Raw genomic sequence first — 176,890 nt, forward strand, 5'->3', positions numbered from 1 at the left:
TTCTCGGCTTCCTGCTTGCGCTCGAGGAAGTCCTCGAGATCGCTCTCGTCCTCGAAGGCCGTCCCGTAGATGCGGGTCTGCATCGTGTTCTCCTCGTCGCCGCGCCAGTAGGCGCCCGCGATCTCGAGCAGTTCGACGACGCCGATCTCGCCCGTCGAGTCGACGTGGGGACCGGCACAGAGGTCCTCCCACTCGCCCTGTTTGTAGAAGGAGACGGTGTCGTTCTCGTCGGCGAACTCCTCGAGTAGTTCGAGCTTGTAGGGCTCGCCCTCGAGGCGCTGTTCGGCCTCCTCGATCGAGACGTCCTCGCGCTCGATCTCGTAGTCCTCGGCGATGATCTCCTCGATTTCGTCCTCGAGTTCCGCGAGGTCCTCCTCGTCGACGTCTAAGTTATCGAAGTCGTAGTAGAAGCCCTCGTCCGTCGGCGGGCCGATCGCGAGTTTGACCTCGTCCTCGTCGTACAGACGCTCGACGGCCTGGGCGAGGCAGTGGGCCGCGGAGTGGCGCATGACTTCGAGGTACTCCTCGGAGCCGTCGGTGACGATCTCGAGTTCGACGCCGTCGTAGACGGGTTCCTCCTTGGCGACGAGTTCGCCGTCGAGCTTGCCGGCGACCGTGTCGCTGCCGAGGCCGGGGCCGATCTCGTAGGCGCAGTCCTCGACCGTCGCGTCGGATGCGACCTCGAGTTCGGAGCCGTCGGGCAGTACGACCGTTATCCGTTCCTGTGACTGGGAATCTGATTCTGACATGGGTATCGGTATGACTGTGGGTAGTGCTGTGGCTGTCGCTGATCTGGGAACTTCGGTGAGAAGTTCGGTCGGGCGTCCGCCGTGGCCGCTCGGCTGCGGGTCCGTTTCGACACAGCCGGCGGTAGGTGTGGGTTAGAAGCGGGCGTAAGCCCCTGTAAAGCGGACACCTACCATCGTGGCTACGCGTAGTCTCGACCGCAATAAAAGCATTGTGATGGTGAGCGACGAGGACTCGCGACCGCTACCGGCGGGGATGCGGTCGCGACCTCCGTCCGCGGTCGGCTCAATCCGCGGTCGACTCCTCGCCGAGTTCCTCGAGCGGCGGAACGACGCCGAGCTCCTGGAACAGCCCGAGCGCGTCGTAGCTCGTCCACAGTTCGGCGATCGTCCCGTCCTCGACGCGGTACATCTCCATTCCCGACACGGAGACTCGATCGCCGGTCGGCTCTAAGCCCATGAACGACCCCTCGTGAGTTCCGCGCGCGGTGTACCGCAGCGCGACGGTCTCCCCCTCGGCGACTGCGGCTTCGACTTCGTATTCCACGTCGGGAAACGCCTCGCGGTAGGTTTCGACGTACTCCCTGTACTCGTCGCGCCCTCGCAGGTCGTCGCCCGCGGACGGATCGTGCAGCACGAACCCCTCCGCGAAGATCTCGTCGATCGCGTCGAGATCGCCGTCGGTCCATACCTCCTCCGGATCGCGCCGAACGAGCGCCTTGTTGTCTGTCATTGTTCGAATACAGCGGTACCGTCCCGCGGCGCGCTCCGCGCTCCCGCTCGCGGAGGCGCGGCGACCGCGTCGAACGGCTCGGCGACGTACCACGAACCGGCTTGTAAAGGGGACACACTACGGCACCGTCGCTCCCCGAGGCCCGGACGAGCGGCCGGTGCCGGAGCGCAGACGGACCGGTGCCGGTACCGATACTCGTTTTGCGCTTCACGAAGCACGAGACCGTATGACCACCGAGGCCGCGCTCTTCGACCTCGACGACACGTGCTACCCGTACCCGCCGTGCAACGAGGCGGGCAAGGAGGCGGCCTGGCGGACCGCTCGCGATCTGGAGTACGACTTCGACCGCGAGGAATTCGACGCGTTCTATCGGGAGGGTCGTCGAGCCGTCAAACGGGAGATCCCCGAGACGGCGGCCAGCCACGAACGGGTGCTCTACTTCAAGCGGGCCGTCGAGCGTCACGCGGGCACGCACCGGTCCGGCGACGCGCTGGCGATGGGCGAGGCGTACTGGGACGCGTTTATCGACGAGATCGAGCCGTTCCCGGGAGTCGCAGAGACGTTCGAGACGCTGGCCGATCGGGACGTCGACGTCGCGATCGTGACCAACCTCACGACGCGGATCCAACTCGAGAAACTCGACGCAATGGGCCTCGACGAGCACGTCGATCTGCTCGTGACCTCCGAGGAGCTGGGCCGCGAGAAACCCGCTTCGCTGATGTTTACACATCCGCTCGCGCGGCTCGACCGACGTCCCTCGGAAACGGTGATGGTGGGCAACTCGATCCGAACGGATATCCACGGAGCCAACGCCGTCGGTATCGAGACGGTGCTGTTCAACGGCGACGTCGACGAGGCGTCGCTCGAGGGCGACCGAAACCCGGACCACAAGATCGACGCGTTCGACGAACTGCTGGAGGTGATCCGATGATCCTCGAGGACGAACGCCGAGCGATCGTCGAGCGCGCGCCGGACCTCGCGGCGCTGACGCCCGGCCGAACGGGCAACCTGAGCGTTCGCGACGGCGAAGCCGGCGACGCATTCGCGATCACGCCGACCGGCGTTCCCTACGACGGCTTCGACGCCGCGGACGTCCCGGTCGTTGGCATCGACGGCGAGCGGCGCGACGGTGCGATGGCCCCGAGCAGCGAGGTGCCGATGCACACCGCGATCTACCGCCGCGAGGACGTCGGCGCGATCGTCCACACCCACTCGCCGTGGTCGACGACGCTGGCGGTCGCCCGTGAGCCGCTGCCGCCGATCCACTACATGATCGTCGCGGTCGGCAAGCGCGTCCCCGTCGCCGAGTACGCGCCCTACGGCACCGACGAGTTGGCCGAGAACATCGTCCGGGCGATGGACGAGGCCGAGACGACCGCGACGCTCATCGAAAACCACGGACTCGTCGTCACGGCGCCGGACCTCGAGACCGCGCTCGAGAACGCCCACCACGTCGAGAGCCTGGCTCGGCTGTACCTCCAGACTCGCGCCGCCGGCCTCGAGCCGACGAGGCTCTCGGACGCCCAACTCGAGACGGTCGTCGAAAAGTTCGAGTCCTACGGGCAGTAGCGGCCGGTGCCGTCAGCGGCGGGGAGACTCACTGCGAGTCGAGCAGGTCGCTCGCGGTCACCAGCGCTTCCAACTCCACGCCGGCCTCCTCGACGTTCTCGCGGCCGCCCTCCTCGCGGTCGACGACGACGAGCGCGCGCTCGACGGTCGCGCCCGCCTCCCGGAGCGCCTCGACGGCCTCGACGAGGCTCGTCCCCGTCGTCACGATGTCCTCGACGACGACGACCTCCTCGCCGTCCTCGAGTCGGCCCTCGATCAGGTTCCCGGTGCCGTACTCCTTGCGCTGCTTGCGCGCGATGACGTAGGGGACGCCGGCCGCGACGCTCGTCGCGGCGGCGAGGGGGACGCCGCCCAGCGCGACGCCGCCGAGCTTGTCGTCGGCCGCGAGCCGGTCGGCGAACGCCTCCGCGATGGCCTCGAGACAGTCGGGATCGGTCTCGAAGAGGTACTTGTCGACGTAGTACTCGCTGGTGCCGCCGTGGGAGAGCTCGAACTCGCCGAACTTGACCGCCTCCGCGTCCCGCAGGGCCTCGATGAGTGCCTCGTTCGTCATTGCTCGAAGGGGCGCACCGGACCGAAATAAGCGGTGTGGAACGGATCGACGGCCGCGCCGGCGACCGATGCGCATACCTTTTTGTTCCGTCGATGAGTGTCCCGAGATATGACAGCAACCCGCGCTCCGGAGCCCCATCCGGCCCTCAAACCGCTCCTCGAGACCATCGACTCGGCGGAGACGCCGCCGCTGCACGAACTGCCGGTCGACGAGGCGCGTGCAGTGCTCGATGACATGTTCGACGACGACGCCGACGCCGACAGCCCGTCGATCGGCCTCGAGTCGGTCGAGGATCGAACGATCGACGGACCGGCCGGAGACCTCCTGGTCCGCGTCTACCAGCCCGCGGGCGAGACGCCGCGGCCGACGATCCTCTTTTTCCACGGCGGCGGCTTCGTCGTCGGGAGCGTCGACGAACACGACGACACCTGCCGGAAACTCGCCGCCGAGACCGGCTACACCGTCGCCAGCGTCGAGTATCGATTGGCGCCCGAACACCCGTTCCCCGCCGCGCTCGAGGACTGTTACGCCGCGCTGGAGTGGGTCGACGACGAGATCGAGACGCTCGGCGGCGATCGGGATCGCATCGTCCTCGCCGGCGACAGCGCCGGCGGCAATCTCGCGACGGCGACGAGCCTGCTCTCGCGCGACCGCGGCGGCGTCGACCCCGCCCACCAGCTCCTGATCTACCCCATCACCGGCGACATCACCGAGACCGGCGCCTACGAGGAGAACAGCGAGGGTTACTTTCTCGAGCGGGAGACCATGGAGTGGTTCGACGACTGCTACTTCGGACGCGAAATCGATCGGGGGAACGTCTACGCCCGCCCGCGGCTGGCGGCCGACCTCTCGGGCCTCCCGCCGGCGACGGTCGTCACCGCCGGCTTCGACCCGCTGCGCGACGACGGTGCGCGTTACGCCGAGCGCCTCGAGGCCGACGGCGTCCCGGTCACGCACTACCATTACGACGACATGATCCACGGGTTCTTCGGGATGTTCGCCGAGCCGATGAACCTCGAGCGCGCCCACGAGGCCTACGACGACGTCGTTCGCGATCTGCAGCGGGCCCTCGAGTGACGGGACGCCGACTCGATCGGTAGCGGTCGTCCCGAGAGCGAAGGCGTCGAACCGGCGACGGACTACTGCCTGCCGAGGAACGACTCGATTTCCGCCGCGATCGGTTCCGATGCTTCGGCGGGACCGCTGTGGCTGATCCCGTCGAACTCCACGAGGCGACTGTGCGGCAGCGCGTCGTGGACCGCGCGGGCGCTCTTCCGGAGGAAGTCGGGGCCGTCGGTGCCGGTCAGCACGAGCGCGGGGGCGTCGACGTCGAGACGATCGGGAAGTCGGTACCGCTCGACGGCGCGGTTCATCCGCAGGACTTCCTCGGCGAGATCGACGCAGTCCGGCCAGACCGGCCACTCGGCTAACCAGGCGTCGAGATCGTCGATTCCGTCGGGATGGAGGACCAGTTCTACGTAGCGTTTCACCGCCTCGCCGCGTCGGCCGTCCTCGATGAGCGCCTCCATTCGGTCGGCGAGATCGGCTCGTTTCCGGAACTCGTCGGGGAGCACCGCCGGTTCGTAGGCGACGACCGCGTCGACCGCCGCGTCGGTCGCGGCCTCGAGCGCGGTGAGCGCGCCGTAGGAGTGTCCGAAGAGGATCGGACCGCCGTCGATGTCGTCGGCGAGCGCCCGGACGTACCGGGCTTCGCGTTCCAGTACCTCGTCCGCGCTCGTCTCCGCCGGGTCGTCGAGGCACGTGCCGAAGCCCGGCCGCTGGGGGACGATCGTCGTATACTCCTCGAGGTGGGGGACGACGGGCGTCCAGTACTCTCGAGGGGCCATCCCACCATGGAGTAGGATCAATGGTCGACCGTCGCCGCGTCGTTTGTACTCGACTCTCCGACCGTCTTCGGATCGCGTCGTCTGCATGGGTCGCTACCGAGGGAGGCGACCGGACTAAGTCGTTCTCTCAGTGATCCGGCTGTTTAAGTCGACCGTCGAGCGCCCGGTCGGCGAGCGGACCCATCTCTCGGCTGACCGTTTCGATGTTCCCATTTGCCTCGACGGAAACGATGTCGTATGAGCCTCGTCGCCGAATTCGAGATTCGCTGCGATGCGCTCCCGCTCGTCGGAGTCGCGGCGGCGGTGCCCGACGCGACCGTCCTCCTCGAGTTGCAGTACAACCACGGGAATCGGCCGCTGTTCATCGTCACCGCGACCGGGGGCTCTCGAACCGCGACCGAGACCGCGTTTACCGACGCTGTCGACGTCGAGGACTGGACCCTGATCGGACGGGCCGGAGAGACGCGTCGCTATCAGCTCACGCCGGCGTTGAGCTTCGAAGAACAACTCGGCGACGAGATCGACGACCTCGCGGGGCTCGAGGCCCTCGCCAGGACCGACGCCCTTATCGAACGGATCGAGGTGGAGCCGAACGGGTGGCGGCAGACGGGATGGTTCGCCGACCGTGACGCCTTTACCGCGTTCTCGTCGTTCTGGCAGCACAATGCCGGGTTCCGACTGCACCGTCTCACTCGCGACCGGACGCCCTCGCCGCCGGGCGAGGGGCTCACCGACCGCCAGCACGAGGCGCTCCGGACGGCCTACGAACTGGGTTACTTCGACGTCCCGCGTCGCACCTCCCTCGAGGAGGTCGCCGCGGAACTGGATATCTCCGCCTCCTCGGTGTCCGAGCGCCTCCGTCGGGCGCAGACGCGACTCATCCGAGAGACGGTCGCGACGACGTGGCCGCCGCTCTCGACGTAACGGCCGGTACCGCCGTCGAGTACGGGCGACGATCGAGCAAGTTCCACGCGCAGTCTCGACCGGAACCCAAAAGCATCTACCGACGGCCGATATTGCGATACAGCATGGACGTCTCTATCATCGGCAGCGGCTACGTCGGCACCACCGTCGCCGCCTGCCTCGCTGATCTCGGTCACGACGTACTCAACGTCGAGATCGACGAGGACATCGTCGCGACGATCAACGCGGGCGAGGCACCGATCCACGAGTCGGGCCTCGAGGAGCGCATCGCCGAGCACGCGGGAACGAACCTCCGCGCGACGACCGACTACGACGAGATCCGGGAAACCGACGTCACCTTCCTCTGTCTCCCGACGCCCCAGACCGACGACGGCGCGCTCGATCTGGCGCCCATGCGGGCGGGCGCCGAGTCGCTGGGGCGGACGCTCGCCGAGAAGGACGGCGACCACCTCGTGGTCGTCAAGAGCACGGTCCTCCCGGGCACCACGGAGGAGGTCGTCGGACCGATCCTCGAGGCGGAGTCCGGCCGCCGAATCGGCGACGGGCTCGAGATCGCGATGAACCCCGAGTTCCTGCGGATGAGCACGGCCGTCGAGGACTTCCTCGAACCCGATAAGGTCGTGCTCGGCGCCTCGAGCGAGGGCGCCGCTGGCACTCTCCGCGAGTTGTACGCGCCAATTCTCGAGCGCGAGGAAACCGACCTCGTCGAGACCGACGTTCGGGAGGCGGAACTCATCAAGTACGCCAACAACGCCTTCCTCGCGTCGAAGGTCTCGCTTGTCAACGAACTGGGGAACATTGCGAAGGAGTACGGCGCGGACGCCTACGAGGTGCTCGCGGCGGTCGGGCTCGACGACCGTATCTCCGACCGCTTCATGCGCTCTGGGCTGGGCTGGGGCGGCTCCTGTTTCCCGAAGGACGTCAACGCCCTGCGGGCCGGTGCCCGCGAACAGGGGTACGATCCCGACCTGCTCGACGCCGTCGTCTCGGTCAACGACGAGCAGCCCCGCCGGCTCGTCGCCCTGCTCGCCGAGCACGTCCCGCTCGAGGGCGCTCGCGTCGCCGTGCTCGGCCTCTCCTTTAAGCCCGGAACCGACGACGTTCGCAAGTCCCGCGCGCTCGACGTGATCGAACACCTCCGCGAGCGCGGCGCCGAGGTCGTCGCCTACGACCCGGTCGCGATCGAGAACGTCCGGCCGGACTACCCCGAGATCGAGTACGCCGACTCCGCGGACGCGGCCCTCGAGGGGGCCGACGGTGCGGTCGTCGCGACCGACTGGCCCGAGTTCGACGACCTCGCGTTCGACGGAATGGCGAACCGGGTGCTGGTCGACGGCCGCCGGATCGACGTCGATCGGGACGCCCTCGAGGTCTACGAGGGACTCACCTGGTAGCGCCGATACCGATGATGGAGTCGCTCGAGTCGGGCCGGCGAACCGCGACGCGCGACGGGCCGTCTACGGGAGCCGTTATAACACGCGTATTACGCAATCAGTATCCTTTTGCGGCCGCGCACGGGAATGATCGTCGATGGGAAATGACGCGGTTCGCGCGGATGCGATGCTCTCGAGCGGCGACGGCGAGGTCATCGCGATGAGTTCCGAGACGCGGGAGATCTCTCCCGACGACGTTTGCGTTCTCATTCCGACCCTCGACGAGGCGGCGACGATCGGCGACGTCATCGACGGTTTCCACGAACAGGGCTACACGAACGTCCTCGTCGCCGACGGCGGGAGCAACGACGACACTCGGGAGATCGCCCGCGATCGCGGTGCCCACGTTTTCGTCCAGTCCGGCGACGGAAAGGGCCAGGCCGTCCGCGAGGCCATCGAGTACGTCAACGTCCCCTACGTGGTGATGTTAGACGGCGACGGGACCTACGATCCCGCCGACGTCGATACCATGATCGAGCCCCTCTCACGGGGGTACGAGCACGTGGTCGGCAACCGCTTTGCCAACATGGACGACGACGCGATGAAGGCGTTGAACGGCGTCGGCAACCGAATGATCAACCGCTCGTTCAGCGTCATTCACGGCGCCGACTACGAGGACATTCTCTCGGGGTACCGAGCGTTTACCGTCGACTCGTTCGACCGGCTCTCGATCGACTCGGACGGCTTCACCCTCGAGACGGAACTCGCCGTCGAGTGTGTCAAACACGGCATCGACACGACCGTCGTGCCGATCAGTTACCGCGCCCGTCCCGACGAGTCGGAGACGAACCTTCACCCGGTCAAGGACGGCGGCACGATCATCCTCGCGCTGTACTCGCTGGCCAAGACGAACAATCCGCTGTTTTACTTCGGCAGTTTCGGCGTCGGCGGAATCCTCTTCGGTGGTGCGATCGCGTCGTACGTCCTCTGGGAGTGGGTGCAGTACCAGGTCGGCCACGAGATCATGGCGTTGGTCTCCGCGGCCGCGATCTTGCTTGGCGTTCAGTTGCTCATCTTCGGCGTCCTCTCCGATATGCTCCTCTCCTTGCACCGCGAGCAACGGCGCCGCCTCGAGCAGATCACTCGCAAGAGCCGCGAGCGAGACGACGACGGGCGATAGCGCGTTAAAAGGGCAGCATCGAGCGGACCTGCTGGAAGACGCCGTTGGAGTTGTTCCGCCGATACTCCTCGAACGGCCCGTGCAGTTCGTTCAACAGTTCCTGACGCGAGCGAAACTCCTCAACATCGACTTCCGCGAGCATCTCGCGCAGCGCGACGTCGTTTCCGTGGACGTTGTACGGAATGCGTTCGTGGCCGAGTTCGGCCGCGACGTCGTCTTTGGTCGCCGGAAACGATAGCTCCGCGTCCTTGAGACGAGCGTCGACGGCGGCGATACCGAACTCGACGCTCTCGGGTTCGTCGTCGTCTCCGCTCGATGGTGGCCGGACTCCCATACGATCACGTACCGTGTCCGGCCGCAAAACCGCTACGAAGACGACCACGGAATCGCGCTCTCAGTCGCGGTCGAATCGCGCTCCCGATTCGGGAGCAAAGCGACGCTGCCGGACCGCGACGGACGCCCGCTCCCGACACGCATTTGTCGCCGGCGATGAAGACACCTGTATGACCGAATACACCACGGTCTCGATTCCGAAGGATCTGGCCGACCGCGTCGAGGAGACGATCGACGGCACCAGCTTCCAGAGCACGAGCGACCTCGTCCGGTTCCTGCTCCGGAGCATCGTCATCCAACACCAGAAGGAGGGCGAACTCACCGAAGCCGAGTTCGAGGAGATCACCGAACAGCTTCGCGGCCTCGGCTACCTCGAGTAGCGCGGGCGCCATCGCTCTCGAGGCCGAAGGGTCGCGTCTCGAGTCGGCGGCGCTCGATCCTCGAGGTAGCGGCGTCCGCGTTATCGAACCGGCGGTCGTCCGATCGCGGCTCGCTGCCAGCCGGCACGAGACGGCCCGTGACACCGCTCTTCTCGACACCCCGGTAGAACAGGCACGGTTATTATCTGGTTCGAGGCGCTAGCTCCGAGTGGAGGTCGAAGACGGATGCCACACGTCCCGGACTTCCCATCGCCGTCGGACGACGCCGACGACGATCGCGACCCGGAGCGTCGGAGCATCGTCGATCGAATAATCGGCGACGGCCACTGGCCGACGAGCGCCGCGCCGCGACCGGAGCCGGTTCCGGCCTCGTTCCGGTAGCGGTCGCGGGCTCGCGGCGCGTTCGGATTCGGTTTTTCTCGCCGGGTTAGTCGGTCAGCGACTGGTCCGGCGGTCGCGCGTCGACGACCTCGAGGGGCTTGCGCCGACCGCGGCGATCGAAGGCGCCGAACGACCGGTCGTCGAGTTTCCAGGGCGGAACGGCGACGAAGATCACTTCCGCGAGGTCGTCCCGTCTGGTCACCTCGAGTTCCCGAAGCGGGTGCGAGACGAACTGTCCCTGCGTCTGGCGGGCCGGTGTCGTGAGATCGACGCCGAAGACGGCGTTGAGGGCGTTGTCGGGATCGGGAAGGAAGAAATCCGTGAAGACCGGCGTCTCGGGCGCCAACTCGGTCGTCGTGCCCTCGAGTTCGCCGGCGGGCGTCACCGAGACGCCGGTCGTCACGCGGTCCGGATCGGCGTCGCTGGCGAGATCGAGGAGAACGTCGACGAGCGCCCGCGTGATGTAGACCACTATTCCCCGTAAGTACCGATCGTAGTTAGTTGTACCCCCACGGACGTCGCTGCAACCGATGTCGGAATGAGAGGGGACGATTCGACAATTTCGGAACAGAATACGGGCGATTCGACAGTGCTGGAGCGCGATGCGAGCGCTTCGATCGTATCGGCACCGGTTTCACGGCGTAGTGACTTTTCTTCGTTTAGATCGGCAGCAGCTGCCACGCCATCCCCGCGTACACCTGCGGCGCGCGCCGTCGGGCGTTCTCGAGGGCGTCCGCGAGCGCCGCCGGGGCGTCGGTCATGATTCCGGCGCCGTGTCCAACGAGGATGCGCTCGGGCGAGAAGCCGCCCAGTTCCTCGCGGGGCGGGATGGGCCGGCGCACCGGGTGGACGCCGAGCCGTTCGCTTCCGGCGCGGAAGAACGCGGCCGTGCCGACCGACTCGGGGACGACGAGCGTTCCGTCCTCGGGGTCGTAGAGGGCGACCTCCTTCCAGAAGCGATTGTCGACGATCGTATGGGCCTCGAGGCCGGTGTCAGAGAGTTCGTCCGAAAAGCGGGCGACCGGGGCGTCGAGATCCTCGGTGACGCCCTCGAAGATCCGCGGGAGATAGACCGGCACGTTGTGCCGGTCGGCGATCGCTTCGGCGTCCCGCGTGTGACGATCGAGCAGGACGACGACCCCCCGTACGTCGCCGAACTCGGCGACCAGTTCGTCGAGTCCCGCGACGTCGACGGGATCGACGAGCCAGACGTCCCCGTCTACCTCGAGAGCGTGGCTCGCCCGTTGCATCTCCTCGTCGGGGTGGGCGATCCAGCCGACGCCGCCGTCGAAGCGGTCGATCTCTCGAAACTCGGTCGCGCGCTCGTCGACGCGGAACGGCATACCGACAGCTACGACGGCGGCGCGTAAAAGCGTAGGCAACGCCTCTATGTCGTCGCCCCGCGTACGTCCCGCCATGCTCACCGGGCTGTCCTGGCTCGCCCTCGAGGCCAAATACCTCGAGCCGGCGCGGTCGTTCTACGAGGAGACGCTGGAGTTGGCCTGCACCGCGGAGCGCGAGGACGAACTCGTCTTCACCGCCGGGGAGACGGATCTCGTGGTTCGCCGGCCCGAAGCCGTCCCGCGGGGCGGGCTCCATACCCACTACGCGTTCTCGATCCCCGACGACGAGTACGACGACTGGTGGGACCGCCTGAGCGCCGACTACGACCTCGAGGAGGCCCGGTTCGGCCCCGCAAAGTCGCTGTACCTCTACGACCCCGACGGCAACTGCGTTGAACTCGGTCAGCAGGGCGTCGAGGGCCCCGGCATCGACGGGATCTTCGAGGTCGTCCTCGAGGTCGAGGACCTCGAGCGCGCGGAGTCGTTCTACGCCGCGCTGGGGTTCGAGACGGTCGACGGCGGCGACGAACGAAAGCGGATCCGGATGAACGGCCCGATGGCGCTGGAGCTCTGGGAGCCCCACCTCGGCATCGCCGACGCCCGCGGCGGCGTCCACGTCGATCTGGGGTTCGAGAGCACCGAACCGACCGCGGAACTCGAGGCGGTCAGCGATCGCGTCCGGCGCGTCGACCGCGTCGACGACGAGGAGGTCGTCGTCCGGGATCCGGACGGCCATTTCCTGACGTTCACGACGTGACGGACGCGAGTCTTTCGGAAACGGATCGGCCATTGACTGGTCAGCGAGTCGCAGTGGAGGATAGCGGCGACCGTTACGGTCGACTGTCTGGCGGTTCTTCGCTGTCGGCTCGAGGCGGGGACGCCCGGTCCGATTCCCGGGTCTCGGCGCGCGGCAACGTGAAGTAGAACGTCGCGCCCTCGCCGGGTTCGGCGTCGACCCAGATCGTCCCGCCGTGGCGCTCGACGATCCGCTGGCACAGCGCCAGGCCGATGCCCGAGTCCGAGCCCTCCTCGGACGTGTGGGCGGTTTCGAAGACGTCGAAGATCCGCTCGGACTGCTCTGACTCGAGCCCGATCCCCTGATCGGCGATCGCGAACCGCCACTCGTCGCCGGTTCGTTCGACGCCCACGTGCACCTGCGGCGGCTCGTCCCCGCTGTACTTGAGCGCGTTCGAGACGAGATTACGGAAGACCTGCGCGAGCTGGTCGCCGTCCGCGGTCACCGTCGGGAGTTCGTCGACGGTGACCGTCGCGTCGGTCTCCTCGATCCGCGGCTCGAGGTCCGTGAGAACGTCGTCGAGAACCGCCGCGGCGTCCGTCGGCTCCAGGGGGTCCCCGCGGGTGGTGACTCGGGAGTACTCGAGGAGGTTCTCGATCATCGCCCGCATCCGGTCGGCGCCGTCGACCGCGAAGTCGATGAACTCCTCGGCCTCCTCGTCGAGGTCTTCCCGGTAGCGATCCTCGAGCAACTGGAGGTAGCTTGAGACCATCCGCAGCGGTTCCTGCAGGTCGTGGGAGACGGCGTAGGCGAACTGCTCTAAGCGCTCGTTCGACGCCTCGAGGTGGTCGACGCTTTCGGCTAACTCCTGTTGGGTCCGTCTGAGCTCCGTCACGTCGGTGTAGAGCGCGAACGCCCGCTCGCCTTCCTTTCCGACCTCGTAGGGGATCACGCGGAGCTTGTAGTGACTGCGGCCGTCGGGACGGTCGACGGTGACCTCATTCTGGTAGATCTCGTTTTCCGCAACGTGGGCCGCGACCGCCGCTTCCGTCTCCGTCTCCCGGAGCGGCACGACCTCGAACAGGTTCTCACCCTGGGCGTCCGCGCTCGTGTGGTCGACGAGGTCCTCGAAGACGGTGTTGGCGCGATCGATCGTCGGCTCGCCGTCCGTATACCGGATGTCCGCCGCCGCGGACGGCGTGTTCTGGAACAGCGACTCGAACCGCTGCTTCTCCGTTCGGACCTCTTTTTCGATCGCCTCGAGATCGGCGATAGACCGTTTCCTGCGGGCGGTTTCCAAGCCGACGATGACGCCCGCTATCCCCCCAACGAGCGCCACGAAGATCGCCTGGAACAGGATCACGTCGAACTCGATCGTCGCCTCCGGAACCAGGTACTGATGCGACGCGTATCCCCCGGACGCCAGCCCCGCGAGTACGTACCCGGTGACCGTGTAGCGACCGATGATACCGAGCCCGTTCGGCGCGTCGGCGTTCGCGAGCGCGTAGTAGCCGACGCAGCCGAACGCCAGCGAGAGCACGACTAGCGACCACTGCCCGACTATCGACAACAGCAACTGCGTTTCGTGAATCCGCACGTGATAGACGGAGACGGCTAGCGAAAAGAGAAAAACCGTCGCGACGATCGCAGTTCCGAGCCAGTTCGGAAAACGCCAGTCCATACGATTGTTTGCTACTTGTATCAGTTATAAATTGGGTCGAAAGGACCGCAGAGACTGTTTAACTCGCTGCCATGCACCGAACAGGCGTCGAATCGTTGAACGGTCTCCGACGACCGGGGACCTCCTGTGATGAGCACGCCCGTAGAGCCGGTCGCCGCCGGCCGAACACTCCTGCAGACTGCAAGCCCGCTATTTATCGAACCAAGCGCTGTCCCAACAAACGGATCGCCCATGAGCATCGACTCAACCGAAGACCTCTTCGTATCCGGACTCAAGCACGCGTATTACACCGAACAGCAACTCGTCGACGCCCTCGACGAACTCGAGCAGACCTCCTCGAGCGAGGAACTCAAGAGCGGGTTCGCCGAGCACCGCGAGGAAACGAAGACGCACGTCGACCGCATCGAGCAGGTGTTCGACCAGCTCGACGCCGACGCCGAAGCCCAGGAAGACCCCGTCGTCGAGGGGATGATTCAGGCCCACGAGGAGTTCATGGATCAGGATCCGAGCGATCAGGCCATCGACCGGTTCAACATCGCCGCCGGCCAGAAGTCCGAACACTACGAGATCGCCACCTACGGCAACCTCATCCCGATGGCCGACCAGCTCGGGATGGACGACGCCGCCGACCTGCTCGAGGAAACCCTCCGCGAGGAGCAGGACGAACTCGATACCCTCTCCGAGAAGGGCGAGCAGTTCGACTACGGCGAACTCGAAGCGTCGAACTAACGGCGCGACCCGCGCGACCTCGCTTTTTCTCGAGCGCGAGACGCCGAGACGAAGACTACAGTCGATCCGTGCTCACGTCGACGCCCGGCGGCGTCACCAGCAAGAATCCGCGGAAGTGAACGAGGTTCCCCCCCGACTCCCTAACGTCGCGAGCGAAGCCGGCGGCCAGTTCGTTGACGTCGCCCTCGACGTTGAGGACGAGCACGTTCCCCTTCGAGATCGCCTCGAGCCACTCCTCGGCGGGCGTCTCCCCGTCGAGAACGCCGAGGACGATACTGCCCTCGATCTCGAGTTCCTCATCGATGTGTTCCTCGACGGTCCGGAGGTCGAGGTCGAAATCGCTCATAGGGGGTGCGTCGAACCGGGACGAGAAAAACGTTCGCCATCAACCGTTCACGCTGCGTGCGGTCGCTTCGCGACCGCACTCGGCAAAAGGTTGATCAAAAGCACGTCGTCACCCCCTCAGCCGCGCCGAGGCGCGGCTTCGAGGGTTCCTCGGCCCGCTCACTCACTCCGTTCGCTCACGGCTGCGCCGTTCGCGTCTCCGAGGCGGCTTCGCCGCCTCGCTTCGCTCGCGGCTGCAGTCGTGTGCCCGACTCGAGTCCGAGACGCTCAGTCCATCGGAAACTCCTTCTGGAATCCGCGGAACTCCGTGCGGTGGGCTTCCTCGTCGGTGAGGATCGTCACCGCAACGTCCTCCGTGACGGGGTCGTTCGCGTCTTCGGCGGCCTCGATCAGCGAACGGTAGGTCTCGATCGCATCGTTTTCGGCCTCGAGGACGCCCTCGATGACCGACTGGACGTCAGTGGTGTCTTCGGGGGGCTGGAGGCTGTGCTGTTTGGCTTGGAACTGCTCGGAACCGGGCGGTGACTCGTCGAGTTGCTTCAGGCGCTCGCCGAGTATCTGCGCGTGGTCGAGTTCCTCCTGAATGTCCTCCTCTAAGCTCGCCTTGACCTCCTCGGCGTGGATCCCGTCCAGGACGATCGCGTTCGAGAGGTAGTTCATCACGGTCTCGAGTTCGTCGGTGTAGGCCTCCGTCAGGAGGTCCGTGATCTCGTCGGTTGTCATGCCGGCCGACCTACCACAGCGAGCGGTAAAACCCTGCAGCGCGCGCTTGCATGACGTGTTTATAAACACCCGGCCGTTCGTCGCCGATCCGCAGCGGCGCGGCTACGTCCGCCCGAACGACGCCGCGCCGAGGGCGGGCGTTTGGTTATATAGACGAATGGGCGCTAATAGGTCGATATAATCGAAATGTTCGTCTCGGTTCGAATCAGGGGGGCGAATTCTACCCAACTGTCAACCGATGAGCGCGCGCCAGCGAGTCTCGGTCGTCGTCAGCTCGCGATCGGGGTCGATTCGAGACGATCGCGGTCTCGTTCGCTCTCGATCGAAGTATGATAATAGGAGGTAATAGGAGAAGTAAGGCCGTTGGTGTCTTGCGGTTTTCGACCCTCGTCGGATATTGTGGTTTGTGATGACCTGACATTCGAGAGTCGAAACAGCGGTATCTTTATATACCTCGTCGCCCGTCGAATTCAGATACAATGTCTTCACAAGACGATTCGTCCTCTGACACCAGTCAGGGGGGTCGAGTTCTTCCAGGGCACGTTAGATTCCACTGACGAAATAGAGTCAGCACGTGTCTTCGATACGACCCTCCGGGACGGCGAACAGTCGCCCGGAACTTCGTTCTCCTACGACGACAAACGGCAGATCGCGTCCATCCTGGACGACATGGGGACCCACGTCATCGAGGCGGGCTTCCCGGTCAACTCGGACGCGGAATTCGAAGCCGTTCGCGATATCGCGTCGTCGACGCAAACGACGACCTGCGGGCTAGCCCGCGTCGTCGATGCGGACATCGAGGCCGCACTCGATTCGGGTGTCGAGATGGTGCACACGTTCGTCAGCACCAGCGACGTCCAGATCGAGGACTCGATGCACGCGACGCGAGACGAAGTCGTCGAACGCGCAGTCGAATCGGTCGAGCGCGTCACCGAGACGGGAACTACCTGCATGTTCTCGCCGATGGACGCGACCCGAACTGACGAGCAGTTCCTGCTCGAGATCATCGAGGCCGTCAGCGAAGCCGGCGTCGACTGGATCAACATTCCGGACACCTGCGGCGTCGCCACGCCGACGCGGTTCCGGGCCATGATCGAGAAGGTCTGTGCCCACACCGACGCTCGGATCGACGTCCACACCCACGACGACTTCGGGCTGGCCACCGCTAACGCGCTGGCCGGCATCGAAGCGGGGGCCGATCAGGCGCAGGTCTCGGTCAACTCCATCGGCGAGCGCGCGGGCAACGCCGCCTACGAGGAGTTCGTGATGGCCGTCGAGTCCCTGTATCAGACCGATACAGGGATCGACACGACGCGCATCGCCGAGCTCTCGAACGTCGTCGAGGAGAAAAGCGGGATGGCGACGCCGGGCAACAAGCCCGTCGTCGGCGACAACGCATTCTCCCACGAGAGCGGCATCCACGCCGCCGGCGTCATCGAGAACTCGGACACCTTCGAGCCCGGCGTCATGACCCCGGAGATGGTCGGCGCCGAACGCCGCCTGATCCTGGGGAAACACACCGGCACCCACTCGGTCCGCGAGCGCCTGGCCGAACTGGGCTTCGAGCCCACCGACGACCAGGTCACGGCGGTAACTCGCCGCGTCAAGGACTTCGGGGCCGAGAAGCGCCGCGTCACCGTCGACGACTTGGAGCGCTTCGCCGAAGAGGCTGGCATCGAACGCCAGTCCGAAGAGGAGGAGGAGGAGGTGCGCGTCTAAGGGATGTCCTCCCCGTTTGCCACCGTTCGCGAGCCCCTGCTGTCGCGCTCGAGCGGGCCGACCAGCAATACTTGCAACGGCTTGAAAACTCGCAAGGGTTATGTCACTCGAGGGTCCTACGAAAACGATAATGACGGTCCGCGCTTCACTGTCGGCTCGCAGTCCGGTCGACACCAGCGCGCTCGCTCCGATTCGTATTGTAGGGGCGCCTACGCCCCGCATCTAGTACCTCGTAGCTTCGGACCCGAATTCGTCGCACCGTTCTCACAGCGACAGCAAATCCAGCAGATGACAGCATACCCGACATCCACAGCGATCGACAGCCGCCACGCGGCGGGAGGTAATCGATGAGCGAACGCGCAGCAAAGGTCACACCGGCAGACGAGGAGGAACAGGACGACGACCAGATCACCGACAGCGCGGCTCCGGACGCGGCCCAGGAGATCGACGCCGAGTCGGAGACGACGCCGGAGCCCGTCACCAGCGGTGCCGAAGCGGTCGTCCGCGCGCTAGAAAACGCGGGCGTCGAACACGCCTTCGGCGTGCAGGGCGGGGCGATCATGCCCGTCTACGACGCCCTCTACGACTCGGAGATCTACCACGTGACGATGGCCCACGAGCAGGGCGCGGCCCACGCGGCCGACGCCTACGGCATCGTCTCGGGGAAGCCGGGGATCTGCCTGGCGACCTCCGGGCCGGGCGCGACCAACCTCGTCACGGGGCTGGCCGACGCCGACATGGACTCGGATCCGATGATGGCCCTGACGGGCCAGGTGCCGACGGAGCTCGTCGGCAACGACGCCTTCCAGGAGACCGATACGACGGGCGTCACGACGCCGGTCACGAAGGATAACACCTTCTCGAGCCACTCGGACACCGTCGGCAGCGACGTCAGCGAGGCGTTCGCCCTCGCCAGCGAGGGCCGACCGGGCCCGACGCTAGTCGACCTGCCCAAGGACGTGACCAACGGCGAGACCGACCGGGAGCCCGACGCGCCGTCGGTGCCCGAGACCTACGAGGTCCAGGAGCGAGCCGACGAGGAGATCGTCGCGGCCGCGGCCGAACGCATCGAGAACTCGAACAGGCCCGCCATGCTGCTGGGCGGCGGCGTCATCAAGGGCGAGGCCAGCGAGGCCTGCCGCGAGTTCGCCATCGAACACGAGATTCCGGTCATCACCACGATGCCCGGCATCGGTGCCTTCCCCGAGGATCACGAGCTCTCGTTGGAGATGGCGGGGATGCACGGCACCGGCTACGCCAACATGGCGATCACCCACTGCGACACGCTGATCGGGATCGGGACGCGGTTCGACGACCGCCTGACCGGCGGCATCGAGACCTTCGCGCCCGACGCGGAGCTCATCCACGTCGACATCGACCCCGCGGAGATCTCGAAGAACATTCACGCGGACTACCCGCTGATCGGCGACGCCGCGACCGTCGTCGAACAGCTGGCCGAGGCGGTCGACGAGTCGCCCGAGGCCACGAAATGGCGCGCGCAGTGCCAGCAGTGGAAGTCCGACTACTCGATGGCCTACGACGCGCCCGAGGACGAGCCGCTCCAGCCGGAGTTCGTCGTCGAAGCCTTAGACGAGGCGACCGACGACGACACCATCGTGACGACCGGCGTCGGCCAACACCAGATGTGGGCCTGCCAGTACTGGACCTACACCGAGCCCCGAACGTGGGTCTCGAGTCACGGACTCGGGACGATGGGCTACGGGCTGCCGGCGGCGATCGGCGCCCGAATCGCGGCCGACGACGATCAGGACGTCGTCTGTTTCGACGGCGACGGCTCGTTCCTGATGACGCTGCAGGGTCTCTCGGTCGCGGTCCGCGAGAACCTGGACATCACGGTCGCCGTGCTCAACAACGAGTACATCGGGATGGTCCGACAGTGGCAGGACGCCTTCTTCGAGGGCCGCCACTCCGCGTCGGACTACCACTGGATGCCCGAGTTCGACAAGCTCGCCGAGGCCTTCGGCGCGGCCGGCTTCCGCATCGACGACTACGACGAGGTCGCCGACACCATCGAGGAGGCGCTTTCCTACGACGGCCCCTCGGTGATCGACGTCCACATCGATCCCGAGGCCAACGTCTTCCCGATGGTTCCGAGCGGCGGCGACAACGGACAGTTCGCACTGACGGAGGATCAGCTATGAAGCGCGGATTAGAAGGACCACCGCCGGAGGACCGACCGACCCCCGCGGGTCGACGCAACAAGCAGGGCATTCGCATCGACCCCGAGGTTGAAGCGACCCACGAGCCCCGGCGTACCGTGATCTCCGCGCTGGTCGCCCACGAGCCCGGCGTGCTCTCGGACGTCTCGGGGCTGTTCTCGAGGCGACAGTTCAACATCGAGAGCCTGACCGTCGGGCCGACGAAAGACGAGGACCGCGCGCGGATCACGGTCGTCGTCGAGGAGCCCGATCCGGGCATCGACCAGATCAAGAAACAGCTGCGCAAGCTCGTGCCGGTGATCTCGGTGCGCGAACTCGAGCCCGACGCGATGCAGCGGGAGCTGGCGTTGATCAAGGTCGACGCCGAGGATCCCGCACAGGTCAGCGCCGTCGCGGACATGTACGACGCGACGACCGTCGACTCGAGTACCGAGACGGCGACCTTCGAGATCACGGGCGCGCGCCAGAAGATCGAGGCAGCGATCGACACGTTCGGCCAGTTCGGGATCCGGGAAATCTCCCGAACCGGGACGACGGCGCTCGCTCGCGGCACCGAGGAGACCGCGGCAGCCGCGAACGCGACTGAATCGACCGCCACCGAGGCGAACCGCGACGAACCATACCAGACAGCAAACGATGACTGACGAATTCACCACCGACATCTACTACGACGACGACGCAGAGGTATCGACGCTCGACGACGAGACCGTGGCTGTGCTTGGCTACGGCAGCCAGGGCCACGCCCACGCGCTGAACCTCCACGACAGCGGGGTCGACGTGGTCGTCGGCCTCCGCGAGGGGTCGTCCTCGCGCTCGGCCGCCGAAGCCGACGGTCTCGAGGTCGCGACGCCGGCCGACGCCGTCGCCCAGGCCTCCTACGTCTCCGTGCTGGTGCCTGACACCGTCCAGTCGGACGTCTACGAGAACGCCATCGAACCCAACCTCGAGGCGGGGGACACGCTGCAGTTCGCCCACGGGCTGAACATCCACTACAACCAGATCCAGCCCCCCGAGGGCGTCGACGTGACGATGGTCGCGCCGAAGAGCCCGGGCCACCTCGTCCGCCGGAACTACGAGAACGACGAGGGGACCCCCGGCCTGCTGGCGATCTACCAGGACACCACCGGCGACGCCGAGGAACGCGCGCTCGCCTACGCGAAGGGGATCGGCTGCACGCGCGCCGGCGTCATCGAGACGACGTTCCAGGAGGAGGTCGAGTCGGACCTCTTCGGCGAGCAGGCCGTCCTCTGTGGCGGCGTCACCTCGCTGGTCAAACACGGCTACGAGACGCTCGTCGACGCGGGCTACTCGCCGGAGATTGCCTACTTCGAGTGTCTCAACGAGCTCAAACTGATCGTCGACCTGATGTACGAAGGCGGGAACATGGAGATGTGGAACTCCGTCTCCGACACCGCCGAGTACGGCGGGCTCACCCGCGGCGACCGGATCGTCGACGAGTCGGTTCGTGAGAACATGGAAGAGGTCCTCGAGGAGGTCCAGAACGGCGAGTTCACGCGCGAGTGGATCGTCGAGAACCAGGCCGGTCGACCCAGCTACAGCCAGCTTCGACAGGCCGAGCAGGAACACGACATCGAGGAGGTCGGCGGCCGACTGCGCGACCTGTTCGCCTGGGCCGAGGAGGAAGAGCAAGCGGAAGACGAAGACGAGTCCGTCCAGGTGCAGGCGGACGACTAACGACAGGACACCACCAATGAACGAGAACGAAACGACATCCGAGACGATGGCCGACGTCAGCCACACCAACCCCTACACGGGGGAGACGGTCGGTCGGCTGTTCAGTCGCGGGCCGACGGTCGTCGCCGACGGCGGTGAGCCGAGCGAAACGAGGCGAACGACGGAAGGCCGCGGGTCTTCCGGAAGCGAGCGAGACGCGACCGGCTCGAGTGAACGCACGGACGAGCGATCGAACGACACGATGGCGGACGTGGATCATACGCCGCCACAGGACGCCGAAGACGCGAACCGCGTCTTCGAGCGCGGACGGGACCACCCCGTAGAGGACGAGGAATGAGCGAGGGCACACTGTACGACAAGGTCTGGGATCGACACAAAGTCACCACGCTGCCGACGGGACAGGATCAGCTGTTCGTCGGACTCCACCTCATCCACGAGGTCACGAGTCCGCAGGCGTTCGGGATGCTCCGCGAGCGCGACCTCGAGGTCGCCTACCCCGAACTGACCCACGCGACGGTCGATCACATCGTCCCGACGGCCGATCAGTCCCGACCCTACGAGGAGGACGCGGCCGAAGAGATGATGGCCGAACTCGAGGAGAACGTCCGCGAGGCGGGCATCGACTTTTCGGACCCGACGACGGGCGATCAGGGGATCGTCCACGTCATCGGACCGGAGCAGGGACTGACCCAGCCCGGCAAGACGATCGTCTGTGGCGACAGCCACACCTCCACCCACGGCGCCTTCGGCGCGCTCGCGTTCGGGATTGGGACCTCCCAGATCCGCGACGTGCTCGCGACGGGCACCGTCGCGATGGAGAAACAGAAGGTCCGCAAGATCCAGGTCGACGGCGAACTCGGCGACGGCGTCGAGGCCAAGGACATCATCCTCGAGATCATCCGTCGTCTGGGCACCGAGGGCGGCGTCGGCTACGTCTACGAGTACGCCGGCGAGGCCATCGAGAGCCTCGGCATGGAAGGTCGCATGTCGATCTGTAACATGTCGATTGAGGGCGGCGCCCGCGCGGGCTACGTCAACCCCGACGAGACCACCTACGAGTGGCTCGAGGAGACGGACTACTTCCAGGAGAACCCGGAGAAGTTCGAGGAACTCAAACCGTACTGGGAGTCGATCCGGAGCGACGAGACGGCAGAGTACGACGACGTCGTCCACATCGACGCGAACGAACTCGAGCCGGTCGTCACCTGGGGGACCACGCCCGGCCAGGGCGTCGGCGTCACCGAGCCGATTCCGGCTCCCGAGGACCTGCCCGAAGACAAACAGGATACGGCCCGGCGCGCCCAGGAACACATGCGCGTCGAACCCGGCGACACGATGGAGGGCTACGACATCGACGTCGCCTTCCTCGGTTCCTGTACGAACGCACGCCTGCCCGACCTGCGACGTGCCGCCGAGATCGTCGAGGGACGGCAGGTCGACGATGACGTCCGCGCACTGGTCGTCCCCGGCAGCCAGCGCGTTCAGGAAGCCGCAAAGGAGGAAGGACTGAAAGACATCTTCGAGGAGGCCGGTTTCGAGTGGCGAAACGCCGGCTGTTCGATGTGTCTCGGCATGAACGAGGACCAACTCGAGGGCGACGAGGCCAGCGCCTCCTCGTCGAACCGGAACTTCGTCGGCCGACAGGGCTCGAAGGACGGTCGAACCGTCCTGATGAACCCGCAGATGGTCGCCGCGGCGGCGGTCACCGGGGAAGTCTCTGACGTACGTGATCTGAAAGAGGTGACCGCGGCATGAGCCGCGAGGATGAGCGAAGCGAGTCCTCGGAACGCGCGAGCGGGGAGGAACGACCCGCGAGCGACGCCGAGGTTCGGGAGATCCGAACCGACGGCGGCGACGAAGTCGAGATTCCCGAGGTCACCCACGTCTCCGGCTCGGGCGTCCCGATTCGGGGCAACGACATCGACACCGACCAGATCATCCCGGCGCGGTTCATGAAGGTCGTCACCTTCGACGGACTGGGCGAGTTCGCGTTCTTCGACGTCCGGTTCGACGACGACGACAACCCCAAGGACCACCCGATGAACGAGGACCGATTCCAGGACTCCTCGGTGATGGTAGTCAACAGCAACTTCGGCTGTGGCTCCTCGCGCGAGCACGCGCCCCAGGCCCTGATGCGCTGGGGGATCGACGCGATCATCGGCGAGAGCTTCGCCGAGATTTTCGCTGGCAACTGTCTGGCCCTCGGAATCCCGACCGTCACGGCCGACAGCGAGACGATCCAGGATCTCCAGGACTGGGTCGACGAGAACCCCGACGGCGAGATCGACATCGACGTCGAGGCCGAGGAGGTCACCTACGGCGACACCACGATCGACGTCACCGTCGACGACGCCCAGCGCAAGGCGCTCGTCGAGGGTGTCTGGGACACGACGGCGCTGATGAAGTCCAACGCCGGAGAAGTGCGGAAGAAGGCCGCGGAGCTTCCCTACGTCGAGGACGCGGCGATTCCCGAAGCCGAGTAACGCGCTCGAATCACTCTCGTTCGCCGTTTTCCGTTCACTGAAACCGTAGCTAGAGACATCGCGATCTCCCGTTCGCACGTCCGGTGCGTTCGCCGTCGCTCGAGCGTTCGAATTCGGGGCGATTCGATCGCTCCCTCGAGCGGTTCGCCACCTGGCCCGAGCGATTCGCTATCACACCGGCAGCGGCAGGTCCGTGCCGACATCGCTACCGCTTTCGGCGCCAGTCCGCAACGACAGGTATGTCTCGGAACCGTGATATCGCGATGTTTCTGTCCTTGGCCGTGCTGTGGGGGTTCTCCTTTCCGGCGATTTCGGTCGGCCTCGAGTCGCTCCCGCCGTTGCTCTTCGCGGCCGCCCGGTACGATATCGCCGCCGTCCTGTTGCTGACGGCGGCCGCCGTCCGCGTCGAGAAGTGGCGACCGACCGCCCGGAACGACCTCGCGGCGGTCGCGGGCGGCGGCGTCTTCCTCATCGCGGGGAACGGGCTGCTCTTCCTCGGCCAGCAGACGGTCCCCAGCGGCGTCGCCGCGATCCTGCAGGGGCTGGTGCCAATCCTGACCGCGCTGTGGGCGATCCCGCTGCTGGGCGAGCGGCTCTCGGGGCTCGGGGCCGTCGGCGCCGCCGTCGGTTTCTTCGGCGTCGGGCTGGTCGTCCAGCCCGATCCCGGAAACCTCCTCGCGGGCGACACCGGCGCGCGGCTGCTCATCGTCGGGCAGGTCTGTAGCGTCGCGCTCGGCGGCGTCCTGATCCAGCGGGCCGGCCCGACCCTCGAGCAGCTGCCGCTGGTCGGCTGGTCAATGCTCGTCGGCGGCCTCGTCCTCCACGCCGTCAGCCTCGGCCGGGGCGAGGGACCCGGCGCCGCCGCGATCGGTCCCGTCTCGCTGACCGCCCTGCTCTACCTCGGGATCTTCGCGACCGCCGTCGCCTTTATGATCTACTTCACGATCCTCGAGGAACACGGCGCGTTCGAGGCGGCGCTGATCGGCTACCTGGTGCCGATCGTCGCGACCGTCGCGGGCGTCGTCCTGCTCGGCGAGTCGATCGGCGCGCTGACGATCGCCGGCTTCGCGCTCGTCGCGGTCGGCTTCGCCCTGCTCAAGCGCCGAACCATCGCCGACGCGGTGGGGCTCTCGACGGGAATTGGTACGCCGTGACGACCCGACTGCGACGGTCCGCACGGTGACGGCCGACTACTCCTCGGCGGCCCCGTCCTCGGTCGAGCCGACGGTCCGCTTGGCAGCCAGTAATCCGCCGACCGTACCCGCGATTCCGGCCGGGATGCCGAATTCGGGGTGCCGTCGTCCGCATCGGTGTCATCGTCCGTGTCGTTTCGGTCGTCGGTGTCGTCCGTCACTTCCTCGTCGTTTCCGTCGTTCGTTGCCTCCCTTCTCTTCCTCGAGGACGGTCGCCAGCTCCTCGTCGACCTCGAAAGAGCCCTCGAGGCGGAGATCGCGAGACGACCGACCGACGGCGACTTCGAACGCGCCGGGTTCGACGACCCACTCGCCGTCGTCGGCGTCGTAGAACGCGAGGTTGTCGCGGTTGACGCGGAGCGTCACCCGTTCGCTCTCGCCGGCGTCGACGGCGACCTTCTCGATCGCGGCGAGCTCTCGCTGCGGGCGATCGACGCTCGCGTCGACGTCACTGACGTACAGCTGGACGGCCTCTCTCCCGCCGTAGTCGCCGTCGTTCGCGACGGTGAGGGAGACGTCGAGGCCGTCGTCGTCCGCCGCCAGCTCGAGGTCCGAGTAGGCGAACTCGGCGTACGACTCGCCGTGTCCGAAGGGGAACAGCGGCTCGACGTCGCGTTCGTCGAAGTGACGGTAGCCGACGAAGACGCCCTCGTCGTAGTACACCGTTCCGTCGATGCCGGGGTACGCCCGCGCGTCGTTGGGGACGACGTCGATTTCGCCGGGGAGGTAGTCCTCGAGGTTCCGTGCGAACGTCACCGGCGACTTTCCGGACGGCGTCGTCCGTCCGAACAGGAGCTTCCCGACGGCGGTGCCGGCCTCCTGGCCGGGGAACCAGAGCTGGAGGATCGACGGGACCGAATCGACCCACGGCATCGCGACCGGCGATTCGGTGTTGAGGAGGACGACGGTCTCCTCGTTCGCGTCGGCGACGCGCTCGACGAGCGCGTTCTGGTTGCTCGGGAGTCCGAACTGGACGCGGTCGTCGCCGTAGTCGGTGTTCGACTGCGCGAGCACGACGGCCGCGTCGGCGTCGCCGGCGGCCGCGACCGCGTCGTCGAGCGCGCTCGGCGGGTTCCACTCGAGTCGCACTGGTGAGCCGCCGACCGCTTCGACGCGGACGTCGTATTCGACACCCTCCTCGAGGTCGACCGCGATTCGGACGGTGTTCGGGCCGGCGAATCCACCGCCTAGGTTCTCCGTTACGACGTCGCCATCGAGGAACAGCGTACTCTCGCCCTGGCTGGTGAGCGCGAACCCGAACGATCCCGATTCGGGCGCGGTAACCGTCCCTTCCCAGACGGCGGTCCCGGCGTCGCCGTCGAAGTCGACGGCCGAGACCGACCCGGTCTCGGTCGGTTCGCCGTCGACGTCGTCGCCGTCGTAGTACTCGTAGGCGAACCCGTCGTCGGCTTCGACGAGCTCTCGACGGTCCGTCCCGACGGCCGTCACGTCGACCTCCTTCCCGACGACCGCTTTGATACCGTCAACGGGGCCGCGACGGCGGATGGCCGGGACGGCGTCGCTCCCACCGACGTTGTACTTGAACTCCTCCGGAGACGGGCCGACGAGCGCGATCTCGTCGACCTCGCGCTCGTCTAACGGGAGGACGTCGGACTCGTTTTTCAGGAGCACCGTCCCCTCTTCGGCCATCCGCTCGGCGAGTTCGAAATGCTCGTCGGTGCCGCGGGCGGGCTCGCTTCCGATCCGGTCGTCCTCGAGCGCGCCGATCTCGGCCTGCGACGTCAGCGTGCGGCGAGCCATCTCGTCGACGACGGACTCGTCGATATCGCCGGCCGCCACGGCTTCCGCCAGCGTCTCCCCGAAGTACTCCGCGCTCGGCATCTCCACGTCGAGTCCGGCCTCGGCGGCGTCGACCGTGCTGTGAGTTCCGCCCCAGTCCGAAACGACGAACCCGTCGAATCCCCACTCCGCTCTGAGTACGCCGGTCAGCAGCTCGCGGTGTTCCGAGGAGAAGGTCCCGTTGATCCGGTTGTACGCCGGCATGACCGCACCGGCGTCGCCCTCCCTGACGCCGGCCTCGAACGGCGGGAGGTAGATCTCGCGGAGCGCCCGTTCGCCGACGCGCACGTCGTGTTCCGACGTCGAAAAGTAGTCGTAGACGTCGCCCGTCGCCCGCGTCTGGTTGTACGCGACGAAGTGTTTCAGCGTCGCGACGACCCCCTCGGACTGCACGGCGCCGGTGTACGCCGCGGCCATCCTCGAGGCGAGGTAGGGATCCTCGCCGTAGGTCTCGCCGGCGCGGCTGTGCAGCGGGACTCTGAAGGTGTCCATCGACGGCCCGAGGAGCACCGACACGTCGAGGGCCTTCGCCTCGCGGGCGATCGCTCGCCCCTCCGATTCGATCAGCGTCGGATCGAACGTCGCCGCCGCCGCGATCGGATGCGGAAAGTCCGTCGCGGGGTCGGCGGCGACGACGCCGGCCGGTGAGTCCGCCATCCCCATTCCGGGGACATCGAGCCGTTCGATACCCTGCAGATAGCCGGCGATTCCCTCCGGGCCGCCGTCGGCGCCGTGCGTTCGACTCACCTTCTCCTCGAGTGTCATTTCCTCGACGATCGATGCCGGATCGTCCTCCCCGGACACGGCACTCCCCGTACCGATCACTCCGAGGGACAGCCCTACCGATGCCAGGGCGCCGGTTTTCAGTGCGGTTCGTCTGGTAAGTCCCGATTCCGACCGAGACCGATTATCCTTACTCATAGTTCAGGCACGATCATTTACAAAGATGTTAATAAATATTCACGGTAGATTGGGCAGTGTTGACACTATTCAGGAAGTAACGACCGATCCGATCCATTATTTAACTTGATAGGTAGTTAATTCGACTAGATTCGATACTCCGGTGACACGAACGGACGTTCGATATCCTGCGAACCGCGCCGCGCGCGGTTCGGGCGACGAGGACGCGTCGCCGTGGTCCGCTTCAGCATGAGTCCGAGTCCGGATCGAATGCGCGGCGGGCGGGTCGGGGACCGTCGTCCGAAGCACCGATTGTCAGCGCCGCCCCGGGTCGCGGTATCGATACCCTCTTTTCGGCCGGCCAGAGACTATCTGCCATGACTCACGAGATTGCCGTCATCCCGGGCGACGGAATCGGACAGGAAGTCACTCCCGCCGCGGTCGACGTGCTCGAGTCCCTCGAGATCGACTTCAAGTTCACCGAAGCGGACGCGGGCGACGCGGTGAAAGAAGAGACCGGCGAGGCGCTGCCCCAGGAGACCTACGATCTGGCGGCGTCGGCCGACGCGACGCTGTTCGGCGCGGCCGGTGAGACCGCGGCCGACGTCATCCTGCCGCTCCGGACGGCCGTCGACTCCTTCGTCAATATCCGCCCCGCGAAGGCCTACCCCGGCATCGACGCCGTCCGACCCGAGACGGATCTGGTCTTCCTCCGCGAGAACACGGAGGGCGTCTACTCGGGGATCGAGGACCGGCTAACCCAGGACGTCTCGACGCTGACTCGCGTCGTCACCGAATCGGCCTCGGAGCGACTCGCCGAGTTCGCCTGCGACTACGTCGAAGACGGCGACCACGACGGCTTCACCATCGCCCACAAGGCAAACGTCATGCGCGAGACGGACGGCCTCTTCCGCGACACCGTCAACTCCGTCGCCGACGAGAAGGGCGTCGAGACCGACGAGGTGCTGATGGACGCCTTCGCGACGCGCGTCTGCCTCGACCCCGAGCAGTTCGACGTCGTCGTCTGCCCGAACCTCGCGGGCGACGTGCTCTCGGATCTCGCCGCGGGGCTGGTCGGCGGGCTCGGCCTCCTGCCCTCGGCCAACGTCGGTCCCGAGCGCGGCCTGTTCGAACCCGTCCACGGCACCGCGCCCGACATCGCCGGCGAGGGCGTCGCGAACCCGGCCGCGACGATCGTCTCCGCCGCCATGCTGCTCGAGTACCTCGGCTACGACGAGGAGAGCGACCGCGTCCACGCGGCCGTCGAGGACACCCTCGAGAACGGGCCACGGACGCCCGATCTGGGCGGCGACGCGTCGACCGAGGACGTGACTGACGCAATCATCGAACGACTGTAACCGGCGCTCGGGTCGCGGACGCTCGATCGAGCGTTCCTTCGTTCTTTGCAGACTGACTTTCGTTTCTGTAGTACGGTTCGTCGCCGTTTCGAACGCTCGAGACGGGAATTTGGTGTCGAAAGTCACTAGATTGTTGCCGGTTCGCGTTGTGTTCGTCCCCTACGGTCAGAAACGATCACGAATTCCGGCATAAACAAATAAAACCGTGCAGGACGCAGGTTGATCGGAAGACCACCCAGGCTCATGTTACCCGAACAGCGCAAACGGACGATCGTCGAACTCGTGTCGGAGCGAGACGGTTGCTCTGTCGAGGAGCTGTCCGCCGAACTCGACGTCTCGAAGGCGACTATCCGGCGGGATCTCGACGCCCTCGAGGAGGAGCGTCTCGTCGAGCGATCCCACGGCGGTGCCGTCCCGGTGACGGCGGTCGGACGCGAGCAGACGTACGTCCAGAAGGAAGTCCAGAATCTCGAGGCGAAGACCGCGATCGGCGAGCGCGCCGCGACGGAGATCCACGACGGGCAGGTCGTCTTCTTCGACTCGGGGACGACGACGATGCAGGTCGCAAAGCGGGCGCCGACCGACACGGCGTTCATTCCGGTGACGAACTCGCCCCTGCTGGCGCTCGAACTCGGGAAGAACGCCGACGACGTCAAGCTCACCGGCGGGACGCTCCGCCACCGGACGCGGGCGCTCGTCGGTCCCAGCGCGGAGGCGTTCATGGATCGGACGAACTTCGACCTGCTCTTTCTGGGGACGAACGGCATCGCCGGCGACGGGAGCCTGACGACGCCGAACGAGGACGAGGCCCGGATCAAGGAGCTGATGGTCGAGCGCGCCGAGCGGGTCGTCCTCGTCACGGACGAGACCAAATTCGGCGAGCGGAGCTTCGTCGAGTTCGCGTCGCTGTCCGACGTGGACGTGCTGGTGACCGACGCGGAACCGACCGGCGAGATCGGCGAGGCCTGCGCCGCGGCCGACGTGACCGTCGGCGTGGAGGTGCCGGATGATCGCTAGCGTGACGCTCAATCCGGCCGTCGACTACACGGTCGAACTCTCCGAACCGCTGACCGAGGGGGCCGTCGCCCGCTCCGACGAGCACCGCTACGACGCGGGCGGCAAGGGGATCAACGTCTCGAAGTACCTGACCGAACTCGGCGTCGAGACCGTCGCGACCGGCGTCGTCGGCGGCTTCCTCGGGCGCTCGCTCCTCGAACGACTCTCCGCGGCGGCGATCGACGCCGACTTCGTCGAGATCGACGGCGAGACGCGGCTCAACACCACCCTCCTCGGCCCCGACGGGGAGTACAAGATCAACCAGAACGGACCGCAGGTCGCCCCGTCTGCGGTCGAGGAGATCGTCGACACGCTCCAGAGATACGATCCCGAGACGGTCGTGATCGCCGGGAGCCTGCCGCCGGGGACCGGTCCCGAGACGATCGACCGTCTGGCCGCGGCCGGCTCCTGGGAGACGGTCGTCGACGTCGGCGGGGCGACCCTCGCCGACCTCGAGGCCGAGTACGCACTCTGCAAACCCAATCACGATGAGCTCGCGGCGGCGACGGGACGGCGCGTGGACGACGTGCAGTCGGCGATCGCGGCCGCCGAGGAGCTACAGACCGCCGGATTCGAGCGCGTCGTCGCGTCCCTGGGCGCCGACGGCGCGATCATGGCGACGCCCGACCGAACGCTGCACGCGCCGGCGGCGGACGTCGACGTGGTCGACACCGTCGGAGCGGGCGACGCCCTACTGTCGGGCGTGCTCGCCGCTCGGGCCCGCCAGGAATCGGACGCGGTCGCGCTCAGATCGGGCGTCGCCGTCGCCTCCCGGGTGGTCTCGGTGTCGGGGACGCGAGCGCCGTCACTGACGGGGCTCCGGGACGAACGCGAGTCGATCAGCGTCTCCGCATACTGATCGCCGCCCCGAATATCCGATCGCAACCATATTTCGAATAAATTCAGTCTAAAACAAACATATTCGAAACCACTTTTGCAGCCGCTGTCGAAGAACTGCGGCAGAGATAGCATGGAAAACGATGTAGAATCACGACTCCGCGCCCACCTCCTCTCGGTCAAGGAGGATCTGATGACGGGCGTGTCGTTCATGATCCCGTTCGTGACGATCGGCGGGATCTTCCTCGCGCTCGCGTTCATGGTGGCGGAGCTGCCGTGGACGGCCGGCAACACCGAGACGGTGTTCGAGGAGACGGGGTCGATCGCGTGGTACATGGCCCAGATCGGCGATCTCGGGCTGACAATTATGATCCCCGTCTTAGGCGGGTACATCGCGTACGCGGTCGCGGACAAGCCCGGTCTCGCGCCCGGGTTCATCCTCTCGTGGGCGATCCAGCAGGAGGCGATCATCGAGGCCGCCGGCCTGATCATCGGATTCGAAGCCGACGGGGCCGCCGCCGGCTTCCTCGGGGCGATCGTCGCCGGGCTGCTCGCCGGCTACGTCGCTCGCTGGATGAAGGGGTGGTCGGTGCCGTCGGTCGTCTCCCAGATGATGCCGATCCTCGTGATTCCCGTCTTCACGACGCTGCTGCTCGCCCCGATCGTCATCCTCGGACTCGGCGTCCCGATCGCCATGGTCGACGACGCGCTGACGTCCGCGCTCGAGGGCATGCAGGGGTCGAACGCCATCCTGCTCGGGGCGATCCTCGGCGGGATGATGGCGGTCGACATGGGCGGCCCGATCAACAAGGTCGCGTACGTGTTCGGGACCGTCCTCGTCGCGGACCAGATCTTCGCGCCGATGGCCGCCGTGATGATCGGCGGGATGGTCCCGCCGCTTGGCCTCGCGCTCTCGAACTTCATCGCGCCCCAGAAGTACTCCGCGGAGATGTACGAAAACGCGAAGGCGGCCGTTCCGCTCGGCCTCGCCTTCATCACGGAAGGGGCGATTCCCTACGCCGCCGCCGACCCGCTCCGGGTGATTCCGTCGGCGGTCCTCGGCAGCGCGACGGCCGGCGCGGCCGCCCTCTGGCTCGGCGTGACGATGCCGGCGCCCCACGGCGGCATCTTCGTCGTGATCCTCTCGAGCAGCGCGCTGCTGTTCCTCGCCTGCATCGCGCTCGGAACGGCGGTCACCGCGACGGTCGCCACGCTGATCAAGCCCGACTACCACGAGCGCGTCGCCGGCGCCGAACCCGCGAAATCCGTGACCGACTCCGGACAGACGAACGACTGACTACCCAACGCAACCCTCACTGTTCAACACGATAGCGATCATACGATGACTGTGTCCGAACCCACAATCGACGCCGTACTGACCCCCGAACTGATCACGCTCGAGGAACCGCCCGCAGAGAAGGCGGCCGCGATCGAGTTCCTGCTCGACCGCGCGGTCGACGCCGGCCGCGTCACTGACCGCGAGGCGGCCCTCGAGGCGCTGCTCGCCCGCGAGGAGGAGACGACGACCGGTGTCGGCATGGGAATTGGCATCCCGCACGCGAAGACCGACGCGGTCGCCGAGCCGACTATCGTCTTCGCGCGCTCCTCGGCCGGCATCGACTTCGACGCGATGGACGGCGAGCCGGCGACGCTGCTGTTCATGCTGCTGGTCCCCGCCGAGGGCGGCGAGGACCACCTCGAACTCCTGAGTTCGCTCTCGCGGGCCCTGATGCACGACGACGTCCGCGAGCGCCTCCACGAGGCCGACTCGAAGGCGGCGATCGAGGAGACGATCACGGAGGCGGTCGCGTGATGGAACGCACTGTCACCGTGGTCCCCGAGGATGGACTCCACGCGCGGCCGGCCGCGAAGTTCGTCGAGACCGCGAACGAGTTCGACGCCGACGTGCGGGTCGCTCCAGTCGACGGCGACGACCCGGTCGACGCGGCGAGCATGCTCGCCGTGACCAGCCTCGGCGTCGCCAGCGGCGAGGACGTCCGGCTGATCGCCGAGGGCGACGACGCTGAGGCGGCCCTCGACGACCTCGAGGAGTTGCTCACGACGCCCGAGACCGAGTCCGCGGCCGAATCGAGTTCGGGGACCTGAACCGATGGCCGCCAACGAGTCCGCACCGCGGGCCCAGGAGGGAACCGGCGTCACGCCGCTGTCCGGCGTCGGCAGCGCCGTCTGGTACGATCCGAACGCCGACCTCGAGCTCGGCGAGCCGCCGGCGGCCGAGGCGGTCGATCCGGACGCCGAACGCGAACGGTTCGAGGACGCCCGCGACCGCGCCCGAGCGGAACTCGAGCGCGAGCGCGAACGGACCGCCGAGCGCGTCGGCGAGGACGAGGCCGCGGTGTTCGACGCCCACAAGCAGTTCGTCGACGATCCGCAGATCATCGACGGCGTCGAAGCGGCCGTCGACGACGGCCTGCCCGCCGAGCACGCGGTCGACGCCGCCTTCGAGGACCCGATCGCGCAGTTCGAGGGGATGGACGGCCGGATGGCCGAGCGCGCCGACGACCTCCGGGACGTGCGGGACCGACTGCTGCGGCTGCTGACCGACGCGGATCGCGTCGATCTCGCCTCGCTGTCGACCGGTTCGATCCTGCTGGCCGAGCGACTGACGCCGAGCGACACCGCCCAGCTCGATTCCGAGCGCGTCGCCGGCTTCGCGACGATCGAGGGCGGCCGAACCTCCCACGCCGCGATCTTCGCCCGCTCGCTGGGGATTCCCGCCGTCGTCGGCGTCGGCGAGGACCTCGAGTCGATCGACGACGGCGCCGACGTGCTGGTCGACGGCGAGGACGGCGCGGTGATCGCCGATCCGACGCCCGACCAGCGCGAGCGCGCGGCCGCAGGTCGCGACGTCGAGATACGCGAGGAGCCGGTCGCGACGGCCGACGGACGTTCCGTCGAGGTCGCGGCCAACGTCGGAACCCTCGCGGAACTCGAGGGCGCCGTCGCGCAGGGCGCGGACGGGATCGGCCTCTTCCGGACCGAGTTCCTCTTTCTCGATCGGGAGGCGCCACCGGACGAGGACGAGCAGTTCGAGGTCTACCGCGAGGCGCTGGCGGCGTTTCCCGAGGGGCGGGTCGTCGTGCGGACGCTCGACGTCGGCGGCGACAAGCCGATCCCCTACCTCGAGACGCCCGACGCGGACAACCCGTTCCTCGGCCAGCGGGGGATCCGCCGCTCGCTCGGTCCCGACGCCGACCTCTTCGAGACCCAGCTCCGGGCGCTGTTGCGAGCGGCCGCCGCCGAATCGGGGACGCTCTCGGTGATGTTCCCGATGGTGGCGACCGTGCCGGAGCTCGAGGCGGCCCTCGAGACGGTCGCGGACGTCGCCGCCGACCTCGAGTCCGAGGGGATCGAGCATGAGCGGCCGGAACTGGGCGTGATGATCGAGACGCCCAGCGCCGCCTTCATCGCCGACGAGCTGGCCGAGCGCGTCGACTTCCTCAGTATCGGCACGAACGACCTCACGCAGTACGTGATGGCCGCCGCCCGGGAGAACGAGCGCGTCGCCGACCTCCGAGATCCCTGTGAGCCGGCCGTCCTCCGCGCGATCGAGCGCACCGTCGCGGCCGCCGACGCCGGCGACGCCTGGGTCGGGATGTGCGGCGAGATGGCCGGCGACCCCGACCTGGCGCCGCTGCTCGTCGGGCTCGGGCTCGACGAACTCAGCATGAGCGCCGTGACGATCCCCGAAGTGAAGGCCGCGATCGCCGACCTCGAGACCGACACAGCCGAAGCGCTCGCGAACCGAGCGACCGACGCGGCCACGAGAACGACCGTGTACGAGCACGTCAACACCACCACAGACCAATGAAATTCGTCGCAGTAACGTCCTGTCCGACGGGTATCGCACACAGCCAGATGGCGGCCGAAAACCTAGAGCAGACCGCGACCGATCTCGGCCACGAGATCGACGTCGAGGTTCAGGGCGCCATGGGCCAGGAGAACGAACTCTCGAGCGACGCGATCGCCGAGGCGGACGCGGTGATCATCGCCGCGGACACGTCGGTGAATCAGGATCGCTTCGAGGGGAAACCGGTCGTCACGGCGCCGGTGAAAGACGCCGTCAACGACGTCGAGGAACTCCTCGAGCGAGCGATCGCGGCGGCCGACGGCGAGGCGTCGAGCGCCGAATCGGCGCAGCCGGCGGACGCGGCCGACTCCAGCACCGAGACGGCCGATTCGGGCGCGCCGCGCCGGGGCGGCGATCCCTCGAAGGGATTGTTCGCCAGACTCAAACGACTCCTCTCCTGAGCGGGGCGACGTTGCCCGGCGTTCGCCTCGGCGGTCCGCCGCGGTGACACGTCTGCAACACCGACACCTATCACAGTCGCCGTGATACCCCCGGCTATGCCTCGAGACGACACTCTCGCCGGCATCGAATCGCACGTCGCCGACACCGACCGCCTCGAAACCCACTACCTCGAGGCCGGCGCCCCGAACGGGGCCGCCGAGGCCGACGGAACCGTCGTCTTCGTCCACGGGAACGTCTCCTCGTCGCGCTTTTTCGAAGACGTGATGCGCGAACTGCCGGCCGGCTATCGCGTCATCGCGCCGGACCTGCGGGGGTACGGCGACTCCGAGACGAAGCCGATCGATGCGACGGACGGCCTCCGAGACTTCGAGGCGGACCTCCGCGCGCTGTTTTCCGAACTGGACCTCGAGGAGCCCGTGACGCTGGTCGGCTGGTCGAACGGCGGGGGCGTCGCGATGCGGTACGCGATCGACAATCCCGAGGCGGTCGACTCGCTCGTCCTGGTCAACCCGCTCTCGCCGTACGGCTTCGGCGGGACGAGAGACGAGGAGGGAACGCCGTGTTTCGACGACTACGCCGGCTCCGGCGGGGGGCTGGGCAACGAGGAGTTCGTCGCGGGACTCGCCGAACGGGACCGCGGCGAGGAGGGTCAATCCTCGCCCCGGAAGGTCCTGCGGACGTTCTACGTCGATCCGAGCTACGTGTTCGACGAGGAGCGCGAGGAGTCGTACCTGACGGGGATGCTCGACACCGCGACCGGCGACGAGAACTACCCCGGCGACGCGATCGAGAGCGAAAATTGGCCCGGCGTCGCGCCCGGGGAACACGGCGTGAACAACGCCATCTCGCCGAAGTACTGCGATCTTGAGGAGATCGTCGACGTCGATCCCGACGAGAAGCCGCCCGTCCTGTGGATTCGCGGCGACTCGGACCAGATCGTTTCCAACGAGTCCGTCTTCGACGTGGGCACGCTCGGACGGATGGGACAGGTCCCCGACTGGCCCGGCGAGGACGTCTTCCCGCCCCAGCCGATGGTCGACCAGACCCGGGCCGTCCTCGAGGAGTACGGCGATTCGGGCGGCGAGTTCGAGGAGGTCGTCTTCGGGAACACCGGCCACGCGCCCCACATCGAGGTTCCCGGCGACTTCCGGGACGAACTCGAGGGCGCGCTGGACGGCTAACGGTGATCAGTCGAGCGGATCCGTCCGGGCTTTCGCCTCCGGTTCCGCTCCGTCGGCTTCCGCTTCGTCCGCCTCCGCCTCGTCGCGTTCGCTGCGCATCGTTCGGAGCGTCGAGAGGCCACGCTTCCGGGTGACGCCCTTCGAGAGGCGAACGCCGTCGAAGGTTCCCTCCCAGGACTCCTCGCTCACGCCGAGGTGGTCCATGTAGTAGGCGAAGGCGCCGAGCCACGCCAGCACGGCCGAGAGGACGAGAAACGAGAGCACGGAGACGACCCTCGAGGTGCCGGCGGCGCCGACCGCGATCCCGGCGGTGACGTAGACGAGCGAGGCGATCACCATGAGGACGGTGATCGTCGCGAACATATCGTTGACGGCCGTCACCCGCGCGTTGTACTCGATCCAGCGGCCGTAACTGCGCAGCAGGCGCTCCTCGAACTGCGCCGTCCCGGCTCGCGTCTCAGGGTCGGCTCGAGCCGACGCGAGCGCGACCTCGACGGCGTCGGTGTCGATGCCGCCACGGAGATTCGACGCCGTGTAGGTCACTCCGGCGAGACCCGTCGAGACCAGCAGGAGAATCCCGCCGGCGATCGTAAAGAGGTTCGCGAAGGCCATGATGTGGATATCGGTCTGGAAAATAATCGAGCCGCCGGTGACGACCAGCCCGATCAGCAGGAGGTTCGCCTTCAGGATCTCGATGGCCTTGGCGTCGATCTCCTGGAGGCGCTCGACCTGGTAGTCGAACGTCCGCTGGAGTTCCTCGCGGGCGACGGCGATCGTCTCCGTATCGAGGTCGTTCGTTCCGTCGGTCGCGGTGCCGATCGCTTCGTCACCGGCCGATTCGTCCGTTCGCTCCCGACCGCTCATGGATCAGGACAGCCGCCGGGGCCCTAAATAGTCACGCGTTCGACGCGCTCGAGTCAGTGCGCCCGGACGAAATCGCTCGCGACTCGAGTCAGTTCGTCTCGAGTGCGTCCCGATTGGCGTCGGCGAGTTCGACCAGCGCGTCGGCCTCGAGGGCGTGACACTCGCCGGGAACGACGAGCAGGTGCAGCGGGTCGCCGAACTCCCGCTCGGCGAGTTCCGACATGGTTCCGGCCGCGACGAGCGGATCGGGGCTGCCGGCGCGAGCGACGACGACGCCGACGAGGTCGGGGTACGCTTCGGCGAGCAACTCGGCGCCGACGTCGGCGGTCATGTACTCGTCCTCGTCGGTGAGTTCGTGATCGACCTTGATGTCGAGGTAGACGACCGTGTGGAGGCCGTCCTCCCGGTTCGCGTCGATCGTGTCCGTCACGCTCGCCGGCAGGCCGTCGGCGCCGTGGGCGTAGGGGAAGGGGAGGGTAGTCGCCTTCCCGAAGCGGTAGTTCTGGAGCCCGGTCAGGGAACTGGCGGCCGTCTGGGCCGTGACGCCGTGGATCACCCGCGTCTCGATCCCGCGGTCGTGGGCCCGCAGGCGGAGGTCGACGTGGGTCGTCGAGATCATCGTGTCGCCCGCGGTCAGGAAGGCCACGTCCTCGCTCTCGGCGGCCTCGAGGATGTCGTCCGGGTGCTGTTCGACGCCCGTGCGGTCTCGGACCTCGATGTCGACGTCGTGGGCGGCCTCGAGGTCTGCGGCGGTCGCGCCGAGCAGTTTGCTGGTGTAGAACTCGGCGTAGGCGCGATCGGCGTTCTGGAGGGCATCCCGGCCCTCGACGGTGATCGACTGCTCGTCGTAGAGTCCGAGACCGATGAAGGTGAGCATGGGCGCTCGTAGTATCAGCGTCCGGAATACGCTTTCGAGACGGCGGTCACCGATCGCGACGCCGTCTCAGCGGAGCCGTCGGTACGCCCGCAGGAGCAGCGACGCGGCCGTTCCGATACCGGGGATCCGCGAGGAGAGCGCGGCCGCGACGAGGAGCATTAGGCCGCTTCCGCGGTGTCCCTTCGAGAACTCCCGTATCGCGTCTATCAGGGTCGTCACGACGCCGATCTTTCTCATCAGTCCCGATCGATCGTCCGTTGTCGACGACATCTGTATCGGGCTGAGCGACGACCGCGACGGGCAAAAGACGGCGGGTTGCGCTTGCCACGCGGCGTCGATCGGTGAGGTGATCGGAGGCTACCGCCCGTCGTCCGCGATCGCCACCGCTTCGATCTCGACGCGATGGTCGGGACCGATCAACCGCTGCACCTCGACCATGCTGGTCGCGGGGCGAATGTCACCGAAGACTTCGCCGTGCGCGCGTCCGATCGCTTCCCAGTCGTCGATGTCGGTGACGTAGATCCGGGTCCGAACGACGTCCTCGAGTCCGGCGCCGGCCTCCTCGAGCGCGTCCGCGACGAGCTCGAGTGCGCGCTCCGTCTGTCGGTAAGGGTCGTCGGGCGCGACGACGTTCCCGTCCTCGTCGGTCGCGGTCGTCCCGGCGACGTGGATCTGCGAGCCGGCGCGAACGGCCCGCGAGTAGCCGACGGTCGATTCCCACTCGGTGCCGCTCGAGACGGTGTAGCGGTCCATACGGTCACCATCGTTCCTGGGGCGATAAGTGTCTGTGTTCGAACTAATACGACCTCAGAATCCGATGTGGGACGTCGAGGTGGGCCCGCCGTCGCCGTCGCCCTCGTTATCGTCGATCCCGCCCTCGCCGACGAACGTCAGTTCGTCGTCGGTGAGCACGATTCGGCCGTCGTTTCGGACCGAGATGTCGACCGACGGGAGCGTCGTGTCGGCGGCCTCGCCGTTGTCGCAGTAGCCCGAACAGGAATCGAACATCGAGCCGTGTTTCGGACAGATGATCCGGCCCTCGCGCATCGGGACGCCCCGACCCGTATCGAAGCGCTGGGCTTCGTGCGTACAGCGGTTGATCCACGCCTCGACGCCGCCGTCGGTCGACGCCTGACCGCTGGTCGAGCCGCTCTCGTCGTCGTCATCGCAGGGAACGAGAATCACTTCGTCCAGTTCGCCGTACTGGTCCCGCACCGTGAACAGCCACGATCCCTCCTCGCGGACCGTCTCCGCGGTTGTCAGCTCTCGCATACCGACCAGTACCGGCGGCGGCCTGAAAACTGTCACTCCGGCGTCCGCGGCTCGAGTCTCGATCTCGGCGTCCGACGGCGTGGCGAAACGTTACCGTTACGGCGGTTCGACGGCTTCGTTCGGGTATGGAAGTGCCGTGCGTCCGCGCGCCGCGCGAGGAAGGGGAAGCCACGCGTCAGCGACTCGCGGACGCGGACCTGATCGACGACGAGTACGAACTGACCGTCGACGACGGCAGCCTCTACATCCCGATCGCCGACCCCGACGCGGTTCCCGCGGAGTTCGAGGTCGTCTCCCGGACGCTCGAGGAGCGCGAGACACAGACGACGCCCGCGGACCTGCTCGGCTTCGAGCCGTCCTACGAGCGACTGGGCCGCGCGGCACTGCTCGACGAGGACGACGACGAACGCGCCCGGGAGATCGCCGACGCGATCGTCGCGTCGGATCTGCCCCTCGAGACGGTCCTCAACAAGGCCTCGAAAGTGAAGGGGGAGACCCGCGTCCGCGACTGGGAACTGCTCGCGGGCGCGAACACGGAGGTCGTCCACCGCGAGTACGGCTGCGAGTTCCTGCTGGATCTCGCCGAGGTGTACTTTTCGCCGCGACTCGCGACCGAGCGCAATCGAGTCGTCGAGCAAATTACCGCGGACGAGCACGTCTTCGACATGTTCGCCGGTGTCGGCCCGTTCGTGATCCCCATCGCGAAGCGCGGCGCCGAGTGCGTCGGCGTCGACGTCAACCCGGACGCCATCGACTACTTGCGGGAGAACGCGCGCCGCAACGGCGTCGAGGATCGGGTGACGGCGATCTGTGACGACGTCCGCAACCTCGTTGCGGGCTCGTCGCGCGAACGGTGTGAGTGCGACGGTGTTCGCGAGGTGACGCCCGAGTACGAGGGCTGGGCCGACCGCGTCGTGATGAACCTCCCCCACAGCGCCGACGAGTTCCTCGAGGCCGCCGTCACCGTCGCGGGCGACGACTGCGTGCTCCACTACTACGACATCCAGCACGAGGACGATCCATTCGGTCCCGGAGAGCGAGCGATCCGCGAGGCCGCCGAACCGGCGTACGACGTTTCGGTGGAGACGGAACGGGTCGTTCGCTCCTACGCCCCCCACGAACTGAACGTCTGTCTGGACGTCCGACTCGAGCGCTGACTCGAGGTACGAGATCCCATCGCACGGCCGTAACGATTCGCAATCCTTATGGCTGGTATCGGCCCTACAACAGAGTACACTCGCGCCGGTGTAGCTCAGACTGGCAGAGCGAATCCTTCGTAAGGATTAGGTCGAGGGTTCAAATCCCTCCACCGGCTTTCCTTTTGCGACGAATCGCTTCGCGATACCAGTTGCAGAGTGGCAACTGAACACGGACTGGCGCTGAAAAAGGACAGTGGTCAGGAACGGAGAGTCCTCAGAAGATCCCGAGAATGAACGTCAGTCCCATACCCACCAGCACCGTCGCCGTCAGCAACGGTAGGTACGGCGTGTATCGGTCGACCGTTTCGCGGTGGCGTTCGTAGCCTGCGATCAAGAGGAGCGTCGGAATGAGGATCGCAATGATCACGACCAGCGAATAAACCAGCATCAGTTCCAGGCAGTAGGCCGTCCCCGTACAGATCGCCAGAATTTGAATCGGCTCCTCGTGGGCGAACCCCAGCAGGAGGGCGGTCGTCCCGAGGGCCATCAATCCGCGTTCAGCGTCTTCGTCACTCAAATGACGATGTCCGCCGAACAGTCGCTCCCGAATCCGGGTCAGTCTCCCGCGCTGGGAGGTGGTCCCCGAATGGTTGTGGTCGTGTGAATGATCGTGTTCATGAGTGTGGGTATGGGCGTGGTCGTGGTGGGACTCATCGTGATCGTGACCTGACCCGTGTCCGCCGTTCCGATATTCGTGGATTCCCAGTAGAATGAGGATGATCCCTGCGATATATCGCATCCACGGGCCTTCGGCGAAGGCAGCGAAGCGACTGAACCAAAAGTACGCCACTACCAGTGCGACGCTGCTAATCAGATGTCCGACTCCGAGAACGAGTCCTGCGACCGCCCCGTAGAGCCACGTCCGCGAGCGATTCAACCCGTAGGTCGCAGCGATCGGCCACCCGTGATCCGGGAGCACGCCGTGGATAAAGCCGATCGTAACGACACCTGCAACGAGACCGAGATCCATGCGGAATCCTCGGGAGAGACGGCACAAAAATGCTGTTAGCACCGATTGAGGGGGATCGTAATACCCCGGTCGGCGTGAAAAACCACAGCACCCATTCGTTCACCCCGCTAAGTCCGCTGTAACCAGATGCGTACCAGTTTCAATATTCCGGATGACTTACTCGAGGAATTTGATCAGACGTGGCAGACTGAGGGATTCGACTCCCGGTCACGAGCAGTTCGGGAAGCGATGCAGGAGTATATCGAGGCTCACACCGAACTCGAGACCGTCTCGGGCGAAGTGACAACCGCGCTTGCCTTCGATTATCAACACGAGCACGTGATCCGCGAACTCCACGACGTACAACACGATTTTCAGGATATCATTACGACGACGAGCCACACGCACGAAGGCGATTGGTGTCTGGAAACGATTTTCTGTCGCGGCGAGGCGGCCCGCGTTCGCAAACTCGTGTATCGACTCCGCGATTTCGACGCCGTGGGACAGGTAAAAGTCCTGTTACTTCGGTCTTGAATATCCCTGCAGTTGTTTCGAGTGGCCGGTTATCGACGAGACGAGCGATGTGAGTTCTCGATTACGCTGTCGCCGTCCGAGTGAAACGCAATGCCTCCAGAAACCCCCATCTCCGAACTCGACAACCGCCGCATTCCGCGACGGCGACCGCGTTCGAACGGCGGACTCGACGAGTCCGAATCCGTCTAGACAGGGACGACAAGGAAGACAGGATTGTTGATCGGCACATGTGCGCGTCGGCAGAATACACTCCGCTCGACGAGACGGATCGGAAAATCCTCCAACGCCTGCAGCGCGACGCGCGAAACAAAATCGCGGTCGAGATCGGGGAGCAGATCGGCGTTTCGGACGGCACCGTTCGGAACCGCATCAGAAACTCGAGCAACGGGGAATCATCGAAGGCTACGTTCCGACCATCAACTACGAGAACGCTGGTTATCACGACGTAACGCGTATTGCGCAGACGCTCGATACGCTCGGGCACCAGGTGGAGAGCGAAGAACTCCTCCGACACACTACTTTCGACCGTTCGATCACTTTGGGAGCGAATCCAGGGCCGACGAGAGCGAGCCGGATGCGGACCACGAACTGTCCTGAGCGAGTCGCCAGCTTCGGGTTTTGATGATCGTAACGCGATGCGATTTAGAGAATCGAATCGAGATTGGCTTCGATAATCCAAGCATCTTCGCCAGTTCGGTACGATAATAGAACCGTTCAGAAAGAGTTTATAACTGCCGAGTGGATTGAGGGTGGTATGGAACGTAGCCAGCACGCGAGTTCTCATCCCACTGGAAAGCAGTTTTCGCTGGTCACCAACGCCGCTTTGTTGAAATTCCTTCTGCGTTATCGGAGTATCGAACCGGGCGCTCTCGAGGCGGCTATCCGCGGGACGGGCGCGAGGACGATATCCGTCGAATCTTTGAGAGATGCTAGTATCGGCGGACCCGGCGGCACTGTTCGAGTTTCTGTGGAGAACAGCGTCACAGGAGTTCGGATAGAGTCGACGAGAGGAAGCTGATCGACGGTCGTATGGACGCGTACATCGAGTGCGACGAGTGCGGCTTCGTGCTCCTCTCTGAGAGCGCTTCCGAACCGCTCCCGAAGCGGGTTGATTCGTGCCCCGGCTGTGGCGGAACGAGTTTTCGATTCACCGCGGGCTAACTGCGTATCTGGCGGTGCTCGCTCTCGGGAGATCGGTACGGCGCGATTCGAGTGAGTGCATCCGCGCCACATTCGTGCATCATCCGGCAGTAAACACCAAAATTGTTTGGGAGTACAATTTTGCCGATCGAACGTCTAGAAGCGATCGCAGGGAATCCGGATCGAGATCCGGGTTCGCCCACCGCGGTTGGCCGCAGTCGGCGGCCACTCGTGGACATCATCCACTTCCGACCGATCCGTAACGCAGTCGCGCCGAGAGCGATCGCTCTTCTCACGAGACGCCGATACATCTGCTATCGCTCGCTCGACCGATACGTAATTTGATAAAACGACCGGTCCAGCGGAAATTATGTCACGCTCGAGAGGCCGATATCACTCATGAATAATGGTCAAGAATATCGCCGGCTGCGTACGGTCTATGATGTGTGGGACCACCTCTCAATCAGCTTTATGTGTCGGTTCGTTGCCGTCGTCCATGGATGATGTCCACAAGCGAACACCAGCCGACAGTACCGGACGAATTCGACGCGCCGCGGACGAAGCTCGTGTATCTCTCCGTGCTGGTACTCGAAGAGGCGACGGTGTCCGAACTCCAGCAGCTGCTGGGACTATCGAAATTGACACTTCTGCCGATTCTGCGATCGCTCGTCGAGGGGGGCCGCGTTCGGTCCACGGAGGTCGGCTATGCCTGCCGGTGAGGTCGAATCGCCGTTCGCGCCGGTCATCGATATCGATTCGGCCGCGAGTCTCCGGGTCGACTGTTACGTCCGTGGGAGCGTTCCGCCGGCCATCACGGCGACCATCGACGACGTCGTTGAGCGGCTCCGAGACCTCGACGAACGCGACGTGATCGACGACCACCGGGTGATCCACTGGCCGCCCGAGTACCGCTCGACCGCCGGATCGACCGGTGAAAACGGGTCGACCCGCGACGAACTCGTCGCCGAGTTCGAACGCTGGGCCGCCCGGAACGGCCACTCGCTCGAGCCGGCGTTTCGCCGACAGGCGGTTCCGCCGTCGCCGTTCGACACCGACTCCGACCAACCGCGCGAGCGAGTTCGGGTTCCGGTCGTCGCGCTGGCGATCTCCGAGGTCGAAGAGGACGCGACGATCGCGGACGCCGTCGACGCGAACGCAGCGTCGATTCGAGGCGTCGTCCCCTATACGGAACGGCCGTCGGCGGAGCGGTCGCGGACGTACACCGTCAACGACCTGCTCGCGACCGTCGAAACGAACGGGAACGACGTTCTCACGGGGACGCACCAACGCGAGGGCCCGACGCCGCTTGGGGGCCGCCAATGAGTGCGGAAATGGCCGACCGACCGGCCGAATTGGAGCGTCCGTCCCGCCAGCCGCTCTCGGGGCGAACGTGTCTGGTGACCGGCGGCTCGCGCGGGATCGGACGCGGCATCGCTCGAGAACTCGGGCGGTACGGCGCGACCGTGATCGTCAACTACCGTTCCTCGGAGACCGACGCCCACGCGGTCGCCGACGCGATCACCGAGGCCGACACCGACGGTACGGCCCATCCGGTACAGGCCGACGTCACCGACCGCAGTGCGGTCGACACGATGCGCGACGCGGTCGCCGACGCGTTCGGTCCGATCGACGTCCTCGTCAACAACGCGGGCATCACGGCCGACCGCACGTTCGCGAACATGACCGCCGAGGACTGGCACCGCGTCGTCGACGTCTCGCTCAACGGCGCGTTCAACTGCACGAAGGCGTTCTACGACGACCTCGAGGCCGCTCCGAACGGCCGAATCATCAGCGTCTCGAGCGTGATCGGCAAGCAGGGGAACGTCGGGCAGGCGAACTACGCCGCGGCCAAGAGCGGCCTCTTCGGCTTTACCAGGTCGCTCGCGCTCGAGTTGGCCGGAACGGGAACGACGGCCAACTGCATCGCCCCCGGTTTCACGCGGACGGAGATGATCGAGTCCATTCCCGAGACCGTTCGGGACGACCTGCGCGAGGACATCCCGCTCGAGCGGTTCGCGACCGTCGAGGAGATCGCCGGGCTCGTCCGCTATCTCGCGAGCGAGCAGTCGGGATACGTCACCGGCGAAGTTATCGACGTCAATGGCGGGATCGACCTCTAAGCGGCGGCTCGGTGTCGGACTGATTGCGGCGGTCAGTGAGAATCTCGACAACGCTCGTTTTCGAACCGATAGATCTGGTGGATCGCCGTCCGGTACGGATGGCCGATCGACGACCGGACGGCGGGCGGTCCCCGCGGCCCGTGCCTCAATGACCGCGGGGCGCCACTGCAGTTCGCCGTTGCAACCCGGCGAGCCGGGTTTCCATCCCCGCGACCGCGACGGCCGCACACCGGAGCTACCGGTGTGATCGATGCTAGTGTGGTCCCCTTCAAAACGGTTGAGAGGGTGTGCACGACGCCTGCACGGTCGCGAGGATCAGCTGCGCGAACGCGATCCGACGTCGGGTCGTCCGGCTTCGATCCGGTCAGCGAGACGGTCGACGCGAAGTCGCGCGGGCTACTACCTCGACCGGGGCACCGTGACGATCACGCTGACCGCGGATCGGGACTCGGGACGCGTCCTCGGGACGAGTCTCGTCAGCGGGTACGGGGGAGGGACGGTCCACCGCAGTCACGCGATCGTGGCGTTCACGGAGCGCGCTACCGTCTTCGAACTGGAGAACTACGACCTCGCGTACGCGCCGCCGTTCAACACGACGTGGGATCCGGTATTCGTCGCCGCGAAGGTGCTCGGCGGCGAACTGCGGTACCGAATGCGAGGACCGTCGGCGGCCGTTCGATGTTCGACGGGATGCACGACGGGCGAACACCAGGGATAGAACTTTGTGGTTCGTCGGTCGAAATCCGTGCGATGCTCGTCATTCACGCGACGTTTCCGGTCGATTCGGACCACCGCGACGAAGCCCTCGAACTCGTACAGGACCTCGCCGAAAGCTCCCGTGAGGAAGACGGCGTCGTCGACTATCGGGTCGCGACGGACGCCGAGGATCCGAACGTGTTCCGGTTCTTCGAACGATACGAGGACGAAGCCGCCTTCGGTGCGCACGCGGAGACCGACCACTTCGAGGCGTTCGAAGACGCGCTCCCGGAGTTGCTTTCTGGCGACCCGGAGGTCACTCGGTTCGACGTCGAGTCCGCGTCGCCGGTCGAACTGTAACGACCGCTGCGTCGCGGTCGTGTCGCGGCGAATTCACCCTCTGATCGACACTCGTGTCCGATTGCGACAGCGTTCAGCGACGGTAGCACGTCCGCTCCCGAGATCTCCGGTATGCGATCGGCTCGCTTCCCGAGCCCTCTCGACGTCGCGTCGCCGCTGCCGGTCGATATCTCACTCGGCGAGAAACGCCTCGAGGCGGTCCCGGTACGCGTCCGGTCGGTCCTCGGTCACCCAGTGGCCGGCGTCCTCGAGTGCGACGAGTTCGCCGCCGATATCGTCGACGAGTCGCCGGCCGTCGTCGACGGGCTGTTCCGCGTCCGCTACGCCCCACAGACACAGCAGTTCGGCGTCGATGGCGTCGTAGTCGATTTCGGTCGTGTGGTTCGTGTTCGTCGCGACGGCAGCGCGGGCGAACGCCCGCCGACCGTCGGTTCGGAGCCAGGGCTCGGTCATCCCGTCGACCCACTCCGGTTTCGGGTCGGCCCGTTCGAGCCCCTCGACGAACGCGTGATCGAGTCGCTCGCGGAACGCGTCGGCGTCCATGTCGAGGGTCCGGGGGAGCCCCAGCGAGGTGACGTACTCGACCGGCCAGGAGCCGTACGCCGTCGCGTTCGAGAGGACCAGTTTGTCGATCCGATCGTCCGTGTGCGCGGCGTACCGGAGCGCGACGCCGCCGCCGATGTCGTGACCGACGACGTGGAACGCCTCGAGTCCGAGTCGGTCGACCAGACCGGCGACGACCTGCTCCTGCGCGCGGATCGAGCGGTCGAACGCGTCGCGCCGATCGCTGTTGCCGTAGCCGACGAAGTCCGGGACGATCGTCCGGAACTGCTCTGCTACCTGCGGCGCGATCCGCCGCCAGAGAAACGACCATGTGGGAATTCCGTGGAGAAACACGACCGGTTCTCCCTCGCCCTCGTCGCGGTACGCGACTGACAGCTCGTGGCCGTCGACGGTGACGGTGGTCTCCGCCTGTGACTCGGACCAGGTGTCGTGATTCACGTGCCGTCGTTCGACCCCGGCCGTGAAAGCGTTGTGCCGGTCGGTCGGCTTCGCGACGACCCAGGGCGCGTTTCGACCGGGTCCGTCGCCGAATCAGGAGTCGTCGGTGTCGTCCCGATCGACGATGAGCTGACTGCGCTCCGTCTCCGGATCGTCACCCTGTACCAGCAGCGAGACCTTCTCCTCGCTGAGATCGTCGATCACGTCGACGGCCTCGATCATCCACGTGTAGAGGCCGAGCTTGAACTGTCGGCGGACCGCGTCGACCGACCGGTGCGAGTAGACGTTGACGCGTCCCCCGTCGGAAAGGACGCGCGACTGTTTCTCGACGATGCCGAACTCGACCAGATCGGTGAGATGTCTGGTGACGACGCTCCGATCCCGGTCGACCATCGACGCGAGTTCGTTGACGGTGATCTCCGGTTCGGCCATCAGACACCGACAGATCTCGAGTTCGGTCTCGGAGATCCCGAAGACGGTCCGCATGAGCCGCTTCTCGTCCGGCGTTTCGATCGGGACGGTGTCGTCGATCTCCGTCATCGACTCGTCACAACACGTCATCGCCGCGCTGCCCAGCTGATAGTCGCCACAGGACTCACAGCGGTACACCGCGAGTTCCACGTCGGAAGAGACCATTGACGCCGATACACCGGCCCCGCAGTAAAGGCTTTCAGCCGTCGCGAGTACCGATCGTCGGTGACCGAGGAACGTAGTAAGTCCGGGCGGCCGGCTCCATCGCTGATCGATACCACGTCGACACTCTCACTCGAAACCGACTGTGTGCGATCCGCCCACAGTCGGTAGAGGCTTTTCCCCTAAGGAGCGATAGCGTGCGGGATGCCAGTAGCAGACGAACCTCGAACGACGGAGTCCGTTCGCGACCACTCCAGCGTCACCGGTGAGACGGCCGTTGTGACGGGCGCCTCGAGCGGTATCGGCCGGGCGATCACCGAGACGTTCGTCGCGGACGGCGCCGACGTCGTCATCTGTTCGCGAACGCGGGACGACGTCGAGGCCGTCGCGGACGAACTCAACGGGGCGAACCTCCCCGGGTCGGTCCATCCCGTCGAGTGCGACGTTACCGATCGCGACTCGGTCGAGGCGCTCGCCGAGGCGACGCTCGAGGAGTTCGACACTGTCGACGTCTTGGTCAACAACGCGGGCGGGGCCGGTGACGGCGGACCCCTGCAGGAGGTAGAGCCCGAGGGCTGGGAGGGGGTCGTCGAGGTGAACCTCACGGGTACGTACAACGTCACCCGCGCGTTCGCCGACGCGCTCCGGAGCGACGGCGGAGCGATCGTCAACACGTCCAGTATGGCCGGTCGCTACGGCGTCGCCGGAATGGGGCCGTACAGCGCCGTGAAGGCGGGGGTCAGCGCACTCACCCGAACGCTGGCCGCCGAGTGGGCCGAGGACGACGTTCGCGTGAACGCGGTCGAGCCCGGGTTCATCGCGACGCCGCCGGTCCGCGAGGGGTTCGGCCTCGACGAGATTCCGGACCGAGAGCCGGTCGCTCGAGAGGTCGGCTCGCCCCATGAGGTCGCCGACCTCGTCCGCTTCCTCGCGAGCGACGCCGCGTCGTTCGTGACGGGACAGACGCTCTCGCCGACCGGCCCACCGAACACGTTCGAGCCGCCGGGGAGGTAGTCCGTCACGGTCGTCCACGAATCGGCACTCGACTCGCGGGCACGATTCTTCGCACCTAGTCCGCGGATCGAGCCCCCTCTTTCCCGTGCGAGCGGGCCGATCCGCGCCCCTCGCTCGCTGAAAGCTCGCGCGGTCGCCCGGCCGACGCCCGCCGACGCGCCCGTGACGACGACCTTCGAGTCGGTATCGCCGCTCATCGCGTTTTTCGAAACCGGTCCCACGCGGTCTCGACGCGCGTTCCCCGCGAGGTCCGCTTTTTTCCTGCTGGTCGTCGAACGGTGCGTCATGCGCATCGACTCGCCTCTCGATCGCGTCGCGTTCACCGGTCCGGTCCGAGCCGCGGGTGATGTCGGTGACTGACGCCGACGCCTATCCGCCGATCGAGGCCTACGGCGTCGTCGGGAACCTCGAGACGTGCGCGCTCGTCGCGCCGGACGGCTCGATCGACTGGTTCCCGTTCCCCCACCTCGAGTCGCCGAGCATCCTCGCCGCGATCCTCGACGCCGAGCGCGGGGGGCGATTTCGGATCGCCCCGACTGATTCCTTCGAGACGGAGCGGCGGTACGTCGACGACACGAACGTCCTCGAGACGACGTTCCGGACCGACGACGGGACGGCGACCGTAACGGACTTCCTGCCGCCGGCCGGTCGGACCGACCACCCGAAGAAAGTCCTCTATCGCAAACTCGCCTGCGCAGACGGGAGCGTCGAGCTCGAGGTCGAACTCGAGCCGCGGTTCGATTACGGCCGCGCGGAGACGTCGATCGAACGGGTCGATGGCGGCGTCCTCGCCGAGGGCGACGAGGAACGGACGCTGCTCGAGAGTCCGATCGACCTCGCAATCGATGACGGCCGGATCACCGGCGACCTCTCGCTCGAGGCCGGCGACGAGGAGTGGTTCCTGCTCCGGTGTACGGGCGCCGAGGACGCGAACACGGATCCCGAGGCCGCGCTGGCGGAGACGATCGACTACTGGGCCGACTGGGCCCACGACTGCGATGCCGACGGCGACTGCGCGTTCGAGGGGGCGTGGCACGACACCGTCGTTCGGTCCGAACTCGTGCTGAAGCTCCTGACCCACGCCGAATCGGGTGGGATCGCGGCTGCGCCGACGACCTCGCTACCCGAGGACATCGGCGGCGTCCGCAACTGGGACTACCGGTTCAACTGGCTGCGCGACGCCGGCTTTACAGTGCAGGCACTGATGAACCTCGGCACCGCCGACGAGGCGAACGACTACTTCGACTGGTTCATGGATCTCTGCCAGGCCGACGATCCCGAAGCGATCCAGCCGCTGTACGGGCTCCACGGCGATTCCGATCTCGAGGAGCGGGAACTGGAGCACTTCGAGGGGTATCGCGGGTCCAGTCCCGTGCGAATCGGCAACGGGGCCGCCGAGCAGCGCCAACACGACACCTACGGGGAACTCCTGCTGGCCGTCGACGAGATGCACCGACACGGTCGCGAACTGGACCCCGACGAGTGGGACCGGATCCGCGATATCGTCGAGTACGTCCGCGAGATCTGGACCGAGCCCGACGCGGGCATCTGGGAGGTCCGCGGCGGGGCCGAACACTTCGTCTACTCGAAGGTGATGTGTTGGGTCGCCCTCGATCGCGGGATCGCGCTCGCGACCGACGGTGGCTACGACGCCCCGGTCGGGGAGTGGCGGGAGACCCGCGAGCGGATCAGGGCGGACGTCCTCGAGAACGGGTACGACGAGGATGTCGGGGCGTTCGTGCAATCCTACGGGTCGGACGCGCTCGACGCGACGGGGCTGTTGCTCCCGATCGTCGGCTTCCTGCCCTTCGACGACGACTGCGTGCAGGGAACGATCGACGCGATCGAGGAGACGTTAGTCGAGGACGAGGTGTTCGTCCAGCGGTACGACGGCGACGACGGACTCCCGGGCGACGAGGGAGCGTTCGTCCTCTGCTCGAGCTGGTTCGTCGACGCGCTCGCGCTCTCCGGGCGCATCGCGGAGGCTCAATCCCGATTCGAGACGCTGCTCGAGTACCTGAACCCGCTCGGGCTCGTCGCAGAGGAGATCGATCCCGAGAGCGGCGCCCACCTCGGGAACTACCCGCAGGCGTTCAGCCACATCGGGATCGTCAATAGCGCCCTGTATCTGGGCTACGCCCGGGGGCTCGAGACGCCCGGACCGGCACCGATGGGGATCCGACTTGGCGACCCGGTCGTTTCGTCGTGAGTTGGGTGATACCTCCCCCCAAACTGTTGGGCGCTCCGGGACGTACGATCCCATGACAGGATGATCACGGCGTCGCTGCGGATACGTCTCCCCGAGGACGCGTGGGTCGCGGAGGTCTCTCGCTCGTTCCCGAGCGCCACCTTCCGTCTCCTGTCGGGGGTCCGAACCGGCGACAGGGCAGTGGAACTGGGTGAAGTGGTCGCCGAGAACCCGCGGGAGGTTTCGGGAGCGATCGCGACCCATCCGTCGATCGAAGCCCACGAGCGGCTGGCGGTGACGGACGACCGATCGCTCTCGAAGTACGAAACGACCGAGACGGCGCTGTACGAGTTCGTCGAATCGGCCTCGCTTCCGCCCGAGTTTCCGATCGTCGTCCGCGCCGGCTGGTACGAACTGGATTTCACGGGGACGCGCGACGAGTTCGACGGACTGCGGGCGATGCTCGAGGACGCGACCCTCCGGTACGAACTCCAGTCGCTCGTCGAGGCCGACGAGACCGCGACGCTGCTCACCGACAGGCAGCGGGCGACGCTCGAGGCGGCGCTCCGGGAGGGCTACTTCGAGGTTCCGCGGGAGTGTACGCTCGACACGGTCGCGGGAACGCTCGGCGTCGACGAATCGACGGCGAGCGGCGTCCTCCGTCGCGGCCAAGCCAAACTGGTCAAGTGGCACTTGACCGGGGCGGACGGCGATCGACTCGACTGACCGGCCCGGTTCCGGCGTCTCGCACGCGATCCCAAGCTCTTGGGCCAGTTGATTCGGACTGATGCGTGTTACATCCGGTCGATGCCTCCTGAACATCGGCCCGCTGATCGATGCTCGAACGACCGAACGACCGATGATGACGACGGCGACGCGAACCGATCGGTCGAGCAAGGCGATCGGGAGTCGACCGCGTCGACCGCGCTCGACCGACGCGACGTGCTCGGGACCGGCACCGTCGCGGCGGGGGCGCTTCTCGGCGGCTGTATCGGTGGTTCCGAATCGTCCGGTACCGCCTCGGTCGACGAGCGACACCCGGGATTCCGATCGCTCGAGAACGAGGTCGCCGACCGCTCCCTGCCGGTCGAGGGCGAGCTCCCGTCGTGGCTGGAGGGAACGCTGCTGCGAACCGGACCGGCGAAATTCGAGGTCGGCGACCGGCACCTGCGTCACTGGTTCGACGGCTTCGCGATGCTCCACCGGTTCGCGATCGACGACGGCGCCGTGACGTACTCGAACCGATTCCTCGAGACGCGAGCGTACGAGCACGCGACGGACGAGGGGGAACTCGGCTACCGCGAATTCGCCACGGATCCCTGTCGACGGATCTGGGAGCGGTTCTTCACGTTGTTCTCCGACACGACGACCGACAACGCGAACGTCAGCGTCGCGACTCACGCCGACCGGTTCCGTGCGATGACCGAGACCCCCATACCGGTCGAGTTCGATCCGGAGACGCTCGAGACGCTGGGCGTCGTCGCCGACGGGACCGACCTCGGTGACCTGACGACCGCGCACCCCCACCGGGACGACGGGGAGACGATCAACTACGTGACGGACCTCTCGCGGACGAGCGAGTACCGGGTGTTCCGGATGCCCGACGGCGAGCACGAGCGGGACGTCTTCGCTACCGTCTCCCGGGACCGGCCGGCGTACATGCACAGTTTCGGGTTGACCGACCGGTACGTGATCCTCGCGGAGTTTCCCTTCGTCGTCGACCCGCTCGAGTTCCTCGTGCGGGATCGGCCGTTCATCGAGAACTACGAGTGGGTTCCCGATCGGGGGACGCGATTCCTCGTGATCGAGCGCGCAACTGGAGAGGTGGTTAGTACACACGAGACGGACGCGTTCTTCGCGTTTCACCACGTCAACGCCTTCGAGGACGGGGACGATATCGTCGTCGACGTCGTCGCCTACGACGACGCCTCGATCGTCGAGGACCTCTACCTCGAGGAGATTCGATCGGAGGGGTACTCGCCCGACGGGGGACGACTCGATCGGTTTCGGCTCGGTGAGACGGTTGCTCGGGAGGCGCTCTACGAGGGACCGATCGAGTTGCCCGGGATCAACTATGACCGGGTGAACGCCGAACCGTACCGGTACGCCTACGGCGTGGGGAACCGGGAGAACCCGCCGCGGGACGTTCCGAACACGCTGGTCAAGGTCGACGTCGAGACCGGCGCCGCGAGCGAGTGGGAGGAACCGGGAACCTACGCCGGCGAACCGGTCTTCGTCGAATCGCCCGACGCGACTGCCGAGGACGACGGCGTGATCCTGTCGGTCGTCCTCGACGCGGCCGCGGAACGGTCGTTTCTGCTCGTTCTCGATGCCGGGACGTTCGAGGAACTGGCGCGAGCGCCGGCGCCCCACCACATTCCACTGGGCTTCCACGGGATTTTCGCCGACCTGTAGCGGCCCGGGAAGCCGCTCTCGTCTGTCGTCAGTTCCCGATCTCGATCGCTCCTCGCATGCTCCGGGGATGGACCTGACAGTAGTACTCCGCCATCTCCTCGCTGGCCGTGAACGTGACCGTCTGCGTGGCCCCTTCCTCGCCGACGAACTCGGAGGCGAGGAGGTCCTCGCCGTTCCCGTTCTGGATCGCGAAGTTATGCTGCAGCCCGTCGGCGTTCTCCCAGATCAGGGTGTACTCGGTCCCGGCCTCGAGCTGGAGGGTCGGATTCTCCTCGCCCGCGACGGGCTCGGGCGCTGCACCCCGCCAGGCCGACGCCTCGCCGAGTAGCCGGAAGTCGGCGTCTCCGCTCCCCGATTCCTCGGCGTCCGAGGTCGCTTCGTCGTCCCGTCCGGGAAACTCCCAGTCTGCGAACGGACCCTCGACGATTTCGTCTTGTTCCCACATCGCGTGGATGAACGGCTGGGTCTCGCCGTTCGGCAGTTCCATCGCGGTCGGCACCGGGTCGTAGACGGGGCCGTCGGGCGTCGGCCTGATCGGCAGGACGACGCCGTGCGTGTGGTGGACTTGCCCGGCGATCGTCCCGTCCGGCGCCAGCGGCAGTTCCTCGTCTACGGCCATCCGGTATCGCTCGTCGCGGACCGTCTGGGTCGTCATGAAGTGGATGACGCGGAACCCGTCCTCGGTCGCCACCTCGCCGTTGATCCGGACGTCGCCGACCCCCCACGACGCGCCGTAGGTGTACACCCGAGGGAACAGCGGCGAACCGGTCCCCGTGATCCCGTGCAGCCAGCCGCCCGACAGGATGCCGCCGCCGGTCTCGTAGCCCGGAATCGGCGGCTGCACGACGTGGTCGTGCTCGAGTTCGTACTCGTTGCCCGCCGGATCGGTAAACCGTGCGCTGAGGTCGACCGCGTCGCTCGTATCGCCGGGCTCGCCGGGAAGATCGTACGGCTGCCGATCCCCGTAGGTGATCTCGAACGAGCCGCTCGTCACCTCGGCCTCGTCGCTGTACAGCGTCGGTTCGGTGAATCGTTCCTGTGCGATCCCGGCCGACTCACCGTCCTCGATCGGTTCGCGGGCCTCCTCCGGTGCGGCCACCAGCGGTGGCAGATCCTGCAGGAGCTGCGGGATGGCCTCGTCCAGCGGCTCGGGGAACCCCTTGGCCTGTTCGATGCGCGACTCGAGCAGATCGCTCCCCCGCCGCGGGGCGTCCGGCGTTCCGAACACCTGCGGGCTCAGTCGCCGTTCGCCGGGAAGAACCCAGTAGACGGCGTTTCCCGACTCCTGTCGAACCGTGACATCGCGACTCGAGTCGGCGGTTCCACCGCCTTCCTCCTGCCGGGTGACCGTCGATCCGTGCGCTGCTCCGATTCCGCCCACGAGCGCCCCGAGCGTCGTCGCGCCACCGGCCGCGAGCACCGATCGCCGCGCTACGTTATCGTTCGAATCGTTCTTGTTTGCCATCTGTTACCACATGTGGTCCGTGGAGATCGGAGCAAAGAATGGGACGAATCGTTGTGGCACGGCAAACGCTCATTCCCGTAAGGCTTTAGCGGGATGTTTCGCTCGCGCGGGCGATCTAAGGCGCGATTGGACGGACTAATCCGCTCTTATCGATCGGACGCCGATCGGAACGGTGTCGTCGCGATCGATACCGACGACGGCGCACCAGGGTCCGATCGCGTCGAACGGAACCCGATCCGCGCTCGTGGCTTCGGGTCGAACTGCGGCCGAAAACAGCGCGCTCGGCGAGAGCCGTTAGAACGTGATGATCTCGTAGTCGTCGTCGACCATCGAACGGACGCTGGGGTGGCCCTCGTTCTCGTCGATACGGACGAGTCCCTGGTCCTCGACGGCGTCGTCGACGCCGAACGCCCCGGCGCAGTAGTCACAGACGGCCGCTTCGTCCTGCACGGACTCGTAGAGGTCGTGGTAGTCGTGGTCCTCGTCCTCCAACTCCTCGACCCACTGGGTGCCGGCGCCGTCGAAGATGAGTTCGAGTTCGTCTTCGTCGTTCTCGGCGAACTCCTTTGCCGCCTCGAGCCCGTTGACGAGTCGACCGGTGTCGGCGTGCGATTCGGTGCCCGCGAGAATGACGATGGCTGCGTTTACCATTACATGTGAACGCAGGCCATCCGCGGATAAAACGGACCGGCGGGCGTGTGTGCCCGCTGCAACATCGCCGGAGACCACTCGATCCGTGCCGGTCCGATCCGCTATTTAGTGGTCGTGACGATGATCGTGGTCGTGTCCGTGGCCGTGGCTGTGATCGTGTCCGTGGCCGTGGCTGTGATCGTGTCCGTGGCCGTGGCTGTGATCGTGTCCGTGGCCGTGGCTGTGATCGTGCCCGCCGCGGGTGAACTGCCCCGAGAACGCCCGCTGGACGACCTCCGAGAGCGCGGGATGGATGTGCACTGACTCGCGGATGTCTCGAACCGTTCCCGAGCCGGCCGTCATCGCGACGACGACCTCCTCGATCAAATTAGAGGCCTCCGGGCCGACGATGTGACAGCCGAGGATCTCTCCCTCGAGGGAGATGAGCGGCTTGACCATCCCCTCGACCTTCATCGCCGAGCCGCGGGCGGTGTCCTCGTACCGGTACGTGCGCTTGGCGTAGTCGCGGTCGGCGGCCTGCAGTTCCGCCTCCGTGGCGCCGACGCCGGCGACCTCCGGCGAGGAGAAGACGGCGAAGGGCATCGCGTCGTAGTCGACCGGCTCGAGGCCGTCGCCGAAGAGGTTGCGAACGACGGCCCGGGCTTCGTGGTTGGCGTTGTGCTTGAGCAGGTACTCGCCGACGATGTCGCCCAGCGCCCAGACCCCGTCGGCGCTCGTCCGCAGGTACTCGTCCGTCTCGACGAACCCCAGCTCGTCCGTCTCGATCCCCGCCGCGCTCGCGTTCAGCGTATCGGTGTTCGGAACGCGCCCGGTGGCGACGAGCAGTTCGTCGCCGGTGACGGAGAGCCGCTCGGCCGCGCCCTCGCCGCGTTCTGGCGCCGGATACGGCGTCGACCCCGGCTCCGCTCCCGTCTCCGATTCCGCTTCCGGTTCGGAGTCGGCCGCCGGATACGGCCGCGCGTCGACGGTCACCTCGCCGTCGGACTCCGAGACGGCCGTGGCCTCGTAGCCCGTGTACACGTCGTACCGGTCCGCGAGTCGCTCCGTGAACTCGGCGGCGACCGCCGCGTCGGCGTCCGGAAGCAGGTGCGGGCGCCGCCCGATAATCGAGACGTCGCTCCCGAACGCTCCGAAGAAGTGGCCCAACTCCGCCGCGATATAGCCGCCGCCGACGATGACGAGGTGTTCCGGCGGCTCCTCGAGTCGGAGCGCCTCCCGGCTCGTCAGGTAGTCGGTGTCCTCGATGCCGTCGACCTGAGGGACGCCGGGACGGGTGCCGGCCGCGACGAGGACCGTTTCGGCGGTCAGGCGCTCGCCGTCGTGATCCCCGCCCGAGAGTTCGACGGTTCGCTCGTCGACGAACTCCCCCTCCGCCCGGTAGAGGTCGTGATCCGAGGAGGACTCGAGCCCCCGGCGGATCGACTCCGAGCTTCCGGCGACGTCCTCGTTGACCTCGCGGACGATGTCGGCGAAGGCGACGTCATCGACCGTCGTCTCGATGCCGAACTCCTCGGCGCGCTCGACTGTCTCGAGTACCTCCGCGCGGTACAATAGCTGCTTCGAAGGGATACAGCCGCGGTTGAGGCAGGTCCCGCCGAGCCGCCCCTTCTCGACGACGGCGACCGACTGACCGCGCCCTGCGGCCGCGTTCGCGACGTCGAGCCCCGATCCCGAACCGACGACCAGGAAATCGTACTCCTCCATGCGCCGAACTCCGGTGCCGGTCGTAATGAAGGCCGGGCCGGAATGCACGGGACGTGCACGTTCACTGCGGCCTGCGGAGTCTCGTCCCTGCTCCCGAGTGGCACCCGTCTCGAGGATCGCACCGCCTCGGATCCGGCTCCCCCTACAGTAACGCCGACAGCGCGAGCACGACGGCGGCGGCGAGAGCGGGATAGTCGAGTCGCGAGAGCGACAGCGCGGGCAGGGTGGGATTCCAGGCGAAACACCGCGCCTGCATGGCGAGCGCGAGGCGATCGGCTCGGTCGAACGCCCGCGAGAGGCCCAACAGTCCCAGCGTACTCGCGCGGTCGACGGCGCTTCGCTGGTCGCCAAGCCGCGCCGCCATCGCGTCGCTGATCGTCCGCAGATCGGCCTGCAGGACCGGCAGGAACCGGAAGACGAGCGCGACGCCGATCCCGAGGAGCTGGCCCGGTTTCCCTGGAATCGTCCGCTGGATCGCGGCGCGAGAGTCCCGGACCGTCGTCGAACGGACGTACGCCGCGCTAACGAGCAGGACGAGCAGGACGCGGTAGCTCGCCCGCGCGGAGGCGAGGCCGTCCGCGAGGTCGAGCCAGGGCGAACCGAACGTGAGCGCCGCGAGTACCGGTGCGAGCGAGAGGAAGAGCAGGGCGAAGCGATAGGCGGACAGCGTCTCGAGGAGCGGAACGCGAGCGCTAAGCAGGATCGTCGCGGCGACGGCGGTGAGCGCGACCAGTGCCCGCGGGCTCGTGTGGGCCAGCGCGGTCGCGGCGAACCCGAACTGGACGGCCAGCTTCGAGCGGGGGTCGAGCCGGTGGGCGAGCGTGTCGTCGGGGTCGTAGGTGAGCATCGTCGGGATCGGTGGTCTGGCGGCGGCAGTGATCGTCGCGCCGCGTGCGGTCAGCGCTCCGGCACTCGAACCTCGAAATCCGACAGCGCCTCGAGCGCGCGGTCGGGCGCGTCGTCGACGGCGACCGCGCCGTCCCGCATGGCGACGACGCGGTCGGCCAGGTCGAGCACGTCTCTGAGGTCGTGGGTCGCGAGCAGGATCCCGGTTCCGCCGTCCGAGAGCGCCTCGAGTCGCGAGAGGACGGATCGGCGGGCCGGGTCGTCCAGTCCGGTGAACGGTTCGTCCAGGACGAGATGCGTGGGTTCCATCGAGAGCGCGCCGGCGATGGCCACGCGGGACTGCTCGCCCCCCGAGAGCGCGTCGATCCGCTCGTCCCCGCGACCGGCCATGTTGACGGCTTCGAGGGCGTCGGCCACCCGGCGGTCGATCTCGGCGCGCTCGAGGCCGAGGTTCTCGGGGCCGAAGGCGACGTCGGCGCCGATCGTCGCGGCGACGAACTGGTCCCGTGGGTGCTGGAAGACCATGCCGACGCTCGAGCGGGCGGCGACGAGGTCCTCGGTGACTGGGGTCCCGTCGATCAGTACTTTCCCCGCATTGGGCGTCACCAGCCCGTTACAGTGGCGCAGCAGGGTCGTCTTGCCGCTCCCGTTGGCGCCCGCGAGGACGACGAACTCGCCGTCCGCGATCGACAGCGAGACGTCCTCGAGGACGGGCACGTCGTCGAAGGCGTAGGTGACGGACCGGAACTCGATCATCGTGCCCTCGCTGGCGAGGTCGAAAGGGCTGTGCGCGCGATCACGATCCGACCGGTTCGAGCCGCCCGCTCTCGACGATGGCGATCGCAGCGATCATCTTGACCAGTTCGGCGGGAACGAACGGGAGCGCGTAGCCGGCGATCGCCTCCCAGGGCTCGAGGGCCTGGAGCCAGGCCGCGTACGCCGTCCCCATGGCGTAGATGAGGATCGTCGCGGCGACGAGCGCGGCGACGACGATCGGCAGGGGGACGTCGGCGGGATTTCGGAGGTCGGTGCCCCGGTGGACGACGGCGCCGATCAGCGCCGCCGCGAGCGGATACGACCAGAGGTAGCCCGCGGTGTTTCCGACGAGGGGACCGAATCCGGCCTCCATCCCGGAGAAGACCGGGAGACCGGCCGCGCCGGCGGTCAGGTAGAGGAGCATCGAGACGGCCCCCCAGACCGGTCCCAAGACGAGGCCGGCGAGAAAGACGAACAGGACCTGCAGCGTGATCGGCGCCGGCGAAAACGGGTACGGGATCGTCACGAATATCGACGCCCCCACCAGCGCCGCCAGCACCGCCGCGCGAGCGAACTGCCGGACGACGTCCCCGTCGACGAGATCGACCGTCTCTCGATTCGTTGCCATACCACTCCCACTCTCGTAAACCAAGTTCAACACTTCGGTTTCCGAGGGTGCAGGCGATCAACAGGGTGACATCTCCGCGCGGTGGGACGGATCCCGATCCGCCGGGAGGGACCGAAATAGCCCGATTCCTCTCCGGAAACTGATGCTTCGAGGCGAATCCGGCGCGATCGAGGCCCGAACGCGTCCGAAATAGCCGCTCCCTCGAGAGCGTCGCTCCGGTGGAAGACGCCGCGCTCGAGGGGAGTAATCGGGGATTGTATCCGATTACTAACCGAAACGACCCGCTGGCCTTATGCGCTCTTTCGCTCCCGTGATAGAAAGCTGATGTCATCCGTACGTAGCCGGTTCGGACCGAGGAGCGATCGGGAACCGAGACGCGGCCAGCGGCCGACTCGCGAACGGCGGGAACGTGACGGTCCCAGGGGCCCCAGAGGCCGTTCGAACCGCGACCGCTGCGCTGCACGCGGGAGCCGAGTGACTCGCTCGAGCGGTCGGACCGGCAGGAGCGTCGAGCCATGAGTCGGCGTCGAGGCGCAGCCGTGGCGGCGCTCGCCGTCGCCGCGCTGCTGATCACGAGCGCGGTGGCGCTGCCGCTGCTCGGCGGCGGTATCGTCCCGTTTGAGGGCGGCGAGAGCGCTCCCGGCGAGGGAGACGGCGGAACGGCCGGTATCGCCGCTGCAGACAGTGCAACCGCCAGTCAAGACGACGACAGCGGGAGTGCGAACGCCACCGCCGCGGATGCGGCGGATCGCGAACCCGTGCGCGCGAGCCAGTCGGCCGCGGATAGCGAGTTAGTGTCGTTCGACTCCGCGGCGGAGTCCGCCGCGACCGACGACGACGCGAGCGCCTCGCTCGCACAGGAACAGACGACGGCCGTCGAGGCCGGCGTCGACGAAGGAACCGAACTGGCCCAGCAGCAGGGCATTGAGGTGAGCCAGGAACAGCGCGCGGCGGCCGTCGGGGCCGCCAGCCGGTCGGTTGCCCAACACCAAGCGGCCGACGCCGAGCAGATTCAGGCGGCGACGGCCGGCGCGGTCCACGGCTCGCTAATCCAGTCCCAGGACGCCGAGATCGAACAGATCCAGGCCGCGGTCGGCGGCGCGACCGACGGCGCGCTCGCCCAGTCCCAGACGGTCTCGGCGGACCAGATGCAGAGCGCGACCTGGGGGGCGACACACGGCGCGCTCGCCCAGAAACAGCGCGCCGATGTCGACCAGATTCAGGTCGCGACGCGCGGGGCCGCAGCGGGGGCGTGCCGGGAAGCGGGCGATAGCGACGTGCAGGACCACCCCAAGACCCAGGAGGCCGCGCAAGGGGCGGCCTACGGCGTCCTCGAGCAGTACCAGCAGATCACCGTCGAACAGCGCCAGCGGATCACGCTCGAGCACGTCCAGCACGCGGCGGCCGGCGCGTCCGCGGGGGCACTCGAGGGGAGCGTTCCGGCGGCCCTCGAGGGCGAACAGAGCCAGGAGATCGACATCGAGCAGCGCCAGCGCGTGAACATCAAGCAGGTCCAGAAGGCTGCTACGGGCGCCGCGAAGGGCGCGCTCGTCCAGCGACAGACGGTCTCCGTCGAGCAGACCCAGGCCGCGGCTCGCGGGGCCGGCAGGGGGTCGCTGACGCAGCTCCAGACCGTCAGCGTCGAACAGGTCCAGCGGATCTCGATCACCCAGATTCAGGAGGCCTCGTTCGGCGCCGCCAAGGGGGCGATCTATCAGAGCCAGTCGGCCACGGTCGAGCAGATCCAGGCGGCGGCCGACGGGGCCGCGGGCGGCGTGCTGGTCCAGCACCAGGAGATTTCGATCACCCAGATCCAGTACGCCGCGGTCGGCGCGTCCAAGGGAGCGATCGAGTCGGCGGTCCAGTACCAGATCGCCGAGATCGAACAGATTCAGGCCGCCGCGTTCGGCGCCGGCGAGGGGGCGGTACTCCAGCAACAGGTCGTCGACGTCACGCAGATCCAGCGGCTGGCGACCGGCGGCGCCAGCGGCGCGCTGAGCCAGTCCCAGGAGGCGACCGTCGAGCAGATCCAGATCGCCGCCAGCAGCGCCACGCAGGAGACGGCCCGCGTCGTCCAGTACCAGCGGATCAGCGTCACGCAACTACAGATCCTGACCCGGGAGACCGCGTCCGACGCCACCGCGTACGCGGTTCAGCAGGGAATCGACGACGTCTCCGAACTCAGGCAGTACGTCGAGGACGAGGCCGAAGAGCGCGCCGATGAAATCGACGAACTCGAGGGAACGGCGTCGATTACGTTCGCCGATCAGGAGAGCGACGGCGAGACGGTCGCCGTCGACGAGCTCGACCTCTCGGAGGGCGGCTTCGTCGCGATCTACGCGGCCGACGCCGTCGCCGATCCGGGCGCCGTGCTCGGGACCTCGAGTGCCCTCGAGGCCGGGACCCACTCCGGCGTCGAGATCGACTTGGAGGAGCCGATCGAGGAGGACCAGCCCCTCACCGCGGTGGTCCACCACGATACGAACGACGACGGAACGTTCGAGTACGGCGACACCGACGGAGCGGAGGACGTCCCGTACGTCACCGACGCCGGCGTGCCGGTGCTCGATACGGCGTTCGTTTCGGTCGGCGACGAGCCACAGGAGCCCCAGGAACCGGCCGAGCCGAACGCGACGCTCTCCGTCGTCGATCAGGCCGGCAACGGCGAGACGCTGACAGTCGACGAAGCGAACGCGAGCGTCGATTACGCCGTGACGGCGACGGCCAACGAGTCGACGGCCGAGAGCCAGCTGTTCGAAGCCAACGAGACAGCGTCGGATCTCGAGCTCGAGTTCGACTCGCCGCTCGAGGCAAATGCGACGGTCGACGTCGCCGTCACCGACGAGAACGGCACGGCGCTGGTGAACGAATCCGTCGAGTACACGGTCGACGACGCTCCAGACGAACCGGCTGAGCCGAACGAATCGAATGCGACGCTCAACGTGTCGGATCAGACGGGCGACGGCGAGACACTCGTCGTCGACGAGGCGAACGCGAGCGTCGACTACCGACTCACCGCGACCGACGAGAACGGCACGCAGCGCGCTGAGAGCGAGACCTTCGAGGCCAACGAGACCGCCGAATTCGAGGCCCTGGACCTCGAGCCGCCGCTCGAAGAGAACGCGACGCTCGAGGTCGCCGTCGCGGACGACACAGGCGAGGAACTCGCGACGGAATCGATCGAGTACACGGTCGACGGCGATCCGGCGACGTTCGAGGCGACGTTCCCTCGCTGTTCGCAGACCGAGGTGACCGGCTCCTTCGACGCGGGCGACAGGATCATCGTCGGCACCGCGTTCTACGAAAGCGGCGGCTTCGGCAACTCGATGGGCGAGTACGCCATCACGGTCGGCGAGGACGTCGAAGCGCCGTTCGAGGGGACGATCACCTACGAGACCGGCGACGACTTCACCGTCGCCGAGACGGCCGACGGCGCGACCGTCACGGTCCCCGAGGGCGATACGGGCGCCGTGATCACCGGCTTCGCGTCGCCCGAGGCGACGCCGGGGTCGATCGACTACCCGAACCCCAATGCCAGCGAGTGTCTCGAAGAGATCCGGCCCGAACGGCCGAACATCAGCGTGGCGGAGACGACGCCGACCGAGGACGACATCGCGGTCACCTTCGAGTACGAGAATCCGAACGAGGAATCGCTGGTGGTCGGCAGCGAGTTCGTCGAGGGGACCACGGACGACAAGCCGCCGTCGGAACTCGAGCCCGGCAACGACTCGTTCACCGTCGACTGGACGCCCGAAAACGACTCCGAACGACTCGTCTGGGAGGTCGACATGAGCAACTACGACTACGAGGAGCCGCTGACCGCCCAGACGGAGCCAGCCGGCGAGATCGATTCGAGCGAACCGACCGAACCTGCCGCGTTCAATGTCTCGATCACGGAGGCGAACGACTCGGTCGAAGCGGGTGATCCTCTCGAGGTCGACGCCGCGATCGAGAACACCGGCGGGGAGAACGGCACGCAGGACGTTCAGCTGGCGATCGACGGCTCGGTCGTCAACGAGACACCGGTCTCGCTCGCGCCCAACGGATCCGAAGCCGTGACGCTGACCGCCGACACGACCGCTCTCGAGCCCGGCGAGTACCCGGTCACGGTCTCGACTGACAACGCGACCGCCGAGACGACCGTAACGATCGAGGAGCCCGGCGAGGCCGAGTTCGCCATCGCCGACCTCGAGGCACCGGCGTCCGGCGAGCCGGGGTCGTCGGTGACGGTCGACGCGACGATCGAAAACGTCGGCGACGCCGGGGGCACCCAGACGGTGAGCTACGCCGTCGACGGCCAGACCGTCGCAGAGGAGAGCGTCGCGCTCGAGGCCGGCGGCGCGACGACCCTGTCGTTCTCGTTGACGCTGCCGGAAACCGACTCGACGCACACGGTCGCGACCGACGACGAGCAGGCGTCGGTGACCATCGCGGCGACACAGCCGGCCGAGGAAGAACCGAGCGAAACGGGGCCGACTGAAACGGAACCGACCGATGAGGGGTCGCCCGAGCCGACGGAGCCGCCAGCGCCCGAGTCGCCCGGTGAACCGGAGGGACCCGCCGGAACGGAGACGGGTCCAGCGACGAACGGTTCTGACGCCGCCGAGTGACGGACTCGAGACCGGGCGGTGCGCGACCGACTCGCTACCGACGGTCCGGACTCGACGCGCTCGAAAAATCTTCTCGAGTCGATCGGATCGATCCGAACGGACTCGAGTGGGTCGGTCGCGGTTAGTGCTGGTGGCCGGTCGCTTCGCCGTAGGTCACGCCGAAGCGTTCCTCGAACAGGTCCATGATGCGGGCTTCCTGGGCCTCGAGTTCCTCGTCCGACTCCTGGCCGTGGTGGACGATGTGGTGGGCGCGGCTGGCGAGGGACAGCAGGGTGACGTCGCCGACCGTCTCGGCGTCGGTCTGGTCGCCTTCCGCCACGAGGTCGAGGAGTCCGGTGGGGACCGTGACTTCGTCGGTGGTACCGTCGTCGGCGCTGATCTCGAAGGTCGTCGTGTCGACTTCCTCGGTCATACCCCTACCGTAGTGAACTGTCCCTAAAGGTGCTGTGGCTTGTATCGCAGCGGGGCGGCGATCGCGCCGATTTCGTCCCCCCGTGTCGTTTTTGCTGATCGCCGTCGAAGCGTCTCGTATGCCATCCGTCGAACTCGAGGAGGAGACGATCGGACGACTGGAGGCGCTGCGCGTCGACGACGAGTCCGACGACGAACTGATCAACGAACTGATCAACATCTACGAGACCAGCGAGTACACGCTCTTTCACGCCGGCGACTGAGCGCGCCGCGGTCTCGTTCGATCGAACCGATTAGTCTGCTGGCAGCACTAGTCGTCCGCGGCCGCGGCCTTCCGGACCGACTGCCAGCGCCCCTTCGACTCGAGGTGGGACTGGAGCTCGTCCGCGTACTCCTGGGTGAGCTTCTCGGCCGCGCGTCGCTTTTCGGCGTGGTCGTCGCCGCCGTCGCCGCCCAGCCCGAGTGCGCCCATGATCGAGTCGAAGACGCCGCCCGACGAACCGTTCCGGTTGCCGCCGCCCGCACCCGGGCCGCCCATCGCGCCCATGCCGCCGCTGGGGACGTTCTCGAGTTCGGGGATGATCTGCTCGACCTGCTCGGTGTCGGCGACGAGCCGCGCACGGTCGGGATCGTCGGCGTCTTCGATCTCGAACTCCGTCGCGGTCATGATCAGACTCCACTGCTGGTTGGAAAACTGCGAGTCGGCGATCCGCGAGGAGAACTCCTGATCGACGGTCATTCGGGCGCCGACGATCCGGTCCGTCCACGGTGAGTCGCTCATGGCTAGCGCTTCGGACGGCGTCTGTATCAGCGTTTTCATCGGGTTCGCGCTCGAGTCGCCGAGGGTCCTCCGACGACACCGTTAGTCGCCCTGCATCGTCCGTGTTCTCGCTCGCGGCGAGCAGCCAGTAGACGAGCATTCGGTACGGAGATAGAACTATGACGTGCGGAAAGCCACGTCAATCAAGAGCACACGGCATGGATCAGCTCACAGCCCATCGTCTCAAGCTGGCAGTCGGGATCGCGATTCTGGTCGGCGGATTGTGCTGGATCGCCGTCGACGGCCGAACGACGAAGAACACCTTCGTGGTCATCTGCGGTGTGGGAACGCTCGCCGAGGAGCAGTACCGGTGGAACAAAACTAGCTCGTAGCTGACGCTTGGACGGACGGTCCTCGAGGCCGATCCGCTCAGTCGAGCCGTTCGGATGATTCGGCGTACCGCCGCGAGAGTTCGACGTACCGGTCGGCCGTCGCCTCGAGGTGGGGATCGTCGATCTCGGTTTTCGGCTCGGCGGGCGCGCCGGCGACGAGCGTCGACGGCGGCACCTCGGTTCCCTCGGTGACGACGCTGCCGGCCGCGACGACGGCGCCCGCGCCGACGTGAGCGCCGTCGAGGACGGTCGCGTTCATCCCGACTAGCGCGCGCTCGCCGACGGTCGCGTCGTGGACGATCGCGCCGTGGCCGACCGTCGCGTAGGGCTCGAGTGCGGCGTCCTCGTGGAGCACGGCGTTGTCCTGGACGTTGGCTCCCTCGCCGACGACGATCCGGCCGTGGTCGCCCCGCAGCGTCGTGTTCGGCCAGACGCTCGCCTCTGCCTCGACGACGACGTCGCCGATGACGACCGCGGCCTCGTCGACGTACGCCGAGTCGGCGACCTGCGGCTCCGTTCCGTCGAACGATCGTAACATGGCTGCGTCTGCTCCGAGGAGCGTCTTGAACCTGACCATCGGCGAACGGAGCCGGCCGACTCGCGACCCGCATCGGACGATGGCCGGCGCGACGACTGCCGACGCACTCGGCGTCACGGACCACGTTCGTCACGTTCGGACCGTTCGGTCCCAACGTATTTTGGCATCACTGCTATTTACAAACTCGATGAAGACGCAACTGCAGCGGCATCCGTCTCTCCCGATCGAAGGCACTCCGCTGCTGTGTCATCCCACACATCCCGAACCACCATGGGGGTTTTCACCCCGACACCTGCCTTCGTTCCATCTCTCCACCTCGATTCACCGTGAGCCCCGCGTTCGCCTACTCGTCGGAGAGTCGCTCGGAGAGGCGATCGAACCGATCCTGAGCCTCCTCCCGTCGATCCCGCTCGAGCGACGGGCGATAGCTCATCGTCTCGAGGTCGTCGTTTGCCTCGGGACCGTCATCGTCGGCCTCGAGGCTGTCGTCGTCCGCGAGTTCGACGTCGAAGACGGCGCCCTCGTGACGACCGTCCTCGGGCAGCCGATCTACATCGAGGACGCGCTCGTCGACCACCGTCCCGTCGTCCTCGAGCAGGAGTACGGCCGTCTCGCCGTCGACGATCCGATCGAGGACCGCGGTGTAGCGCTCGGTCATCGGGCTGGGATACGCGGTGCGGCACCATCAACCACCGGTGCGGGCGCCCGCTCGAGTGTCGCCTGGGGCTGGATCGACGGCCCTGCGTCCGACGGTGACTGTTCGGACGGCGGTCCGGGCGACGGCTCCGACAGCGATTCCGACGCCGACTGGGCCGCCTCCTTTCGCTCGAGCAGCGCCGCCGGATCGGTCGGGCCCTCGGTCTCGGGCGTCACCGCGACGTTTTCGCCGTCGGTCTCGAGGACGACGTCGCCGTGGACGCCGGTCCAGTAGGTCTCGACGCCGCGATCGGCGAAGGCCTCGAGCACCTCGTCGTGGGGGTGGCCGTACTGGGAGTCGAGCGCGCTCGAGATCACCGCGATTTCGGGGTCGACGGCGTCGAGGAACGGCGCCGTCGACGAGGTCGAAGAGCCGTGGTGACCGGCCTGATAGGCGTCGGCCGCGAGGGCGTCACCGTGCTCCTCGACGAGTCGCCGCTCGGCTCCGTCCTCGATGTCGCCCGTCGTCAGATACGAGAACTCGCCGTACTCGACGCTGAGAACGGTGCTGTAGGCGTCGATACTGCCTCCGTCGTCGGCGGGCGGGTTCAGTACGGTCGCATCGACCGACTCGTCCTCGAGTGGCAACTGATCGCCCGCGGCGACCTCGAGGAGCCTGACCTCGTGGTCCTCGATCGCGTCGAGGTAGTTGTCGTAGGTGGCGCTGGTGGATGCGACGCCGGGGTCGTAGACCGCGCCGACGCCCTCGCCTCGCTCCTCGAAGTGCTCGATGACGGCCGCGTGACCGCCGATGTGGTCGGCGTGGCCGTGGGTCGTGACGAGGTGGTCGATCCGCTCGATCCCCTCGCCCTCGAGGTAGTCGATGACTCCCCGTCCGTCGGCCTGCCAGGTGCCCGTGTCGATCAACACCGTCTCGCCGTCGGGCGTGACCAGCAGCGTCGAGTCGCCCTGTCCCACGTCGATGTGGTGGATCTCGAGATCGCCAGCGGCGTCGTCGCTGTCGTCGCTGGCGCCCTCGGAGCCGTCGCTCGGAACGAACCCGCCGAGACATCCCGACAGAACGAGCAGTCCAGCGACTGACACGACCACGAGACCGCGGTGGCGTCGCATATCCGATTCGATGACGCCGCGGCGTATGGTGGTTCGGATCGTTCAGTTGCCACTACTATCCGCTTCAGAAATATGTACTGTAGAGAATTTGATACTCGGATCTCCCTCGATCGATTCGGGGGCGACCGTTCGAGCGATCGAACGAGTCACCCGCGGAACTGAGACCGCGACGGTCGGCTATTTGACGCGAGCCGTGCACGGACCGTCCGTCGAGAACCGCGCTAGACCGCGTTCCCCTCGAAACTCGTCTCCGCGTGGAGGCTGTCCTTCAGCGCGTCGTGGACCTTACAGAGCTCGAAGGCGCGCTCGATGACTTCCTCGCCGGTGTCCTCGTCGACGTCGGCCTCGACGCGGACGTCGAACTGGACGGACTCGAGTTTGTCGTCGTCGTTCAGTTCGCCCGTGATGTCGATCTCGATCTGTCCGAGGTCGCCCGCGTCGCGCTGTTGCCCGCCGACGCGCAGCGCCGGGACGTAACAGGAGCCGTACGCGGCCAGCAGCGCCTCGAGCGTGTCCGGCGCGTCCTCGCCGTTGGCGTCGATCGTCGTCTCGAACTCGCGGATCTCGTTCGTCGCACTGTAACCCTCCTCGGAGACGGTGGTGACCTGCTTCGCCATAGCACTCGAGTCGTCCACGGGCGGCGGTGTAAACGTTACTGGTGCGGTGGACGGCCCCGCGACGCGACGGAGCTACTCCGCAGGCGCCGCTTTCCGGAGCGTAACGGAGAACGTCGACCCCTCGCCGGGTTCGGACTCGACCCAGATCTCGCCGCCGTGGCGTTCGACGATCCGTTCACAGAGTGCCAGGCCGATCCCGGTCCCGTCGTACTCCTCGCGGCCGTGCAGTCGGTCGAAGATATCGAAGATCCGCTCTCGCGCGTCGTCTTCGATCCCGATGCCTTCGTCTCGCACCGAGAGTTCCCACATGGTTCCGTCGCGCTCGGCCGTCACCTCGATTCGAGGCGGCGTCTCTCCCGAGTACTTGATCGCGTTGCTCAGGAGGTTCTGGAGGAGTTGTCGCAGTTGGTTGCCGTCGCCCTGCACGCGCGGAAGGGGTTCCACCGAGAGTTCGGCGTCGGTCTCGTCGAGTCGGACCTGCAGATTCTCGCGGACGTCCTCAACGACCTCGTCGAGTTCGACCGGTTCGAGCGGCTCGCCGCGCGTCTCGACCCGCGAATACGCGAGCAGTCCCTCGATCATCCGGCGCATCCGTTCGGCGCCGTCGACGGCGAACGAGAGGAACTCGCGGAGCTCCTCGGAGAGGTCGTCGCCGGTCCGACGCTCGATCAACTGGAGGTAACTCGAGACCATCCGCAGCGGTTCCTGGAGGTCGTGGGAAGCGGCGTAGGCGAACTGCTCGAGCCGTTCGTTGGATTCCTCGAGCCGATCGATCGTCCGCTCGAGTTCGCGTTCGCGGTGGTGTTGCTCGAGTTCGTACTTCACCCACTGGCCCATCGACTGGAGGAAGGCGTGTTCGTCGTCTGAAAACGGTTCGTTGCGCGCGTCCGAGTCGACGAACGCGAACGCCCGATCGGAACCGCCGTCGATCTCGAGGTAGGTGCCGAGGTACGCCCGCACGCCGAACTCTCGGCAGGACTCGAGATCGGCGTAGCCGTCGACGTCGGGATCGGCGACGCTCGCCGTCGACCCGGTTTCGGCCGGGAGCGCACAGAAGGTCTCTGACAGCGGCAGTTCGACGCCGGGTTCGAAGCGGTTGTGGTCGCCGCTGACGTATTCGAGTTCGAATCGATCGTCGTCGGGATCGACGCGGGCCATGCCGCCGAGTTCGAGATCGAACCGCTCGCTGCCGAGGTCGAACAGGTCCTGCAACTTCTCCTCGAAGGAGCTGTCGGGATCCGAAATGATCTCGTTCTGGCGCTGCTGGTACCGCTCTCGCTCCTGCAGTTCGGTCTTCGCCTCGGTCCGATCGAGCAGCGTCCCGAGCATCCGATCGAGTTCGTGGCGCGGCTGGTTCGGGCCGCAGAACTCTTCGGGCGGGGTGTAGTAGAAGTTGTGACAGACGGTGTTATCGTAGATGAGATGCGGGTGTACCCGGACCACGTCGCGCAGGACCGTCGGCGGAAATCGGTCGCGATCGTACTGACAGACCGCGATCGCGTCCTCGTCGTCGAAGAGCGCGTTCACCTTGCTCTCGTAGGCCATCGACTCCTCGACGGAGACCTCGGCCTCGAGGATCCACGACATCTCGGCCGCCAGCCGAAACGCCTCGTAGTCGGCGGTCGCCTCTTCGATGATCTCCGCGTAGCGGTCCATCATCTCGTCGGCGTCAAACGAGCCGGTCTTCAGGTAGGTGTTTTCGATGGTTTCGATGACCAGCGCCCCCGACTCGAGGGCGGCGTCGACGTCGATGCCGCCGTTCCGGAGCGCCGACCGGACCTCGGTCGCTTCGTCCTCGCCGACGACGTACATGCAGCGCTCGCCGCGCTCGAGTCCCTGCCGGATGAACGGGGCAATCGCCGCGAACTGGTCGGATCGGGATTCGTAAATCAGCGCGAAGTGATCGTTACAGAAGTCGCCGTCCATCGGTTCGACGGGGCCGCGAAACTGCGGGCTCGTCTGGAGGGCCTCGAGGGGGCTTTCGAGACCGAGGACGCCGTCTGCGGTGGAGGATGGGGTCTTGCTCACGAGGATCAGCTACTCGCAAGGAGCGGATGTGGAGATAAAAGGACGGTGGTCGGTCTTCGGCGATCGTTCGTGTACGAAAAATACCCACGATAACCAGAAGTTTCAGAACTGATGCCGATGTTCGCTCCGTTCGTGTTCTCGGAACGGACCCGTCGACGACGGCGACGCTCGAGACGGTGATCCGGCTCTCGGTCGAGCGAACGAAACGGCGACGCCGTCGTCGTCTCGAACGCGCGATCTCGCTCGTCGCACCGCATCTCTCCTCGAAGAGCGGGTTCATCTGTTCACTCGTGCCGGTCGAGACGTCCACATCTGCTGCCGTAACCGGTGTCCGAGGGGAGGTCGGCTCGGTCGGGTGACCGGTTACCCGTGCTGGTACTGGCCGCTGTCGCTCGCCGGGTCGTCGAACAGCGAGTACAGAACGACGAAGTACGAGCCGATGAGCGGGAGAAAGACGACCGCGAATCCGGTCGTGAGGTTGAGGGAGAGCGGCGCGGCGACCGCGTCGGCGATCGTCGTTCCGGTCGCGGGATCGATCGCGGGATACAGCAAAACGCCGATGATTGCGGCGAACGCGACCGCAAGCCCGCCCGTCGCGACCGCGAACCACCGGTAGCGGGTTCCGGTTGCAGCCGCGACGGCGACGCCGGCGCACGCGATCGTACCGATACAGAGTCCGCCCATCGGGACCGACTGGATTTCCGACCGGAGCGCGGGATACCGAATAACTGACGCGACGAGCGTCACCGTGCCCAGCGCGACGTACCCCGCCGTCGCCGCACGTCCGCGGCGAACGAGCCGCTCGCGAATCGGGGACTCGAGTTTCACGCAGAGAAACGCCGCGCCGAGGGCCGTCACGAGTGCGACGGTAGCGGCGCCGGCGAGCAGCGGGACGACGGCGACTACGGTCGGTTCGCCGAGCGCCCAGCTCGCGGCGAACGCACCGAGGAGAAACGGCGCGGCGGTGCTCCCGACGACGAAGCAGCGGTCCCAGAACCGAACCCACCGCTCGTCGTCGCGTTCCCCCCGGAATTTCGAACCCAGTCCGCGAAGGCCGAGCGCCAGCAGGAGCGCGAAGACTGCGAGATAGTACCGGCTCAGGATCACGGCGTACGCCGCCGGGAAGCCGGCGAAGAGCACGGTCCCGAACAGGACGAGCCAGACTTCGTTGGCCTTCCACAGCGGCCCGAACGCGGCGAGGAATCGCCGCCGTTCGGCCTCGTCGGCTTCGGCGAACAGGACGCCGACGCCGAAGTCGAAGCCGTCGAGCAGGAGGTACACGCCGAACGTCGCGACGACGAGCCCGAACCACAGCTCCGGTAACGACTCGACGAGGTACGTTGACGTCGACGCTAGCGCCGGTTCGGTCGCCGAAAGCGCCTCAGTCATCGGCGGTCACCTCGCGTGGTCGCCCGTCGGTAGTACCGTCGGCGTCGTCGCGGTCTCCGACACCGCAGCGATCGCGTTCCTCGTCGACGAATCGCTTGCAGACGAGCAGGAACGCGGCGAGCAAGCCGAGGTACCCGACGACGAACCCGAGCAGCGTCAGCGTCGCTTCGGTCGACGTCAGCGACGGCGAGACGCCCTCGGCCGTCCGCAGCACGCCCTGTACGAGCCAGGGTTGTCGCCCGATCTCGGTGACGTACCAGCCGGTGAGCAGCGCCACGAATCCGAGCGGCGCCGACGCCATCAGTACCTGCAGGTAGCGATCGGCCTCGGCGAGGTCGCCCCGCCAGTACCGGTAGGTTCCCCACGCGCCGAGGGCGATGAACCAGAACCCGAGACCGACCATCAGACGGAACGACCAGAACACGATCGCGACCGGCGGCGACTCGAACTCGAAGTCGTCGAGCCCGGTCACCTCGGCGGTCGGATCACCACCGCTGGCGAGGAACGAGGCCGCATGCGGGATGCTGATGGTATAGAGGTTCTCCGCTCGCGGGTCCGTGATCGCCTCGGGGTCGGTCGGGATCGCGACGAGGTGGAGATCGGCCTGCCCGGTCTCGTAGTGGGCTTCCATCGCGGCGAACTTGTGAGGTTGCGTGTCGGCAACGTGGCGGCCGTACGCATCCCCGTGGACGGCCTGAAACGCCGACGTCACGAGCAGGACGACGACGGCCAGTCGGAGGGCCGTTCGCCAGGCGTCGCTCTCTCGGTTCGTCCGGACGAAGTACGCGGCGACGCCCGCGACGAGCAGCGTGACGGCGATGATCGAGGCGTTTTGCATGTGGACGTACATCCACGGAAATCGCGGGTTGAAAAACGCCGCGACGGGATCGGTGAGTCGCGCGACCGACGTGCCGCCCTCGGTTACGATTTCGTACCCTCGCGGCGTCTGCATCCAGGAATTGACGACGAGCACCCAAAATGCCGACAGCCACGCACCGACCCCGACCAGCACCGACGACAGGACGTAGAACCGGTCGGAGACGCGCTCGCGACCGAACAGCAGGACGCCGAGGGAAACCGCCTCGAGGAAGAACGCCATCTTCACCTCGAACGAGAGGGGCCCCCCGAGTAGCTCGCCGACGGTCGTCGAGAACGAGCCGAAGTTCGTCCCGAACATGAACCCCATCGGGATGCCGGTAACGGTGCCCATGACGAAGCCGACGCCGAAGACCTTCGTCCAAAACTCCCGGAGGCGCGCGTACCGTCGGTCGCCCGTTCGAACCTCTTGGACGGTAACGTAGACGAGAAACGGTGCGAGTCCGATCGAGAGCGATGCGAAGAGAATGTGGACCGTGATCGTCCAGCCGAACTGGATTCGACTGGCCAACTCCGGACTCAAAAACGCTATCGTGGCTACGAGATCGGCGGCGGAGTCCCCGATCGCTGATACCGGTATCCGGACAGACATCACGATCATACGTCGGGTCTTTATAATGACGTGCCTTCCGCCGAGACCTGCTTTCGAAGACTGAACCTCGTGACTTATCCCGATCACGCCCCTAGTCCGACGAATAGACGGCTGGCGAACTCGAGCGCAGCGCGAGTCAGAACGACGGTCACGGTCCTCGAGACCGCGAGAGACGATAGCTGCACTCGACGACGCGACCCGGAGAAGATCGTAGCGACCGAAACGGGACTCCGACAGCAGCGGTTACGCGGCGGGGACCGGTTCGACTTCCTCGCCCGCCTCGATGGCTATCCGTCGAGTTCGTAGGACTCGTCGCCCTCGAGGACGACGACGTCGGCGTCGCTGCCGGTGCCCGCGACTTCGCTCTCGAAGTCGGCGGGATCCTGCTCGATCGGCGGGAAGGTGTCGTAGTGCTGCGGGAAGGCGACGTCGACGTCGAGCCAGTCGACGGCGATGGCGGCCTGCTGGGGCCCCATCGTGAAGTGATCGCCCATCGGGACCGCGGCGGCGTCGGGCTCGAGATACGGGCCGATGACGTCTTTCATCTCGCTCATCAGGCTGGTGTCGCCGGCGTGGTAGAACGTGGTCGACTCTTCGTCTGCGACCTGCGTCGGTTTCGTGTCCGAGACGACGAAGCCGGCGGGCATGCCGGCGCTGCTATCGTTCTCGGTCATGATCCCGTTGGTGTGGTCGGCACGGACCATGCTGACGTACGCGTCGCCACAGTCGACGGTACCGCCGAGGTTCATCCCCATCCCGCCGACGGCGTCTGCGAAGCCGAACTCGTCCTCGCAGTAGGAGACGAGTTCCGGCGTCGCGACCAGCGTCGCCTCGGAGAACTCGCCGGCGTGGGCGATGTGGTCGGCGTGGCCGTGTGTCAGCAACACGTAGTCGGGCGCGTCGATATCGGCCGGCTCGAGGTCCGTCTTCGGATTGTCGAAGAACGGATCGATCAGCAGCTCCGTCTCCCCTACGGTGACGTGCCACGTCGAGTGGCCGTGCCAGGTGACTTGCATTGCGTGCGATCGATTGGGTCGAATACAACTTAAAGGTGGTCGAGCCGGTTGGTTTCGGACCGCTAATTGCCGCCTCGAGCCGATCGGACGAGACGCCGCGGCGGCCCGGCCGCCCGCCGATGCCGTGCGGTTTTTTAGCCGGGGCCCGTACGGCGAGTATGCTCTCACTGACGCTCGAAGACTTCATGGTAGAGCTGAACGATGGATCGATCAAGAACGTCGGCCCGGCGAACAAGTCGGCGACGGTCAAGATGTTCGATGTCGAGTCAGCCGAGGCGCGGGAATTCGGCGACAAGCGCGTCAAGCTCGTCTTCGAGGACGACGACGGCAGCGAGGTCCAGGTCTCGCTGTTCCCCGAGGACGTCCGGAAGCTCGCCGACGATATCGACACGCTCGAGGAGGACTCGCCGGTCTTCGACTGAGCCCGTCCGCCGGCCGCCGAGTACCGAACGCATTTCGACAACCGTTTTAGGACGAAACCGCTTGGTTCGAATAGATGGGTAACTGTATCATCTGTGGCACAGCTGTCGACGGCGAAATCTGCGAGAGTCACGAGGAGGACGCGGTCTTCGAATTTCGCGGCACGTCCGCCTCGGAGCTCACCCCCGGTCGCTACTACCGGGGCGTCGTCGACGGCTACGCCGACTTCGGTGTCTTCGTCGACATCGGAGACCACGTAACCGGTCTGTTGCACAGGAGCGAACTCGACCGACGACTGGAGAGCCTCGACTGGGAGTCCGGCGACGAGGTCTTCGTCCAGGTCCTCGACGTTCGGGACAACGGCAACGTCGACCTCGGCTGGTCGATCCGCCAGCGCGAACGCGAGTTCCGCGGCCACCTGATCGACACGGGCGACGACGAGGTTCGTCCCGAGGATCTCGAGGACGACGCTGGATCCGATTCCAGTTCCAGTTCCGATTCTGACTCCGCCTCCGCTTCCGGCGCCGACGCGGCGTCCGAAACCGAGACCGAATCGGAACCCAGCGCCGACGAGGATCCCGCCGCCGGCGACCTGCAGGCGGCCGCCGACGACACGGGGCCGTCCGACGAGACCGGCGCGCCGAACGCGAGCGAAACCGTCGCCGCCGGGAGCGGCAGTGGCGGCGTCGCCACCGAGACGGCCGCGACCGGTTCGACGGCGGCCACCGACGACGCGGCCGACGCCGAACCCGAGTCCGAACCGGCGCTCAAGCGCACGACGATCGAGGCCATCGAGGACCAGGTCGGCAGCGTCGTTCGTCTCGAGGGCGAGATCACCGGCGTCCGCCAGACCAGCGGCCCGACCGTCTTCGAACTCCGCGACGAGACGGCCACCGTCGAGTGCGCCGCCTTCGAGGAGGCCGGCGTCCGCGCCTACCCCGACGTCGACATCGACGACGTCGTCGCGCTGGAGGGCGAGGTCGAACGCCACCACGGCGACCTCCAGATCGAGACGGAGACCCTCGAGATCCTCGAGGGCGAGGACCGCGAGGCCGTTCGCGACCGTCTCGAGGAATCGATCGAACGCGAGGCCCGACCGGCCGAGATCGACCTGCTGGCCGACCACGACGCCGTCGCCGCCGTCGAGGACGGACTCTCCGACGCCGCGACCGCGATCCGACGCGCCGTCGTCGAGGCCCGACCGATCGTCGTCCGCCACGGCGCGACCGCTGACGGCTACGTCGCCGGCGCCGCCATCGAGCGGGCCGTCCTCCCGCTGATCCGCGAGAAGCACACCCGCGAGGACGCGGAGTACCACTACTTCGAACGGCGCCCGCTCGACGGCCGCGTCTACGACATGGACGCCGCCACCAGCGACGTCACCTCGATGCTCGAGGCCCGCGACCGCCACGGCGAGCAACTGCCGCTTGTCGTCGTCGCCGACGCCGGCTCCACCGAGGAGTCGATCGACGGCTACGACCTGCTCTCGCTGTACGACGCCGAGACGGTCGTCATCGACGATAGCCGCGCCGACGAGGAGATCGCCGACGCCGTCTCGGTGGCCGTCGCACCGTCGCTGTCCGGCGCCGACGTCACCGACCTCACGTCGACGGCGCTCGCCGCGAACGTCGCCGCTCACGTTAACAGCGACGTCCGCGACGACCTCGTCCACCTCCCCGCGGTCAGCTACTGGGAGGACACCCCCGAGGCGTACGTCGACCTCGCGACCGAGGCCGGCTACGACGAGACCGCGGTCTCGGACCGGCGGGAAGCCGTCGCCCTCGAGGCCTTCTACCAGTCGTACAAGGACAAGCGTGAACTCGTCATCGACCTGCTGTTCGGCGACGAGGAGACGGGTCGAAACGGCGATCTAGCCGCCCACGTCTCCGAGCAGTTCCGCGCGAAACTCGACACCGAACTCGAGACGGCCCGGGAGAACCTAGAGACCGAGCGGGTCGACGGCGTCACCGTCGCCGTGCTCGACACCGACGCGTTCACCCACCGGTACAACTTCCCGACGACGAAACTGCTGCTCGACGCGCTCCACCGTCGACAGCGCGACGAGGGGCCGTTCGTGACCCTCGGTGTCGGCGACGACGAACTGCACGTCCGCGCGACCGAGTCGCTGAACGTCCGCGAGCTCGGTGACGCGATCGACGACGCGGTGCCCAACGCGGGAGTCAGCGTCGTCGGCGGACAGGACGGCCACGTGGAGTTCCTGCCCGGCGAACGCGACGCCGTCCGCGAGGCCGCACTCGAGGCGCTCGGCGAGACGCTCGCGTAACACGCGCACTTCTCCGCTGTCTCTCACGGTCCGTAGCGGCGGCGCTGTGTCGATTGCGCAGCGGCCGAAGAGCAAACCCGACCGAAAACAGGCACCCTGCTACCGTGGCAACGGGGATTGCCACACCCTCCCCAACCGACTCGTTCGCTCCCGTTGGTCACTCACTCATCCCTCGCACGGGTTTTCCGCCGCGTCCTCGCAGTGCTCAGACGCGTCGGCGGCGCGCGCCACCGCACGCCGGAGTCTCGGTACGAGCGCTATCGACCGCGGCTGTGCGTATCGTTCCGCACAGTCGACGATATCTCGGACCGTTAACGTATTTCCGGTGCCGGTCGAATAGAGACGTATGAACGGGAGCGAGGGGGCCGCTCGAGGACGGCGGACCGAGGACGATCTGGAAACGCGCCTCCGCGAGAACGCGACCGGGATCGCGTCGATGCTCGTGACCGGCCTGTGGCTCGGCGCGATGTTCACGGGACAGAGCTGGTGGCTCGCCGCCCTGCTGGTCGGCTACATCGTCGTCGTCCCGTTGGTCGCCCTCGTGTTCGGCGACGAGGCCGACCGGAAGGAGTGGTTGGACGACTGGACGACCGACTCGAGTGCGGACGTCGAATCCGAGTCCGACGGCGACCGAACGGACGCGCCGGCGGATCGCCGCGACGCTCTCGAGACGCTCCGCGATCGCTACGCCGCCGGCGAGTTGACCGACAACCAGTTCGAGCGCAAACTCGAGCGGTTGCTAGAGACGGGGACGCTCGAGGACGCCAACGAGTGGGTTCGCGGGCGCGACCGCGATCGAGGAGTGGACGGTGATGGGGATGGGGACGGAAACGGGGAGCGAGACCTCGAGTACGACCGGTGACGGCCCCTAATCGTCGGACTTCTCCGTGCGTTCGGCCCGCTCGGCTCGGTCGGATCGGTCGACGGCCGAGGCGTCGGGCCAGGTGACGCTCCCCTCGAAGGGGATGCCGATCTGCTCGGCGGCGCGGGCGATCATGTGGGCGCCGGTCGGGACGGTCAGGAAGAGGAAGACGATCCCGATGAGCGCGGTCAACCCTTCCGCGCCGGGGCCGAAGTGGGCGAAGCCGGCGAAGAAAATCGCCGCCGTCCCCAGCGTCGTGGGCTTGCTCGTCGCGTGCATTCGGTTGTAGACGTTCGGCAGGCGGAGCATGCCGATGGTGCCGACCGTCAGGAAGAAGACGCCGACGACGATCAGCGCGATCGTTAGTCCAGTTCGGATCACGGTTCGTCGATCACCTCCCCGTCGGTGATGAACTTGGCGGCGGCGACAGTCGCGATGAAGCCGATGATCGCGAGCACCAGGCTCACCGTGATGAAGAGGCCGCGGTCGGTCTGAATGGCGAAGAGGACGGCGATGGCGACGACGTTCGTCGCGATGGCGTCCAGCGCGACGACCCGGTCGGGGTTCGTCGGCCCGGAGATGACGCGGTAGCTACAGAGCACGCAGAGGCCGCTAACGAGGATTAGCGCCCCGCCAACGACGGCGTCGAGCAGCGCCGGATCGGCGGCTTCACTCATCGTTCTCACCTCCGCGTTCGCCGGCGGGGCCCCTGTCTCTTTCCCCGCCGGAGACGACGATCCGCGGCGCCGGGTCGTCGGGCGAGGCCTCCTCGTCGAACATCTCGAGGGCGTAGTCCTCCCACGTTCGGATCGGCGCGACGATCGCCTCGGGGTCGCGGCCGTCGACCGCGTGGACGTAGAGGGCGTTGGTCTCCTCGTCGTGGTCCAGCGTGACCGTCCCTGGCGTGAGCGTGATGCTGTTGGAGATGGTCGTGACCGCCAGATCCGTTTCGACTCGCAGCGGCACGAGGATCACCTCGGGTTCGATCGGCATCCCCGGCGAGAGCACCCGGTAGGCGACGTCCAGGTTCGCGCGGACGACCTCCCAGAGAAACGCCGCGAAGTAGCGACCGGCGGCGGGGAGCGCGCGCGTCCCCCGGGCGACGTCGACCCGCTCGATGTACAGCCGTCGGAAAACGAACGCCGTCGGGAGGCCGACGACCAACCCGAAGAGGAACTGGCCGAGGACCGCCGACGGCGCCAGCGACGGCCCGCGGACGAAGATCCACAGCACGGCGAAGACGGCACCGGCCAGCGGCCAGGTCTTGACCCGCATCAGTGCTCACCTCCCCCGGTCCCGAGGTCGTCGGGCTCGACCGGATCGACCGCGTCGACGTACGCCTCGCTGTCCAGCGCGGCCGACGCGGCGGTGTCGGCGAACTCGTAGACCGGTTCGAAGCCGACGCCGACCGCGACGATGGCCGTCGCGAGAACGAGGACGACGCCCACCTGCACGACGTCGACGGACGCCTCCTCGACGGCGTCGGTTCGGGCCCCCCAGAAGCTCCGGTTCCACGTCCGCGTCGCGTAGGCGATGGTCAGCAGGGAGCCGACCAGCAAGAGGACGAGCAGCGGCGCCGACTCGGCTCGAGCCGCCGCGTCGAAGACGAGGAACTTGCCGAAGAAGCCCGACAGCGGCGGGATGCCGACGAGGGCGAGCGAGCCGACGAAGAAGCCGATCGCCAGCGGCGGCGACCGGCCGGCCAGTCCGCCGAGGTCGGAGAGCTGGCTCGTCCCGGTCGCCGACCGGATCGCGCCGACCGCCAGGAACAATAGCCCCTTCGCCAGCGTGTGGTTGAGCGCGTACACCAGCGCGGCGACGACGGCGAAGTGGCGCAACTCGGCGCTCCCGGTCGTCGCCGCGAGGGCGACCGGGAGGGCGATGAAGCCGACCTGCCCGATGCTCGAGTAGGCGAGGACGCCCTCTATGGAGTCCCGGCCGACGGCGCCGATCCCGCCGACAAGGATGCTCGCGGCGGCCATGACGAACAGCGCCGCGCCGACGAACGCGAGCGGGGAGTCGCCGGCGATAACGGTTCCGACGCCCGGAACGGCGAGCTCGACCGGGACGTCCGCGTCCGCGAGGACGGTAAACGAGAGGCGGATGATCGCGTAGATGCCGACCTTCTTGGTCGCGCCGGCCAGTAGGGCCGAGATCTGGGGCGGTGCGGCCCGGTAAGCGGTCGGGATCCAGAACTGGAAGGGGACGAGGCCGGCTTTGATCGCGAACACCGACAACAGCAGGGCGAAGAGGCCGACGACCGGTGTCGGGTCGAGCCCGTAGGCGCCGGGGTCGGCGAGTCGCTGCGCGAGGTCGGCCATGTTGAGCGTCCCCGTCGTCGCGTAGATGCCGCCGACGCCGAGCAGGAAGACGGCACTCGCGAGCAGGTTCAACGAGACGTACCAGAAGGCCGCGCGGGTGTGCTGGGGGCCGCCGTAGTAGGCGACGAAGATGTAGCTGGCCATCAGCATGACCTCGAACCAGACGAAGAGGTTGAACAGGTCGCCGGTGAGGAAGGCACCAGTGACGCCCAGCGCCAGGAAGTGAAACAGCGGGAAGTAGTAACTGCGGCGGTCGATCTCGGGCAGGACGCGCGTCGAGAAGACCAGCGACGCGATCCCGAGGACGGCGACCATCGTCAGCATGAACGCCGAGAGGCCGTCGACGACGAGCGTGATGCCGAAGGGCGCCGGCCAGTCGCCGACCTGGTAGGTCGCGGCCCCCGGCGCGTCCGGCGCGAGCACGATGTACCAGTCGATCGCCGCGACGACGACCGCGTAGGCCGCGCCGCCCGCGAGGCTGACACCGATCCGGACCCGCGGCCACCGGCCGAGCAGGAGGCTCGCGACGGCCGCGACGAGCACGACGAGCATCGGCGCGATCACCAGTCCCGATTCGGAGCCGCCCGGCACCGCGGCGAGCGGCGCCGTCGGCTCGATTCCCGCCGTCGTCAGTGTCGACTCGAGCCCCGTCATCGTCGTCAGTAGCTGCGTCATCATCGGTCGCGGTCACCCAGTTCGGAGACGTCCAGCGTGTCGTGTTCCTCGTAGACCCGATACGACAGCACGAGCGCGAAGGCGGTCATCCCGAAGCCGATGACGATCGCGGTCAGCACGAGCGCCTGTACCAGCGGATCGGCCGTCTGGGGAACGTGCTCGCCGTGGCCCGCGAGGATCGGGACCGAGTCGGCGCTCGCGTCCGCGAGGCCGCCCATCGCCAGCAGGTAGACGTTGGCCGCCTGGCTGATGATCGCCAGCCCCCAGACGACCCGGATCAGATCCCGGCGGAGCAGCAGAAACGTGCCAAGGGCGAACAGCGCGCCGACCACGGCGGCGAGGATCACGGCCGTCATTCGGCGCCCACCACCGAGAGGATCGTCAGGAGACCGCCGACGACCACGCAGTAGACCCCGAAGTCGAAGGCCAGCGCGCTGGCGATCTCGATCTCGCCGTAGAGCGGGACGTGCTCGAAGATGACGAACGTCTGGGTCAGGAACGGCCGCCCAAACAGCAGCGGCACCAGCCCGCTCAGGACGGCGATCGCCAGCCCGTACTCGAAGAGCCGNGGTAGGCCACGACGACGCGGTCCCTCGAGGGCTCCTTGCCGGGGTCGACGTCGCGACCGAGCACCCCGCGCTCTACAAAGTCCAGCCCGAACGCGAGGTAGATGATCGCGAACGCCGTCGTCGTGAGGACGCCGCCGATGAAGCCGCCGCCGGGGAGGTTGTGGCCCTCGACGAACAGCGAGATCGAGACGACGAGGATGATCGGGACGACCACGCGAGCGGTCGTGCGCATGACGACGGTCGTCACTCGTCGTCACCTCCCGACCGCATCACGATCAGCGTCAGGATCGAGATCGCGGCCATCGCGACCACGACGAGTTCGCCCATCGTGTCGAAGCCGCGAAAGTCCACGAGGGTGACGTTGACGATGTTCGTTCCGCCGCCCTCCGGGACGGCCTGTTCGGCGTAGACGCGGGCGATATCCGTCGAGCCCTCGGGACGGGCGTCGGTCGTGACGAGGACCGTGATGAAGGCGGTCGCGCCGACGGCCAGCGAGACGACGGCGTCGCGGGCGTACTTGCCGAGGCTGACCTCGTAGTACTCGGGGATCTCCTCGATCACCAGCAGGAAGATCAGGAGCACGAGCGTCTCGACGACCAGCTGGGTCAGCGCGAGGTCGGGCGCGCTCGCGAGGATGTAGAAGATGGCGACCATAAAGCCCAGGATCGACAGCGTGAGGACGCCGGCGATGTGGGAGTCGGAGAGTGCGACCGCGAGCCCCGCAACGACGGCGACGAGCAGGACGAGCGCGACCGCGGGCGCGGCGTCGAAGTCGATGAGCTCCGACGAGGCGACGGTGCCGGCCGCGACGAACCCAGCGAGCGCCAGCCCGCAGGTGCCCAGCAACGTCCACGTCGCGTACGTCCGGAGCAACCCGTTGTGGATGCGGTCGCCGACCAGGGCGCCGCCGCCGGTGAGACCGCCGACGATCGCGTCGTACCACCAGTTCGCGGCGATCAGCGGGGCCGCGTCCAGCGCCGCGTTGAGTCCATCGTGAATCCGGTCGTAGAACGGGTAGGCGGCCAGTCCGAGCACGATGGTGATCGCGCTCATCCCCACCGGCGGGGAGTAGGACGTCGGGAGACTGACGTGCATTTCGTGGTGCTCGAGGGCGGTCGCGTCGAGGCCAGACTGGACGATCACGTCGACGGCGAGTTGCGGTTCGACGCTGACGACGGCGGCCAGGAGCGCCAGCACGCCCGGCGCGACGACCAGCGTGGTCGACGGGCGGTGGACGTGCCCGAGGGCATCGGGCCGGTCGCCGAAGAACAGCGAGAGAAAGCGCAGCGAGTAGAGGACGGTGAAGACGCTCCCGAAGACGGCGACGGCGGGGTAGAGCACACCGAGCACGCCGATATCGTGGTGGTGGCTCGCCTCGACGGCCGCCTCGAACAGCAGTTCCTTCGAGTAGAAGCCGTTGAACGGCGGAATGCCGGCCATACTCAGCGCGACGATTACCGTGATGATCGCCGTGACCGGGAGGTCGTGACGGAGACCACCGAGGTTGTCGATGTTGCGGGTGCCGGCCTCGTGGGCGACGATTCCGGCCACGAGGAACAGCGCCGCCTTGAACAGGGCGTGGTTGAGCAGGTGGAAGACGCCGGTCTCGGCGCCGTAGATCGAGGTGAAGCCGAAGCCGGCGACCATCAGCCCGAGGTGGCTCGCCGTCGAGTAGGCCAGCAGTTCCTTGATGTCCGTCGCAGCGACGGCCATGATCGCGCAGACGGTCATCGTCGTCAGGCCGAGCGTCGCGAACAGGAACAGCCACTCCTCGCCGACGAGGATGGGTCGCATCCGCCCGATGAAGTAGACGCCGACCTTCACCATCGTCGCGGAGTGGAGGAAGGCCGAGACGGGCGTCGGCGCCGCCATCGCGTTGGGCAGCCAGAAGTGCAGCGGAACCTGGGCCGACTTGGTCCCCGCGCCGATCGCGAGCAGGGCGAGCACCGGCAGGAACAGCCCTTGCTCGCGGAGGCCCTCGGCCATCGCCTCGGGGGTCTCGAGCATCGCGGCCAGATTGAAGGCGGCGTCGGGGCCGACGACGTCGCCGGCGACGATCGACAGCAAGAGCAGCCCCACGAGCAGGAAGAGGCCGCCGCCGACGGTGATGAACATCGCCATCCGAGAGGCGTACTGCGAGGAGTCGTCGGCCGTGTAGTGGCCGATCAGGACGAACGAACAGAGGCTGGTGAGTTCCCAGAAGAGGAAGATCGCGATCAGGTCGGCCGCCAGCGCGACGCCGACGATCGAGCCCATGAACGCCAGTAACGCGGTGTAGAAGCGAGCGAGGTGGGGTTCGCCGTGCATGTACGCCGGCGAGTAGAGGAAGATGAGCGTCCCGATACCGCAGGCTAACATCGCGAACAGCAGTCCCCAGCCGTCGAGATAGAAGCGCAGAGCGACGTCGAGCGACGGGATCCACTCGAGGCCGACGGTGCCCTCGGTGCCGCGCTGGCTCGCCAGCAGGAGGAAACTCGCCAGCGCGACCGCTACGCCGGCGTAGCCGGTCCGCTCGCCGAGCAGACGGTACAGGACGGGCGTGCTCACAGCGGCGACGAAGGGGAGGGCGACGGCAGCCAGCACTACCGACAACTCTGGCGGCATCTAGTTTTGCTAATCTACCGAGACGGCGTACTTAAATCGTCGCCTTTCGGTTCCTATTCCGGTCGTCGTCGGTAGATTACAGGGCTGTCGCGGCTGGAATCGGCAGTTGGTCGCCGTTACCGAGTCGGTCGAAATCGCGAGTCGAGCGGCAACGAGCGCTCGAGACGGTCGACGGTCTTGGCGAGTCGAGCGACGATCGCGATCGGTCCGATACAGCGGGACGTTCACCACCGTTCGATACGGTACGGCCCGTCGACCGTCTCGAACCGATCGATCCCGAGCACTCGGTCCGCCTCGCGGAGGGCCCGCCGTCCGGTCGCTTCGGCCGCGGTCGCGTCGTCGCCGTGGAGCGTCAGCCGACAGTCGATCGTCACCGCCAACCCGTCGTCGCCCGCGTCGACCGCGCCGAGTTCCCTGACGTCGGCGTACCGGACGGTCGCGAGCGACTCGAGGACCTCCTGTGTGGCGACGGCCAGTTCGCCGCCGCGCTCGAGGGGGACGTCGATCCGAAGGGTCGCCGCCGCGATGCGTTCGGTGACGGTGTCGCGCTCGCTCATAGGCGACGGTTAGGACACCGACAGTATGACCCCAACGGTCCGACCGTCTCTGTCGCGGCCGCGGTCAGAGCCCCCAGTCCTCGCGGGTGTAGGCCATCTCCCAAAACCGGTACTCGAGTTTGGCGCTCGTCAGGAACGCCTCGCGCATCGCGTCGTGCTCGCCCGGATACCGCTCGCCGCAGTCGTCGACGAACTCTCGACACCACGCGGTCGCCTCGCGGAACTCCTCGCCCGTGTACAGCTCGATGAAGGGCGTGTACCGGTGGTCCTCCTCGGCGAGGTCGGCCATGTGTTCCGCGACGTCGAGATACCCCTGCATGCAGGGGTAGAGCGCCGCGGCGATCTCGGCGATCGACCCCTCGTAGGCGGTTCGCACGAGGAAGTTCGTGTAGGCGTGGCAGGTCGGCGCCTTCTCGACGGCCTCGAGTTCCTCGGGGGAGATGCCGTAGTCGGCGGCGAACTCCCGGTGGAGATCCATCTCGTGGTCCAGGACCTCGTGGGCGACCCCCAACAGGTGGGTCATCGTCGCCTCGTCGCGGGCCTTCGTGCCCGCGATCGAGAACACCCGCGCGTAGTCGAGCAAGTACCGGTAGTCCTGTTTCACCCAGTGCTGAAAGGCGTCTTCGTCCAACGTCCCCGCCGCGAGCTCGCGCACGAACGGGTGGTCCTTCTGTGCCGCCCAGACGTCCGCTCCCGCCTCGAGTAATCGGTCGCTGAAAGCCATCTCGAATCGACGCTGACGGACAGCATGCTATTATAAATAACCGATACAACCCGATTGTATCCGAAGAGCGACTCGCCATTGCGTCTGACTCGGGGAACTGGCCGGAGAATCGACTCGAGGGGTGTCAAAGCAAAGTGAGAGGATACACGCCGGGAGTGGATCGCTCGGTGGGGGACGAGCGGTTTGGGGAGCAGTCCCGGCGTGCTGGGTGAGAGGCAACTCGGTGTGCCGCTGTCGGTCTGGGGAGTGTTGACAACGGTGCCGACGATCGTCGGCGCCTAATACTCCGTTCCGATTACTCATAAATTTTCTGTATGCTGTGGAGTATTTTATACGGGTGCGAGGAACAGGACTCGAGGGGCGTTTGACACGCGATTGGCGGGGAAGAAATCGTAATCGAACCGCTCGCTGGCCGCTTAGAGTCGCTTACTGACGTACGGCCCGTCCTGGTGGTAGCCGAGTTTCTCCCGGTAGTACTCCCGGGCGCCGATTCCGGAGATGACGCTGACCTTGTCGTAGCCGGCGTCGGCGGCGAGTTCCTCGGCGCGGGCCATGAGTCGGCGGCCGTAGCCGCGGTGTTGATGCTGGTCCGTTGCTCCCTCGTCGCCGACTGTGACTTCGCTGCCGTAGACGTGCAGTTCGCGCACGAGCGCGGTGTTCTCGAGTTCCGGTCGGACGGGATCGTTGGGGAACCGCAGGCGGCAGAAGCCGACGAGGAGGTCCTGGTCGAAGTCCTCGAAGGAGATGAAGTGTTCCGTCCCGCCGCAGGCGTCGTAGGTCATCACGTCGAGTTCGACGTTCTCGGGCGTCTCGTCGTTCATCCCGGCTTCGCGACAGCGGATGCACTCACAGGTCCAGTCGTGGTCGTCCATCCGCTTGCGGGCGAGTTGCCGGAGGTTCGACTTCCAGACGCCGGCGTCGATGTAGTCCGCCGGGATGTCCCGCTGGACGCGCTGCAGGCGCGTGTAGCGGGGGATCATATCCTTGATCTCGGCGACCAGTTCGGCGGCCTCGTCGTTGTCGAGCGGGTCGAACTCGCCGTTGTGCCACCAGTCGTAGGTCGCCGTCCCGCGGACGATCAGCGTCGGATAGATCTTCAGGTAGTCAGGCTTCCAGGCCTCCTCCTCGAAGATTCGGCGGAAGTCCTCGAGGCACATCTCCTTGCTCATCCCGGGCTGGCCGGGCATCATGTGGAAGCCGACCTTGAACGCCGAATCCCGCAGTCGCTGGTTGGCCTCCATCGACTCCTGGACGCCGTGGCCGCGGTGCATTTCCCGATTTATGCGCTCGTAGGTGGTCTGGACGCCGACCTCGACTTTCGTCCCGCCGAGATCGAGCATGCGGTCGATCTGCTCGGGGTCACACCAGTCGGGCTTGGTCTCGAACGTGGTGCCGATGTTTCGGACGTCCGCGGTCTCGTTTTCGGCGATGACGTCCTCGACGTACTTCCAGTCGTACTCCTCGGGATCCTGCGCGAAGCTCTCGCCCTCGGCCGGTTCGGGCTCCTTCTCGACGTCGTAGTCGTTCATCGCCTCGAGGGCCCGCTTGACGAACCACTCCTGGTAGTCGTGGCTCCGGGCGGTCATCGTGCCGCCCATCAGGATCAGTTCGACCTTGTCGACGGGGTGGCCGATCTCGCGTAGTTGCTCCAAGCGCAGCGTCACCTGCCCGTAGGGGTCGTAATCGTTCTGGACTCCGCGGGCGGCCGCGGGCTCCTCGCCGGTGTAGCTCTGGGAGGAGGAGAACTCCGAGTCGGGGCCGCCGGGGCAGTAGAGACACTTCCCGTGGGGACACCGCTCGGGCGAGGTCATGATCGCGACCGGCGAGACGCCCGACGCGGTGCGGACGGGCTTGCGCTGGAGGACCGCCTCGAGATCCTCGCGGTACTCCTGGGGCGCGTAGTCGAGCAGTTCGGAGTTCTTCGGCACCTTCGGCGCCGAGTGTTCCGAACAGGCCTCGAGTTTGGCTTTCTCGACCTCGTCGCGCTCGATCTCGCCGTTGACGATCCGCTCGACGAGCGTCTCGCAGACCCGCTCGAACGCTTCGGTTTCGGTCGGTTCGGGCGTCTCGGTACTCACTGTACGTCTTTCGTCGCCGTTCGTGAATAAGCGTGTCGGACTCGCGAATCCGCGCTCGAGCGATTCGGGTCGGTGCGGATCGTCTCGACTCGAGACGGTCGGCGACGCGATCGGTCTCGGTCGATCGAAAAGCAGGAATGTCGGCTACCGACCGAACAGCCGCCTGAAGAAACTCCGTCCGCTCGGTCGCTCCGCGAGCATCACCGAGCAGTCGACCTCGTTGACGACGTCTAAGTGCAGCGAGCTGGTCACGAGCCGCGAGAGCAGGCCGCGCTCGGTCGCGCCGAGCATGATCGTCGTGTGATCGTCCGCCGCGCGACAGATGGCCTCCTCGACGTTTCCGGAGTCGTCGACGAGGATCTCGGCGTCGTGGAGGTCGTGGTCGATGGCCCACTCCTCCAAGAACTCCTCGCCGGCGCGGCGGTCGTCGGGGCCGTCGACGATGTGCAACAGCGAGACGTCGGCGCCGATGGTGTCACTGAGCGTCTTCGCGACCTCGGCGCTCAGGTCCGAGTCCGGACCGCCGGCCGTCGGCAACAGGATCCGCGAGGTGTCCAGCCCGCGGTCCTTGACCACGAGGAAGTCACAGGGGAGCTGGCTGGTGAGTTCGCTGATGGGCCGTTCGGCTCGCGCGGCGTCCCACAGGTTGTTGCCGCCCCAGCCCATCACCACGAGGTCGGCGTGCTCGCGGACGGCGGTGTCGAAGATCTCCTCGAACGAGCGATGGGTGACGACCGTCGACGTCTCGCTGTCGACGTTGCCGTAGTCGATCGACCCGGTGACGTCCTCGAGCAGGCTCTCGGACTCGTTGACGATCCGGGCGCGCTGTCTGTCGGTGCCGACCGCCGCCGGCCGGTCGGGCGTCTGGACGACGTGGACGACGTGGACGATCGCCGACTCGCGGGTGCTCGCGAGCGTCGCGGCGAGTTCGACGAGCCGGGATTCGGTTCGCGGGTTCGCGATGGGGACGACCACCCGGTAGGTGTCGTCGTCGGCGGGCGCGGTCGTCTCGGCCGTGTCGATTATGGGGACGTACGAGCGCCCGACGACGCTACCGAGGGTCCACTCCTGGATCGAGAGGCGCCGTTCGATCCCCTCGAACCGAGCCGACTCGAGGCGGCGCTCGCTGGTCTGGAACCAGTTGACGACGGTCACCAGCAGGATGCCGCCGATGGTGTTGCCCAGTGCCACCGGGAGGACGAAGTGGAAGATGCCCACGTAGAGGGAGAGTTCGCCGAGGAAGACGGCGAAAGCCATCTCGGTGAAGGAGGTGACGACGTGGAACAGGTTGCCGATCGGAATCGCGAGGAAGGCCATGTAGACGATCAGAATCCGGGCGACCGTCTCGCGTGCGGCGTACTCCACCCAGACGACGCCGGCGACGATCAGACCGGCGAAGGCCGCCTTGAAGAACAGGTCCAACCACGCGGTCTCCGGACCGTGGGTGCCGAGATACAGCGCCGCCTCGAACGCCTCGTCGGAGAAGACGCCGCCCCACGCGAGCACTGCGGCGCCGATCGCGCCGCCGGTGAAGTTGCCGGCGAGAACGATCGTCCAGTGGCGCAAGAGCGCGGGGATGCTCGCGAGACGCTCGAGGGTGAGCGCCACCGGCGGCAACGTGTTCTCGGTGTACAGTTGGTAGCCGCCGATGATGATGTAGATGAATCCGAGCGGGTACAACAGCGCGCTCAGGATCGGGTGGCCGTCGGTCGCCCCGTACAGCGAGGCGTACAGCAGGACCGTGATCGTGATCGCGAAGCCGGCGGCGATGCCGCTGAAGAACAGTTCGCGGCTGCCGGAGGTGACCTCCTCGTCGGCCGCCGCGACGATCCGCTGAAAGACCTCGTCCGAAGAGAATCGGTCGCGGACGACCGATCCGGCCGCCGGCGCCCCGCTTCGGGAGCGGTCGACGGCCTCGCGGACCCGTTCCGCCTCTGCGTCGTGGTCGGGGGGCGGTGCCTCCTCTCGTTCCCGGTCGGCGCGGGCGGACTCCGCGCTGCCGGGCTGCTCGTGATCGCTCATAGTCGGGACCGAATCACGGAACGAACTAAGCGTTTGGCTTTGAGGACGCTGCGAGTTATCACGCACCAAACCACAATCGACGCACGGACGGTCGCGAACGGGCGCTGGCCGTCGGACTCCCCGTCACACGCGGCGGGCCCGACCCTACATGGGTATGACATACGCTTTTCACCGTGCCCGCGGTCACGTTCGAGTATGCAATCGCTGGCCGGTGAGTCGGTCGTCGTGATCGGCGCCGGAATCGGCGGCCTCGCGACGGCCTGTTACCTCGCCGACGCGGGCGCCGACGTGCGGGTCATCGAGAAGAACGAGCAGGTCGGCGGTCGAGCGAGTCGCCTCGAGAAAGACGGCTTCCGGTTCGACATGGGCCCCTCGTGGTACCTGATGCCAGACGTCTTCGAGCGCTTCTTCGGCGACTTCGACCGGACGCCGACGGACTACTACGAACTGACGCACCTCGATCCGCACTACCGGCTGTTTTTCAAGGACGGAGATCGGGTCGACGTGACGCCCGACCTCGAGCGAACGAAGGCCGTCTTCGAGGAGTACGAGGACGGCGCCGGCGAGGCCTTGGAGCGCTACCTCGAGAAGTCCCGCGAGAACTACGAAGTCGGGATGGAGCACTTCGTCTACGAGGACCGCACGCGGCTGCGGGACTTCATCGATCCCGACGTGGCCCGGCAGGCGCGGGGACTGTCCCTGCTGGGGTCGATGCAGGGTCACGTCGAGGACTACTTCGACCACCCGAAGCTCCAGCAGATCATGCAGTACACGCTGGTGTTCCTCGGCGGCTCGCCGACCAACACGCCGGCGCTGTACAACCTGATGAGCCACGTCGATTTCAACCTCGGCGTCTGGTATCCCGACGGGGGGATCGCCGCCGTCGTCGACAGTATCGCACAACTGGGCCGGGAACTGGGCGTCGAGTACGACACCGACCGGCCGGCGACGGCGATCAAGGGCCGCGAGGGCGCCTTCCTCGTCGAGACGCCCGAGGGACCGGTCCGGTCGGACCTGGTCGTCAGCAACGCCGATTACGCCCACACCGAACAGGAGCTCTTGCAGCCCGAACAGCGCGGCTACGACGCCGACTACTGGGAAAAGCGAACCTACGCGCCCTCGGCGTTCCTGCTGTACCTCGGCGTCGAGGGGTCGGTCGACGACCTCGCTCACCACACGCTGGTCCTCCCGACGGACTGGCAGGACCACTTCGATCGGATCTTCGAGGATCCCGAGTGGCCCGAGGATCCCGCCTACTACCTCTGCGTGCCCTCGAAGACCGACGAGGACGTCGCTCCCGACGGCCACAGCGCGCTGTTCGTCCTCGTCCCCGTCGCGCCCGGCCTCGAGGACACCCCCGAAACCCGCGAGGAGTACCGCGATAGGATCCTCGCGGACATCGCGGTCAACACCGGGACCGATCTGCGCGACCGGATCGTCCTCGAGGAGCGCTTTTGCGTCGAGGACTTCGCCGACCGGTACAACAGCTACGACGGGACGGCCCTCGGACTGGCCCACACGCTCCGCCAGACCGCGCTGTTCCGCCCGCCCCACCGCGCCAAGGGGGTCGACGGACTCTACTTCGTCGGCGGCGACACGACGCCTGGGATCGGCGTCCCGATGTGTCTCATCAGCGGCGAGCTGACCGCCGAGAAGGTCCTCGAGGACTACGGCCGACCGACCGGCCGATGATCGCTCCACCGCCATGACTGCGAACTCGACGGCTGCGGGCGAGGGCCAACACGGCGACCGGCTCCGGTACCTGCTGACCCTCTCTCGGCCCCGGTTCTGGCTCTATCTCGCCGGCCCGGTGCTCGTCGGCGTCGCCTACGCCGCCGATAGCGTCGGCGACGTGTTCGCACCCGCGGCGATCGTCCTGTTCGCCTACTTCCTGCTCCCGGCGAACGTCTTCCTCTACGGGATCAACGACATCTACGACCGGGAGATCGACGCGGTGAACCCCAAAAAGGAGGAGCAGGAGGTCCGCTACAGGGGTCAGCGGATCGTTCCCGCCGCGGTGGCGCTGTGTGCCGTCCTCCCGCTGGCGGTCCTTCCGCTCGTACCGAGTGACGCGTGGCCCTGGATCGGCGCGTTCCTCGTCCTCGGAGCGGCCTACAGCGCGCCGCCGGTCCGGTTCAAGACGACGCCACTGCTGGACTCGATCTCGAACGGGCTCTACATCGCCCCCGGCGTGGCGGCCTACGCAGCCGTCGCGGGGAGCCAGCCCCCGGTCCTCGCCGTCCTCGGCGGCTGGCTGTGGGCGATGGGGATGCACACCTTCTCCGCGATTCCCGATATCGAACCCGATCGGGAGACCGGTATCCGGACGACCGCGACGGTGCTCGGCGAGCGCCGGACCTACGCCTACTGCGGCGCTTGCTGGCTCGCGAGCGCCGCCGCGTTCGGCGCACTCGATCTCCGCCTGGGCGCGCTCATGCTCGTCTACCCCGGCCTCGTCGCCGCGATCGCGACCTCGAGCGTCACGGTCGACCGCGCGTACTGGTGGTTTCCGGCGATCAACACGGTCGTCGGCGCGGCGCTGACGATGGGCGGCCTCTGGAGGGTGCTCTATGGCTGATCCGGGTACGAGGCCGGACGAGGTTGCCGATTCCGACTCCGTTTCCGATCCCATTTCCGAAACCGGCGAGCGTCGAGCGGCTCTCGAGCGACGCCTCGAGGCGCTGATTCGAGAGAATCGATTCACGATCGCGGTCGTGTTTCCGGTCATCGGCGCGGTGACGCTGGTCGCGAGCGCGGAAGGGCTACTGCCGAGGCCGCTCGCGTACAATCCGCTGTTGATCCTGTTCGGGACGCTGGTGATGCGCTCGCCGCTGGTCGTCGGCCTGCTCCCGCGGGTCGACCGCCGAGCGCTGGCCTGTCTGGGTCTCGTGACGGCGTACACGTACGCAATCGAACTGGTCGGCGTGCGAACCGGCTGGCCCTACGGGACCTTCGAGTACGGGATCCGGTTGGGGCCGATGCTGTTCGGCGAGATCCCGCTCGCACTCCCGCTGTTTTTCGTCCCGCTGGTCCTGAACGCCTATCTGCTGACGCTGCTGGTTCTCGGGGGCTGGAGCGCGCGGCCGCTGGTCAGGATCCCGACCGCGATCGCCGCCGTCGTCGCCGTCGACCTCGTCCTCGATCCGGCCGCCGTCGCCATCGGGTTCTGGTCGTACGTCCCGCCGGGCGGCTACTACGGCGTTCCCGCCTCGAACTACGTCGGTTGGCTCCTCTCGGGAACCGTCGCTGCCCTCCTCGTCGACCGCGCGTTCGACCGCGCGGCGCTGCTCGAGCGCGTCCGTACTTGCGAGTTCGTCCTCGACGATCTGGTGAGCTTCGTGGTGCTCTGGGGGGCGATCAACGTCCTCTACGGGAACTGGCTGGCCGCCAGCGTCGCCGGCCTGTTCTGTCTCGGTCTGTTCCGGACCGAGCGCTACGACCGCGAGCTGCTCCTGACGGCGCTTCCCGCGAGCGTCGGACGAAGTCGCGACTCGTGAGCGCAGGTCAGGACGTTCGGCGGCGCATCCGCCGCCGTGAGACGTCCCGGAGTCGGCGGACCGTCGACGCGCCGCAGGCGCACTCGTTTTCGGTGCCGAGCGGTGCGGATCGGGGGGCGAGCCATGCTTGCTCGAGACTTTTGCTCACGCGGCCGCTACTGATCGTATGGCGACCATAGCACCGGTCGAGTGTCCGCTCTGTCACACCGAACTCGAGGCCGACGGGTGCCTCGAGGACCACCTCGTCGACGCTCACAGCAAACGGCGGTTAGCGCGGTTCGTCGTCGCCGAAGCCGAGGCGCTGAACGCCAGGGACGTCTCGGAGTGAGCGCCGTCCGTGGCCGGTCGCGCCGGCGCGGGTCAGACGAGCAGGCTGGTGATGGAGCTCCCGAACAGGAGCAACAGCAACACCGCGGCCATCGTGAGCGTCAGCCAGATGCCGAGACCGACCGCGGCCCGGCGCGCGTTCTCTCGATCGATGTCGACGGGGTCGTGTGAACCGGTAGTGGACATACACGGCGACCTACGCCCCGACGGATAACAACGGGAAATCCATTATATCGAGGGAGTTGAAAAGCGGTCGTCGAGTTCGACGTCACTGCGTCGGGACGCGACCGCCGTGTCCGGCCTCGTGGCGGTCGCGGTCGCGATCGGGAACGGCCGAGACCCGCCGGAAGACGGCCTCCGGATCGCGGTTCCAGTGCCAGTGCCAGCGCGTCTTCGCGAGACACCGAAGCTTTCGCGTCGTGGAGAGCGACGGCTCGCGGGACAGGACGTCGTACTCCTGGGCCCGTATCATGGTGTGGTGTTCCGCGTAGAGGACGGCCGCCAGCAGAACGGGCAGTTGGCAGTCTTCGGGGAGATAGCGGATGCCGGCGACGCCCTCGCGGTAGAGTTCCTCGGTTCGTTTGAGCTCCGCCGTCATCGCCGCCGCGAAGGAGTCGGAGTACTCGAGGCGCTCGATCTGGGCGTCCGAAACGCCGTGCGCGCGAAGCGTCTCTTGTGGCAGGTAGATCCGATCGCGCTCGAGGACGTCCTCGCGGACGTCCCGCAGGAAGTTCGTCATCTGGAACGCCTCGCCGAGTTTGATAGCGTGGGGGAGCGCGGCCTCGCGCTCGTCGGGATCCATGATCGCCGTCATCATCACGCCGACGGCCGCCGCCGAGCCGCGCATGTACGACTCGAGGTCGTCGTAACTCTCGTACCGGTCGGTCTCGATGTCCGACTGCATCGCGTCGACGAACGACTCGATTTCGTCGTCGGCGATGTCGTACTTCCGCCGGAGCTCCTCGAACGCCTCGAGGACCGGTCCCTCGGGTTCGGTTTCGCCGAGGGCCTGGGCCCGGAGCGACTCGAGTTCGGCGCGCTGCCTGTCGGGCGGAACGCCCTCCGCGTCGTCGACCACCTCGTCGGCGATCCGGAAGAACCCGTAGAGGACGTGCGTCGCGTGTCGAACCCGCTCCGGGAGGAACTTCGTCGCCAGGTAGAACGTCTTCCCCGTGCGCTGCTGGATCGTCTTGCCGGCGTCGATGTGTTTCTGCTGCATTCTCTGTTCGTGGCCCTCCCCGCGGTGGGATGTAACTCATACGACAGTTGCGTATAAAATAGCTACCCCTACCTAGTGGGGTCGTTGTCTGCTCGCGAGCCGCAACGGCAACGCCGTCTCACGGGCCTTGCCTGTTCGACTGCTCGCGGAGTGTTACTCCGCGTTCATCTCGTTCGAGGCAGTTTCACCGCCTCGAAGCCCGCTCGCGTGGTCCGCTGAACGGAGTTCCGCGCTATCGAACAGTTCGTCCAGCAGCTTCCGCTGTGCGGTCCGGAGGTGCTGGTGGTACGTCGAGCGGGTGATGCCCATCGACTCGGCGAGTTCCTCGCCGGAGACGTTGCGGGGCCACTCGAAGTAATCGGCGTAGTAGGCCTTCCGCAGCGCCGTTTGCTGGCGATCGGTCAGCGACGACTCCAGCCGAGCCATCACGTCTCCCGGCGTTCGCCTGGGACGATCGGTCTCGTGGTAGCTGATCAACTCGACTGCGTCGTACCGCCGGTCTAAGAGGTCGTAGACCGAGCGTGCGGCCTGTCCGTTCGGGAGGTCGACGATGAGTTCGACGCTCGCGTCGCCGACGGCACTCCGATCGGCCTGCGATGCGTCACCCCTGGTCTCGAACCGGCGAACCGTCCCTCCGTGTTCGGAGATCGTCCGCACGATCCCGTCGTCGACGGCGGCCTCGAGGAGCGTCCCGCCGTCGTACGTTGACAGGATTCGAACGTCGGTGACGCCGTCGATCGCCGCCGCGTCCGGGGCGTCGTCGACGGCGCGGTCGGCGTGGAAGAACGCGATCGGCGTCCCGTCCTCGTCGGTCAGTCCCCGGAAGGTGACCGCCGCCTCGAGTTCCGTCGCCAGCGCCGCGACGAACAGGTCGGGGTCCGCGATCGACAGCTCGAGTTCGACGACGGCGTCGGTCGCGAGCATCTGTCGCGCCTCGATCGCGTTCATCGCGGTCGAGATCGCCCCGGCGAGCGAGTCGAGGACGAGCAGTTCGCGCTCCGAGAACGCCGCCGGTTCGTCGGCGAACACCGCGAGTACCCCGTACGTGACCTCGCCGTAGCGAAGCGGCAACGCGGCGACCGACTGAAACCGGTCGCCGGCGCCCGTCGGCCACCACCGCCTCGCGTCGTCGAACGAATCGAGGTTCTGAACCACCTTCGCCTCTCCCTCCGCGAGCGCCCGAACGGCGGGGTGGCTCTCGTCCGACGCGAGGACGAGCGTCTCGTCCTCGAGAGGGACGTCGCCCGCACCGGCCCACTCACGCGGCGAGAGGCGGCGGTTGGTGACGTCGACGCGACCGATCCAGGCGAGCACGTACGGGTCGGTGTCGGCGAGACGCGAACAGACCGAGCGTTCGATCTCCTCGCGGGTCGTCGCGCCGACGGCGGCGTCGGTGACGTCACGGAGCAGGCCGTCGACGCGCTCGAGGACGTGCTCTAACGCCCGGTGTTCCTCGCGGAGTTCCGCGGCGGTCTCCTCGACGGTGATCTCGGCCAGTTTGCGCTCGGTGATATCGAGGTGGACCACCGAGACGCGGAGCTCCCCGCCGACGTGGAATCGCTTCGCCCACATCAGGAACCACTGCTTTCGCTCGGGCGAGTGACAGGGGTACTCCATCGTGAACGTCTCTCGCTCGCCGTCGATGATCGCCTCGAGACCCTCGACCGCGCGTCTGGCGTATTCGTCGGTATCGACGTCCGCCTTCGCCGTCGCGATGTAGTTGACGCCGACGTGGTCCGTCCGGTGATCGTCGGAACCGAACGCCCGCCAGGAGTCGTTGGTCAGCAGAATCTCTCCGTCCTCGTCGATGACCGCGACGGTAATGGGGAGCGTCTCGAGGGCGGCGTTGGCAAGTTCGTCCCGCTGCTCCATCACTTACGTTCACGCTCTGTGCCGTCTTAAAAGGTCGAAACTATCCGATAACAGGGGGCAGTAGTCGGTGCGAGACCAGTTCGAATCGGTCTCTTTCAAATTATATCCACAATGATCGTAGCGGCTCGAGCGTGAGGGACGCCGAGCCGTCAGTAGCGAGTGAACGTCGTCAACAGCGTCTCTCCACCGCCGGAGTTGCCCGTTTCTTCCGTTCCGTTCTCCGAGTTTAAATACGATCACGAGCCAGCAGCGGCTATGGACTGGGAGACACCCGTCGACGCCTGGTACGTGTGGCTGGGCGCCAGTATCGTTAGCCTCGCTCTCGCCGGCGTCGTCCTCGCCTTGCCGACGGGACCGCCGCCCGACGCCGAGGGCGCGACGAACGCGATCGAGGAGACGACCGCGAGCAGCTACGAAGCGTCGTCGACCCTCGAGCACGACGCCGACGCGATCAGAATCGACGGGAAGACGGTCGCGTTGCGCAACGAACACGGGGTCAGTCGCTCGAGTCTCGCGTACGGCCAGGTCGTCGCCGTCAACGGCGACGAGCGGCTCGAACGCCTCGTCTACGGCGAGTCGTTCGCGACGGTGTTCGAATCGGAACTCGAGGACGCGGACGCGAACGCGGCGACCGCGTTCATGGACCGCGTCGCCGACGCCGACGAGAACACCGCCGGCGAGTGGCTGACCGCTTCGGACGAGCTAACCGTTCGACAGGTCACCGTCGAGCCCGACGAGCTGCCGGAGGTACGAGTCCACGGGACCGACCACGAAGACTGGATACTCGACGGCCATCGTTCCCTCCCGAAGGAACTGGCCGCTACGTACGAAGGTGACGAGACGCCGACGGTCACGTACACCGTGACCGGTACTGCTCCCGTCGAACCCCGCCTCGTAGCGCCACACGAGTCCGTGGCCGTCGGCTACGAGGCGGAGTGGACGACGACGCACACGGACTCCGATACCGTCCGAACGGATCTCGATTCACACCTCGTCGATGGGGAGCGGATCGAAGGAACCCGTTCGTCGGGTACTGATACCGAACGCCCCGACGAGGAGTTCTGGATCGGCGTCTACCCGCTCACCGTTACTGCGGAGTTCGGTTCGGAAACGTGTGAAACGACCCTCGAGAGCGCGACGACCGCCGATTCCGTCTGCCCGGCCGTCACCGCCACCGACGAGCGCGCGGCCGAACTGGACTGGATCGAACGAAACGACGAGACGGGGAACTACCATGTCACGCTCGCGGTCGTCTAGGGGCCAGACGGAGCCGGTGGCGGCGCTCGTTGCGGTCGTCGTCATGGTGATCGCGCTCGGCCTCTACAGCGGCTTCCTCACCGACGTCCTCGGGGACCGCACCGATCGCTCGCCCGAGACGTCCGCGATCGATCGGATCTGGGCCGACGTCTCCCACGGCAGCACCTTTGCAGCTCACCGACCGATCGGGCTGGACGACGTCGAACCGGATTCGCTCCCGCAGGGACGGAACGTCCACGTCGAGATCACTGCGGTGACCGACGACGGCGATCGGGAGGTCGTCGCGACGGAACAGTTCGGGACGGACGGGACGCCGGTCGCCGACCCAGAGGGACCGCCCGCCGACGGGTCCGGGATCGAGACCGGCGTGGCGGAACGGCCCGTTCCCGTCGAAGTCTCCCCCGGCGACGTTCGCGGCGGTACCCTTCGGGTGGAGGTGTGGGCCCCGTGAGATCGGACCGCGCCGTCAGCACCGTCCTCGACGTCGCGTTCGCGCTGCTGCTGGTCAGCGCGAGCATCCTGCTGCTCAGCCTGTATCTGACCACTACCGACGGTTCGCTCGAGGAAACGCGGGCGGACCGAACCGCCGAAACGCTCAGCGGGTCGACGGTCGCCGTCAGCTACGATCTCGAGTCGATCGCGGAAAGCGACCGCTACGAGGAGCCGGAGACCGTCGACGACTACGAACGGACGACGTACGGCTCCGCGACCGACTTGCTCGCGGAGGCGGCGGTCGCGAACGCGACGATCGGCGACGGCCGATTGATCCGGTACGCGGACTCGTTCGCCGATAGCGTCGCCGCCAGCGTCGACGGCCGGTTCACCGGTTCGAACCGCAACGTCTATGTCGTCGCCAGCTGGCGCCCCTACGAGGACGCCTCGATCAGGGGGGAGGTGACCGCCGGCCAGCGACCCCCGCCGACCGCGGATACGACCGCGGCGACGACGACCGCCTCGAGCGGAACGCCCGCTCTCAACAGTTCAGAGTTGGCGACAGCGTACGCCGACGAGGAAGCGGTCGACACGCTCGCCGAACCGATCGCTCGCTCGATCGTCCGCGGCTACTTCCCGCCCGAGCGAACGCAACTGACCCTCGAGCGGCGGGGACTCGACCGAGCCGTCACGACGACTCACTACCTCGAACTGGCCGATCGTCTCGATCCGGATCACGACCTCGAGCGAGACGCCGGTCCGCTGCGGCGATCGGACGCCCGGGCCGACGACGCCAACGAGGTGCTGATCGCGGGCCTCACCGAACTGATCGCCGACGACCTCGGGTCGGGGCCGATCGGTGACGAACTCGACGCGATCGGCGACGACGAGGCCGAACTGGAAGCGTTCTTCGAGGAAACCATCGCTCCCAGCGACGTCGACATTACGACGTACACGTGGGAAGAATGACAGGAAAACGCACACGAACGACGGTATCGATCGACGATCGCGCTCGAGTCCCCTTCGCGATAATCGGGGTATTGCTGCTGGTGACCAGCGTGACGGTCGTCGGCGTCCTCCAGATGCGCGGCGGACCCGAGACGGAGATCGACGAGACGCTCGCGATGGAGCGGACGGAAGCGGCCGTTCAGAGCGAACTCCGCGGCGCCGTCGTCGATGCGACCCACCGGGCTGCAGCCCAGCCGGTAACGACATCCGACCTCGACGCGCTCGAGGGCAACCAGACCGAGACGTTCGAGACGTACCTCGAGTTGTTGATCTACCTCGAGGCGCAGGAGTCGCTGTCGGCCGCCGGCCAGATGACCGGCGACGTCGAGACGACGGTTTCCATCGGCGGAGACGTTCCCGATGATCCCGACCGCGCGATCAGGACCGCCGACGACCGAATCGACGTCGCGGAGCGAGAGGGCGGTAACGGACTACTCGAGGTGACGCTTGATCGAGTGACGATCACGCTCGAGGACGGCGATCGCGTCGTCAGCGAGCGGACGATAGACGATCTCACCGTCACCGTCGGGACGCCGATCCTCGAGTTACAGGAGAAGACCCGGGAGTTCGAGACGATGCTCGACGAAGGATTCCTCGATGGCGAGGTCACCGAGTTCGAAAACATGGCCCAGAAGACGGCCATGCGACTCTATCCGATGGCGTATTTCAAGTCGTTCATCAATCGGATGGACAAAGGGACGGGTGGCGAAGATCTGGGTCAGGGTTGGACCTTCGACGAAATTCTCGAGAACAATCACACCGAAGTGATGGCGAACGACGCCATCTTCGGCGTTCAGGAGGAGGTGTTCGGCGAGGACGCAGTCGATCCGTACGCTGACAGGGTGATGCGGCCGGCGTGGGCGTGTTTCGCGGCGGACATGCTGGAAACGATGGCCAGCAACGACGATGATGATAATGAGAAAAGTGACGATGGATACCAGGCGACAATATCCGTCACAGACAGGTTAGGTAACGGAATTCACGATGCGACCGTCTTCGTCGACGGAGAAAAGCGGGGGACAACGGATCCTAGTAACGAGGTTTCGTTCGAGCTAGCGGAGAACGGGACGCACTCGGTCGTCGTGATCGCAGATGACTACGAGCGATTCGAGCAGCGTATCCGGTTTTCCGAACGGGACTCTCGAGACCGCGTCGAACTCCGCCCGTCTACCGACCGAACGATCACCGTCTACGATCCGTCCGGAGAGCCGGTCGACGGCGCCGACGTCAACGTCTGGGTGGACGACGAACTCGCGTACGCGACGACGGGCGCCGACGGAACGATCGCTCTCGAGGGCCTCGCGATCGACGACCGAAGCGAGCTCACGGTCGAAATATTCGCGGACGGATACGAGGACGGATCGGAGACGGTCGAAATCGATCGGTCCCACGCCGCGATTTTGACGTCGGCAGGCGACGCCTCGCTCGACGATCTCGAGGACAGTGCGGGACTGAACAGCTACTTCGAGGACGATCCGAGCCTCAAGGACGCGGCCTGCGAAGACTTCCGTGAGTATCTCTTCGGCGACAAAGACGGCGATCTCCCGGACGCGCCCTCGACGACCGAGCTCGTCGACGGCATGTTCGGTGAGATGAACCCGCTGACGCAGAACGAAACGGTCGAACCGAACGACATGGCCGACATCGCCTACTACGAGCTGATCGGCATCCGAGATCTCTCGACAGTGTTGGACGACCTCCCCAGCGCGATGAATCCCGAGGACATCGACGAACCGATCGGTTACACCGAGGGGTTCGAGTCGCGGATCGAGAACGGCGACTTCATCGACGATATCTACGACGTGACTGTCGACCGATCGGACGATGTCTCCTACGGGTCGCTTTCCGCGAACAGGAGCAGTTCGTTTTCCGACTACGAGTACAGTCATTCGGTGTACGATTCCCGCGGCGTTACCGACATCGACGTATCGTTGTCGCAGGACTGGCGGACTACCGACGGTGCGTACACCAATCGTGATCTCCACAGTCTCACGATCGATGTCGACGTCGAAATTCAGGAACGATCGGTCTTCGAGAACGCGACGTGGAACGGAACCGACACGAAAACCATCGACCGGTCGCCCGAAACGCTCCCGGTCACGATCGAGGTCGATATCGATGCAGATCTCGTCGACGAGCTCGACATCGATCGAAGCGAGATCGAGGATGATTTCGAGGCCGGCACTGGATACGCGAGCCGAGGCGATATCACCGGCCTCTCGGATCCGGCCAACTTCGAGCACGTCGTGACCGACTCCCTCGAGACGATGCTCGAGGTGAACGCGCTCGATTCAGACGGCGATCTCGAGTCTCAGATCGAAGCGGATCTCGGCGATTCGATCCGCATCTCGAGTATTCCGTCGACGAACGAGAGTTCCACCGGGGCGATATCCGTCGCGTTGGATATCCGCTCCGGAGTTCTCGGAGCGGACTCCGCGAGTTACGACGTCGAGGATCTCGAGGCCAGTTCGAATCTCGACAGAGCCGAACTCGAAGAGTGGCTCGAGGACGATCTTTACCTGGTCAACGCGTACGTCAAGAAGGAGACGAACGTGATCGAGCAACCGCGAGTGGAGTTTCTGCGCAGTCCGTCGCCATTCAGAGAGCTGCACGACGAGATCAAAGCCGTCGAAGACGAACTCGTGGACACGGCGTCGTACGACAACGTTCCGGACCTCGTTCGAATGGAAGTACGAAACGCTTACTTCGAAACGCTCACCGGTCGACTCGACGAGATGGCGGATTTCCACGAGGAAACGGTCGGCGAGTTCGACGACGCGATGTCCACGAGCGACGGCGCGCTCGACGACTCACTCGATATCGTACAGGAGGTCTTCGCTGGCGACGTCGAGACGGGAAGCGGGGAACTCGAGGGCTCGGAGCTCATGGAAGACCTGGAGTTCGACGTCTCCGGTTCGCCGACGTACATGGACCTCGAGACGGTCGACGACGACGAGGTACCGTCGGTTCGGCCGCCGAACTCCACGATCATGGACAACGATGTCGACGGCGAGCACGCGGCGCTCGGAGTCAAATACGGACAACGACTGCCGACACCGGGGCTCCCGCTGGTACCGTGGCCGCCAATGCTGTACGTCCTGCAGGTCAACAGCTACAACGTCGACCTCCAGGGCGAGTACTCCCGCTTCGAAGTGAGTGCAACCGCGGGCGATCCGGTCGACGGCGAGGGAACAACGTACGTCCGCGATCGGATGGACGTCGAAGTCGATCTCGGCGGCGATGCGCCACAGAAGATCGGCGAAGTTGAACCGATCACGTTCGATACGTCGCTCGAGATTCTGATCGCTATGCCCGGCATGATGCCGATGAAGTCAGGTGCACCGCCGAATACAGGGGACCCATCGTTCGGTGAAAATATTGGGCTCAGTAAGATGTTAAAATCTCTGAGAGAGTCCCTCAATAATGAGGAGACTGTAATATTGGGTCCCGAAAAATCGACTGACGAATACGGTGATACTGGTCCTCGATAAGACAGTATATATAGGGACAATAATTTTAAATTATTATTCTGGTTCGAGTGTGCTGATAACACTACCATTTCCAGAGTTATATGTGAACACCACGATATCGCTGAGAACTGCATATCCTCTGATACGACCACCGATTAAGTCAATGTGGTCTGTTGTATGAGTTGACCATTGTCGTTCCCCGGTTTTAGGATCAAGAGCATCTAACTGGACATATCCAAAATCACGCCAAACGAATAGCGTGTCCTCTGAAACAAACAATCTGCGACCAGTCGGTCCAGAAGGAAGTGCTTCTGCCTTCCAAGATTGTGGCTCTTCGCCACTTTGCAATTCGCTTGTAAAAACGGCTAGCTGATCAAATACCCCCGCTGAGTAAATGATTTCATTTGCGATAGTCGGAGCCCGACCAGCAATGATAGAACTGTCGTCATCATAATCGTTATTGTAGGAGACAACAACTTCTTCCTCTCCTGTCTCTCCATCAATCGCCAGAACCGTATCGAGTTCGTGCGTATAGACTGTCCCACCATGGACCAGTAGTTCTCTCCCGGTATCGATAGTACCAGACGGAGAATACGCCCAGATCTGCTCTTCTTTCTCGACATCGAATCTCACTACTTCGTAGTCATGTCCACTGTTCGTTTTGTGTGATACATAGAAGGAACCATCACTACCGATAGCAATATCTTGAACCGCATTTACTCGTTCCTCCCAAATTATACTCCGCTCTTCAATGTCGACAGCGTATAGTTTTCCGTCGTTATGGACGTAGACGATTCCATCGTAGACACGAATGTCGCCAGAGTATAGCGAACCGAGTTCAACTGACCATAAGACGTCTCCAGTCTCGGGTTTCAGCGCATAGAGGGTTTCAGTGAGAAAGTACACGGCGTCGTCAGTTACCGCTGGCGTCGTCGGTTCCCACTGCGGATTTGGAGGTGTTTCCGGTGGCAGTTCTGGTTCGTACGTCCACTCAATGTCTCCAGTCGTACGGTCGATCGCACGGAGTGTTGACATCTCGTCCGCGACGTAGACGAACCCGCTACCGACGACGGGTCCCGAAACCTTACCGTCTTCAATTTCGACCGTCCACCGCTCCTCGAGCGGCCCGTCAGGCCCGCTCCACTCGTCGGTAACCATTCCGTTGTTCGCGGAGAACCGTGCCATCGGCCACGAGTCGCCGCTCGAGCCGTTGTGACCGCCGCCGGTCTCATTTTCGTCAGGTTCCTCGCCGGTACCATCAAGGCTTGAACTGTCGTTTTCGTCGTCCGAATCGTCGTTACCCGTACAGCCGGAGAGGCCGGCGATACCGACCGATGCACTGCCGCAGGCTGTGAGCCACCGTCGGCGCGTCGATGTCGATCGTCGGTCCATCGTGTACTCCAAATATATAATTAAACTAACTAAGTGTAACGGAAATAGCCGATAGTGCTAACCGAAGCAAATTCGGCTTGAGACCAGTCTCGGCTGCAGGCTCTCGAATGGGGATGTCGTTCGAACCCGGCCCAACAGAAAACGAGAACAGAGTTCGATCAGCGGCGAGTTACTCGAGCAGTTCCTCGGCGAGCATCGGGATGAACGTCCCGATATCGGTGACCATGCCGATGGCCTGCGCGCTGCCCCGGTCGAGAAGTTGGGTGACGGTAGCGGGGTTGATGTCGACGCAGACGGTCTTGGTCGTCGAGGGGAGGCAGTTGCCGACGGCGACCGAGTGGAGCAGCGTCGCGAGCATGAGGACGATGTCGGCCTCCTGGGCCTGCTCGCGGATCGCGTTCTGAGCCTCGATCGAATCGGTGATCGTGTCCGGAAGCGGGCCGTCGTCGCGGATCGAGCCCGCGAGGACGTAGGGAACGTCGTTGCGCACGCACTCGTACATCACGCCGTCGTCGACGACACCCTCGTCGACGGCCTCCTCGATCCCGCCGAGGCGGGCGATCTCGCTGATCGTGTAGATGTGGTGTTTGTGTCCCTTTCGCGGGTGCTCTAAGCTCTCGGTGTCGACGCCTAGCGAGGTGCCGTAGAGGTCGCGCTCTAAGTCGTGGACGGCGAAGCCGTTGCCGGCCGAAAGCGCGTCGATGTAGCCCCCGCGGACGAGTTCCGCGAGCGCGTCCCGGCCGCCGGAGTGAACGATCGCCGGGCCGCAGACGACGAGGACGTTTCCGTCGTTTTCCCGGACCTCGCGCATCTCGTCGGCGATCTCCTCGATCAGCGACGCCGAGGGGCGCTCGCTCGAGACGCCGCCCTGCATGAAGCCGAACGAACCGCTGCCGTTGCGGGGGCGTTCCGGCGGTTCGACGCGGATCCCGGTTTCGCCGGTGACGACGAGGTCGTCTCCCTCGATTGCGTTCAGGACCTTCGTGTAGACCCGCGGACGCTCGTCGTCCGCGTTTTTCTCTACCACGAGGGCACAGTCCATCTCGACGTCCTCGACTTCGACCCACTCGCCGTCGACGCGGACGAACGTCGGGTGGTTGGTCGTCGAGTAGAAGTCGACGGGGACGACGCCGTCCTCCGGCGCCGCCTCGAGCGTCGCGTCGCGCGGATCGGCGACGGTCGCGCCCTGCTGGTTGAGTTCGTGGAGGATCGCCCGCAGGTCGCTCTCGGTTTCTGCGAGCACGCGCATCCGGCAGTAGGTCTCCGCGTGCTTGTGGCGGCCGACTTCGAACTCCTCGACCTCGAACTCGCCGCCCATATCCATTACGACCCCGAAACAGTGGCCCATCGTCCCCGAATCGATGATGTGTCCCTCGAGTTCGACGGTTCGCGAAACGGTCATCGGTGCAGCGTTGGCGACCGGGGACCGTGAATGTGTGCGTTTCGGTGCCGGTCGACAATGGGCGACGGCACTCGCCGGTGTGAAACACCGCGACCGAGCGGCAGCGTTCGCACGCTCTCCGGCGGGCCCGCGTCGCGGAAAATCGTCACAGCCACCGTCGACCATTATTTCACTGCAAATGATGGTTTAGACAACACTTTTGTGCACATCTGTGGACGGCTCAGATACGTGTCGCACCCAACAACAACACCGACGTCAGTCGAACTGTGGATCCGATCGTTCGCCCCCACGAGCGCCGGCCCGACGCAGGAGCGCGCCCTCGAGCGACTCTCCGACCTCGAGTCCCAGGCGCCGATCGAGTCGGTGGACGTGAGCGTCTGGGGAAAGGAAATCGAGATCAATCGACCCGAGCGAGCGATGCGTATTCCCCAACTCTGTCGGATCGAACGCCGACTCGAAGCCTTCGAGAACTGGGCCGCTCGCACGGGGCGCCGGCTCGAGCCGTTCTTCCGAAACACGCGCATCGAGTCGTCGATCACGGGCGAATCCCACGACGTGTGGCGGCTGCCGACGATCGCGGTCGCGGAGTTCGATGGCGACGAACTCCTCCACGTCGCGCCCTGTCGCGACGGCGATCGAACGATCGACGTTTTCGACCGTCTCGAGTCGCTCCTCGAGGACTCAGAGGCGACGACGGCCGTCGACGGGGGGTCAGGCGACGGATTGACCGAGCGCTCGTCGGATCCGGCGACCGACTACGGGCAGAGTCGCATCGACGTGGAACCGTCTCGCTCTGACTAATTCTGTTCCCTGCCGAACCGCGTCGAGCGGTGGCCGAACGATCGACTGCCTACTCGACCGGCTACCGAACGCTACCCCGCGTTGAACCCTATCGTGCTCGACGGACCGAATCAGGTTGGAAACCGATCGGCGCCGCCGTTTCGCTCCCGTTTCGATGGCTGACTGTCAGGATCGTCGTGAATAACATCTATGCGACCGTGTCACATAGTATGAGCCATGGCGAGTAACTCAACCACCCTCGGCCTGTCCCGGTGTCGCAACTGCGGGTTCGAAGCGCCCGGCGGCGACGACGCGTGGCGTCGAATCGACGTCCCGAAACTGGGACGGATGACACAGTGTCCCGACTGCGAGAGCACCGACGTCATCACGAGTCGGTAGCGTCGACCGCGATTCGAGACCCCCGTCGGAACGCACAGACTCTTGGGCGTCTCCTCCCTAGGTTACTCCATGGAACGCAATACGAGCGATCAGTCCCGCGACGACGCCGAGGGTGACCTTCCGGACAGCGATGCCGAGTGGCGCGACCGGCTGAGCGAGGAGGAGTACCAAATCCTGCGCGAGGCCGGCACCGAACCGCCCTTTAGCGGCGAGTACGTCGATCACAAAGCGGACGGGACGTACGCCTGCGCCGGCTGCGGCGCCGAACTGTTCGACGGCGACACGAAGTTCGAGTCCGGCTGCGGCTGGCCCAGTTTCTACGACGTCGACGACGATCGCGTCGAGACCCGACTCGACACCAGCCACGGGATGCGCCGAACCGAGGTCCTGTGTGCCAACTGCGGCGGCCACCTCGGCCACGTCTTCGAGGACGGTCCCGACCCGACCGGCAAACGATACTGCATCAACTCGGTGGCACTCGAGTTCGAGGACGAGTAACGCAGCCCGCGCTGAAACGCATAGATTCGTTCGGTAAGAACCCTATTTTCGGTCGTCGTTCGAGACTAGTCGTCGGACCTCGAGGGCCGGTCGCGGTTCGTCTCGGCGTCCGTCATCGGCCCGCTTCGGTAGACCGCATAGAGGACGAGCACGGCGATCGCGAAGTCGAACCCGTGTTCGACGAGGTGGTGGACCGTCATCGGGACCACGCCGAACACGGTGCCGAGGCCGACGATGGACCGCACCACGAGCAGTCCGAGCACGGCCGTAATCAGTAGGTACCGGGGCGAGCGCCGTCTCGAGTACGCGACGAGCCCGCAGCAAAAGAGGATCGTCGTCCCGACGGCGGCGAGGACGATCACGGCCAGTAACACCGGCGCCAGTTGCGGATCCAGCCACGGGATGTCGAGGGGACTCGTGTGTTCCATCCGCGATACGCTATCTGGGCGGGAAAGCTACCTATGCGCTTCGGTTGTTACCGGTTTGTCGTCCCGCAGCGACCGTCCGTGTTTCGTCGAGGCAGTCGAAGACGGCCGTCTCGAGCCCTCGTTTGCGTGTGCGACGGTTTCGTACTCAGCCGATCGTCTCATCGAGACGGGTCGTCTGACCCGTTCTCACCTGCCGGGAACGAGCGGAACCCGTTATCCGGACGTGGTCGCTAGTCGGTGGTAGCAGCCCCGTATCGGGGCATCGATCACGACGACCACCTCACAATGAGCGAGACACGACGACAGATCAGGGCACACGTTCGGGCCAACGCCGGAATCCACTTCAACGAACTCGTCCGAGAGTCGACGTACGCGCCGGGACAGATCCAGTATCACGTCCGTCGGCTGATCGACGCCGACGAACTCGTCCGCGAGGAACTCTACGGGCAGACCCACTACTACCCCCCGCAGTACGACGAGTGGGAACGTGCCGCGCTGGCGCTGTTCCGCCGCGAGACGACCCGCGAGATCGTCCTCTTCTTGATCGAGCACGGCTCGTGCCGACCGGCCGCGGTCGCGGACGAGCTCGACATCGCCCGAAGCACCCTCGAGTACCACCTCGATAACCTGGTCGAGTGCGATATCGTCGAGAAAGAGTACGGGGAGCGCAATCGCGTCACGCTCTCGCTGTCCCGGCCCGACCGAACCGCGCCGCTGCTCTCGGAGATCTCGCCGACGGTGCCGGATCGATTGGTCGATCGGTTTACGCGGCTCGTCGACGGTCTGCTCGAGAACTCCGTCGACGCCGAGTAGGCGCGGTCGGTCGGTTACTCGCGGTTGGTCTCTGACCTTATCTCGAGACAAGCGCTGGCCATCCCCAGAGCGGGACAACCATCTGCCAGGTCCGACGTCTGCATCCGACATCCGCAGTCGTTCGTCACCACGGCCATTGTCCGAGGGAGATTCGACGGCGAGGAACGCCGCCCGGCGCGATTTTCGAACCCGAAACCGCGAACACTTAGTACGGTGGCTTGTAACACTCTCGATCATGGGATTCGACGAGATGGACGTCGATACGATCTGGATGGACGGCGAGTTCGTCGACTGGGACGAGGCGCAGGTCCACGTCCTCACGCACGGACTGCACTACGGCAGCGGCGTCTTCGAGGGCGCACGGTGTTACGACACTGCGGAGGGCCCCGCGATCTTCCGCTGGGAGGAACACCTCGAGCGACTCTTCCAGTCGGCCAAGCCCTACGACATGGACATCGACTACACGAAAGAGGAGCTCACCGAGGCGACGAAGGAGCTCATCCAGCGCCAGGATCTCGAGTCCTGTTACATTCGCCCGATCTCTTTCTACGGCTACAACTCGCTGGGCGTCAGTCCGAAGGACTGTCCCACCGAGACCGCGATCGCGGTCTGGCCGTGGGGCGCGTACCTCGGCGAGGAAGCCCTCGAAGAGGGCATCGAGGTCATGATCTCCTCGTGGCGGAAACACGCCTCGAGCCAGATCCCGACGAACGCGAAGACGACGGGCCTGTACGTCAACAGCATGCTCGCCGGCGAGGAGGCCCGCCGGAACGGCTACGCCGAGGCGATCGTCCTCAACAAGGAGGGCAACGTCGCCGAAGGTCCAGGCGAGAACATCTTCCTCGTGCGTGACGGCGAGCTCCACACGCCCGGCCTCTCCGAGTCCATCCTCGACGGCATCACCCGCGACACCGTGATCGAGATCGCCGAGGATCTGGGCTATACGGTCCACGACGGGGCCTCGATCTCGCGGGGCGAACTCAACACGGCCGACGAACTGTTCTTCACCGGCTCCGCGGCCGAGGTCACGCCCATCCGGAAGGTCGACAACGTCGTCATCGGCGACGGCTCGCGCGGCCCCGTCACCGAGGAGATTCAGCAGCGGTTCTTCGAGGTCGTCGAACGGGAGACCGACGAGTACGACGAGTGGTTCGAGTACGTCTGAGCCGGCAATCACACGAGTCACGCGAGACATGATCCCGGTCGTTCGCCGTTGTACGGCCGCTCCTCGCGTGAGGATGCAGGGACATCAGACTCGCCGAAGGAACGTCCGGAGTTCCGTGTATGCGGCGTCGTACGCGTCGCGAAACACGTAGTGACCGGCGTTCGAGACGTGGACTAATCGTCCGGACCGGAGCGAGTCGGCCGCGTTCAGGTCGGCGACCCGCTGATCGATGTCGGCATCGGACCGCAACACCAGTGACCGACAGGAAACGTCCGGCAGCACATCGACGAGCGGCGACGGGTAGCCCTGACGCGCGAGTTCCGCGATCGCCGGATCGGATTCGAGATGGCCGGTCGCGAGGCGGCGGGCGTGAGTCGGATTTAGCTCGGAATACTCCGCTTCGACGATCTCCTCGACGGTCCGATCGGACGCTCGTTCCAGGACGGTTCGCGATTGCTCGAACAGTTCGTCCGGATCCGCCTCCGGAAGCCTGTGGAAACAGTCCGGTTCGACGACGACCACCCCCTTCGCGAGGGTCGGCCGTCTCGCTGCCGTCCACGCGACCGTTCCGCCTCCCATGGAATGTCCTACCAAAACGGGATCCTCGAGGTCGAGTGCGGTCACTAGCCCGTGCAGATCGGCGATCCGATCGGCGAGACGGTATCCCGTCTCCGGAGCGTCGGAGCGACCGTGTCCGCGGGCGTCGTACGCGATCACCTCGTAGTCCGCCGCGAGGTCCTCTGCTAGCGGGACCCAGCGTCGGCCGGTGTCGTTGAACCCGTGCGCCAGAACGATCGGTGGCCCGGTCCCGGTTCGGTAGTACCGGAGCTCGACGCCGTTCGACGAGACGGTTCCGGTCGTCCACCCGTCGGGGAGATTCATCCATTATATCATACTACTACCACCTACAAATAGATACCGCGGCCGCCGTTTACGGCTGAACACCGAACTGATCGAATACGGAAGTCGTGTGCCGATCGATTGCGACCACGTGTCCGTCCTCGCCGTCTCCATCCGATCGCCTCGAGAGGCGAACGCTCTTGTCGACGGCCCGCCAGCACCGAGACGAGAGATGTCCACGGACCTCGTTCGCTTCGAGTCAGTCGCGGCCCGAGACGTCGCGCTGATCGTCCTCGAGGAACTGGCGCAGGCGGCGCCGGTTCGAGCGTGGCTGTTCGAGGCGATCGGGCTCGAGGCCGACTCCGCGACGATCCTCGAAGCGAGTGATTCGCTTGGCGGACCCGAGAGCCCCGAGTTCGATGCCACGCGGCGATGGTCCGCGCTCGAGATCGGGCTCGAGACCGCGGACGAGCGGGTTCGTCTCGTCCTGACGATCGGAACTGGACCTGCCGTCGATACCGACGCGGACGCGCTCGAGTCGATTCGGACGCGACGGGACCGCGCGCTCGACGGCGACTGGGACGACTGTCGGCTGGTATCGATCGCGCCGAAGAGCGCCCTCGAGACCGGGACGACCGATACCGAGCCACCGACGGACGCGACGATCTCGCTCGAGTCGCTCCGGGATCGGTTCGCGGCGCGCGATGGCGACCGGGACGAGTACCGGGCTGCCCTGGTTCAAGCAGCTATTGACCGCGGGCGTCGGCGCGCAAGTGCCGGCCCGCCGTCGATCGTCGCGGAGTATCGCGCGCTGGTGAGAGAGCGCGAGCCGGCGTTCGACCTCGAAGCCGAGAACGAGGGCGCCGATACGGTCGCTGACGACGACACGGCGGTCGCGATCGACGCCCCGCCGCTGGCCGACGACCACCGACTCGTTCACGCGCTGTCCGCTGGATCCGTCGACCTCCGCATTCCCGGCGTTGCGGCGCATCTCCGGGCCTTCGCCGCCCGCTACGCGACCGCGATTCCGCCGGCGACGGATCTGCTGACCGATGGCGACGCGCTCGTGCTCCGGCTGTCAGTACCGGCGATCGGTTCCGGCTCGAGTGCGGACGACGACGCGCTCGACGGCGACGCGACGGCGATCGACGAGGCTGCGGTCGACGAGACGCTGACGGCTATTCGGGACCTCCTGACGGTCGCCAAACGCGTCGACGACCGGTCGTCGTGAACGGGCCTCGAGAGTGACGCCCGAGGGCGTTTTCCACCAGCGGCCGTTTCGTAGCGTTTTTGCCGGTTCTCCGGAAACGACGCGGTATGACTGCCTGCCCCTGGGACGACTGGAACCATATTCTCAAGATCGACCCGGACAAGGAGCTCCCCGAGGGCGTCACCTACGGAGACCTCTGTGCGACCGGCACCGACGCCATCGAGGTCGGCGGCACCATGGGAATCACCGAGGAGAACATGGAAGCCGTCGTCGACGCCTGCGCCGAACACGACGTGCCGCTCTATCAGGAACCCTCGAGCCCCGACGTCGTCATCGACAACCGGGCGCTCGAGGGGTATCTCATCCCGACGGTGTTCAACGCCGGCTCGCCGTTCTGGATCACGGGCGCCCACAAGGAGTGGGTGCGAACCGACGGCGACATGGACTGGGACCGGACCTGGACGGAAGCCTACATCGTGATGAACCCGGAGGCCGACGTCGCGGAGTACACCGAAGCCGATTGCGACCTCGGGCCGGACGACGTCGCCGCCTACGCCGAGGTCGCCGAACGGATGTTCGGCCAGGAGATCGTCTACCTCGAGTACTCCGGGACGTTCGGCGACGAGGAGATCGTCGAAGCGGCCGGCGAAGCGACCGACGAGACGACGCTGTTCTACGGCGGAGGCATCCACGATTACGACTCGGCCGCGACGATGGCCCGGCACGCCGACGTGATCGTCGTCGGCGACCTCGCTCACGAGGACGGGGTCGAGGCCGTCCGCGAGACGGTCGAGGCGGCCCAGGACGCCTGACGAACGCGTCGCCGCCGAGTACCGCGACTCGCACTCGAGTTACCGACGAGCGAGAGAGTACGGGAAGTACGACCGTTCAATTCGGGATACCGTTGCTTAGGAACTCATTCGTCGGGCGCCCGTCGGCTCGGACGTGACCCTCGATCCGACCGACCGACCGACCGCGCCATCCTGTACCTGTTATAAGAGGGGAGTCTGCCCCACCTCACCCGCGACGAGATCGCCGACCGAATCGGAATCTGTGAACGGACGATCGACGTACCGGGCGTCGTCAACGTTCGCGAACTGTTACCCGGGACCGGAACCCTCCACGTCGAGGTCGTCGCGATGGACGCCTCGAAGGTCGGAACCGCCGTCGAAGAGTTGGACGCCCTGGGACTCGAGATCCACGAGGTGGGAGTTCTGCGGTCGAATTACTCCCACCCGTTCGACCAGTTCGGAACGGAGGCGTTCGACTCGAAGACCGGATCGGAGTGAGCGATTCGAGCGCGAGTTTGTTGCGTGGCGACCGGCCAGAACGAATCTTTGCTGCTGGTGTCTCGCGAGGAACGTGCCCGTCATTCTTATCCGCTGCAGCGGCTTTATACTGATGATGACAGCCCAGTCTCCCTCCCCCTCTAGCGGCGAAGCGCTGTCGATCAGGGTCGTCCGCGAAGTCGCCGCCCACGACGGCGTCGACCCGATGGACCTGTCGCCGCCGCTGTTCCGGAGCGTCGACCCCGCGGCGTTGGACGCGCTCTTCGAACCGACGTACGCTGAGAGTGCTCGCGACGGCCGCGTGACCTTCGCTTACGACGGGAAACAGGTGACCGTCGATAGCGACGGCGAGGTGAGGATCGACTCGGAACGGGACCCGCAGCGACAGCGTTCGCGATGAAGTACTGCCTCGAGTGCGACTGGGTCGCGGATCCTGGGTCCGAGACCGACGCCCTCGACGACGAGCGCTCGAAAGCGGCGCTCGAACACTTCGTCGAAACGGGTCACTCGATCGACTCGAGCGACTCCGTCGGACGGCCGACGACGCCGGCCATCTGCGAGGCGTTCCTCGTCCGGGACCTCGTCGGGTCGTTCGGTCAGTCGGTCTAGAACGCCGACTCGGCAACCGTTCGCTCCCAAGTCGTTGCTGACACTCTCCGCTTCCCCGCTCGTTTCCGACGGCTCGACCGGCGTTACGGCGTCTCGAGGAGTTCCCGGAGCCGCGGCAGTACCTCGGTCACGTCCTCGCGGCGGACCACGTCGGCCGCGTCGTCGACCGGCGTCGACTCGAGGTTGACGATGCCGACGGTGGCCCCCGTCGACGCCGCCTGCCGAGGCAGCGACGCGGCCGGCTCGACGACCAGCGAGGAGCCGATGGCGAGGAAGACGTCGCTCTCGCGGGCCAGCGATCGGGCACGCTGGATGACCGCGCCCGGAAGCTGTTCGCCGAAGAGGACGACGTCGGGTTTGAAGACGCCGCCGCAGTCGCAGGTCGGGGGCAACTCGCCCTCGGCGGCCCGGTCGAAGATCGGATCGGCGTCCCGTCGCCGCCCACAGTCCGTACAGCGGACGCGCCGGGCGTTACCGTGTAACTCGAGGAGCGTCGTGTCGTCCGCTGCGGTCTCGGCGTTCGCTTCAGCGGCTTCGTCCGTTCGATCGTCACCGGTCTCGTCGCCGTTCTCGCTCGGGCCCGCGGCAGTCTCGTCGGCGGCCTTCGCGTGTAACCCGTCGGTGTTCTGCGTGAGAATCGCCTCGAGGTGGCCGTCCCGTCCTATCGCGGCCAGCGCGTCGTGGGCCGCGTTCGGTTGGTACTCTTCGGCGAACAGCTCCCGCTGCAGGTCGACGCGGTCGTCCCAGAACCCCTCGGGATCGCTCCGGAACCGACCGTAGGTGAACTGCCCTTCGTCGAACTTCTCCCAGACGCCGTCGTCGCCCCGGAACGTCGGTACGCCCGAGGGTGCGGAGATGCCCGCGCCGGTGAACGCGACGACGGTGTCTGCGCTGCGGATCTCGTCGGCGAGTGACTCGAGGTCGTCCATACCGGACGGTCGGGACGGATCGTGAAAACTCGTCGTGGTGCGAGCGACTGCAACCGCACGACTCGAGGCCGATCGGAACCGCTCGGTCGCGCTTCGAGTGGCGTCGACGGCCCGTCCTCGAGCGAACGGCCGAGCGCGAGCGGTCCGCGAACCGAACGGCCGCAAACGATTGCGCTTAAGTTGCGGCGACCGGAATCGAGGTGTATGCAGGACCGAACCTACACTGCTGACGCCGAGCCGGGCGACGACGTCACCGTCGCCGGCTGGGTCCACGAGATCCGCGACCTCGGCGGAATTGCTTTCCTGATTCTCCGCGACACGTCGGGCAAGATCCAGATCAAGTTCGAGAAGGACGAGATGGACGACGACCTGGTCGAGACGGGACTCGACGCCTCCCGCGAGAGCGTCGTCACGGTCTCCGGCGCCGTCGAGGAGGAACCCCGCGCGCCGACGGGCGTCGAGGTCACGCCCGAATCGGTCGAGGTTGTCGCGCCCGCCGACCCCGAACTGCCGCTGGACCCGTCGGGGAAGGTCGACGCCGACCTCTCGACGCGACTCGACAACCGGACGCTCGACCTCCGAAAGGAGGACGTCCAGTCCGTCTTCGAGATCCGCTCGGGCGTGCTGAACGCGGTTCGCGACCAGTTCCGCGAGTTCGACTGTACGGAGATCAACACGCCGAAGATCGTCGCCACCGGGACCGAGGGCGGCACCGAGCTCTTCCCGATCACCTACTTCGGCGAGGAGGCCTTCATGAACCAGTCCCCGCAGCTGTTCAAGCAGCTCATCGCGGGCTCGAACGTCGAACGCGTCTTCGAGATCGGGCCGATCTTCCGCGCCGAAGAGCACAACACGCCGCGACACCTCAACGAGGCGACCTCGATCGACTTCGAGGGCGCGTTCTGCGACCACCAGGACGCCATGGACGTCGCCGAAGGCGTCGTCAAGTCCGCCTACGAGGCGGTCCAGGAGAACTTCGGCGACGAACTCGAGGCGATCGGCATCGCGGACGAGTTCGAGGTCCCCGAGGGCGACTTCCCGCGCATCAGCTACGAGGAGGCCATCGAGCGCATCAACGCGACGGGCGAACTCGACGAGCAGCTCGTCTGGGGCGACGACCTCTCGACACCGGCCGAGGAGGCCCTCGGACAGGACGTCGGCGGCCACTACTTCATCACCGACTGGCCCAGTGAGATCAAGCCGTTCTACATCAAGGACCACGACGACGACCCCGAACTGTCGACCGGTTTCGACCTGATGCACCCGCGCATGGAACTGGTCTCGGGCGGTCAGCGCGAGCACCGCCACGAGAAGCTCATCGAAGGCTTCGAACAGCAGGGCCTCGATCCCGACCAGTTCGAGTACTACACGAAGATGTTCAAGTACGGCATGCCGCCCCACGCCGGCTTCGGCCTCGGCGGCGAGCGCCTGATCATGACGCTTCTCGGACTAGACAACATCCGAGAAGCCGTTCTCTTCCCGCGAGATCGTCAACGTCTGAGCCCGTAGGCGAAGACGTTGAGAGCGCGTGGAAACCACGAGCGCGTAGCGCGAGTGCGTTTCCTCGAGATCGTCAGCGTCTGTCGCCATAGGCGACAGACCTGAGAGCCAGCGAGACGAGCGGTGCGAGGCTGACCGAAGGGAGGCCTCGAGTAGCGAACGGGGAGCGATGACCCGTGAGCGAAGCGAAGTCTCGCAGGACCGACAGCGCCTGTCGCCGTACGGCGACGGCGCAACTGTCGAGTGGGGGCTCGTTGGACGAGCAGGCGAGTCCAACGGTGTTTACGCGGCATCACCGGCATTTCTCGCCGTATGCGGCTACGTACACCGGTAGTCGCATCGCTATCGGATCGGAAACGAGTGGGCTACCGAGACGGGAACGACGGGACGTCGCGAAAAAACGAGGCGGGCGCTCGGAAGCGCGGTTCACGGCGGGCGCTGTCGGACGTTAGAACCAGCCCCAGCCGTCGTCCCCGCCGTCGTCGCCGCCGGTATTGCCGTCACAGGAACCGCTGTTGATAGCGTCGGCGAGGTCGCTCCCGACCATCGAGTCGCCCAGATACGAGAGGTGGCTGCCGACGCTGACGGTGACGTCGACGTCCGTGTAGTTCGGGGCGGGATCGCAGCCGGCTCCCTCGGTCCCGAGGGCCGTGTCACCGAAGCCGCCGTAGGCGCTGCCGACCGTCGAGTCGTTGTTCGAGTGGTAGTTGCGGACCTCGCAGGCGTTGTCCAGACCGGCGTTCCACGGACTGCCACAGACTTCCGATCCGTCGGCGGCCGCGCCCAGCGGGGCGACGGTCTCGATCTGGTAGCCGCTGCTGAGTTTGGTCGCGGCCCAGAGGACGCAGCGACCGCCCAGCGAGTGGCCGACCAGTCGGACGTTGCCGCCGCCGCTATCGTAGAACTCCTCGATGAGGCCGGCCGTCACCTCGCCGACGTTCTCGGTGTCGGCTTCCGCGCCGATGAAGTTGAAGCTACTTGCGGGCCACTCGATAGCGACCGTCTCGTCGGGCGAATAGCCGCCCGACACGAGAGAACTCTCGACGCTCGAGGCCTGACTCGAGACGGTGGTGTCGCCGAACCAGCCGTGGATGAACACGAGCAGTTCGTCCGTGACCGGGAGGCTGCCGTCGGCGCTCCAACCGAGCAGGCCGTCGTCGATTCCGATGACGTCGGGGCCGAGGACCTGTGCCGACGCCGAACCGGACGCGGCGGCCAGTCCGGCGCCGCCGACAACCGTCGTTCCGGCCGCCTGCAGCAGCGTTCGTCGACTCGTAGCGGTCCGCTCATCGGTCGATTCCGATCGTTCCAGAGTGGTGGTATCCGTCATAACTCCATTCAGTATATTTTTAGATTACATATTTAATTCTAACTTCTAGATAGAAACATAAACTGATGAAGTCGGCGTATTAGAGTCTCCGCTACTCGACGCGTTCGAGTTCGAGACGCCACGCGATGGCGGGACGGTTCGCTCTCGAGAACGGGCGACCGCCGTGTCGAGTGGCAGTTCGACGGCGAACGCGCGAGCGGTGCGACGAGGGGCCGCCGTCGAGTGACCGAGATACCGGATCCGAGTGGGCCGCGGAAATGACCGAATCTACAACGTTATGTCGTCCGAGTCGTAATCGGGGGGCAATGCGCGAGGAGGCGACGGCGTTCGTACCGGGGCACATCACGGGCTTTTTCAGCGCTCACCCAGACGACGATCCGACCGAGGCGGGCTCTCGCGGCGCGGGAGTGACGCTTACGGACGGCGTCGAGGTAACGGTCGAACCGACCGACGAGGCGGCGTCGACGATCGTCCTCGACGGGACGACGCTCGAGATCGACGCCGTCGAGACCGTCCTCGAGACGCTCGCGGTTACGGCCCGCGTCGAGGCCGAGTCGGACCTGCCGCTGGGTGCGGGCTTCGGCGTTTCGGGGGCGATGGCGCTGGGGACGGCGCTGGCGGCCAACCGCGTGTTCGAACGCGACCTCTCCTGGAACGAACTCGTGACGATCGCCCACGGGGCGGAAGTGCAGGCCGGGACGGGGCTGGGCGACGTGGTCGCCCAGGCCCGCGGCGGCGTCCCGATTCGACTCGAACCGGGCGGGCCGCAGGTGAACAAGCTGGATGCGATCCCCGCACGGGCGCGCGTCGAGTACGTGACGTTCGGGGAACTCTCGACGGCCGACGTCCTCTCGGGCGAGACCGACCGGCTCTCGGCGGCCGGCAAGCAGGCGCTATCGCGGGTCGTCGAGGAGCCGACGCTGCTCTCCTTTATGTACGCCTCGCGGCTGTTCGCCCGCGAAGCGGAGCTGTTGACCGAGCAGGTCGCACGGACGATCGGCGACGTCACGGAGGTTGACGGCCAGGCCTCGATGGCGATGCTCGGCGAAACCGTCTTCGCGTTCGGCACGGGGCTCTCCGACGCGGGCTACGAGCCGACCGTCTGTGCGACCCATCCGGCGGGCGCGATGCTGAAGTAACCGCCGTCCGTTACCTATCAGTCGATCATATCAGATACCATATATTATTCGGCGAGCCACCGGTTTGAGACGGTATCAACCCGAGGTGAAATCCTCTCGTTGCTCCCCGCACACATCATTTTATTCTACTCTTGGGGGCGAGGATAATAATACGACTTTCAGTATGTTTGGATTCTTAACATACGAATTAGCGCTGTGAGTGTGGTTCTGAGACGGTTTCCGGAAAAATAGAATCTATTTTTTGAGTTATGTGTCAGCAATAAGTTTGGTGGCCGGAGCTTTATTATGATGGGTTTCAGTTATCTGTTCAAGTTTCCGAATGTCTTCCCCGAGTGAAATTCACCAAAACTTGTTTCGGCTGTACGAACACTACGTCGGTGAACCCGACTCGAGCAAGGACGTCTACGGGTACTGGGTGTTCATCGTGGGCTACCTGCTCGGAGCGGCCGGCATTTTCACCTACGTCGTCGGCTACGCCGGCAGCGCGGGCTCGTACACCCTGATCAGGATCTCCGGCGTCACCGCGGCGACGGGGCTGGCGCTCTGTCTGTTCGGCATCGTCTTGATGCTCCCGGTGCGCAGGATCGGGATCTACGCGAGCGCGCTCGGACTGCTGGTCGCACTCGGCGGCGTCGTCTTTTTCGGCTGGGCCTATCCAAACAACTGGCGGGATCTGGGAACCGACTACAGCGTTCAGGTCATCTCCGTCTACACGCTCGGAATCGGACTGATCGCGGGCGTCACCGCTCTCGTTCCCATTCTGACTGGCCAGAAGGGGATGTTCGTCGAGGAGGAGGGCGCGACCGACGATCCGGAGATCATGACCGGCGACGCGATGGAGGGGGCCCAGTTCGCCGTCTTCCGCGACGAGGACGGTGACTGGCAGTGGCACGTCCTCCACCTCGAGGCGCTGGCGGCGAGCAACGACAGCGCGGTCACGCGACCCGAGGCGACCGAGAGCATCGAGCGCGTCCAGTCCCAGATCAGCTCCGCGGGGCTGATGGAACTGACCACCTCCGCGTTCCGGCTCTACGAGGATCGCGACGGTACCTGGCAGTGGACGCTGGCCCGCGACGACGGCAGCGTCGTCGGCGCCAGCACCGGCGAGTTCGAGGAACGCGACGGCGCCGAAAACTCGGTCAGCTTCCTCAAGGACCGCGGTCCGGAGGCCGACGTCATCGAGATCGAGGGCGCGGCGTTCACCTACGAGGAACGGCGCGACCAGTGGTACTGGCAGTTGGTCGACGACGAGCGGACGCCGCTGGCCTCGACCGATACCGGCCACCGAACGCAGGAGGCCGCCGAGGAGGCGGCCCGGACGTTCGCCGAGCGGTTCGATCGGGCGCGGCTGCTCGACGTCGAGCACGTCGGCGTCGAACTCGTCGAGCGCGCCGGGAACTGGACGTGGCGGTTCGTCGACGACCGCGACGAGGTCGTCGCCACCGCCTCCGACGCCTACGACTCCCGCCGGGACGCCGAGGCGGCCGCCGAAGCGCTGCTCCCCGCGCTCGAGTCGGCCGCCGTCACGGTCGCCGGGGAGCCGACCTACGAGTGCTACGAGTCGGGCTCGCAATGGCGCTGGCGGCTCGTCGACGAGTCCGAACACGTCGTCGCCCGGAGTCCGACCGAGACGACGACCCGCGGGGCCGTCGAAGCGGGCGCCGATCGGTTCGGCGACCACGTCCGCGACGCCGACGTCGTCGAGATCGACGACGCGGAATACGAGATTTACCCCGCGGAGAACGAACTATCGGCCGCCACGGACGACGGGGACGATCTCCCGGCGACGGTCGACGAGGCAATGGCCGACGGCGGCACCGAACTCGAGTTCGAGGACGAGACGGACCAGGCGCCGACCGGCCCCGACTGGAACTGGCGGCTCGTCACGGAGGACCGCGACGTCGTCGCCGCGAGCACCGAGCCCCACCCCGACGCCGAGTCGGCGACCGAGGCCATCGAGCGCGTTCGCCAGCAGGCCAGCGAGGCCGATCTCATCGAGTTCGAACACGCCGCGTTCCAGGTCTACGAGGCCGACGACGGCGAGTGGCGCTGGCGGCTCATCGACGAGGACGGCAACGTGCTGGCCGACAGCGGCGAGGAACACACCTCCCGCGGCGAGGCCGCCGAAGCGATGATGACGCTCAAGGAGCAGGCCCCCGAGGCCGAACTGCTCGAGATCGAGACCGCCGCCTTCGAACTGTTCGTCGACGAGGACGACGAGTGGGGCTGGCGGCTCATCGACGAAGCCGGCAAACTCGTCGCCGAGGACCCCGCGACCCACCCCACCCGCGGCGCCGCCCGCCAGGCGATGAACCGCCTGCTCGAGCACCTCGATTCGGACGTCCGGACGATGGACGACGCGATCTTCCAGCCCTACGCGGACGAGGACTGGCAGTGGCGCTTCGTCCTGCCCTCGGGCGAGACCGTCGCGGAGGCCGGTGAGACCCACGCCACCCGCGACGAACTCGTCGCGGACGTAGACGACGTCCGCGAGTCGGCCGCGTCGGCCCGCACGCACGCGATCGGCGAGGTCGCCGTCCAGCTCTACGACAGCGGCGGCTGGCACTGGCGGCTGCTCGACCGCGACCGCGAGGAGGTCGCCGACTCGGCGGTCACCTACGACGACCGTGACGGCGCCGTCGGCGGGGTCGAAGCGCTGCAGACCCACGTCGCCGACGCGCCGATCTTTGCCATCGAGGACGCCGCGATTCGGCTGGACCGCGACGACGGCTGGTCGTGGGAGCTCGTCGACCACGAGCGCGAAGTGATCGCGAGCGCGGTCGGCGCGGGGGCGTCCAAGGCCGCCGTGCTCGACGATATCGAGGCCGTACGCCGGCTGGCGCCGATGGCCGGCCGCGTCGACTTCGACGTCGCCTCGTTCGAACTGGTCGCCGACGAGGACGGCCGCTGGCAGTGGCGGCTCATCGACGAGGACGGCCGCACCATCGCGACCGGCACCGAGGCCCACGAGTCGACCGAGGCCGCCCGCGCGGCCTTGGAGGACGTCCGCGAACTGATCGCCGAGGCGAGCATCCTCGAGATCGACAGCGTCTCCTTCGAACTCCACACCGCCGAGGGCGGCGACGGCTGGGTCTGGCAGCTGATCGACGAGTACGGGACGACGATGGCCGAGAGTACCCAGACCTACGAGAACCGCACCGAGGCTCGCGAGGCGATGAACGACGTGAAGGCCCACGCGCCCGACGGCTGGATCACCTTCACGGAGTGACCGCGACGGCGGTTACACCGGCCGCGGCCGTTCGAATCGCTCGCTGATCGACGCTCGTTTTTGCCGATTTCGCTCGGATCCGATACCGATCGGACGTTTATGTGGGCCGAGCGCCACGCTCGAGCCATGAAGTCGATGGGCATTCGACTACAGTACGCCCCGGAGGCGGTGCCGCAGCTCCACGCGGGGATCTGCGAGTCGCCCGACATCGACCGGGAGGTAATCGTCGGCGGGCAGGCCGTCGACGGCGTCGAGATGATCACATCCTTCGTCTACGGCGATCCCGAGGCCTACGAGGCGCTGCTGGTGGACCTCGAGGACGTCCGCGAGTACGATATCACGCCGGCCGAGGACGGATTTTTCCTCTACCTTCGGCGGGGGCTCGGTGCGGACGGACTGTCGTTACTGAACGCGCTCGCACAGGAGACCGTCGTGGTCGTGCCGCCGATCGAGGTCCGTTCCGATCGGACGCTTCGGCTGACGGTCGTCGGTCACCCGTCTGCCCTCACGGCCGTGATGGACGAGGTGCCCGACGGGATGACCATGGACGCCCGCTGGGTGAGCGACGAATTGACGATCTCCGATTCGCCCGTTACCGACCGTCAACTGGCGGCGCTCCGGGCGGCCCGCGCGGTCGGCTACTACGAGATTCCGCGGGAAGCGGGGATCGAGACCGTCGCCGACGAACTCGACTGCGCCGTCTCGACGGCGTCGGAACTCGTCCGCCGCGGCGAGGCGAACGCGGTCGAGCGGGTGCTCGAGACGGACCTCTCGTAGGTCGGCTGGCTCGTCTACTGGAACCGACCGGCGAGCCAGATTAGGACTCCCGCCCCGATCAGTACGAGACCTGCGGTCGAGGTAACCGGTTCCGGGAAGAGAAAGAGGACGACTCCGGCGGCGACGAGTAGCGTACCGAGTCCGTACTTCGCTCTCGCCCGATCGAACCAGCTCCCCGAGTCGTCCGCCGTCGGTTCCGCTGAACTCCCTCGTACTCGATCCACCAGACTCCCGGAATCGTCCGTCGTGGATTCTCTCGACCTCCCTCGTACTCGCTCTACCAGGCTTCCGGCGTCGTCCGTCGTGGATTCTCTCGACCTCCCTCTCATTTTAGCCATCCAACCGTTCGATTCGTCCTCGGTTTCCTCAGCCGATCGTCTGAATCGCATGGGTAATTCTTATATGCGAACTGGGAATAGCAGAATGCCTTCCAGTGCTGGCCGTTGAAATTCTCCCAAGTAGACACTCTTTCTCCCTGTACTGCGGTGCTACGCTCACCTACTGACGTTCCCTCATTCAAAACCTATTCTCGCTGACTTGACACTCCGTACGGCGCAGAAGCGTTTGGAAATTTTTTCCGAGTAATCCGTCATTCAGCGTCTTATCACCCGGCGTCGCGCTTCTCGCAGACGACGGTGTATGAGATGCCGGCCATGTGGGTGTCGACGACCTCGCACTCGTCGAAGACCGTCGCGAGCGCGTCCACGACGTCGCCGTCCGGATTCCAGTTCGCGTACCAGCGGAGGAACCGTCGGACGAGGGGATTCAGGACTCGAGCGGGGCCGCTCGGAGCCGGTCGGACGTCGACGACGGCGAACCGCGCACCGGAGTGCAGCGATCGGAAGACGTTCTCGACCGTTCGGCGAACGTCGGGCATGACCGAGAGCGAGAGCGTCGCGATCGCGGCGTCGAACGGCTCGTCGAACGCGGCCCTCGCGGCGTCGGTGTGACGCAGTTCGACGTTCTCCCAGCCGTGGGTCTCGATCCGTTCCCGCGCGTTCTCGAGCATCCTCGGGCTGTAGTCGACGGCGACGAGTTCGCCCTTCGGACCGATCTCGCCGCGGAGGCGCTCGAAGTTGACGCCCGGCCCGCAGCCGACCTCGAGCACGCGGTCGCCGGGCTGCAGGTCGAGTCGATCGATCGCCGCCTCGCGGATCGGTTCGAAGTCCCGCTCGCTCATCCCGTACCAGTCGCTCCAGCGATCCCAGACCGCGCGGCTGCGCTCGAGGTGGGCTTCGTACCGGTCGTTCGCTGTCATCGGTGCGTCGCTCTCGGAGTCGCGCCCGCCCCGTTCCGTGGCCATACTCACAGTTCGGCCGGAACGGGAGAGTAGCTTTACGCGAAACGTATCGCCTATTTATAAGTACTCGAGCAGTTCCGTCGAATCGACCGGCTTCGATCGCGCTCGCACGGCTCGGACGGAGTGCCGAGCGATCGGACCGTTTTTTATCAACCGAATCCAGTGACCGACCGTGACAGACTACGACACCGTCTCCGCGGAGGTCGACGAGGAGGAGGAGATCCCGGAGGACCATCCGCGATACCAGGACCTGCTCACACGCCACCGTATCGAGAAGGGCGTCGAGAAGGGCATCACCCACCTGCAGGGGATGCACGCCGAGGGTCGGGGCAGCGCCTTCGACTACCTGCTCGGCGAGGAGACGATTCCAAGCGCCGACGCCGCCGAACGCGCCGCCGCGGCCCACCTCCTGTTGGCCGACCGGCCCGTGCTCTCGATCAACGGCAACGTCGCCGCGCTCGTCCCCGGCGAGATGGCCGAACTCGCCGACGCGACCGGGGCCGACCTCGAGGTCAACCTCTTCAACCGGACCGAGGAGCGCATTCGGGCGATCGCCGATCACCTCCGCGAGCACGGCGCCGAGGACGTGAAGGGCCTCGAAGCCGACGCGCGCATCCCGAACTTGGACCACCAGCGCGCGAAGGTCGACGAAGACGGCATCTACGCGGCCGACGTCGTGCTCGTCCCCTTAGAGGACGGCGACCGCGCCGAGGCCTTAAACGAGATGGGCAAGACCGAGATCGTGATCGACCTCAACCCGCTCTCGCGGTCGCCCCAGGTCGCCGACGTGCCGATCGTCGACAACATCATCCGCGCCGTGCCGAACGTGACCGCACATGCCCGGGAGCTGGCCGACGCCGACGAGTCGGAACTTGAGGCGATCGTCGAGGAATTCGACCGCGAGGCTGCCCTCGAGGAGGCCGAGGACCGGATTCGATCGGGCGAGCTGTGATGCTGCCTCAGAATTTGTCCGTGATCGCCGGTGAGACGGCGTCTCGCGCGTCTTCGCGGTCGATAACGTAACTCCGTTCGGCGTCGATGCCGGGAATTCGCGACTTCAGTTCGGCGATACGTTCCTCGACGCGGTAGTACGACAGCGAGAGGTACTCGCTGGCCGCCCGCGACAGCGAGTCGTCGATCTCGTACTCGATCCCGTCGGAACCGTTGAGACACCGCCGTTCGTAGTCCACGAGCCACTTCCGCGCCATCGCGACGCCCGTCTCGGCGTCGTACCCCCGTGCGACGTAGTGTCTGTAGGGGTGGCGGATCCAGGAGAGCTCCCAGTGGGCGTAGACGTCGACCTTCTCGGCATCCTCGAGCGCGTGGAGCACGACGTGGAGCTGCTCGTCGGCCAGCGGGGACGGCCGCCAGACCCACGACCCTTCGGAAGTGTTGCCGTCGAGTCGGACCTTCAGCGACGCGATCGGGTTCCGCGAGAAACCCAGTTCGTCGAGGATCGACTCGAGGCGGGCCTCCGAGCAGTGGGCCGTCAGCACGTACTCGTCGGCCGTGGTGTGGCTGATGGCGTAGCCGCCGAACGTCCCCGCGAACAGGTAGTGTAGCTGCGGCAGGAGACTCCGGCGAACGGCGTTGACGGCGTCCTCTCTGTACGTCATGTGATCGGGCGGAGTACGCGAGCCAGCGGGAAGTGTATTCGGGACGGCAGCGTTCGCGGTCGGGCCTGCCACAGCCGGTAAAACGATTAGGGATATTCTCGTCAACGGTAGGATCGATGCCCGGGTCGACCGATCCGTCCGACGACGACGTCGTTACGCGCCGCTCCCTCGACACCTCGCGAGACGCCCCGGCGATCGGGCTCGTCGAGATCGTCGCCGACGTCAAGGGAACCGACGCGATGGAGCTCGCACCGATCTACGATCGGGCCGACGATCTGGTCGCCGATCTCTTCGAGTCGCCGCCCGAAGCCGCCGCCGCCGCGGAACTCGAGTTTTCCTACCAGGGATACCGAATCACCGTTCGACAGGACGGCACCGTCGTGATCCGGAACCCGTCGGAGTAGCCGCCGTCTTCGGCCGGCGATTGCGGCCGTCCTCGGAGTGACGATTTCGATCTCGATCTCGAGCGAGCGCGAGCGCCGACGCTCTCGCGGGACCGGTCGGACCGGGTTCGAGACGGTCTCGACGCCGCCCTGATATCGTCCGGTATACGACCACCGTTCAAGAAAGCATAAATCCGTCCGCTGATTCCACTCAGACAGCAATGGATACCTACGACCTGATCACCCGGAACGCCGAGGAGGTCGTGACCGACGAGGAGGTGCGCGAACTGGCCGCCGATCCCGAGGGCAAACGCACCTACGTCGGCTACGAGCCCTCCGGCGTGCTCCACCTCGGCCACCTGTTGACGGCGAACAAGCTCATCGATCTCCAGGAGGCCGGCATGGAGGTCGTCGTTCTACTGGCGGACGTCCACGCCTACCTCAACGGGAAGGGCACCTTCGAGGAGATCCGCGAGACCGCCGAGCAGATGAAGGCCCAGTTCATCGCGTACGGACTCGACGAGGAGTCGACGGAGTTCGTCTACGGCTCCGAGTTCCAGCTCGACGAGGAGTACACCCTCGATCTCCACGAACTCGAGCTCTCGACGACGATGAACCGTGCCCAGCGCGCGATGGCGGAGATCCAGGGCGACGAGACGGCCAAGGTGAGCCACCTCGTCTACCCGCTGATGCAGACGCTCGACATCGAGTACCTCGACCTCGATCTGGCCGTCGGCGGACTCGACCAGCGCAAGGTCCACATGCTCGCTCGCGAGAAGCTGCCCGAGGTCGACTACGAGGTCCGGCCCGCCCTCCACACCCCCATCGTCGCCGACCTCACCAGCGGCGAGGGGAAGATGTCCTCGAGCGAGGGGATCACCATCTCGATGGAGGACTCGACGGAGGACTTAGCGGAGAAGGTCAACTCGGCGTACTGTCCGCCGACCCGCGATCCCGAGCCCGACGAGGACGGCAACGAGCGCGAGAACCCCGTCCTGGAACTGTTCGAGTACCACGTCTTCCCGCGCTTCGAGGAGATCGTCGTCGAGCGCCCCGAGAAGTACGGCGGCGACCTGACCTACGAGACCTACGAGTCGCTGGCCGCGGACCTCGAGTCCGGGGAACTCCACCCCGCCGACGCGAAGGGGACGCTGGCGAGCTATCTCGACGAGCTGATCGCGCCGGGTCGCGAGAAGCTCCACGAGCTTCGAGAGTAAACGGGGCCGTCCGCACTTCGACTCACTCGACGAACACGCGCTCGTCGTCGGTATCGAGGAGCGAACTGAAGATCTTCCCTTCGGCGGTTCGGAGGTGCTGTGAGAAGGTGGCCGGCGCGATCCCCAGCCGATCGGCGAGTTCGCTGGCCTCGTGTTTCCGCGGCCAGTCGTAGAACCCGTTCATATAGGCCGTCAGGAACACTTCCCGCTGTCTGTCCGTCAGCGCGTCGATGAGGGTCTGCGAGAGGTCGTAGCGCGTGAAGAGCGACGTCGATCGACGCCGGTCGCGACAGTCGGTGGCGGTCACCGTCGGATGCTCCCGCTGGACCCGGTCGACGAGTTTGACGGCGTCGGCTCGCGACGAGACCTCCGCGACGAGCCGCCCCTCTCCGCCGGCGGCCTCGACGGTCCGGGGAATCGCCCCGAAATCGACGACCGTCTTCGCGACGCAGTCGCCGCGGACGTGGAACCGCAGTCGCCCGCCGTCGGCGTGGTGGGCGACGGGGTCCGCGTCGACGTCCGCTGCGTCGTCGATCGATTCGGGAATCCGCTCCGGGGGGACGCCTTCGACGGTGAAGTACTCGACGAATCCGCCGTCCGAATGGGGAAAGAGCACTTCGAGGTCGAGCAGGCAGCCCGCCGTCTCCGAGGCGTCGACGAACGGATACGACGGATCGTCGACGCGGAACTCGACTTCGACGACGGATTTCTCGCTCCGGCTTCGGCTCATCTCCCGTCGACGTTCGCGGGCTCGGCACTGTTCGCTTTCGCAGTCCATAGCAGGGGCTTCTTTCGTCAGTCGGCGCCGTATTCGAGAGTGCGCGCCGCCTCGCTCACCGGCGACCCGACGACCGTCGCTCGAGATCCGTGGACCGTCGTTTCACTCCGCTTCGGATCAGGACGCCGTTCGCGAGGCCGGAACCGAAACGATCCGGCCGGTCGCCGCGGAGTACGTAGAGGTCTCGGTGCCCGTCAGTGTTGCAGTAGCCGCCGCGGACCGAAAAATAGCGGTCAGAACTCCATCGCGCCGATCGCCGGCTCGTCAGCGCAGCGGCTGCACTCGAAACTCGTTCGGTAGTCCTCGCACGGCTCGTGGACCTCCTGACCGCACGTCTCGCAGCGCACGAGTTCGCGCTCCTCGATTCGGCGTTCACAGGTGGTGCAGTGACGTCCGATTTTCATGGCTTATGCTAGCGTATTACACGCTTATTCGGGGCTTCGTGAACCGCCGGTAAAAGCCTACGGATCAGCCAGCAGACCGAACGGTTCCGTTCCGTCGTTCGGCGACGACCCCGCCGATTGAAGTGCGAGCGCGCCCCTCTCGCGTCCATGAACGAGACGCGACGCGCGATCCTCGAGGCGCTGTCCGACGGGCCGGTCTCCGGGCCGGAGCTGGCCGAGTCGCTGGACGTCTCGCGGGCCGCGGTCTGGAAACAGATCGACGGCCTCCGCGACGCCGGCTTCGAGATCGAGAGCGGACCGACCGGCTACGAACTGGTCGCCGTCGAGGCGTACACCGGGCCGACCGTCGAGTTCGGCCTCGAGGCGCCGTTTTCGGTCGACTACCACGAGACGATCGGGAGCACGAACGACCGCGCGCGCGAACTCGCCGCCGACGGGGCCGCGGACGTGGCCGTGTTGGCCGACGAACAGACCGGCAGTCGCGGCCGACTCGATCGCGAGTGGTCGTCGCCCCCGGGCGGCGTCTGGGTGAGCGTCGTCTCGCGGCCGACGATCACGCCCGCGCAGGCGCCGCTGTACACGCTCGCGGCCGCGGTCGCGATCGCTCAAGCGGCCCGCGAGGCCGGCGTCGACGCGCGGATCAAGTGGCCGAACGACGTGGTCGTCCCGGTCGGGGACGACGGCGACTACCGAAAACTCGCGGGCATCCTCACCGAGATGGAAGGCGAGACGGATCGGGTCGACTGGATCGTCCCCGGTATCGGCATCAATGCCAACGTAGACGCCGACGCGCTGCCGGAGGGGGCGACGAGCATCCGCGACGAGGTGGGCGACGTCGACCGCCGACGGTTCGTCCAGCGGCTGCTCGAGGAGTTCGACGACTATCGGAGCGACCTCGAGACCGTCGTGCCGGCGTGGCGCGACCTGGCGCTGACGCTGGGCCAGCGCGTCAGGGTCGATCGGCCCGCAGGCGAGGTCGTCGGCGAGGCGGTCGATATCACCAACTCCGGGGCGCTCGTGATCGAGACGGACGACGGGCGGCAGACGGTCTCGGCGGGCGACTGCGAGCACTTGCGGCCGGTCTGAGAACGGGCGATTACTCGACGGCGACGCGTTTTCGATCCCGACGGGTCCCCTCGTCGTCGGTCGGGTCGACGTGGACCGCCAGCACCGGTACCGGCGCGCGGCGGACGACGCGTTCGGTGACGCTGCCGAGCAGGAGTCGGTCGATGCCGGCCCGGCCGTGCGTCCCCATAACGACGAGGTCGCACTCCCCCGGCTGGGCCTGATCGACGATGATGCGGCTCGGCGATCCCTCGAAGACCTCCGTCTCGACGTCAACGTCGTCCGGCGCGAGATCCTCGACCCGACTGATCGCTCGCTTTCCCTCCTCGTGGAGGGCTTCGGCGACGCCCTCCAGTGCGGTCTCCATCGGGAGGCCCCCGTAGCCGGCGACGTTGACGACGTAGATCGCTCGCACCGTGGCATCGTGGGCCCGGGCCAGATCGAACGCATACTCGAGAGCGTGTTCCACCTCCGGCGAGCCGTCGGTCGGAACGAGAATACAGTCGTACATGCGAATTATGCTAACATACAACACACTACTATAATAGCGTTGTCGTGGTCCAGCCGGACGGTCACGTGAGGTGATAGCCGCAGGCGACGGACAAGAGCCGCGAGAGACGACGAGCGAACGAATCAGACGGTCGCGGAACCGAAGACGACCTCGCGGACGTCGTCGACGCCGGCCCGCCGAACCACGGCCCGGACCGGATCTCGCGCCCCCGCGAGGTTGTGCGAGTCGCCGTCGAGGACCAGCAGCCGCGCCTTTCGGCCCGGTTCGACGAGCCCGTACTCGAGGTCGGCGATCTCGGCCCCGTTGATCGTGGCCATCCGGAGGATTTCGGTAGCCGACAGCTCCGACAGTTTGGCGAGGAACTCCATCTCTCGGAACATCGACGGCGAGTTGAGCATCACGTTGTCCGTGCCGAGCGCGAGCGTCGTCCGCTCGCTCAGCTCCGCGTACGGCGACAGCCCGACGTCAGTCACGAGGTTCGACCGCGGACAGACGACGATCGGGACCTCCTGTTCGGCGACCCGGTCCAGATGAGCCGGTTCGGGGTGGACCATGTGGACCAGAAACTCCGGCTCGAGGTCCAGCGCGGGATCGATGTCGGTCTCGTCGACCTCGCCGGCGTGGATTCCGAAGGGTTTGCCCGCCTCGCGGGTCGCCTCGCGCTCCGCGTCGAAATTGGCGTCGTTAGCGCCGCTCGCGCCGAACCCGTCGCCCGCGCGCATCGCGTCGATCGTCTCGCGGCCGAAGGCGATCGGCTCGATCTCGAGCCCCTCCGCGGCCCGCTCTAAGGTCTCGACGCCCTCGACGCCGCCCTCGCGGAACTCGAGGCAGGCCGCGGTGCCCGATTCCTGCATGAACTGCAGCGAGCGGCGCATCGCGGCGGCGAGTTCCTCCTGGGAGGCCTGTCGCAACAAACGGTGTTTCAGCCCGTCCGGCGGCGCGACGAGTTCCTCGAGGGAGAGTCCGCCGCCCGCTTCCTTCGCGATCGAGTCGCCGATGTGGGTGTGGGCGTTGACGAACGCCGGCAGGATGATGTCCTCGCTCTCGACGGCGGTCTCTTCGATCGCCTCGATCCGGCCGTCGTCGCCGATCACGACGCGGCCCTCGATGGGCTCGAACTCGCGACCTCGGAGGATCGTTCCCGTTCGTTCCATAGGCACGTGTTCGTACCGCGTGCCTTCAACGATTCGGGGTCGGCCGACTCGACCGCGAACGGGCGCTGAACCCGACTGTTCGGTTCCGGGAACGTCCCGTTTCCGTCGTTAGTACGGCTCAGGTGAAGATTTCTCGTCTCCATTCCGATCGTTGGTTCGGGCCGAGTTGAAACGTAACAAAGAAATTCAAAATGTCATGTAGAAAATAGTATTAAGGGGGTAGATTCGGTTCTGTTAGTCGTGACTTGGTCCAATCAAGACTGGTGGCCGGATCTGCTGAGAGTAGACATTCTCGACGATAACACCGTGGACGCCAGTCCGTACGGCGAGGACTTCGACTACGCGGAGGCGTTCCAGCAACTCGATTACGAGGCGGTGAAAGCAGACATCGAGGACGTGATGACGACCTCTCAGGAGTGGTGGCCGGCCGACTACGGCCACTACGGGCCGCTTTTCATCCGGATGGCGTGGCACAGCGCGGGGACGTATCGCACGCTCGACGGCCGCGCTGGCGCGTCCGGCGGCCTCCAGCGCCTCCCGCCGGAGAGCAGTTGGCCGGACAACGCCAACCTCGACAAGGCCCGCCGCCTGCTCCAGCCGATCAAGCTGAAGTACGGACGCAAGCTCTCGTGGGCTGACCTGATGGTCCTCGCCGGGAACGTCGCCCTCGAGTCGATGGGGTTCGAGACGTACGGCTTCGCCGGCGGCCGCGAGGACGCGTACAAGTCCAACGAGGCCGTCGAGTGGGGTCCCGAGACGGAGTGGGAGACGACCTCGCCCGAGCGCTTCCACGACGAGGAGGTCGGCGACCTCAAGGACCCGCTCGCGAACACCGTGATGGGGCTCATCTACGTGAATCCCGAGGGGCCGTACGGCGAACCGGATCTCGAGGGCTCCGCGAAGAACATCCGCAACGAGTTCCAACGCATGGCGATGACCGACGAGGAGACCGTGGCGCTCATCGCCGGCGGCCACACCTTCGGGAAGGTCCACGGCGCCGACAACCCCGACGAGATGGTCGGCCCCGAACCCGAGGCGGCCCCCATCGACCTGCAGGGTCTGGGCTGGCAACACAAGGAGAGCGAAGACAAGCTCGGCGGGCTCGACGTCATCACGAGCGGTATCGAAGGGCCGTGGAACGCCTCGCCGATCCAGTGGGACACGGGCTACGTCGACAACCTGCTCGATTACGAGTGGGAGCCCCACAAGGGGCCCGGCGACGCGTGGCAGTGGCGAGCGAAAGACGAAGACGAGGTCGAGCCCGCGCCGGATGCCCAAGACGAATCGGGGACGCAGCTACCGATGATGCTGACGACGGACGTCGCCCTGAAACACGACCCCGACTTCCGGGAGGTCCTGGAACGGTTCCAGGAGAACCCCAACGAGTTCCGGGAGTCGTTCGCGAAGGCGTGGTTCAAGCTCCTCCACCGCGACATGGGGCCGCCCGAGCGGTACCTCGGGCCGGAGGTCCCCGAGGAGACGATGATCTGGCAGGATCCCGTCCCCGACGCCGACTACGAACCGGTCGGCGAGGACGAGATCGACGAACTCGAGGCGGAGATACTCGATTCGAATCTCACCGTCCCGCAACTGGTCAAGACCGCGTGGGCGTCGGCGTCGACCTACCGCGAGAGCGACAAACGCGGCGGCGCGAACGGCGGTCGGATCCGCCTCGAACCGCAGCGAAACTGGGAGGTCAACGAGCCCGAGAAACTGGAGACGGTCCTTTTGACCTACGAGGATATTCAGGCCGAGTTCAACCTCTCTCGCTCCGACGACGTGGCGGTCTCGCTCGCCGACCTGATCGTGCTGGGGGGCAACGTGGCCGTCGAACGGGCGGCGGCCGAGGCCGGCTACGACGTGGACGTCCCGTTCGAACCGGGCCGCACCGACGCCGCACAGGAGCAAACCGACGTCGAATCCTTCGAGGCGCTCGAGCCGAAGGCCGAGGGCTTCCGGAACTATCTCGGTGGCGAGTACGACGACCTGTACGACTCACCCGAGGCGCGGCTGGTAGACCACGCGCACCTCCTGACCCTGTCGGTCCCCGAGATGACGGTGCTGGTCGGCGGCATGCGCGCGCTGGGTGCGACCTACGGGGAGTCCGATCGCGGCGCCTTTACCGACGAACCCGGCGTCCTGACGAACGATTTCTTCGCGAACCTGCTCTCGATGGACTACGAGTGGGAGCCGGTCGGCGAGGACAGGGAACGCTTCGAAATTCGCGACCGCGACACCGGCGACGTCGAGTGGGAAGCCACCCGCTTCGACCTCATCTTCGGCTCGAACGCTCGGCTTCGAGCGCTCGCGGACGCCTACGGCGCCGACGACGGCGAGGAAGAATTCGTCCGTGACTTCGTAGACGCCTGGAAGAAGGTGATGACGCTCGATCGCTTCGACCTCGAGTAATTCCGGGTGATACGGACCCGTCGTCTCAGGTGACCGGTGCTAACGACCCCATCGTCGCCGGTTTCGGGAAATAGCCCGTCCTGAGTCGAACGCGAGGCACGGGTCGTCGAACTCCGCTCGACGGAACGGGACGACGAGATCGACCCGGCCAGCGACGGCGACAGTGGCATAGCGCGTCGGCGCGCCACATCTTCGCATGACCGAATTCGACGTCTTCGAGGAGATCGAACTGTTCGAGGAGATCGACGCGCCGCCCGACGTCGTCTGGGACGTCCTCCTCGAGTTCGAGCGCTACCCGGAGTGGAACCCGTTCGTTCGGGCGATCGAGGGCGACCCGACGCCGGGCGAACGCCTCCGGGTGCGGATCGAGCCGCCGGGCGCCCGCGGGATGACGTTCGAGCCCGAGGTCGTCGTCGTCGAGGAGAACCGCCGCCTCGCGTGGGTCGGTCGACTGGTCGTTCCCTTCGCGTTCGACGGCTACCACGAGGTCCGCCTCGAGCCGATAGCTGGCGACCGGACGCGGCTGCTCCACCGCGAGACGTTCCGCGGCGCGCTCGTTCCACTGCTGTTCGACCGGGAGTCCCTCGAGAAGGGGTTCGCGGCGATGAACGCGGCTATCAAGGAACGGGCGGAGCGTCGAATTGCCGCCGCCACGTGATGGGATCGGTAATACGTAGCCGGTATTCAGGAGTTCAGTCCGCTCTCGCGCCCGGCGTCGCAAGCAGATTGCTGTCCGATAGTTATATTTTTAACAGTTATGCGCAGATTAGACGTATGGACACGCGAGAGAATGAATGGGTTCCGCTATTCGCCGTCGGGATGGGGCTCGTGGTCGTCGGCTTGCTCCTGTTGGAGACAACAGCGTGGTATCTCCAGTACGCGGTACTGGGACTCGGACTTCTCACGGTTGCCGGTTCGGCCTATCAGGCGACGACGGGCTCTGTCGTCGGTTAATCTCCACGCTGTCGTCGGGAATCGTCCGATGAGCGAGTGAAAACATCCGCGATCGGTTACAGCAACTCGGGAATCGCCTCGAGGCTCTCGATTTCGACGGTCGGCTCCCGCGGGAGTCCCACGCCCTCGACGTGGTCGCGCCGGAGGAAAGCGGCGTCGATGCCGGCGGCGTCGGCCGCCTCGACGTCGACCCAGCTGTCGCCGACGAACAGCGCGTCCTCGGCGCCGAGTTCCTCGAGCGCGAGTTCCAGGTAGTACGGCGTCGGCTTCTTGCGGTCGATCCCCTTCACCGTCGGCTCGCGGCCGTACCAGACGTCGAACCAGTCGAGTTCGAACTGGGAGACGATGTTGCCGATCGTCTCGTGTTGGTTGTTGCTGACGATCGCCGTCGCGACCTCGAGGTCGCGGATCGCGTCGATATCGTCGTAGGGACGTTTCCGGCCGGCCTCGATCTCCTCGAGTTGGGCCGCGACGGCGGCGTGTTCGCGGGCCGTCCAGAGCTCGTGGGGGTCGACGTCGTGGTCGTCGGCGACCTCGCGCAGCGAGTCGACGCTCGGCCCCATCACGGTCCGAACGTGCTCGGACGGCGGGTCGACGACGCCGACGGCCGCGAAGGCGTCGTGCATCGCGTCGATGAGCACCTCGCGATCGGTCGGCGTCGTCAGGACGCCGTCGTTGTCGAAGAGGACTGCGTCGTAGGCTGCGTCCATTCGGGACCGTTCGCTACGGTCCGGGGGGATTTCGGTGTTGTGCTCGAGGGCTCCCGATCCGTCGCGGTCGCGAACGGCGTCGCCGCGCGACGTAGCGTGTGTGCACGGCGCTAACTCCTACCCGGCTCCTACGCCCGTCGCCTATGGGATTTTTCGAGCGACTCGAGCGGACGTTACCCGCCGACGGCGGGGTCGAGTACCAGGGTCCATCGTGCGGGGCCGTCTTCGATACGGCACACGAACGGTGTCCGAACTGTGCGGAGTTAGACGTCCGCGAACGGGCGAGTTTCGAGTTTCGGCCGGAGTGACGACGCGGGGGTCGAAGCCGTCCGCTAGTTCTCTTCGTTTTCGAGTCGGCCCGAACCCGGACCGCAGGTTCAAGTACGGAGGGGCGACCAGCACCGGCGATGGACTCCCCGCTCAGCGTCGCCCGTCACTCGAGACACACGGACAACCACTCGCCGCGCGGGCTCCCGGAGGCCGATGGGGCATAGAGCGCTCGTCGCCTACCGGCGACCGGACCAGCGGTACGACCTCCGATACAGCCACTGGGGCGGCGAGGCCGTCGCCCTCGGCGACCGGATCAGTGCCGAGACCCCGCTGGGCGACGGCGACGTCGACGGCGACCTGCTCGCGGAAGCGATCGACCGGGACCGACTCCTGATCGAGTACCTCGACCCCTGCTGCTACGAGGCGCTGTACGTCGTCGAACCCGGCGGGGACTACCGCGTCACGGCCTACCGCGTCTGCTGGCTCGAGTGGCCCGACGGACGCGACGGGGATCGCGGCGCGATCGTCACCGTCGAGAACGACGCCGCGGACCGCCGGGTGCGGACGTGGTTTCGCGCGACGAAGACGACGCTCGCCGACGTCGTCGAGATGGGCGTCCTCTCGTGGCGCGCGGCCCGGACCTACCTCGAGGCCCGGATCTGCGAGGACGAGGACGGCGCGGTCTACACGTACGGCGCGTCGGATACCGACACCGTCGACTACGCGCCGTCGTCCAACGAGTGGTTCGACGGGGACGGGCAGGACAGACGAGAACGAACCGAGGACTGGCATCCGGACGAGGATCTCGAGGGGAGGGACCGCTAGTCGGTCCCCGTCTCCGTCCAGCGGGCGTCGGCCAGCGTCCGCTGGACGACGTCGTTGCCGACCGCCTCCGCGAGCGTCTCGAAGCCCGCGCGCTCGCCGCGCTCGTCGGCGTTCGCGACGAGTCGCGAGACGATGAACTCCGGCGTCGACCGCCCGACCGTATCGAACCGGGGCTGGTAGTCGACCAGCAACTCGAGGTCGGGGTTCAGCCCCTCCGCGAAGATGCCGTCGACCCGCGCCTCCGGCGGCAGCGGCTCTAAGTCGTCCGCGAGGTGGGTGACGAACACGCCCAACGCGTCGCGATCGACGGAGAGCGTCACCAGCCCGTGCAGGAGGTCGGCCGCGCTCCCGGGTTCGGTGATCGCCTCGAACTCGTCGACCAGCATCAGGGTGCGCCCGCCGGCCGATAGCGGCGGCACGATCGAGCGCAGCGTCGACTCGAGGACGCCCGCGTTGAAACTCGCGTGGCGACGGTGGAAGACCAGCGAGTCGACCGGCGTCACCTCGGCCCGCTCGGCGGGGACGGGAAGCCCCATCATCGCCAGCAGGACCACTTGGCAGAGGGTCTCGAGCAGCGTCGTCTTCCCGCCGCTGTTGGCCCCGGTGAGCACGGAGACGTGCTCCTCACCGGGAACCGCGTTTACGCCCGCCGGAACCGCGGTCACGCCGTGGTCGCCGAGCGCGTAGGTGACCGACTGGACCGACTCGTCGTCGACGGCGGCGAGGGTGAGGTTCCGGGCGTTGACGACGGAGACGGCCGCGTCCGGGCGCTCGACGAACGTCGGCCGGGTGCAGTCGTACTCGAGGGCGAACCGGGCCAGCGAGAGGTGCAAGGCGATGTCGTCGACGGCGGAGACGGCCTGCTCGACGGCATCGCCCGTCTCCTCGAGGGTCGCCTCGAGTTCGCTCGCGACGGTTTCCTCGCGCCCGTCGATCGCGTCGGTGAGGTCGCTCCGGAGGGTTCGCAGCGTGGCGCCGACGAAGTCCGTCGCGTCGGTCGCGTCCGTCGGCATCGCGTCGCGAACCCGGTCGACGGTCACCGCCGTCTCGGTCAGCAGGTGGTCCTCGAAGGCCTCGCGGAACCGGCCGACGTCGCGGACGCCGTCCGACCGGAGTTCCTCGATCAACTCGAGGGCGTTGGCGTCCATGTCCTCGACCGCGCCGAGGGCCTCCCGCAGGCGGTCGAGTTCCTCGTCGGCGCCCTCGCGCACTCGCCCGTGGTCGCCGTCCAGCGCCGCGAGCGCCTCGGCGGCTTCCGCGAGTCGCTCTCGCTCGAGATCCGCGACGGCGGCAAACGGGCCCGAGTCCACCCCGGCCTCGAGCAGGGCGAGCGCGGCCTCGACGGCGGCGCGCTCGCTCCCCGCGCGCTCGTCGTAGCGCTCGTAGGCCGCGAGCACGGCCTCGCGGTCGTCGGTCTCGAGTGCGGCCCAGGCGTCCCGTGCCGCGAGGACGTCGTCCAGCCGTTCTTCCATCGCTTCGCGGTCGGTCAGCGGCGTCAGCACGCGAACCCGGTCGGCCGCGCGCTGCGTGACGGCGTGTTCGACCGCCAGATCCAGCAGTTCCTTGTACGCCGACCGGGCGTCGCTCGTCGCCAGCACGTCCATCCCGTCGCCGCCCGTCGCTCGGCGCAGGATCCGCGTCGCCCGGCCGCGAGCGAGGCCGGCGTCCGCGAGCGCCCGCACGTCGCCGCTCTCGATCGCCTCGATCGCGCGGTCCCGTCCCAGTTCCTCGACCAGCGTCGCCCGCGTCTTCGGCCCGACGCCCCAGTACTCCTCGAGTCGCATACTCGTCGGATTCGAGGCAACCGTCTTGAACACTGTGCCTCGAGTCGCCTCGCCGAACCGAACCAGCGGGCTCTCGGTGCGACTCGTGGACCCTCGTCGACGCCCCTAGTAGAAGAGGCTGAAGAGACCGAACTGGACGGGGAGCAAGAGCAGGATCGTCGCGAGCGAGCAGGCGACCGTGGCGACGATCAACTCCCGCGTCCGGACGTCGCCCTCGTTCAGAATGACGATGAGGACCGCCGACTGGTAGGGGAAGAAGTACGAACTCAGCGCCATCGTTTCCGCGAGCAAGACGGGCGTGAACGGGAGCCCCGCCGCGTCGATGTAGGGAATGAGGATCGGCGTCAGCACGCTCGCGACGGCCAACCCCTCCATCAGGAAGGTCAGCGCGAACGTGATGCAGAAGACGGCGGCGAGAACGACTACGAGCGGTCCGTCGGACGGCACCAACGCGAGTAGCTGGGTCGCCGCACTATCGGTGAACCCGGTTCGGGTCAGTCCGTCGCCGATCGCGAACACCGCGGCGATGAAAAAGAGGATCGTGAAGTCGACGTCGCTCCCGACGGTCTCGAAGTCAGCGACGCCGAGGGAGGGCAGGTACGCCAGGATGACGACGGCGACCGCACCGACCACCGGATGGAAGCCGTGGACGAAGTCCGTCGCCCAGATCAGCGTCCCGACGAGCAGGAACGCGAGCATCCGTCGCTGGGCCCCGGTGTCGGCCGACCGTTCATCTTCGGGCAGTTCGAAACTGGAGTCGGCCGCGGGCCGGAAGAGGGCGTAGACGATGCCGACGACCAGCAGCACGCGGAGAAGTCCCATGACGGGGTACATGTGGAGCGACCACTCGGACCAGGAGATGGTGTGGCCGGCGATCGATTCCCCGAACCCGGAGATGATGATGTTCGGCAGGTCCGCGGTCAGAATCCCTGCCGAGCCGTAGAACGTGGCGAACAGCGGGCCGAGATAGAGGCCGACCTGCGCCCGGCGGGAGTCGAACAGGGAGCCGAGTTCCCGGAGGATGGGCGCGAGCGCGAGGATGCGGACGAGCGCCGACGGCACGAGGAAGGCCAGGGCGTGGGCGCCGATCGAGAGCGCGAGCAACAGGCGACGGTACGCTCGGAGCGAGTCGCCGTCGGCCGCGTCGCCGATGCTTCTGGTCGCGATCCACCGACCGACGCCGTTCGCGAGGCCGCTCTGGCGCGTCGCCTCGCCCATCAGTAACCCGAAGCCGATGAGCCACGTCGCCGGCTTCTGGAATCCGGCGAGCGCAAGTTCCGTCGAGACGGCGACGGCGATCAGTCCGAGCGCGATCAGCCCCGTGTACGACGGCGGTACCGGCGTCAGGACCCAGAGGACGATACAGAAGAGCGTGATCGAGAGCATCGTCGCCGCCGATCCCGCGGCGAGCATCCACGTCGCGACGGCGACGGCGGCAGCGAGCGGGAACGCGATTGTCGGCGATCGAGCCACGTCGATCGCGTTCAGTCGGTTCATTGAACAGTGTTCTCCGATGCAATAGTAAAATTGCCGTGATTTACCGGTCGTCCCTCAGACGGTTCGAAAGCCCGAAGAGGCGCCGCGTCGTCCGACGACCGCAAAACGTCCTCATGTTCGTGGTGGCCACCGCGATCGCGGATCGACCGACCATATCGATCGGTCGAAAACGCCGTCGCTGACGGTCGGTTTTCGGCCACCGCCACGGATCGGGCTCGCGATGAGACGCCGCCGTCGCGTCGTTCCGCGAGAAGTGTACACGATCGTGCCCATATTTTTGCCGCACCGGGAGCTGATGAGGCACAAACACGGGGATTTTTATCGACTGGGCTCCCTACGGACGACCATGACTGATGGGCGGGGCGAGACTCCCCGGCGAACAGGGATGACCGAAAAGTGCGGCGTCGTCGGCGTCTCACTCGACGGTCGAGACGCGGCGCGGCCGTTGTACTACGCGCTCTACGCGCTCCAGCACCGCGGCCAAGAGTCTGCCGGAATCGTCACCCACGACGGCTTCCAGCAGCACAGCCACGTCGAGATGGGCCTGGTGGGCGATGCCTTCGGCGAGGACGACCTCGACACGCTCAACGGGGCAGCGGGGATCGGCCACGTCCGGTATCCGACGGCCGGCTCGGTCGATTCCTCGTGTGCCCAGCCGTTCTCCGTCTCCTTCAAGAGCGGTTCGCTGGGGCTTTCCCACAACGGCAACCTCGTCAACGCCGACGAGATCCGTGACGAACTCGCCGCCGCGGGCCACGCCTTCACCAGCGACGGCGACACCGAGGTCATCGCCCACGACCTCGCGCGCAACTTACTCGAGGAGGACCTCGTTCGCGCGGTCAAGCACACGATGCAGCGGATCCACGGCTCGTACTCGCTGACGATCAGCCACGACGACACCATCCTCGGCGTCCGCGACCCGCAGGGGAACCGGCCGCTCTGTATCGGCGAACTCGAGGACGGCTACATCCTCGCCTCGGAGTCGGCGGCGATCGACACCCTCGACGGGGAACTCGTCCGCGACGTGCGGCCGGGCGAACTGGTCGTCCTGCAGGAGGACGGCGAGGGCTTCGACTCCTACCAGTTGGTCGAGGAGGAAAACACGGCCCACTGCTTCTTCGAACACGTCTACTTCGCCCGCCCCGACAGCGTCATCGACGAGACGCTGGTCTACGAGGCCCGCCGGAACCTCGGCCGCAAGCTCTGGGAGGAGAGCGGCGTCGAGACCGACGTCGTGATGCCGGTCCCCGACTCCGGGCGCGCCTTCGCTTCGGGTTACGCCGACGCCGCGAGCGAGACGACCGCCGACGGCGAGCCTCGAGACTCCGAGGACGCCGGCGTCGAGTTCGCCGAGGGGATGATGAAGAACCGCTACGTCGGCCGGACGTTCATCATGCCGACCCAGGACGAGCGCGAACGCGCGGTGCGGCTGAAGCTCAACCCGATCAAATCGACGATCGAGGGGAAGACCGTCACGGTCATCGACGACTCGATCGTCCGCGGGACGACCTCCACGCAACTGGTCCAACTGCTCAAGGACTGCGGCGCCGAAGAGGTCCACGTCCGCATCGGCGCTCCGGCGATCGTCGCCCCCTGTTACATGGGGATCGACATGGCCACCCGCGAGGAACTGATCGCCTCCGACAAGTCCACCGCCGAAATTCGCGACGAAATTCAGGCCGACAGTCTCGCCTACCTCTCGACCGACGCCGTCGCCGACGTCCTCGAGACGGAGCGCCTCGACCTCTGTCTGGGCTGTGTCACCGGCGAGTACCCCTACGACATCGAGGGCGAGGAGACCGACCGCGACGTCTCTCGTCCCGATATCGGCGGACAGCAGCTCCCAGCGGACGACTAACGAACTTTTCCGCTGCGGGTGCGCCTACGACGCACCCTCGGGAAAACTTCGATGAAAAGCACTCCTCCCTCCGTTCCGGACGCGAAGCGTCCTCCATATCGGTCGTCGGCCCGCTCGCTCGTTTCACTCGCTCGCGGATCTACCGGTGTCCTCAACTGGTTCCTCGCCTATCGCTCTCTCAGTAGACCACGTGCAACAGCACGTAGACGACGATCCCCAGCGAGAAGGAGATCAGCCACAGGCTCGCGGCGATCCGACCGACGCGGGCGTGGTTCGTCCGGTAGAGTTCGTCGATCGGATACGCGCCGGCGAGCAACAGCGCGTAGTAGACCAGCGGCACGCAGACGATCGCGAGGAAGATGTGAATCGCGAGGATCGGGTAATAGACGAACTGTTTGATCGTCTCGGGTCCGGGGAACGGCTGCGGTCCCCCGGTCGCGACCAGCCGGTAGAGGTAGAAGGTCAGGAAGGCCGCGAACAGGACGAACGAGGTGACCATCGCCAGTCGGTGGCGATCGACGTTCCCGCGACGGATCGCCCGCCAACCCACGGTAATCGTCCCGATCGCTGCGGCGCTGATGAGTGCGTTGAGGAGGGGGATCGACTCGAGGACCCAGTCGGGCGCGATCGGTACCGTCGAGGATGGGATCCGGCCGCCCGCGGCCGCGAAGACGATCGCGAGCGAGACGACACTCAGGACGGCCGTCAGGATATTGACGCGCTCTCGAGGGACGTACTCCATACCTCGAGATTCGACTCTGCGGGGAAAGTGGTTACTGTCGTGGTCGGTTGCGCGTCGCGTCAACAGTGACCGATGGAGCCGTAGCCGTCGCTCGAGGGCACAAGTATCGACGGAACCGGTACCGAACAGCGCTGTCGCTATCCGGTGTAGTGTCCGTCAGAAGTTATGCGTGGGTGATGTCCTCGAAGGGAAATCACCTGCATCGTTTCGCTCGACGGCAACGCCGTCTCACGTTTGGTGGACTTCGTCCACCCATGCGATGCGTGGGACCGGATTCGAACCGGCGGACCCCTACGGGACAGCGCCCTCAACGCTGCGCCGTTGGCCTGGCTTGGCTACCCACGCTCGCGGTGTCTTTGTCTTACTGCACTCAACCGTATCCATCGGTATTACAAAAGCCCTTTCTTTTTCTCCCGGCCTGCGCCGAGGTCACACGGGACTGAGGGAATTCGAGGCGGTGATTTGAAATGCTCGAGTTGCCAAAAGGTACCATGGCTAAGTATTCGACCGGTTCGTCCTCCGGCGGCGGCGGGACAAGCTGCGAACTCTGCGGTGCCGAGAGCGACTCGCTGCGACTCGCCACGGTCGCCGGCGCCGAACTCGAGGTCTGTCCGGACTGTGCACCTCACGACGACACCCAGAAGCGTTCGGGATCGGGTTCGGGCCGCGGCTCTCGCGGACAGGACCAGGGCCGAGGCGATTCGAACGACGAACCGAGCCGCAAGCAGAAGGCCGCCCAGAACGTCGCCAAGGCGAACCCGGTCTGGGACGGCGACTCCGAGCACTGGGAGCAGGAGGGGACGAACTACGACGACGATCCGCTGCCGTATCTCGTCTCCGGCTACGGCGAGAAACTCGAGGCGGCGCGCCAGGACGCCGGCCTGCAGCGCGAGGAACTCGCCGAGGAACTCGGCGCGCGCGAGAAGGACCTCCTCGCGGTCGAACAGGGCCGGGCGGCCCAAGACGGCGTCGGCGGCGGCCTGATCGAAGCCCTCGAAGAGCGACTGGACGTGACGCTGTCCGAGTGAGGTCGCGCTCGGCATATCGATTCGACTGACTGTTTCGGCAAGCAGACTTTTCATAGCTGACGAGAGAGTGGACCCAATGACCGGACAACGGGCAGCCAGGGAGCCCTACACCACGCGATTCGAAACCGAGGTGACGTCAATCGACGGGCGCACGGTCTGGCTGGAGACGAGCTACTTCTACGGGACGAGCGACGGCCAACCGGCCGACCGCGGGACCGTCGGCGACGCGACGGTCACAGACGTGCAACTGGTCGACGGCGAACAGGCTCACGTGCTGGCCGAGGACCCGTCGTTCAGGGCGGGCCATCGCGTGCTCTGTTCGATCGACTGGTCGTTTCGCATGTACTGCATGCGCGCGCACACGGCCGCCCACATCTGCTACGGCGCCGCCAGGCGCTGCCTCGAGTCCCCGGGGTACGCCGGCCTCGAGATCGGCGAGGAGACGGTCGCGGTAGACCTCGAGACCGCGCCGCTCGACGACGAGGCGCTGATCGAACTCGACGAGTTGATCAACCGGACCGTCTGGGAGTCGAGGCCGGTCTCCTGGGAGAGTGTTCCCGTCGCGACGGCCCGCGAACGCGAGGACATCATTTTCGACGAGGAGCGTTCCGGGATGGCCGTCGAAAAGGGTCGGGCCCGCGTCGTGACGATCGGCGACGAGGACGACACCGGCCACGGGATGGCGACCGCGGACGCGGGGGAGCCGTGGAACGTGGCGGCCTGCGGCGGGACTCACGTCCGGAACACCCGCGAGGTCGGTCCCGTCACGGTGCTCGGCTGCTCGAGCCCCGCCGAGGGAATCCGCCGGATCGAGTTCGCCGTCGGTCCGCAGGCGATCGACCGGCGGACCGCCGAGAAGCGGGCCGCCTTCGCCGCGTCGGCAGCATTGGACGTCGACCTCGAGGACGTCGGCGACGAACTCGAACGCGCCTGAGAACTGACAAGGCTCGCTCTACGGAGACCGGCGATCGTCGCAAGCACTGGTTTCATATCGCCGTGTTCCGGATTACGACGTAGCTATAGCTCGGCGGCTTGCTCACGGTAGGTAGAAACTATTACTATCTTCGAAGTGAATTTACAACCATGGGAGTCGATTACTCACAGCTGCACGATCCGAACGCCGAGTATACGATGCGCGACCTCTCGGCGGAGACGATGCAGGTCACCCGCGAACGCGGGGGCGGCCGGGACATCGAAATCACCGACATCCAGACGACGATGATCGACGGGAACTTCCCGTGGACGTTGGTCCGGATCTACACCGACGCCGGCATCGTCGGCACCGGCGAAGCCTACTGGGGCGCCGGCGTCCCGGAACTGATCCAGCGGATGACGCCCTTCCTGCAGGGCGAGAACCCGCTTGACATCGATCGGCTGACCGAGCACCTCGTCCAGAAGATGTCCGGCGAGGGGTCGATCGCCGGCGTCACCGTCACCGCCATCGCGGGCATCGAGGTCGCTCTGCACGATCTGGCGGGGAAGATCCTCGATGTGCCGGCCTACCAGCTGCTGGGCGGCAAGTACCGCGACGAGGTCCGCGTCTACTGCGACTGCCACACCGAAGCGGAGGCCGACCCCGAGGCCTGCGCCGACGAGGCCGAACGCGTCGTCGAGGACCTGGGCTACGACGCCCTGAAGTTCGACCTCGACGTCCCCTCGGGCCACGAGAAGGACCGCGCGAACCGCCACCTCCGCGAGCCCGAAATCGAGCACAAGGCCGAGATCGTCGAGCGGGTCACCGAGCGCGTCGGCGACCGCGCCGACGTCGCCTTCGACTGCCACTGGACGTTCTCCGGCGGCAGCGCGAAGCGCCTCGCGAAGCGCTTAGAGGAGTACGACGTCTGGTGGCTCGAAGACCCCGTCCCGCCGGAGAACCACGACGTTCAGCGGGAGGTTACCCAGTCGACCGAGACGCCGATCACCGTCGGCGAGAACGTTTACCGGAAACACGGCCAGCGCCGCCTGCTCGAGGAGCAGGCCGTCGACATCATCGCGCCGGACATGCCCAAAGTCGGCGGCATGCGCGAGACGCGAAAGATCGCCGATCTCGCGGACATGTACTACGTGCCGGTCGCGATGCACAACGTCTCCTCACCGGTCGCGACGACGGCCAGCGCCCACGTCGGCGCGGCGATCCCGAACTCGCTGGCCGTCGAGTACCACTCCTACGAACTCGGCTGGTGGGAGGACCTCGTCGAGGAAGACGTTATCGAGGACGGCTACATCGAGATTCCCGAGGAGCCGGGGCTCGGCGTAACCCTCGATATGGACGTCGTCGAGGAGCACATGGTCGAGGGAGAGGAACTCTTTGACGAGGCCTAAGTCGCGTCGAACCCGCGATCTGACGCGATTGCGTATTTTGCCGGTACGTCTGAGAACGGAGTCCGGACCGGACATATTTTACATCGACCGTCACTCTAGATAACTGAATACGCATGGACGACGACGAGCTCGCTGAACTGCTCGAGCGATTCGGCCTCTCGGAGACGGAGACCGACACCTACCTCGCGATCCTCGAACGCGGGGAGTCGAAAGCGAGCGCCATCGCCGACGCCGCCGACGTCTCCAAGCGCTACGTCTACAGCATCAGCGAGGAACTCGAGGAGCGCGGGTTCGTCGAGGTCGACGACCACGCGGTGCCGACGGTGATCCGGCCCGTCCAGCCCGAGACGGTCGTCGAGCGACTCACGCGCAGCGTCGAGGAGATCGAACCGGAACTGGAGTCGCGGTTCACGGCGACGGAGCGCTCCGGTGAACAGTTCGAGGTGATCAAGTCCCGACAGACGGTGATCAAGCGGATCGAGAACCTGCTGGCCGGCGCGGAGACGGAGGTGACGCTCTCGCTGCCCGCCGAGGTACTCCCGCGGATCCGCTCGACGCTCGAGGCGGCGGTCGACCGGGGGGTGCTCGTCCTCCTCCTGTTGGGCGCGACCGAGGGTGATCAGGACATCGCGTCGCTGGCCGGGACGGCCAGTACGGTCCGGACCTGGGACGCGCTCGTGCCGACGATGCTGACGGTCGACGGCCGCCACGGGCTGCTCGCGCCGAGTCAGATCCTGACGACGTCGGCGAGCGACACGCGGGCGATCGCCATCTCCCAGGAGCAACTCGCGCCCGTCCTCGCCGGCTCGTTCCTGGCGAACTACTGGCCGACCGCGGAGGAACGGTACGTCACGACGCCGAACGAACTCCCCCGTACGTACGAGGGGTTCCGGAGCGCCGTCTTCCAGATCGCGCTCCACCGCGCGACGGACACGCGCATCGAGGCGTCGGTCACCGGCTCGCCGGTCGGCGAGCGGGACCTCCCCTCGTCGCTCACCGGCGAGGTCGTCGACGTCCGACAGAGCCTCGTCCGGCCCGTCAGTTCGACGCTCCCCATCGAGAACGCGTTCGAACTCGAGGTCGACGGCGAGCGGTACACCGTCGGCGGCACCGGCGCGTTCCTCGAGGACTACGAGGCGGAGTCGGTCACCATTCGCGCGCTTGAGGAGTAACCGCCTTCGGATACCTCTATCGCCACTCGAACATCACTTATTTCGATGGTGAGTAAATTTCTTGCACCCGCGGCACGCAGTGCTCGCTGTGATGGAACGTCTCACGAGCGGACGGATCGCGAGCGCGTATCGAACGACGGACGCGACCGGAGGGCTGTGCGGATGACCGACCGGCGAACCGTCAGGAACCGACTCGTCGAGAGCGGCGTCGTCGCGGTCCTTCGCGGCGTCGACGAGGAGCAGATCGTCCCGGTCGCGCGGGCGATGCACGAGGCCGGCGTCGAGGCGCTCGAGGTCACGGCGGACGGGACGCGCGCGGCGGAGAAGATCGCGGCCGTCGACCGGGAGCTCGCGGACACCGACGCGGTCGTCGGCGCGGGGACCGTCCTCGACGCGCCGACCGCCCAGTCCGCGATCGACGCGGGCGCGTCGTTCGTCGTCTCGCCCCACACCGACCCGGACGTGGTGCGGACCTGCAACCGACGCGGCGTCCTCGTCGCCCCCGGCGTCATGACGCCGACAGAGGCCGTGACTGCGATGGAGTCCGGCGCGGACCTCCTCAAGATGTTCCCCGCGTCGACGGTCGGGCCGGGCCACATCGGCGCGCTCGCGGGGCCGCTGGGCGACGTCGACATCATTCCGACGGGCGGCGTCTCCCGGGACAACGTCGCCGACTTCTTCGACGCCGGCGCGGTGGCCGTCGGCGCCGGCGGCGCCATCGTCGACGACGACGCGATCGCCGACGGCGACATGGATCGGGTTCGCGAGACCGCCGCCTCGTTCGTCGAGGCGGTCGAGGCGGCGCGCGGCGAGTAGGTCGTCGCTCTCGTCTCGAGATCGGGTCGTCCCTCGAGTTCGCCCTCGGACGGCTGCTGCTGGTGGCCGTTTTATGCCGCTCGTCGGGGTGGCAACGGGCGTGACGCCAGACCTCGATCAGTGCACTCGCAGACGACTACTCGGCGCGGTCGGCGCGGCCGGGGCCGCAGCAGCGGTCGGTCTCGGCACCACCGGTGGCGGCACCGCACAGAACGAAACCGACGGTTCGAACGCGACGACCCAGGAGAACGGCGGCGCCGACGTCGACAGCCCGTACACGGACACGTATCGCGAGACGATCGATTCCGTCGTTCTGGTCACCATCTCCGGTAGCAGCCTCGGCGGCGGTGGCGGCGGGCTCGGCACGGGGTTCGTCATCGACGACGAACACATCGTAACCAACAACCACGTCGTCCAGAGCGCCAGCGAGGGCGGAATCGAAATCCAGTTCAGCAACCAGGAGTGGCGCCCCGCATCGGTCGTCGGTACCGACGCCTACAGCGATCTCGCCGTCCTGCGCGTCGACGATCTGCCCGACATCGCCGGCGAGCTCTCGCTCTCGGAGGCCGAACCCGTGATCGGCCAGGAGGTGCTCGCGATCGGCAACCCGCTCGGGTTCGACGCGTCGGTCTCCCAGGGGATCGTCAGCGGGATCGACCGCTCGCTCCCCAGCCCCACCGGCTTCTCGATCCCGGCCGCGATCCAGACCGACGCGCCGGTCAACCCCGGCAACAGCGGCGGGCCGCTGGTGAGCCTCGAGGGCGACGTCCTCGGCGTCGTCTTCGCCGGAGCCGCCCAGACCATCGGCTTCGCGATCTCCGCGCGCCTCGCGAATCGGGTCGTCCCCGCGCTCATCGAGGACGGGACGTACGAACACCCCTACATGGGCGTCGGGGTACAACCGGTCGGGCCGGAGATCGCCGACGAACTCGGCCTCGAGGAAGCCAACGGCGTGCTGGTCGCCGAGGTCGTTCCGAACTCGCCCGCGGACGGCGTCCTCACGCCGGCCGGTCGCCGCGGCCCGGGAAGCGGCGACGTGATCGTCGCCATCGACGGCGAGGAGATCCCGAATCAGGATCAGCTCTCGGCGTATCTCGCCCTCGAGACCTCGCCCGGGGACACGATCGAACTCGAGATCATCCGGGACGGCGAGGAGCGAACCGTGGAGTTGACGCTCGCGGAGCGGCCCAACATCGAACGACCGGGAACCGGGATTCCGAGCGGCCCGAGCGAGCGACCGCCGTCGACGGGGCCGTAATCGACCGCTTTCCGCCGACCCCGATCGCCGCGGACAGCGGAAGCCACTCCTTCGGTCCGAATCGGACGGGGTTCGTCGACGAAGACGCGGTGCTATCGGGGTTCGACCGATTGCTCCCTCGAGCGGGGGCTGGACGCATCCCCGACTCGAGGCGTCTCGAAGCGACTCACAGAACTCGAGCCGATCGAAGCCGGTCCGATCACCGGACCGAGTCGGATCGATGGCCCGATCAGGACTCTTCGGCCTCTTCTAGGTCCTCGAGGTCCTCCGCGTCCTCGCGGGGGGCGTTCTGCTTGCCGAGGTCGTCGTCGCCCTCGTCGACCTGGTCCGGGTCCTGATCGACGCGTTCCATCTCGTCCTCGATTTCGGCCTCTCGTTCCGCCTCGTACTCGTTTGCGCGGTCGGAGTCGTCTTCGGCCATGACAGTCGGAGTTCGCCCTCGAGCGGTTTGGTCGCCGGGCCGTCGAGTGCAACGTCAGAAGTCATCAACGAGCCAAACAGTCGGGGGACACGAAAGACAGATAAAAGGCGCCGCGCTGTGAACCAATAGATATGGACGTTCCGTACGACCTGACCTCGTACGTTCGGGTGTTGAAGATGGCGACGACACCCACGACTGAGGAATTCCTCCAGGTATCGAAGATCGCTGGCGCAGGTGTCCTACTGATCGGGCTGATGGGCTTCATTATCGGTGGGATCATGCTGTTCCTGACCGGCGGTGGTTTCTGATGGGTATCTACGCCGTCAAGACCACGGCCAGTCAGGAGCGCACCGTCGCTGACATGATAATCAACCGCGAGGAGCCGGAGATCCACGCCGCGCTCGCGCCCGACTCGCTGACCTCCTACGTGATGGTCGAAGCCGAGGGGAACGCGGTCCTGAACCGCGTCCTCGAGGACATTCCGCACGCGCGCAGTATCGTCCCCGGCACCTCCGACATCTCGGAGGTCGAGCACTTCCTCTCGCCAAAGCCGGACGTCGAGGGGATCGCCGAGGGCGACATCGTCGAACTCATCGCCGGCCCGTTCAAGGGCGAGAAGGCACAGGTCCAACGCATCGACGAAGGCAAGGATCAGGTCACGGTCGAACTGTACGAGGCCACGGTTCCGATTCCGGTCACGGTTCGGGGCGACCAGATTCGCGTGCTCGACAGTGACGAGCGCTAAGGCGCTCGTCAAGCAGTCAGCGCGACGAAGTCGCACTGAATATAGCGACGAGCGATAGCTCGTCGGACCATGCGAACGGGTGCTGCACACCCGTGAGCAGACAGTGACGAGCGCGAAGGCGCTCGTCAAGCAGTCAGCGCGACGAAGTCGCACTGAATATAGCGACGAACGATAGTTCGTCGAACCATGCGAACGGGTAGTGCGCGGCGCTACGCGCCGCGACTGTCGGGACGGCTTCGCCGTCCCGCAGCGCCCGTGAGCAGACAGTGACGAGCGCGAAGGCGTTCGTCAACCAGTCAGCGCGGCGAAGCCGCGCTGAATACTCCGTCGGTCGGTAGGTCGCCGCCGACCGCGACCGATCGCCGCGTCGCTCCTGCGTTCACGCTCGCGACGAACGCGTTTCTCCGCAGTTTCACGTCCTCGGCCACCGATGCGTCCGACCGTTGGCGTCGCGGACACCGGATGTAGCCCGCGTCGTCGCTCGAGTACCCTCCGTCTCTGACGGTTCGGCTATTTACTGCACAATACCTATACGAAAATAAATATTATACGTGTGTTCGTGAAACGATCTTCCGTTCGCATCACAGTGCGAACGATCGACGATGCCATCGAAGGGACACTCAAATTCGGCGGCGAAGAACAGTACACCGACGAACGACGGTTCGGTCTCGCGGCGACGGCTCCTCGGGACCGCGGCGACGACGATCGTCGCAGGTGCCGGAGCGAGCGCCGCGTCGGGATCGGTCGCGGCCGACACCGACGGAATCGCGGAGCTTGACTTTCGAGACGGCGTTCCGGCCGTCACCGATGCACCGCAAGACGAGGCCGAGATCGTGTTCAAGATCCACGGCTACACGAGCTCGTCGGCCAGCGTCGAGCGGGCCGCGACGTTCCGGGACACGGCGAGGGCCGTCGGCTACGACGAGCCCGTCGCGGCGGTCACCTGGGACGACGGCGGCCTGCCGACGACGGCGATCCAGAGCGCGAGGGATACCGGCGACCTGTTCGCCGCCTGGCTGGCCGACTACGTCGACGCGAATCCGTCGACGACGATCCGGATCCTCGGCCACTCCATGGGCGGGATCGTCCAGCTGGAAACGCTCGCGGCCATCGGCGGCGAGTTCACGGTTGCCACGGCCGACAGCATCGGTTCGTACGAGGCGTCCGACGCGCCCTGCGAGGGCGGCGACTTCTCCGACGCCATCCGGACCTCGGCCGAAGCGGTCCACAACTACTACTCGACGAACGACGCCGTCGCCAGGCTAGGGAGCGGCCCGGCGGACTGCGGCGGCTGGTTTGGCGACGGCACCACGCCGGACAACTACGCCGACGTCGACGTGAGCGATTCGGTCTCGGACCACTCCGCCTACAGGGAGGCGACCGGCTGCGTGGCGGCGATCGTCGACAACTACTGACGGCGAGCCGCCCGGATACCGCTATTTCGACATCTCCGAACCGCCCGGAGGAGACGAGCTTCGGAAGCGCCGGGACGGTGCTCGGCGGAGAAGAGGCGAAAATCCCTGTCGGTACGGCCGTTTACCGTTTCAGCTCCGTGGCGATCGCCTGCATGTCCGCGACCGATTCGATCTCCTCGAGCAACTCTTCGCGCTCGCGGACCGCCTCGGAACTCGCGCCGTAGGCGCGGACGTACTCAGCCCGGCTGTGTTCGGTGAAGGCGTGTCGAATCGCGAGGTAGCCGTCGGGGACGACGGTGCCACAGACCTTACACTCCCGCCGCTCGTGTTCCGTCGCCTGATGGACGACGGTCGCCTCGACGTCCTCGAACACCGCACCGCAGCCGTCGATTCCGCATTTCCAGGGCATTCACTATCACTGATGTATCAAGCGGCCGGCCTAATGATCCTTTCGCAGCCACCGCCTCGAGTCGCGACTCGAGGCGTGTGCTGGCCGACAGGGATTCACCGCTGGCCGCCGACGATCGGCTATGCCCGCGACGAACCGCTCGCAACTGTGTTCGTTCGACGCCGATCGCGTCCGGCAGGTCGTCCGGAACACGGTTTCCGGGCCCCTCTACGCGTTCTGTGAGTACGATACAGAGTCGTTTCGCCCGCTGTACATCGCCGACGAGACGGTCGCGATGTACGAGAGCAGGGACGCGATGCTCGAGCACTTCGAACGGATCCACACGAACGTCCACATGGACTTCATGCAGATCGAGCTCTTCCGCAACACGCTGTTTCCGGACGCCGACCGCGTCGAGTACATCGCGACGGCGATGGACTTCCTGAAGATCCTCCGCGTCTACGTCGGCGACGACGGCCTGTTCGTCTCGCTCGAACCCGACGAGCCGGTCGAGCCGATCGTCGACGCCATCAAGGAGACCGTCGCGTGGCCGGAAAATCAGAATTCATAACTCTCCCGTCCCGAAAGGAGCAGACGTGAGCGAGCGAGCGCCAGCGGAGACGCGAATCGACTGTCACGTGAAGGTGCTCGACGACCGGGTCGTCGAGCGAGCCATCGACGCCGGGCTCGACGCGATCGTGTACGCGCCCCACTTCACGCGGGTTCCCGAGATCCGTCGCGAGGCGGCCACGTACTCCACCGACCGGCTCCACGTCATTCCCGGTCGCGAGGTGTTCACCGGATCGTGGCACGAGCGCAAACACGTTCTCGCCGTCGGCCTCGAGGAGCCGGTGCCGGACTTCATTCCGCTCGAGACGGCGATGGACGAGTTCGAGCGGCAGGACGCCGCCGTGCTGGCGCCCCACCCCGAGTTCGCAACCGTGGGCCTGACCGAGGCGGATCTGCGCCAGTACCGGGATATCGTCGACGCCGTCGAAATCTTCAATCCGAAGCATTTCCCGTCGAACAATCGACGCGCCCGAGAGCTCTCCGAAACGCTCGATATCGCGCCGTTTACGTCGTCGTACGCACACCTCCCGGGGTCGGTCGGCGTCGCCCACACCGCCTTCGACGCGGCGATCGATTCCGAGGCCGATCTCGTCGACGCGCTCGAGAACGACGTCTCGCGCCGCGTCGTCTACCGGAACGGCGGTCGGCGGTGGAAAACGACGGCCGCCGAACTCGCGCATCTCTGTTACGAAAACACCTGGGAGAAGGTCGACCGGCTCTTCCTCTCGGGAACGGAGCCGACCCACCCACACCACATCGCCTACGACGGTCGGTTCGACGACGTCTCCGTCTACTGAGCGGCCGAGCGCGGACCGCCGACCGCGGGTATTGTGACGTGGTCGCACGCTCACGCCGAACCGTACGCCGCTGGACGGGGTTTTCTCCGACGATCATGGGAGAGACAGTCAAGGTCATCCAGCTGACCGGAAACTCGACCGAGTCGTGGGAAGACGCCGCACAGAACGCCCTCGACGACGCCGACGAGACCCTCGAGAACATCAGCGAGATCGGGATCGAATCGCAGACCGCGGAGGTCGAGGACGGGACGATCGAGCGGTACCGGACGACCCTCGACGTGGCCTTCGTCCTCGAGGGACGGTAGGAGCGATTCCGCTGGACCCGGCTAGGAGAGCGGAACCGGATCGAAACCCGAGACAGCCTCGAAATCACCGGGTAGCCTCGAGACCCGGCCCAGTCGGACTACCCGTCTTCGTTCGTGCCGTCGCCGGTCTCCCCGATTTTCGAGAGCGTTCGCGCGACGCGGTCCCAGTGACTGCCCCGCCAGAAGTGCTGGCCGCAGTCCCGACAGCGCCAGACGGCGGTCTCGGCGGGGTCGGGCGCGTACTCGGGCGTCGTCGCCGTCGATTCGACGCGCTCGAGGCGACCGTTACAGCGCCCGCAGAACCGCAGTTTGGCGGCGAGCGTCAGGTCGACCCCTGCGGCGGCGAGCTCCGCGAGCTGGTCCTCGACGTCGCGGGACTCGAGCGGGATCGAATCGTCGGCGCGGGCCGCGAGGGCGACGTCCCGCGTGACCAGGGTTCGGTCTTCGTCTCGAGCGAGCGCGAGCAGCGCGTCGTCGGCCTCGAGTCCGCGGTCGCCGGCGTAGACGGTGTCGTGGTCGCACATCCGGAGGTAGGCATCGAGGCCGCCGCACATGACGTCGAGGAGCAGTTGCATCGTGGTCGTAGTATCCGAAAGAGCGCAGTGAGCCGCCGGGCGGTCAGTGCAGGAACTCGCGCAGATCCTCGAGTTCCCAGGTGTTGATCACGTCCTCGGGCTCGGCCCAGCCGCGCCGGGCGGTGTGGACGCCCCAGCGCATGTACTCGAGCGTCGACGGCTGGTGGGCGTCGGTGTTGACGGCGATCGGGGCGCCCTCCTCGAGGGCTGCCTGGACGGCGCTGCCCCAGAGGTCGAGCCGACGCGGGTTCGCGTTGACCTCGAGGGCGGTGCCGTGTTCGGCCGCGGCCGCGCCGAGCGCGGCGGCGTCGAACTCCAGTCCCGAGCGCTCGTTGAGCAGGCGACCGCTGGGATGGCCGAGCACGTCGATCGCCGGGTTCTCGGCGGCGCGGACGAGCCGCTCGGTTGCTGTCTCCGCGTCCTGGCTGAGCGCGCTGTGGGTCGAGGCGACGATCACGTCCAGCGCCTCGATCACCTCCTCGGTGAGACCGATCTCGCCGTCGGCGTCGACGTTAGCCTCGATGCCGGCGAGGACCTCGATGTCCGCGGCGGCGGCGACCTCGCGGATCGCCTCGACCTGTTCTAAGATTTCGGTGTCCGAGAGCCCCATCCCGCCGACGATGCCGGGGCCTTCGGCGTGGTCGGCGACGCCGTAGTAGTCGTAGCCCAGCTCCGCGGCGGCGTCGACCATCGCCTCGATCGTGGTGTTCCCGTCGGACCACTCGGTGTGGGTGTGGAGATCGCCGCGGATGTCCGCGCGCTCGAGTAAGTCCGGCAACTCGCCGTTCTCGGCGGCGGCGATCTCGCCGCGATCCTCGCGGAGTTCGGGCGGGATCCACGGGAGGCCCAGCGCCTCGTACATCCCCTCTTCGGTCTCGCCGGCGACGCGCTCGCCGACCCGTTGGCCTGCCTCGTGGTCTTCGACGTCCGAGACATCGAAGGCGCCGTACTCGTTTAATTTCATCCCGCGGTCGATCGCGTAGTTGCGAAGCGTGACGTTGTGGTCCTTGCTCCCGGTGAAGTACTGCAGCGCGGAGCCGAACTCCTCGGGGACGACCACGCGCAGGTCGACCCGGATCTCGCCGACGCGGATGCTCGCCTTCTCCGGTCCGGACTCGATCTCGCTGTCGACCGAGTCCCAGTCGACGAACGCCTCGACCACGGCCTCGCCGTCCTCGGTCGCGACGAGGGCGTCCACGTCGCCGATCGTCTCGCGCCAGCGCCGGATCGAGCCGGCGACCTCGCAACGCTCGACCGCCTCGAGTCCCTCGAGGAAGTCGAGGACGTCGTCGGCGAGCGGCCGGGCCTCGCCCAGCAACTGCCGTTGGCCGACCTCCCGCGCGAAGTCGATGTTCTCGCGGATGTTCTGCTCGGTCTTCGGGCCGAACCCCTTGACCTCCTGGATCTCCTCATTCTCGGCGGCTTCCTCGAGATCGTCCAGCGTCTGGATCCCCAGTTCGCGGTAGAGTTTGCCCGCGGTCTTGGGGCCGACGCCCTCGATGCGCGTGATGTCGGAGATGTCGATCGGCAGTTCAGCGCGGAGCTCCTCGAGTTCCTCGATCTCGCCCGTTTCGACGTACTCGATCACCTTCGAGGCGATGGCGTCGCCGACGCCGTCGATCTCTTCGAGGATCTCTTCGTCGCCGTCCTCGACGCGGTCGGCGATCGGAACGGGATGGGCGGCGATGTTCTCGGCCGCGCGCCGGTAGGCGCGGGGCTTGTACTCGACGTCGTCGGCCTCGAGCAGGTCGGCGAACTCCTCGAACCGGCCGGCGATCTCGGCGTTAGTCGCCATCTATCGACCCCTCCGCGAGGCGCCGTCGTCGTCTTTCCCCAGCGCCTTTTTCAGGAACGACATCCAGCGCTTTCGGTCCTGGGCCTTCTGGACCTGCTGCTCGCGCTCTAAGTTCGTCGGCCCGAGGCTCTCGAGGGCGTTCAACGCGCGGTCGATGCCGATGATGCTCCCCGCAAGGTCCTCGCCCTCCTCGCGGGAGATGTCGCCCTCCTCGATGGCCTCGAGGCGCTCGCGGCGTTCGCGCCGCAGGTTCCGTTTGGCCTGCTCGACGCGGTCGCGCTCGCCTGAGGGAATCGTCTCGCGGCGCTTGATCTCGAAGACGAAGGTTCGGAGATCGATTGCCTCGCCCTGGACCGTGATCGTCTCCGGGATGTCCGCGCCGACGGTCGCCCCCTCGCGCTCGACGCGCTCGAGCAGCTGCTTGCGCTCGTACTCTTGCACGCCTCGATATGGGGGTCCCGGGAGCAAAAATGTACAGTCCGACGCCGGAGGTCGGCAGCGCCGATCGGTGGCCGGTAGCCGGTGGTCGACCGCCGGAGGAGAGCGAACGCGCCACTTCGGCGTCGCATCACCGACCGTAATGGTTCGTACGGCCGGACTACCAGGCGGGAATCACTGTTCAGCGAATCGAAACCCGCGCATACGGCGGCGAATCACCGCGCCTGCTGCCGGCGTTCGGTGCGAGGAACGAACCCCAAATCCCTTAGCGGTGCCACACATACCCCCGGTCAATGGCCAAGTGCGACGTGTGTGGGAAAGACGAAAGCATGCCCTACAACTGTCGGCACTGCGGGGGGACCTTCTGTGCCGACCACCGGCTGCCGGAGAACCACGACTGCACCGGGCTCCAGGACTGGAACGACCCGCAGGGCGTCTTCGACAGCGGGTTCGACGACTCCGTCAACGGCGGTGGGGGAACCTCGAAGGCCTCAAGCCTCGCTGACAAGATCCCGATAAACACGGGTGCCGGCGGACCGTTAGCCTACTTCCGCGGGAACATGACCTACACGTTCCTCGTGTTGATGTGGCTCACGTTCGCCGCCCAGCTCGTCGTCAGGGCCGCCTTCGATTACGAACTGATGCAGACGCTGTTCGTCCTCCGTCCCTACTATCCGGAGTACGTCTGGACGTGGGTCACGTCCGTCTTCGCACACGGCGGGCTCTACCACATCGTCGGGAACAGCATCGTGATATTCTTCTTCGGACCGCTCGTCGAGCGGTACGTCGGATCGCGAAACTTTGCGATCCTCTTCCTCGTCAGCGGCGCGCTCGCCGGCCTCAGTCAGATCGCCATCCAAATCGTGGAACTCAACACGATCACGCCGCTTACTGGGGGCGTCCTCGGCGCTAGCGGCGCTGCCCTCGCAATTCTGGGCGTCCTGACGATTCTGAACCCCGACCTCAAGGTGTACCTCTACTTCATCCTGCCCGTCCCGATTTGGGTTCTCGCGGGCGGATACGCGATCTTCAGCATCTTCTTCATCGGCACCGGCGGCGGCGGAAACGTCGCCCACATGGCCCACCTCGTCGGCCTCGCGATCGGCCTCGCCTACGGCCAGTACATCAAGCAAAATCGGAACGTCAGCGCGCCGAACCGCCTCGAGTTCGGGGGCGGCGGTGGCCCCGGCGGTCCCGGCGGTCGCCGTCGGTTCTAACCGCTCGCCGATCCGTCTCGCGTCGTGCAACCCAGACACTGATTTTCGCCCGCTGCTAACGTCTCCGTATCGATGCCTACGGCCCGCCCTGACCTCGTTCCCGACGCCTCGCTCGAGCGCGACGACATGGAAGCCATGCAGCGCGAAATCGCCGACGCCGCGGCGTTCGAGGACGACTTCGACTTCGATCCCGCGACGCTCGGCGATCCGCTCGCGGCGGCCTCGAGCGGCGCGGACCAGCCCACTGTCGTCGGCGTCGACCAGTCGTTTCTCACGAACGAGGCGGGCGATCAGGACCGCGCCCTGAGCGCCGTCGTCGCCATGCGCGGCGGCGAGGTGATCGAACGCGTCCACGCCGTGACGCCCCTCGAGATCCCCTACATTCCGGGACTGCTCTCCTTCCGCGAAGGGCGACCGATCCTCGCGGCGCTCGAGGAGCTCTCGGTCGACCCCGATCTGTTCCTCTTCGACGGCAGCGGCCGCATCCACTTCCGGCAGGCGGGCATCGCGACCCACATGGGCGTCGTCCGCGACGCGCCGAGCATCGGCGTCGCGAAGAGCCTGCTCTGTGGCTCCCCGACGGAAGACACCGAGAACCTCTCCGAAGGGGTCCGCGTTCCCATCGAGGCGAACTCGAGGGTCGACGCGCCGGACGGGACCCTCCTCGGCTACGCGGTCCAGACGCGCCAGTACGACTCGCCGAACCGGTACATCAACCCGCTGTACGTCAGCCCCGGCCACCGCGTCGGTCCCGAAACGGCGGCCGACGCTGCGCTCGCGCTCGCCTCGTCGTACAAACTCCCCGAACCCGTCCGACTCGCGGACAACTACGCGGACGAGGCGAAGCGGAACCTCGACGGGGGAACCTGACGGGAAGAACACGGGTCCGGACTGCCGATTCGCGTCCTACGCCGTCGGCAGGAGCCGCCGAATCCGTCGCCGAATCGGTCCGCCGACGGTTTCGCCGTCGCGGGCGAGGATCACCGTTCGGTCGGTCCGACGCGCCACCGTCCGCGCGATCGATCCGACGAGGCGGCGATGAATCGCCCCCTGGCGCGTCGCGCCGAACACGAGCACGTCGTGGTCGCCCGCGACCTCGAGCAGTCGTTCGGCGACGTCGTCGCCCTCGTCGACCAGCGACTCCGTCCGAACGCTCGGGCCCGGTGCCGCCTCGAGGGACGCCGCCGCGTCCGCGAGGAACTCGCGCGCCGCAGCCGGGTCGGTGTCGGGATCGACGACCGACCGGAGGACCACGGTCGCGTCGTTGCGCGCGGCGATCGCTTTCGCCACGCCGACCGCCGGACCGACGTGCTGACCGCCCGCGACCGGGACCAGGATCGAGTCGACGCCGTCGGCTTCGCTGCCGATGCGCTCGACGTAGAGGTCGCACGGGGCCCGCTCGAGGAGGCGATCGACCGTCGTCCCGAGGACGGCGTTCGTACGACGCGTCTGATCCTCCCAGCCGACGACGAGCGCCCGCGGATCGGTCCGTTCGACCGCCGTGAGGATCCCGTCCGCGACGGATCGGCTGACGACCAGTTCGCCGGAGACGGCGACGTCGTCGGGTGCGACGTCGACCGCGCGATCGACGATGTCCCGACTGCGCCCCGAGTACCGTTCGATGATCGCCTCGTCCGAGTAGACGGAGAAGGGCGAGTCGTGGGACTTGACGACGATCGAGACGATTCGGACCGCGCTGCCGCTCGCTCGAGCGAGGTCGCCGGCCGTCCGGACTAACTGGGCGGCGTGTTCGGGATTCGCGACCGCGACCAATATCGGGCGTTCCGCCGTCGCGCCGGTCATGTGTGTTACTTCACGCCACGGGGGTGAATAGTTCTCGGTGCGATTCCGTGACAGTCAGCGCTCGGAACGAATTCGAGGTTTTCCTCTCGATCGAACAGTACGATCTGCGCGACAAACCGTCGCTACTTAGGTATCGGCTCTCGAACCTGTCGCGTATGGCCACCGCTGAGGACGTCGAGGGAACCGACGAGGACGGGCCGGAAGGCACCGTCGTCGAGGAGGATCGCGAGACGGCACGGGACGGCGGCGAACCCGTCGGCGACGAGGACGACCGCTACACCCGCAAGAAGTCCGTCCTGATCACCGGCTGTTCGTCCGGAATCGGGCGTGCCACCGCGGCCGCGTTCCTGCGCGAGGACTGGCAGGTGTTCGCGACCGCGCGCGATCCCGAGGACATCGCAGACCTCGAGGACGCGGGCTGTACGACCTTCGCGTTAGACGTCACCGATCCCGACCAGGTCGCGCGGGCGGTCGAGCGGGTCGTCGACGTCGCCGGCGCGATCGACTGTCTGGTCAACAACGCGGGCTACGCCCAGATGGGGCCGATAGAAGACGTCGCGACGTCGGATCTCCACCGCCAGTTCGACGTCAACGTCTACGGCCCCCACCGGCTCGCCCGCGCCGCCCTCCCCCACATGCGCGCCCAGGGCGCCGGCCGAATCATCAACGTCTCGAGCGTCGTCGGCCGGGTCTCGTTCCCCGGTTCGGGCGCCTACTCGGGGTCGAAACACGCCCTCGAGGCGATGAGCGACTCCCTGCGGGCGGAGGTCGAGGAGTTCGGCGTCGACGTCACCGTGATCGAGCCCGGTCCGGTCGACACGAACTTCAGCGACCGCGTCGACGAGGAACTGCCCGAATCGGAGCGGACGCCCGCCTACGAGTCGCTGTACGAGATCTACGGCGAGATGCAACTGATCGGCGGCGGGAACGGCGGCCCCTTCGCCTCCAGCCCCGAAGACGTCGCCGCGGCGATCATCGAGTCCGCCACGACGCCCGAACCGCCCGCGCGGTATCCCGTCGGGCCGCTGGCCCAGTACGGCGTCTACGCGCGATTCCTGCCGGACCCGCTGCGCGACGCGGGCTACAAACTCCTCCGAAAACTGGTTTGAAACGCGCGGGACTCGAGTTCAGCTGTGACGGCGTCCGTGCGATCGATGGAGTCCCTCACACGTCGAGAAACGGCGAGAGCGTTGCCCTCCCGCTACAACTGAACAACTGGACTTTTGCGCCGGGGATACATCTGCCGGATGGCGACACAACCCCGCTCGGAGTGACGAACTGATTCGACGGTATCACATTACCTGAATAACTATCCGAGATACAGTCAGTAGCTATCCGACGGGGAGCTACAATTCTAACCCGCTCCACGCGGGTATCCCCGTGCTCCAGCGAGGGAAGGGTGTCAACAGAAGACTTATACAGTCTTTCTGATCACAAGCCAGTATGGTTCGGTATCCTGATGGTAGCTGTTCTGACTGCGGGGAGCGGAAGTTCACTCAGATTGACGGGTCTACTCGGTGCCCAAACTGTGAACAACTCCGGCGTATGGAGGGCGGCAGGATCTAGAGACCACCGAGCCGTCGGAGCGTAGGTAGGGTGCTGTGGACTAACCGCTCCCGCGGTAGTCACACGTTGTAACGCTCGCGACAGTCGTCGCAGATCAGCCTCTTGAACCGCTTCCGTTCCCCGCAGGCGTGGCAGAGCCGCCGCCACTCGAAGACCAGGTCGATCACCCTGATCGCGTCGGTCGCGTCCGTGTCCCCCACTCGAGTATCGCCTCGTTCGGGCTCATCACGTCAGCAGTGTTATATGATATTATTACCAACAATTCTCGAAACTGCGTCGTTCAATTTGTCAATAAATGTGTTGACATTCGAACGATATCGACGAAACAGACCGGTCGACCGAATATGTGCGTGCGAGTCGAGAAGAACCGAAGTACCGGGTGAGCCGGCAGCCAGCCACGACGAGCGGAACTCGACCGCGCGGCGGACGCCCGTTCGAACGGCGAGACGCGGGAATCGAGTACGGTCGGTGAGCGACTGGATGCCACGGGGTTGTGCGATGAGCTATGGGACGTCGCTCGCCGCTCGAGGGTGTCCGATCAGTCGGCGGGGTTCGTCGACCGCTGCCGGCCGACGGTCGCGTCGTCGGGCGACGGCGCGCTCGAGTCGAGGTCGGTCTCGACGAGCGCGTACGCGCCGCCCGTACAGCGACGGACATGTCCGGCCCGCTGGAGCGCCCGGCAGTGGCGCTCGACGGTGAGTGGATGCGTCTCGAGGGCCGTCGCTAGTTCGGTGGTCGTCGCTTGACTCGTCTCTGCGAGCGCCTCGAGGATCCCTCGGGCCCGCTCTTGCTGTGTGAACTCGCGGCCTGGCATACCGTCTCACACGAACGAACTGCCGCCGACCGTATGAACCTCACACCCGGTTCCCAGCCCCTCGGAATCCGGTTACCAATGGAAATCGAATCGGGTCTTAGGCCTCCCAGGCCTCGACGAACTCGGTCGGCAACGCCGTGATGTCGATCCCCCAGGCGATCGGCAGCCACGCGAAGGCGACGAGCGTGATCAACGCGATACCGATGATGTTGAGTCCGGCGCCGATGCGGGCCATCTGGGGCAGCGAGATGTAGCCGCTGCCGAAGACGATCGCGTTCGGCGGGGTCGCGACGGGCAGCATGAACGCGAACGACGCGGCGGTCGCCCCCGCGATCATCAACCCGAAGGGATGGACGCCGATGCCGACCGCGACGCCGGCCAGAATGGGCATCAACATCGCCGTCGTCGCCGTGTTCGAGGTGACCTCCGTCAGGAAGATCGTCATGGAGACGACGGCGAACAGGACGACGATCATCGAGACGCCCTCGAGGGCCTGGAGCTGTTCGCCGATCCAGGCCGCGAGGCCGGTGTCGCCGAAGCCGGAGGCGATCGCGAGCCCGCCGCCGAACAGGAGGATGACCCCCCACGGGATGTCGACGGCGTTCGTCCAGTCGAGCAGGAAGGTGCGATCGCCGTCGGCCGTCGTCGTCGGCAGCGTAAACAGGACCATCGCGCCGCCGATCGCCACGATGGTGTCGGCATCCTCCGGTGGCGCGACGTCGAAGAGCGGCTCGATCAGGCTGGCCCCGATCCAGCTGACGGCCATCCCGGCGAAGACGATCGCGACCAGTTTTTCCTGCCTGTTCATCGGCCCGAGTTTCTCGAGTTCCCGATCGATCGTGTCCGCGCCGGCGGGGAGTTCGTCGAACTGCGGCGACACCGCGCGGGTGACGTAGGCGTAGACGGCGACGAGGCCGACCGCCGAGATGGGGACGCCGTAGAGCATCCACTCGGCGAAGGAAACCGACTGATCGAAGAGCGCGTCGGCCTGGCCCGCAAAGAGCACGTTCGGCGGGGTCCCGATGAGCGTCGAGACGCCGCCGACGGACGCGCCGTAGGCGATACAGAGCATCAGGGCGATGCCGAAGGAGAAGTTACCCTCGCTCGTGTCGACCTCGAGGCCGGTCTCGTCGACCAGATCGGCGGTCTGGTAGATGACCGCCAGCGCGATGGGGACCATCATCATCACGGTCGCGCTGTTCGAGACCCACATCGAGAGAAACGCGGTCGCGAGCATGAACCCGAGGATGAGCCGCGAGGGTTCGGTGCCGACGGCCTTGATCGTCCGCAGGGCGATCCGGCGGTGGAGTCCCCACCGCTGCATCGCCATCGCGAGGAAGAACCCGCCCATGAAGAGGAAGATCAGCGGGTGGCCGTACGACGGTGTCGTGTCCGCGACCGGGAGCGCGCCGGTCAGCGGGAAGAGGACGATCGGCAACAGCGAGGTCGCCGGGATCGGGATCGCCTCGGACATCCACCAGACGGCGACCCACGCGGTGACGGCGGCGACGGCCTTTCCCGCGGCCGACAGGCCGTCCGGCGTCGGCGAGAGGAAGATCAGCGCGAACAGGAGCGGCCCGAGGACGAACCCGATCCGCTGGCGCAGATCGTACGTCCCGCCGACGTCGAACGGGGAGCTCCCGTCGTCGCCCCGGTCGCCGCCATCGCCGGGACCGTCACCGCTCCCGGACCCATCCGCGGCGGTCCGGGCGTCGGCTGCAGTGTTGTCGCCCGGATCGCGGCCCCCGTCAGGAAAGACCCGCCGCGCGAGGCGTTTCTCCTCCTCGGAGACGCCGTCCACGTCCTCGAGGATCAGCGGTGCGTCGAGCGTGAGGTACGCTTTCGTCTGGGCGTTGAGTGTCCACAGCGACGCCCAGAGCACGCGGATGAACTTTTGAAGCGTTTCCCGAGAGTTCTGCACCATTTTTCTATCGGTTCCAGGTAAAGGGTGTAAACGGTACCGATTCCACCACCTGTTGAAGAATATCACGGAAATAAGATAGTGGGTTGGAGCGGTAGACAACACGGTTAGAGTTGTGTTTCTGTGATCGGCACCACTCGGAACCGCGCTCGGTTGCTCCGCGTCGGATTGCCGCGCGTTCGGTCGATCACGGTCTCCACGCAGTTGTGCGCCGTTGCCGCGCCCCGGTCGGCCCTCGCTCGTCGCTTCCGGCAGGGAGCGGCGAAATCGCCAACTTCCCGGGCGCTCTACTCGAGGTGTGCCACTCTTACAGTTCGATACGACGCTGTCGCCGTCGGCCGAGGAAAAGACGGCGCTGGCCGACCGGGTGACGGACCTCTACACGACGGAGATGGAGACGACGGCGGGCCACGTCGCGGTGACGATCCGCGAGCGCGACCCGGCCGACCTCCACCTCGGGCGCGCGGTCGACGGGCCGATCGTCTTCCTCGACGCCGAGATCCGGCGCGGCCGACCGTTCGAGCGCAAGCGCGCGTTCGCGCTCGAGACGATGGCGTATGTCTGCGAGACGTTCGACGTCCCCGAAGCGAACGCGAAGGTCGTCTTCACTGAACATCCCGGAGAGCACATGATGGGCGTCGATCGCGTCGGCGGTGAGTGGGACGGCGACGAGCAGGGCGAGTAACGCGGGCGGCGGCGAGCGGTGAGCGGGCGGTCGACGCGACCCGGAACCCGTCTCCGCTACCGGGACAGTCAAGCGCGTCCTCGAGCAAGGCCGTGACGTCCGATGGAGCGGTCGTACTGGCGGACGGTCTCGCTGGTGACGCTGTGGCAGGTGTCGGCGAGCATCTGTTACTACACGGTCTTCGCGGCGACGCCGTTCTTCCGCGACGAGTTCGGCCTCTCGCGGTTCGCCGTCGGCCTCGTCGTGACGGCGCTCACCCTGGGCTATGCGGTCTGGCTCCTGCCGGTCGGGGCGGTCATCGACCGCTTCGGCGAGGGACGGACGCTGGTCGTCGGCCTCGTCGGGCTCGGGGTCGGCGCCGTGCTGGTCGCCGGCGCGCCAACGTACTCCCTCCTACTCGTGGCAGCGTTCGGCCTCGGGTCGACGTACGCGACGGCGATTCCGGGGACGAACAAGGCGATCTACGACGCCATCGAGGCGGGCCGCCAGAACCTCGCGCTGGGGATCAAACAGGTCGGCGTCACCGCCGGCAGCGGCATCAGCGCCCTCCTCGTGACCGGGCTGGCAAGTGCGTTCTTCTGGCAGGCCGGCTTCCTGATCGCCGCCGGGACCGCCCTCGGCGTCGCCGTCGTCTTCGCCGTCTGCTACCGCAGCGCGGGCGAACGCGGGCGAGCGGAGTATCCGGACTTCCGGGCGCTGTCTCGCAACCGCCCCTACCGCGTGCTCGTCGCGGCCGGCTTCTTCCTCGGTGCGGCGCTGTTCACCACGACGGGCTACACGGTGTTGTACCTCGAGGAATCGATCGGCGCCTCGGTCGTCGGCGGCGGCGTCGTCCTCGCGCTCGTCCAACTGTTCGGCAGCGTCGGCCGCCTCGTCGGCGGCTGGCTGAGCGACAATCTGCCCGGCGAGCCCCACGTTCGGATCGGCGCGATCCTGATCGTCCAGGCGCTCGCAGGCGCTCTCCTGTTCGTCGTCGTCGCCGCGACCGCGACGCCCGTCGCGGCCGCCGTCGCCTTCTCAGTTCTGGGGTTCTTCGTCCTCGGGAACACGGGCGTCTACTACTCCTACATGGCGACGCTGGTCACCGCCGACGAGATGGGCGGCGCGACCGCCGCCGGCCAGCTCTCCCTGGTCGCCGGCTCCGTCGTCGCTCCGCCCGCGTTCGGCTACCTCGCCGATTCCGTCGGCTACCGCGCCTCGTGGTGGCTGCTCGCCGCGGGCACCGCCCTCGCCGCCGGCCTGTTAGTCTACGCCGTGCGCCTCGAGCCCCCGGTCGACGAGCCGGCGATGCGGGAGTGACGGTTCGGTAGCGGCGCTCGGCCGCGAACCGGAGGACGACTTTAGGACTTACACGACGTACGGTAGCACATGTACCGCGTCTTGCTCCCAGTCGACGAACACGAATCGCGAGCCCGCGCCCAGGCCGAGGCGGTCGGCGGTCTGCCGGCGGCCGCCGTGGAGATCCGCGTCGACGTCCTCCACGTCCACGAGGAGGTGACGGCACCCGACGCCGAGTGGGCGGCCGGCGGCTTCTCCGACGAGTACGCCGAGGAGATGGCCGACAACCTCAGGAACGTCCAGCGGCTGCCCGACTCCGTCGAGACCGCCGCCGACGTCCTCGAGTCGGCCGGCGTCGAGTACGCGATTCACGAGACGACGGGCGAAGCACCCGAGATGATCCTCGAGGCCGCCGCGGAACTCGACAGCGACGCGATCGTCCTCGGCGTCGGCGAGCGCTCGCCGGTCGGCAAGGTCCTGTTCGGCAGCGTCGTGCAGGCGGTGATCCTCGAGAGCGATCGGCCGGTGACGGTCGTTTCCGCGGGAGAGGAGGGGAACGGAGAGACAGGATAACACCGGTGGCACCGGAGGACCAGCTCCGGTATCGGTCGAGAGCGGCCGGGTTCGGCGTTCGGAGCGAACTCTGAAACTCGGGTTCAGTACAGGAACGGAACGATCGCTAATGGAACCGTGCAGCGGTTGCACGAGTTTTTCTCCAGAGCGTTCGCCTCACGAGGAGCGGGCTGGAGCGACGCCCCGCCTGCTCCGTATCGGACGGACGCCGGATACGAAGCGGTTCGCGTCGTCGACCTCCTCGTCACGGATGTCGACGACTACCGTTCTCCATCACGAACACCCCAGAAAGGAGCTCCTTCCGTCGGATCTACCGACGCCGTATCGGTTGAACATCCAATAGTTTATGTGAGGCACATACGGTGATAGCCGTATGGTACGACAACAAACTCCACATGCGGAACCGTTGGCTCTCAGTAACGTGACCGTCGACGACGAATTCTGGAATCAGTACGTCGAGCGGGTCCGCGAGCGGATGTTGGAGTACCAGTACGAGCAACTCGAGGACAGTGGGTGCCTCGACAACTTCCGGATCGCCGCCGGCGACGCTGACGGCGACTTCGAGGGGTTCTGGTTCGCTGACACCGACGCCTACAAATGGATCGAGGCGGCCAGCTACGTGCTCACGACCGCCGACGACCCGGCGCTCGAGCGGCGCGTCGACGAAGTGATTTCGCTGATCGAGGCCGCCCAGACCGAGGACGGCTACCTCAATACGTGGATCGCGATCGAGTATCCGGGAAAGCGGTGGACGAACCTCTCGATCGGTCACGAACTCTACTGCGCCGGCCACCTCATCGAGGCTGCCGTCGCCCACCACCGCGCGACGGGCGAGGACTCGCTCCTCGACGTCGCTCGGGCGTTCGCCGACCTGATCGACGAGGTGTTCGGCCCCGACGGACGGCAGGGCGTCCCCGGCCACGAGGAGATCGAACTCGCGCTCGTGAGACTCTACCGGGTCACCGGCGAGGATCGGTACCTCGATCTCGCGTCGTTCTTCGTCGAGGGACGCGGCGAGACGCTCGAATACGAGTTCGAGGACACCGAGGACCGGGCAGGGGACGAGGAGATGTGGGACGCCATACGGGGGGCCCTCTTCGACGATGACGAGTACGACGGGACGTACGCGCAGGACCACGCGCCGATCCGGGAACAGGAGACCGTCGAGGGGCACTCGGTCCGCGCGATGTATTACTTCGCTGCCGCTGCCGATATCGTCCTCGAGACCGGAGACCGCGAACTGTACGACCAGTTGCAGGCCCTCTGGCGGAACATGACCGAGCGCCGGACGTACGTCACGGGCGGGATCGGGTCCACCCACCACGGCGAGCGGTTCACTGATGATTACGACCTCCCGAACAGGACCTCGTACGCGGAGACGTGCGCCGCAGTCGGGAGCGTCTTCTGGAATCACCGGATGTTCCAGCTCTCCGGCGACGTGCAGTATCCCGAGCTCGTAGAGCGCACGCTCTACAACGGATTCCTCGCCGGGCTCTCCCTGGACGCGACCGAGTTCTTCTACGCCAACCCGCTCGAGGTCGGTCCGGACGGGCACGCCCTCGCGGACGAGAATCCCGACCGGTTCTCCAACCAGCGGCAAGGCTGGTTCGACTGCGCGTGCTGTCCGCCGAACGCCGCCCGCCTGATCGCCTCCCTTGGGCGCTACATCTACGCTCGCGCGACCGACGAACCCGCCGTCTACGTCAATCAATTCGTGGGAAGCGAGGCCGCGCTCACCATCGACGACACGGACGTCCGGCTGCGACAGGAGTCCGCCCTCCCGTGGGCCGGCGACGTGACACTGACTGTCGACCCGGCCGAACCGACCGATTTCGCACTCCGCGTCCGCGTTCCCGAGTGGTGTTCCGACGTGACGGCGACGGTGGCGGGCGAGTCGCGCTCCGTCGAACCCGATGACGGGTACATCGAGGTCGCCCGGGAATGGGAAGACGGGGACGAACTCACGGTCACCTTCGGAATGGCCCCCGAACGGCTGGTGGCCCACCCGGCGGTTGACGCCACCAGGGGGAACGTCGCGCTCCGGCGCGGGCCGATCGTGTACTGTCTCGAAGGCGTCGACCACGACCGGCCGCTCGCTCAGTACGCGGTGCCGGCGGACGCGGCGATCGAGGCCTCGCATCGATCCGACCTCTTGGATGGGGTGACGATTCTGGAGGGCGAGGCGCGCGTTCCTGATCGGGGAGAGTGGTCCGACGCGCTATACCGTCGGGCAGCAGAGACCGAACGCCTCACTGCGTCGTTTACCGCGATACCGTACTACGCGTGGGCGAACCGCGACCCGGGCGAGATGCGGGTCTGGCTCGAAACGGAGTAAGTCTCGGTTCTCGATTGCTTCGGTGTAGTACCGGAATACCGACGCGACGATCACCGCAGACAGGCCGCGACGACCTCGAGCATTCCCTCGCCCCGGACTTCGTCGGCGAACAGCGGGACGCGCCGCACCTCGGTGCCGCGGAAGAGTTCCTGGGCCTCGGCGAGGGCGCCCTGCTGGACGTCCCACCGGCGCTGGCAGAACTCGCAGTCCTCGAGGTTCGGCTGGAGGAACTCGCCCCGAACGTCGTCGGTGACGTCGGAGAGGGGCTCCATGACGCGGTTGACGACGACCGTACCGACCGGGATCCGAAACTCCTCGAGTTGCCCGCGCAGGCGTTTGGACTCGAAGACGCTCATCTCCTCGGGGACCATGACGATCCGGAAGTCCGTCCGCGCGGGATCCTGCAGGGCCGCTCGCAGGCGCTCGATGCGCTCGCGGAGTTCGTCAAGATCCTCAAGGTCGTCCTCCTCGGGCGCCTCCTGGCCGGGGAACATCCCCTTCATCCCCTCGAGCATGCCGCTGATGCGCTGGCGCATCTTCATCATCCGACCCATCATGGTGTCCATCAGTTCCGGGAGCTTCAGGAGCCGGAGGGTGTGGCCCGTCGGCGCGGTGTCGATGACGACCCGCTCGAACCTGGGGTCGTCCATGTACTCGAGCAGCAGTTGCATCGCGGCGGCCTCGTCGGCGCCGGGCATCGCGCCGCCGAACAGCGCCTCCATCGGCGATCCGTCCCCGCCGCCGAGCAGGTCGCCGAGCCCGCCCATGCCGCCCATCTCGCCCGCGCCGCCGTCGCTCCCGCCGAAGGGGCCCGCGCCGCCATCGGATCCGCCACCGAACGGCCCCGCGGTTCCGTCGTCCGCGTTCGCCGCGGCGTCGTCCCCGGGACCGCCAGCACCGCCACCAGGGAAGGCGACCTCGCCTGCCTCCATCGCGGACTCGGGATCGATCTCGGCCGCGTAGAGTGGGACGTCGTCGCGGATGCGGCCCGGTTCCGCCGGTACGCTGGTCTCGAAGGTGTCCGACAGCGAGTGGGCCGGATCCGTCGAGACGACCAGCGTCGACGTGCCGCCGCGGGCGCTGTCCAGCGCGGTCGCGGCGGCCATCGTCGTCTTTCCGACGCCGCCTTTCCCGCCGTAGAGCACGTAGTCCGGGCCGTCGACGGGCTCGTCGGACGGCTCCACGTCGATGGTTTCCCGTTCCTCGTCCTCGAGGGAGTCCGTCGGCGTCACCTCGATGGTGTGGGCGTCGTCGGTCTCGTCCGCCGTCTCGGCCTCCTCGTCGACCCGCTCGGCGTCGATTCCGCTCATAGCGATCGATTCGCTACCCTGTCACGAGTATTCGTCGGTCTCGAGCGACCCCGTTCGAGTCGCGATCGGAATCGGGCGCCAGCGGAACTGTGGGGCTCCCGGTCCGACGGCTCGAGGATTACGCGTCGCCGCGAGCGAGGTCGACGAACCCTAAACAGATCGGGGCCGCCCACAGCGTCGCGTACAGCGCCTGCGAGAGCGGATTCGCGAGAAGCGAGTACGCGATCCCGTGGGGCCACGAGCGGAACGGAACCGCGTCCCAGGCGGCCCGGTAGGCCCGCAGGCAGTAGTACGCCCAGACGAGGACGTTGAAGCCGACGAGCAGTCGCACCGTCAGCGGGAGCGCCACCGACGCGCCGCTGGCGGACAGCACCGCGACGAGCACCGCGGCAGGCACCCCGACGGCGGAGAGCAGTGCCAGCGATTGCAACAGCAGCGTCCCGGACCAACACCGGAGGTCGTCGACGCCGTTCCAGCCACGCGCGAAGAGCCGGTGATACAGGTCGCGCGTCCACGCTCGCTTTCGGGCGAGCCACGCCTCGAGCCCAGGGGGGCAGTCAAGTCGGACGTACCGATCGACGACGCCGAGCGTGTTGCCCCGGTGGGAGGCGGCCAGGCCGAGCGGGACGTCGTCGCCCGTCCGGCGCCGCCACGCTGTGGCGTCCACGAGTACGCGCCCGGTCGCGAGATAGCCCGAACCCAGCAGGTGGTACGGCCCCGTACTCGAGCGGTGGCCCAGATCCGACCACGCCGCCGTCGCCATCGAGTCGAGCAGCGGGAGGATCCCCGCGTCGACGTCGCGCACCGTGTGTTTGGTCTGGACGATGTCGTATTCCTCGAGGCCGGCGACGGCGAGTTCGAACGCATCGACCGGCAGCCAGCTTCCGGCCTCGAAGACGGCGACGAGATCGTCGGCCGCGACCGAACGGGACTCGAAGGCGGCGGTCAGCATGGTCGCCGCCGTCGGCGACGTCCCCGTTCCGGTGGCCCACCACGTGCGTTCGCCGTTCTCGGACGGATTCTCGCTCTCGACGCCACCGTCGCCCGCAGGCGCGCCGGTGCCCCGCGTTTGCTCGACCGCGCGGGCCGCGGCGTCGAGTGAGAGTGTCTCGACCTCGAGCCCCGGCGGCCGCTCGGCGTCGATCGCGCCCTCGAGTGCGATCGCGTCCGTCTCGCGGGGCTCGTAGACGACGGTGACCGAAACCAGTGACGTCGGATAGCTCTGGACGGCGATGCTCGCGAGCGTCGCCTCGAGGCCCCGCCAGCGGCCGCGAACCAGCGGCACGAAGACGTGAATTCGCCGCTGGAGGGCGGCCGGCAGCCGACAATCGGGACCGAGACTGTGTTTGCGCTTAGGAGAACCACGCTCGCCCTTGAGGGAGCCACCGTCAGTCTGGACGGCGACCCGGCTGGACTGTCCGTCTTCGCGATCGATTTGGCCGCCGTTGGCCTCGAGAACTCGTCCGAGCGTCCGCTCGTCGACGACGTTCGCGGGTCGACGCAGGAATAGCGCCAGCAGGCCGCAGTTGACGACGGCGTAACAGAGTTGGGTCAGGACGAACGCGGCGACGAGGACCTCGAGGGCCATCACTCACTACACAACTCGCGTCGCCCCGTATCTGTATTGCGGCCGGCGGCGGGCAACGGTCGGCGTCACCCTCGACGGTCGGCGGTCGACGCGAGCCTCACTCGAAGTACGTCGCGAGTCGCTCGGCCGCTTCCTCGACGCGGGGCGTGACGAGCGCAAAGCGGAGCCAGTCGGACCGCGAGTCGCCGAAGGCTTCGCCGGGCATCCCCGCGACGCCGGCCTCGTCGATCAGCCGTTCGACGTTCTCGAGCGTCCCCGGATAGCCGTCGAAACGGGCCATGACGTAGAACGAGCCCCGCGGAGTGGTGTACTCGGCGCCCGCGGCGTCTAAGGCGTCGGTGAAGGTCGCGACGCGCTCGCGGAGCAACTCCCGGTTGGCCTCGTAGTACTCGGGCCCCGTTTCGCGCAGCGCCCGCAGGACCGCGTACTGCCCGGGCCGAGTCGTCGCGACGTTGACCAGCATGTGGCGGCTCTTGGCGTTCTCGACGAGCTCCGGCGGGAAGACGGCGTAGCCGACCCGAACGCCCGTAATCGCCATCGACTTCGAGAAGCCGTTGGTGACGATCCGGTGGCTCGAGTCGACCCCCAACGCGCTGGCGAACTCGCCCGAGAGGTCGTAGTGGTCGTACACCTCGTCGCTGATCAGGATCGCGTCGTACTCCTCGGCGACGTCGACGAGAGCCGCCATCGTCGACTCGGGATAGACCGCGCCGGTCGGGTTGTTCGGCGTGGCGACCACGATGGCGGCCGTCTCCTCGCTCGCCGCCTCGCGGACGTCGGCCGGATCGAGTTGCCCCTCGTCGTCCGCCGCGACGAACCGCTGCGTGCCGTCGAGCATCGTCGTCTTCCCCGGGTAGTAGGGGTACACGGGGTCCGTCAGCACGATCTCGTCGCCACGGTCGCGCTCGAGCGCGCGGGCCATCGCGAGGTAGTTGGCCTCGCCCGCGCCGTTCGTGACGACGACCTGGTCGGCGTCGACGCCTCGTCGGGCCGCGATCTCCTCGCGGAGCTCGAGCAGACCCTCGCTGGGGGCGTACTGGAACCGGTCGGGCTCGAGGTCGGCGTAGTCGCGCAGCCCCTCCCGGAGCGCCTCGGGGGGCTCCCAGTCGGGGTTGCCGCTGACCATGTCGATGACGTCGCCCGCCGCCCGATTCGCGTACTCCATGACGTGGAAGAACAGCGGCGTCTCGTAGTCCATGCACGAGAGAGGGGCGGCGCGGACCGTCATTCTTTCCGTTCCGGGTTACCGATCCGTTCGATCTTCCCCTCGCCTCGGTCGTCGGTGACGAGGACCGATTACCGTCCGTTGGTTATCCGATCGAGCGCGTTGGGTGCGTCGATCCGACCGGCGCCGAGTCCCTCGGTGTACTCGCCGGAGAGATCGACCGCGCCCTGTGCGATCGCCTGCTGGATCCGTCGCGGGTGACGGTCTGGCTCGAGTTCCCGAAGGAGCGCGGCGAGTCCTGCGACCTGCGGTGCCGCCATCGAAGTGCCGTAGTTGTAGTCGTACAGCTCCCCGTAGATGGACTCCGGCACCGTCGATAGAATTCCGTTCGTCGGATCCGGATACGCCACCTCGTTGGGATCCGTAATTTCGCTTTTCGACGGGGTTTCGTATCGCCCGCCGGGTGCAGCGACATCGATCGCTCCGTCGCCGTAATTCGAGTAGTGGCTCCGCTTGTCGGTCGGGCCGGTGGCAGCAACGGTAGATGCTCCCGGGACGTCGGCCGGCAGCACATACTCGGATTCGTCGTCCAAATTCCACCCGTAGTTCTCCGCGGCGACGACGACGACAACGCCCTGTTTGACCGCGTGCTGGATTACGCGCCGATACGCCGCGTATGCTCGACTGTCCGGCGGAAGCGTCTGTCCGAGGCTGAGATTGATTACGTCGACGCCGTTCTCGGCCGCGTAATCGATCGCGAGGAGTATATCCGTAATCGATCCCATCAGAACACCGACGGTCTCGTCCGGGAACGTCGGGTTGATGTCCGCAATCCGCTCGAAGAAGAACGAGCGTAGGGAGACGATTTCCGCGTCCGGTGCCATGCCAACGATGCCAGTCTCATTTCGTCCGGTGGCCGCGATCCCGGCGACGTGCGTGCCGTGGCCGTGGACATCGTCGGAGACGTGCTGGGTGGTTTCCCGGATCGACGGGTAGTAGTCTGCCGGTGCCTCGGCGACGAGCGCGTCGGCAGTCCCGGCGTGAACGCGCCCGTACCTGAAGAGGCGGCTGCGTTCAGCGTCGATTCGTGACGCGAGAGCAGGGTGGGAGTGACTGACGCCGGTATCGATGATCGCGATCGTCGTCTCCGCACCCGTCGCCCGCTCGTGAGCAGCCCTCGCACGCACCAGTTGTTTGTCCCACTGTTTCTCGCGCTGGGATTCAGTACTGTCCGACCCTTCGGACGCCGACCGTTCGATATCGACAACGTGTGTTTCGTTCGCAATGATATCGTCTACGACGGCGCTCGTCCGGAGCGCATCGGACTTATCGCTCGGTCCCTCGACGATGAGCGCCGATCCGCCGGCGAGTTCGTGCAACACCTCGAACTCGGTTCGCTCGATGTGCGACCGAAGTCCGTTGCCCCCAGCTAGAACGACGTACAACTGCCGCTGGGTAGCCTCCCGATCGTCGGCGCTGGCCGTGCCGAGTGCGCCGACCGCGATCGTACTCCCTGCGATGCTTTTGAGGACCGATCGTCTCGATGGCCAATCTGTCATGTAATTCAATTAAACCTTCTAATACTTAATATAACTCATTTTCTATTTCACGGAACTGATATCGTGCCACCATTCGTCCGGTGGTTTGACGACTCGTTGGCTCGTTACGTGCGTACCGATGAACGACGACATCGACCGCGAGTTGCCGATGGAGATCGCCGACGCGCTCCGGGACCGCGAGGAGACGCTGGCCGTCGCCGAGTCCTGTACCGGAGGGCTGATCGGCGCCGCGATCACCGCCGTGCCGGGCGCCAGCGACTACTTCGATTCGGGGCTGACGACCTACGCTTACGACGCCAAGCGCCGCCATCTCGGCGTCAGCCGCGAAGCGCTGGACGAACACGGCGCCGTCTCCGAACCCGTCGCCCGCGAGATGACCCGAGGGGTCCGCGACGTCGCCGACGTCACGTGGGGTATCGCGACGACCGGTGTCGCCGGGCCGACCGGCGGTACCGAAGAGAACCCCGTGGGCACCGTCTACATCGGCGTCTCCTACGCTGGCCCGTGGGGCAGCGAGTCCTCGTTCGCCTCGGTCTCGCGGTACGTCTTCGACGGCGACCGCGCCGACGTGCGGGCGAAAACGGTCGATCGAGCGCTCGAGGACTTACTCGAGGCGCTCGAGACCCGCGACGCCTGACGGCCGCGGGGTGCGACCTTCTGCTGTCGAGAAGCACCCAGTTACGACTGTCGAGCCTGCGTTCGAACCCGATAGCAACGGGCGAAAGACAGTCCTCGAGAGTAAACTATTCGGCGGTCGCTTGCCCAGTGGCAGGTGGATGAACAAGAAGGGACACGTTCTCAACGCGATACTTCTGAGTCTGGGGCTGGGGTACATCCTCGAGCCGGCGGGGAACCTCGAGACGTTCCGGATGATCGTCGCGATCGGCGTCCCGGTGACGCTGGGGGCCCTGTTTCCGGACGTCGACACGGCCTTCGGCAAACACCGGAAGACGCTGCACAATCTACCGGTGCTGCTCGGCTTCGTCGCCTTCCCGTACGTCTTCGGGAATCTCGAGTACGTCTGGCTCGGCGTGTTGACCCACTACGTTCTCGACGTCGCGGGCAGCAAGCGCGGCATCGCGCTGTTCTACCCGCTCTGGAAGGAGGAGTTCGGCCTGCCCGTCGGTGTCGCGGTCAGCAGTAAGTACGCGGACGGGATGACGGTGGCCGTGACGGTTCTCGAGTTGGCGCTGGTCGCGGTGCTCGTCTTCCAGTTCCCGCAGTGGGGCCTCGAGATGAGCCAGCAGCTGTTCGGCTTCTAGCGCGTCCCGCGTCGGGATTCCGATTCGGTTTCTGCCGCCCACTCGGAACCGCTACTGACCGGATCGGCGGTATCGTCGGCGGTCGCGTTGACGTACGTTCGGGTAAGGAGAGCCAGAACGAACACCTGACCGACGGCAGTGATCAGGTCGGCGGCGATCGCGCCCGGAGCGCCCGGGAGGATGCCGGCGACGATCGTCCCGGCGAACCAGCAGACGCCGAACGCGACGATACCGAGCACGCCGATCGCGAACGTGCCGAGGAGATTACCGCGGACGACGCTGTACGACGACCCGAATGCGCTGACGAACGACTCGTCGTCGATCACGATCGCGGCCACGAAGAACATGAGGAGAAACGCCACCAGCGGCCCCGGGACCACGACCAGGAGGAGCCCGATCGCGACCAGGACACTGTACGCGATCCAGCCGAGCAACAGGTGGAGGGTCTTCCGTCCGAGACCGTCGGTCGAGATGCCGCCGAGGCTGTCTCGCTCGTCCCCGAAGGCGTCGATAGCGATTGCGACGACCGCCAGTGAGACCACGAACGCGACCAGCCAGAGCACCGCCGCGGCGCCGGGACTCAAGCCAAGCGCGAGCGGGAGGTCGGCGATGTACCCGTTGATCTGCTCCTCGACCGTTTCGATCTCCGACGCGCTCAGTTCCCCGCTGACTTCGGGATCGTGCAACAGCTCCAACGTCCACTCGAGAAACCCGCGAAGGATATCTTGGAGTGCGGCCGTCTGGGCGACGCCGATGACCGTCAGCGCGGCGATCAGTACCGCGGCTGCACTCGTCGTTAACCGATCGACTGCTTCGCTCACCGTGTTACCTACGTTGAATGCCATTGGTTGAGACTACTCGCATATGAAAATAAAACATGTGCTTCGACAAAGGAATTGTCGCGGCCCGACGGCGGCGGTCGGTCAGCGGTTCGGCTCCCACTCCTCGCAGGCGTCCATATCCTCCATCGCGGCGTCGTGACGGGCGCAGTAGGGGACCATCCCCTCCGACGAGCGGACGTACTCGAAGTGTTCGCAGTTGCCGCAGTAGCGGTCCGTCGGCGCCTCGGTCTGGTTTTGAGGCGTCGGCGACTCGACGATCTCCGCGTCGCGGCCATCGCCGTCCATCGGCGAGGTGATGTCCGAGGCGGCCGTCCCGCCGTCGCTGGTCGCCCGCGCTCGAGCGGCCCCGCCGGTTCCGGATCCGGCGCTCGACGACTGTCGGGTCGATCCGGACCCGGCTGCGGTCTCGTCGAACGAGAGCGTGTCTCCGTCGTCGGCCGCGTTCGTCTGCGTTTCGACCTCGCCGTCGGGGGTGCCCCCGAGGAAGCCGATGCCGCCGAGTCCGCTCGAGTCCTCGGACTCGGCGACCTCGACGACCGTCTTGTTCTGGCGGGTGACGTTCATCTCGAGGGCGCCGCCGGGGTCGTTGCGCGTCTTGAAGTTGACGACGGCGGTGAACAGGCTCCAGAGGGCGATAAAGAGCCCGAGCAGGTAGACCGCTGACACCTGCAGCGTGTAATCGTCACCGTGGAATCGCCAGTCGTAGGGGTAGGCTCCCCAGAAGAGGACGACTCCGAGCAGACACAGGCTCACGCTGATCGCGGCCGCGGCGTGGACGCGTCGACTGGCGGGCAACACGAGGAAGACGCCGACCAGCGCGATCGGGACGCCGAGGCCGGCGAGCACGCCGGCGAGGCGGATGGACGCGTAGTGGGTTCCGATACCCGGCGACAGCACGGCCGCGTATCCGCCCAAGAGGTCGGTCGTCGCCATAATCACGGCTACGACGGCCAGGAGCGCGCC

Annotated in this window: 175 protein-coding genes, 2 tRNA genes and 2 pseudogenes; 98 read left to right on the plus strand and 81 right to left on the minus strand. The window is 66.5% G+C overall.

What is annotated here, in order from left to right; translation table 11 throughout:
• Positions 1-749 (minus strand): TGS domain-containing protein (locus tag C477_RS09720; protein ID WP_008894304.1); only part of this gene is annotated, 749 nt, incomplete at its 3' end.
• 283 nt (positions 750-1,032) lie between these two features.
• Positions 1,033-1,479 (minus strand): ester cyclase, encoded by a 447-nt coding sequence (locus C477_RS09725; protein WP_008894305.1) that lies wholly within the window; start codon positions 1,477-1,479, stop codon positions 1,033-1,035.
• 226 nt (positions 1,480-1,705) lie between these two features.
• Between C477_RS09725 and C477_RS09730 the strand changes: the two genes are divergently transcribed.
• Positions 1,706-2,410: an HAD family hydrolase gene (locus C477_RS09730; RefSeq protein ID WP_008894306.1), complete on the plus strand. Its 705-nt coding sequence runs from the start codon at positions 1,706-1,708 to the stop codon at positions 2,408-2,410.
• Entirely contained in the window at positions 2,407-3,048 is a 642-nt protein-coding gene (locus C477_RS09735) for a class II aldolase/adducin family protein (RefSeq protein ID WP_008894307.1), read from the plus strand. Before C477_RS09730 ends, C477_RS09735 begins: the two co-directional genes overlap by 4 nt.
• Before the next feature lie 28 nt (positions 3,049-3,076).
• On the opposite strand, the gene pyrE is transcribed toward C477_RS09735, so the two are convergent.
• Positions 3,077-3,601, minus strand: a complete 525-nt coding sequence (gene pyrE / locus C477_RS09740) for an orotate phosphoribosyltransferase (RefSeq protein ID WP_008894308.1) — start codon at positions 3,599-3,601, stop codon at positions 3,077-3,079.
• 108 nt (positions 3,602-3,709) lie between these two features.
• On the opposite strand from pyrE, the gene C477_RS09745 reads away from it, so the two are divergent.
• Entirely contained in the window at positions 3,710-4,678 is a 969-nt protein-coding gene (locus C477_RS09745) for an alpha/beta hydrolase (protein WP_008894309.1), read from the plus strand.
• 62 nt (positions 4,679-4,740) lie between these two features.
• On the opposite strand, the gene C477_RS09750 is transcribed toward C477_RS09745, so the two are convergent.
• Positions 4,741-5,535: an alpha/beta fold hydrolase gene (locus C477_RS09750; protein WP_049914465.1), complete on the minus strand. Its 795-nt coding sequence runs from the start codon at positions 5,533-5,535 to the stop codon at positions 4,741-4,743.
• A 150-nt stretch (positions 5,536-5,685) separates the two neighbouring features.
• Between C477_RS09750 and C477_RS09755 the strand changes: the two genes are divergently transcribed.
• The 3 genes from C477_RS09755 to aglJ all read left to right on the plus strand — a co-directional run bounded on the left by C477_RS09755 (position 5,686) and on the right by aglJ (position 8,925).
• Complete coding sequence (locus C477_RS09755) at positions 5,686-6,372, plus strand: helix-turn-helix domain-containing protein (protein WP_008894311.1); 687 nt, start codon at positions 5,686-5,688, stop codon at positions 6,370-6,372.
• 104 nt (positions 6,373-6,476) lie between these two features.
• Complete coding sequence (gene aglM, locus C477_RS09760) at positions 6,477-7,766, plus strand: UDP-glucose 6-dehydrogenase AglM (protein WP_008894312.1); 1,290 nt, start codon at positions 6,477-6,479, stop codon at positions 7,764-7,766.
• A gap of 136 nt (positions 7,767-7,902) precedes the next feature.
• Positions 7,903-8,925, plus strand: a complete 1,023-nt coding sequence (gene aglJ, locus C477_RS09765) for an S-layer glycoprotein N-glycosyltransferase AglJ (RefSeq protein ID WP_008894313.1) — start codon at positions 7,903-7,905, stop codon at positions 8,923-8,925.
• A 4-nt stretch (positions 8,926-8,929) separates the two neighbouring features.
• Here the strand turns inward: aglJ and C477_RS09770 are convergent, their stop codons facing one another.
• Positions 8,930-9,259, minus strand: coding sequence for a DUF5789 family protein (locus C477_RS09770; protein WP_008894314.1), 330 nt, complete (start codon positions 9,257-9,259; stop codon positions 8,930-8,932).
• Positions 9,260-9,428: 169 nt separating this feature from the next.
• Here C477_RS09770 and C477_RS09775 point away from each other — a divergent pair, with 169 nt between their 5' ends.
• Together C477_RS09775 and C477_RS24070 are read left to right on the plus strand one after the other, a co-directional pair.
• On the plus strand, positions 9,429-9,638 hold the full coding sequence (locus C477_RS09775; RefSeq protein WP_008894315.1) for a ribbon-helix-helix domain-containing protein: 210 nt from the start codon (positions 9,429-9,431) through the stop codon (positions 9,636-9,638).
• A 225-nt stretch (positions 9,639-9,863) separates the two neighbouring features.
• Complete coding sequence (locus C477_RS24070; RefSeq protein ID WP_008894316.1) at positions 9,864-10,019, plus strand: hypothetical protein; 156 nt, start codon at positions 9,864-9,866, stop codon at positions 10,017-10,019.
• Between the two features lie 46 nt (positions 10,020-10,065).
• Here the strand turns inward: C477_RS24070 and C477_RS09780 are convergent, their stop codons facing one another.
• Both C477_RS09780 and C477_RS09785 read right to left on the minus strand, forming a co-directional pair.
• The gene (locus C477_RS09780) at positions 10,066-10,491 is read right to left on the minus strand and encodes a hypothetical protein (RefSeq protein WP_008894317.1); all 426 of its coding nucleotides are present in this window, start codon (positions 10,489-10,491) and stop codon (positions 10,066-10,068) included.
• Positions 10,492-10,678: 187 nt separating this feature from the next.
• Positions 10,679-11,362 carry a hypothetical protein gene (locus C477_RS09785; RefSeq protein WP_008894318.1) on the minus strand — a complete coding sequence of 228 codons (684 nt, stop codon included), beginning with the start codon at positions 11,360-11,362 and terminating at the stop codon, positions 10,679-10,681.
• A 73-nt stretch (positions 11,363-11,435) separates the two neighbouring features.
• On the opposite strand from C477_RS09785, the gene C477_RS09790 reads away from it, so the two are divergent.
• Positions 11,436-12,119 (plus strand): VOC family protein, encoded by a 684-nt coding sequence (locus C477_RS09790; protein ID WP_008894319.1) that lies wholly within the window; start codon positions 11,436-11,438, stop codon positions 12,117-12,119.
• 73 nt (positions 12,120-12,192) lie between these two features.
• On the opposite strand, the gene C477_RS09795 is transcribed toward C477_RS09790, so the two are convergent.
• Entirely contained in the window at positions 12,193-13,779 is a 1,587-nt protein-coding gene (locus C477_RS09795) for a sensor histidine kinase (RefSeq protein WP_008894320.1), read from the minus strand.
• Between the two features lie 231 nt (positions 13,780-14,010).
• On the opposite strand from C477_RS09795, the gene C477_RS09800 reads away from it, so the two are divergent.
• Positions 14,011-14,508, plus strand: a complete 498-nt coding sequence (locus C477_RS09800; protein WP_008894321.1) for a YciE/YciF ferroxidase family protein — start codon at positions 14,011-14,013, stop codon at positions 14,506-14,508.
• A 55-nt stretch (positions 14,509-14,563) separates the two neighbouring features.
• Here the strand turns inward: C477_RS09800 and C477_RS09805 are convergent, their stop codons facing one another.
• A complete protein-coding gene (locus C477_RS09805; protein WP_008894322.1) occupies positions 14,564-14,854 on the minus strand; it encodes a DUF5779 family protein in 291 nt (96 codons plus the stop codon).
• A 266-nt stretch (positions 14,855-15,120) separates the two neighbouring features.
• Positions 15,121-15,576: a ferritin-like domain-containing protein gene (locus C477_RS09810; RefSeq protein ID WP_008894323.1), complete on the minus strand. Its 456-nt coding sequence runs from the start codon at positions 15,574-15,576 to the stop codon at positions 15,121-15,123.
• A gap of 468 nt (positions 15,577-16,044) precedes the next feature.
• Between C477_RS09810 and C477_RS09815 the strand changes: the two genes are divergently transcribed.
• From C477_RS09815 to C477_RS09850, 8 genes are all read left to right on the plus strand, one after another.
• Positions 16,045-17,295: a LeuA family protein gene (locus tag C477_RS09815; RefSeq protein WP_449404397.1), complete on the plus strand. Its 1,251-nt coding sequence runs from the start codon at positions 16,045-16,047 to the stop codon at positions 17,293-17,295.
• Between the two features lie 347 nt (positions 17,296-17,642).
• The gene (gene ilvB, locus C477_RS09820) at positions 17,643-19,457 is read left to right on the plus strand and encodes a biosynthetic-type acetolactate synthase large subunit (RefSeq protein ID WP_008894325.1); all 1,815 of its coding nucleotides are present in this window, start codon (positions 17,643-17,645) and stop codon (positions 19,455-19,457) included.
• Positions 19,454-20,119 (plus strand): acetolactate synthase small subunit, encoded by a 666-nt coding sequence (gene ilvN / locus C477_RS09825; protein ID WP_008894326.1) that lies wholly within the window; start codon positions 19,454-19,456, stop codon positions 20,117-20,119. The genes ilvB and ilvN overlap by 4 nt, the downstream gene beginning before the upstream one ends.
• Positions 20,112-21,170 (plus strand): ketol-acid reductoisomerase, encoded by a 1,059-nt coding sequence (ilvC, locus tag C477_RS09830; RefSeq protein ID WP_008894327.1) that lies wholly within the window; start codon positions 20,112-20,114, stop codon positions 21,168-21,170. Before ilvN ends, ilvC begins: the two co-directional genes overlap by 8 nt.
• A gap of 16 nt (positions 21,171-21,186) precedes the next feature.
• The gene (locus C477_RS09835) at positions 21,187-21,507 is read left to right on the plus strand and encodes a hypothetical protein (protein WP_008894328.1); all 321 of its coding nucleotides are present in this window, start codon (positions 21,187-21,189) and stop codon (positions 21,505-21,507) included.
• Positions 21,504-22,925, plus strand: a complete 1,422-nt coding sequence (leuC, locus tag C477_RS09840) for a 3-isopropylmalate dehydratase large subunit (protein ID WP_008894329.1) — start codon at positions 21,504-21,506, stop codon at positions 22,923-22,925. The genes C477_RS09835 and leuC overlap by 4 nt, the downstream gene beginning before the upstream one ends.
• Positions 22,922-23,653, plus strand: a complete 732-nt coding sequence (gene leuD, locus C477_RS09845; RefSeq protein ID WP_008894330.1) for a 3-isopropylmalate dehydratase small subunit — start codon at positions 22,922-22,924, stop codon at positions 23,651-23,653. Before leuC ends, leuD begins: the two co-directional genes overlap by 4 nt.
• 239 nt (positions 23,654-23,892) lie before the next feature.
• The gene (locus C477_RS09850) at positions 23,893-24,807 is read left to right on the plus strand and encodes a DMT family transporter (RefSeq protein ID WP_008894331.1); all 915 of its coding nucleotides are present in this window, start codon (positions 23,893-23,895) and stop codon (positions 24,805-24,807) included.
• 159 nt (positions 24,808-24,966) lie between these two features.
• Here the strand turns inward: C477_RS09850 and C477_RS09855 are convergent, their stop codons facing one another.
• Positions 24,967-27,450, minus strand: a complete 2,484-nt coding sequence (locus C477_RS09855) for a glycoside hydrolase family 3 N-terminal domain-containing protein (protein ID WP_204366223.1) — start codon at positions 27,448-27,450, stop codon at positions 24,967-24,969.
• 473 nt (positions 27,451-27,923) lie between these two features.
• Here C477_RS09855 and leuB point away from each other — a divergent pair, with 473 nt between their 5' ends.
• From leuB to C477_RS09900, 9 genes are all read left to right on the plus strand, one after another.
• Positions 27,924-28,904, plus strand: coding sequence for a 3-isopropylmalate dehydrogenase (gene leuB, locus C477_RS09860; RefSeq protein ID WP_008894333.1), 981 nt, complete (start codon positions 27,924-27,926; stop codon positions 28,902-28,904).
• A gap of 243 nt (positions 28,905-29,147) precedes the next feature.
• Positions 29,148-29,921: an HTH-type transcriptional regulator GlpR gene (glpR, locus tag C477_RS09865; RefSeq protein ID WP_008894334.1), complete on the plus strand. Its 774-nt coding sequence runs from the start codon at positions 29,148-29,150 to the stop codon at positions 29,919-29,921.
• Positions 29,911-30,819: a 1-phosphofructokinase gene (gene pfkB / locus C477_RS09870; RefSeq protein ID WP_008894335.1), complete on the plus strand. Its 909-nt coding sequence runs from the start codon at positions 29,911-29,913 to the stop codon at positions 30,817-30,819. Before glpR ends, pfkB begins: the two co-directional genes overlap by 11 nt.
• 111 nt (positions 30,820-30,930) lie before the next feature.
• Positions 30,931-32,094: a PTS fructose transporter subunit IIC gene (locus C477_RS09875; protein ID WP_008894336.1), complete on the plus strand. Its 1,164-nt coding sequence runs from the start codon at positions 30,931-30,933 to the stop codon at positions 32,092-32,094.
• A gap of 45 nt (positions 32,095-32,139) precedes the next feature.
• Positions 32,140-32,610 carry a PTS sugar transporter subunit IIA gene (locus C477_RS09880; RefSeq protein WP_049914466.1) on the plus strand — a complete coding sequence of 157 codons (471 nt, stop codon included), beginning with the start codon at positions 32,140-32,142 and terminating at the stop codon, positions 32,608-32,610.
• Entirely contained in the window at positions 32,610-32,903 is a 294-nt protein-coding gene (gene ptsH1, locus C477_RS09885) for a phosphocarrier protein HPr (protein ID WP_008894338.1), read from the plus strand. The genes C477_RS09880 and ptsH1 overlap by 1 nt, the downstream gene beginning before the upstream one ends.
• Positions 32,904-32,907: 4 nt before the next feature.
• Positions 32,908-34,629, plus strand: coding sequence for a phosphoenolpyruvate--protein phosphotransferase (gene ptsP, locus C477_RS09890; protein ID WP_008894339.1), 1,722 nt, complete (start codon positions 32,908-32,910; stop codon positions 34,627-34,629).
• Positions 34,626-35,069, plus strand: a complete 444-nt coding sequence (locus C477_RS09895; protein WP_049914467.1) for a PTS fructose transporter subunit IIB — start codon at positions 34,626-34,628, stop codon at positions 35,067-35,069. The genes ptsP and C477_RS09895 overlap by 4 nt, the downstream gene beginning before the upstream one ends.
• A 96-nt stretch (positions 35,070-35,165) precedes the next feature.
• Positions 35,166-36,251, plus strand: a complete 1,086-nt coding sequence (locus C477_RS09900) for an alpha/beta fold hydrolase (RefSeq protein WP_008894341.1) — start codon at positions 35,166-35,168, stop codon at positions 36,249-36,251.
• A 6-nt stretch (positions 36,252-36,257) separates the two neighbouring features.
• Here the strand turns inward: C477_RS09900 and C477_RS09905 are convergent, their stop codons facing one another.
• The 5 genes from C477_RS09905 to C477_RS09925 form a co-directional block, all read right to left on the minus strand.
• The gene (locus C477_RS09905; protein WP_008894342.1) at positions 36,258-37,115 is read right to left on the minus strand and encodes a hypothetical protein; all 858 of its coding nucleotides are present in this window, start codon (positions 37,113-37,115) and stop codon (positions 36,258-36,260) included.
• Positions 37,116-37,203: 88 nt separating this feature from the next.
• Positions 37,204-37,992 (minus strand): diphthine synthase, encoded by a 789-nt coding sequence (gene dph5 / locus C477_RS09910; protein ID WP_008894343.1) that lies wholly within the window; start codon positions 37,990-37,992, stop codon positions 37,204-37,206.
• Positions 37,993-38,058: 66 nt separating this feature from the next.
• Positions 38,059-38,229, minus strand: a complete 171-nt coding sequence (locus tag C477_RS09915; RefSeq protein ID WP_193366260.1) for a hypothetical protein — start codon at positions 38,227-38,229, stop codon at positions 38,059-38,061.
• Positions 38,230-38,349: 120 nt separating this feature from the next.
• Positions 38,350-38,745 (minus strand): RidA family protein, encoded by a 396-nt coding sequence (locus tag C477_RS09920; protein WP_008894345.1) that lies wholly within the window; start codon positions 38,743-38,745, stop codon positions 38,350-38,352.
• 54 nt (positions 38,746-38,799) lie between these two features.
• Positions 38,800-39,264 (minus strand): Rieske (2Fe-2S) protein, encoded by a 465-nt coding sequence (locus C477_RS09925; RefSeq protein WP_008894346.1) that lies wholly within the window; start codon positions 39,262-39,264, stop codon positions 38,800-38,802.
• Positions 39,265-39,389: 125 nt separating this feature from the next.
• Here C477_RS09925 and C477_RS09930 point away from each other — a divergent pair, with 125 nt between their 5' ends.
• Positions 39,390-40,421, plus strand: coding sequence for a class I SAM-dependent methyltransferase (locus C477_RS09930; RefSeq protein ID WP_008894347.1), 1,032 nt, complete (start codon positions 39,390-39,392; stop codon positions 40,419-40,421).
• 84 nt (positions 40,422-40,505) lie between these two features.
• Positions 40,506-40,579 (plus strand) — tRNA-Thr (locus C477_RS09935).
• A gap of 98 nt (positions 40,580-40,677) precedes the next feature.
• On the opposite strand, the gene C477_RS09940 is transcribed toward C477_RS09935, so the two are convergent.
• On the minus strand, positions 40,678-41,433 hold the full coding sequence (locus C477_RS09940) for a hypothetical protein (RefSeq protein WP_008894348.1): 756 nt from the start codon (positions 41,431-41,433) through the stop codon (positions 40,678-40,680).
• 126 nt (positions 41,434-41,559) lie between these two features.
• Between C477_RS09940 and C477_RS09945 the strand changes: the two genes are divergently transcribed.
• The 7 genes and pseudogenes from C477_RS09945 (at position 41,560) to C477_RS09975 (ending at position 46,262) form a co-directional block, all read left to right on the plus strand.
• A complete protein-coding gene (locus C477_RS09945; RefSeq protein WP_008894349.1) occupies positions 41,560-41,946 on the plus strand; it encodes a CopG family ribbon-helix-helix protein in 387 nt (128 codons plus the stop codon).
• Between the two features lie 227 nt (positions 41,947-42,173).
• Positions 42,174-42,395 (plus strand): Lrp/AsnC family transcriptional regulator, encoded by a 222-nt coding sequence (locus C477_RS24510; protein WP_008894350.1) that lies wholly within the window; start codon positions 42,174-42,176, stop codon positions 42,393-42,395.
• Positions 42,396-43,586: 1,191 nt separating this feature from the next.
• On the plus strand, positions 43,587-43,805 hold the full coding sequence (locus tag C477_RS09955) for a hypothetical protein (RefSeq protein ID WP_008894351.1): 219 nt from the start codon (positions 43,587-43,589) through the stop codon (positions 43,803-43,805).
• Positions 43,792-44,409 (plus strand): HTH domain-containing protein, encoded by a 618-nt coding sequence (locus tag C477_RS09960; RefSeq protein WP_008894352.1) that lies wholly within the window; start codon positions 43,792-43,794, stop codon positions 44,407-44,409. Before C477_RS09955 ends, C477_RS09960 begins: the two co-directional genes overlap by 14 nt.
• Entirely contained in the window at positions 44,406-45,206 is an 801-nt protein-coding gene (gene fabG, locus C477_RS09965) for a 3-oxoacyl-ACP reductase FabG (RefSeq protein ID WP_049914468.1), read from the plus strand. The genes C477_RS09960 and fabG overlap by 4 nt, the downstream gene beginning before the upstream one ends.
• A 318-nt stretch (positions 45,207-45,524) precedes the next feature.
• Positions 45,525-45,924: pseudogene (locus C477_RS09970) on the plus strand (hypothetical protein); the annotation flags it as partial.
• Positions 45,925-45,956: 32 nt separating this feature from the next.
• Positions 45,957-46,262, plus strand: a complete 306-nt coding sequence (locus tag C477_RS09975) for a putative quinol monooxygenase (RefSeq protein WP_008894355.1) — start codon at positions 45,957-45,959, stop codon at positions 46,260-46,262.
• 171 nt (positions 46,263-46,433) lie between these two features.
• Here C477_RS09975 and C477_RS09980 read toward each other — a convergent pair whose 3' ends face one another.
• Both C477_RS09980 and C477_RS09985 read right to left on the minus strand, forming a co-directional pair.
• Positions 46,434-47,264 (minus strand): alpha/beta fold hydrolase, encoded by an 831-nt coding sequence (locus C477_RS09980; RefSeq protein ID WP_008894356.1) that lies wholly within the window; start codon positions 47,262-47,264, stop codon positions 46,434-46,436.
• A 93-nt stretch (positions 47,265-47,357) separates the two neighbouring features.
• Positions 47,358-47,900, minus strand: coding sequence for an HVO_A0114 family putative DNA-binding protein (locus C477_RS09985; RefSeq protein WP_008894357.1), 543 nt, complete (start codon positions 47,898-47,900; stop codon positions 47,358-47,360).
• Positions 47,901-48,101: 201 nt separating this feature from the next.
• On the opposite strand from C477_RS09985, the gene C477_RS09990 reads away from it, so the two are divergent.
• The 4 genes from C477_RS09990 (at position 48,102) to C477_RS10010 (ending at position 53,514) form a co-directional block, all read left to right on the plus strand.
• Positions 48,102-48,911 carry an SDR family NAD(P)-dependent oxidoreductase gene (locus C477_RS09990; protein ID WP_008894358.1) on the plus strand — a complete coding sequence of 270 codons (810 nt, stop codon included), beginning with the start codon at positions 48,102-48,104 and terminating at the stop codon, positions 48,909-48,911.
• A gap of 346 nt (positions 48,912-49,257) precedes the next feature.
• Complete coding sequence (locus C477_RS10000; RefSeq protein WP_008894360.1) at positions 49,258-51,120, plus strand: glycoside hydrolase family 15 protein; 1,863 nt, start codon at positions 49,258-49,260, stop codon at positions 51,118-51,120.
• Between the two features lie 60 nt (positions 51,121-51,180).
• The gene (locus tag C477_RS10005; RefSeq protein WP_008894361.1) at positions 51,181-51,825 is read left to right on the plus strand and encodes a helix-turn-helix domain-containing protein; all 645 of its coding nucleotides are present in this window, start codon (positions 51,181-51,183) and stop codon (positions 51,823-51,825) included.
• Positions 51,826-51,906: 81 nt separating this feature from the next.
• A complete protein-coding gene (locus tag C477_RS10010) occupies positions 51,907-53,514 on the plus strand; it encodes a carotenoid oxygenase family protein (protein WP_008894362.1) in 1,608 nt (535 codons plus the stop codon).
• A 28-nt stretch (positions 53,515-53,542) separates the two neighbouring features.
• On the opposite strand, the gene C477_RS10015 is transcribed toward C477_RS10010, so the two are convergent.
• The 6 genes from C477_RS10015 to C477_RS10040 all read right to left on the minus strand — a co-directional run bounded on the left by C477_RS10015 (position 53,543) and on the right by C477_RS10040 (position 59,564).
• On the minus strand, positions 53,543-54,979 hold the full coding sequence (locus C477_RS10015; RefSeq protein ID WP_008894363.1) for a cupredoxin domain-containing protein: 1,437 nt from the start codon (positions 54,977-54,979) through the stop codon (positions 53,543-53,545).
• A gap of 294 nt (positions 54,980-55,273) precedes the next feature.
• Positions 55,274-55,630 carry a DsrE family protein gene (locus tag C477_RS10020; protein ID WP_008894364.1) on the minus strand — a complete coding sequence of 119 codons (357 nt, stop codon included), beginning with the start codon at positions 55,628-55,630 and terminating at the stop codon, positions 55,274-55,276.
• Between the two features lie 105 nt (positions 55,631-55,735).
• Positions 55,736-57,334 (minus strand): dihydrolipoyl dehydrogenase, encoded by a 1,599-nt coding sequence (locus C477_RS10025; RefSeq protein ID WP_008894365.1) that lies wholly within the window; start codon positions 57,332-57,334, stop codon positions 55,736-55,738.
• Between the two features lie 142 nt (positions 57,335-57,476).
• Positions 57,477-58,181 carry an energy-coupling factor transporter transmembrane component T family protein gene (locus tag C477_RS10030; RefSeq protein ID WP_008894366.1) on the minus strand — a complete coding sequence of 235 codons (705 nt, stop codon included), beginning with the start codon at positions 58,179-58,181 and terminating at the stop codon, positions 57,477-57,479.
• Between the two features lie 50 nt (positions 58,182-58,231).
• On the minus strand, positions 58,232-58,936 hold the full coding sequence (locus C477_RS10035; protein ID WP_008894367.1) for an energy-coupling factor ABC transporter ATP-binding protein: 705 nt from the start codon (positions 58,934-58,936) through the stop codon (positions 58,232-58,234).
• 40 nt (positions 58,937-58,976) lie between these two features.
• Entirely contained in the window at positions 58,977-59,564 is a 588-nt protein-coding gene (locus tag C477_RS10040) for a biotin transporter BioY (protein ID WP_008894368.1), read from the minus strand.
• Positions 59,565-60,079: 515 nt separating this feature from the next.
• Here C477_RS10040 and C477_RS10045 point away from each other — a divergent pair.
• Positions 60,080-64,174, plus strand: coding sequence for a DUF7282 domain-containing protein (locus tag C477_RS10045; protein WP_049914470.1), 4,095 nt, complete (start codon positions 60,080-60,082; stop codon positions 64,172-64,174).
• Positions 64,175-64,295: 121 nt separating this feature from the next.
• Here C477_RS10045 and C477_RS10050 read toward each other — a convergent pair whose 3' ends face one another.
• On the minus strand, positions 64,296-64,586 hold the full coding sequence (locus C477_RS10050) for a DUF7545 family protein (RefSeq protein ID WP_008894370.1): 291 nt from the start codon (positions 64,584-64,586) through the stop codon (positions 64,296-64,298).
• Between the two features lie 118 nt (positions 64,587-64,704).
• Here C477_RS10050 and C477_RS24075 point away from each other — a divergent pair, with 118 nt between their 5' ends.
• Positions 64,705-64,848, plus strand: coding sequence for a DUF7557 family protein (locus C477_RS24075; RefSeq protein WP_008894371.1), 144 nt, complete (start codon positions 64,705-64,707; stop codon positions 64,846-64,848).
• 47 nt (positions 64,849-64,895) lie between these two features.
• Here the strand turns inward: C477_RS24075 and C477_RS10055 are convergent, their stop codons facing one another.
• On the minus strand, positions 64,896-65,366 hold the full coding sequence (locus C477_RS10055) for a DUF5799 family protein (protein WP_008894372.1): 471 nt from the start codon (positions 65,364-65,366) through the stop codon (positions 64,896-64,898).
• 197 nt (positions 65,367-65,563) lie between these two features.
• Here C477_RS10055 and C477_RS24080 point away from each other — a divergent pair, with 197 nt between their 5' ends.
• Positions 65,564-65,737 carry a hypothetical protein gene (locus C477_RS24080; RefSeq protein ID WP_008894373.1) on the plus strand — a complete coding sequence of 58 codons (174 nt, stop codon included), beginning with the start codon at positions 65,564-65,566 and terminating at the stop codon, positions 65,735-65,737.
• 37 nt (positions 65,738-65,774) lie between these two features.
• On the opposite strand, the gene C477_RS10060 is transcribed toward C477_RS24080, so the two are convergent.
• The 8 genes from C477_RS10060 to C477_RS10100 all read right to left on the minus strand — a co-directional run bounded on the left by C477_RS10060 (position 65,775) and on the right by C477_RS10100 (position 74,560).
• A complete protein-coding gene (locus C477_RS10060) occupies positions 65,775-66,275 on the minus strand; it encodes a gamma carbonic anhydrase family protein (protein WP_049914482.1) in 501 nt (166 codons plus the stop codon).
• Between the two features lie 343 nt (positions 66,276-66,618).
• Entirely contained in the window at positions 66,619-66,933 is a 315-nt protein-coding gene (locus tag C477_RS10065; protein ID WP_008894375.1) for a DUF3006 family protein, read from the minus strand.
• Positions 66,930-68,042, minus strand: a complete 1,113-nt coding sequence (locus C477_RS10070) for a ComEC/Rec2 family competence protein (protein ID WP_008894376.1) — start codon at positions 68,040-68,042, stop codon at positions 66,930-66,932. The genes C477_RS10065 and C477_RS10070 overlap by 4 nt, the downstream gene beginning before the upstream one ends.
• A gap of 221 nt (positions 68,043-68,263) precedes the next feature.
• A complete protein-coding gene (locus C477_RS10075; protein WP_008894377.1) occupies positions 68,264-68,659 on the minus strand; it encodes an OsmC family protein in 396 nt (131 codons plus the stop codon).
• A gap of 72 nt (positions 68,660-68,731) precedes the next feature.
• On the minus strand, positions 68,732-70,687 hold the full coding sequence (locus C477_RS10080; RefSeq protein WP_049914471.1) for an MEDS domain-containing protein: 1,956 nt from the start codon (positions 70,685-70,687) through the stop codon (positions 68,732-68,734).
• A gap of 363 nt (positions 70,688-71,050) precedes the next feature.
• Positions 71,051-72,076 (minus strand): cytochrome d ubiquinol oxidase subunit II, encoded by a 1,026-nt coding sequence (locus tag C477_RS10090; protein WP_008894380.1) that lies wholly within the window; start codon positions 72,074-72,076, stop codon positions 71,051-71,053.
• On the minus strand, positions 72,069-73,544 hold the full coding sequence (locus tag C477_RS10095) for a cytochrome ubiquinol oxidase subunit I (protein ID WP_049914483.1): 1,476 nt from the start codon (positions 73,542-73,544) through the stop codon (positions 72,069-72,071). The genes C477_RS10090 and C477_RS10095 overlap by 8 nt, the downstream gene beginning before the upstream one ends.
• Before the next feature lie 287 nt (positions 73,545-73,831).
• Entirely contained in the window at positions 73,832-74,560 is a 729-nt protein-coding gene (locus tag C477_RS10100; RefSeq protein WP_008894382.1) for a metal-dependent hydrolase, read from the minus strand.
• Between the two features lie 158 nt (positions 74,561-74,718).
• Here C477_RS10100 and C477_RS10105 point away from each other — a divergent pair, with 158 nt between their 5' ends.
• The 3 genes from C477_RS10105 (at position 74,719) to C477_RS10115 (ending at position 78,126) form a co-directional block, all read left to right on the plus strand.
• Positions 74,719-74,982, plus strand: a complete 264-nt coding sequence (locus C477_RS10105) for a hypothetical protein (protein ID WP_008894383.1) — start codon at positions 74,719-74,721, stop codon at positions 74,980-74,982.
• Positions 74,983-75,056: 74 nt separating this feature from the next.
• Positions 75,057-77,264: a DHH family phosphoesterase gene (locus tag C477_RS10110; RefSeq protein ID WP_008894384.1), complete on the plus strand. Its 2,208-nt coding sequence runs from the start codon at positions 75,057-75,059 to the stop codon at positions 77,262-77,264.
• A gap of 346 nt (positions 77,265-77,610) precedes the next feature.
• Positions 77,611-78,126, plus strand: a complete 516-nt coding sequence (locus C477_RS10115; protein ID WP_008894385.1) for an SHOCT domain-containing protein — start codon at positions 77,611-77,613, stop codon at positions 78,124-78,126.
• A 6-nt stretch (positions 78,127-78,132) separates the two neighbouring features.
• On the opposite strand, the gene mnhG is transcribed toward C477_RS10115, so the two are convergent.
• The 11 genes and pseudogenes from mnhG to C477_RS10170 all read right to left on the minus strand — a co-directional run bounded on the left by mnhG (position 78,133) and on the right by C477_RS10170 (position 89,676).
• The gene (gene mnhG, locus C477_RS10120) at positions 78,133-78,507 is read right to left on the minus strand and encodes a monovalent cation/H(+) antiporter subunit G (protein ID WP_008894386.1); all 375 of its coding nucleotides are present in this window, start codon (positions 78,505-78,507) and stop codon (positions 78,133-78,135) included.
• Positions 78,504-78,803, minus strand: coding sequence for a monovalent cation/H+ antiporter complex subunit F (locus C477_RS10125; RefSeq protein WP_008894387.1), 300 nt, complete (start codon positions 78,801-78,803; stop codon positions 78,504-78,506). Before C477_RS10125 ends, mnhG begins: the two co-directional genes overlap by 4 nt.
• Positions 78,796-79,401 (minus strand): Na+/H+ antiporter subunit E, encoded by a 606-nt coding sequence (locus C477_RS10130; protein WP_008894388.1) that lies wholly within the window; start codon positions 79,399-79,401, stop codon positions 78,796-78,798. The genes C477_RS10125 and C477_RS10130 overlap by 8 nt, the downstream gene beginning before the upstream one ends.
• Positions 79,401-81,101, minus strand: coding sequence for a complex I subunit 5 family protein (locus C477_RS10135; RefSeq protein ID WP_049914484.1), 1,701 nt, complete (start codon positions 81,099-81,101; stop codon positions 79,401-79,403). The genes C477_RS10130 and C477_RS10135 overlap by 1 nt, the downstream gene beginning before the upstream one ends.
• Positions 81,102-81,121: 20 nt before the next feature.
• Complete coding sequence (locus tag C477_RS10140) at positions 81,122-81,478, minus strand: sodium:proton antiporter (RefSeq protein ID WP_008894390.1); 357 nt, start codon at positions 81,476-81,478, stop codon at positions 81,122-81,124.
• Positions 81,475-81,938: pseudogene (locus C477_RS10145) on the minus strand (MnhB domain-containing protein). The gene C477_RS10140 and the pseudogene C477_RS10145 overlap by 4 nt, the downstream one beginning before the upstream one ends.
• Positions 81,935-84,295: a hydrogen gas-evolving membrane-bound hydrogenase subunit E gene (gene mbhE / locus C477_RS10150; protein ID WP_049914472.1), complete on the minus strand. Its 2,361-nt coding sequence runs from the start codon at positions 84,293-84,295 to the stop codon at positions 81,935-81,937. Before mbhE ends, C477_RS10145 begins: the two are co-directional and overlap by 4 nt.
• A 224-nt stretch (positions 84,296-84,519) precedes the next feature.
• Positions 84,520-84,852, minus strand: a complete 333-nt coding sequence (locus C477_RS10155; RefSeq protein WP_008894392.1) for a hypothetical protein — start codon at positions 84,850-84,852, stop codon at positions 84,520-84,522.
• 64 nt (positions 84,853-84,916) lie between these two features.
• Complete coding sequence (gene tenA / locus C477_RS10160; RefSeq protein ID WP_008894393.1) at positions 84,917-85,576, minus strand: thiaminase II; 660 nt, start codon at positions 85,574-85,576, stop codon at positions 84,917-84,919.
• A 416-nt stretch (positions 85,577-85,992) separates the two neighbouring features.
• Positions 85,993-87,654 carry a tRNA uridine(34) 5-carboxymethylaminomethyl modification radical SAM/GNAT enzyme Elp3 gene (locus tag C477_RS10165; protein WP_008894394.1) on the minus strand — a complete coding sequence of 554 codons (1,662 nt, stop codon included), beginning with the start codon at positions 87,652-87,654 and terminating at the stop codon, positions 85,993-85,995.
• 144 nt (positions 87,655-87,798) lie between these two features.
• Positions 87,799-89,676 (minus strand): formate/nitrite transporter family protein, encoded by a 1,878-nt coding sequence (locus C477_RS10170; RefSeq protein ID WP_008894395.1) that lies wholly within the window; start codon positions 89,674-89,676, stop codon positions 87,799-87,801.
• 195 nt (positions 89,677-89,871) lie between these two features.
• Between C477_RS10170 and C477_RS10175 the strand changes: the two genes are divergently transcribed.
• The 4 genes from C477_RS10175 to C477_RS24085 all read left to right on the plus strand — a co-directional run bounded on the left by C477_RS10175 (position 89,872) and on the right by C477_RS24085 (position 93,501).
• The gene (locus C477_RS10175) at positions 89,872-91,368 is read left to right on the plus strand and encodes a phytoene desaturase family protein (RefSeq protein WP_008894396.1); all 1,497 of its coding nucleotides are present in this window, start codon (positions 89,872-89,874) and stop codon (positions 91,366-91,368) included.
• A 13-nt stretch (positions 91,369-91,381) separates the two neighbouring features.
• A complete protein-coding gene (locus C477_RS10180) occupies positions 91,382-92,254 on the plus strand; it encodes a prenyltransferase (protein WP_008894397.1) in 873 nt (290 codons plus the stop codon).
• Positions 92,247-93,173, plus strand: coding sequence for a bisanhydrobacterioruberin hydratase (cruF, locus tag C477_RS10185; protein WP_008894398.1), 927 nt, complete (start codon positions 92,247-92,249; stop codon positions 93,171-93,173). Before C477_RS10180 ends, cruF begins: the two co-directional genes overlap by 8 nt.
• 166 nt (positions 93,174-93,339) lie before the next feature.
• Positions 93,340-93,501: a hypothetical protein gene (locus C477_RS24085; protein ID WP_008894399.1), complete on the plus strand. Its 162-nt coding sequence runs from the start codon at positions 93,340-93,342 to the stop codon at positions 93,499-93,501.
• Between the two features lie 32 nt (positions 93,502-93,533).
• Here C477_RS24085 and C477_RS24090 read toward each other — a convergent pair whose 3' ends face one another.
• From C477_RS24090 to C477_RS10195, 3 genes are all read right to left on the minus strand, one after another.
• Positions 93,534-93,686: a hypothetical protein gene (locus C477_RS24090; protein ID WP_008894400.1), complete on the minus strand. Its 153-nt coding sequence runs from the start codon at positions 93,684-93,686 to the stop codon at positions 93,534-93,536.
• An 82-nt stretch (positions 93,687-93,768) separates the two neighbouring features.
• Positions 93,769-94,719, minus strand: a complete 951-nt coding sequence (locus C477_RS10190) for a phytoene/squalene synthase family protein (RefSeq protein WP_008894401.1) — start codon at positions 94,717-94,719, stop codon at positions 93,769-93,771.
• 153 nt (positions 94,720-94,872) lie between these two features.
• The gene (locus C477_RS10195; RefSeq protein ID WP_008894402.1) at positions 94,873-96,591 is read right to left on the minus strand and encodes a bacterio-opsin activator domain-containing protein; all 1,719 of its coding nucleotides are present in this window, start codon (positions 96,589-96,591) and stop codon (positions 94,873-94,875) included.
• A gap of 255 nt (positions 96,592-96,846) precedes the next feature.
• Here C477_RS10195 and C477_RS10200 point away from each other — a divergent pair, with 255 nt between their 5' ends.
• From C477_RS10200 to C477_RS10215, 4 genes are read left to right on the plus strand one after another with little or no spacing between them, the layout of a single operon-like run.
• Positions 96,847-97,848, plus strand: a complete 1,002-nt coding sequence (locus C477_RS10200; RefSeq protein WP_008894403.1) for a DUF7283 family protein — start codon at positions 96,847-96,849, stop codon at positions 97,846-97,848.
• Complete coding sequence (locus C477_RS10205) at positions 97,826-98,299, plus strand: DUF7285 family protein (RefSeq protein ID WP_049914473.1); 474 nt, start codon at positions 97,826-97,828, stop codon at positions 98,297-98,299. Before C477_RS10200 ends, C477_RS10205 begins: the two co-directional genes overlap by 23 nt.
• Positions 98,296-99,249: a DUF7284 family protein gene (locus C477_RS10210; protein ID WP_152423306.1), complete on the plus strand. Its 954-nt coding sequence runs from the start codon at positions 98,296-98,298 to the stop codon at positions 99,247-99,249. The genes C477_RS10205 and C477_RS10210 overlap by 4 nt, the downstream gene beginning before the upstream one ends.
• Entirely contained in the window at positions 99,246-102,779 is a 3,534-nt protein-coding gene (locus C477_RS10215) for a carboxypeptidase-like regulatory domain-containing protein (protein ID WP_008894406.1), read from the plus strand. Before C477_RS10210 ends, C477_RS10215 begins: the two co-directional genes overlap by 4 nt.
• A gap of 33 nt (positions 102,780-102,812) precedes the next feature.
• Here the strand turns inward: C477_RS10215 and C477_RS22905 are convergent, their stop codons facing one another.
• Complete coding sequence (locus C477_RS22905; protein WP_008894407.1) at positions 102,813-104,150, minus strand: PQQ-binding-like beta-propeller repeat protein; 1,338 nt, start codon at positions 104,148-104,150, stop codon at positions 102,813-102,815.
• 169 nt (positions 104,151-104,319) lie between these two features.
• Positions 104,320-105,552 carry an ornithine cyclodeaminase gene (locus C477_RS10225; protein ID WP_008894408.1) on the minus strand — a complete coding sequence of 411 codons (1,233 nt, stop codon included), beginning with the start codon at positions 105,550-105,552 and terminating at the stop codon, positions 104,320-104,322.
• A 228-nt stretch (positions 105,553-105,780) separates the two neighbouring features.
• Between C477_RS10225 and C477_RS10230 the strand changes: the two genes are divergently transcribed.
• The 3 genes from C477_RS10230 to msrB all read left to right on the plus strand — a co-directional run bounded on the left by C477_RS10230 (position 105,781) and on the right by msrB (position 107,229).
• The gene (locus C477_RS10230) at positions 105,781-106,353 is read left to right on the plus strand and encodes an HTH domain-containing protein (RefSeq protein ID WP_008894409.1); all 573 of its coding nucleotides are present in this window, start codon (positions 105,781-105,783) and stop codon (positions 106,351-106,353) included.
• A gap of 216 nt (positions 106,354-106,569) precedes the next feature.
• Positions 106,570-106,731, plus strand: coding sequence for a hypothetical protein (locus C477_RS24095; protein WP_008894410.1), 162 nt, complete (start codon positions 106,570-106,572; stop codon positions 106,729-106,731).
• A gap of 69 nt (positions 106,732-106,800) precedes the next feature.
• Entirely contained in the window at positions 106,801-107,229 is a 429-nt protein-coding gene (gene msrB / locus C477_RS10235) for a peptide-methionine (R)-S-oxide reductase MsrB (RefSeq protein WP_008894411.1), read from the plus strand.
• 65 nt (positions 107,230-107,294) lie between these two features.
• Here the strand turns inward: msrB and C477_RS10240 are convergent, their stop codons facing one another.
• A complete protein-coding gene (locus tag C477_RS10240; RefSeq protein ID WP_008894412.1) occupies positions 107,295-107,657 on the minus strand; it encodes a DUF7471 family protein in 363 nt (120 codons plus the stop codon).
• Positions 107,658-107,942: 285 nt separating this feature from the next.
• On the opposite strand from C477_RS10240, the gene C477_RS10245 reads away from it, so the two are divergent.
• Positions 107,943-108,470, plus strand: a complete 528-nt coding sequence (locus C477_RS10245) for a winged helix-turn-helix transcriptional regulator (RefSeq protein ID WP_008894413.1) — start codon at positions 107,943-107,945, stop codon at positions 108,468-108,470.
• Between the two features lie 235 nt (positions 108,471-108,705).
• Positions 108,706-109,635 (plus strand): branched-chain amino acid transaminase, encoded by a 930-nt coding sequence (locus C477_RS10250; protein ID WP_008894414.1) that lies wholly within the window; start codon positions 108,706-108,708, stop codon positions 109,633-109,635.
• A gap of 84 nt (positions 109,636-109,719) precedes the next feature.
• Here C477_RS10250 and C477_RS10255 read toward each other — a convergent pair whose 3' ends face one another.
• Entirely contained in the window at positions 109,720-110,517 is a 798-nt protein-coding gene (locus tag C477_RS10255; RefSeq protein ID WP_008894415.1) for an alpha/beta fold hydrolase, read from the minus strand.
• A gap of 190 nt (positions 110,518-110,707) precedes the next feature.
• On the opposite strand from C477_RS10255, the gene C477_RS10260 reads away from it, so the two are divergent.
• From C477_RS10260 to C477_RS10275, 5 genes are all read left to right on the plus strand, one after another.
• On the plus strand, positions 110,708-111,706 hold the full coding sequence (locus C477_RS10260; RefSeq protein WP_008894416.1) for a hypothetical protein: 999 nt from the start codon (positions 110,708-110,710) through the stop codon (positions 111,704-111,706).
• Positions 111,707-111,792: 86 nt separating this feature from the next.
• Complete coding sequence (locus tag C477_RS10265) at positions 111,793-112,497, plus strand: phosphoglycerol geranylgeranyltransferase (protein WP_008894417.1); 705 nt, start codon at positions 111,793-111,795, stop codon at positions 112,495-112,497.
• A 327-nt stretch (positions 112,498-112,824) separates the two neighbouring features.
• Positions 112,825-112,974: a hypothetical protein gene (locus tag C477_RS23820; RefSeq protein ID WP_160168014.1), complete on the plus strand. Its 150-nt coding sequence runs from the start codon at positions 112,825-112,827 to the stop codon at positions 112,972-112,974.
• A gap of 115 nt (positions 112,975-113,089) precedes the next feature.
• The gene (locus tag C477_RS10270) at positions 113,090-113,374 is read left to right on the plus strand and encodes a HalOD1 output domain-containing protein (protein ID WP_152423307.1); all 285 of its coding nucleotides are present in this window, start codon (positions 113,090-113,092) and stop codon (positions 113,372-113,374) included.
• Positions 113,371-113,583 carry a hypothetical protein gene (locus tag C477_RS10275; protein WP_008894419.1) on the plus strand — a complete coding sequence of 71 codons (213 nt, stop codon included), beginning with the start codon at positions 113,371-113,373 and terminating at the stop codon, positions 113,581-113,583. The genes C477_RS10270 and C477_RS10275 overlap by 4 nt, the downstream gene beginning before the upstream one ends.
• A gap of 83 nt (positions 113,584-113,666) precedes the next feature.
• Here the strand turns inward: C477_RS10275 and C477_RS10280 are convergent, their stop codons facing one another.
• Entirely contained in the window at positions 113,667-114,512 is an 846-nt protein-coding gene (locus C477_RS10280) for an SIR2 family NAD-dependent protein deacylase (protein ID WP_008894420.1), read from the minus strand.
• A gap of 204 nt (positions 114,513-114,716) precedes the next feature.
• On the opposite strand from C477_RS10280, the gene aspS reads away from it, so the two are divergent.
• Complete coding sequence (gene aspS, locus C477_RS10285; RefSeq protein WP_008894421.1) at positions 114,717-116,021, plus strand: aspartate--tRNA(Asn) ligase; 1,305 nt, start codon at positions 114,717-114,719, stop codon at positions 116,019-116,021.
• A 439-nt stretch (positions 116,022-116,460) separates the two neighbouring features.
• Here the strand turns inward: aspS and C477_RS10290 are convergent, their stop codons facing one another.
• Positions 116,461-117,342: an alpha/beta hydrolase family protein gene (locus C477_RS10290; protein WP_008894422.1), complete on the minus strand. Its 882-nt coding sequence runs from the start codon at positions 117,340-117,342 to the stop codon at positions 116,461-116,463.
• 305 nt (positions 117,343-117,647) lie between these two features.
• On the opposite strand from C477_RS10290, the gene C477_RS10295 reads away from it, so the two are divergent.
• The 3 genes from C477_RS10295 to C477_RS10305 all read left to right on the plus strand — a co-directional run bounded on the left by C477_RS10295 (position 117,648) and on the right by C477_RS10305 (position 122,487).
• Positions 117,648-118,481: a pantoate kinase gene (locus C477_RS10295; RefSeq protein WP_008894423.1), complete on the plus strand. Its 834-nt coding sequence runs from the start codon at positions 117,648-117,650 to the stop codon at positions 118,479-118,481.
• Positions 118,482-118,800: 319 nt separating this feature from the next.
• Complete coding sequence (locus C477_RS10300) at positions 118,801-121,710, plus strand: DUF1508 domain-containing protein (protein WP_049914476.1); 2,910 nt, start codon at positions 118,801-118,803, stop codon at positions 121,708-121,710.
• Between the two features lie 126 nt (positions 121,711-121,836).
• A complete protein-coding gene (locus C477_RS10305) occupies positions 121,837-122,487 on the plus strand; it encodes a helix-turn-helix domain-containing protein (protein ID WP_049914485.1) in 651 nt (216 codons plus the stop codon).
• Positions 122,488-123,091: 604 nt separating this feature from the next.
• On the opposite strand, the gene C477_RS10315 is transcribed toward C477_RS10305, so the two are convergent.
• Positions 123,092-123,790, minus strand: a complete 699-nt coding sequence (locus C477_RS10315; RefSeq protein ID WP_008894427.1) for a class I SAM-dependent methyltransferase — start codon at positions 123,788-123,790, stop codon at positions 123,092-123,094.
• A gap of 169 nt (positions 123,791-123,959) precedes the next feature.
• Here C477_RS10315 and C477_RS10320 point away from each other — a divergent pair, with 169 nt between their 5' ends.
• Entirely contained in the window at positions 123,960-124,739 is a 780-nt protein-coding gene (locus C477_RS10320) for a 4-phosphopantoate--beta-alanine ligase (RefSeq protein ID WP_008894428.1), read from the plus strand.
• A 7-nt stretch (positions 124,740-124,746) separates the two neighbouring features.
• Here the strand turns inward: C477_RS10320 and C477_RS10325 are convergent, their stop codons facing one another.
• Positions 124,747-125,403, minus strand: a complete 657-nt coding sequence (locus C477_RS10325) for a hypothetical protein (protein WP_008894429.1) — start codon at positions 125,401-125,403, stop codon at positions 124,747-124,749.
• A 116-nt stretch (positions 125,404-125,519) separates the two neighbouring features.
• Here C477_RS10325 and C477_RS10330 point away from each other — a divergent pair, with 116 nt between their 5' ends.
• The gene (locus tag C477_RS10330; protein ID WP_008894430.1) at positions 125,520-125,807 is read left to right on the plus strand and encodes a HalOD1 output domain-containing protein; all 288 of its coding nucleotides are present in this window, start codon (positions 125,520-125,522) and stop codon (positions 125,805-125,807) included.
• Positions 125,808-126,007: 200 nt separating this feature from the next.
• Positions 126,008-127,003, plus strand: a complete 996-nt coding sequence (locus C477_RS10335; protein ID WP_008894431.1) for a tyrosine--tRNA ligase — start codon at positions 126,008-126,010, stop codon at positions 127,001-127,003.
• Positions 127,004-127,025: 22 nt separating this feature from the next.
• Here the strand turns inward: C477_RS10335 and C477_RS10340 are convergent, their stop codons facing one another.
• Both C477_RS10340 and C477_RS24100 read right to left on the minus strand, forming a co-directional pair.
• Entirely contained in the window at positions 127,026-127,733 is a 708-nt protein-coding gene (locus tag C477_RS10340; protein WP_239641865.1) for a helix-turn-helix domain-containing protein, read from the minus strand.
• 281 nt (positions 127,734-128,014) lie between these two features.
• Complete coding sequence (locus tag C477_RS24100; protein ID WP_008894433.1) at positions 128,015-128,185, minus strand: hypothetical protein; 171 nt, start codon at positions 128,183-128,185, stop codon at positions 128,015-128,017.
• Between the two features lie 147 nt (positions 128,186-128,332).
• On the opposite strand from C477_RS24100, the gene C477_RS10345 reads away from it, so the two are divergent.
• Positions 128,333-129,271 (plus strand): biotin--[acetyl-CoA-carboxylase] ligase, encoded by a 939-nt coding sequence (locus C477_RS10345; protein ID WP_008894434.1) that lies wholly within the window; start codon positions 128,333-128,335, stop codon positions 129,269-129,271.
• Positions 129,272-129,281: 10 nt separating this feature from the next.
• Here C477_RS10345 and C477_RS10350 read toward each other — a convergent pair whose 3' ends face one another.
• Positions 129,282-129,761, minus strand: a complete 480-nt coding sequence (locus C477_RS10350; RefSeq protein ID WP_008894435.1) for a universal stress protein — start codon at positions 129,759-129,761, stop codon at positions 129,282-129,284.
• A gap of 122 nt (positions 129,762-129,883) precedes the next feature.
• Positions 129,884-130,915, minus strand: a complete 1,032-nt coding sequence (locus C477_RS10355; protein ID WP_008894436.1) for an amidohydrolase family protein — start codon at positions 130,913-130,915, stop codon at positions 129,884-129,886.
• Positions 130,916-131,155: 240 nt separating this feature from the next.
• Between C477_RS10355 and katG the strand changes: the two genes are divergently transcribed.
• The 3 genes from katG (at position 131,156) to C477_RS23515 (ending at position 134,278) form a co-directional block, all read left to right on the plus strand.
• Positions 131,156-133,324 carry a catalase/peroxidase HPI gene (gene katG, locus C477_RS10360; protein ID WP_049914477.1) on the plus strand — a complete coding sequence of 723 codons (2,169 nt, stop codon included), beginning with the start codon at positions 131,156-131,158 and terminating at the stop codon, positions 133,322-133,324.
• Positions 133,325-133,520: 196 nt separating this feature from the next.
• Positions 133,521-133,982 carry an SRPBCC domain-containing protein gene (locus C477_RS10365; protein ID WP_008894438.1) on the plus strand — a complete coding sequence of 154 codons (462 nt, stop codon included), beginning with the start codon at positions 133,521-133,523 and terminating at the stop codon, positions 133,980-133,982.
• Positions 133,983-134,098: 116 nt separating this feature from the next.
• The gene (locus C477_RS23515) at positions 134,099-134,278 is read left to right on the plus strand and encodes a hypothetical protein (RefSeq protein ID WP_152423308.1); all 180 of its coding nucleotides are present in this window, start codon (positions 134,099-134,101) and stop codon (positions 134,276-134,278) included.
• Between the two features lie 56 nt (positions 134,279-134,334).
• On the opposite strand, the gene C477_RS10375 is transcribed toward C477_RS23515, so the two are convergent.
• Positions 134,335-134,988, minus strand: a complete 654-nt coding sequence (locus C477_RS10375) for an HAD family hydrolase (protein ID WP_008894439.1) — start codon at positions 134,986-134,988, stop codon at positions 134,335-134,337.
• A gap of 483 nt (positions 134,989-135,471) precedes the next feature.
• Between C477_RS10375 and C477_RS10380 the strand changes: the two genes are divergently transcribed.
• Positions 135,472-136,083 carry a DUF6735 family protein gene (locus tag C477_RS10380; protein WP_008894441.1) on the plus strand — a complete coding sequence of 204 codons (612 nt, stop codon included), beginning with the start codon at positions 135,472-135,474 and terminating at the stop codon, positions 136,081-136,083.
• Here C477_RS10380 and C477_RS10385 read toward each other — a convergent pair.
• Both C477_RS10385 and C477_RS10390 read right to left on the minus strand, forming a co-directional pair.
• Positions 136,080-137,867 carry a MutS-related protein gene (locus C477_RS10385; protein ID WP_008894442.1) on the minus strand — a complete coding sequence of 596 codons (1,788 nt, stop codon included), beginning with the start codon at positions 137,865-137,867 and terminating at the stop codon, positions 136,080-136,082. The two genes, C477_RS10380 and C477_RS10385, sit on opposite strands and share 4 nt — an antisense overlap.
• Positions 137,868-137,972: 105 nt before the next feature.
• Positions 137,973-139,364 carry an SLC13 family permease gene (locus C477_RS10390; protein WP_008894443.1) on the minus strand — a complete coding sequence of 464 codons (1,392 nt, stop codon included), beginning with the start codon at positions 139,362-139,364 and terminating at the stop codon, positions 137,973-137,975.
• 385 nt (positions 139,365-139,749) lie between these two features.
• Between C477_RS10390 and purF the strand changes: the two genes are divergently transcribed.
• Entirely contained in the window at positions 139,750-141,222 is a 1,473-nt protein-coding gene (gene purF / locus C477_RS10395) for an amidophosphoribosyltransferase (RefSeq protein ID WP_008894444.1), read from the plus strand.
• Between the two features lie 178 nt (positions 141,223-141,400).
• On the opposite strand, the gene C477_RS10400 is transcribed toward purF, so the two are convergent.
• Positions 141,401-141,964, minus strand: coding sequence for a DUF420 domain-containing protein (locus C477_RS10400; RefSeq protein ID WP_008894445.1), 564 nt, complete (start codon positions 141,962-141,964; stop codon positions 141,401-141,403).
• 260 nt (positions 141,965-142,224) lie between these two features.
• Positions 142,225-142,309: transfer RNA gene (locus C477_RS10405), tRNA-Leu, on the minus strand.
• 146 nt (positions 142,310-142,455) lie between these two features.
• Between C477_RS10405 and C477_RS10410 the strand changes: the two genes are divergently transcribed.
• The 6 genes from C477_RS10410 to C477_RS10435 all read left to right on the plus strand — a co-directional run bounded on the left by C477_RS10410 (position 142,456) and on the right by C477_RS10435 (position 148,560).
• Positions 142,456-142,992: a helix-turn-helix domain-containing protein gene (locus tag C477_RS10410; protein WP_008894446.1), complete on the plus strand. Its 537-nt coding sequence runs from the start codon at positions 142,456-142,458 to the stop codon at positions 142,990-142,992.
• A 76-nt stretch (positions 142,993-143,068) separates the two neighbouring features.
• Positions 143,069-143,926: an alanyl-tRNA editing protein gene (locus tag C477_RS10415; protein WP_008894447.1), complete on the plus strand. Its 858-nt coding sequence runs from the start codon at positions 143,069-143,071 to the stop codon at positions 143,924-143,926.
• Between the two features lie 149 nt (positions 143,927-144,075).
• Positions 144,076-145,314, plus strand: a complete 1,239-nt coding sequence (locus C477_RS10420; protein WP_008894448.1) for a mandelate racemase/muconate lactonizing enzyme family protein — start codon at positions 144,076-144,078, stop codon at positions 145,312-145,314.
• A 113-nt stretch (positions 145,315-145,427) separates the two neighbouring features.
• A complete protein-coding gene (locus C477_RS10425; RefSeq protein WP_008894449.1) occupies positions 145,428-146,486 on the plus strand; it encodes a TrmB family transcriptional regulator in 1,059 nt (352 codons plus the stop codon).
• 162 nt (positions 146,487-146,648) lie between these two features.
• The gene (locus C477_RS10430; RefSeq protein WP_008894450.1) at positions 146,649-147,302 is read left to right on the plus strand and encodes a bifunctional 4-hydroxy-2-oxoglutarate aldolase/2-dehydro-3-deoxy-phosphogluconate aldolase; all 654 of its coding nucleotides are present in this window, start codon (positions 146,649-146,651) and stop codon (positions 147,300-147,302) included.
• Positions 147,303-147,375: 73 nt separating this feature from the next.
• Entirely contained in the window at positions 147,376-148,560 is a 1,185-nt protein-coding gene (locus tag C477_RS10435; protein ID WP_008894451.1) for a S1C family serine protease, read from the plus strand.
• Between the two features lie 229 nt (positions 148,561-148,789).
• Here C477_RS10435 and C477_RS10440 read toward each other — a convergent pair whose 3' ends face one another.
• Positions 148,790-148,981, minus strand: a complete 192-nt coding sequence (locus tag C477_RS10440; RefSeq protein WP_008894452.1) for a hypothetical protein — start codon at positions 148,979-148,981, stop codon at positions 148,790-148,792.
• A 131-nt stretch (positions 148,982-149,112) separates the two neighbouring features.
• On the opposite strand from C477_RS10440, the gene C477_RS10445 reads away from it, so the two are divergent.
• The 3 genes from C477_RS10445 to C477_RS10455 all read left to right on the plus strand — a co-directional run bounded on the left by C477_RS10445 (position 149,113) and on the right by C477_RS10455 (position 151,141).
• Positions 149,113-149,289, plus strand: coding sequence for a protein translocase SEC61 complex subunit gamma (locus C477_RS10445; protein ID WP_008894453.1), 177 nt, complete (start codon positions 149,113-149,115; stop codon positions 149,287-149,289).
• Positions 149,289-149,726 carry a transcription elongation factor Spt5 gene (locus tag C477_RS10450; protein WP_008894454.1) on the plus strand — a complete coding sequence of 146 codons (438 nt, stop codon included), beginning with the start codon at positions 149,289-149,291 and terminating at the stop codon, positions 149,724-149,726. The genes C477_RS10445 and C477_RS10450 overlap by 1 nt, the downstream gene beginning before the upstream one ends.
• A 602-nt stretch (positions 149,727-150,328) precedes the next feature.
• Positions 150,329-151,141 carry a lipase family protein gene (locus tag C477_RS10455; RefSeq protein ID WP_008894455.1) on the plus strand — a complete coding sequence of 271 codons (813 nt, stop codon included), beginning with the start codon at positions 150,329-150,331 and terminating at the stop codon, positions 151,139-151,141.
• Positions 151,142-151,262: 121 nt separating this feature from the next.
• Here C477_RS10455 and C477_RS10460 read toward each other — a convergent pair whose 3' ends face one another.
• Positions 151,263-151,550, minus strand: a complete 288-nt coding sequence (locus C477_RS10460) for a DUF7565 family protein (protein WP_049914479.1) — start codon at positions 151,548-151,550, stop codon at positions 151,263-151,265.
• 121 nt (positions 151,551-151,671) lie between these two features.
• Between C477_RS10460 and C477_RS10465 the strand changes: the two genes are divergently transcribed.
• The 3 genes from C477_RS10465 (at position 151,672) to C477_RS10475 (ending at position 153,201) form a co-directional block, all read left to right on the plus strand.
• On the plus strand, positions 151,672-152,100 hold the full coding sequence (locus C477_RS10465) for a hypothetical protein (protein ID WP_008894457.1): 429 nt from the start codon (positions 151,672-151,674) through the stop codon (positions 152,098-152,100).
• Between the two features lie 25 nt (positions 152,101-152,125).
• Positions 152,126-152,896, plus strand: a complete 771-nt coding sequence (locus tag C477_RS10470; protein ID WP_008894458.1) for a PHP domain-containing protein — start codon at positions 152,126-152,128, stop codon at positions 152,894-152,896.
• A 95-nt stretch (positions 152,897-152,991) separates the two neighbouring features.
• Positions 152,992-153,201 (plus strand): dodecin family protein, encoded by a 210-nt coding sequence (locus C477_RS10475; protein ID WP_008894459.1) that lies wholly within the window; start codon positions 152,992-152,994, stop codon positions 153,199-153,201.
• Positions 153,202-153,299: 98 nt separating this feature from the next.
• Here the strand turns inward: C477_RS10475 and C477_RS10480 are convergent, their stop codons facing one another.
• Genes C477_RS10480 through C477_RS10490 form a run of 3 tightly spaced genes read right to left on the minus strand, consistent with a single transcriptional unit; the run spans position 153,300 to position 156,012 of the window.
• Entirely contained in the window at positions 153,300-153,776 is a 477-nt protein-coding gene (locus C477_RS10480; RefSeq protein WP_008894460.1) for a Mut7-C RNAse domain-containing protein, read from the minus strand.
• Between the two features lie 43 nt (positions 153,777-153,819).
• Positions 153,820-155,571 (minus strand): DNA polymerase/3'-5' exonuclease PolX, encoded by a 1,752-nt coding sequence (gene polX, locus C477_RS10485; protein WP_008894461.1) that lies wholly within the window; start codon positions 155,569-155,571, stop codon positions 153,820-153,822.
• Positions 155,572-156,012 (minus strand): DUF5788 family protein, encoded by a 441-nt coding sequence (locus C477_RS10490; protein WP_008894462.1) that lies wholly within the window; start codon positions 156,010-156,012, stop codon positions 155,572-155,574.
• A 290-nt stretch (positions 156,013-156,302) separates the two neighbouring features.
• Between C477_RS10490 and C477_RS10495 the strand changes: the two genes are divergently transcribed.
• Positions 156,303-157,226 carry a rhomboid family intramembrane serine protease gene (locus tag C477_RS10495; RefSeq protein WP_083870277.1) on the plus strand — a complete coding sequence of 308 codons (924 nt, stop codon included), beginning with the start codon at positions 156,303-156,305 and terminating at the stop codon, positions 157,224-157,226.
• 72 nt (positions 157,227-157,298) lie between these two features.
• The gene (locus C477_RS10500) at positions 157,299-158,096 is read left to right on the plus strand and encodes an endonuclease V (protein ID WP_008894464.1); all 798 of its coding nucleotides are present in this window, start codon (positions 157,299-157,301) and stop codon (positions 158,094-158,096) included.
• Between the two features lie 36 nt (positions 158,097-158,132).
• Here C477_RS10500 and C477_RS10505 read toward each other — a convergent pair whose 3' ends face one another.
• Positions 158,133-159,029, minus strand: a complete 897-nt coding sequence (locus C477_RS10505; RefSeq protein ID WP_008894465.1) for a universal stress protein — start codon at positions 159,027-159,029, stop codon at positions 158,133-158,135.
• A gap of 155 nt (positions 159,030-159,184) precedes the next feature.
• Here C477_RS10505 and C477_RS10510 point away from each other — a divergent pair, with 155 nt between their 5' ends.
• Positions 159,185-160,138, plus strand: a complete 954-nt coding sequence (locus tag C477_RS10510; protein ID WP_049914487.1) for an SDR family oxidoreductase — start codon at positions 159,185-159,187, stop codon at positions 160,136-160,138.
• Between the two features lie 516 nt (positions 160,139-160,654).
• Here the strand turns inward: C477_RS10510 and C477_RS23825 are convergent.
• From C477_RS23825 to C477_RS10520, 3 genes are all read right to left on the minus strand, one after another.
• Positions 160,655-160,795, minus strand: a complete 141-nt coding sequence (locus tag C477_RS23825; protein WP_160168015.1) for a hypothetical protein — start codon at positions 160,793-160,795, stop codon at positions 160,655-160,657.
• Between the two features lie 338 nt (positions 160,796-161,133).
• Positions 161,134-161,409 carry a helix-turn-helix domain-containing protein gene (locus C477_RS10515; protein ID WP_008894467.1) on the minus strand — a complete coding sequence of 92 codons (276 nt, stop codon included), beginning with the start codon at positions 161,407-161,409 and terminating at the stop codon, positions 161,134-161,136.
• 97 nt (positions 161,410-161,506) lie between these two features.
• A complete protein-coding gene (locus tag C477_RS10520; RefSeq protein WP_008894468.1) occupies positions 161,507-163,333 on the minus strand; it encodes an SLC13 family permease in 1,827 nt (608 codons plus the stop codon).
• 295 nt (positions 163,334-163,628) lie between these two features.
• On the opposite strand from C477_RS10520, the gene C477_RS10525 reads away from it, so the two are divergent.
• The 4 genes from C477_RS10525 (at position 163,629) to C477_RS10540 (ending at position 168,201) form a co-directional block, all read left to right on the plus strand.
• Positions 163,629-164,015: a tautomerase family protein gene (locus tag C477_RS10525; RefSeq protein ID WP_008894469.1), complete on the plus strand. Its 387-nt coding sequence runs from the start codon at positions 163,629-163,631 to the stop codon at positions 164,013-164,015.
• Positions 164,016-164,117: 102 nt separating this feature from the next.
• Positions 164,118-165,314, plus strand: a complete 1,197-nt coding sequence (locus tag C477_RS10530) for an MFS transporter (protein WP_008894470.1) — start codon at positions 164,118-164,120, stop codon at positions 165,312-165,314.
• Positions 165,315-165,383: 69 nt separating this feature from the next.
• Positions 165,384-165,866 carry a universal stress protein gene (locus tag C477_RS10535; protein WP_008894471.1) on the plus strand — a complete coding sequence of 161 codons (483 nt, stop codon included), beginning with the start codon at positions 165,384-165,386 and terminating at the stop codon, positions 165,864-165,866.
• A gap of 373 nt (positions 165,867-166,239) precedes the next feature.
• On the plus strand, positions 166,240-168,201 hold the full coding sequence (locus tag C477_RS10540) for a glycoside hydrolase family 127 protein (protein ID WP_049914480.1): 1,962 nt from the start codon (positions 166,240-166,242) through the stop codon (positions 168,199-168,201).
• Between the two features lie 50 nt (positions 168,202-168,251).
• Here the strand turns inward: C477_RS10540 and C477_RS10545 are convergent, their stop codons facing one another.
• From C477_RS10545 to C477_RS10560, 4 genes are all read right to left on the minus strand, one after another.
• Positions 168,252-169,511, minus strand: coding sequence for an ArsA family ATPase (locus C477_RS10545; RefSeq protein WP_008894473.1), 1,260 nt, complete (start codon positions 169,509-169,511; stop codon positions 168,252-168,254).
• A 118-nt stretch (positions 169,512-169,629) separates the two neighbouring features.
• A complete protein-coding gene (locus C477_RS10550) occupies positions 169,630-171,099 on the minus strand; it encodes a glycosyltransferase family 2 protein (RefSeq protein ID WP_008894474.1) in 1,470 nt (489 codons plus the stop codon).
• A 97-nt stretch (positions 171,100-171,196) separates the two neighbouring features.
• A complete protein-coding gene (locus tag C477_RS10555) occupies positions 171,197-172,297 on the minus strand; it encodes a pyridoxal phosphate-dependent aminotransferase (protein ID WP_008894475.1) in 1,101 nt (366 codons plus the stop codon).
• 98 nt (positions 172,298-172,395) lie between these two features.
• Positions 172,396-173,823 carry a S8 family peptidase gene (locus tag C477_RS10560; RefSeq protein ID WP_008894476.1) on the minus strand — a complete coding sequence of 476 codons (1,428 nt, stop codon included), beginning with the start codon at positions 173,821-173,823 and terminating at the stop codon, positions 172,396-172,398.
• Positions 173,824-173,941: 118 nt separating this feature from the next.
• On the opposite strand from C477_RS10560, the gene C477_RS10565 reads away from it, so the two are divergent.
• Both C477_RS10565 and C477_RS10570 read left to right on the plus strand, forming a co-directional pair.
• Positions 173,942-174,460 (plus strand): CinA family protein, encoded by a 519-nt coding sequence (locus C477_RS10565; protein WP_008894477.1) that lies wholly within the window; start codon positions 173,942-173,944, stop codon positions 174,458-174,460.
• 139 nt (positions 174,461-174,599) lie between these two features.
• Positions 174,600-175,085 carry a metal-dependent hydrolase gene (locus C477_RS10570; protein WP_008894478.1) on the plus strand — a complete coding sequence of 162 codons (486 nt, stop codon included), beginning with the start codon at positions 174,600-174,602 and terminating at the stop codon, positions 175,083-175,085.
• On the opposite strand, the gene C477_RS10575 is transcribed toward C477_RS10570, so the two are convergent.
• Positions 175,082-175,930 (minus strand): DUF7847 domain-containing protein, encoded by an 849-nt coding sequence (locus C477_RS10575; RefSeq protein ID WP_049914481.1) that lies wholly within the window; start codon positions 175,928-175,930, stop codon positions 175,082-175,084. The two genes, C477_RS10570 and C477_RS10575, sit on opposite strands and share 4 nt — an antisense overlap.
• Before the next feature lie 78 nt (positions 175,931-176,008).
• The coding region (locus C477_RS10580) for a DUF7139 domain-containing protein (RefSeq protein WP_008894480.1) at positions 176,009-176,890 on the minus strand (882 nt) is incomplete at its 5' end.

Source organism: Haloterrigena salina JCM 13891 (assembly GCF_000337495.1).
Lineage (GTDB): Archaea > Halobacteriota > Halobacteria > Halobacteriales > Natrialbaceae > Haloterrigena > Haloterrigena salina.

Excerpts from the sequence above, each read along its gene's own strand:
- C477_RS09725 (WP_008894305.1), bottom strand. The coding sequence starts at position 1,479 with ATGACAGACAACAAGGCGCTCGTTCGGCGCGATCCGGAGGAGGTATGG.
- C477_RS09730 (WP_008894306.1), top strand. The coding sequence starts at position 1,706 with ATGACCACCGAGGCCGCGCTCTTCGACCTCGACGACACGTGCTACCCG.
- C477_RS09735 (WP_008894307.1), top strand. The coding sequence starts at position 2,407 with ATGATCCTCGAGGACGAACGCCGAGCGATCGTCGAGCGCGCGCCGGAC.
- pyrE (WP_008894308.1), bottom strand. The coding sequence starts at position 3,601 with ATGACGAACGAGGCACTCATCGAGGCCCTGCGGGACGCGGAGGCGGTC.
- C477_RS09745 (WP_008894309.1), top strand. The coding sequence starts at position 3,710 with ATGACAGCAACCCGCGCTCCGGAGCCCCATCCGGCCCTCAAACCGCTC.
- C477_RS09750 (WP_049914465.1), bottom strand. The coding sequence starts at position 5,535 with ATGCAGACGACGCGATCCGAAGACGGTCGGAGAGTCGAGTACAAACGA.
- C477_RS09755 (WP_008894311.1), top strand. The coding sequence starts at position 5,686 with ATGAGCCTCGTCGCCGAATTCGAGATTCGCTGCGATGCGCTCCCGCTC.
- aglM (WP_008894312.1), top strand. The coding sequence starts at position 6,477 with ATGGACGTCTCTATCATCGGCAGCGGCTACGTCGGCACCACCGTCGCC.
- aglJ (WP_008894313.1), top strand. The coding sequence starts at position 7,903 with ATGGGAAATGACGCGGTTCGCGCGGATGCGATGCTCTCGAGCGGCGAC.
- C477_RS09770 (WP_008894314.1), bottom strand. The coding sequence starts at position 9,259 with ATGGGAGTCCGGCCACCATCGAGCGGAGACGACGACGAACCCGAGAGC.
- C477_RS09775 (WP_008894315.1), top strand. The coding sequence starts at position 9,429 with ATGACCGAATACACCACGGTCTCGATTCCGAAGGATCTGGCCGACCGC.
- C477_RS24070 (WP_008894316.1), top strand. The coding sequence starts at position 9,864 with ATGCCACACGTCCCGGACTTCCCATCGCCGTCGGACGACGCCGACGAC.
- C477_RS09785 (WP_008894318.1), bottom strand. The coding sequence starts at position 11,362 with ATGCCGTTCCGCGTCGACGAGCGCGCGACCGAGTTTCGAGAGATCGAC.
- C477_RS09790 (WP_008894319.1), top strand. The coding sequence starts at position 11,436 with ATGCTCACCGGGCTGTCCTGGCTCGCCCTCGAGGCCAAATACCTCGAG.
- C477_RS09795 (WP_008894320.1), bottom strand. The coding sequence starts at position 13,779 with ATGGACTGGCGTTTTCCGAACTGGCTCGGAACTGCGATCGTCGCGACG.
- C477_RS09800 (WP_008894321.1), top strand. The coding sequence starts at position 14,011 with ATGAGCATCGACTCAACCGAAGACCTCTTCGTATCCGGACTCAAGCAC.
- C477_RS09805 (WP_008894322.1), bottom strand. The coding sequence starts at position 14,854 with ATGAGCGATTTCGACCTCGACCTCCGGACCGTCGAGGAACACATCGAT.
- C477_RS09810 (WP_008894323.1), bottom strand. The coding sequence starts at position 15,576 with ATGACAACCGACGAGATCACGGACCTCCTGACGGAGGCCTACACCGAC.
- ilvB (WP_008894325.1), top strand. The coding sequence starts at position 17,643 with ATGAGCGAACGCGCAGCAAAGGTCACACCGGCAGACGAGGAGGAACAG.
- ilvN (WP_008894326.1), top strand. The coding sequence starts at position 19,454 with ATGAAGCGCGGATTAGAAGGACCACCGCCGGAGGACCGACCGACCCCC.
- ilvC (WP_008894327.1), top strand. The coding sequence starts at position 20,112 with ATGACTGACGAATTCACCACCGACATCTACTACGACGACGACGCAGAG.
- C477_RS09835 (WP_008894328.1), top strand. The coding sequence starts at position 21,187 with ATGAACGAGAACGAAACGACATCCGAGACGATGGCCGACGTCAGCCAC.
- leuC (WP_008894329.1), top strand. The coding sequence starts at position 21,504 with ATGAGCGAGGGCACACTGTACGACAAGGTCTGGGATCGACACAAAGTC.
- leuD (WP_008894330.1), top strand. The coding sequence starts at position 22,922 with ATGAGCCGCGAGGATGAGCGAAGCGAGTCCTCGGAACGCGCGAGCGGG.
- C477_RS09850 (WP_008894331.1), top strand. The coding sequence starts at position 23,893 with ATGTCTCGGAACCGTGATATCGCGATGTTTCTGTCCTTGGCCGTGCTG.
- leuB (WP_008894333.1), top strand. The coding sequence starts at position 27,924 with ATGACTCACGAGATTGCCGTCATCCCGGGCGACGGAATCGGACAGGAA.
- glpR (WP_008894334.1), top strand. The coding sequence starts at position 29,148 with ATGTTACCCGAACAGCGCAAACGGACGATCGTCGAACTCGTGTCGGAG.
- pfkB (WP_008894335.1), top strand. The coding sequence starts at position 29,911 with ATGATCGCTAGCGTGACGCTCAATCCGGCCGTCGACTACACGGTCGAA.
- C477_RS09875 (WP_008894336.1), top strand. The coding sequence starts at position 30,931 with ATGGAAAACGATGTAGAATCACGACTCCGCGCCCACCTCCTCTCGGTC.
- C477_RS09880 (WP_049914466.1), top strand. The coding sequence starts at position 32,140 with ATGACTGTGTCCGAACCCACAATCGACGCCGTACTGACCCCCGAACTG.
- ptsH1 (WP_008894338.1), top strand. The coding sequence starts at position 32,610 with ATGGAACGCACTGTCACCGTGGTCCCCGAGGATGGACTCCACGCGCGG.
- ptsP (WP_008894339.1), top strand. The coding sequence starts at position 32,908 with ATGGCCGCCAACGAGTCCGCACCGCGGGCCCAGGAGGGAACCGGCGTC.
- C477_RS09895 (WP_049914467.1), top strand. The coding sequence starts at position 34,626 with ATGAAATTCGTCGCAGTAACGTCCTGTCCGACGGGTATCGCACACAGC.
- C477_RS09900 (WP_008894341.1), top strand. The coding sequence starts at position 35,166 with ATGCCTCGAGACGACACTCTCGCCGGCATCGAATCGCACGTCGCCGAC.
- C477_RS09905 (WP_008894342.1), bottom strand. The coding sequence starts at position 37,115 with ATGAGCGGTCGGGAGCGAACGGACGAATCGGCCGGTGACGAAGCGATC.
- dph5 (WP_008894343.1), bottom strand. The coding sequence starts at position 37,992 with ATGCTCACCTTCATCGGTCTCGGACTCTACGACGAGCAGTCGATCACC.
- C477_RS09915 (WP_193366260.1), bottom strand. The coding sequence starts at position 38,229 with ATGAGAAAGATCGGCGTCGTGACGACCCTGATAGACGCGATACGGGAG.
- C477_RS09920 (WP_008894345.1), bottom strand. The coding sequence starts at position 38,745 with ATGGACCGCTACACCGTCTCGAGCGGCACCGAGTGGGAATCGACCGTC.
- C477_RS09925 (WP_008894346.1), bottom strand. The coding sequence starts at position 39,264 with ATGCGAGAGCTGACAACCGCGGAGACGGTCCGCGAGGAGGGATCGTGG.
- C477_RS09930 (WP_008894347.1), top strand. The coding sequence starts at position 39,390 with ATGGAAGTGCCGTGCGTCCGCGCGCCGCGCGAGGAAGGGGAAGCCACG.
- C477_RS09940 (WP_008894348.1), bottom strand. The coding sequence starts at position 41,433 with ATGGATCTCGGTCTCGTTGCAGGTGTCGTTACGATCGGCTTTATCCAC.
- C477_RS09945 (WP_008894349.1), top strand. The coding sequence starts at position 41,560 with ATGCGTACCAGTTTCAATATTCCGGATGACTTACTCGAGGAATTTGAT.
- C477_RS24510 (WP_008894350.1), top strand. The coding sequence starts at position 42,174 with ATGTGCGCGTCGGCAGAATACACTCCGCTCGACGAGACGGATCGGAAA.
- C477_RS09955 (WP_008894351.1), top strand. The coding sequence starts at position 43,587 with ATGATGTCCACAAGCGAACACCAGCCGACAGTACCGGACGAATTCGAC.
- C477_RS09960 (WP_008894352.1), top strand. The coding sequence starts at position 43,792 with ATGCCTGCCGGTGAGGTCGAATCGCCGTTCGCGCCGGTCATCGATATC.
- fabG (WP_049914468.1), top strand. The coding sequence starts at position 44,406 with ATGAGTGCGGAAATGGCCGACCGACCGGCCGAATTGGAGCGTCCGTCC.
- C477_RS09975 (WP_008894355.1), top strand. The coding sequence starts at position 45,957 with ATGCTCGTCATTCACGCGACGTTTCCGGTCGATTCGGACCACCGCGAC.
- C477_RS09985 (WP_008894357.1), bottom strand. The coding sequence starts at position 47,900 with ATGGTCTCTTCCGACGTGGAACTCGCGGTGTACCGCTGTGAGTCCTGT.
- C477_RS09990 (WP_008894358.1), top strand. The coding sequence starts at position 48,102 with ATGCCAGTAGCAGACGAACCTCGAACGACGGAGTCCGTTCGCGACCAC.
- C477_RS10000 (WP_008894360.1), top strand. The coding sequence starts at position 49,258 with ATGTCGGTGACTGACGCCGACGCCTATCCGCCGATCGAGGCCTACGGC.
- C477_RS10005 (WP_008894361.1), top strand. The coding sequence starts at position 51,181 with ATGATCACGGCGTCGCTGCGGATACGTCTCCCCGAGGACGCGTGGGTC.
- C477_RS10010 (WP_008894362.1), top strand. The coding sequence starts at position 51,907 with ATGCCTCCTGAACATCGGCCCGCTGATCGATGCTCGAACGACCGAACG.
- C477_RS10015 (WP_008894363.1), bottom strand. The coding sequence starts at position 54,979 with ATGGCAAACAAGAACGATTCGAACGATAACGTAGCGCGGCGATCGGTG.
- C477_RS10020 (WP_008894364.1), bottom strand. The coding sequence starts at position 55,630 with ATGGTAAACGCAGCCATCGTCATTCTCGCGGGCACCGAATCGCACGCC.
- C477_RS10025 (WP_008894365.1), bottom strand. The coding sequence starts at position 57,334 with ATGGAGGAGTACGATTTCCTGGTCGTCGGTTCGGGATCGGGGCTCGAC.
- C477_RS10030 (WP_008894366.1), bottom strand. The coding sequence starts at position 58,181 with ATGCTCACCTACGACCCCGACGACACGCTCGCCCACCGGCTCGACCCC.
- C477_RS10035 (WP_008894367.1), bottom strand. The coding sequence starts at position 58,936 with ATGATCGAGTTCCGGTCCGTCACCTACGCCTTCGACGACGTGCCCGTC.
- C477_RS10040 (WP_008894368.1), bottom strand. The coding sequence starts at position 59,564 with ATGGCAACGAATCGAGAGACGGTCGATCTCGTCGACGGGGACGTCGTC.
- C477_RS10045 (WP_049914470.1), top strand. The coding sequence starts at position 60,080 with ATGAGTCGGCGTCGAGGCGCAGCCGTGGCGGCGCTCGCCGTCGCCGCG.
- C477_RS10050 (WP_008894370.1), bottom strand. The coding sequence starts at position 64,586 with ATGACCGAGGAAGTCGACACGACGACCTTCGAGATCAGCGCCGACGAC.
- C477_RS24075 (WP_008894371.1), top strand. The coding sequence starts at position 64,705 with ATGCCATCCGTCGAACTCGAGGAGGAGACGATCGGACGACTGGAGGCG.
- C477_RS10055 (WP_008894372.1), bottom strand. The coding sequence starts at position 65,366 with ATGAGCGACTCACCGTGGACGGACCGGATCGTCGGCGCCCGAATGACC.
- C477_RS24080 (WP_008894373.1), top strand. The coding sequence starts at position 65,564 with ATGGATCAGCTCACAGCCCATCGTCTCAAGCTGGCAGTCGGGATCGCG.
- C477_RS10060 (WP_049914482.1), bottom strand. The coding sequence starts at position 66,275 with ATGTTACGATCGTTCGACGGAACGGAGCCGCAGGTCGCCGACTCGGCG.
- C477_RS10065 (WP_008894375.1), bottom strand. The coding sequence starts at position 66,933 with ATGACCGAGCGCTACACCGCGGTCCTCGATCGGATCGTCGACGGCGAG.
- C477_RS10070 (WP_008894376.1), bottom strand. The coding sequence starts at position 68,042 with ATGCGACGCCACCGCGGTCTCGTGGTCGTGTCAGTCGCTGGACTGCTC.
- C477_RS10075 (WP_008894377.1), bottom strand. The coding sequence starts at position 68,659 with ATGGCGAAGCAGGTCACCACCGTCTCCGAGGAGGGTTACAGTGCGACG.
- C477_RS10090 (WP_008894380.1), bottom strand. The coding sequence starts at position 72,076 with ATGACTGAGGCGCTTTCGGCGACCGAACCGGCGCTAGCGTCGACGTCA.
- C477_RS10095 (WP_049914483.1), bottom strand. The coding sequence starts at position 73,544 with ATGTCTGTCCGGATACCGGTATCAGCGATCGGGGACTCCGCCGCCGAT.
- C477_RS10100 (WP_008894382.1), bottom strand. The coding sequence starts at position 74,560 with ATGCAAGTCACCTGGCACGGCCACTCGACGTGGCACGTCACCGTAGGG.
- C477_RS10105 (WP_008894383.1), top strand. The coding sequence starts at position 74,719 with ATGCTCTCACTGACGCTCGAAGACTTCATGGTAGAGCTGAACGATGGA.
- C477_RS10110 (WP_008894384.1), top strand. The coding sequence starts at position 75,057 with ATGGGTAACTGTATCATCTGTGGCACAGCTGTCGACGGCGAAATCTGC.
- C477_RS10115 (WP_008894385.1), top strand. The coding sequence starts at position 77,611 with ATGAACGGGAGCGAGGGGGCCGCTCGAGGACGGCGGACCGAGGACGAT.
- C477_RS10125 (WP_008894387.1), bottom strand. The coding sequence starts at position 78,803 with ATGAGTGAAGCCGCCGATCCGGCGCTGCTCGACGCCGTCGTTGGCGGG.
- C477_RS10130 (WP_008894388.1), bottom strand. The coding sequence starts at position 79,401 with ATGCGGGTCAAGACCTGGCCGCTGGCCGGTGCCGTCTTCGCCGTGCTG.
- C477_RS10135 (WP_049914484.1), bottom strand. The coding sequence starts at position 81,101 with ATGACGGGGCTCGAGTCGACACTGACGACGGCGGGAATCGAGCCGACG.
- C477_RS10140 (WP_008894390.1), bottom strand. The coding sequence starts at position 81,478 with ATGACGGCCGTGATCCTCGCCGCCGTGGTCGGCGCGCTGTTCGCCCTT.
- mbhE (WP_049914472.1), bottom strand. The coding sequence starts at position 84,295 with ATGCCGCCAGAGTTGTCGGTAGTGCTGGCTGCCGTCGCCCTCCCCTTC.
- C477_RS10155 (WP_008894392.1), bottom strand. The coding sequence starts at position 84,852 with ATGAGCGAGCGCGACACCGTCACCGAACGCATCGCGGCGGCGACCCTT.
- tenA (WP_008894393.1), bottom strand. The coding sequence starts at position 85,576 with ATGGCTTTCAGCGACCGATTACTCGAGGCGGGAGCGGACGTCTGGGCG.
- C477_RS10170 (WP_008894395.1), bottom strand. The coding sequence starts at position 89,676 with ATGAGCGATCACGAGCAGCCCGGCAGCGCGGAGTCCGCCCGCGCCGAC.
- C477_RS10175 (WP_008894396.1), top strand. The coding sequence starts at position 89,872 with ATGCAATCGCTGGCCGGTGAGTCGGTCGTCGTGATCGGCGCCGGAATC.
- C477_RS10180 (WP_008894397.1), top strand. The coding sequence starts at position 91,382 with ATGACTGCGAACTCGACGGCTGCGGGCGAGGGCCAACACGGCGACCGG.
- cruF (WP_008894398.1), top strand. The coding sequence starts at position 92,247 with ATGGCTGATCCGGGTACGAGGCCGGACGAGGTTGCCGATTCCGACTCC.
- C477_RS24085 (WP_008894399.1), top strand. The coding sequence starts at position 93,340 with ATGGCGACCATAGCACCGGTCGAGTGTCCGCTCTGTCACACCGAACTC.
- C477_RS24090 (WP_008894400.1), bottom strand. The coding sequence starts at position 93,686 with ATGTCCACTACCGGTTCACACGACCCCGTCGACATCGATCGAGAGAAC.
- C477_RS10190 (WP_008894401.1), bottom strand. The coding sequence starts at position 94,719 with ATGCAGCAGAAACACATCGACGCCGGCAAGACGATCCAGCAGCGCACG.
- C477_RS10195 (WP_008894402.1), bottom strand. The coding sequence starts at position 96,591 with ATGGAGCAGCGGGACGAACTTGCCAACGCCGCCCTCGAGACGCTCCCC.
- C477_RS10200 (WP_008894403.1), top strand. The coding sequence starts at position 96,847 with ATGGACTGGGAGACACCCGTCGACGCCTGGTACGTGTGGCTGGGCGCC.
- C477_RS10205 (WP_049914473.1), top strand. The coding sequence starts at position 97,826 with ATGTCACGCTCGCGGTCGTCTAGGGGCCAGACGGAGCCGGTGGCGGCG.
- C477_RS10215 (WP_008894406.1), top strand. The coding sequence starts at position 99,246 with ATGACAGGAAAACGCACACGAACGACGGTATCGATCGACGATCGCGCT.
- C477_RS22905 (WP_008894407.1), bottom strand. The coding sequence starts at position 104,150 with ATGGACCGACGATCGACATCGACGCGCCGACGGTGGCTCACAGCCTGC.
- C477_RS10225 (WP_008894408.1), bottom strand. The coding sequence starts at position 105,552 with ATGACCGTTTCGCGAACCGTCGAACTCGAGGGACACATCATCGATTCG.
- C477_RS24095 (WP_008894410.1), top strand. The coding sequence starts at position 106,570 with ATGGCGAGTAACTCAACCACCCTCGGCCTGTCCCGGTGTCGCAACTGC.
- msrB (WP_008894411.1), top strand. The coding sequence starts at position 106,801 with ATGGAACGCAATACGAGCGATCAGTCCCGCGACGACGCCGAGGGTGAC.
- C477_RS10240 (WP_008894412.1), bottom strand. The coding sequence starts at position 107,657 with ATGGAACACACGAGTCCCCTCGACATCCCGTGGCTGGATCCGCAACTG.
- C477_RS10245 (WP_008894413.1), top strand. The coding sequence starts at position 107,943 with ATGAGCGAGACACGACGACAGATCAGGGCACACGTTCGGGCCAACGCC.
- C477_RS10250 (WP_008894414.1), top strand. The coding sequence starts at position 108,706 with ATGGGATTCGACGAGATGGACGTCGATACGATCTGGATGGACGGCGAG.
- C477_RS10255 (WP_008894415.1), bottom strand. The coding sequence starts at position 110,517 with ATGAATCTCCCCGACGGGTGGACGACCGGAACCGTCTCGTCGAACGGC.
- C477_RS10260 (WP_008894416.1), top strand. The coding sequence starts at position 110,708 with ATGTCCACGGACCTCGTTCGCTTCGAGTCAGTCGCGGCCCGAGACGTC.
- C477_RS10265 (WP_008894417.1), top strand. The coding sequence starts at position 111,793 with ATGACTGCCTGCCCCTGGGACGACTGGAACCATATTCTCAAGATCGAC.
- C477_RS23820 (WP_160168014.1), top strand. The coding sequence starts at position 112,825 with ATGGACGCCTCGAAGGTCGGAACCGCCGTCGAAGAGTTGGACGCCCTG.
- C477_RS10270 (WP_152423307.1), top strand. The coding sequence starts at position 113,090 with ATGACAGCCCAGTCTCCCTCCCCCTCTAGCGGCGAAGCGCTGTCGATC.
- C477_RS10275 (WP_008894419.1), top strand. The coding sequence starts at position 113,371 with ATGAAGTACTGCCTCGAGTGCGACTGGGTCGCGGATCCTGGGTCCGAG.
- C477_RS10280 (WP_008894420.1), bottom strand. The coding sequence starts at position 114,512 with ATGGACGACCTCGAGTCACTCGCCGACGAGATCCGCAGCGCAGACACC.
- aspS (WP_008894421.1), top strand. The coding sequence starts at position 114,717 with ATGCAGGACCGAACCTACACTGCTGACGCCGAGCCGGGCGACGACGTC.
- C477_RS10290 (WP_008894422.1), bottom strand. The coding sequence starts at position 117,342 with ATGACGGATACCACCACTCTGGAACGATCGGAATCGACCGATGAGCGG.
- C477_RS10295 (WP_008894423.1), top strand. The coding sequence starts at position 117,648 with ATGCGCGAGGAGGCGACGGCGTTCGTACCGGGGCACATCACGGGCTTT.
- C477_RS10300 (WP_049914476.1), top strand. The coding sequence starts at position 118,801 with ATGTCTTCCCCGAGTGAAATTCACCAAAACTTGTTTCGGCTGTACGAA.
- C477_RS10305 (WP_049914485.1), top strand. The coding sequence starts at position 121,837 with ATGAAGTCGATGGGCATTCGACTACAGTACGCCCCGGAGGCGGTGCCG.
- C477_RS10315 (WP_008894427.1), bottom strand. The coding sequence starts at position 123,790 with ATGGCCACGGAACGGGGCGGGCGCGACTCCGAGAGCGACGCACCGATG.
- C477_RS10325 (WP_008894429.1), bottom strand. The coding sequence starts at position 125,403 with ATGACGTACAGAGAGGACGCCGTCAACGCCGTTCGCCGGAGTCTCCTG.
- C477_RS10330 (WP_008894430.1), top strand. The coding sequence starts at position 125,520 with ATGCCCGGGTCGACCGATCCGTCCGACGACGACGTCGTTACGCGCCGC.
- C477_RS10335 (WP_008894431.1), top strand. The coding sequence starts at position 126,008 with ATGGATACCTACGACCTGATCACCCGGAACGCCGAGGAGGTCGTGACC.
- C477_RS10340 (WP_239641865.1), bottom strand. The coding sequence starts at position 127,733 with ATGAGCCGAAGCCGGAGCGAGAAATCCGTCGTCGAAGTCGAGTTCCGC.
- C477_RS24100 (WP_008894433.1), bottom strand. The coding sequence starts at position 128,185 with ATGAAAATCGGACGTCACTGCACCACCTGTGAACGCCGAATCGAGGAG.
- C477_RS10345 (WP_008894434.1), top strand. The coding sequence starts at position 128,333 with ATGAACGAGACGCGACGCGCGATCCTCGAGGCGCTGTCCGACGGGCCG.
- C477_RS10350 (WP_008894435.1), bottom strand. The coding sequence starts at position 129,761 with ATGTACGACTGTATTCTCGTTCCGACCGACGGCTCGCCGGAGGTGGAA.
- C477_RS10355 (WP_008894436.1), bottom strand. The coding sequence starts at position 130,915 with ATGGAACGAACGGGAACGATCCTCCGAGGTCGCGAGTTCGAGCCCATC.
- C477_RS10365 (WP_008894438.1), top strand. The coding sequence starts at position 133,521 with ATGACCGAATTCGACGTCTTCGAGGAGATCGAACTGTTCGAGGAGATC.
- C477_RS23515 (WP_152423308.1), top strand. The coding sequence starts at position 134,099 with ATGGACACGCGAGAGAATGAATGGGTTCCGCTATTCGCCGTCGGGATG.
- C477_RS10375 (WP_008894439.1), bottom strand. The coding sequence starts at position 134,988 with ATGGACGCAGCCTACGACGCAGTCCTCTTCGACAACGACGGCGTCCTG.
- C477_RS10380 (WP_008894441.1), top strand. The coding sequence starts at position 135,472 with ATGGGGCATAGAGCGCTCGTCGCCTACCGGCGACCGGACCAGCGGTAC.
- C477_RS10385 (WP_008894442.1), bottom strand. The coding sequence starts at position 137,867 with ATGCGACTCGAGGAGTACTGGGGCGTCGGGCCGAAGACGCGGGCGACG.
- C477_RS10390 (WP_008894443.1), bottom strand. The coding sequence starts at position 139,364 with ATGAACCGACTGAACGCGATCGACGTGGCTCGATCGCCGACAATCGCG.
- purF (WP_008894444.1), top strand. The coding sequence starts at position 139,750 with ATGACCGAAAAGTGCGGCGTCGTCGGCGTCTCACTCGACGGTCGAGAC.
- C477_RS10400 (WP_008894445.1), bottom strand. The coding sequence starts at position 141,964 with ATGGAGTACGTCCCTCGAGAGCGCGTCAATATCCTGACGGCCGTCCTG.
- C477_RS10410 (WP_008894446.1), top strand. The coding sequence starts at position 142,456 with ATGGCTAAGTATTCGACCGGTTCGTCCTCCGGCGGCGGCGGGACAAGC.
- C477_RS10415 (WP_008894447.1), top strand. The coding sequence starts at position 143,069 with ATGACCGGACAACGGGCAGCCAGGGAGCCCTACACCACGCGATTCGAA.
- C477_RS10420 (WP_008894448.1), top strand. The coding sequence starts at position 144,076 with ATGGGAGTCGATTACTCACAGCTGCACGATCCGAACGCCGAGTATACG.
- C477_RS10425 (WP_008894449.1), top strand. The coding sequence starts at position 145,428 with ATGGACGACGACGAGCTCGCTGAACTGCTCGAGCGATTCGGCCTCTCG.
- C477_RS10430 (WP_008894450.1), top strand. The coding sequence starts at position 146,649 with ATGACCGACCGGCGAACCGTCAGGAACCGACTCGTCGAGAGCGGCGTC.
- C477_RS10435 (WP_008894451.1), top strand. The coding sequence starts at position 147,376 with ATGCCGCTCGTCGGGGTGGCAACGGGCGTGACGCCAGACCTCGATCAG.
- C477_RS10440 (WP_008894452.1), bottom strand. The coding sequence starts at position 148,981 with ATGGCCGAAGACGACTCCGACCGCGCAAACGAGTACGAGGCGGAACGA.
- C477_RS10445 (WP_008894453.1), top strand. The coding sequence starts at position 149,113 with ATGGACGTTCCGTACGACCTGACCTCGTACGTTCGGGTGTTGAAGATG.
- C477_RS10450 (WP_008894454.1), top strand. The coding sequence starts at position 149,289 with ATGGGTATCTACGCCGTCAAGACCACGGCCAGTCAGGAGCGCACCGTC.
- C477_RS10455 (WP_008894455.1), top strand. The coding sequence starts at position 150,329 with ATGCCATCGAAGGGACACTCAAATTCGGCGGCGAAGAACAGTACACCG.
- C477_RS10460 (WP_049914479.1), bottom strand. The coding sequence starts at position 151,550 with ATGCCCTGGAAATGCGGAATCGACGGCTGCGGTGCGGTGTTCGAGGAC.
- C477_RS10465 (WP_008894457.1), top strand. The coding sequence starts at position 151,672 with ATGCCCGCGACGAACCGCTCGCAACTGTGTTCGTTCGACGCCGATCGC.
- C477_RS10475 (WP_008894459.1), top strand. The coding sequence starts at position 152,992 with ATGGGAGAGACAGTCAAGGTCATCCAGCTGACCGGAAACTCGACCGAG.
- C477_RS10480 (WP_008894460.1), bottom strand. The coding sequence starts at position 153,776 with ATGCAACTGCTCCTCGACGTCATGTGCGGCGGCCTCGATGCCTACCTC.
- polX (WP_008894461.1), bottom strand. The coding sequence starts at position 155,571 with ATGGCGACTAACGCCGAGATCGCCGGCCGGTTCGAGGAGTTCGCCGAC.
- C477_RS10495 (WP_083870277.1), top strand. The coding sequence starts at position 156,303 with ATGGCCAAGTGCGACGTGTGTGGGAAAGACGAAAGCATGCCCTACAAC.
- C477_RS10500 (WP_008894464.1), top strand. The coding sequence starts at position 157,299 with ATGCCTACGGCCCGCCCTGACCTCGTTCCCGACGCCTCGCTCGAGCGC.
- C477_RS10505 (WP_008894465.1), bottom strand. The coding sequence starts at position 159,029 with ATGACCGGCGCGACGGCGGAACGCCCGATATTGGTCGCGGTCGCGAAT.
- C477_RS10510 (WP_049914487.1), top strand. The coding sequence starts at position 159,185 with ATGGCCACCGCTGAGGACGTCGAGGGAACCGACGAGGACGGGCCGGAA.
- C477_RS10515 (WP_008894467.1), bottom strand. The coding sequence starts at position 161,409 with ATGCCAGGCCGCGAGTTCACACAGCAAGAGCGGGCCCGAGGGATCCTC.
- C477_RS10520 (WP_008894468.1), bottom strand. The coding sequence starts at position 163,333 with ATGGTGCAGAACTCTCGGGAAACGCTTCAAAAGTTCATCCGCGTGCTC.
- C477_RS10530 (WP_008894470.1), top strand. The coding sequence starts at position 164,118 with ATGGAGCGGTCGTACTGGCGGACGGTCTCGCTGGTGACGCTGTGGCAG.
- C477_RS10535 (WP_008894471.1), top strand. The coding sequence starts at position 165,384 with ATGTACCGCGTCTTGCTCCCAGTCGACGAACACGAATCGCGAGCCCGC.
- C477_RS10540 (WP_049914480.1), top strand. The coding sequence starts at position 166,240 with ATGGTACGACAACAAACTCCACATGCGGAACCGTTGGCTCTCAGTAAC.
- C477_RS10545 (WP_008894473.1), bottom strand. The coding sequence starts at position 169,511 with ATGAGCGGAATCGACGCCGAGCGGGTCGACGAGGAGGCCGAGACGGCG.
- C477_RS10550 (WP_008894474.1), bottom strand. The coding sequence starts at position 171,099 with ATGGCCCTCGAGGTCCTCGTCGCCGCGTTCGTCCTGACCCAACTCTGT.
- C477_RS10555 (WP_008894475.1), bottom strand. The coding sequence starts at position 172,297 with ATGGACTACGAGACGCCGCTGTTCTTCCACGTCATGGAGTACGCGAAT.
- C477_RS10560 (WP_008894476.1), bottom strand. The coding sequence starts at position 173,823 with ATGACAGATTGGCCATCGAGACGATCGGTCCTCAAAAGCATCGCAGGG.
- C477_RS10565 (WP_008894477.1), top strand. The coding sequence starts at position 173,942 with ATGAACGACGACATCGACCGCGAGTTGCCGATGGAGATCGCCGACGCG.
- C477_RS10570 (WP_008894478.1), top strand. The coding sequence starts at position 174,600 with ATGAACAAGAAGGGACACGTTCTCAACGCGATACTTCTGAGTCTGGGG.
- C477_RS10575 (WP_049914481.1), bottom strand. The coding sequence starts at position 175,930 with ATGGCATTCAACGTAGGTAACACGGTGAGCGAAGCAGTCGATCGGTTA.